This window comes from Rhizobium sp. B21/90, assembly GCF_019355815.1.
GTDB lineage: Bacteria > Pseudomonadota > Alphaproteobacteria > Rhizobiales > Rhizobiaceae > Rhizobium > Rhizobium rhododendri.
This window is the reverse complement of record NZ_CP072165.1, coordinates 1-230,686: the sequence shown is the minus strand read 5'-3', so window position 1 is coordinate 230,686 and position 230,686 is coordinate 1. Positions and strand designations below refer to the sequence as shown.

214 protein-coding genes and 2 pseudogenes (1 of these 216 cut by a window edge) are annotated in these 230,686 nt (G+C 61.1%); 117 read left to right on the top strand and 99 right to left on the bottom strand.

All coding sequences use genetic code 11. The features are described from left to right. The 3 genes from J5278_RS29100 to J5278_RS29090 all read right to left on the bottom strand — a co-directional run. A protein-coding gene (locus J5278_RS29100; RefSeq protein ID WP_209185537.1) for a HAMP domain-containing sensor histidine kinase crosses the window boundary here: on the bottom strand, positions 1-1,340 show its 5' portion. It extends 1 nt beyond the left edge of the window; only the first 1,340 of its 1,341 coding nucleotides appear in the window; it begins with the start codon at positions 1,338-1,340; only part of the stop codon is in view: it crosses the left edge, with 2 bases visible at positions 1-2. Then, positions 1,337-2,014 carry a response regulator transcription factor gene (locus J5278_RS29095; RefSeq protein WP_111221038.1) on the bottom strand — a complete coding sequence of 226 codons (678 nt, stop codon included), beginning with the start codon at positions 2,012-2,014 and terminating at the stop codon, positions 1,337-1,339. The genes J5278_RS29100 and J5278_RS29095 overlap by 4 nt, the downstream gene beginning before the upstream one ends. Positions 2,015-2,085: 71 nt before the next feature. Next, positions 2,086-2,586 (bottom strand): cytochrome b, encoded by a 501-nt coding sequence (locus tag J5278_RS29090; RefSeq protein WP_209185536.1) that lies wholly within the window; start codon positions 2,584-2,586, stop codon positions 2,086-2,088. Positions 2,587-2,904: 318 nt separating this feature from the next. Here J5278_RS29090 and J5278_RS29085 point away from each other — a divergent pair, with 318 nt between their 5' ends. Beyond that, a complete protein-coding gene (locus J5278_RS29085) occupies positions 2,905-4,398 on the top strand; it encodes a glycosyltransferase family 39 protein (RefSeq protein ID WP_209185535.1) in 1,494 nt (497 codons plus the stop codon). 46 nt (positions 4,399-4,444) lie between these two features. On the opposite strand, the gene J5278_RS29080 is transcribed toward J5278_RS29085, so the two are convergent. The 8 genes from J5278_RS29080 to J5278_RS29045 all read right to left on the bottom strand — a co-directional run bounded on the left by J5278_RS29080 (position 4,445) and on the right by J5278_RS29045 (position 9,408). Then, positions 4,445-5,353, bottom strand: coding sequence for a cytochrome c (locus tag J5278_RS29080; RefSeq protein ID WP_374109223.1), 909 nt, complete (start codon positions 5,351-5,353; stop codon positions 4,445-4,447). A gap of 77 nt (positions 5,354-5,430) precedes the next feature. After that, on the bottom strand, positions 5,431-5,871 hold the full coding sequence (locus J5278_RS29075) for a cytochrome c (protein WP_142825079.1): 441 nt from the start codon (positions 5,869-5,871) through the stop codon (positions 5,431-5,433). Positions 5,872-6,007: 136 nt separating this feature from the next. Then, entirely contained in the window at positions 6,008-6,427 is a 420-nt protein-coding gene (locus J5278_RS29070; protein WP_142829468.1) for a plastocyanin/azurin family copper-binding protein, read from the bottom strand. 191 nt (positions 6,428-6,618) lie between these two features. Further along, on the bottom strand, positions 6,619-7,089 hold the full coding sequence (locus tag J5278_RS29065; RefSeq protein WP_247749376.1) for a DoxX family protein: 471 nt from the start codon (positions 7,087-7,089) through the stop codon (positions 6,619-6,621). A gap of 30 nt (positions 7,090-7,119) precedes the next feature. Continuing rightward, a complete protein-coding gene (locus J5278_RS29060; RefSeq protein WP_209185533.1) occupies positions 7,120-7,875 on the bottom strand; it encodes a DNA-binding domain-containing protein in 756 nt (251 codons plus the stop codon). A gap of 7 nt (positions 7,876-7,882) precedes the next feature. Continuing rightward, positions 7,883-8,737: a DUF692 family multinuclear iron-containing protein gene (locus tag J5278_RS29055; RefSeq protein WP_209185532.1), complete on the bottom strand. Its 855-nt coding sequence runs from the start codon at positions 8,735-8,737 to the stop codon at positions 7,883-7,885. A 75-nt stretch (positions 8,738-8,812) separates the two neighbouring features. Continuing rightward, positions 8,813-9,097 (bottom strand): DUF2282 domain-containing protein, encoded by a 285-nt coding sequence (locus J5278_RS29050; protein WP_142825082.1) that lies wholly within the window; start codon positions 9,095-9,097, stop codon positions 8,813-8,815. Between the two features lie 41 nt (positions 9,098-9,138). Then, positions 9,139-9,408 (bottom strand): DUF2282 domain-containing protein, encoded by a 270-nt coding sequence (locus tag J5278_RS29045; protein WP_209185531.1) that lies wholly within the window; start codon positions 9,406-9,408, stop codon positions 9,139-9,141. Between the two features lie 221 nt (positions 9,409-9,629). Between J5278_RS29045 and J5278_RS29040 the strand changes: the two genes are divergently transcribed. Continuing rightward, positions 9,630-10,196 carry a sigma-70 family RNA polymerase sigma factor gene (locus J5278_RS29040; protein WP_209185530.1) on the top strand — a complete coding sequence of 189 codons (567 nt, stop codon included), beginning with the start codon at positions 9,630-9,632 and terminating at the stop codon, positions 10,194-10,196. Continuing rightward, on the top strand, positions 10,183-10,815 hold the full coding sequence (locus J5278_RS29035) for an NrsF family protein (RefSeq protein ID WP_209185529.1): 633 nt from the start codon (positions 10,183-10,185) through the stop codon (positions 10,813-10,815). Before J5278_RS29040 ends, J5278_RS29035 begins: the two co-directional genes overlap by 14 nt. A gap of 63 nt (positions 10,816-10,878) precedes the next feature. On the opposite strand, the gene J5278_RS29030 is transcribed toward J5278_RS29035, so the two are convergent. The 6 genes from J5278_RS29030 to J5278_RS29005 all read right to left on the bottom strand — a co-directional run bounded on the left by J5278_RS29030 (position 10,879) and on the right by J5278_RS29005 (position 19,898). Further along, positions 10,879-12,249, bottom strand: a complete 1,371-nt coding sequence (locus tag J5278_RS29030; RefSeq protein ID WP_209185528.1) for an alpha-glucosidase/alpha-galactosidase — start codon at positions 12,247-12,249, stop codon at positions 10,879-10,881. Between the two features lie 23 nt (positions 12,250-12,272). Continuing rightward, positions 12,273-13,940 (bottom strand): ABC transporter ATP-binding protein, encoded by a 1,668-nt coding sequence (locus tag J5278_RS29025; protein WP_209185527.1) that lies wholly within the window; start codon positions 13,938-13,940, stop codon positions 12,273-12,275. A gap of 13 nt (positions 13,941-13,953) precedes the next feature. Further along, positions 13,954-15,099 (bottom strand): ABC transporter permease, encoded by a 1,146-nt coding sequence (locus tag J5278_RS29020; protein ID WP_247749362.1) that lies wholly within the window; start codon positions 15,097-15,099, stop codon positions 13,954-13,956. Next, on the bottom strand, positions 15,099-16,109 hold the full coding sequence (locus J5278_RS29015) for an ABC transporter permease (protein WP_142829403.1): 1,011 nt from the start codon (positions 16,107-16,109) through the stop codon (positions 15,099-15,101). The genes J5278_RS29020 and J5278_RS29015 overlap by 1 nt, the downstream gene beginning before the upstream one ends. A 117-nt stretch (positions 16,110-16,226) precedes the next feature. Continuing rightward, entirely contained in the window at positions 16,227-18,311 is a 2,085-nt protein-coding gene (locus tag J5278_RS29010) for an ABC transporter substrate-binding protein (protein WP_209185526.1), read from the bottom strand. Positions 18,312-18,431: 120 nt separating this feature from the next. Next, entirely contained in the window at positions 18,432-19,898 is a 1,467-nt protein-coding gene (locus J5278_RS29005; protein WP_209185525.1) for an alpha-glucosidase/alpha-galactosidase, read from the bottom strand. Between the two features lie 357 nt (positions 19,899-20,255). Between J5278_RS29005 and J5278_RS29000 the strand changes: the two genes are divergently transcribed. From J5278_RS29000 to J5278_RS28955, 10 genes are all read left to right on the top strand, one after another. Then, complete coding sequence (locus J5278_RS29000; RefSeq protein WP_142829398.1) at positions 20,256-20,861, top strand: cupin domain-containing protein; 606 nt, start codon at positions 20,256-20,258, stop codon at positions 20,859-20,861. Positions 20,862-20,993: 132 nt separating this feature from the next. Beyond that, positions 20,994-21,935, top strand: coding sequence for a substrate-binding domain-containing protein (locus tag J5278_RS28995; RefSeq protein ID WP_219259471.1), 942 nt, complete (start codon positions 20,994-20,996; stop codon positions 21,933-21,935). An 87-nt stretch (positions 21,936-22,022) separates the two neighbouring features. Next, a complete protein-coding gene (locus tag J5278_RS28990) occupies positions 22,023-22,817 on the top strand; it encodes an ATP-binding cassette domain-containing protein (RefSeq protein ID WP_142829394.1) in 795 nt (264 codons plus the stop codon). Between the two features lie 77 nt (positions 22,818-22,894). Beyond that, complete coding sequence (locus tag J5278_RS28985) at positions 22,895-23,833, top strand: ABC transporter permease (RefSeq protein WP_257623520.1); 939 nt, start codon at positions 22,895-22,897, stop codon at positions 23,831-23,833. Positions 23,834-23,836: 3 nt separating this feature from the next. After that, positions 23,837-24,925 (top strand): phosphotriesterase, encoded by a 1,089-nt coding sequence (locus J5278_RS28980; RefSeq protein ID WP_209185522.1) that lies wholly within the window; start codon positions 23,837-23,839, stop codon positions 24,923-24,925. Positions 24,926-24,957: 32 nt separating this feature from the next. Continuing rightward, a complete protein-coding gene (locus J5278_RS28975; RefSeq protein WP_142829388.1) occupies positions 24,958-25,728 on the top strand; it encodes a glutamine amidotransferase in 771 nt (256 codons plus the stop codon). A 3-nt stretch (positions 25,729-25,731) separates the two neighbouring features. Next, positions 25,732-26,649 (top strand): ribokinase, encoded by a 918-nt coding sequence (locus J5278_RS28970; protein ID WP_209185521.1) that lies wholly within the window; start codon positions 25,732-25,734, stop codon positions 26,647-26,649. Next, complete coding sequence (locus tag J5278_RS28965; RefSeq protein WP_209185520.1) at positions 26,646-27,488, top strand: BtpA/SgcQ family protein; 843 nt, start codon at positions 26,646-26,648, stop codon at positions 27,486-27,488. Before J5278_RS28970 ends, J5278_RS28965 begins: the two co-directional genes overlap by 4 nt. Then, positions 27,485-28,741 (top strand): Zn-dependent hydrolase, encoded by a 1,257-nt coding sequence (locus J5278_RS28960; protein WP_257623513.1) that lies wholly within the window; start codon positions 27,485-27,487, stop codon positions 28,739-28,741. The genes J5278_RS28965 and J5278_RS28960 overlap by 4 nt, the downstream gene beginning before the upstream one ends. Positions 28,742-29,027: 286 nt before the next feature. Then, on the top strand, positions 29,028-29,912 hold the full coding sequence (locus J5278_RS28955; RefSeq protein WP_280636346.1) for an XdhC family protein: 885 nt from the start codon (positions 29,028-29,030) through the stop codon (positions 29,910-29,912). Between the two features lie 39 nt (positions 29,913-29,951). On the opposite strand, the gene J5278_RS28950 is transcribed toward J5278_RS28955, so the two are convergent. The 6 genes from J5278_RS28950 to J5278_RS28925 all read right to left on the bottom strand — a co-directional run bounded on the left by J5278_RS28950 (position 29,952) and on the right by J5278_RS28925 (position 35,025). After that, positions 29,952-31,265: an alpha/beta hydrolase gene (locus tag J5278_RS28950; protein WP_209185518.1), complete on the bottom strand. Its 1,314-nt coding sequence runs from the start codon at positions 31,263-31,265 to the stop codon at positions 29,952-29,954. A 236-nt stretch (positions 31,266-31,501) separates the two neighbouring features. Further along, on the bottom strand, positions 31,502-32,179 hold the full coding sequence (locus tag J5278_RS28945; RefSeq protein WP_247749364.1) for a ChrR family anti-sigma-E factor: 678 nt from the start codon (positions 32,177-32,179) through the stop codon (positions 31,502-31,504). Further along, positions 32,143-32,709, bottom strand: coding sequence for a sigma-70 family RNA polymerase sigma factor (locus tag J5278_RS28940; RefSeq protein WP_224128004.1), 567 nt, complete (start codon positions 32,707-32,709; stop codon positions 32,143-32,145). Before J5278_RS28940 ends, J5278_RS28945 begins: the two co-directional genes overlap by 37 nt. Before the next feature lie 164 nt (positions 32,710-32,873). Next, positions 32,874-33,314, bottom strand: coding sequence for a DUF3429 domain-containing protein (locus tag J5278_RS28935; protein ID WP_161990949.1), 441 nt, complete (start codon positions 33,312-33,314; stop codon positions 32,874-32,876). Beyond that, positions 33,311-34,312, bottom strand: a complete 1,002-nt coding sequence (locus tag J5278_RS28930) for an NAD(P)/FAD-dependent oxidoreductase (protein ID WP_142829376.1) — start codon at positions 34,310-34,312, stop codon at positions 33,311-33,313. The genes J5278_RS28935 and J5278_RS28930 overlap by 4 nt, the downstream gene beginning before the upstream one ends. Before the next feature lie 77 nt (positions 34,313-34,389). Continuing rightward, a complete protein-coding gene (locus J5278_RS28925) occupies positions 34,390-35,025 on the bottom strand; it encodes a Urease operon accessory protein (protein WP_209185517.1) in 636 nt (211 codons plus the stop codon). A 145-nt stretch (positions 35,026-35,170) separates the two neighbouring features. Here J5278_RS28925 and folE point away from each other — a divergent pair, with 145 nt between their 5' ends. From folE to J5278_RS28900, 5 genes are all read left to right on the top strand, one after another. Then, a complete protein-coding gene (folE, locus tag J5278_RS28920; RefSeq protein ID WP_142829374.1) occupies positions 35,171-35,776 on the top strand; it encodes a GTP cyclohydrolase I FolE in 606 nt (201 codons plus the stop codon). Between the two features lie 28 nt (positions 35,777-35,804). After that, on the top strand, positions 35,805-36,512 hold the full coding sequence (locus J5278_RS28915; protein WP_247749365.1) for an SDR family NAD(P)-dependent oxidoreductase: 708 nt from the start codon (positions 35,805-35,807) through the stop codon (positions 36,510-36,512). Positions 36,513-36,571: 59 nt separating this feature from the next. Further along, positions 36,572-36,937, top strand: a complete 366-nt coding sequence (locus J5278_RS28910; protein WP_209185516.1) for a thiol-disulfide oxidoreductase DCC family protein — start codon at positions 36,572-36,574, stop codon at positions 36,935-36,937. Positions 36,938-37,034: 97 nt separating this feature from the next. Beyond that, positions 37,035-37,619 (top strand): response regulator, encoded by a 585-nt coding sequence (locus J5278_RS28905; RefSeq protein WP_209185515.1) that lies wholly within the window; start codon positions 37,035-37,037, stop codon positions 37,617-37,619. An 81-nt stretch (positions 37,620-37,700) separates the two neighbouring features. After that, positions 37,701-38,339 (top strand): glutathione S-transferase family protein, encoded by a 639-nt coding sequence (locus tag J5278_RS28900; protein ID WP_209188076.1) that lies wholly within the window; start codon positions 37,701-37,703, stop codon positions 38,337-38,339. A gap of 28 nt (positions 38,340-38,367) precedes the next feature. On the opposite strand, the gene J5278_RS28895 is transcribed toward J5278_RS28900, so the two are convergent. Both J5278_RS28895 and J5278_RS28890 read right to left on the bottom strand, forming a co-directional pair. Further along, positions 38,368-39,735 carry a HAMP domain-containing sensor histidine kinase gene (locus J5278_RS28895; protein WP_209185513.1) on the bottom strand — a complete coding sequence of 456 codons (1,368 nt, stop codon included), beginning with the start codon at positions 39,733-39,735 and terminating at the stop codon, positions 38,368-38,370. Then, positions 39,732-40,400, bottom strand: a complete 669-nt coding sequence (locus J5278_RS28890; protein WP_209185512.1) for a response regulator transcription factor — start codon at positions 40,398-40,400, stop codon at positions 39,732-39,734. Before J5278_RS28890 ends, J5278_RS28895 begins: the two co-directional genes overlap by 4 nt. Before the next feature lie 134 nt (positions 40,401-40,534). Between J5278_RS28890 and J5278_RS28885 the strand changes: the two genes are divergently transcribed. The 6 genes from J5278_RS28885 to J5278_RS28860 all read left to right on the top strand — a co-directional run bounded on the left by J5278_RS28885 (position 40,535) and on the right by J5278_RS28860 (position 45,210). Then, positions 40,535-41,026 (top strand): hypothetical protein, encoded by a 492-nt coding sequence (locus J5278_RS28885; protein ID WP_209185511.1) that lies wholly within the window; start codon positions 40,535-40,537, stop codon positions 41,024-41,026. A 53-nt stretch (positions 41,027-41,079) separates the two neighbouring features. Continuing rightward, positions 41,080-41,511 carry a hypothetical protein gene (locus tag J5278_RS28880; protein WP_209185510.1) on the top strand — a complete coding sequence of 144 codons (432 nt, stop codon included), beginning with the start codon at positions 41,080-41,082 and terminating at the stop codon, positions 41,509-41,511. A gap of 144 nt (positions 41,512-41,655) precedes the next feature. Further along, entirely contained in the window at positions 41,656-42,060 is a 405-nt protein-coding gene (locus tag J5278_RS28875) for a hypothetical protein (RefSeq protein ID WP_142829358.1), read from the top strand. Positions 42,061-42,287: 227 nt separating this feature from the next. Continuing rightward, entirely contained in the window at positions 42,288-43,676 is a 1,389-nt protein-coding gene (locus J5278_RS28870) for a PepSY domain-containing protein (RefSeq protein WP_209185509.1), read from the top strand. Continuing rightward, complete coding sequence (locus tag J5278_RS28865) at positions 43,673-44,608, top strand: copper uptake system-associated protein (RefSeq protein WP_209185508.1); 936 nt, start codon at positions 43,673-43,675, stop codon at positions 44,606-44,608. The genes J5278_RS28870 and J5278_RS28865 overlap by 4 nt, the downstream gene beginning before the upstream one ends. Beyond that, the gene (locus J5278_RS28860; RefSeq protein ID WP_209185507.1) at positions 44,605-45,210 is read left to right on the top strand and encodes an SCO family protein; all 606 of its coding nucleotides are present in this window, start codon (positions 44,605-44,607) and stop codon (positions 45,208-45,210) included. The genes J5278_RS28865 and J5278_RS28860 overlap by 4 nt, the downstream gene beginning before the upstream one ends. Before the next feature lie 17 nt (positions 45,211-45,227). Here the strand turns inward: J5278_RS28860 and J5278_RS28855 are convergent, their stop codons facing one another. From J5278_RS28855 to J5278_RS28820, 8 genes are all read right to left on the bottom strand, one after another. Beyond that, complete coding sequence (locus J5278_RS28855; RefSeq protein ID WP_209185506.1) at positions 45,228-45,995, bottom strand: EAL domain-containing protein; 768 nt, start codon at positions 45,993-45,995, stop codon at positions 45,228-45,230. Positions 45,996-46,097: 102 nt separating this feature from the next. Continuing rightward, the gene (locus J5278_RS28850) at positions 46,098-49,271 is read right to left on the bottom strand and encodes a PAS domain-containing protein (RefSeq protein ID WP_209185505.1); all 3,174 of its coding nucleotides are present in this window, start codon (positions 49,269-49,271) and stop codon (positions 46,098-46,100) included. A 134-nt stretch (positions 49,272-49,405) separates the two neighbouring features. Beyond that, positions 49,406-50,611 carry a 3-oxoadipyl-CoA thiolase gene (pcaF, locus tag J5278_RS28845; RefSeq protein ID WP_209185504.1) on the bottom strand — a complete coding sequence of 402 codons (1,206 nt, stop codon included), beginning with the start codon at positions 50,609-50,611 and terminating at the stop codon, positions 49,406-49,408. Continuing rightward, positions 50,604-51,311 (bottom strand): CoA transferase subunit B, encoded by a 708-nt coding sequence (locus J5278_RS28840; protein ID WP_209185503.1) that lies wholly within the window; start codon positions 51,309-51,311, stop codon positions 50,604-50,606. Before J5278_RS28840 ends, pcaF begins: the two co-directional genes overlap by 8 nt. After that, a complete protein-coding gene (locus tag J5278_RS28835; protein ID WP_209185502.1) occupies positions 51,308-52,015 on the bottom strand; it encodes a 3-oxoacid CoA-transferase subunit A in 708 nt (235 codons plus the stop codon). The genes J5278_RS28840 and J5278_RS28835 overlap by 4 nt, the downstream gene beginning before the upstream one ends. Positions 52,016-52,155: 140 nt before the next feature. Continuing rightward, a complete protein-coding gene (locus J5278_RS28830) occupies positions 52,156-53,277 on the bottom strand; it encodes an FAD-binding oxidoreductase (RefSeq protein ID WP_209185501.1) in 1,122 nt (373 codons plus the stop codon). Between the two features lie 64 nt (positions 53,278-53,341). Continuing rightward, entirely contained in the window at positions 53,342-54,874 is a 1,533-nt protein-coding gene (locus tag J5278_RS31555; RefSeq protein WP_209185500.1) for an amino acid ABC transporter permease/ATP-binding protein, read from the bottom strand. A gap of 66 nt (positions 54,875-54,940) precedes the next feature. After that, complete coding sequence (locus J5278_RS28820) at positions 54,941-55,780, bottom strand: ABC transporter substrate-binding protein (RefSeq protein WP_224128011.1); 840 nt, start codon at positions 55,778-55,780, stop codon at positions 54,941-54,943. A 215-nt stretch (positions 55,781-55,995) separates the two neighbouring features. Between J5278_RS28820 and J5278_RS28815 the strand changes: the two genes are divergently transcribed. Further along, positions 55,996-57,066 (top strand): LacI family DNA-binding transcriptional regulator, encoded by a 1,071-nt coding sequence (locus J5278_RS28815; RefSeq protein ID WP_209185499.1) that lies wholly within the window; start codon positions 55,996-55,998, stop codon positions 57,064-57,066. A gap of 42 nt (positions 57,067-57,108) precedes the next feature. Here the strand turns inward: J5278_RS28815 and J5278_RS28810 are convergent, their stop codons facing one another. Continuing rightward, positions 57,109-58,086, bottom strand: a complete 978-nt coding sequence (locus J5278_RS28810; RefSeq protein WP_247749366.1) for a magnesium transporter CorA family protein — start codon at positions 58,084-58,086, stop codon at positions 57,109-57,111. A gap of 262 nt (positions 58,087-58,348) precedes the next feature. On the opposite strand from J5278_RS28810, the gene J5278_RS28805 reads away from it, so the two are divergent. Next, positions 58,349-59,146 (top strand): creatininase family protein, encoded by a 798-nt coding sequence (locus J5278_RS28805; RefSeq protein ID WP_209185498.1) that lies wholly within the window; start codon positions 58,349-58,351, stop codon positions 59,144-59,146. A 3-nt stretch (positions 59,147-59,149) separates the two neighbouring features. On the opposite strand, the gene J5278_RS28800 is transcribed toward J5278_RS28805, so the two are convergent. Beyond that, entirely contained in the window at positions 59,150-60,100 is a 951-nt protein-coding gene (locus tag J5278_RS28800) for a LysR family transcriptional regulator (RefSeq protein WP_142829336.1), read from the bottom strand. 186 nt (positions 60,101-60,286) lie between these two features. Here J5278_RS28800 and J5278_RS28795 point away from each other — a divergent pair, with 186 nt between their 5' ends. The 6 genes from J5278_RS28795 (at position 60,287) to J5278_RS28770 (ending at position 66,343) form a co-directional block, all read left to right on the top strand. Continuing rightward, complete coding sequence (locus J5278_RS28795; RefSeq protein ID WP_209185497.1) at positions 60,287-61,303, top strand: ABC transporter substrate-binding protein; 1,017 nt, start codon at positions 60,287-60,289, stop codon at positions 61,301-61,303. Positions 61,304-61,371: 68 nt separating this feature from the next. After that, positions 61,372-62,196 (top strand): ABC transporter ATP-binding protein, encoded by an 825-nt coding sequence (locus J5278_RS28790; protein ID WP_209185496.1) that lies wholly within the window; start codon positions 61,372-61,374, stop codon positions 62,194-62,196. After that, positions 62,196-63,041 carry an ABC transporter permease gene (locus tag J5278_RS28785; protein ID WP_209185495.1) on the top strand — a complete coding sequence of 282 codons (846 nt, stop codon included), beginning with the start codon at positions 62,196-62,198 and terminating at the stop codon, positions 63,039-63,041. The genes J5278_RS28790 and J5278_RS28785 overlap by 1 nt, the downstream gene beginning before the upstream one ends. Further along, on the top strand, positions 63,041-64,354 hold the full coding sequence (locus J5278_RS28780; protein WP_209185494.1) for a cytosine deaminase: 1,314 nt from the start codon (positions 63,041-63,043) through the stop codon (positions 64,352-64,354). Before J5278_RS28785 ends, J5278_RS28780 begins: the two co-directional genes overlap by 1 nt. 1 nt (position 64,355) lies before the next feature. After that, entirely contained in the window at positions 64,356-65,762 is a 1,407-nt protein-coding gene (locus tag J5278_RS28775) for an FAD-binding oxidoreductase (protein ID WP_209185493.1), read from the top strand. Next, positions 65,762-66,343, top strand: coding sequence for an NAD(P)H-dependent oxidoreductase (locus tag J5278_RS28770; RefSeq protein ID WP_209185492.1), 582 nt, complete (start codon positions 65,762-65,764; stop codon positions 66,341-66,343). Before J5278_RS28775 ends, J5278_RS28770 begins: the two co-directional genes overlap by 1 nt. A 15-nt stretch (positions 66,344-66,358) precedes the next feature. Here J5278_RS28770 and J5278_RS28765 read toward each other — a convergent pair whose 3' ends face one another. The 4 genes from J5278_RS28765 to minC form a co-directional block, all read right to left on the bottom strand. Then, positions 66,359-66,748, bottom strand: coding sequence for a RidA family protein (locus tag J5278_RS28765; RefSeq protein ID WP_209185491.1), 390 nt, complete (start codon positions 66,746-66,748; stop codon positions 66,359-66,361). A gap of 76 nt (positions 66,749-66,824) precedes the next feature. Then, the gene (gene minE / locus J5278_RS28760) at positions 66,825-67,082 is read right to left on the bottom strand and encodes a cell division topological specificity factor MinE (protein WP_111221087.1); all 258 of its coding nucleotides are present in this window, start codon (positions 67,080-67,082) and stop codon (positions 66,825-66,827) included. Beyond that, on the bottom strand, positions 67,079-67,894 hold the full coding sequence (gene minD / locus J5278_RS28755) for a septum site-determining protein MinD (RefSeq protein ID WP_111221088.1): 816 nt from the start codon (positions 67,892-67,894) through the stop codon (positions 67,079-67,081). Before minD ends, minE begins: the two co-directional genes overlap by 4 nt. 32 nt (positions 67,895-67,926) lie before the next feature. Beyond that, a complete protein-coding gene (minC, locus tag J5278_RS28750; RefSeq protein ID WP_111221089.1) occupies positions 67,927-68,649 on the bottom strand; it encodes a septum site-determining protein MinC in 723 nt (240 codons plus the stop codon). Between minC and J5278_RS28745 the strand changes: the two genes are divergently transcribed. The 3 genes from J5278_RS28745 (at position 68,585) to J5278_RS28735 (ending at position 69,978) form a co-directional block, all read left to right on the top strand. Then, positions 68,585-68,938, top strand: coding sequence for a hypothetical protein (locus tag J5278_RS28745; protein WP_209185728.1), 354 nt, complete (start codon positions 68,585-68,587; stop codon positions 68,936-68,938). The genes minC and J5278_RS28745 overlap by 65 nt on opposite strands. Next, on the top strand, positions 68,935-69,666 hold the full coding sequence (locus tag J5278_RS28740) for an SDR family NAD(P)-dependent oxidoreductase (protein ID WP_142829319.1): 732 nt from the start codon (positions 68,935-68,937) through the stop codon (positions 69,664-69,666). Before J5278_RS28745 ends, J5278_RS28740 begins: the two co-directional genes overlap by 4 nt. Positions 69,667-69,762: 96 nt before the next feature. After that, positions 69,763-69,978, top strand: a complete 216-nt coding sequence (locus J5278_RS28735; protein ID WP_209185490.1) for a hypothetical protein — start codon at positions 69,763-69,765, stop codon at positions 69,976-69,978. Positions 69,979-70,014: 36 nt separating this feature from the next. On the opposite strand, the gene J5278_RS28730 is transcribed toward J5278_RS28735, so the two are convergent. From J5278_RS28730 to J5278_RS28720, 3 genes are read right to left on the bottom strand one after another with little or no spacing between them, the layout of a single operon-like run. Continuing rightward, positions 70,015-70,794, bottom strand: coding sequence for a cell wall hydrolase (locus J5278_RS28730; protein ID WP_374108340.1), 780 nt, complete (start codon positions 70,792-70,794; stop codon positions 70,015-70,017). Next, positions 70,781-71,080 carry a hypothetical protein gene (locus J5278_RS28725; protein WP_209185488.1) on the bottom strand — a complete coding sequence of 100 codons (300 nt, stop codon included), beginning with the start codon at positions 71,078-71,080 and terminating at the stop codon, positions 70,781-70,783. The genes J5278_RS28730 and J5278_RS28725 overlap by 14 nt, the downstream gene beginning before the upstream one ends. A 7-nt stretch (positions 71,081-71,087) precedes the next feature. Beyond that, positions 71,088-71,660, bottom strand: a complete 573-nt coding sequence (locus J5278_RS28720) for a tyrosine phosphatase family protein (RefSeq protein WP_142829311.1) — start codon at positions 71,658-71,660, stop codon at positions 71,088-71,090. Positions 71,661-71,997: 337 nt separating this feature from the next. Here J5278_RS28720 and J5278_RS28715 point away from each other — a divergent pair, with 337 nt between their 5' ends. Beyond that, positions 71,998-72,969 carry a DMT family transporter gene (locus J5278_RS28715; RefSeq protein WP_209185487.1) on the top strand — a complete coding sequence of 324 codons (972 nt, stop codon included), beginning with the start codon at positions 71,998-72,000 and terminating at the stop codon, positions 72,967-72,969. A 7-nt stretch (positions 72,970-72,976) separates the two neighbouring features. Here the strand turns inward: J5278_RS28715 and J5278_RS28710 are convergent, their stop codons facing one another. The 4 genes from J5278_RS28710 to J5278_RS28695 form a co-directional block, all read right to left on the bottom strand. Then, a complete protein-coding gene (locus tag J5278_RS28710) occupies positions 72,977-73,975 on the bottom strand; it encodes a YihY/virulence factor BrkB family protein (RefSeq protein WP_257623517.1) in 999 nt (332 codons plus the stop codon). Between the two features lie 68 nt (positions 73,976-74,043). Then, entirely contained in the window at positions 74,044-75,966 is a 1,923-nt protein-coding gene (gene htpG, locus J5278_RS28705; RefSeq protein ID WP_247749368.1) for a molecular chaperone HtpG, read from the bottom strand. Between the two features lie 1,186 nt (positions 75,967-77,152). Beyond that, positions 77,153-77,443 carry a GIY-YIG nuclease family protein gene (locus J5278_RS28700; protein ID WP_209185705.1) on the bottom strand — a complete coding sequence of 97 codons (291 nt, stop codon included), beginning with the start codon at positions 77,441-77,443 and terminating at the stop codon, positions 77,153-77,155. Between the two features lie 98 nt (positions 77,444-77,541). After that, on the bottom strand, positions 77,542-78,513 hold the full coding sequence (locus J5278_RS28695) for a GlxA family transcriptional regulator (RefSeq protein WP_209185704.1): 972 nt from the start codon (positions 78,511-78,513) through the stop codon (positions 77,542-77,544). Between the two features lie 104 nt (positions 78,514-78,617). Between J5278_RS28695 and J5278_RS28690 the strand changes: the two genes are divergently transcribed. The 9 genes from J5278_RS28690 (at position 78,618) to J5278_RS28650 (ending at position 89,122) form a co-directional block, all read left to right on the top strand. After that, on the top strand, positions 78,618-79,520 hold the full coding sequence (locus J5278_RS28690) for a 3-keto-5-aminohexanoate cleavage protein (RefSeq protein WP_209185703.1): 903 nt from the start codon (positions 78,618-78,620) through the stop codon (positions 79,518-79,520). Positions 79,521-79,647: 127 nt separating this feature from the next. Continuing rightward, positions 79,648-81,144, top strand: coding sequence for a carnitine 3-dehydrogenase (locus J5278_RS28685; RefSeq protein ID WP_209185702.1), 1,497 nt, complete (start codon positions 79,648-79,650; stop codon positions 81,142-81,144). 1 nt (position 81,145) lies between these two features. Then, positions 81,146-81,424, top strand: coding sequence for a hypothetical protein (locus tag J5278_RS28680; RefSeq protein ID WP_209185701.1), 279 nt, complete (start codon positions 81,146-81,148; stop codon positions 81,422-81,424). A gap of 112 nt (positions 81,425-81,536) precedes the next feature. Further along, positions 81,537-83,126 (top strand): ABC transporter substrate-binding protein, encoded by a 1,590-nt coding sequence (locus J5278_RS28675; protein ID WP_142824872.1) that lies wholly within the window; start codon positions 81,537-81,539, stop codon positions 83,124-83,126. Positions 83,127-83,252: 126 nt separating this feature from the next. Then, positions 83,253-84,260 carry an ABC transporter permease gene (locus J5278_RS28670; RefSeq protein ID WP_209185700.1) on the top strand — a complete coding sequence of 336 codons (1,008 nt, stop codon included), beginning with the start codon at positions 83,253-83,255 and terminating at the stop codon, positions 84,258-84,260. After that, entirely contained in the window at positions 84,257-85,084 is an 828-nt protein-coding gene (locus tag J5278_RS28665) for an ABC transporter permease (protein WP_142824874.1), read from the top strand. The genes J5278_RS28670 and J5278_RS28665 overlap by 4 nt, the downstream gene beginning before the upstream one ends. After that, positions 85,077-86,708: an ABC transporter ATP-binding protein gene (locus J5278_RS28660; protein WP_209185699.1), complete on the top strand. Its 1,632-nt coding sequence runs from the start codon at positions 85,077-85,079 to the stop codon at positions 86,706-86,708. Before J5278_RS28665 ends, J5278_RS28660 begins: the two co-directional genes overlap by 8 nt. A 141-nt stretch (positions 86,709-86,849) precedes the next feature. After that, complete coding sequence (locus J5278_RS28655) at positions 86,850-87,035, top strand: type II toxin-antitoxin system Phd/YefM family antitoxin (RefSeq protein ID WP_142824876.1); 186 nt, start codon at positions 86,850-86,852, stop codon at positions 87,033-87,035. An 86-nt stretch (positions 87,036-87,121) separates the two neighbouring features. Continuing rightward, a complete protein-coding gene (locus J5278_RS28650) occupies positions 87,122-89,122 on the top strand; it encodes a CocE/NonD family hydrolase (RefSeq protein WP_209185698.1) in 2,001 nt (666 codons plus the stop codon). Here the strand turns inward: J5278_RS28650 and J5278_RS28645 are convergent, their stop codons facing one another. Next, on the bottom strand, positions 89,123-90,040 hold the full coding sequence (locus J5278_RS28645) for an alpha/beta hydrolase (RefSeq protein ID WP_247749353.1): 918 nt from the start codon (positions 90,038-90,040) through the stop codon (positions 89,123-89,125). A 122-nt stretch (positions 90,041-90,162) separates the two neighbouring features. On the opposite strand from J5278_RS28645, the gene J5278_RS28640 reads away from it, so the two are divergent. Next, a complete protein-coding gene (locus J5278_RS28640) occupies positions 90,163-90,738 on the top strand; it encodes a transglycosylase SLT domain-containing protein (protein ID WP_142824878.1) in 576 nt (191 codons plus the stop codon). An 82-nt stretch (positions 90,739-90,820) separates the two neighbouring features. Continuing rightward, the gene (locus J5278_RS28635; RefSeq protein ID WP_209185697.1) at positions 90,821-91,756 is read left to right on the top strand and encodes a D-2-hydroxyacid dehydrogenase family protein; all 936 of its coding nucleotides are present in this window, start codon (positions 90,821-90,823) and stop codon (positions 91,754-91,756) included. A gap of 30 nt (positions 91,757-91,786) precedes the next feature. Here the strand turns inward: J5278_RS28635 and J5278_RS28630 are convergent, their stop codons facing one another. From J5278_RS28630 to J5278_RS28615, 4 genes are all read right to left on the bottom strand, one after another. Beyond that, positions 91,787-92,860, bottom strand: a complete 1,074-nt coding sequence (locus J5278_RS28630) for an ATP-dependent DNA ligase (RefSeq protein ID WP_142824880.1) — start codon at positions 92,858-92,860, stop codon at positions 91,787-91,789. Next, on the bottom strand, positions 92,860-95,547 hold the full coding sequence (gene ligD / locus J5278_RS28625; RefSeq protein WP_219259483.1) for a DNA ligase D: 2,688 nt from the start codon (positions 95,545-95,547) through the stop codon (positions 92,860-92,862). Before ligD ends, J5278_RS28630 begins: the two co-directional genes overlap by 1 nt. Positions 95,548-95,670: 123 nt before the next feature. Beyond that, complete coding sequence (locus tag J5278_RS28620; protein ID WP_209185694.1) at positions 95,671-96,009, bottom strand: hypothetical protein; 339 nt, start codon at positions 96,007-96,009, stop codon at positions 95,671-95,673. Positions 96,010-96,174: 165 nt separating this feature from the next. Continuing rightward, complete coding sequence (locus J5278_RS28615) at positions 96,175-96,384, bottom strand: DUF2735 domain-containing protein (RefSeq protein ID WP_209185693.1); 210 nt, start codon at positions 96,382-96,384, stop codon at positions 96,175-96,177. Positions 96,385-96,869: 485 nt separating this feature from the next. On the opposite strand from J5278_RS28615, the gene J5278_RS28610 reads away from it, so the two are divergent. Beyond that, entirely contained in the window at positions 96,870-97,910 is a 1,041-nt protein-coding gene (locus tag J5278_RS28610; RefSeq protein WP_209185692.1) for a glutamine synthetase beta-grasp domain-containing protein, read from the top strand. A gap of 61 nt (positions 97,911-97,971) precedes the next feature. Here the strand turns inward: J5278_RS28610 and J5278_RS28605 are convergent. Then, a pseudogene (locus tag J5278_RS28605) lies at positions 97,972-98,958 on the bottom strand (diguanylate cyclase domain-containing protein). A 193-nt stretch (positions 98,959-99,151) separates the two neighbouring features. Between J5278_RS28605 and J5278_RS28600 the strand changes: the two are divergent. Both J5278_RS28600 and aroQ read left to right on the top strand, forming a co-directional pair. Further along, the gene (locus J5278_RS28600; RefSeq protein ID WP_209185691.1) at positions 99,152-99,460 is read left to right on the top strand and encodes a DUF6074 family protein; all 309 of its coding nucleotides are present in this window, start codon (positions 99,152-99,154) and stop codon (positions 99,458-99,460) included. Positions 99,461-99,574: 114 nt separating this feature from the next. Beyond that, positions 99,575-100,012: a type II 3-dehydroquinate dehydratase gene (aroQ, locus tag J5278_RS28595; protein WP_209185690.1), complete on the top strand. Its 438-nt coding sequence runs from the start codon at positions 99,575-99,577 to the stop codon at positions 100,010-100,012. 42 nt (positions 100,013-100,054) lie between these two features. Here aroQ and J5278_RS28590 read toward each other — a convergent pair whose 3' ends face one another. Beyond that, entirely contained in the window at positions 100,055-100,369 is a 315-nt protein-coding gene (locus J5278_RS28590) for a helix-turn-helix transcriptional regulator (RefSeq protein WP_280636334.1), read from the bottom strand. A gap of 344 nt (positions 100,370-100,713) precedes the next feature. On the opposite strand from J5278_RS28590, the gene J5278_RS28585 reads away from it, so the two are divergent. Further along, entirely contained in the window at positions 100,714-101,877 is a 1,164-nt protein-coding gene (locus J5278_RS28585; protein WP_209185689.1) for a zinc-dependent alcohol dehydrogenase, read from the top strand. Between the two features lie 79 nt (positions 101,878-101,956). Beyond that, positions 101,957-103,180, top strand: a complete 1,224-nt coding sequence (locus tag J5278_RS28580; protein WP_209185688.1) for an amidohydrolase family protein — start codon at positions 101,957-101,959, stop codon at positions 103,178-103,180. A gap of 7 nt (positions 103,181-103,187) precedes the next feature. Here the strand turns inward: J5278_RS28580 and J5278_RS28575 are convergent, their stop codons facing one another. Further along, positions 103,188-104,285 carry an RHE_PE00001 family protein gene (locus J5278_RS28575; protein WP_142824889.1) on the bottom strand — a complete coding sequence of 366 codons (1,098 nt, stop codon included), beginning with the start codon at positions 104,283-104,285 and terminating at the stop codon, positions 103,188-103,190. Positions 104,286-104,442: 157 nt separating this feature from the next. Between J5278_RS28575 and J5278_RS28570 the strand changes: the two genes are divergently transcribed. The 4 genes from J5278_RS28570 to J5278_RS28555 all read left to right on the top strand — a co-directional run bounded on the left by J5278_RS28570 (position 104,443) and on the right by J5278_RS28555 (position 110,219). After that, positions 104,443-106,956 (top strand): heavy metal translocating P-type ATPase, encoded by a 2,514-nt coding sequence (locus J5278_RS28570; RefSeq protein ID WP_209185687.1) that lies wholly within the window; start codon positions 104,443-104,445, stop codon positions 106,954-106,956. Continuing rightward, positions 106,953-107,360, top strand: coding sequence for a Cu(I)-responsive transcriptional regulator (gene cueR / locus J5278_RS28565; RefSeq protein WP_209185686.1), 408 nt, complete (start codon positions 106,953-106,955; stop codon positions 107,358-107,360). The genes J5278_RS28570 and cueR overlap by 4 nt, the downstream gene beginning before the upstream one ends. A gap of 94 nt (positions 107,361-107,454) precedes the next feature. Then, on the top strand, positions 107,455-109,002 hold the full coding sequence (locus J5278_RS28560) for a sodium:proton antiporter (RefSeq protein WP_209185685.1): 1,548 nt from the start codon (positions 107,455-107,457) through the stop codon (positions 109,000-109,002). Between the two features lie 341 nt (positions 109,003-109,343). After that, the gene (locus J5278_RS28555) at positions 109,344-110,219 is read left to right on the top strand and encodes a DUF5677 domain-containing protein (RefSeq protein WP_209185684.1); all 876 of its coding nucleotides are present in this window, start codon (positions 109,344-109,346) and stop codon (positions 110,217-110,219) included. Between the two features lie 28 nt (positions 110,220-110,247). On the opposite strand, the gene J5278_RS28550 is transcribed toward J5278_RS28555, so the two are convergent. From J5278_RS28550 to J5278_RS28530, 5 genes are all read right to left on the bottom strand, one after another. Next, positions 110,248-110,673, bottom strand: a complete 426-nt coding sequence (locus J5278_RS28550) for a DoxX family protein (protein ID WP_247749827.1) — start codon at positions 110,671-110,673, stop codon at positions 110,248-110,250. Continuing rightward, on the bottom strand, positions 110,651-111,427 hold the full coding sequence (locus tag J5278_RS28545) for a molybdopterin-dependent oxidoreductase (protein ID WP_209185683.1): 777 nt from the start codon (positions 111,425-111,427) through the stop codon (positions 110,651-110,653). Before J5278_RS28545 ends, J5278_RS28550 begins: the two co-directional genes overlap by 23 nt. Further along, entirely contained in the window at positions 111,424-112,281 is an 858-nt protein-coding gene (locus J5278_RS28540) for a cytochrome b/b6 domain-containing protein (protein WP_209185682.1), read from the bottom strand. Before J5278_RS28540 ends, J5278_RS28545 begins: the two co-directional genes overlap by 4 nt. 131 nt (positions 112,282-112,412) lie before the next feature. Further along, positions 112,413-113,036, bottom strand: coding sequence for a hypothetical protein (locus J5278_RS28535; RefSeq protein WP_209185681.1), 624 nt, complete (start codon positions 113,034-113,036; stop codon positions 112,413-112,415). Positions 113,037-113,260: 224 nt separating this feature from the next. Further along, entirely contained in the window at positions 113,261-114,205 is a 945-nt protein-coding gene (locus J5278_RS28530) for an arginase family protein (RefSeq protein ID WP_209185680.1), read from the bottom strand. Positions 114,206-114,421: 216 nt separating this feature from the next. Between J5278_RS28530 and J5278_RS28525 the strand changes: the two genes are divergently transcribed. Continuing rightward, positions 114,422-114,604 (top strand): CopG family antitoxin, encoded by a 183-nt coding sequence (locus tag J5278_RS28525; RefSeq protein WP_142824899.1) that lies wholly within the window; start codon positions 114,422-114,424, stop codon positions 114,602-114,604. Between the two features lie 42 nt (positions 114,605-114,646). Here the strand turns inward: J5278_RS28525 and solA are convergent, their stop codons facing one another. The 6 genes from solA to J5278_RS28495 all read right to left on the bottom strand — a co-directional run bounded on the left by solA (position 114,647) and on the right by J5278_RS28495 (position 120,453). After that, positions 114,647-115,801 (bottom strand): N-methyl-L-tryptophan oxidase, encoded by a 1,155-nt coding sequence (solA, locus tag J5278_RS28520; protein WP_142824900.1) that lies wholly within the window; start codon positions 115,799-115,801, stop codon positions 114,647-114,649. A 16-nt stretch (positions 115,802-115,817) separates the two neighbouring features. Further along, positions 115,818-117,308 carry a histidine ammonia-lyase gene (gene hutH / locus J5278_RS28515; protein ID WP_209185679.1) on the bottom strand — a complete coding sequence of 497 codons (1,491 nt, stop codon included), beginning with the start codon at positions 117,306-117,308 and terminating at the stop codon, positions 115,818-115,820. Positions 117,309-117,312: 4 nt separating this feature from the next. Continuing rightward, positions 117,313-118,083 carry an ABC transporter ATP-binding protein gene (locus J5278_RS28510; protein ID WP_142824902.1) on the bottom strand — a complete coding sequence of 257 codons (771 nt, stop codon included), beginning with the start codon at positions 118,081-118,083 and terminating at the stop codon, positions 117,313-117,315. Between the two features lie 23 nt (positions 118,084-118,106). Beyond that, entirely contained in the window at positions 118,107-118,811 is a 705-nt protein-coding gene (locus tag J5278_RS28505; RefSeq protein WP_111221120.1) for an ABC transporter permease, read from the bottom strand. Between the two features lie 3 nt (positions 118,812-118,814). Next, entirely contained in the window at positions 118,815-119,540 is a 726-nt protein-coding gene (locus J5278_RS28500) for an ABC transporter permease (protein ID WP_111221121.1), read from the bottom strand. Between the two features lie 70 nt (positions 119,541-119,610). Continuing rightward, positions 119,611-120,453, bottom strand: a complete 843-nt coding sequence (locus tag J5278_RS28495) for a transporter substrate-binding domain-containing protein (protein ID WP_209185677.1) — start codon at positions 120,451-120,453, stop codon at positions 119,611-119,613. A 320-nt stretch (positions 120,454-120,773) separates the two neighbouring features. Between J5278_RS28495 and J5278_RS28490 the strand changes: the two genes are divergently transcribed. Both J5278_RS28490 and J5278_RS31410 read left to right on the top strand, forming a co-directional pair. Then, a complete protein-coding gene (locus tag J5278_RS28490; protein WP_162854770.1) occupies positions 120,774-120,923 on the top strand; it encodes a hypothetical protein in 150 nt (49 codons plus the stop codon). An 86-nt stretch (positions 120,924-121,009) separates the two neighbouring features. Further along, entirely contained in the window at positions 121,010-121,132 is a 123-nt protein-coding gene (locus tag J5278_RS31410) for a hypothetical protein (protein WP_257623516.1), read from the top strand. A gap of 43 nt (positions 121,133-121,175) precedes the next feature. Here the strand turns inward: J5278_RS31410 and J5278_RS28485 are convergent, their stop codons facing one another. After that, positions 121,176-122,522, bottom strand: coding sequence for a formimidoylglutamate deiminase (locus J5278_RS28485; protein ID WP_209185676.1), 1,347 nt, complete (start codon positions 122,520-122,522; stop codon positions 121,176-121,178). A gap of 121 nt (positions 122,523-122,643) precedes the next feature. Here J5278_RS28485 and hutI point away from each other — a divergent pair, with 121 nt between their 5' ends. The 4 genes from hutI (at position 122,644) to hutU (ending at position 128,285) form a co-directional block, all read left to right on the top strand. Beyond that, complete coding sequence (hutI, locus tag J5278_RS28480) at positions 122,644-123,906, top strand: imidazolonepropionase (protein ID WP_209185675.1); 1,263 nt, start codon at positions 122,644-122,646, stop codon at positions 123,904-123,906. After that, entirely contained in the window at positions 123,903-125,438 is a 1,536-nt protein-coding gene (gene hutH, locus J5278_RS28475; protein ID WP_209185674.1) for a histidine ammonia-lyase, read from the top strand. Before hutI ends, hutH (J5278_RS28475) begins: the two co-directional genes overlap by 4 nt. 354 nt (positions 125,439-125,792) lie before the next feature. Further along, the gene (gene hutG / locus J5278_RS28470; RefSeq protein ID WP_209185673.1) at positions 125,793-126,599 is read left to right on the top strand and encodes an N-formylglutamate deformylase; all 807 of its coding nucleotides are present in this window, start codon (positions 125,793-125,795) and stop codon (positions 126,597-126,599) included. Positions 126,600-126,611: 12 nt separating this feature from the next. Further along, positions 126,612-128,285 carry a urocanate hydratase gene (hutU, locus tag J5278_RS28465; RefSeq protein ID WP_209185672.1) on the top strand — a complete coding sequence of 558 codons (1,674 nt, stop codon included), beginning with the start codon at positions 126,612-126,614 and terminating at the stop codon, positions 128,283-128,285. Positions 128,286-128,401: 116 nt separating this feature from the next. Here the strand turns inward: hutU and J5278_RS28460 are convergent, their stop codons facing one another. Together J5278_RS28460 and J5278_RS28455 are read right to left on the bottom strand one after the other, a co-directional pair. Continuing rightward, positions 128,402-129,106, bottom strand: a complete 705-nt coding sequence (locus tag J5278_RS28460; protein ID WP_209185671.1) for a nucleotidyl transferase AbiEii/AbiGii toxin family protein — start codon at positions 129,104-129,106, stop codon at positions 128,402-128,404. 38 nt (positions 129,107-129,144) lie between these two features. After that, on the bottom strand, positions 129,145-129,372 hold the full coding sequence (locus J5278_RS28455; RefSeq protein WP_209185724.1) for a hypothetical protein: 228 nt from the start codon (positions 129,370-129,372) through the stop codon (positions 129,145-129,147). A gap of 348 nt (positions 129,373-129,720) precedes the next feature. On the opposite strand from J5278_RS28455, the gene J5278_RS28450 reads away from it, so the two are divergent. The 3 genes and pseudogenes from J5278_RS28450 to J5278_RS28440 all read left to right on the top strand — a co-directional run. Further along, on the top strand, positions 129,721-130,380 hold the full coding sequence (locus J5278_RS28450; RefSeq protein WP_209185670.1) for a sulfite oxidase-like oxidoreductase: 660 nt from the start codon (positions 129,721-129,723) through the stop codon (positions 130,378-130,380). 171 nt (positions 130,381-130,551) lie between these two features. Continuing rightward, a complete protein-coding gene (locus tag J5278_RS28445; RefSeq protein WP_142824913.1) occupies positions 130,552-130,848 on the top strand; it encodes a hypothetical protein in 297 nt (98 codons plus the stop codon). 70 nt (positions 130,849-130,918) lie between these two features. Further along, positions 130,919-131,587 (top strand): annotated as a pseudogene (locus J5278_RS28440) (SDR family NAD(P)-dependent oxidoreductase); the annotation flags it as partial. Positions 131,588-131,614: 27 nt separating this feature from the next. Here J5278_RS28440 and J5278_RS28435 read toward each other — a convergent pair. Continuing rightward, on the bottom strand, positions 131,615-132,145 hold the full coding sequence (locus J5278_RS28435) for a PAS domain-containing protein (RefSeq protein ID WP_142824917.1): 531 nt from the start codon (positions 132,143-132,145) through the stop codon (positions 131,615-131,617). Between the two features lie 158 nt (positions 132,146-132,303). Further along, positions 132,304-132,786 carry an Lrp/AsnC family transcriptional regulator gene (locus J5278_RS28430; protein ID WP_142824918.1) on the bottom strand — a complete coding sequence of 161 codons (483 nt, stop codon included), beginning with the start codon at positions 132,784-132,786 and terminating at the stop codon, positions 132,304-132,306. Between the two features lie 131 nt (positions 132,787-132,917). Between J5278_RS28430 and J5278_RS28425 the strand changes: the two genes are divergently transcribed. Next, positions 132,918-133,670, top strand: a complete 753-nt coding sequence (locus J5278_RS28425; RefSeq protein WP_142824919.1) for a tryptophan 2,3-dioxygenase family protein — start codon at positions 132,918-132,920, stop codon at positions 133,668-133,670. A gap of 174 nt (positions 133,671-133,844) precedes the next feature. Then, on the top strand, positions 133,845-135,650 hold the full coding sequence (locus tag J5278_RS28420; protein WP_142824920.1) for a M23 family metallopeptidase: 1,806 nt from the start codon (positions 133,845-133,847) through the stop codon (positions 135,648-135,650). 53 nt (positions 135,651-135,703) lie between these two features. On the opposite strand, the gene J5278_RS28415 is transcribed toward J5278_RS28420, so the two are convergent. The 4 genes from J5278_RS28415 to rhaI all read right to left on the bottom strand — a co-directional run bounded on the left by J5278_RS28415 (position 135,704) and on the right by rhaI (position 144,361). Then, complete coding sequence (locus tag J5278_RS28415; RefSeq protein ID WP_209185668.1) at positions 135,704-136,444, bottom strand: dienelactone hydrolase family protein; 741 nt, start codon at positions 136,442-136,444, stop codon at positions 135,704-135,706. A gap of 41 nt (positions 136,445-136,485) precedes the next feature. Continuing rightward, the gene (locus J5278_RS28410; RefSeq protein WP_219259480.1) at positions 136,486-140,205 is read right to left on the bottom strand and encodes a PAS domain S-box protein; all 3,720 of its coding nucleotides are present in this window, start codon (positions 140,203-140,205) and stop codon (positions 136,486-136,488) included. A gap of 492 nt (positions 140,206-140,697) precedes the next feature. After that, positions 140,698-142,839, bottom strand: coding sequence for a bifunctional diguanylate cyclase/phosphodiesterase (locus J5278_RS28405; RefSeq protein ID WP_257623515.1), 2,142 nt, complete (start codon positions 142,837-142,839; stop codon positions 140,698-140,700). A 229-nt stretch (positions 142,840-143,068) separates the two neighbouring features. Further along, entirely contained in the window at positions 143,069-144,361 is a 1,293-nt protein-coding gene (gene rhaI / locus J5278_RS28400; RefSeq protein WP_209185667.1) for an L-rhamnose catabolism isomerase, read from the bottom strand. An 82-nt stretch (positions 144,362-144,443) separates the two neighbouring features. Between rhaI and J5278_RS28395 the strand changes: the two genes are divergently transcribed. Next, positions 144,444-144,602, top strand: a complete 159-nt coding sequence (locus tag J5278_RS28395) for a YqaE/Pmp3 family membrane protein (RefSeq protein WP_142824924.1) — start codon at positions 144,444-144,446, stop codon at positions 144,600-144,602. Positions 144,603-144,605: 3 nt separating this feature from the next. Here J5278_RS28395 and J5278_RS28390 read toward each other — a convergent pair whose 3' ends face one another. Then, complete coding sequence (locus J5278_RS28390; RefSeq protein ID WP_209185666.1) at positions 144,606-146,699, bottom strand: bifunctional rhamnulose-1-phosphate aldolase/short-chain dehydrogenase; 2,094 nt, start codon at positions 146,697-146,699, stop codon at positions 144,606-144,608. Positions 146,700-146,897: 198 nt separating this feature from the next. Here J5278_RS28390 and J5278_RS28385 point away from each other — a divergent pair, with 198 nt between their 5' ends. The 14 genes from J5278_RS28385 to J5278_RS28320 all read left to right on the top strand — a co-directional run bounded on the left by J5278_RS28385 (position 146,898) and on the right by J5278_RS28320 (position 168,000). After that, the gene (locus tag J5278_RS28385) at positions 146,898-147,713 is read left to right on the top strand and encodes a DeoR/GlpR family DNA-binding transcription regulator (RefSeq protein ID WP_142824926.1); all 816 of its coding nucleotides are present in this window, start codon (positions 146,898-146,900) and stop codon (positions 147,711-147,713) included. A 49-nt stretch (positions 147,714-147,762) separates the two neighbouring features. Further along, a complete protein-coding gene (rhaS, locus tag J5278_RS28380) occupies positions 147,763-148,758 on the top strand; it encodes a rhamnose ABC transporter substrate-binding protein (protein ID WP_111221143.1) in 996 nt (331 codons plus the stop codon). A 76-nt stretch (positions 148,759-148,834) separates the two neighbouring features. After that, complete coding sequence (locus J5278_RS28375) at positions 148,835-150,370, top strand: sugar ABC transporter ATP-binding protein (protein ID WP_209185665.1); 1,536 nt, start codon at positions 148,835-148,837, stop codon at positions 150,368-150,370. A 9-nt stretch (positions 150,371-150,379) separates the two neighbouring features. Continuing rightward, complete coding sequence (locus tag J5278_RS28370) at positions 150,380-151,384, top strand: ABC transporter permease (protein ID WP_209185664.1); 1,005 nt, start codon at positions 150,380-150,382, stop codon at positions 151,382-151,384. Continuing rightward, complete coding sequence (locus J5278_RS28365; RefSeq protein ID WP_209185663.1) at positions 151,381-152,394, top strand: ABC transporter permease; 1,014 nt, start codon at positions 151,381-151,383, stop codon at positions 152,392-152,394. Before J5278_RS28370 ends, J5278_RS28365 begins: the two co-directional genes overlap by 4 nt. After that, on the top strand, positions 152,391-152,717 hold the full coding sequence (rhaM, locus tag J5278_RS28360; RefSeq protein ID WP_209185662.1) for an L-rhamnose mutarotase: 327 nt from the start codon (positions 152,391-152,393) through the stop codon (positions 152,715-152,717). Before J5278_RS28365 ends, rhaM begins: the two co-directional genes overlap by 4 nt. Continuing rightward, positions 152,714-154,096, top strand: a complete 1,383-nt coding sequence (locus tag J5278_RS28355; protein ID WP_209185661.1) for an FGGY-family carbohydrate kinase — start codon at positions 152,714-152,716, stop codon at positions 154,094-154,096. Before rhaM ends, J5278_RS28355 begins: the two co-directional genes overlap by 4 nt. Positions 154,097-154,273: 177 nt before the next feature. Beyond that, positions 154,274-154,495 carry a hypothetical protein gene (locus J5278_RS28350; RefSeq protein WP_209185660.1) on the top strand — a complete coding sequence of 74 codons (222 nt, stop codon included), beginning with the start codon at positions 154,274-154,276 and terminating at the stop codon, positions 154,493-154,495. Between the two features lie 242 nt (positions 154,496-154,737). Further along, on the top strand, positions 154,738-158,001 hold the full coding sequence (locus J5278_RS28345) for an alpha-1,4-glucan--maltose-1-phosphate maltosyltransferase (protein ID WP_209185659.1): 3,264 nt from the start codon (positions 154,738-154,740) through the stop codon (positions 157,999-158,001). Next, the gene (gene treS / locus J5278_RS28340) at positions 158,002-161,292 is read left to right on the top strand and encodes a maltose alpha-D-glucosyltransferase (RefSeq protein WP_209185658.1); all 3,291 of its coding nucleotides are present in this window, start codon (positions 158,002-158,004) and stop codon (positions 161,290-161,292) included. Continuing rightward, positions 161,289-163,526, top strand: a complete 2,238-nt coding sequence (glgB, locus tag J5278_RS28335) for a 1,4-alpha-glucan branching protein GlgB (protein WP_209185657.1) — start codon at positions 161,289-161,291, stop codon at positions 163,524-163,526. Before treS ends, glgB begins: the two co-directional genes overlap by 4 nt. A 102-nt stretch (positions 163,527-163,628) precedes the next feature. Then, the gene (locus J5278_RS28330) at positions 163,629-164,507 is read left to right on the top strand and encodes an AraC family transcriptional regulator (RefSeq protein ID WP_209185656.1); all 879 of its coding nucleotides are present in this window, start codon (positions 163,629-163,631) and stop codon (positions 164,505-164,507) included. A 172-nt stretch (positions 164,508-164,679) separates the two neighbouring features. Continuing rightward, positions 164,680-166,893 (top strand): TonB-dependent siderophore receptor, encoded by a 2,214-nt coding sequence (locus J5278_RS28325; RefSeq protein WP_209185655.1) that lies wholly within the window; start codon positions 164,680-164,682, stop codon positions 166,891-166,893. Between the two features lie 66 nt (positions 166,894-166,959). Next, entirely contained in the window at positions 166,960-168,000 is a 1,041-nt protein-coding gene (locus J5278_RS28320; RefSeq protein WP_247749356.1) for a siderophore-interacting protein, read from the top strand. Positions 168,001-168,047: 47 nt separating this feature from the next. Here the strand turns inward: J5278_RS28320 and J5278_RS28315 are convergent, their stop codons facing one another. The 3 genes from J5278_RS28315 to J5278_RS28305 all read right to left on the bottom strand — a co-directional run bounded on the left by J5278_RS28315 (position 168,048) and on the right by J5278_RS28305 (position 171,768). Further along, entirely contained in the window at positions 168,048-169,850 is a 1,803-nt protein-coding gene (locus J5278_RS28315; RefSeq protein WP_209185654.1) for an adenine deaminase, read from the bottom strand. A 116-nt stretch (positions 169,851-169,966) separates the two neighbouring features. Next, positions 169,967-170,779: a transglutaminase family protein gene (locus tag J5278_RS28310; RefSeq protein ID WP_209185653.1), complete on the bottom strand. Its 813-nt coding sequence runs from the start codon at positions 170,777-170,779 to the stop codon at positions 169,967-169,969. Between the two features lie 44 nt (positions 170,780-170,823). Continuing rightward, positions 170,824-171,768 (bottom strand): transglutaminase family protein, encoded by a 945-nt coding sequence (locus tag J5278_RS28305; protein ID WP_209185652.1) that lies wholly within the window; start codon positions 171,766-171,768, stop codon positions 170,824-170,826. Positions 171,769-172,121: 353 nt separating this feature from the next. Here J5278_RS28305 and J5278_RS28300 point away from each other — a divergent pair, with 353 nt between their 5' ends. The 3 genes from J5278_RS28300 to J5278_RS28290 all read left to right on the top strand — a co-directional run bounded on the left by J5278_RS28300 (position 172,122) and on the right by J5278_RS28290 (position 173,120). Continuing rightward, positions 172,122-172,355 carry a cold-shock protein gene (locus J5278_RS28300; protein ID WP_279309160.1) on the top strand — a complete coding sequence of 78 codons (234 nt, stop codon included), beginning with the start codon at positions 172,122-172,124 and terminating at the stop codon, positions 172,353-172,355. Positions 172,356-172,486: 131 nt separating this feature from the next. Continuing rightward, a complete protein-coding gene (locus J5278_RS28295) occupies positions 172,487-172,699 on the top strand; it encodes a hypothetical protein (RefSeq protein WP_111221159.1) in 213 nt (70 codons plus the stop codon). 40 nt (positions 172,700-172,739) lie between these two features. After that, positions 172,740-173,120 (top strand): DUF6481 family protein, encoded by a 381-nt coding sequence (locus tag J5278_RS28290; protein ID WP_111221160.1) that lies wholly within the window; start codon positions 172,740-172,742, stop codon positions 173,118-173,120. A 387-nt stretch (positions 173,121-173,507) separates the two neighbouring features. Here the strand turns inward: J5278_RS28290 and J5278_RS28285 are convergent, their stop codons facing one another. Together J5278_RS28285 and J5278_RS28280 are read right to left on the bottom strand one after the other, a co-directional pair. Beyond that, on the bottom strand, positions 173,508-174,569 hold the full coding sequence (locus J5278_RS28285; RefSeq protein ID WP_209185651.1) for a fatty acid desaturase: 1,062 nt from the start codon (positions 174,567-174,569) through the stop codon (positions 173,508-173,510). A gap of 204 nt (positions 174,570-174,773) precedes the next feature. Then, on the bottom strand, positions 174,774-175,229 hold the full coding sequence (locus tag J5278_RS28280; protein WP_209185650.1) for a MarR family transcriptional regulator: 456 nt from the start codon (positions 175,227-175,229) through the stop codon (positions 174,774-174,776). Positions 175,230-175,541: 312 nt separating this feature from the next. Between J5278_RS28280 and J5278_RS28275 the strand changes: the two genes are divergently transcribed. From J5278_RS28275 to J5278_RS28265, 3 genes are all read left to right on the top strand, one after another. Then, entirely contained in the window at positions 175,542-176,828 is a 1,287-nt protein-coding gene (locus tag J5278_RS28275) for an NAD(P)/FAD-dependent oxidoreductase (RefSeq protein ID WP_209185649.1), read from the top strand. A 168-nt stretch (positions 176,829-176,996) separates the two neighbouring features. Further along, a complete protein-coding gene (locus tag J5278_RS28270; protein WP_209185648.1) occupies positions 176,997-178,217 on the top strand; it encodes an MFS transporter in 1,221 nt (406 codons plus the stop codon). Further along, on the top strand, positions 178,214-179,311 hold the full coding sequence (locus tag J5278_RS28265; RefSeq protein WP_209185647.1) for an NADH:flavin oxidoreductase/NADH oxidase: 1,098 nt from the start codon (positions 178,214-178,216) through the stop codon (positions 179,309-179,311). The genes J5278_RS28270 and J5278_RS28265 overlap by 4 nt, the downstream gene beginning before the upstream one ends. Before the next feature lie 170 nt (positions 179,312-179,481). Here J5278_RS28265 and J5278_RS28260 read toward each other — a convergent pair whose 3' ends face one another. Beyond that, positions 179,482-179,664: a hypothetical protein gene (locus tag J5278_RS28260; RefSeq protein WP_209185646.1), complete on the bottom strand. Its 183-nt coding sequence runs from the start codon at positions 179,662-179,664 to the stop codon at positions 179,482-179,484. A gap of 478 nt (positions 179,665-180,142) precedes the next feature. Between J5278_RS28260 and repA the strand changes: the two genes are divergently transcribed. From repA to J5278_RS28240, 4 genes are all read left to right on the top strand, one after another. Next, positions 180,143-181,354: a plasmid partitioning protein RepA gene (gene repA, locus J5278_RS28255; RefSeq protein WP_209185645.1), complete on the top strand. Its 1,212-nt coding sequence runs from the start codon at positions 180,143-180,145 to the stop codon at positions 181,352-181,354. Positions 181,355-181,356: 2 nt separating this feature from the next. Beyond that, the gene (gene repB, locus J5278_RS28250) at positions 181,357-182,397 is read left to right on the top strand and encodes a plasmid partitioning protein RepB (protein ID WP_209185644.1); all 1,041 of its coding nucleotides are present in this window, start codon (positions 181,357-181,359) and stop codon (positions 182,395-182,397) included. Positions 182,398-182,550: 153 nt separating this feature from the next. Beyond that, the gene (gene repC, locus J5278_RS28245) at positions 182,551-183,840 is read left to right on the top strand and encodes a plasmid replication protein RepC (RefSeq protein ID WP_209185643.1); all 1,290 of its coding nucleotides are present in this window, start codon (positions 182,551-182,553) and stop codon (positions 183,838-183,840) included. Between the two features lie 195 nt (positions 183,841-184,035). Beyond that, positions 184,036-185,895: a DEAD/DEAH box helicase gene (locus J5278_RS28240; RefSeq protein ID WP_209185642.1), complete on the top strand. Its 1,860-nt coding sequence runs from the start codon at positions 184,036-184,038 to the stop codon at positions 185,893-185,895. 87 nt (positions 185,896-185,982) lie between these two features. On the opposite strand, the gene J5278_RS28235 is transcribed toward J5278_RS28240, so the two are convergent. After that, entirely contained in the window at positions 185,983-186,192 is a 210-nt protein-coding gene (locus tag J5278_RS28235; protein WP_111221169.1) for a cold-shock protein, read from the bottom strand. A 536-nt stretch (positions 186,193-186,728) separates the two neighbouring features. Here J5278_RS28235 and J5278_RS28230 point away from each other — a divergent pair. The 4 genes from J5278_RS28230 to J5278_RS28215 all read left to right on the top strand — a co-directional run bounded on the left by J5278_RS28230 (position 186,729) and on the right by J5278_RS28215 (position 189,372). Continuing rightward, a complete protein-coding gene (locus tag J5278_RS28230; protein WP_257623514.1) occupies positions 186,729-187,823 on the top strand; it encodes a histidine kinase dimerization/phosphoacceptor domain -containing protein in 1,095 nt (364 codons plus the stop codon). A 3-nt stretch (positions 187,824-187,826) separates the two neighbouring features. Then, positions 187,827-188,273 carry a response regulator gene (locus J5278_RS28225; RefSeq protein ID WP_142824953.1) on the top strand — a complete coding sequence of 149 codons (447 nt, stop codon included), beginning with the start codon at positions 187,827-187,829 and terminating at the stop codon, positions 188,271-188,273. A 109-nt stretch (positions 188,274-188,382) separates the two neighbouring features. After that, complete coding sequence (locus tag J5278_RS28220) at positions 188,383-189,099, top strand: Crp/Fnr family transcriptional regulator (RefSeq protein WP_224127988.1); 717 nt, start codon at positions 188,383-188,385, stop codon at positions 189,097-189,099. A gap of 39 nt (positions 189,100-189,138) precedes the next feature. Then, positions 189,139-189,372, top strand: coding sequence for a hypothetical protein (locus J5278_RS28215; RefSeq protein WP_374109222.1), 234 nt, complete (start codon positions 189,139-189,141; stop codon positions 189,370-189,372). Positions 189,373-189,482: 110 nt separating this feature from the next. Here the strand turns inward: J5278_RS28215 and J5278_RS28210 are convergent, their stop codons facing one another. Further along, entirely contained in the window at positions 189,483-189,911 is a 429-nt protein-coding gene (locus J5278_RS28210) for a DUF3597 domain-containing protein (protein WP_209185640.1), read from the bottom strand. Between the two features lie 310 nt (positions 189,912-190,221). On the opposite strand from J5278_RS28210, the gene J5278_RS28205 reads away from it, so the two are divergent. From J5278_RS28205 to J5278_RS28140, 14 genes are all read left to right on the top strand, one after another. Then, entirely contained in the window at positions 190,222-191,106 is an 885-nt protein-coding gene (locus J5278_RS28205) for an AraC family transcriptional regulator (RefSeq protein ID WP_209185639.1), read from the top strand. 104 nt (positions 191,107-191,210) lie between these two features. After that, positions 191,211-192,122 (top strand): ABC transporter substrate-binding protein, encoded by a 912-nt coding sequence (locus J5278_RS28200; RefSeq protein WP_209185638.1) that lies wholly within the window; start codon positions 191,211-191,213, stop codon positions 192,120-192,122. A gap of 65 nt (positions 192,123-192,187) precedes the next feature. Then, on the top strand, positions 192,188-193,690 hold the full coding sequence (locus J5278_RS28195) for a sugar ABC transporter ATP-binding protein (RefSeq protein ID WP_209185637.1): 1,503 nt from the start codon (positions 192,188-192,190) through the stop codon (positions 193,688-193,690). After that, on the top strand, positions 193,680-194,666 hold the full coding sequence (locus J5278_RS28190; protein ID WP_142824959.1) for an ABC transporter permease: 987 nt from the start codon (positions 193,680-193,682) through the stop codon (positions 194,664-194,666). The genes J5278_RS28195 and J5278_RS28190 overlap by 11 nt, the downstream gene beginning before the upstream one ends. 43 nt (positions 194,667-194,709) lie before the next feature. Beyond that, the gene (locus J5278_RS28185) at positions 194,710-195,441 is read left to right on the top strand and encodes an SDR family oxidoreductase (protein ID WP_209185636.1); all 732 of its coding nucleotides are present in this window, start codon (positions 194,710-194,712) and stop codon (positions 195,439-195,441) included. Positions 195,442-195,480: 39 nt separating this feature from the next. After that, a complete protein-coding gene (locus J5278_RS28180; protein ID WP_209185635.1) occupies positions 195,481-197,103 on the top strand; it encodes an FGGY-family carbohydrate kinase in 1,623 nt (540 codons plus the stop codon). Positions 197,104-197,129: 26 nt separating this feature from the next. After that, positions 197,130-197,855, top strand: coding sequence for an SDR family oxidoreductase (locus J5278_RS28175; RefSeq protein WP_209185634.1), 726 nt, complete (start codon positions 197,130-197,132; stop codon positions 197,853-197,855). A gap of 139 nt (positions 197,856-197,994) precedes the next feature. Further along, positions 197,995-198,897 (top strand): YiiG family protein, encoded by a 903-nt coding sequence (locus J5278_RS28170; RefSeq protein ID WP_209185633.1) that lies wholly within the window; start codon positions 197,995-197,997, stop codon positions 198,895-198,897. 231 nt (positions 198,898-199,128) lie between these two features. After that, on the top strand, positions 199,129-200,154 hold the full coding sequence (adhP, locus tag J5278_RS28165; RefSeq protein WP_209185632.1) for an alcohol dehydrogenase AdhP: 1,026 nt from the start codon (positions 199,129-199,131) through the stop codon (positions 200,152-200,154). 90 nt (positions 200,155-200,244) lie between these two features. Further along, the gene (locus J5278_RS28160; protein WP_209185719.1) at positions 200,245-201,393 is read left to right on the top strand and encodes an NAD(P) transhydrogenase subunit alpha; all 1,149 of its coding nucleotides are present in this window, start codon (positions 200,245-200,247) and stop codon (positions 201,391-201,393) included. Beyond that, positions 201,390-201,698 carry an NAD(P) transhydrogenase subunit alpha gene (locus J5278_RS28155; RefSeq protein WP_209185631.1) on the top strand — a complete coding sequence of 103 codons (309 nt, stop codon included), beginning with the start codon at positions 201,390-201,392 and terminating at the stop codon, positions 201,696-201,698. Before J5278_RS28160 ends, J5278_RS28155 begins: the two co-directional genes overlap by 4 nt. A 2-nt stretch (positions 201,699-201,700) precedes the next feature. Then, on the top strand, positions 201,701-203,116 hold the full coding sequence (locus tag J5278_RS28150) for an NAD(P)(+) transhydrogenase (Re/Si-specific) subunit beta (protein ID WP_209185630.1): 1,416 nt from the start codon (positions 201,701-201,703) through the stop codon (positions 203,114-203,116). Between the two features lie 71 nt (positions 203,117-203,187). Then, on the top strand, positions 203,188-204,579 hold the full coding sequence (locus tag J5278_RS28145) for an NAD-dependent succinate-semialdehyde dehydrogenase (RefSeq protein ID WP_209185629.1): 1,392 nt from the start codon (positions 203,188-203,190) through the stop codon (positions 204,577-204,579). Positions 204,580-204,672: 93 nt separating this feature from the next. Beyond that, a complete protein-coding gene (locus J5278_RS28140; protein ID WP_142824968.1) occupies positions 204,673-206,163 on the top strand; it encodes an acetyl-CoA hydrolase/transferase family protein in 1,491 nt (496 codons plus the stop codon). A 13-nt stretch (positions 206,164-206,176) separates the two neighbouring features. On the opposite strand, the gene J5278_RS28135 is transcribed toward J5278_RS28140, so the two are convergent. The 14 genes from J5278_RS28135 to J5278_RS28070 form a co-directional block, all read right to left on the bottom strand. After that, a complete protein-coding gene (locus J5278_RS28135) occupies positions 206,177-206,923 on the bottom strand; it encodes a glycerophosphodiester phosphodiesterase family protein (RefSeq protein WP_209185628.1) in 747 nt (248 codons plus the stop codon). Between the two features lie 26 nt (positions 206,924-206,949). Beyond that, a complete protein-coding gene (locus tag J5278_RS28130; RefSeq protein ID WP_209185627.1) occupies positions 206,950-207,831 on the bottom strand; it encodes an ABC transporter permease in 882 nt (293 codons plus the stop codon). An 11-nt stretch (positions 207,832-207,842) separates the two neighbouring features. Next, positions 207,843-208,769 (bottom strand): ABC transporter permease, encoded by a 927-nt coding sequence (locus tag J5278_RS28125; protein ID WP_209185626.1) that lies wholly within the window; start codon positions 208,767-208,769, stop codon positions 207,843-207,845. A gap of 12 nt (positions 208,770-208,781) precedes the next feature. Further along, positions 208,782-209,765, bottom strand: coding sequence for an ABC transporter ATP-binding protein (locus J5278_RS28120; RefSeq protein WP_209185625.1), 984 nt, complete (start codon positions 209,763-209,765; stop codon positions 208,782-208,784). Further along, positions 209,762-210,766 (bottom strand): ABC transporter ATP-binding protein, encoded by a 1,005-nt coding sequence (locus tag J5278_RS28115; protein WP_209185624.1) that lies wholly within the window; start codon positions 210,764-210,766, stop codon positions 209,762-209,764. Before J5278_RS28115 ends, J5278_RS28120 begins: the two co-directional genes overlap by 4 nt. Before the next feature lie 128 nt (positions 210,767-210,894). Further along, positions 210,895-212,523 carry an ABC transporter substrate-binding protein gene (locus J5278_RS28110; protein ID WP_209185623.1) on the bottom strand — a complete coding sequence of 543 codons (1,629 nt, stop codon included), beginning with the start codon at positions 212,521-212,523 and terminating at the stop codon, positions 210,895-210,897. 313 nt (positions 212,524-212,836) lie between these two features. After that, complete coding sequence (locus tag J5278_RS28105) at positions 212,837-214,162, bottom strand: ABC transporter substrate-binding protein (RefSeq protein ID WP_209185622.1); 1,326 nt, start codon at positions 214,160-214,162, stop codon at positions 212,837-212,839. A gap of 80 nt (positions 214,163-214,242) precedes the next feature. Continuing rightward, complete coding sequence (locus J5278_RS28100) at positions 214,243-215,094, bottom strand: carbohydrate ABC transporter permease (RefSeq protein ID WP_209185621.1); 852 nt, start codon at positions 215,092-215,094, stop codon at positions 214,243-214,245. After that, complete coding sequence (locus J5278_RS28095; protein ID WP_209185620.1) at positions 215,091-216,026, bottom strand: carbohydrate ABC transporter permease; 936 nt, start codon at positions 216,024-216,026, stop codon at positions 215,091-215,093. Before J5278_RS28095 ends, J5278_RS28100 begins: the two co-directional genes overlap by 4 nt. After that, on the bottom strand, positions 216,019-217,122 hold the full coding sequence (locus J5278_RS28090; RefSeq protein ID WP_209185619.1) for an ABC transporter ATP-binding protein: 1,104 nt from the start codon (positions 217,120-217,122) through the stop codon (positions 216,019-216,021). Before J5278_RS28090 ends, J5278_RS28095 begins: the two co-directional genes overlap by 8 nt. A gap of 247 nt (positions 217,123-217,369) precedes the next feature. Then, positions 217,370-218,881 carry an alpha-N-arabinofuranosidase gene (locus J5278_RS28085; protein WP_209185618.1) on the bottom strand — a complete coding sequence of 504 codons (1,512 nt, stop codon included), beginning with the start codon at positions 218,879-218,881 and terminating at the stop codon, positions 217,370-217,372. 87 nt (positions 218,882-218,968) lie between these two features. Continuing rightward, positions 218,969-219,913, bottom strand: coding sequence for a transcriptional regulator (locus J5278_RS28080; protein WP_209185617.1), 945 nt, complete (start codon positions 219,911-219,913; stop codon positions 218,969-218,971). An 83-nt stretch (positions 219,914-219,996) separates the two neighbouring features. Beyond that, a complete protein-coding gene (locus J5278_RS28075; RefSeq protein ID WP_142824979.1) occupies positions 219,997-220,164 on the bottom strand; it encodes a DUF2256 domain-containing protein in 168 nt (55 codons plus the stop codon). Between the two features lie 34 nt (positions 220,165-220,198). Then, the gene (locus J5278_RS28070; protein WP_209188063.1) at positions 220,199-221,746 is read right to left on the bottom strand and encodes a cryptochrome/photolyase family protein; all 1,548 of its coding nucleotides are present in this window, start codon (positions 221,744-221,746) and stop codon (positions 220,199-220,201) included. A gap of 198 nt (positions 221,747-221,944) precedes the next feature. Here J5278_RS28070 and J5278_RS28065 point away from each other — a divergent pair, with 198 nt between their 5' ends. Next, the gene (locus tag J5278_RS28065) at positions 221,945-222,778 is read left to right on the top strand and encodes an SDR family NAD(P)-dependent oxidoreductase (protein WP_209185615.1); all 834 of its coding nucleotides are present in this window, start codon (positions 221,945-221,947) and stop codon (positions 222,776-222,778) included. A 200-nt stretch (positions 222,779-222,978) separates the two neighbouring features. After that, the gene (locus J5278_RS28060; RefSeq protein WP_142824982.1) at positions 222,979-223,989 is read left to right on the top strand and encodes a sensor histidine kinase; all 1,011 of its coding nucleotides are present in this window, start codon (positions 222,979-222,981) and stop codon (positions 223,987-223,989) included. 21 nt (positions 223,990-224,010) lie between these two features. Here J5278_RS28060 and J5278_RS28055 read toward each other — a convergent pair whose 3' ends face one another. Then, positions 224,011-225,468, bottom strand: a complete 1,458-nt coding sequence (locus J5278_RS28055; protein WP_209185614.1) for an ROK family protein — start codon at positions 225,466-225,468, stop codon at positions 224,011-224,013. Positions 225,469-225,483: 15 nt separating this feature from the next. Further along, positions 225,484-226,401: a tagatose-bisphosphate aldolase gene (locus J5278_RS28050; RefSeq protein WP_142824984.1), complete on the bottom strand. Its 918-nt coding sequence runs from the start codon at positions 226,399-226,401 to the stop codon at positions 225,484-225,486. Positions 226,402-226,664: 263 nt separating this feature from the next. Here J5278_RS28050 and J5278_RS28045 point away from each other — a divergent pair, with 263 nt between their 5' ends. The 4 genes from J5278_RS28045 (at position 226,665) to J5278_RS28030 (ending at position 230,641) form a co-directional block, all read left to right on the top strand. Then, positions 226,665-227,576: a sugar-binding transcriptional regulator gene (locus tag J5278_RS28045; RefSeq protein WP_209185718.1), complete on the top strand. Its 912-nt coding sequence runs from the start codon at positions 226,665-226,667 to the stop codon at positions 227,574-227,576. A gap of 163 nt (positions 227,577-227,739) precedes the next feature. After that, the gene (locus J5278_RS28040; RefSeq protein ID WP_142824985.1) at positions 227,740-228,732 is read left to right on the top strand and encodes an ABC transporter substrate-binding protein; all 993 of its coding nucleotides are present in this window, start codon (positions 227,740-227,742) and stop codon (positions 228,730-228,732) included. Between the two features lie 105 nt (positions 228,733-228,837). Beyond that, positions 228,838-229,902 (top strand): ribose ABC transporter, encoded by a 1,065-nt coding sequence (locus J5278_RS28035; RefSeq protein ID WP_142824986.1) that lies wholly within the window; start codon positions 228,838-228,840, stop codon positions 229,900-229,902. Beyond that, a complete protein-coding gene (locus J5278_RS28030) occupies positions 229,895-230,641 on the top strand; it encodes an ATP-binding cassette domain-containing protein (protein WP_111221205.1) in 747 nt (248 codons plus the stop codon). Before J5278_RS28035 ends, J5278_RS28030 begins: the two co-directional genes overlap by 8 nt. Positions 230,642-230,686: the final 45 nt, after the last annotated feature.

Here is a 230,686-nt window from a genome sequence, read left to right as displayed (position 1 = left end):
TACAGAGCTCGAGGAGAAGAGGGTGTCGGAAAGACCATCCGCGCAGACGCTCCGCCGCCGGTCGGGTTGGACAGGAACAGCAATCCCCCGTGCGCCATCATTGTTTCGTCGACGATGGAGAGCCCAAGCCCCAGTCCATCGGAACGATCGCTGACGGACTGCTGGGTTCTTCTTGCCACCGGATCGAGCTTGATGGGCGGAAACCCTGTCCCCTCGTCCGTGACTGTGATTTCGCGCTCGTTGCTGACGGTGATCGTCACCGTGCCGGCGACAGGACTGTGTTCGACCGCATTCTCGATCAGGTTTCGCAGCGCCCGGAAGATGAAGTCGTTGGCGCCGCTGATGAGAACGGGGTGGTCTGGCGTGATGATCTCGATCGACCTGCCCTTCTGGATTATGATCGGGGCGAGGAAGGCGCCGACGCGACGGACGATCTCGCACAGGTCGACGCAGTCGTCCGTTTCGAAATGAAGGCCGCCGAGCCGCACCCTGTCCACCAGTTGCGTGACGATCCGCTCCAGCGCATCGAAGTCTCGTTCGAGGTCGCAGGAAAACGCTCCGTCGGAGGCCGAAAGCTGCGCCTTGATGATGGTCATCGGCGTGCGCAGCTCGTGGGCGATGTTGCCGGAGAAGCGCTCGAGGGCCAGATAGCCGCCCTGCAGCCTGCCGAGCGCATTGTTCACAGCCTTGACGATGGCCAGCACATCGGGCGGCATGTCGCCTTCGGTCAGGCGAACGCTGATGCTGGCCGGGCTGATCCCTTCCGCCTCGCGCGCCGCGCGGGTGAGTGGCCGGAGCGCGAGTTTGGCAACCACGATGTTGGTCACGAGGATCGCCACGACGAAGGGCAGCCAGATCCAGGCGATGTCCCCGACGAATTCTTCTAGAACGCTGTCGAACACGAGATGACTGCTGGGAAAGGCCACCTGGACATAGCGAGCCAAGCCTTTGTCGGCAAGGCGCAGCGACAGGCCAAAAAGTCTCGGGATGCCGTCATGGGCAGGCAGTGAGAAATAGCGCTGGTCGACATCGTCGGCGGGCACGAGTGGTCCGGAAACACCGTCGGATGCGCTCAGCAACTCATTCGCCGCAGTTAGCACGGCGTATTGGCCGTGCAGTTCGCCAAGCCGGTTCACCACGAACTTGAAGCCGCCCTGCTGCAAGGGCAGTTCCTTGGCCATTCCCCGGGCAAAGGTCAGCAGCGTCTCCTCGCGAAAGCGATTATTGGCCGATGCGAAGCGGATGTAGAGAAAACCGATGCTGGCGAAGACCGCAAGCGTCGCCACGAGCGACATGGAGAGCACCAGCCGCGAAAACAGCGATAGTTTTCGGTAGCTCATGGCCGCTTTTCTGCCAGCATGTAGCCGAGGCCGCGCAGATTGTGGATCTCGATCTCCGCCCCTGCCCCTTCCAGCTTCCGTCGCAGGCGGTGGATGAGCACCTCCACCGCGTTGGAGCTGACTTCCTCACCGAAGCCGTACATCGATTCCTCGAAATCGGCGCGCGATATGACGCGCGAGGACCGTCGCATGAGAAGTTCCAGCGCCGAAAGCTCGCGACGGCTGATGTCGAGATCATGCCCGCCGACCCGGACGCGATATTGCGCGGGATCGAGCTCCACGTTGCGCTCGCTCAGTACCGACGTGCGCATGGTTCCCGGCCGGCGCAGCAGCGCGCGAACCCGTGCAATCAGAACATCCATGACGAACGGCTTGCAGAGGTAGTCGTCGGCGCCGCGGTTGAGCAAGTCTATCACCGACGAGCTATCGTCGCGGGCTGTCAGGATGAGGATCGGCGCGGATGGCGCGTGTCGCCGGGCGGGCTCCAACAGCGACGCGCCGTCCCGATCCGGCAGGCCGAGATCGAGCACGATCACATCGTAGGCGACGACAGCCATCGCCGCCTCTGCCTCTTCGGCATTCGAAAACAGATCGGCTGCAAAGCCTGCCGCCTTCAGCGCACCGCAGGTCAGTTTGCCGAGGCGGCTGTTGTCTTCGACCAAAAGCAGTCGCATCCAACGGTTCTCCAGATGGCGAAGTTTGAGTTTTCCAGTGTTTTTCTATTCGGGAACGGCTGCTACAAGCGTCAGCCTACGGTCATCCGGCGCAGGACATTTGTCTTCCAGTAGAACTGGTGGACCAGCGCTCCGAGCACATGTCCGCCGATCAGCACCCAGAGGATGACCTTCAGCACATCCGCATGAATACCGCCTGCGACGTCGATGCCGAAATAGTAGGCCGCCCCACCGGTCAGCGGCATAGCAAGCAGTAGGAGGTAAAGCGTTGCATGCGCGAACTTGGCAGCGATGCTGAAAATCTTCGGTTCCTGTGAAGGCGATGCCGGGGCGCCGCTGGTGAAGCGCAGGAAAAGGCGCGCGAGGACGACGAAGAATATGGCGATGCCGACATAGGCGTGGATATTGGCGCTTGCGATCTGGTCTGCGCTCGCCGAGCCGGTCTCCTCGATGGCGCGGTTCCACTCGCTCATTCCATCGGGAAGCAACAGGTTGAAGAACACCAGGAGAACCGTCAGCCAGTGAAGCACACGCTGCGGCAGCGAAAAAGAATTTGAATGGTGATTTTCCAAGACGGGATCTTTCAGGTTGGGGGATCTGCTTGGTGAAACCTAAGATACCAAACAGCTGACATCGACCTGAACACTATTCGAGAAATTGTAAACTTGTGACGATGCAATAAAAGGTTGATAAGCTGTCCATGTAAGTCTGGCGTAAGTTTTGGCCTTCAATGGCCGTCGCATTTCGGAATTCGGTCTGGTATGGACCCTGCCATCAGACCTATCGAGGGAACGCTTGCGTGTTGGTGAAAAAGACGTGTCTGCATAAGTCCGCCGCGGCAGTTGTTGACGTCCGAACACGCGCGTCCGCAATCCTTAAGGTCATTCCGCGTGCACTATAAAGCCGGCGGGATACGCGTCGGTGACTGGTGGCCGGTCATGCTGCTGGCTGCGGTGCTCGCGGCGTTTCGGCTCTTTGCCATGGCACACACCGACCTCAATTCCGACGAGGCTTATTACTGGCTTTGGTCCCGCGTTCCCTCGGCCGGTTATTACGATCATCCGCCGATGATCGCGTGGTGGATATGGCTGTCCACCCATGTCTTCGGCGATACCGCGCTCGGCGTTCGCGCCTTACCCGTGTTGTCGGTCTCCGTGGCATCGCTGGCGGTGTATGCGACCGTCATCGAACTCTATAACGACACCCGATTGGCTTTTCGTTCTGCGGTCTGGCTGAACGCAATGTTCCTGGTGGGGCTCGAGGCTATTTTCGCGACCCCAGATGCGCCGTCCGTGATGTTCTGGTCCCTGACAATCTGGGCCCTGGCGCGCCTGCGACGCACGGAAAATCCGCTTTGGTGGATCGTTGTCGGTGTACTTGCCGGAGCCGGCTGCGTCGGCAAGTACACCAACTTCTTCATCGGTCCCGGGATCCTGCTGTGGCTCTTACTTGATCCCAGGGCCGCACGCTGGCGCTTTAGCCCATGGATCCTGCTGGGAGGCTTGGCGGCCTTTGCGGTCTTCATGCCGGTGCTGGTCTGGAATGCAGATCATGGCTGGGCGTCCTTTGCCAAGCAGTTCGGCCGGCTCGGCGACAATCATCCGGCGCTCAATTCGCTTGCCACATTCATCGGCGGGCAATTCGGACTGATGAACCCGGTCATCGCCATCTTTGCGGGTATTGCGGTCTGGCGGTTTTGCCGCCATTGCCAAAATCGCCGGTCGGACCCCTTCATCTTTCTGGTCGCACTGACCGCCCCCCTGGTCGCGTATCTGATCATTCACTCGCTACATGACTGGGTGCATCCGAACTGGCCTGCCCCTGCCTACCCGGCGCTTGCCATTGCCGCAGCGGTGGCAGGTGAGGCTTCGGGCAACGTCCATCTGAGGCGTCTCCGGCTCTGGGTCGTGCCGGTCGGCATAGGACTGTCGTCCCTGCTCCCTCTCTACCTCGCCACGCCGATGGGCGAGCGCGTTCCGTTTACGAGCCCGGCCGACACGGTCATCGGCTGGCAAGACCTGACGACGGAGCTGGAAGGCCGCAGGCAGCAAACCGGTGCCGCATGGATCGCCACGACCGACTATGGGCTCACAGGCGAAATCGCCTTCTATTCGCATCAAGCAGACAAGGTTCAATCGATCGTCGATCGGCAGCGCTACACATTCGAAAGCCCCGACGCCTCTCTTGCGGAAAAGTCTGCCTTGCTGGTGGTGCGCACCGGCGAAGGGCGGCTGGCACAGTATCTGAAATGCTTCCGATCCACCGGCCCCGTCGAGCACGTTGCCCGCCGTGCCGGGACGAGGGTCATCGACGACTATTCGGTCGTTGCCGTCTCCGGGGCTGCAGGCAATATCCTGTCCAGCGGTTGCCAGGCAGCGCAATGATCGGGTTTCAAAGCAAGCGGTTGGGACAAATGACGTCTCGCCCGCGTCACCTCGACGGTATCGCCTTGAGATAGGCGGCGATCGCTTCGCGGTCCGAGGCGGGCAGATGGGCCAGATTCTGCTGGACCTCCACCATGGAACCGCCGACGCTGTCGAAATCCGGAGTCATGCCGGTTTCCAGGTAGCTTGCGATATCGGCTTCGCTCCAGGATCCGATCGACTTTGAGCCGGGCGTGATATCGGGAATGTTGCCCTCTCCCTCAGGATTGGGGGCCCCCGCAAGCCAGCTGTCGGCCTTGAAGCCACCCAGCGGATCGCGCGGGGTATGGCATTCGCCGCAGTGACCGGGTCCTTCGACGATGTATTGCCCGCGCTTCACCTTGTCGCTCGGATTGTCCAGCACGACGCGTGGCTTTTCACTGAAGTACAAGAGTTTCCAGCCGCCGAGCAACAGCCGGATGTTGAAAGGAAACGGCAGCTCGTGGGGTGGTGCGACGTTGCTGCTCTTCGGCAATGTCTTCAGGTAGCCGAACAGGTCGTTCACATCGGCATCGCTCATGCGGCTGTAGGAGCCGTAAGGGAAAGCCGGATAAAGATGTTCGCCGTCGGGTCCAACGCCGCGTTTCATGGCGTTGCCGAACTGCGCAAGTGTCCACTTGCCAAGACCTGCGGTGTCATCCGGGGAGATGTTCGGCACATGAAACGTGCCAAACGGGCTCTTGAGCGCGAGGCCGCCGGAGAGGACGAGCTTTGCATCGCCTTCCGCACCTTTAGCCGCATGGCAGCTCGAACAGCCGCCCGTCCAGAAAACCATCTCGCCCTTCTTGACGTCCGGAGTTCCGAGGTTGGCCCAATGGCTATCGGGAAGTGGAGTTGGCTTGGTCAGGACATAAAATCCCGCCACGCCAGCAAGGGCGGCGCCAGCAATGATTGCCAGGACCTGCCGAAAATTCAGGATCAAGGTCTTCCTCCCATTTCAGTTTCGGCGGATTTGGCGATGTCAGTCAACTCGCCGCTGCAACCGGAGGCGCGCTACTCCTTCTGCCGGTAGACCTGATGACAGCTGCTGCAATCCGCGCCGAGCTGCTTCAATGCCGGGCCGAGGGCTGCAGCGTCTGCCGGCAGTTTCATGGCGATCATCTCGGCATCGGCCGAGAGCTTGTCGGCATGCGCCTTGAAGTCGGCCGGGTTTTCCCAGATCTTCGGGCTTGCGGCTTTGTCGGTCTTGTCCGAATCCGGCTTGAACTGGTCCGGGAAGGCCTTGGCCGTTTCCGAAATCGTCATGAGAGCGGCTTTCACTGCCGCTGCATCGTATGGCTTGTCGCCCTTTGCCATTGCCGCCATGATGCCGACGGAACCGCCGATCTTCTTCATCATGGCCTCGCGGGCAGGCTTGGTTCCCTCGTCAGCAGCGAAGGCGGCAGTCAATCCCATTGCAACGACGAATGTAGTCATCATCATTTTGGCGCGCATAGCTTTGTCTCCGATCGTGAGGAACTCTGTCCAGGTGGTGGCCGGAAAGGCACTGTCGGGCGTTTCGCGAACCTGCTGGCTGTCAACGACGAAGGGTCGAGGCCGCGCCATCGAGCGGGGGCGACCTCGGCTGGTTTCAGGGCGTGACTGTCAAGGTTGCAGCCATGCCAGCTTCATAGTGTCCCTTGATGTTGCAGAACACAAGGTAGCTGCCGGGCTTCAGATTGACCTTGAGCTCGCCGTTAGCGCCTGGCTTCAGGTCGGAGACTTCGCCAAGGCTCTTCAGCTGCTTCTCGTCGACCCGATGCTTGGCGGTGTTCAACGGGATCTTCTGGTCGGCCGACTTGAGCTTGACCACGATCATCTCGTGATTTTCCGTCGCTGCGTCGTTGTGAACAGAAAGGACAGCCGGGCCGGCCTTGACGGTCATCGGATCGAGCTTGAGACCCATGGCGCCCCCGCCCTCGCCGGTTTCAACCACCTTGATCGTCGTCTCGGCCCATGAGGGCGAAGCAAAGGCGACCAGAGTTACTGCCGCAACAGTGGCAAAAGTCATTTTCAAGACATTCATCGACAAGTCCTCCTTTTTGCACGGTGATTACCGTGCAAGCTTCATCGCGAGTGTTTATTACAAGAAGCTTACAGGGGCCAAGTTTAGTTAACAAGTCCCTGATTTCCTTGACTTGCGATGGCGAGCAACCTCGTAGAAACAAATACCGGCTTGCCCCAAGACGGATAGTTTTGCCTTCAGATGGTGACGCCTGTGCGACGGGCGATGAGATGATCGACGGACAGTCTTCCGGGCCCGCCGGCGATGATGACGAGGAAGCAGACAGCCCATGTGCCGTGGGTTGGCCAGGCGTCGGGATAGACGAAGATCTCGATGACCATAGTCATCCCCAGCAGCGCCAGTGCCGATAACCTGCTGGCAAACCCGATCACCAGCAGCAGCGGGAAAAAGTGTTCGGCAAATGCCGACAGGTGGGCTGCGAGCCATGGATCGACGAAAGGCAGCTTGTACTCGGTCTCGAACAGGTAGACGGCATTGTCGGTGACATGCCATCCTTCGACCTTCGTTTCACCCGACTGCCAGAAGACGGCAGCGATCGACAGCCGCGAAAGCAATGCGATTGCGTCGTGCGGAATACGATCGAGGAGACGCAGTATGGCGCGACTTTTCCCCAGCAGCGTGCGGTCCGGCCTTGCGGCCAGGGTCATATCGTCGGTCATGATGTGTCTCCAGATGGATCAGATGATTGCGGCGAAGGCACCGGATTGCAGGATGCCCGCGAGATTGGCGGACAGGTCGAAGTCTGGGGCCTCATTGATGGCAGCCACTGCCGCCGCCCCGAACGTTTGGCCTTCGGCCAGCGCCGTCACGAAGGTTGCTCCGCCCGGTGGCAGGCGGTGAATATTGACGATCATTTGCGGCCTGACGATCATCGCGTCTTCACCGCGCCAGTCGTCTATCGGCGCGAGCTCCAGTTCCCCCGCATTCATCGCCCAGATGGTAACGGCCGGAGTGGTGAAGCGCAGGACGGACATTGACGGATGCGGTCGGAGAATGACCCCGGCGAGATACTCCGGCGCAACCGTTGCAAGCTCTGCGCCGTCGAGCGGCATGCTGTCCCCGGCGTGATAGGCCATGCCGCGGGCAGCCTCCAGGCGGATGACATCGGGCAGATAGGCCAATTCTCGGGCCGGTTCGAACTCAACCACGAAGGCGGCAAAATCGTCACCATAGGCCAGAAGCAGGGGCGAAAGCGGTGGATGGCAGCGAACGAATTCAAGCGCCATGGCTGTAAAGAATGCCTCGCCGACGATCTCGACCGTGACCGGAAACCGCGCCGCCAACGCGCCCGTCAGGGCCATGGCAACGTTGTTGCGGTACACGCCGAACCGCCGTGCGGGATGCTGCGTGTTCCAGGCGGTCAGGCCGTCCGGCATGTCGTGGGGCGGGTTGCTCAGCGCGTTAGCAAACTGCGCCTGAGTGTCGAGGGACATGGCGGCCTCAGGCTGCGTGGCGGGTGGCGGCCCGTTGCAGGATTGCATCGGCCATTTCTGCTTCGGCACGCAAGATGGACCAGGAGGGAACGTCGTTGTCCCATTCCACCAGGCTCGCAATGGGGCCGGTGCGGGCAATTGCCTCTTCGTAGAGCGTCCAGACGGGATCCTTGACCGGCGTGTCGTGGCTATCGATCAGCAGCGGCGCGCCGGCGTCGTCGGTGGTTTCGGAATGGCCGCTCAGATGAATTTCGCGCACGGCCTGCAGCGGGAAGCGGGAAAGGTACTCGCGGGGGTTCATGTGATGGTTGGTGGAGGCGACGAAGACGTTGTTGACGTCGAGCAACAAGCCGCAGCCGGTGCGACGGACCAGTTCCGCAAGGAACTCGGTTTCGTCGATGCAGCTCTCCTCGAACAGCAGGTAGGTGGCCGGGTTTTCGAGCAGCATCTGGCGCTTCATCGTCGTCTGCACCTCGTCTATATGTTCTGCGACGCGGGCCAGCGTCTCCTCCGTATAGGGAAGCGGTAGCAGGTCGTTGAGGAAAACGCTGTCGTGGCTCGACCAGGCCAGGTGCTCGGAAAAGCTCTCCGGATCGTAGCGATCGCAGAGCATCTTGAGCCTGTAGAGATGCGCGGTGTCGAGCGCCTGCATCGAGCCGATGGAGAGGCCGACGCCATGGATCGACAGGGCATAATCCTCGCGCAGGCGGCCAAGGCGGGCATGCGGCGGTCCGCCGGCACCCATGTAGTTTTCGGCATGCACCTCGAAGAAGCCGATCGGCTGTCGCTCGGCATCGATGGCGGAAAAATGCTCCGGTTTGAAGCCGACGCCGGCACGGGGCGGCAGTGTGGGGGATTTCATGGCACTCTCCCTTCGATAACGGGGCGGCACGACAATCGTGCCGCCGCTCTTGGCTGAGGTCGCCTCGCAGTAGGCTCAGATAGGGGCCGGACCCTGGGTCAGCGTGCCGTGGCCCTTGGGCGTCGTCATCGTGACGCAGCTGCCGGCGGGAACGAGCTTCCAGGAGTTCTGCTGGTAGTCGACCTTGGAGGTACCGGCGCATGTGGTGCCGGCACCGGCGGCGCAATCGTTCTGGCCCTTGAGGGCGACGCCGTAGCATTTTTCCTTCTTGGCATCGGCGGCCGAGGCCGAGACGGCGCCGATGAGGCTCAATGCCGTTGCCAGAGAGGCGACGACGACGGTTGTCGTAAGGTTGGTCATGTCAAACTCCGATGAATGGATCGCTGTGCGGGCGTTTCGGCTCAGACCGGCTTCAGCATGCCGTGGCCATGCGGCGTCTTCATCGAGACGCAGGTGCCGGTCGGTACGAGCTTGAAGGATGCCTTGTCGTAGCTCATCGTCGACTTGCCGGCGCAATCGTGCTTGCCGGCGGCGCAGTCGTTCTGGCCTTTCATGGCGACGCCGTAGCACTTTTCCTTGGTGTCGGCGGCGAAGGCTGCAGGGGCGGCAATGGTTGCGAGTGCTGATGCCAGCGAGCCGGCCAGTGCCAGTGTAGCGATGCTGTTCTTCATAATTTTGTCTCCCGTCGATGAGCCGTGATTGGCTTGCAACAGGGACTACGGCGACGACCCGAGGGTTGTTACAGGCCGTTCGAAATCTTTTTGCAAACGGCCCTTGCCGTCCTGGCGAATGCGCGGGACAAGGCTTGGCTGCAAGGATATTGGCAGGGTGCAAAAGATTGTTGCAGCATCGGTAACAAGATCGTGCGTCTCGCCGTAGGGGATGATGTGGGTTGAATTATTCAGCGCGCGAAGAGCAATGGGCGGAGTGGATGCGCAGCGCCATCGAAGGCGACACGCAGGCCTACACCCGATTTCTGACGGCAGTGACACCTTATCTGCGAGCCATGGCGAGAAGACGCTGCGAGCAGCTTGGCGCGCCGCCGAGCGAAGCGGAAGATGTCGTTCAGGAAGTGCTTCTTGCTGTGCACCTGAAGCGGGGAACCTGGGACCCTGCCCGCCCCATCGGTCCATGGCTGTCGGTCATCGTCCGCAACAAGCTGATCGACAGCCTTAGGCGAAGGGGCCGCAGGGTCAACGTGCCGATCGAGGACGTCATCGAAACGCTCGAAGCCGAGCCGTCGAGCGATGGGTTCGACCGGCTCGACGCGGAACGGATGCTGCAGCATCTGAAGGATCCACAGCGCGACATAGTCCGCTCTATCTCCCTGCAGGGAACGAGCATTGGCGAAACGGCCGCAAGGCTGAAAATGACGGAAGGTGCAGTGCGCGTTGCGCTGCATCGGGCCCTGAAGTCTCTGGCCCTGTTCTATCGGAGTGAAACGCGTGAAGACGAATGATCTGATCAGCCTCCTGGCGGAAGACGCCCCGGTCCGCTTACGGCTCGGCCGCAGACTGGCGCTGGCGCTGGCGATCGGCATCGTTGCATCCGCCGTCCTGCTACTGTCGACCATCGGTATGCGTGCCGATATGGCGGATGCGATCGATACGGTGCGTGTCGCCTTCAAGCTGCTCTTGACACTGACATTGGCAATTATCGCCTGCGCCCTCGTCTTTCGGATCGGCCGCCCCGGTGCATCGCTGACGATCTCGCGCTGGTTGTTGCTGCCGCTTGCGGCGTTGGTCGTGGCAGTCGCCAGCGAATTGGTGGTCGTTCCCGAGGTCGCGTGGAAATCCAGCATGATGGGTCAACACGCCGCATTCTGCCTCATCTTCATCCCGGTATTGTCGCTTGTCCCGCTGGCAGGCTTCATGCTCGCCCTCCGCCATGGAGCGCCGGAAAGTCCGCGGCTGGCGGGCGCTGTCGCCGGCCTTGCGGCTGGCGGTATCGCGGCTGCCATCTATGCCTGGCACTGCCCCGACGACAGCCCTCTGTTCGTCGCATCCTGGTACATGATGGCCGTCACCCTCGTCACCGGCATCGGCGCACTGCTCGGCAACCGCTTGCTCCGGTGGTGAAATTACCAGGTGGGCGCCGCAGCATAGCTGCGACGCCCATTCTTCGGGGAGGAGAGCGGTAGATCAGGCCGCCTGCGCGGCTTTTTTGGTGCGGGCCCATTCCGGCAGCCATTCGCCGTGGGCTGCCAGCAGGTCGTCGACCAGCGACCAGATCTGGTCGAGATCGAGTTCGGCGGCTGTGTGCGGGTCCATCATGGCCGCATGGTAGATGTGCTCGCGGTTCTCCGTCATCAGCGCCTGGACCGTGAGTTCCTGGACATTGATGTTGGTCCGCATCAGCGCTGTCAGCTGCGGTGGCAGGGCGCCGATATAGGTCGGCTGGATGCCTGAGGCATCGACGAGGCAGGGAACTTCGGCGGCGCAATTGTTGGGCAGCGAGGTAATGCAGCCATTGTTGCGGACGTTGCCGTAGATCACCGAGGGTTCGCCGGTCCAGACCGAGTTGATGATCGACGAGGCGTATTCCTTCGACTGCGCGACTTCGATCTTGTCGGCGCTCCGGTATGTATCCGCCTGGCTTTGCCACTTGGCGATCTGCTCGATGCAGCGTTTCGGATATTCATCGAGCGGAATGCCGAATTTCTCGATCAGGTCCTCGCGACCTTCCTTGATGAAATAGGGTGTGTACTCCGCGAAATGCTCCGAGCTCTCGGTGACGAAATATCCGAGCCGCGTCAGCATCTCGTAGCGCACCTTGTTCGGGCAGCGTGGGTTCCATGTCGGTTTCGGTGCACGGCCTTCGCCATAGCCGCGCAACAGGTCCGGATAAAGATCGCGATAGGAGCCATCCGGCTGGCGATGCTCGAACTTCAGGAAGAAGGCCATGTGGTTGATGCCCGCCGAGCGGTAGCGGATTTCGTCGTAGGGGATCTCAAGATCTTCGGCGAGTTCCATCGCCGTGCCCTGCACGGAGTGGCAGAGGCCAACCTGCCTGATGGTCGGGTATTTCTCGGAGATCGCCCAGGTGTTGATCGCCATCGGGTTGACATATTGCAGCAGGATCGCGTCCGGGCAGACGGCCAGCATGTCTTCGCAGATCTTCCACAGATGCGGGACGGTGCGCAGGCCGCGCATGATGCCGCCGACGCCCAGCGTATCGGCGATGGTCTGGCGCAGGCCATATTTCTTCGGCACCTCGAAGTCGGTCACGGTGCAGGGTTCATAACCGCCGATCTGGAAGGCGACGACGACGAAATCCGCCTTGTCCAGCGCCCGGCGCTGATCGGTAAAGGTTTCGACCGTGGCCGAGGCGCCCAGCGTGGAGGCCAGCTTGCGGGCGACGATGGCGCTCTCTTCGAGACGCTGTGGATTGAGATCCATCAGCGCGATCTTGGCGCCCGAGAGCGCGGGACGCTGCAGCACGTCGCCGATGATATTCTTCATGAAGACGGTCGAACCGGCGCCGATGAAAGTGATTTTGGGGTTGTTTGCCATGTAAGCCTCCGGACAAAAAATGTTCAAGCTACCTCGAATGCGGCTTTGACGAGCCGTTCGGTGTAGGCGGTCTTGGGGTGGGAGAGGACGTCTTCGACGGGGCCCTGCTCGACGATATTGCCATTCTGCATGACGATCACGCGATGGCAAAGAGCGCGCACGACTTTCAGATCGTGCGAAATAAAGAGATAGCTGAGGCCGCGCTCGTCCTGCAGCTTGCGCAGCAGGTCGATGATCTGGGCCTGGACAGAAAGGTCCAGCGCCGATGTCGGTTCGTCGAGCAGGATGAATTCCGGCTCGAGAGCGATGGCCCGCGCGATGGCGATGCGCTGGCGCTGGCCACCGGAAAATTCATGCGGGAAGCGCGACAGGATGTTCGACGGCATGCCGGCCGATACCAGTGCCTCCTTCACCCGCGCCAGCCGTTCCGCCTTGTTGGCGCCGATGTTGTTGACGATCAGCCCCTCCTCGATGATCTGCCCGACCGGCATGCGCGGATTGAGCGATGAAAACGGATCCTGGAAGACGATCTGCATGCGTGAGCGCAGGGGCCGCATGTTGTTGCGCGAATGATCGTGGATCGGCTGGCGGTCGAAATAGATCTCCCCGCTATCGGCATTGATCAGCCGCAGCAGCGCTTGCCCGAACGTGGTCTTGCCGGAGCCGGATTCGCCAACGATGCCCAGCGTTTCATGCCGGCGCAATTCGAGGTCGAGGCCGCCGACGGCTACCAGCTCGCGCATCTCCGGCTTGAAGAAGGTGCCGTGCTTCAGCATGAAGGAAACGCGCACGGACTTGGCTTCGAGGATCGGCTCGCAGCCTTCCGGCAGCGGCTTGGCGTGCCCCTTCGGCTCGGAGCCGAGCAGATGGCGGGTGTACGGGTGCTGCGGATTGGCGAACAGCTGCGCCGTCGTGTTGTGCTCGCGCATTTCGCCAAGCTGCATCACGTAGACGTAGTCGGAAAACTGTTTGACCACTGTCAGGTCGTGGGTAATCAGGATCACCGCCATGCCGAGTTGCTTCTGCAGGTCGCGGATCAGGTTGAGGATCTGCGCCTGCACCGTGACGTCGAGCGCTGTCGTCGGCTCGTCGGCGATCAGCACGTCCGGATCGTTGGCAAGTGCCATTGCGATCATCACCCGCTGCCGCTGGCCGCCCGAAAGTTGATGCGGATATTGGTTGAGCCGGGCCTTCGGGTCCGGAATCTGTACCTTTTCCAGTAGTTCGAGCGCCCGCTTGTAGGCATCCTGCCGGCTGACCCGGCGATGGACGCGGATGGCTTCGACGATCTGGCTGCCGATGGTGTAGATCGGGTTGAGCGAACTCATCGGCTCCTGGAAGATCATCGAGATCCGGTCACCGCGCAGCTTGCGGCGTTCGCGCTCGGAGAATTTCAGCACGTTTCGCCCGTCATAGGCGACGGTCGACTGCGGTGCGACGATGGCGCGCTTGGTGAGCAGGCCCATGACGGTGCGGGCGGTGACGGACTTGCCGGACCCGGATTCGCCGACGATCGCAATGGTCTCGCCACGGTAGAGTTGAAAGGAGATATCCTTTACGGCCTCGACGATACCGTCCTCGACCTTGAAATTGACCGCGACATTGCGGGCATCGATGATCGGCGCTGTCGTTCGGCCCGGATGATCGAGCCGCAGCACGGGAGCGAAATTTTCGAAGACGGAAAGAGGCATGGAGCGTCTTCCTTCAGTAGGGATCGACAGCATCGCGCAGACCGTCGCCGAGCGCATTGAACGCAAAGACGGTGACGAGCACGAAGGCGACGGGGGTGAGGATCCAGGGATAGGAGCCAATGACCGAATAGGTCGAGGTATCCTGCAGCATCAGGCCCCAGGAGATCAGCGGCGGCTTGACGGCGAAACCGAGGAAGCCAAGGAAGGATTCGAGCAGCACGACGCTCGGGATGGCGAGCGTCACTGAGACGATGACATGGCTCATGACGTTGGGGAAAATGTGCTGCATGATGATGCGCCGGTCGGTGGCGCCGACGGCCATTGCCGCCCGGACATAGTCGATGCGGGCGAGCGCCAGCGTCTTGCCGCGCACCTCGCGCGACATCTGCGCCCAGCCGAGTGCCGACATGACGAAGATGACGAAGGCGAGGAAGACATTGGTCGGCGCGGTGACCGGGATCAGCGACGTCAGCGCCAGATAGAGCGGCAGTTGCGGAAAGGCCAGCACGAGGTCGACGAAGCGCTGCATCCAGGCATCGAACGTGCCGCCGAAATAGCCGGACACCATGCCAACAGTCGTGCCGACGACGGTGACGATGAACACGACGGTGAGCGCGATCATCAGCGACACGCGCGATCCGTAGATGGCGCGCGACAGCACGTCGCGGCCGAACTTGTCGGTGCCGAGGAAATGCACCGCCTGTCCATCCGTCGAGCCGAACAGATGGCGGTCGCCGGGGATCAGGCCGAACAGGTCGTAGCTGTCACCCTTGACGAACAGGCCGATCAGTCGCGGATTGTTGTAGTCCGGACCGACGACGGGCTGGAACGTGACGGGGTCGAGGGCATCGGTTTCAGCAAGCGCGTAAACGCGTGGCTGGAGCACAAGGCCGCCATCCTTGTCGTGGAAGCTGATGATCTGCGGCGGTGCGAAGCCGCTGTCAGTGGCCTTCGGATCCATCGGCGCCACGAATTCGGCGAAGATCGACATCAGTAGCAGCAGTGCGACCAGAACCAAGCCGCCCATGCCTGTCCACGAGCGCTTCAGCCGGCGCCAGACGAGGGCCGGGTAACTCTCGTTGCCGCCTCTCAGCTTGACCTTTTCGACCTGAGGTTCGACGACTGGCTGGGGCAAGTCCGTTTTGATGAAGGCACCCATCAGAAAGCTCCTCCCTGTTGGCGAACGCGGGGATCGAGCAGGGCCAGCAGCAGGTCGGCGATGATGTTGCCGACGATCAGGGTGGCCGACAGCACCATCATGAAGGTCGCCGTGACATAGACGTCACCAACGGCCATAGACCCGACAATGGCCGGGCCGACGGTCGGGAGCGCGAAGATAATCGCCGTCTCGATCTCGCCGGTGAGCATGTAGGGCAGCACGACGCCCTGGTACATGACCAGCGGATGCAGTGCATTCGGCACTGCGTGGCGCATGACGACGGCAGCGCCGCTCAATCCCTTGGCGCGTGCAGTCTCGACATACTGGGCATTCAGCGTATCCAGCAGATTACCGCGCATGATGCGCATGTTGTAGGCGAGGCCGCCGAAAGTGGCGATGGCGACGACCGGCCAGACGTGATGGATGAGGTCTCCGAGTTTGGCGAAGGACCACGGTGCGCCGCCATATTGCGGCGAATAGAAGCTGCCGATTTCCGCGACATTGAGCTGGAAGACCAGCAGATAGACGATAATCAATGCCATCAGGAAGCGCGGCACCGTCATGCCGAGGAAGGCGACCGCCGACAGCACGCTGTCGATCCAGCTATACTGGCGGGTGGCGGCGATGATGCCGAAGGAAATACCGAGGATCGAAGCGAGGATATGACAGACAAGCGCCAGGATCAGCGTTCTCGGAAGACGCTCGCCGACCACATCGGCCACCGGCTTGTTGTAATACATGCTGTAGCCGAAATCGCCGCGGGTGACGATGCCGCCGATCCAGTTCAGGTATTGCACCGGCAGCGATTTATCGAGGCCGTGCTCAGTGCGATAGGCCTGCGCCTGCGCATCGGCCTGCGCGAAGGAGGCGCCGCCCTGGTTCATAGCCTGCGAGCGGATATAGTCGGCGTAGTCGCCCGGCGGCGCCTGGATGATGGTGAAGGTCACCAGGCTGAGGATGAACAGGATCGGTATCGCCGAGGCGATGCGGACCATTAGAAATCGCAACATGGGATTTTTCGCTTCTCTTGTTGCCGTCTGACAGTTCGGGTTTGTGGAACGGACTGCATGTTTCAGAGATATCCGGCCGCCTTGCTCTGCGGCCGGATATCTCACTGCCTTGGGAGGCTAGTCTATCGGCCCCTTGCCGCCCGGCGCGCCCGGCAGTTGTTGCGGGAAGAGCTCGTATTTACCCTGCTTGTCGGCCGCCACGAAGATGCGCTCGCGGATGATCGCGTCCTCCGCCCAGTTGAACATGAAGATCGGCGTTCCCTGGGGAATGTTCGAGAAGCGCTTGTTGATGATGAGCGCACCCGGATACTCGGTCAGGCCGACGGTGTTGACGTTTTCGGTGTAGATCTTCTGGTACTGCTTCATCAGGCTGGTGCGCTCATCGTTGTCCTGGGTGGTGATGAACTTGCGGACGACATCGACAAGCTGCTGCTCGAAGGGCATCAGGTCGAGTTCGCCGCTTTCCGGCGACCGATGATGGAAGCTCGTCCGTGGGCCGATTGGCGCAAGCTGCTCGGTGTTCTGGACCACCGAAGACAGTTCGGTGTGATTGCGCATGATCATCCAGTCAAAACGACCGGCGTAATTGGCGTCGTCGCGCTTGGTGCCGGTCTGTGAGTTGAGGATCACGCGGATCCCGAGCTTCTCCATCTGGGCGATCACGCCCTCGGCAAGGCTCTTGTCGGTGCCGTAGTCGTTGTTGACCAGCAGCACGATCTCGACATCCTTGCCGCCTGCAGTGCCAGCCGGAAAGTTGACGATGCCGTCGCCATCGGTATCCTTCAGCCCGGCCTTGGCGAGTTCGGCCTTGGCTGCGGCGAGATCATAAGGGTAGTAAACCGTGGACTGGCGGTCGTAAAAGCTGGTGCCGGAGGAGAGCCCGCCGGGATAGATCGCCGTGAACGGCCCCTTGACCAGGGACTCGCCGATGGCCTTGCGATCGAGCGCCATCGTCACCGCCTTGCGGAAGTCGAGATTGCGGTTCAGTTCGCGGATGGCCTGCTCGCGTGCATCCGGCTGTCCCCAGCCGTTGGCGGAGAAGTTCATGGAGAGGTTATAGCCCGTCAGGCGCGGACCGAAGGCGAGGCGCGCCGGTGCATCCGGTTGGGCAGCCCGTTTCAGCGAGGCGACGAAATTTTCAGGCTGCTCGAGGTTGGAGATATCGCCGGAGCCGGCCACGGCCTGCACGTCGCGATCCGCCCATGTCGAGAGCTTGTAGTGGGCCTCGTTGAGATAGGGCAGCTGGTTACCCTTCTCGTCGACCTTCCAGTAATAGGGATTGCGGCGCATGACGATGATGTCGTCAGGGCGGTATTCGACCGGCACCCAGGCGCCCATCACAGGCATGTTCATGAATTCCGGCGGGAAGGCATTCTTGAATTGGTCGTAGGTGTTCTTCGAGTATTTCGGATGCTGCGGCTTCAGGATATGCGACGGACCCGGGCAGAAGGTGCCGTAGGCCATGGCGAACAGATATTGCCGCGGGAATGCTTCCTTGAACGTCCACTCGATAGTGTAGTCATCGACCTTCTTGAGCGTCGTGCCGACCCCGAATGTCTCGGGCGTGGCGCCGTTCAGCGGCGAGACGTTGGGGTCCACCACTTCGTCGTCCCAATAGAACATCACGTCGTCGGCGTTGAAGGCGACGCCGTCGGACCATTTGGCGCCCTCGATCAGGTGCATGGTCAGCTTGTGGCCATCCGGCGACCAGTCCCAGCTCTTGGCAAGGTTCGGCAGCGGCTCGGTATCCTTTGCCTCGACCTGGAACAGCGGCGCGGTGCGCGTCAGGCATTCGGACAGGCCGATATCGATGCCGCCCCAGCCCTGGCTCTGGCCTGCACCGTAGTTCCAGCCTTCCGGCCGGCCGCCGATGACATGGCGCAGCGTGTCGCCGTAGACGCCGATGCCGTCGGTCATGTTGCCGGTCTTGTAGACCATCGGCTCCTTCGGCAGGCGGTCCTTGACGGGCGGCAGCTTGCCGGTCTTGACGAACTTTTCCGTCATCCAGTCCGGCTCGTGATATTCGGGCAGCGCCTTGAATTCGAGGATGGAGTCGCGCGCGACATACTTAATCTTGCCTTCGGCCGGAAAAGTCGGCGCGACCGGCGCAATTGTCGGCTCGGCGGCATGGGCGTTCATCGCGATGACGGACGCCGCAAGCGCCAGACCCGCTGCCAGGCTGATGGATCGGAAATGGCTCATTGTCTCTCCCCTTGTCGTGAACTGCCTCCTTCAAAGACAGCTCCGCTCCTCCAAATCAGGGCGTACGGTATGAGCGGGCGCCTCTCCTCAAGCGCTCCGCCGCCGTTCGTCCCTGCAATCTCAACTGGCCTGTTTCAGGCTGGCCTTTTCTACGCGCAGTTCCTCGATCGACCGGACATTGCGTGTCGCCGCGCCCTTCCAGTCGCCTGTCTTGACCTTCGATCGCGAAAGCCTTTCCTTCGCAGGCTCGATGGCATCGGCATATTGCGGCAACCAGCGCGCCTGGGCGACCACCATTTCGTCGACCATCTGCCAGACCTCTTCCGGCGTCGAGACAGCACCGACGAGCGGATCGTGCAAGACGGCCAGCTTCAAAAGGTCGATGTCGCCGGTGACGGCAGCATGGACAGACATCCGCTGGACGTTGATCGAGGCGATGCAGGTGGCGGCGCAAGCTTCCGGCAGCGTGATGCTGGCCACCATGTTGATGCCGAAGCGATCGACGAAGCCGGGCGACTCGATAATCGCATCGGCCGGCAGATTGGTAATGATGCCATTGTTCTTGACGTTGAAGTGTCCGCGATAGACCCGGTTGGTCTCCAGCGCTTCGAGGATATGGCTCGCATGCTCGTTGGAGCGGCGGGCCGGATCTATCGGTGCGGAAGCGGATTCGAGGATCTGGTCGAATTCGGTTTCGAACCAGTTGCGCGTCTCCGTCGAGTGGCGCAGGTAGCCGCCGGTCTCGCCGTGGATCCAGTCCGACATGTCGATCCACTTGCCGATCTCTTCAGGCCGCTTGCGGTACCACGGCAGGTATTCGGACAGATGGCCGTTGCTCTCGGTCGAATAGACCCCGAAGCGCTTCAGCACGTCGATGCGCAGCTTTTCCTGCTGCGAGAAGACGGGATGCGCTTCGAAAGCGGCGACCAATTCGTCCTTGCCGATCTTGCGGCCCCTGAGCCTGAGGTCGACGAACCAGGTCTGGTGGTTGATGCCCGAGCAGATGTAGTCCAGTTCGTCCTTGGACGTGGCTCCAAGCACTTCGGCGATCTGTTCCGCGCCGTGCTGGACGCCGTGGCAGAGGCCGACGGTGTCGACCTTGCCGTATTCGATAGCCGCCCAGGTGTTCATCGCCATCGGGTTGGCGTAGTTCAGGAACTTCGCACCTGGCTCGGCAACCTCGCGGATATCCTTGCAGAAATCGAGTATGACAGGAATATTGCGCTGGCCGTAAAGAATTCCGCCGGCGCAGATCGTATCGCCAACGCACTGGTCGATGCCGTATTTCAAAGGGATGCGGATATCGTCGGCATAGGCTTCGAGGCCGCCGACGCGCACGCAGCTGATGATGTAGCGGGCACCCTCGATCGCCTCGCGGCGATTGGTCGTGGCGGTCACCCGGGTCGGCAGCTTGCTGCTTTCGACGATGCGATCGAGGATCGCCTTGATCATCCCGAGATTGTGTTCGCTGAGGTCCGTCAGCGCGAATTCGACGTCGTGGAACTCCGGAATGCAAAGGATGTCGGTGAAAAGCTTCTTCGTGAAGCCGACACTGCCTGCGCCGATAATTGCGATTTTGAAACTCATGATCCTCACCCTGTCTGTCAAGCGAACGATGCGCGACTGCATCCGCTGCAACCTCGCCCGTCGTCTCCAGCGGCCTCGCATCGCTGCAGGCTCGCGTCCCCCCGCCTCTCCTCGGCGGATCGTTCGGTACTCTTGTCTGGCCGGGATTATGCCGATTATGCATCGTGCGACCAGAGAACTATTATGCTTTCAAGGGTAATTTTGTGCTGTCGAAACGATCTCCCATTACCCGCCTGATCGCCGCCGGTGGAAGGGCAATCGAGCCTTTTCTCGCCGCAACGCAATCTCTGGACAGACGGCGCGCTCGTCCCGTAAGCTGCCTCATCGGTACTTCACGACAACGGCCTGGCACTGCAGATGAACAAGATGGATAAACCGGCAGCCCACGACGGTCAGACCTTCGCTCCTTCGCAACTCGGCGTGCGGCTGCGGCTGGCGCGGCAGACATTGGGAATGACGCTGAAGGCGCTGTCGACAGCTGCGGACTGCTCGGAAAGCCTGTTGTCGAAGATCGAGAACGGCAAGGCGTCGCCATCGTTGCCGATGCTGCACCGGCTGGTGGGGGTGCTTGGCACCAATATCGGCTGGATGTTCGAGGAGGCCGACGGCGACGAGGGTATCATCTTCCGGGCCGGCGACAGGCCGCTGATCGCGCTCGATCCGCTGCGCCGTGGCGAAGGCATTTCCCTCGAGCGCGTCATCCCCTATTCTGCAGGCCACCTGCTTCAGTGCAACATCCATCACATCGAGGCCGGCGGCGAGAGTGCCGGTCCCATCCAGCATGCGGGCGAGGAAGTCGGATATCTCCTCGCCGGGGAAATCGAGTTGATGGTCGGCGAACGGACCTTTCGGCTTGCGCAAGGCGATAGTTTCGTCTTCAAATCGGAAATGCCGCACTGGTACCGCAACGTCGGCAGCGAGCGTGCCAGTATTTTCTGGGTCAACACACCGGCGACCTTCTAGCTTCCGGGAGGTTCTTCATTTCGGCGGCTAAAGCTAATTCAAGTATCTTGACAATCATTCAAGTCTCTTGAATTATGATTGGGCTTGAAGCCAATGAGCCCGGTCACGGGCCTATCCGAAAAGGGGAACTACATGCGATTTTCCAGATATCTGATGGCCTGCACGGCAGCCATCGCGGTGACGATGGCCGTCGGCTCGGCCGCAGCCTCCGCCAAGACGTTCGCGCTCGTCACCATCAACCAGCAGGCGCTGTTCTTCAACCAGATCAATGACGGCGCCAAGGCTGCGGCCAAGACCGCCGGCGCCGACCTGGTTATCTTCAACGCCAACAACGTCCCCAGCGCCCAGAACGACGCAATCGAAAATTACATCACCCAGAAGGTCGACGGTATCATCCTCGTCGCCATCGACGTCAACGGCGTCAAGCCGGCCGTCACTGCCGCCGAGAAAGCCGGCATCCCGGTCATCGCCATCGATGCGCAGATCCCCGACGGCGATAACATTGCCTTCGTCGGCGTCGACAATACCAAGGCCGGCAGCGATATCGGCAAGTTCTATGCGGACTACGTCAAGGCCAACATGAAGGGGTCGGCCAAGATCGGCGTCGTCGGCGCACTCAATTCGTTCATCCAGAACCAGCGCCTCGACGGCTTCAAGAAGGCTGTTACCGACAGCGGCGAGAAGGTCACCTTCCTCGACACCGTCGATGGCCAGAATGTCCAGGACGTGGCCTTGAGCGCCGCTGAAAACCTGATGACCGCCAATCCCGACATGACGACGCTCTATGCCACCGGCGAACCGGCCCTGCTCGGCGCCGTGTCGGCCGTCACCAGCCAGGGTCGCACCGGGGACATCAAGGTATTCGGTTGGGACCTCACCAAGCAGGCGATCGAAGGCATCGATGCCGGTTGGGTTGCGGGCGTTATCCAGCAGGATCCGGCCGGCGAAGGCAAGGCTGCCGTCGAAGCGCTCGACAAGATCTCCAAGGGCGGCTCGGTCGACAAGATCATCAACGTCCCGGTCACCATTGTCACCAAGGACAATGTCGACAAGTTCAAGGACATGTTCAAGTAAGATCTCCCGAACCGTGTGACCGCGGCCGGCAACAGCCGCGGTCAAATTGACAGCCGTGGAGCAACGCTCCCTGTCAGGTGAAATCATATGACCAATGCCGATACCTACCGCGTCAGGATGACCGGTATCTCCAAGCGCTACAACACGATCCAGACCCTCGACAATGTGTCGCTGAACCTGAAGCCGGGAGAAGTCCTCGGTCTCGTCGGCGACAACGGGGCGGGCAAGTCGACCCTGAGCAAGGTACTCTCTGGCGCCGTTATTCCGGACGCTGGCACCATCGAGATAGACGGCAAGACCGTCAGCTTCGCCTCGCCGGCCGATTCCCGTGCTGCACGCGTCGAGATGGTCTACCAGGACCTCTCGCTCTGCGACAGCGTCGACGTTGCCGGCAACATATTCCTCGGTCGCGAGCCGCGGCGACACATCGCCGGCGTCCCGTTCCTCGACAACAGGAAAATGCACGACGAGGCCCGCGACATGCTCGAGCGGCTTGGCATCGTCATTGCCGATACGCGGCTGAAGGTTGAAAATCTCTCCGGCGGACAGCGTCAGTCGATCGCCATCGGCCGTGCGGCGTCCTTCAATCCTTCGGTCCTGATCATGGACGAGCCGACGGCAGCGCTTGCCGTTGCCGAGGTCGAGGCCGTGCTCGAATTGATCCGCACGGTCAGCGCTCGCGGCGTCAGCGTCATCCTCATCACCCATCGGCTGCAGGACCTGTTCCTCGTCTGCGACCGCATCCAAGTGATGTACGAGGGCCGCAACGTTGCAGAGCGGCGGATCGAGGACACCAGCATCGAAGAGGTCGTCAACCTGATTGTCGGCCGCAAGTTCAACGCCCGCTCCGCCGGCCACAAAGACCAGGGGATCCCGGCATGACCGTCTCCACTACCGAACCCTCCCTGCACGCCGCTGCACCGCCGCGCGTCCACAAGACCCGGCTGCGCGACAAGGCGATGGCGAATGGCAGCATCATCTCGATTGCGCTGTTCTTCCTCGTCGTCTGTATCGTCTTCTCGGTTGCAACAGGCGCTTTCCTGACGGCGCCCAATCTGCTCAACGTCGTGCGCCAGTCGGCACCGCTGCTGATCGTCGCCGCTGCTATGACATTCGTCATCACAACGGGTGGCATCGATCTCTCCGTCGGCTCCGTGTTGGCGCTGACATCGACGCTCTCGGCGGCCTCGTTGCAGGCGGGCATTCCGTGGCCTGTGGTCGTAGTGCTGATGCTGGCCCTCGGCGGCTTCGTCGGTGCGCTGCAGGGCTTCTTCATCGCCTATGAGCGCATCCCGTCCTTCATCGTCACGTTGGCCGGCCTCTCGGTAATTCGCGGGCTCGCCCTGCTAATCACCGGCGGCTATTCGATCCCGGTCGATGCGGAAAACCCGTTCACCGCTCTCGGCCGGGCCTGGTTCCTCGGTGTCCCCGTGCCGGCGCTGATCGCTCTCGTCATTCTCGTCGTCAGTTTTATCGTCTTCAACCAGACGCCGTTCGGTCGCTATGTGACCGGCGTCGGGGCCAATGCCGAGGCAGTGCGCCGCGCCGGCGTCAACACCCGCCTGACGACGCTGCTGGTCTACGTAATTTCCGGCACCGCTGCAGCTGCTGCCGGCATCATCCTTGCTGCCCGTCTGGGTTCCGGTTCGTCGAATGCCGGCCAAGGCTTCGAACTGGATGTCATCGCCGCGGTGGTGCTCGGCGGCACCAGCCTGTTCGGCGGTCGCGGCACGATCCTCGGCACCGTACTCGGCGCCCTCACCGTCGCGGTCATTGCCAACGGCTTGATCCTTGCGCACATGTCTCCCTTCCTGACGCCAATCGTGACCGGCTCCATCATCCTGATCGCCATCTGGCTGAATTTCCGCATCTTCAAGGGTGCCGTGAGGAGCCGCTGAGACATGGATCACCTGTTCGATACAAAGCCCGTCGAACGCGCGGGGATCGGTGTGCGCTCCGGCACGGCGATGACGGTGCTCGGGCCTGTCGCGGTGGACGACCTCGGGGTCACGCTGATGCACGAGCACATCCTGCTCGACGGCGCCAGCACCTGGAAATGCCCGTGCCATCCCGACGAAAAGCTGATCGCCGAGCAGCCGGTCAATATCGAGATCGTCGGCGAGCTCAGGATGAACCCCTACATGAACCGCGACAACGTCTCGCTCGACGACAGCGACTTGGCGCTCACGGAACTGAAGAAGTTCCAGGCGCTCGGTGGCCATACCGTCGTCGAGGCGACGAATATCGGCATCGGCCGCGACCCCCCGAAGCTCGCCCGTATATCGCGCATGTCCGGCATGAAGATCATCATGGGCACCGGCTTCTATCTGCAGCATACGCATCCGGAATGGCTGAAGGCTATGGATGTCGAGGCGGTGACTGAGTTCATCGTCAACGATGTCGGTGGTGGCGAGACGCAGCCGGAAATCATGGCCGGCATTATCGGTGAGGTCGGCGTCAGCAAGGACTTCACCTCCGAGGAGCTGAAGTCGCTGCAGGCCTCGGCGCGCGCATCGCGGATCACCGGCCTGCCCCTGACCATCCACCTGCCCGGCTGGGAGCGGCTCGCTCACAAGGTGCTCGACGTCGTCGAGGAGGAAGGGGCCGATCTCAGGCACACTGTGCTCTGCCATATGAACCCCAGCCACAGCGACCTGCCCTACCAGAAGAGCCTCGCCGAGCGCGGCGCCTTCCTGGAATACGACATGATCGGCATGGACTATTACTATGCCGACCAGGATGCACAGTCGCCGTCCGACGAGGAGAATGCCCGCGCTCTGCGCTCGCTGATCGACATGGGTTTCGTCGACCGGCTGCTGCTGTCGCAAGACGTGTTCCTGAAGATCATGCTGACCCGCTATGGCGGGTTCGGATATGGCTTCATCCTCAAGCATTTCGTGCCGCGGCTGAAGCGCCACGGCGTCGATCAGGCCTCCATCGACCGGATGCTGGTCGATAATCCGAAATCGGTTTTTTCCGCGGCCACCTGAGCCGCAATCGCAATCTATCGAAGGAGTAAAGCATGCCCAAGAAGAAGGTTCTTCTCGCCGGCGAATCCTGGGTGTCGACCGCCACCCACATCAAGGGCTTCGACCAGTTCCCGACCGTCACCTACCACACCGGCGCCGACGAGTTGCTGACCGCCCTGAAGGACAGCGATTTCGACGTCACCTTCATGCCGGCCCATGAGGCCCAGCGGGATTTCCCGCAGACCATCGAGGCGCTTTCGGCCTACGATGCCATCGTTCTGTCGGATATCGGCGCCAACACGCTGCTGCTGCATCCCGATACATGGATCCATTCCAAGCCGACCCCAAACCGCCTGCGCCTGCTGCGCGACTACGTCGGCAACGGCGGTGGCCTGCTGATGTTCGGCGGCTACTACAGCTTCCAGGGTATCAATGGCGGCGCCCGCTATCACAATACGCCGATCGAGGATGTGCTGCCGGTCGATTGCCTCTCGGTCGATGACCGCGTCGAGGTACCGGAAGGCTTTGCACCGGCGGTCAACGGTTCAGAGGACCACCCCATCCTCAAGGGTCTCGGCAAGGACTGGCCAATCCTGCTCGGTTTCAACGAAGTTACGGTGAAGCCCGGTGCCGAAGTTTTGGCGACCGTTTCGACGGACTATGGTTCGCTGCCGCTGCTGGTTGCCGGCTCTTACGGCAAGGGTCGGACCGTCGCCTGGACATCGGATGTCGGCCCCCACTGGCTGCCGCAGAGCTTCATCGCGTGGAGCGGCTACAAGACCCTGTTCGAGCAGATGCTGGCCTGGGCAACCACCAAGGATTGATCCATGCGCGTCCACGTCGTCGGCAATGTCTGCATCGACACCACGTTCCGCCTCGACCGTTTTGCGCGGCCGGGGGAAACGCTGAATGCCGACGGCCATAGCGATGGCATCGGCGGCAAAGGGGCCAACCAGGCGGTCGCGGCCGCCCGGACAGGTGCTCCGGTCGACTTTCTCGCTGCCACCGGCACGGATGCTGCGGCCAGAACCATCCGCGAGATGCTGTCGGAGGAATTCGACACAGCACTGATGCCGGCCCTGGAGCTGCCGACCGACCGCTCCACGATCATGGTCGATGCCAGCGGTGAAAACATTATCGTCAGCGGCGTCACATGCGCTGAGGCCTTTGATCCCCTGCTTCAAACCGGCCTCGCGGCCTCGATCGGGGATCAGGATATCGTGCTGTTGCAGGGAAACCTGCGCGCCGATGTGACAATCGCCTGTCTGAAGGCCGCCAAGGCGAGCGGGGCAACGACAGTGTTCAATCCAAGCCCACTCGCACCGGGCAGCAGTCCGGACCTTGCGGCGGCCGATATCGTGATTGTCAACGAGGGTGAGGCTGCCGAGATTTCGGGGCATGCCGATCCGCGGGAGGCCGCCCGTGATCTCATCTCCCGGGGCGCAGGCTCCGTCGTCATTACGCTCGGCGCGCGCGGTTGCCTTGTTGTCGACAGGGCGGGAGGCGCGCCGGACTGGGTCGAAGGCCTGCGCGCCGATGTCGTCGATACCAGCGGTGCGGGCGATGTCTTTTGCGGCTGTGTCGCCGGATGTCTTGCGCAAAAGATCCCACTCGGTCATGCCGTCCGCATTGCCACGGCTGCTGCGGCACTGTCCGTCGGCCGCACCGGTACAATGCAGTCCTGCCCCAGCCAGCAGGAGATGGCACACCTTATCGATATGGAAATGGAAACGGAAAACACATGACAGCCCCTACGAACCGCATCGGCCAGGTTGCCGACAACGTGCTGGTCTCCCTGTTCGGAAAGCCCAAGGCCGTCATCGGTGTCGTCCATCTGATGCCGCTGCCGGGATCGCCCCGCTACGACGGCGAGACGGTGGAAGCGATCTACCAGCGCGGCCTCGATGACGCAAAAGCCTATCTGCACGGCGGATGCGACGGTGTGATCGTCGAGAACCACGGCGACATTCCCTTTGCCAAGCCGGACGATATCGGCCCGGAAACGTCGGCCTACATGTCTGTGGTTTCCGACCGCATCCGCCGCGAACTCGGCCGACCCATCGGCATCAACGTGTTGGCCAACGCCTCGATCCCGGCGCTGTCGATTGCCAGCGCCTCGGGTGCCGGCTTCGTTCGCGTCAATCAATGGGCCAACGCCTATGTCGCCAATGAAGGCTTCATCGAGGGCGAGGCCGCGCGCGCCATGCGGTTCCGCGCCAAGTTGCGTGCCAACGGAATCCGTATTTTCGCCGATGCCCATGTCAAGCACGGCGCCCATGCTATCGTTGCTGACCGTCCGGTCGAGGAGCAGGTCAAGGATCTCGTGTTCTTCGACGCCGATGCGATTATCGCCACCGGACAGCGCACGGGCCATGCAGCTGACCTCGGCTACATCAGGATGATCAAGGAGGCCGCCGGCCTGCCGACATTGGTGGGCAGCGGCGTCACGCCCGACAACGTCAACGACATTCTCGGCATCGTCGACGGTGTCATCGTCGCAAGTTCGCTGAAGTATGACGGCGTCTGGTGGAACCCGGTCGAACTGTCGCGCGTCCAGTCATTCATAGCGGGCATCAGGGCGTGACATCGGCTTCCATCAACGGCAAACGGTTGCTGGCCCGAATGCAGGCCTTTGCCGCAATCGGAGCCACGCCTGCCGGTGGTGTCAACCGCCAGGCGCTGAGCGATGGCGATCGCCAGGCTCGCCGGCTGCTGGCGGAACTCGCGCTGGCACGCGGTTTCGGCGTTTTCCAGGACAGCATGGCCAATCTGTTCATCCGGCGGGAAGGCCGCAACGCGGTGCATGCGCCGGTGCTGATCGGAAGTCACCTCGACAGCCAGCCGACGGGCGGCCGGTTCGATGGTGCGCTGGGCACACTGTCGGCGTTCGAGGTACTGGAATCGCTGGAAGATTTCGACGTAGATACCGAGGTTCCGGTCGAAGTCGTCGCCTGGACCAACGAAGAGGGCAGCCGATTTTCGCCTGGGGCGATGGGCTCGATGGCCTTTGCCGGCGCCGCCGACCCCGCAGAGTGGGACTCTCTTTCAGGTGCCGACGGTGGCTCCTTTGCCGACGAACTCGCCGCCACTCTCTCGGCGCTGCCGGAAGCCACGATGCGCCCGCTCGGCACGCCGGTGTCGCGTTATCTCGAATTGCACATCGAACAGGGGCCATCCCTGGAGGCGGAAAATATTCCTATCGGCGTCGTCACCGGTGTGCAGGGCACGCGCTGGCTGCAGGTGACGTTCTCCGGACAGGCTGGACACGCCGGCACCACGGCTCTTGCCTATAGACGCGATCCGATGGTGGCAGCCGCTTCCGCCCTGCACGAGTTGCAGGCAACCGTGATGCACAACGATGCGCATGCGCGGTTGACCGTCGGTCGGATAGCCATCCATCCGGGCTCCATAAACGCCATTCCGGACTCGGTTGCCTTCAGCGTCGATATCCGCCATCCCGACCCAAACAGGCTGGATGGCATCGAGGCCGAGGTCCGCAGTGTCTGCGACAGTCGAGCCATTGCCGAGAGATGTAGCTGCAGCATCCTCCAGACCTTCGATATGCCGTCGGCGACCTTCTCGCCTATCGTCACCGGTGCCGTCGAGGCGGCAGCGACAAGCCTTTCACTGACATCCAAGCGTATGGTCTCCGGCGCCTTTCATGACGCCCTGTTCCTCGCCCGCGTAGCCCCGTCGGCGATGATTTTCGTCCCCTGCCGCGATGGCTTGAGCCACAACGAGGCGGAATATGTTGCCCCAGAGCACATCGTGACGGGCGCCCGCGTCATGTTCGAAGCAACGCTGTTGCTGGCCAATTCGATGACAGCTGCCGTTTGATCCATCGTTCGCAGTCAACCGGCGCACAATCTGCAGACGACGTGTTGACGCGGCCTCAAATCTGAGGCGTCATCGGCATGGATGGCTCGTGCCCGCGGTCGGTGCCGGGTCGGGCAAGGCATCATGACAGAGTGAGTTTGCAACGGGGGAGTTCGGAACCTATCGTCGAAGCTGTAGTTTAATTTTCAACCACTACAGAAACCTCGTCAATTCCGGGCTCGCGTCCGAGGCCAGAGATCAATCAATGTCGCTTGTGCTCACCAGACCCGAAATATCGATGCCGCAAATGGCATTCATGACAGACGCCGCCCAGGAGATCCTGCAATTCGCGGCCGACTCCGTCGACGAAGGCTTCGAGACGGCGCTTGTCACCCTGGTCGAGATCCGTGGCGGTGCAGCGCGAGCGCTCGGTGCCCAGATGGCAGTTCGCCGGGACGGCCTTTACTGCGGCTACGTCTCGGGCGGATGTACGGAGGCGGCGGTCGCGGCGGAGGCCCTGCAGGCCATCGCTGGCGGCAATGACCGGTTCTTGCGCCTGGGGGAAGGGTCACGGTTCTTCGATATCGTCCTGCCTTGCGGCGGTGGTATCACGCTGGCAATCCATGTGCTCAGGGACAATCTCAGTCTGCGCAGCGTGCTGGAAGGCCTGAAATCTCGGCGTCGCATGGGGCTCAGGTACGATGCTGGCGCGCAGTCACTCGAGGTTGCAGCCTTTCCGGCCAAGGATGCCTGGGACGGAGAGCATTTGTCGAGAGGCTATCGTCCGCGTCCTCGCCTGTTGCTGAGCGGCAGGTCCATCGAGGCCGAGCGCACGGCCAAACTCGCAGCCTCCACCGGCTATGAGGTCGTCCGCCGGGAAGATGGTGCAAATTTGCTGGGCGGTGCGTTGCCCGACCACGATATGGCGGTTGTCCTCCTGCACCACGATCTCGATCTCGAACTGCCGGTCCTTCGTGCAGCGCTGGACGGAAATCCGTTTTACATTGGTGCCCTCGGCAGCAGCAAAACCCACGAGCGGCGCTCGGCGGCGCTGAAAGAGCTTGGATACGAGCAAGCTGCCATCGACCGGATCAAGGCGCCGATCGGCGTGATCGCCAAGGCCCGGGACGCCAATACGCTGGCACTCTCCGTACTCGGTGATGTCGCTGCTGCCTACGCGATCTCGCGCTGACTGGGCAAGTTTTTCCAATATCGGACTACGGGCCGAACCTCAGTTTGGGCAACCCGGGCGGCGGTCCGATTGGTTGGCGGGGCATGGCTTGCCCGACTGGTTGGTATCCTGGGGAAATCCTGCAGCGCCTGCGGTATCGCCAACGGATCCCAGCGTGTTGCCGACCGATCGGCCGAGGCGCTGAACCTGCTCACCATAGTTGCGCCGCGTGCGCGGATCGAACACGGCAATCGGCGCGCTGACGGCGACGCTTGCCGCATTGCCAACGGTGTTGGAAACACCGAGCGCCACGGCGCCGACGGCCTCGCCGAGACCGACATCGGAATCGGTGATGGTCTGCCCGGATATCAGCCGTTGGCCGATCAACTTGACCACGTCGGCGCTCTCGGCAAATTTGCCGTGGTTCAGGCTGTCGCCGGATTTTAGCTTGGTTAGGTCGATAACGCTGATACCGGCTTTTTCGAACTGGGTGCGGTAAGGCTCGGCATTGGCATCCACCTGGCCGAGACGATCGACATTGCCTGAAATGCGTCTGGACACGCTGAGTGCCCGGTCATCCTGGGATACGAACAGCGTGAAATGTGGCGGGTTCTTTCCCAGTGCGAGAAACTGCCGGCTGAAAACATCGACGTCGAGATCGGGAGAGGCAAGAATGACGTTCTTGATCTTCGGCAGTGTCCTGCCATCGCGGATCGCCATTTGACGAAGCGCTTCCACCGCCAGCCAGGTCCCCATCGAATGGGCCATCACGGTGACTTCGCTGATCGACGGATCGGCGCTGATCCGCCGCAGCAGATCCTCCAGCGCGTCGCGAGAATAGTTGGTGCTTTCCTTGTCGTAGTTATAATCGAAAATGCTGGCGCGTGATGGCCATGTGAAGACAACAGGAACGACATCTGCGCCGGAATCGTGGACGATCTGTGCGAAGCGATAGACGGCATCCTCGTAGCGATTGTTGAATCCATGCACGAAGACAAGCGCGCGATGGCTTTTCGTAAGATTCTGCTTCAACCAGCGTTCGTCTTCCGCCTTCGAGACGAGGGGCACGACATTGACGGTCGAGAAATCCTTGAGCGGATTGGCAGGCAGGCGCGCCGGCCATTGTACCTGGCCAACCGTGCGGTTGGCTTCGGGCGGAATGGAGACGGTGATCGCATCGATCTTCAGGTCGCTGCCGCGCTCGCCGCTGAACAGGATGGCCTTGTCGTCAGACGGCGCTCTCGTGGTTGCTGCCAGCAGGCGGACCTGCGAGGTGCCCCTGACGACTGTGCCGCTCGGCGTCATGACTCCGATCAGGCGCCCACCGCAGCCGGAAAGCAGCAACAGGGTCGCCACGATTGCCAAAGGACGCATAATAGCCACGCATGCGCAGGCTGCTTTACGACCTGGCTGTCCCACACTTGCCACCAATGATATGTCCCGCCGCTCTAATTTAGCCCCTCATACATTTCCGGCCGTCCGGGTTCCAGACTTTTCCGTAAAAGAAAGCAAATGAGACTGAGCAGCCGTGTGGAACCGACGCCGCTTTGTGGATATCCAGAAGCGAAGCGTCGGGCATACGAAGCCGCAGCAAACGGCTTCTCCGGCCTCTAGATGCCGATGAAAGGCTGGATGAAACGCAGGATGCGACTGGTAAACCGCAGGGGGGCTTCCGTGATGGCAAGGCAGATGCAGTCTTCCCCCGGCGTTGCCGCCGGCTGATGCGTCAGTTCGTCGTCGGCGAGCTCCACGTCGCCGCGGTTGAAGACGGAAACCGAATCACCAAAGCTGCCGGCCAGCACCAGCGTCAGTTCCCGGCCGCGATGTCCATGTTCGGGAACGGGCTTGCCGGCCGGTATCTTCAGGAGCCTGACGATGGTGCTCGGGTCGGATGTCGGTATCTTCATCTGCGATGCGCCGCTGCCGAGCGAGCGCCACTTCAGTCCGCCAGCGGCATCCACGTAGGAGAGCAGCGGCTGCGGAAGCAGCGGATCCGAGCGTCTCGGCGCGGGCACCGACGGTTGCTCGGGAATTTCCATGCGCTTCTTCATGTCTTCCCAGGCGACCGGTTCGGCGGGCGTGACTTCCTCGCACTCGAGAAAATATCCGCCTATCGTCTCGAACTCGGCCAGGCGCTCGCGACAGCCGGGGCAGAACGACAGATGCGTCGCGACCCCGATGTTCCATCCCTCCGACAGCGTTCCCGCAGCATGGGACATCAGCAGTTCGTCACCGAGGTGATGCACGACGATCAATCGTCCTTGAGTATGTTGCGCAGCTTCAGACATGCATTCCTTATCCTTGATTTAACAGTCCCGATGGGGATGCCCAGCGAAGCGGCAATTGCCGGATGCGCCATGTCCTCGAAGAAAGACATCTTCAGCGCCTTGATTTCGTCCGGCTTCAGCGAGGCCATCGCCCGCCTGAGCCTGTCGGCATCCTGCTCCTTGTCGAACGCGACATCGGCGGCAGGCGTATCGTCGGGAACGAAGGCCGGGTCGTTCGGGTCGAAATCCGGTCGGGGCCCACGACGCAACGCATCGATGCGAACGTTTCGGGCGATCGTGTAAATCCAGGTCGAGGCAGCGCCCCTTTCCGGATCGAACTGGTTGGCTTTTCGCCACACGGACAACATGGCTTCCTGCGCCATTTCTTCAGCCATGATGCGATCGCCGCCGATCTTGAACATATAGGAGCGGACCTTCGGTACGAAATACTTGTACAGCATCTCGTACGAATCCACGTCCCGATGCTCGGCGACCGCTGCCATCAGTTCGTTGATGCGCTTGCGGTCGAGTGCGGCTTGTGTTTCTGCCAAAGGCAGGACCTTCCTAAACGGCGGTGCCGTCCGCCCCATCCCCATACTGGCGGCCGACACGGGAAGCGAGACAGATTGGGCGGGCTCCGATATTGTCATAGCCGATATACGCCATTTATCAAAAGACGGATCATAGGCGTCGTTGTGCCGACCGACGGCCATGATTACCAGCAGGGACCGAGAACGTAGTGCAGCAGCATGATGTCGTAGGCGAACGACACGACCAGCGTCACCCAGAGGCGCAGCTTCCAGTACCATCGCTGCTCCGGGTTGCCGGCATAGACGCGGTAATCGGCAAAAAGCAGCAGTCCAAAGACAGCAAGCTGGGTCACCAGCGCGACAGGCGATAGCGAAAAGACGGCGGTCGCGAAGGAGGCGAGCGCCAGCACGTTGCTGGAGAGAAGCAGGGCGATGTCCGCCTTGCCATTCTGGGCACGTCCCCAGAGGGCTCCCGCCATGAACGAACTGATGATGGCGCCGTAGGTGACGAAGACGGAGGCGGAGTTCAATCCGGCGATGGTCTCCGGGGCGAGCGCGAAGAACCAGAACGGCAAGGCGCCCGCAAAGGCAAGCGCTGTCGATACCTTGCGTAAAACGCCGTTCACTCCGCCGCTCCCATGACTGCGCCCAAGGCATCGCCGAGGCCGGCTGCGCTCAGAAATGCGGCTTCCACCCTCCCCGCGATGCACCAGTCGCCGCAAGCGGCAAGCTGCGAATCCTTGTCGAGCAGATAAGGCTCGCCAGCCGGACGTTCGACATTTGCATATCGCCAGCGATGAACGATGGCGGTATCGGCCTCTCCTGCATCGATCTGCACGTAGTGCCGTATCGCCTCGATCAACGCCTGCCTGACCTTTTCGAGGGGCATATCCATGTTGAGGTCAGCCCAGACCGCGTTGGAATTGACCACCAGGCAGGGCGAAGCCGGGCGGCCCGGCTTGCTGTTGTTGAGCGAGATCCAGTTGATGACGGGATCGTCGACATGGGCTGCGGCGAAAGGGATCCGTGCTCTCTGCTTCATATCGATATTGACCATCAGCGTGAAACATCCGTTCATCCGGACATGGCCGAGCTTGTCGTGATGAGCGAACCTCGCCGGAAGCATGAGGGCGGACTGCGGGGCCGGTGCTGTGGCAATCACCCAGTCGAAGGGGCCTTCCGTCCGGTCGCGGATGTTGACGAACCATCGGCCGGGTTCGCCGGTGATCGCGCCGACAGTGCTCTCCGGCTGGATATCGAGGCCGACGGACATCGATTTCGGCAACGCGTTCATCGAAGGGGTGCCGACATATCTGACGGTGTCCGACTTCGGTCTTTCCAGCAGGCCGTCCTCTGTCAGAGAAACCACATGGCCGTTCCAGGGTTCGACCACGCCGTTCGCGCGCGCTGTTTCCAGTGCATCGTGGAAACGGTCATTCCTGATCGTGAAGTACTGTGCGCCGTGGTCGTAGGAGACGGCATCGATCCATCTGGTTGCCATCCGGCCGCCGACGCCGTGGCTCTTCTCGAACACACGCACGGATGCGACCTCGGAAATGGCTTTGGCCAACGTCAGTCCCGCCATTCCCGCGCCGATGATGCCAACTCGTGGTCGTATTGCCATATGGTTTCCGGTTTGCTGGACCTGCAGTCTTGCTTGGTGGCTCTGTCAGGTCGGATGGGCAGGTCGGTCTCGGTCTGTCAGGCGTCGCATTCCGCGTATCGGAAATCGTTTGCCGCAAGCCGCCTGATACGGCCCTCCGCGATGAAGCGTTCGACCAGGATGCGCTCCGCATCGAAAGGATGTCCGTTCCATCCCTTGTGGTCAAAACCTGCCAGGATGACCCTATCGTCCGGGCCTGCGGCTTCTTCCATCACATAGGCGAGTGCCATCAGTCCGGAACTCGGCACGATGTAGCTGCCCGACATGATGCGCTGTAACTCGACGTCGATCCGGTCGTGGTGATGGCGCGGTATGATCTCGAAGCTCTTCCCGGTCATGGCCGCGAACCGTGCGAATTCCGCCGTGTAGTCGTCGCAGAAGTCTTCCAGACCGGGATCCAGCTTCGGTTTCAGCTCCGCGAATTTGTGATAGTCGCGCACGCACCAGATGGCGGAGGCTGAGGCGACCGCCGGGAGCTCGCGCCACGAGGCGCTGCGGATCATGCCCAGCGCGGGCCGCCCGGTGTTGCAGACTGCAACCACGTCTGTGCGCATACCGCCCTCGCCGACCGAACGGCAGTCGTTGAAGCGTATTACCAGGTCGCACGAGTCGATCACGCCAGCATGGGCGCTGGCGAACGAGCCGTTTCCAACAATTGCGATCCTGCGTGACACAAATCCACCCGTCGAATTTTCAGCCAATACGGTGCCATTGCCCGACCGGATCAAAGCACAGCTTTGAACGGTTCGAAATCTGTCGATTGATCTGAAGCCTGGAAGTTCCCGTACGCAACGTCGTTTATGAATTTGGAGAATAGCAATGGATGCCATGCTCGCCAATGCCGACCTCGCCGCCTTCGAGCGCCCCTCGCAACAGGAGGCAGAGGCCGCAGTCAGGACGCTGATCCGCTGGGCTGGCGAAGACCCGACGCGCGAAGGCCTGCTGGACACCCCGAAGCGCGTCGCCAAGGCCTATCGCGAACTGTTCGCCGGGTATGACATGGAACCGGAAGACGTCCTGTCACGGACATTCTCCGAAGTGGCCGGCTACAACGACATGGTAATCGTCAAGGACATCACGTTCCACTCCCACTGCGAACACCACATGGTACCTTTCCATGGCGTGGCCCACATCGCCTATGTGCCCGACAAGGGCGTGCTCGGCCTTTCCAAGATGGCGCGTCTCGTCGATGTCTATGCCCGACGCCTACAGACACAGGAAACCATGACGGCCCAGATCGCCACGGCGCTGGACGAAAGCCTGCGGCCGAAGGGCGTGGCTGTCATGATCGAGGCGGAACATATGTGCATGGCCATGCGCGGCGTTGCAAAACAGGGTGCGAAGACTTTGACGACGCGCTTTACGGGAACGTTTGAAATGTCGGCGGCGGACCAGGCGCGCTTCATCACGCTCGCAAGAGGATAAGCGCTGGAGGGATGAGATGGAGGGGTATATGTCGGACGCATTGATGACATCGCTCGATGTCGGCTACAGAGCCCTGGTGATCGGCGCCAGCGGCGGCATTGGTGGAGCCCTTGCTGGACAGCTGGCCGATGACGGAAATTGCGAAAAGCTGGTGCTGCTGTCACGCCGGACCGACGGGTTCGACATCACGGACGAGGCCTCTGTCAAGCGCGCCGCCGAAGCGCTTGCACCCCAGGCGTTCGATATCATCCTGTGTGCGACCGGGGCTTTGACCATCGACGGTGCGGGTCCGGAAAAATCGATCCGGCATATCTCGCAGGATGCGATGATGGCGCAGTTTGCCGTCAATGCCGCAGGTCCGGCGATCGTCCTCAAGCATTTCGTGCCGCTCCTTGCCAAGCGAAAGAGGGTCATCATGGCGTTCCTGTCGGCGAGGGTGGGCTCGATCGGCGACAACGGTCTTGGCGGGTGGATCTCCTATCGCTCGGCAAAGGCTGCCCTCAACCAGATCGTTCACACCGCCGCCATCGAGGTGGCGCGCAGCTCTCCTTTGGCGACCGTCGTCACCATCCATCCCGGCACCGTCATGACCGGCCTGTCCGATCCCTTTTCGTCCGGTCATCCCCGCACCGAACCGGACGACGCCGCACACCAGATCCTGCGAACGCTGGATGGCCTTCAGCCACACGACACCGGCAAATTCTTTGCCTACGACGGTACGACCATTCCGTGGTGAAGCCCGCCGCTTTAGCCCGCCGGCCATGATCTGAAAGCCGAACCGGCCGTATACCATGCATGATCAAGATTTTTTACGATGGCGCGTGCGGCATGTGCTCGCGGGAAATCAACCACTACCGCAAGGTTGCTCCCGCTGGCGTTTTCGACTGGGTAGACGTCATGAAGGACGGAACTGCTCTGGAAAACGAGAATGTGTCGCTCGCCGATGCGCTGATGGAGCTGCACGGCAAGGACGACAATGGCCGCATGCATGTCGGCGTCGATGCCTTCCTGCTGATCTGGCGGCACATACCGCGGTGGCGGACCGCTGCGAAGATTGCAAGCTTCCCGCCCATCAATGCGGCCTTGAGGGCGATATATCCGATCTTTGCAAAATGGCGGTTTGCGAGGCTCGCCCATTGCCAGGTCGCAGCGAAATCCTGAGGGCAGACGTCGATTTCCGTCGGCCCTTCTGAATGCGTGACGTGATCATCCGGCAGGCATCTCCTGCCCAATGCCCATTCCTGTGGGGGAGAATGCGATGAGTTATCTAGCTGCAAATTTCGAAGGCGTGTCGGGCGATAGTGACGCCGCGCCCCTCTCCCTCCTCATCGTCGATGACGACAGCGTTTTCGGCCACAGGCTCGGAAAAGCATTCTCGGATCGGGGCTTCGACGTGGAAGTGTGCGAGACCGTAGACCATGCATTGGGCCTCGTGGGTAAAAGACATCTCGACATCGTCATCACAGATCTCAGGATCGGTGAAAAAAGCGGTCTTACTGTGATCGAAGCGGTGAACACGCTGTCGAAGAACACCAAGACGCTGGTTTTGACAGGCTACGGAAATATCCATTCCGCAGTGGTAGCCGTGAAGCTCGGGGCGACCGAATATCTCAGCAAGCCTGCGGATGCCGACGAGATCCTCGAGGTGCTGGGCTTTGTCGACAAGTCGGCAAGCGAGCCGAATACGGCGCTGAAGCCACCGGATCTCGTTCGCTGGGAACACATCGTCAGCATTTTCGAGGCGACCGGCGGGAACATGTCGGAGTCAGCAAGGTTGCTCAACATGCATCGCCGCACACTGCAGCGAATGCTGGCGCGTGGCGGACCCGGTCCCACGGACTGAAGTCCATCTCGCCCACAATACGTCAGTAAGTTTCGCTTGCTGCCTGCATCGTGCAGACAGATCACACGAGGAAGACAAGATATGGCCAATATCAAGCTTTGGGGCTTCGACGGCTCCACCTACGTTCGCACCGTAAAGATGCTTCTCGCGGAAAAGGGCGTCACCGATTTCGAGCAGATCCCGCTCAACGTCCTGAAGGGAGAGCCAAAGTCGCCGGAGCATCTGAAGCGCCACCCGTTCGGCAAGGTTCCCGTGCTCGAGCATGACGGCATTACGATCCTGGAGACTGCGGCGATCACGCGCTATCTCGATGACGTCCTGCCGGGCAAATCGCTTGTTCCGGCGAACGCCAAGGATCGCGCCCGCATGGACATGGCCGTCGGCATCATCGATTCCTACGGCTACGGAGCGCTTCTCGGTGGCATCGCGGCCTACCACCTGTTTCCGGATTTCGTCGGCGGCAAGAATGAAGACAGCCGCAAAGAGGGAATCGCGAATGGCCGCAAGGTGCTCGAATTCATCATGACGACACGAGCCGGCGACACGTTCATCGCGGGCAACGAGCTCAGCCTCGCAGACCTGTACCTAGCGCCGATAGCCTTCTACATCTCCCTGACCCCCGACAAGAGCGTCCTTTTCGACGTTCCGGGCTTCAGCGACTGGTGGACGGCTATCCAGGCCCTGCCGAGCTACAAGGCCACCCAGCCCAATCTTGGCTGATATCTTCGCTGTTAGATCGACGTCTCCCCTACGCCCGGTAAACGGCGGCGGGGAGGCGCAGAATGGCCCGTAGGCCGGTCGGCGATGCCGGCTCCAGCACCAGTGATCCGCCATAGAGCCCGGCCATTTCAGTCACACTGGTCAGCCCGAAGCCGTCTCCCGGAACGCGCTCGTCCTCCCGGACACCGGGCAACAACACTGCCTTTATGCGCTCCTGCGGGATACCGGGTCCGTCATCCTCGAAGGTGATACGAACAAAGGCGCCGTCTCTGACGGCAACAGCGGTAACGCGCGACGATGCCCATTTGAAGGCGTTGTCCATCAGGTTTCCCAGCATTTCCTCGACATCGCTTTCCTCGCAGGCGACAGCTAGCCCGTTCGTCACGTCCGCCTTGAACGCGATGCCGCGTTCGGCGTGGATCAGGCTGATGGCGCCGTGGATGTCGGCTAGGGACTTTGCAACCTCTGTTCGCGCTACCGTCCCAGATGACGCCATGACCCGCCTGGCGGAGCTCAGGTGATGCTTGATGCGGTTATCGATGCGCAAGGCGAGGTCTCGGAGTGCACCGTCAGGATCATTGCGACCGTCGAGCGCCAGCAAAAGGCTTGCGACCGGTGTCTTGAGGCCATGCGCGAGGTTTGCAAACTGGATACGGGTGGCCGCCAGCCTTTCGGCGTTCGCTTGGATCAGCGCATTGGTTTTCGAGGCGAGCGGGGCCAGTTCGACGGTGGCCTCGTCCTGGAGTCGCGACTGTTCCCCGCGGTTGATGGCGTCGATGCCGGCTGCCATGGACTTCAGCGGGCGCAGGCCAAAGCGGATCTGCCAGAGCGTGCCGGCCAGCAGCACCACGCCCAAAAGCAGCATGCAGGGCACGAGCCAAAACAGCGCGCGCACGGCGGGATCGACCAACGCACCCTCTGGCGCTGTCACGGTGATCAGCACCATCTCGCCGTCGATATCGCGCGAGCTCTGGCGAAGATAGAGTTTGCGGCCGTTTTGCCTGCCTTCCCCGGGTGTCGGCATGGCCGTCAGCATGTGGAGAAAGTCCTGGCGCGGGGGCGGCGCATCGATCGTGCCATCCAGAAGCGAATGCGATGCAAGGCGTTGGCCAGTGCCCTCCACCTGCCAGTACCAGCCGGAACCCGGGCGATCGAATGGCGGCGCATCGAGGATGGTCGACAACTCAAGCCGTCCGTCCGGCCCGTGTGTCACTGCGGAGGCGAGCGCGCCGATCTGTGTGTCGAGGCGTTGATCGATCTGCTCGCGGATGACGGCATTCAGTGCCAGCCACAGGATTGCGGACGCGACCACAAGCGCCAGCGTCACGAAGATACCCGAAAATATCAGCAGTCTGCCGGCTATCGATTTCGGTCGCGCGGGGAAAAATAGCTTCATGGCATCGCCGCGGCGGTCAGCATGTAGCCCCGCCCACGCACCGTCTCAATGAGGTCTGGCCCGAGCTTCTTGCGCAGCCTGCCGATGATGACCTCGATGGAGTTCGAATCCACTTCGGCATCCCCGTCATAGACCCGTTCGTTCAGTTCCCGCCGGTCGACGACTGTCTCCTTGCGCAGCATCAGGCAGGACAGTACCCGCCATTCCAGCGCCGTGAGCTTCAGAGGCAGGCCATCCAGCTCGAACGTGCCAAGTTGGGCATCGAAGACGAGGCCGCCACAGCTGACGCGCGACGCGGCGTGACCGGTGGCGCGCCGCACAAGGGCGCGAAGCCTGAGCACGAGTTCCTCGATCTTGAAGGGCTTGCCTAGGAAATCGTCGGCTCCCGCCTTGAAGCTCGAAACCTTGTCCGGCCATCCGTCACGAGCGGTAAGCACGAGCACGGGAAGATTGCGTTCGCTCTCCCGCCAACCCTTGAGGACGGTCACGCCATCGATCTTCGGCAGCCCGAGGTCGAGGACTGCGGCGTCGAACATCTCGGTCAGGCCGGCATGCAAGGCATCTTCACCGTTGCGGGCAATATCCACCACGAAATTTTCCGACCTGAGTGCCGCAGCGATGCGGCCGCTGAGGTCGTCGTCGTCTTCAACGAGCAGTACGCGCATGAGGTGACTTTCGGCTGCAAAATGATCGCCCAGTCCTAGCGAAATTGCCTGAACTGAATCTGAACCGCGAGGTTCAGCCGTGTGATGGCACATAGGGCCTAGATTGCGGTTGTCACTTACAAAGGAGCACCAAGATGACGATTGATCACGACAGCAGCGAGCGTCCCGGCAAGGGCGGCGCCCACGTTCCTCCGCACGAGCGCCGCCGCCACTGGATCGTCTTCCCGGCGATCGCGATTGCGCTTGCAGTCGGTGCTGCAGGCGGTGCTGGCGCGATGCGGATGGTTCGTCCGACGGCGGAAATGGCGCCGATGACGCCGATTTCCATCGCGACGATGCCGGCTTCCAGCCTGGTCACCATCAAGGGCACCGTTACCGAGATCTACGGCAACAAGTTCATCCTGCAGGATACCAGCGGCAAGGCCCTGGTCGAGACCGGACCGGCCGGCGACGGCGGCGATCTCGTCAAGCAGAATGAAGCGGTCACAGTTCAGGGCCGCTTCGACCAGGGCTTCGTTCGCGCGAGCTTCCTGGTCGACAAGGACGGGAAGACTGAAGCGCTGCGCGCGCCCGGTCCTCCACCGCACGGGCCATTCGGCGATCTGATCCACAGACCGGGTCCATGATCACTCCAGCAATCCCGATTGACCCATCCTCAACCTCACAGAAAGTCGATACGATGAGAAAATATGTTCTGTCTGCAATCGCGTTCGCTGCCCTGGCAGGAACCGCCTTCGCCCAGCAGCCACCGGCCCCGCCTCCGCCCGGCGGCCCCGCGCCTGTGGTCGATCCCGGCGCACCGCCCCCGCCGCCGCCTGCGCCTCCAATGCGCGGTGGTCCCGGTGGCCCTGGTGGCCCTGATGGCGGCCCGGATCGCATGGGTCCTCCTCCCGGCGGACCGGATGGCGACATGGGACCTCGCGGCCATCGCCCACCCCCGCCACCACCGCCGTCCAAGGCTGCGCACTTCCATATCGACCACGGTGATACCCGGATCGACGTAAAATGCGCCGATGACGAACCGATGAAGGTTTGCTCGGACACGCTGATGCAGCTGATGGATCGCCTCAACGGTCCTGCCGCCCAGCCAGTCCGCCCTCCGGTCCAGTAAGCCAGCCGTAAATGCAGCCGCGCGCAGAAATGTGCGCGGCTGTCGTAGTGGAGAGCCTCGACCATGCACTGATCTGTGCAATTTGCCGCATTGAGCTCGCCAGCGTAATGACGTACCACCGTTACGGTCGATGTGGTGGGCGATATGAGGACGGTTTCTTCCGACATAAGGCAATGGACGGTGCGCCTGCTGTGCGCGCTGGCCGTCGTGTTTGTCGGCTTCGGTGCGCAGCCGGCCATTTCAAGCCCCGATCAACTGACCCCGGCAGAACTCGCCCAGTATCGCCTGCCCGATGGCACCTTGCCGATCTTCTGCATCACCTATCGCGACGCAGATGGAAAGGCGCATGGCGAAGTCCATATTCCCGGATGCTACCTTTGCCAGACCGCTCCGGCCGCACTTCTGCCGGCAGCACCCGTTTTCGACTACGGCCACCTCCCCTTCGTCTTCGCCCGCCTGGCGGCGCCTCTCTCGGTCGCCTTTCACCGCCGGCTCTATCCTCCGAACAGCGGCCCCCGCGCCCCACCACTTCTGTCGATCGTTGCCTGAGCCTGCGTTGCGGCCTGAGCTGTGACGCGTTCTGTCAACGGCGGCCGTATGATCGTGGGCGGAGAGCCCGCAAGGCTGCGGGAGAATGCCATTTGCAGGTTGCCTGTCGCGTATCGGACTGCTCGTTCCGGACGCCGCAGCGGGTCTGCACAAGGCGATGACCTCAACGGTCATTTCCTCCCCCGCACGAGATCATCTGCGTCGTCGCGATCCCCAGGGGGAATTCCATGTCTGCTTTTGCAGCGGCCGACCCGTCGGCTCCGTCTACTACCCATGTTTCGCTCTACCGGGCCATCTGGCGCTGGCATTTTTTCGCCGGCCTGCTGGTCATCCCGTTCATGCTCAATCTGGCGATCACCGGATCGCTCTACCTTTTCAAGGATGAGATCGCCGATACGTTCTACGCGCATCGCCATATCGTCAACGATTTAGGGCCGATGCAGTCGCCGCAGCAGATCGTCGATGTCGCGGTGGGGAGCATTCCGGGCGCCAAAGTGACCAACTACCGGGAGGCTGCATCTGCGACCCGCTCGGCCGAGGTCACCGTGGCAAAGGACGGCGTGTCCACCATCGTCTACGTCAATCCGCACAATGGCGCTGTCCTTGGCAAGGTCGATTCCAAGGAGGAGTTCGGTTGGGTCGTCAAGCGGATCCACAGTCTCGAATATTTCGGCGAATGGACAAACCGGATCATCGAGATCGTCGCCGGTTTCGCGCTGGTGCTGGTCGTCACCGGCATTTACCTCTGGTGGCCGCGACAACAGACGGGCGGCGTCCTGACAGTCCGTGGGAAACCGTCACGGCGGGTTTTTTGGCGCGACCTTCATGCTGTCACCGGGGCCATCGCCGGCATCGTCATTTTCTTCCTCGCCTTCAGCGGGCTGCCCTGGTCCGGCTACTGGGGCGCCAATGTCAACGCCTGGCTGACCGCCCATGACCTCGGCGCGCCGGCAGCGCTCTGGGACAACGTTCCGGTCTCGACCAAGGTGACGCAGGACGTCGTCGCGCGGGCCGGATGGGTCGTTGAAAACGCACCTGTGCCGCTCTCCGACATCGCCGCAGCCCAGGCTGTGAAACCCATCGGCCTCGACAGGGCTGTGGAGATCATACACGGGCTGGGGATGGTTCGGGGTGCCGACCTCGCCATTCCTTCGACCGACACCGGCGTCTATACGGCAAGCCACTATTTCGGCGATCTCGGCAAGGAACGCACAGTCCACATCGACCAGTATTCGGGAAAGCCGCTCGTCGATCTTTCCTACGACCAGTACCCGGCGCTGGGCCGCGCGATCGAGTGGGGCATCAACCTCCACCAGGGCCAGCAATGGGGATTGTTCAACCAGCTCGTGATGCTGGCGACCTGCATTGCGATCGTGCTTTCCTGCGTCACCGGCGTCGCAATGTGGTGGAAGCGGCGACCGGCAGGGCGTCTCGGCGTGCCACCGATGCCACAAGACAAATCCGTCTATCTCGGCCTCTGGCTGATCGCCATCGTCTTCGGCGTCCTCTTTCCCCTGACCGGCCTTGCCATCGTTGCCATGGTTGTTATCGACCAGGTCGTCATCCGCTTCATTCCCGCCATAAGCCGGGTCTTCCAGTCGGGAGTTTCGTCATGAGCAGAATAATCGCAGCCGCTCTCTTCGCCTTGGCGGCGATGTTTTCGACGCCGGGCTTTGCGGCCGATACGATCAGGATCGACAACGCCCAAGCACGCGCCATGCTGCCGGGCGCAAAGGTCGGAGGCGGCTATCTCGCGATCACCAATACCGGCCCGCAAAACGACACCCTGGTTTCGGTGACCTCCCCCCGTGCCAGCAGCGTCCAGCTGCACCAGATGAGTATCGACAATGGGATCATGATCATGCGCGAGCTGCGCGATGGCATCGAGATCCCGGCCGGGAAGACCATCCTGTTCAAGCCGGGCGCCTACCACCTGATGTTCATGGATGTCCGTGAACCCTTCAAACGCGGCGAAACAATCACCGCGACGTTGACTTTCGCCAAGGCGGGCGCCGTCGAGGTCGCCTTTGACGTCGGCAGTGCGGGCGGTGACATGAGCGCCCCGGCTGCTGGTGCCGAACAGGCCGGGGACGATCACACCATGCCTGGCATGGAGGTGGGAAAGACGGATATGGGCGGAATGGATATGCCGGGCATGTCGATGGATCCGAAGCAGGAGATCCGGCAGACGATGCGCAAGCAGTTCGAGACGCCAGAGAAGCCGCTGACGACGGACCTCATCATTGTCCGGAACGACTGGGCCATTGCCGCCTGGCAGCAGGATGGACGTGGCGGTAGGGTGTTGCTGAGGAAAGGTCCACATGGGTTCGAAGCGCTGCTCTGCAGCGGCGACAGTCTCAAGGACCCGGCAGTGCTCGAAACTCTCGGCGTCGATGTGGCTGATGCGAGGGCGCTAACCAACGAGTTGGCGACGGCCGAGCGCTCGCTCGATCCAGCAACGGTTGCGCTGTTTGCGAGCTTCGCCGGAACAGTGATGCTGGATAAGGCTGCCGGTGGGCATGCCGATCACGCGGGGCATTCAAAATGAGGCCCCGCACCCTTTTGCTGAGCGCGTCGATAGCCGCAGGCATGTTCGTATCCTGCCTCGTTGGCTCGCTGGTCTGGCTTTACGCGTCCGAACCACGCAGTGGGCCCTTCGACGCGTCGTTTTCGTTGAGCGACGATCGCGGGCGTCCAGTCGACAAGAGCGTTTTCCATGGCCGCCCGGCCCTTGTCTATTTCGGATATACCAATTGCCCCGAGGTGTGCCCGACGATGCTCCTCGAGGTTACGGACTGGCTCCAGACGTTCGGTCCCGAGGGCAAGGATCTCGCGGCCTACTTCTTCTCTGTCGATCCCGAGCGCGACACGCCAGCCATCATGCACGATTATGTCTCCGCTTTCGGCGATCGTATCGTCGGTGTGACTGGCAGGCCTGAGGAAATGCGCAAGGTCATGGACGGGTGGATGATCCGCGCTGAAAAAGTGCCGAGCGAGGATGGCAACTACCATATGAGCCATACCATCACTCTGCTGATGATTGGCGCCGATGGACGGCTGAAGGGCTTGATCCCCTATGGAACGGATCGGGAGGCGGCGATTTCCAAGATAAGGGCCGTGCTCCTGAAGAAAGGGCTCGGGTCCGCATGACCTCTTCAGGGGGAAATTCAGGTCTCGGTGGATCTTCCGCCGAGACCGTGAATTTCGCCTGCTACAGCCTCGAAGACCGGCTTGGAAAACAGGTATCCCTGCATCAGCTCAACCCCCAGATCCTCCAGCACCGTCTGTTCGGCACGGGTTTCGATACCTTCGCAGAGGGGAGTTATGCCCATATCCTTCAGCATCGCAACGGTGTGGCGAACGATAGTCTGCTTGGCTTTATGGCTGTCGATATTCCGAACCAGTTCCATGTCCAGCTTGACGATATCGGGCTGGAATTTCGATAGTAGGCCCAGGCCGGCGTGACCTGCGCCGAAATCGTCGACCGCCGTCTTGAAGCCGATTTCACGGTAGGTTTCGAGGATGCCGAGAATGTGCTTGGTGTCGAGTTCCTCGACTTCGGTGAACTCGAAAATGATGTGGTCTGCCGGGAACCCGGTTTTCAAAGCAGTTGCCAAGGTGAGCCGAATGCAGGCGCGTGGCTCGTAGACGGCGTTCGGCATGAAGTTGATGGACAGACGCGGCCGGTTCTGTTGCGGGAACACTTTCGCTGCCAGTTCGATAGCCTTCACCCTGCACTGCTGGTCGAACGCATAGCGGGTTTCGGCGTCCACCGAGGAAAGGACAGTGGCTGCTCCCTCGCCGTTGACGCCGCGCACCAATGCTTCGTGGGCGTAGACGGTTCCATCTGTAATATTGACTATCGGCTGCAATGCCATCGAGAAATCAAAGGGAAACTTCTGGCCGTCGTTGCAGCCCTGGCATCGCGTGGTCATCACTGGTTCCTCCGGTCGGCTCTAAACGTCTATTCCAGAAATAAGTTCGGTCACTGGAAATTCAAAGCGTACGCCGGATTTGCTACAGCCAGTCTCGCCTGATCAGGTCGTCGTTGATGTAGAATTGCTGAAACGTCCACCCTGCTGTTGCGAGTTCTCGTTCTCTCCACCGGCGCTAGCGCCGTTCGACACTGCGGCCCAGGATCTTTCTACGGCCGCTATCAGTGCCTCGGCATGATAGGGCTTGCCGACAACAACGGCACCGATTTCGCTCTTCACGCTTGAGGGATCGCCCGTTGCAAAGACGATCGCCGCCGACGGTCGCACGGAACGCGCGCGCTTCGCCAAGTCGGCGCCTGACGCCCCTGGCAGGTTGACGTCGGTAACCAGCACGTCGAAGGGGACTGTCTCCAGGGCAGCCATGGCCTCCTCGGCGCTGCCTGCCTCGACAACGATGCAGCCGGCGTTCTTCAACGCTTCGCCGGTGCTGACACGGATCAGGTTGTCATCTTCCACCAGAAGAACCGTCAGCCGCGTCGTGATCGATGCGCTCGATGCCGGCGCTTCCAGAGACGGGTTCGAGGCGGGTCCGCTTTCCGCGGGCTTCAATCTCTGGCTTCGGTTGGCGAGTACGTGGCGGAACTTGCGGGCCATTGCCTCGCGTGTGTAGGGCTTGGAAAGCAGCTCGATTCCGGCGTCGAGCTTTCCGCCATGGACGATCGAGTTTTCGGTATAGCCGGACGTGAACAGGATGGCGATATCAGGCAGGCGTTCCCGAGCCTTGCGGGCAAGTTCAGGACTTTTCAGGGTGCCGGGCATGACGACGTCTGTGAACAGGATGTCGATCGGTATGCCACTCTCGATCACGCTCAGGGCGCTTGCCGCATCGATCGCTTTCAGCACGCGATAGCCAAGGTCGGTGAGCAGGTTGACGACGGTGTCGCGCACGGCATCGTCATCCTCGACAACCAGCACCGTCTCCGTGCCACCGGTGATCGGACCGGTATCGACGGCGACTTCCATATCTTCGGACTGCATCGCGCGTGGCAGGTAGAGCTTGATCGTCGTGCCCTCGCCGACCTCGGAGTATATCTTGACGTGGCCGCCCGACTGCTTGACGAAACCGTAGACCATCGACAGGCCCAGACCCGAACCCTTGCCTTCTGCCTTGGTGGAGAAGAACGGCTCGAACACCTTGTCGATGATATCTGGCGACATTCCGGTACCCGTGTCGCTGACCGCAAGCATGACATACTGGCCGGGCGTGACTTCGTCGTGCTCCAGCGCATAGCTGTCGTCGAGATGGGCGTTGGCGAGCTCGATTGTCAGCTTGCCGCGACCTGCCATCGCATCGCGGGCGTTGATGGCGAGATTGAGAAGCGCATTTTCGACCTGCGCGGGATCGATGAAGGTGTTCCAGAGCCCACCGGTCACGACGGTCTCCACCTCGATTGCCTCGCCGATAGCCCTTCGCAGCATGTCGTCCATGCCGCGCACGAAGCGGCTGATATTGACGACCTTCGGCTCGAGCGCCTGCCGGCGTCCGAAGGCCAGAAGCTGGCTCGCAAGCTTCGAGCCGCGGGATACGCCCGCCATGGCGTTGGCCACTCGGGTTTCGGCCCTCGGGTTGCCGGCGATATCCCTTGCAAGCAGCTGAAGGTTACCGGAGACGACCTGCAGCAGGTTGTTGAAATCGTGGGCCACGCCGCCGGTCAGCTTGCCGACGGTCTCCATCTTTTGCGCCTGGGCGAGCTTCGCCTCGGCGGCGCGTCGTTCGCCGATCTCGGCAACGACCCGCGCTTCCAGATTCTCGTTGACCTGTCGCAGCTGCTCCTCGGCGCGTTCGCGATGGCGGACCTGCCGCGACAGCACCTCGGCCTGTTCGCGAAGCGCTGCTTCGGCCGCTCGCTGATGGGTGATATCGGTGTGGACGCCGACCCATTCGACGATGTCGCCGGATGCGTCGAGGATCGGCAGGCCACGGATGGCAAACTGACGCCAGGAACCGTCGTGGCGGCGCACCCGGTGCTCGTGAATGAACATGCTCTTGGTCGCCACGGCCTCTTTCCAGGCTTCTACGGTCGCAGCCGCGTCGTCGGGATGGACGGCATTCGACCAGCCGTAGCCCTGATATTCTTCCGCGGTCTGGCCGGTCAGCTTGGACCAGCCATGCTGCTCCCCGATCATCCGGCCATCGGCGCTGTTGGTCCAAAGCACGCCGTGCACAGCGTCCATCGCGTAGCGGAAGCGCTTGTTGCTGACAGCGAGATCGGTTTCACGCTGCGCGCGTTCCTCGACGTCGATGCCAAGAATGTGGACCCCGAGGACGGCGCCATCTGCTCCGAAATGTGGGACATAGCGGATCTCGATGCGGCGCAGGGCGCCACCGTTATAGGCAAGTTGCGCTTCGGACGCGAAAGTCTCGCCGGCGAGGCCACGAACGATTGATTGGCGGCGATCTGCATAGGCCTTTTCGCCGATGACATCGCTTACATGCCGGCCGACCATGCTTTGGGGATCGACCCCGAACCAATCGCGGTAGGTGCCGTTGGCAAATCGATAGATATGATCCTGATCGACGTAGGAAATCAGCATGGGCACGGCGTCGGTGACGCTGCGCAGCTCGGCTTCCCTCTCCGCCAGTCGCGTTTCGGCCAGGAGCCGCGCGCTGTTGTCGACGATGGTGCACATGACCCCGCCCACATGGCCGTCCGCGTCATACACAGGTGTGTAGAAGAGATCGAGAAACATGGTCTGCGGGCCGTCAGGCCGATTGAACACGATAGGCTGATCGCGATGCGTCACGATTTCGCCGCGCAGACCCGCTTCGAGAATGGAACGGTTCCAATCCCATACTTCGGGAAATGCCACGGCAACGGGTGTTCCTAAGGCTGAAGGGTGGCGCTCGCCGGCAATCTCCCGGTAGGCGTCGTTATAGAGCATGACGTGGTGGCGGCCCCACATGAGGACTTTTGCCACGGGCGAATTGACGATGTTGGCAACGGTCGTCCGCATCTCCGTGCTCCATCCTTCGATGGGGCCGAGAAGGCTCTTGTTCCAGTCCATGCTCCGGATCAGCGCGCCGCATTCGCCGCCGCCCTTGGGCCAATCCCTGACAGATGAAGTCGCAGGCACTGCTGCACCGTCGCGCAGCCTGCACAAGGCGGCGCGAACCACTTCACTGGCGTTGGCATAGTCACCCGTAGCCAGGCTTTCATGAATGAAAGCTTCCAGCTCGGGGGTCAGCGAGACGTTACGAGATTGACGTGGGGCCATGACTCCTCCTGACAGGTCATTTCTTCCGTGTCAACAAATGTCAGGATCGGCGGATTCACTTTGCATGAAAAGATCCGCCGGTCGTCATATTGGCCCGCTCTGCCAGCGTTTTGCGCTCTCAAACCGAGCGTAGATCAGACCCGCTCGAGGGCGATTGCGATCCCCTGCCCGACGCCGACGCACATAGTGGACAAAGCGTACCGACCGCCGGTTTCCTTCAGCTCCAGTGCTGCCGTGCCGGTGATGCGTGCGCCGGACATGCCGAGCGGGTGACCGAGCGCAATTGCGCCGCCGTTGCGGTTGACGCGGGCGTCGTCGTCGGCGATGCCGAGTTCGCGCAGGACAGCGAGCCCCTGGCTCGCGAATGCCTCATTCAGCTCGATGATGTCGAACTGGTCCTGCGTCATGCCGAGGCGCGCCATCAGTTTGCGGGATGCGGGTACCGGGCCGATGCCCATCACCCGTGGCGGCACGCCGGCAGCAGCGCCGCCGAGGATGCGCGCGATGGGCGTCAGGCCGTATTTCCGGGCTGCCGCTTCCGAGGCAATGATGAGCGATGCCGCCCCGTCGTTGACGCCGGACGCATTGCCGGCGGTGACGGTGCCGCCCTCTTTCTTGAACGGGGTACCGAGCTTGCCCAGCACCTCCATCGTCGTTGCGCGCGGATGTTCGTCTTTGTCGACCACGATCGGGTCACCCTTGCGCTGCGGGATGGTGACGGCGGTGATCTCCCGTGCCAGCCGGCCGCTTGTCTGGGCGGCGGCGGCCTTGTCCTGGCTGCGAACGGCAAAGGCATCCTGGTCGTGACGGCTGACCTTGTAGTCCTCCGCGACGTTCTCTCCCGTCTCCGGCATGCTGTCGACGCCGTACTGCTTCTTCATCAGCGGGTTGACGAAGCGCCAGCCGATGGTCGTGTCGTGGATTTCGGCGCTGCGCGAAAACGCCGTCTCGGCCTTGGGCATGACGAAGGGCGCGCGCGACATGCTCTCGACACCGCCGGCAATCATCAATTCGGCCTCTCCCGCCTTGATGGCGCGGGCCGCCGCAATGACGGCATCCATGCCGGAACCGCAGAGGCGGTTGATGGTCGTGCCCGAGACCGAATGGGGCAGGCCGGCCAGCAGCGACGACATGCGCGCGACGTTGCGATTGTCTTCACCTGCCTGGTTGGCGCAGCCGAAGATCACATCGTCGACGGCATCCCAGTCGACAGAGGCATTGCGCTCCATCAGGGCCTTCAGTGGAATGGCGCCGAGATCGTCGGCGCGCACCGAGGACAGCGAGCCGCCGAAGCGGCCGATGGGCGTCCGGATATAATCGCAGATGAATGCATCAGCCATGGGGGCCTCCTCGGAGTTCGGGGACGACGAGATCGCCGACCTCGCCGTCGATATGCAGCGTCGCCCCGGTCATTGCTTGCAACTCCTCGAGCGACATGGCGGCAAGCTTTTCACGCAACACGAAGCGGCCGTCAACGATGTCGACGACCGCGTGGCTTGTATAGACGCGCGTGATGCAGCCGACTCCTGTCAGGGGAAACGTGCATTTCTCGACGAGCTTGGGTTCTCCCGCCTTGGTGACATGCTCGGTGATGACGCAAACCTGCTTGGCGCCGTGCACGAGATCCATCGCCCCGCCGACCGCCGGCACGCCCTTGCTGCCGACCCGCCAGTTCGCCAGGTCGCCGTTCTGCGCAACCTGGTAGGCGCCAAGAATGGCGACATCCAGATGTCCGCCGCGCACCATCGCAAAGCTGTCGGCGTGATGGAAGAAGGCGGCCCCCGGCTTCAGGGTCACGGCTTTCTTGCCGGCGTTGATCAGGTCCCAGTCTTCTTCTCCTGGAGCCGGCGGTTCGCCGAAGTTGAGGATACCGTTCTCGGTGTGGAAGATAGCCTGCCGGCCGGGCGGCTGGTAGCGCGCCACCATCTCGGGAAAGCCGATGCCGAGGTTCACATAGGCGTCGTTGGCAATGTCCTGCGCCGCGCGCCAGGCGATCTGGGCGTTGGAGAGCTTGATGTCTTCGCGGGTATCGATGGTCATGCGTAGGCCACTCCGGCTCGAATGAGGTCTTCTTCCTGCCGGGGATTGGCGACCTCGACAATGTGGTTGACGAAGATGCCGGGCGTGACGACCTGTTCCGGATCGATCTCGCCGGCAGCGACGATTTTCGAGACCTGGACGATTGTCCTTGCGGCCGCCATGCACATCAGCGGATTGAAGTTGCGGCCAGCCTTGTTGTAGGTGAGGTTGCCGTGGACGTCGCCAACATGGGCCTTGACGATGGCGAAATCGGCTTTCAGCCAGCGCTCCTGGACATAGGACCTGCCCTCGAATTCGGCGATCGGCTTGCCTTCCGCGAGTTCGGTGCCGAAGGCCGTCGGCGTGTAGAATGCCGGAATGCCGGCGCCGCCAGCGCGGATGCGCTCGGCCAACGTTCCCTGCGGAACGAGTTCCAGCTCGATCTCTCCGGCGAGATACCGATCGGTAAATGCGCGCGGGTCGGATGAGCGCGGGAAAGAGCAGATCATCTTGCGCACCATGCCGGCATCGATCATCGCCGCGATGCCGATGCGACCGTTGCCGGCATTGTTGTTGATGACGGTAAGGTTCCTCGGCCCTTTGTCGATCAGGGCGTGGATCAGCTCTATCGGGGCGCCAGAGCCACCGAACCCGCCGATCATAACCGTTGCGCCATCGCCGATATCAGCGACGGCTTCTGCGGTGCTGCCGATTGTTTTGTCCATGCGTGATTCTCCGACGACCGTATGACCGAAATCTATCTGCGGTCGTCGTCTGGAATACCGGCCCAAGGGCTCGGCAGCAAGATATTAGTGCGTTAATCGACATTTGTTCGTATAACGCACGAGAGATATCTAGGTGATGATCAGGAAAACCGCTCCGGACGGAATTCGGCCAGCAACGGATGCAGATTGCCAGTGGCAATCTCGTCCGCAATCAATTCACCGGCGATCAGCCCAAGCGTCGCGCCGCTGTGGCTGAAGGCGACATAGCAGCCAGGTACCTTCGTCAGCGCCCCGAAAACCGGCTCTCCGTCGCCCGGGATAGGCTTCGGGCCGACGCCGTAGCTATCGAGTTCGAGCTTCGGATTGCCCTCGAGAACACGGGATGCCTCGTCGAGAAGGCCCTGAACCGTCGAATCCTTGACCTCGTAGCTGCCATCGGCCTTGACGATCACTTCCTCCTCCGACCAACCGGAATCCAGCACCAGGGCACCGGTCGGTGTCTGGCGGACAGCGACGCGCGGGGTGTTGAGGACTGCTTTCAGCGGCAGGTCGACAGGCTTGGTCTTTACCAGCAGCGAAACCGGCGTGCCGTCGGCGATGGTCTGTCCAAGCTCGGCGGCCATGCGCGGAACGGCCGGTCCGGTGGCGAGCAACACGGTATCGGCATCGAACTCGCGGCCGCTCGAGGTCGTGACGCCATCGACACGGCCATCGGTTTTACGCGGCGTGACTTTCCCGGCATCGGTGATCACAGTGCCGCCGAGGGCCTTGAACTCCGACAGCAGCACGTCGATCAGGCTCGGCAGATCTACCCAGCCTTCGCCGGGATTGAGGATGGCCCCCTGCGGCGTGACCGGACGCGCATCGACGCCGGGCGTCGCATCGGCTATGTCGTCGGCCGATAGCAGCTTGGCATCGTAGCCGATCTGTCGCTCGAACGCGAAGGCCTCGCGGATTTCGTTGGATGCGTCGTCGGCATCCCAGGTCAGCCCGCCGTCGAAGCGCAGCCATGAAGCCTGGGGATATTTGGCCGCAAGCGTCCGGTGACGATCGATGCCAACCATGCGCAGCCGGTGATAGGCCTCGGAGCGCTTCCGGGACGAGTTGAGCCATGACAGCGAACGGCCGGATGCGCCGTTGGCAGGCGGACCGTCATTGACCAGCGTCGTCTGGACACCCAGGCGGGCGAGATTGACGGCGGATGCCACGCCGAAAATACCGGCGCCGACAACGATGACCTTCTTGGCGGATGAGACTGACATTCTGGGATAACCTTTGTAGTTGATGCTGGCGGTGTGGTGGTTGAACGGCACCGGGGTTCTTGCGCTAAAGCACCTCGGCGAGAAAGTGTCTGAGACGAGGACTGCTTGGGGTGTCGAAGATCTGAGATGGCGTGCCCGCCTCGATCACCCTTCCCTCGTCCATGAAGATGACCTGGTCGGCGACCTTGCGGGCAAAACCCATTTCGTGGGTGACGACGACCATGGTCATGCCGCGCTTGCCGAGATCGGCCATCAGGTTGAGGACGCCCTTCACCAGTTCCGGGTCGAGTGCGCTGGTGACCTCGTCGAACAGGATCACCTCCGGATCCATGGCCAGCGCTCGGGCAATCGCCACGCGCTGTTGCTGGCCGCCGGAAAGGCCGCCCGGACGGTGGTGCTTGCGGGTCGCAAGTCCGACATCCGCCAGCCGGGCCTCGGCGATCGCCTCCGCCTCGCGCTTGCCCATGCCCTTTATCTTGGTCAGCGACAGCATGACGTTTTCGAGGGCGGTGTGGTCGGGGAAGAGGTTGAAATGCTGGAACACCATGCCGACCCGACGGCGCAGCTTCTCCGGCTTCATCGTCAGGATGCTGGCGCCATCCAGAAGCACATCGCCTCCCTTCGGCTCGACCAGGCGGTTCAGGCACCGCAGCAACGTCGATTTGCCCGAGCCGGACGGACCGATGATGCAGGTCACCGTGCCCGGCTTGACCGTGAGGTCGACGCCTTTGAGGACCTCGAGATTGCCGTAGGCCATCGACAAATTGCTGACTTCAAGGCTGCCGCCCCGGAATTTCGGGCCGTTTGGTGGTATAGGACTGCCGGAGCCCGTATCCACCACGCTCGCCAGTTCGCTGACTTCGGCGAGCCCGCTGGTCGGCTCGCCGCCCTTGTGCTTGCCGAGCCTGAGATTGGTGTCGATGGCGTTGACCACATGGGTCAGCGGCACGGTGATGACGAGATAGAAGACGCCGGCCAGAAGCAGCGGCGACAGGTTGCCGGTGACGACGGCCTGATCCTGGCCGACGCGGAAGATCTCGCGTTCGGAAGCCAGCAGCCCGAGGAAGTAGACGAGGCTCGAATCCTTGACGTTGCCGATGAACTGGTTGACCAGCGCCGGCAGCACCCGCCGTATTCCCTGCGGAATGATGATGAGCCGCATGCCCTGCCCGTAGCTCATGCTGAGCGCCCGACAGGCTTCCAATTGCCCGCGCTCCACGCTCTGGATGCCGGCGCGGAAGATCTCGCCGACATAGGCACCGGCAATCAGGCTGAGAGCAAGAATGCCGAGTGGAAAAGGAGACGGACCGAAAAGTTCGCGGCCGATGCGGGCAAAGCCCTGACCAATCAGCAGGATCGTGACGATCGCCGGGAGGCCGCGGAAGATGTCGGTATAGAGCCGTGCCGGAATTCGCAGCCAGCGCGACTGCGAGATACCCATGACGGCCAGTATCATGCCGATGACCACGCCCAGTACTGTCGACGTGGAAGCGAGGATCAGCGTATTCTTCAGTCCGACGGTGATCATCGCCGGCATGACCTCGAGCATCGCGTTCCAGTCGAGGAAGCTGCGACGCAAATTCTCAAGCCAGTCCATTCCTATCCCCTTGCTATCGATGGTGTGCCGGCTGTCTGGTTGTTGCCGGCAGCCGGCCAGGCGTCGTTATTTCGGGAGATAGTCTGCTGGCATCGGCGAACCCGGGAACCACTTTTCGTAAAGTTTCTTCCAGGTGCCGTCCTGCATCGCAGCGTGTAGGCCGGTGTTCAGTGCTTCGCGGAAGGCATCGTTGCCCTTTTTGATGACGAAGCCGGCAGGTGCATCGAAGGACGGGATATTGACTGCGATCTTTAGGGCTGGATAACGCTCTGAATACTGCTTGGCGGCTTCGTAATCGAGGAAATGCGCGTCGACAGTACCGTTGTTCAGCGCGGAAACCGCCGAGTTGTTGTCGGGAAACTTCACCAGATCTGTGCTGGTGAAAGTCTTCGCGGCATAGATTTCCTGCAGCGTCCCCTGGACTACGCCCAGCCGCTTGCCCTTGAGGCCTTCCGCGCCGGTAATCGCCTTGTCGGCGGTCAGCACGGAGAGATAGCCGGCAAGGTAGCCATCGGAGAAATCGACGGTTTCCTTGCGCTTGGCGGTGGTGCCGATGGCGGCAACCGCCACGTCGAAGCGACCGTTGGCGACCGAGGGTATCAGCGCCGAAAAGTCCTGGCCGGTGAAGATAACCTGCTCCTTGGTGAAGCCCATGCGCTTGGCGACATCGAGGAAAAGCTCGATATCGAAACCGGTGAACTGGCCGTCTGCTGTGGTGAAGACGTAAGGCTTGGCATCGCCCATCGTCCCGACGCTGATCTGCTTGGCGTCGATCAGGCCGTATTTGTTGTCGTCTGCGGCAAAGGCCCCGGGGCTCGTGCCGACGGCTGCCAAAGCCGCTGCAAAAACCAGCGCGGCCGATAGAGCTGCCGGCTTCACAAATCTGATTATTCCCATCATGCGCATGTCGTTCTCCTCTGAACTTGTTTTTTGGGTCGAACGGGCACGCCATTTGGCACCGTCGGAAGGCTCGCGCCGACGTTCAGCTGCATGGTTCTTGTTACCCGAAAACTCACTTTTATGCGGATGAGACCGGTTTCTACGTTAGTGAGACCGGTCTCATTGATAATTGGTATATTCGGATTGACGGTTCGTCAACATCTCTTGTAGTCGTTGCCGGGATGAAAAAAATATCCGTGAAAACCCGCGCCGTGACGGTTGCGGATGTGGCCCGGGCGGCCAATGTCTCGAAGGCGACGGCGGCCCGCGTGCTCGGCGGCTATGGCGTCGTCAGCGACAAGGTCCATGCGGACGTCATGACTGCGGCCAAGGCGCTCGATTACCGGCCGAACGAACTGGCCCGGAGCATGACGACCGGAAAGTCCGGCCTGCTGGGTGTGGTCGTCGGCGATATCGAAAATCCCTTCTTCAGCCTTGCGGTGCGCGGCATCAGCGATGTCGCACGGGCGTCCGGTTTCAACGTCATCCTCGCCAATTCCGGTGAAGAACTCGAGGCCGAGAAGGCCGCAGTGCGGGTGCTGATCGGCAAGCGGGTCGATGGACTGATCGTCTCGCCATCGGATAGCCGGGAGATCGCCCATCTCAGGGACATCGACCGCTCCGGCCGTCCCCTGGCATTGCTCGACCGCCCCCTGCAGGATTTCAACGTCGACACCGTGACCGTCGATGACAGGGATGCCGCCAGCCGGGTGGCGCGGCTGCTGGTGGCCGCAGGCCACCGCAGGATCGCCTATTTCACGGCGGCCGAAGCGGAGGCAGGCCCGGGCTGGAACTTCAACCACATACCGACGTCAACCGTGCGCGAGCGCATTGCCGGCCTGCTCGCGGTCTGTGCGGAAGCCAATATCCCAGATCCGGAACGCTATCTCATGTTCGGCGCCAAGAAAGCCCGCACGGCATCGATCGTGGCGAATATCATGTCGGAACCGGATCGCCCCACCGCGATCATCGCCTCCGACAGCATCATCGGCCTGGAGATCTACAAGGCTATTCGCGATCTCGGCCTCAGCGTGCCGCAGGACGTATCGCTGGTCACCTTCCACGATGCCGATTGGACCAGTGTCACGACGCCGCCGATCACGGCGGTGGATCAGCCCGTCTATGAAATGGGAAAAGCGGTTGCCGAGTTGCTGATTCGCCGGCTGAAGGGAGATACGCATGCGCCGCAACGGATCGTCCTGCCGACGTCTATCATCGAACGCGGCTCTGTCGGTCCGGCAAAGGCGGATTGAAGCCAGAGTCAGGCGGTTAGCGGTGTCGCCACTCTCACTGCGTCAGAACCAGCCCTTCCGGCGGAACCAGACGAGTGGCAGGATGGCGCTGAGGGCGATCAGTGCCAACGATATCGGATAGCCCCATGTCCATGAAAGCTCCGGCATCGACTTGAAATTCATGCCCCAGATACCGGCGAGCAGGGTTGGCGGCACGCCGACGACAGAGGCGATGGTCAGCACCTTGAAGATTTCGTTCTGCTCGATGTTGATGTAACCGAGCACGGCGTCGAGCAAAAACTGGATCTTGTCGGAGAGGTGCGTCTCGTAGTCGCTGAGCGACACGACGTCCTTGCAGACCGCCGCCAACCGGTCGCGGAATTCGGGCGCCAGCCATTCATGCCCAACGTCGCCGCTGAAAGATGCGATCCGCCCGACGCCGAGAAGCACGTCGCGCGCCTTCGACAGGCGGTCGCCAAGGCCGCCGATCCTGGACAGCGTCCGGTGCAGCGTTGCGGTCGCCTTGCTAGGGTCTTTGAGACCCGAAATCTTGCCTCGAAAAATTGATCTTGAGACTTCGTCGATGGCGGCCCCGAGATGCTCGAGTGCGTCGGCGCCACGGTCTACTATGGCTTCCAGCAGCGAGGTGAATACCCCGACGCTGCTGGCGATAGTGCCATCCTTGTTCATCCGCTCCACAACTGCGTCGAACGTCGGCAGCGATGCGTAGCGGATGGTGACGAGAATGTCTTTGCCGAGCACGAAGCCGGCTGGCGACAGTTCAGCATCGTCCAGCGTCGCGTGGCCGATGACCGGAGTGCTGAGATAGAGGTGGTCGCCCTGCCTCGAGAGCCTGCTCGATGCCTCGATCTCGCTCAGGGCATCCCGCGACGGCACCTTGATATGGGCTCCGGCCTCGACGAATGCAATTTCCTCCGCCGTCGGATCCATGAGGTCCATCCAGATGACTTTGTCGGGAAGGTCAACGCCCGTGTCGGCCTGGCGCACGGAGGGGGTGGTATCGCGGTGGATGGTGAGCAAGGCTGCACTCCCGGGGGTCAAAAAGGCTTAGGCAAGTCGTTTCGGCGGAGCCTTAGGTGGCCAAACTGATATCACCATGATTACGCGGAACAATAGTTCTCGTTCCCGGCATCGGGCTTTACTTTTTCCAGCGGCGGGCAGGCATGCGGCAGCGCTAGATGTCATCGTCCTCAAAAAGGCAGCAGCACGGCCACAAATTGATGCTTTTCGTGCCCGGTCGATTTCCGTAACCCATAAGCCACAGACAACGAGGAACGGGTCGATGCCGACGCCATTTTACTGGAACGAGCTGAATACCTACGATTTTGCCGGGCTGTCGCCAGACACCACCATCGCTATCCTGCCGATCGCGTCCACCGAGCAGCACGGCCCGCACCTGCCCGTGGCGACGGATGTGGCGATAGCCAATGGCATGCTGGCCGAATTGCGCGCCCAGCGGCAGGACGATCTCGATATTCTGGTGCTTCCGACGCAGGAAATCGGCAAGGCCAACGAGCATGTCTACGGTCCCGGCACGCTGTCGCTGGGTGCTGAACTGCTAATTCCGGTGTGGACGGCGATCGGTGCCAAGGTGGCGGAAACTGGCCTGCGCAAGATGGTGATCGTCAATTCCCATGGCGGCAATGTCGACATCATGAGCATCGTCGCCCGCGAACTGCGCGTCCGCTACCAGATGGCGGTCATGTCGACGCAATGGGGCCGGTTCGGCAATCCCGAGGGTCTGATCAGCGATCACGAGTCCCGTTACGGTATTCACGGCGGTGAAGTCGAGACATCGCTGATGCTGCATTTCCGCCCCGACCTGGTGCGGATGGAGAAAGCGCAGAACTTCGTCTCGAAAGCCGAATGGATGCGCGAGCAATCCCAGTATATTCAGCCGCTGCCGCCGCACTCGCTGGCCTGGATCGCCCACGATCTGAACCCCAACGGTGTCGTCGGCGACGCATCGCTCGGCACCGCCGAGAAGGGAGCGGCAATCTGCCGACATCAGGTCAAGGGTTTCGTCGAGATGCTCTACGATCTCAAGGCCTACCCGCTTTCCAACCTCTACTCTCGGTAATTTTCAGGCGGCTGCCGGGCGGTCTGGGGCGATGTGGCCCTTGGCCTGCAACTCGGTGACGAGCCCGGCGAGTTCGGCGAGCAGATATTCGACGAACAGGCTGGTCGTGGCGTCGAGCGGCGCGCGGGCCCGGGCAAACAGCTTCATCGGTTGATGGCGCGTATGCGGCTCGGCGATGGGGCGGAACACCAGTTCGCCGGAGCGGCACTCGGTGATGACGTCGAGCGGATTGAGCATCGTCAGCCCCGCCCCGCATTTCACCAGCTTCTTCAGCATCTCGGACGCGTTGGTTTCGAGCACCGGCTCCACATGAACGTCGAGACGCGCCAGCATAAGGTCGATGGCATCGCGCAGGCTCGTTCCCGGCTGTGCCAGGATCAGGCGCTCCTGCACGACGTCGGCAAGGTTGATCGGCCCCGGCGCTAGCAGCCTGTGGCCGGGCGGGAAGACGACCCCGATCGGGATGTCGAAATTTGCCAGCGTCCGGATGCCCGGCGTTGCCGGAATGTTGAAGCCGAGGCCGATGTCGACCTCGCCGGTCAGCACCGGGTTGACCGTCGTCGTGCCGGCGTCGTTACGCAGTTGCAGGTAGACGCGCGGGTGCTTGAGCTGGAACCGGGCGATAATTTCAGGCAGCGGCCCGGAGGCGAGACCGACTGTCGTCACCAGCCGGATCTTGCCGGCCTGCTGCGTCTTCAGGCTGCGGATCCGCCCCTCCAGCCGCTCGTAGGTCTTCAAGACCTCGCGGATATGCTCGATGCAGAGTTCGCCGGCCGCCGTCAGGCGCAGGCCGCGCGGCAGGCGCTCGAAAAGCGGCGCGCCCATTTCTTCTTCCAGCGCCAGGATCTGCCGGTTGATCGCCGACGAAGCCACGTTCAGCCGCGCCGCCGCCTTGCGGATCGAGCCGCAGCGAGCGATTTCATTCATGTAGAGAAGCTTCCTGGAATGCAGCACGGGCGCCTCTTTGCGTTAATTTTAAGCAGCGCGCACAATTTCGGTACAGGCGCGCCCTGAGATGCCAAAAAGGCATCGTTGCGCACGAATTTTGATGCTTTTCAAAGCGCAAGGCAACCGCTCAAATGCAGAAAATCCGGCGTCTTCCAAGGCGACTGGTGGCCACAAAAATGGGGAACGCCTGCCATGTCGAAGCTCATGAACACCATTGCCTTTTCCGCAGCCCTTGGCTTCGGCCTCGTCGGCGCACTGACCGCGCCCGCCTACGCGCTGGATCAGGTGACCTACGGTACCAACTGGCTGGCCCAGGCCGAGCATGGCGGTTTTTACCAAGCCGTCGCCGACGGCACCTACGCCAAGCACGGCCTTGACGTCAAAATCGTCCAGGGCGGCCCGAACGCTGCCAACAGCGCTTTGCTCATTGCCGGCAAGATCGACTTCTACATGGGTGGCCCGCAGCAGGAGCTTTCGGCGGTCGAACAGGGAATTCCGATCCTCGACGTCGCCGCCATCTTCCAGAAGGATCCACAGGTGCTCCTCGCCCATGCCGATGCCGGTGTCGAGAAGTTCGAGGATCTGGCCAAGCTACACACTATTTTCATGAGCAAGGACGGCTATCTCACCTATTTCGAGTGGATGAAGTCGAACTTCAAAGGTTTTGCCGACGAGCAGTACAAGCCATATACCTTCAATGCCGGTCCGTTCCTTGCCGACAAGCAATCGGCCCAGCAGGGATACCTGACGTCTGAGCCCTACGAAATCGAGAAGCAGACCGGCGTCGCACCGAAAGTCTTCCTGCTCGCCGACAACGGATATTCGCCTTATTCGACGATGATCACCACCTCGCAGAAGATGGTCGACAGCAAGCCGGATGTCGTCCAGCGCTTCGTCGACGCCTCGATCGAGGGCTGGTACAACTATCTCTACGGCGACAACAGCAAGGCGAACGCCCTGATCAAGACCGACAATCCTGACATGACGGACGGACAGATCGCCTATTCGATCGCCAAGATGAAGGAATACGGCATCGCCGAATCCGGCGAGGCTCTCGACAAGGGCATCGGCTGCATGACGGATGCCCATTACAAAAAGTTCTTCGAGGAGATGGTCGGCATCAAGGTCGTCAAGGCCGATACCGACTACACCAAGGCCTTTACTACGAAATTCGTCTGCAAGGGCGTCGGCATGGCGCTCAAGAAATAAACGCCGCGCGCGCGAGGTTCGCGACCGCGAGGCTGCGAACCGCAACTGCCTTCAGGAAGATCCAGTCCATGTCCCTAGCCGAAACCCAGGCGTCCCGATCGACGGAAACGCGCAAGCGTCCGCTGGTCGTGATGCAGTCGGTGTCCAAGGTGTTTTCCAGCGGCACCGTCGCCTTGTCCGACATGTCGCTGACGGTGGAAAGCGGCGAATTCGTCAGCTTGCTCGGACCCTCCGGTTGCGGCAAGTCGACGGCGCTGCGGATCATCGCAGGGCTTGGCGGCACCACGAGTGGCAGCATCGACTGGCCGAGCTCGCGGATCAATGCCCGGGGCCTGCCGGAGGGCGATATCGGCTTCGTCTTCCAGGAGCCGACGCTGATGCCCTGGAAGACCGCCTTCGGCAATGTCTACCTCCCCCTCCGGCTGCGCGGCGTTTCGAAAGCTGCGGCCCTTGGCCCGATCATGGAAGCGCTCGAGAGAGTCGGCCTTGCCGACTTCGCCGACGCCTATCCGCGCGAATTGTCCGGCGGCATGAAGATGCGTGTCTCGATTGCCCGGGCGCTGGTGACAAAGCCGAAGCTCTTGCTGATGGACGAGCCCTTTGCCGCACTCGACGAGATCAGCCGCCAGAAGCTCAACGACGATGTGCTGCGGCTCTGGAAGACGACGGGCATCACGGTGATCTTCGTCACCCATTCGGTGTTCGAATCCGCCTACCTGTCCAATCGCATCGTCGTTATGAAGTCGCGGCCCGGACGCGTCCATGCCGATATTCCGCTGGTCACCAGTCTCGAGCGCGACGCCCATTATCGCACGTCGGAAGAGTATCGGCGGGCCTGTGAGACCGTCTCCCGGTCGCTGATTGCAGCCATCAACACGGCAGAGGAGGCGTGATGAGCAACGATCCCAAAACACACCCGTTGCCGGAAGGCCAGCAGGCCACCAATACCGGCCGACGCGATCTCGCCTTGCGCATTGCAGTGCCGATTGCCGTCATCGCCGTGCTGGTGTTGATCTGGCATGCCTATGTCCGGCTATCCGGCATTCCGCCCTATATCCTTCCGGGTCCTGTCGCTGTTGCCAATGCCTTCGTTTCCGACTGGGGGACGCTTGCGCCTGCCTTTTGGGTGACGACGAAGATCACCCTGATCTCGCTGCTGCTGGCGCTGATCGGCGGCGGTGGTTTCGCGATCTTCCTCGTCCAGTCGCGCTGGATCGAGCTCGCCTTCTATCCCCTCGCAGTCATCCTGCAGGTGACGCCTGTCGTGGCGATCTCGCCGCTGATCCTGATCTACGCGCCCTCGACGCAGGCAGCATTGTTGATTTGCGCCTTCCTCGTCGCCTTCTTCCCGATCCTGTCCAACATGGTGCAGGGGCTGAAAAGCGTCGACCACAATCTGATCAATCTCTACGAACTCTATGGCGCCTCACGCTGGCAGACGCTGCTCTATCTGAAGCTTCCGGCAGCCCAGCCCTATTTCATGACGGGGCTGCGGATCGGCGGCGGGCTGGCGCTGATCGCGGCGGTGGTCGCCGAATTTGCCGCCGGCTCGGCCGGGGCCGGCTCGGGCCTCGCCTTCCGGCTGCTCGAGGCGCAGTACCGCATGAACATCCCCCGCCTATTCGCCGCCCTGCTGATGCTGTCGATGCTCGGCGTGGCGATCTTTGCGATTACCTCTTTCATTTCCTGGGTGAGCCTGCACCGATGGCATGAGAGCAGCCTGAAGCGAGAAAACTGATGTCGACATCCTTTCTGTCTCCTCCCAATGCCGGACGCTTCGTACTCAGTCATGCGACATTGCCGGCAGTTGCCGTCGAGGGTTTTGCCGCGGCGTCCGACGAGGGCCTCGTGAAGGCCGATATCGTCATCAACGACGGCCTGATCGAGGCAATCGTGCCGCCGGGCACCGCGCCCATCGAGCTTGCCCGGTCCGACCTGAAGGACGGCATGGTCTGGCCGTGCTTTGCCGATATCCACACCCATCTCGACAAGGGCCACATCTCCGCCCGCCACGCCAATCCGGACGGCACCTTTGCCGGCGCGCTCGATGCGGTAAGGACCGACCGGGAAGCCCATTGGTCGGCGGACGATGTCCGGAAGCGGATGGAGTTCTCCCTGCGCTCGGCCTATGCCCACGGCACGAGCCTGATCCGCACCCATCTGGATTCGCTGAACCCGCAGCACCGGATCTCCTTCGATGTCTTTGACGAGGTTCGCGATGCCTGGAAGGACAAGATTGCGCTGCAGGCCGTCGCCCTCTTCCCGATGGATGCGATGGCCGATGCTGCCTATTTCGCCGACCTCGTTTCCGTTGTGCGGGAAAAGCGCGGCCTGCTCGGCGGCGTCCCGCAGATGAGCGCCGATCTCACCTGGCAACTCGACACACTGTTTCGGGCCGCAGCCGAAAACGAGCTCGATGTCGACCTGCATATCGACGAGACCGACGATCCCGCCGCCGAGACCCTGAAGGCCGTTGCCGAAGCCGTCCTGCGCAACCGTTTTACTGGCAAGGTGACGGCCGGGCATTGCTGCTCGCTGGCCCGCCAGGACGAGGAGACCGCACGCCGCACGGTCGGGCTGGTGGCAGAGGCCGGACTGTCGATCATCTCGCTGCCGATGTGCAACATGTATCTGCAGGACCGCTACCCGGACCGCACGCCCCGCTGGCGCGGCGTAACGCTGTTCAAGGAACTGGCGGCGGCGGGCGTTCAGACGGCTGTGGCCTCCGACAACACCCGCGATCCCTTCTATGCCTATGGCGATCTCGATCCCGTCGAGGTGTTCCGCGAGGCGGTGCGGATCCTCCATCTCGACCACCCCTTGGACACCGCCGCCCGCGTCGTCACGACATCGGCTGCCGCCATTGTCGGGCGGCCGGACATGGCGCGTATCGCCGTAGGCGCGCCGGCCGATCTCGTCCTCTTCAGTGCCCGTCGCTGGAGCGAATTTCTGTCGAGGCCGCAATCCGATCGCGTCGTCCTCAGGCGTGGCAAGATGATCGATCGGAACCTGCCCGATTACCGTGAACTCGATAGCGTCGTTGGAGCCTGACATGCCGGATTATCAACTGATCAAACAGGAACTCGAGGGTATCGCGGTCGAGGACAATCCGGCGCTGGTGCGCCAGAAAAGCCGCGACTTCTTCTGGTATTCGCCGATCCTCAAGGCGCAGCTCGACAACGTAACCGCCGATCTGGTGGTGACGCCGAAGACCGAGGCTGAGGTCATCCGGACCCTGAAAGTAGCCTTCGCTCATGGCGTGCCGGTGACCCCGCGCGGCGCCGGCACCGGCAATTACGGACAGGCCATGCCGCTTTCCGGCGGTATCGTCCTCAATCTCGCCGGCATGGACAAGATCAAGGAAATCCATCCCGGCCGTGTCATCTGCGAGCCCGGCATCGTCATTGCCGATCTCGACAAGCAGACTAAGGCCCATTCCGGTCAGGAGCTGCGCTTCCATCCCTCGACCAAGCAGACGGCTACCATTGGCGGCTTCATCGCCGGTGGCTCGGGCGGCGTTGGCTCGATCACCTGGGGCGGTCTTCGCGATATCGGCAATATCCTGCGGCTGCGGGTCGTGACGATGGAGGCCGAACCGCGCGTCCTCGACCTCACCGGCTGGGACCTGCAGAAGGTCAGTCATGCCTATGGCACCAACGGCATCATCACCGAGATCGAAATGCCGCTGGCGCCGGCTTACGACTGGATCGACGTGCTGGTCGGCTACGACGACTTCATGGCGTCGGTGCGTTTTTCGGATGCGCTGGCGAAATGCAACGGCATCCTTGTCAAGGAAATCGCCCCGATCGCGGCGCCTATACCTTACGACTACTTCACCCGCCACAAACCCTACATTCGCGAAGGCCAGTCCGTCGTGGTGCTGATGATCGCACCCCACTCGATGGACGCCTTCCTCGCCTTCGCAGCATCGCAGAGGGCCGAGGTGATCTTCCGCTCCGACACGGTCGAAAGCATGAAGGGCATCCCGCACGCCTATGAGCTGGCCTGGAACCACACGACGCTGCGCGCTTTGAAGGTCGATCCCGGTCTCACCTACCTCCAGATCCAGTATCCCGGCCCCGACCACGTCGCGAAGGTCGCCGAGATGACCGCGATCTTCGGCGACGAGGTGCCCGGTCATCTCGAATTCATGCGGTTCGACGGCCAGGTCCAGTGCTCCGGCCTGCCGCTGGTGCGCTACACGACAGAGGCGCGGCTGGAGGAGATCATCCAGATCCACCAGGATCACGGTTGCCCGGTCTTCAATCCGCATCGCTACACGCTCGAGGAAGGCGGCATGAAGCGCACCGACAAGATACAGCTGGCCTTCAAGCACGAGACGGACCCGAAGGGCTTGCTCAATCCCGGCAAGATGATCGCCTGGGACAATCCGGATTTCGATTTTACTGCCGGAAAGAATTATCTCTTTCCGGGGCTTGCTGGTGTCATGGAGGGGTGATGAGGGTCCTGGTTCTGCATTCGCATCCGGTGGAATCGAGCTATGGGGCGGCCCTTTACCGGCAGACGGTCGCAAGCCTGGAGGCCGCCGGGCACACGGTCGACGGTTGCGATCTCTATGCGGAGAAATTCGACCCGGTTCTCTCGCGACACGACCGGCTGATCTACCACGACTACCCGCAGAATACCGAACTGGTGGAGCCCTATGTCGAGCGTCTTCGGCAGGCGGAGGGCCTGGTCATCGTTACGCCGGTCTGGAATTTTGGCTTTCCGGCGATGCTGAAGGGCTATTTCGACCGCGTCTGGCTCCCCGGCGTCTCATTTGAGCTCGTCGACGGGCAGGTGCAGTCGCGGCTTCGGCACATTCGCAAGCTGGCAGCGGTTCTAACCTACGGCGCAACGCCGCTCCGCGCGCTGGTCGCCGGCAACCCGCCGAAGAAAATCGTCAAGCGGGTGCTGCGCGCGCAGATCAATCCGGTGAAGCCGGTGACGTTTCTCGCCCATTACGACATGAACAACTGCACGGAGCAAACCCGGGCGGCATTCATGGCAAGGGTGAAGACGGCGATGGAGCGCTTCTAGCCAGGGCGGCGCCCGTCAGATGACCTTGGCTGCCGTTACTTCGACTTCCACCAGGAATTCCGGGCGCGTAAAGCCGCTGACGATGATCAGCGTCGAGACCGGCTTGGGGTCGAGCGTGTAGCGATCCCGGACAGCCATGTAGGGGGCGAAGTCCTCGCGGCGGGTGACGAAGCCGGAGATGCGGATAACGTCAGAAAAATCCATCCCCGCTTCCGATAAGATAGCGGCGATTGCCTGGAAGCAGAGCTCGGCCTGGGCCGTGACGCCGTCCGGGATGGTATCGTCGGCGGCGATGCCCAGCTGGCCGGATGTCACGAGCAAAGAGGCGCCGGGCGGCACCAGCAGGCCGTGATTGTAATGGCCGAACGGGCGGCGAACGGAGGGTGGGTTGAATGTCTCGGCCATCGGTATCCCGTCTGATCTTATGCGCGGAAAGCAACGGCTGAGGGGCGTGACCGTCGCCGGTCAAGCCCCTGTTGCATCACGCAGCAATCGCTGCATTGAGCGGCAATTCGACGTCGATTTCAAGCGTCGAGACGAATTCCGATCGCTCGATCTTCACCTGCACCTTGTCGTTGTCGAGCTGCACATGCTTGGAGATAACCGCAAGGATCTCTTCCCTGAGCAGGGTGATCAGGTCCGAGCCGGATGACGACCGTTCGTGGGCAAGAAGCAGCTGCAGCCGTTCGCGGGCGGCAGGAGCGGTTCTCTGCCTGTTGAAAAGCTTGAAAATGTTCATGCTGCTCTCCGACCGAAAAGCTTGTCGAAAATATTGCGCTTGTCGCTCGGCATTGCGATCGGCAAGGCTTCGCCGGCAAGACGGCGGGCGGCGTCGAAATAGGCCATGGCAGCCGCACTGCGGCTTTCGGCGATGGTGACGGGGGCGCCGACATTCGAGGCGCGCAGCACGTCCATGCTTTCCGGAATGATGCCGAGCAGAGGGATGGAAAGGATTTCCAGCACGTCCTCGACCTTCAGCATGTCGCCGCGCTCGGCGCGGTTGGCATCGTAGCGGGTCAGCAGCAGGTGCTTTTCCATCCGCTCGCCGCGCTCAGCCTTGGCTGTCTTGGAATCCAGCAGGCCAATGATGCGGTCGCTGTCGCGCACCGACGAAACTTCCGGATTGGTGACGACCACGGCAACGTCGGCATGGCGCATGGCGAGAGTGGCGCCGCGCTCGATGCCGGCCGGGCTGTCGCAGATGATCCAGTCGAAATGGCGCTTCAGATCGGTGATGACGCGCTCGACGCCCTCTTCCGTCAGGTTATCCTTGTCGCGGGTCTGGGAAGCCGGCAGGAGGAACAGGTTTTCAAGCCGCTTGTCGCGGATCAGCGCCTGCGTCAGCTTGGCATCGCCCTGGATGACGTTGATGAGATCGTAGACCACCCGGCGCTCGGCGCCCATGATGAGGTCGAGATTTCTGAGGCCGACGTCGAAATCGACGACCACGACCTTCTCGTTGCGCTGCGCCAGGGCTGCCCCCAGAGCTGCAGTCGACGTGGTCTTGCCAACTCCGCCCTTGCCCGATGTTACGACGACGACTTTCCCCATCTCGCTCTCCTATGTCCCTGCCGGCGTCCGGCTTAATTGAGTTTCTCTGCCATGATCCTGTCGTCCTCGAGCCAGAGTTGCACGGCTTGCCCGTGAAGCTCTGGAGCGAGGTCTTCCGCCATCTTGTAGACGCCATCGATCGCGACCAGCTCGGCCTCGAGTTTCCGGCAGAAGATGCGCGCAGAGGCGTGTCCGACAGAGCCCGCCATGACGCGGCCTCTGAGTGTTCCGTAGATGTGCACCGATCCACCGGCGACGATTTCGGCGCCTGAGGCGACCGAGCCGATGACGGTGACGTCGCCTTCCGGAAAGATCACCGACTGGCCGGAGCGAACCGGCTCGCGGATGACCAGCGATTGTGTTGCCGGGCGCGGCTCGGTCACCACCGGCTTGGCGGGTGCATCGGCGTCCGGCTCCTTCGAGGCAACCTCGAAGTCGGCAACCGGGCGACCGCCCTTCAGCGCCGGCGGCATGCCCGGCCCGAGGATCGACGGACGTCCGCCCTCGATGCCCATGATGCTGACATTGCGGCCGGAAAGTTCGGCAATCAGGGCCTTCAGCTGTGCCCGGTCTATCGGCAGGTCCGTCACGTCGAGGACGACGGGACGTCCGAGGAAAAAGCCTGCAGAGCGCGCGGCCAGATCGTCCAGCCTGATCAGCCAGTCGTCAAACGGCAGATCGGGGGATAGCATGACCGCCAGAAACGAGCGGCCTTTAATGCGAATCGAGCGAGCATCTGTTAGCAATTTGGTCATCTGCGTTAAGAATTCATTGACGATGTTTAATGGCGATTTGGTTAACAGAGTGTTAATTTCATCCCCGTGCCCGGCGCCGGGGCACGAAATTTTCGGCAATGGTGCAAGTGTGTTGCGGGCGCCCCGGCAGCAGCAGCGGGAGCCGCTCAGGCGCGACCGTCGAGAACCGTGGCGATGCTTGCAAAATGCATTGCTTTTTCGCATCAAACGTCTGCAAGTCGTGCAATGGCGAATGATCGTGGCGCCCGCGTCACGGCTTCCTGAAATTGCGGTGGGTGGAAAGAAATGACCAGAAATATCATGTTGTTGACTGGCGCAAGCCGTGGGATCGGGCACGCGACGGTCAAATTCTTCACGGAAAAAGGCTGGCAGATCCTGACTGTATCGCGCCAGTCGTCCGAGGACTGCCCCTGGCCGGCCGCACGGGAAAGCCATATCCAGGCCGATCTGTCGGAGCTTGACCAGATCGAACGGCTTGCCGCCACGGTGCGCGAGAGGTTGCCGGAGGGTGCGTTGCATGCGCTGGTCAACAATGCCGGCATTTCGCCGAAGGGGCCGGATCAGACCCGGCTCGGCGTCAGCGCGACCGATGCCCAGACGTGGACGAAGGTGATGAACGTCAATCTCATCTCGATAGCCCTACTGGCGCGCGAACTTCGTCCGGAACTGGAAAAGGCCAAGGGATCTATCGTCAACGTCACCTCCATCGCCGGCTCCCGCGTCCACCCGTTTGCGGGTGTTGCCTATGCCGCTTCGAAAGCCGGGCTGGCGTCCTTGACGCGCGAGCTGGCCCATGAATTTGCGCCGATGGGTATTCGCGCCAATGCCATTGCCCCCGGTGAGATCGCCACGTCGATGCTGTCGCCGGGAACGGACGACATCGTCAGGCGCGATGTGCCGATGGGACGGCTGGGGTCGCCGATGGAGGTTGCGGAGACGATCCACTTCCTCTGCACCGCCGCCTCCTCGTACATTAACGGCGCTGAAATCCACATCAGTGGCGGGCAGCACGTCTGAGACGCTGGCCTTTTCGTTGCATGGACTTACATGGCAAGAACGATGGAACGATGCCGTCCGGTCGGGATGGTGTCAGCGCCTTGGAAGGAAAAATCCATGCAGAAATTCAAAATCGCCGTTATCCGCGAGATCGAAGCAGACAGTGCCGATGAAGCGGCTTTGCTGATGTATCAGGAACTCAGCAAGGAGGCGGCACCGCTTACGTACACGCTGATGGAAGGCACGCAGGCGTCCGGGAAAATCGTTCTCGACCGCAAGGCGGCGGAGGAATTTGCCGAGATCGACCATACAGCCGATCCAGGAAACTGGTAGCGGTCCTCTAGCCGGAGACCCGCCGACGTATCGCTTTTAGTTAAGGGGCCCGGAGATTGCGTAATCCGGGCGCTCTATCGGCACAACGACCTTCTGCGGAACCGTGAACGCGGTATCGATCGGCTTCATTGAAGTCGGGGCAAAGGCTGTTGCGGCGGTAAACGCCGGGACAGGGCCGGTGGCTGGCAGCAAGTGATCGAACTGCGGCGACGTGATCTGCTCGGAAGCCTGCTGGTTGCCGACATAGTTCATTGCCACTTCGTAGGCCGGCAGTGGGGGCGGCGTCTCGAGTGTGCCGTCCTTGGCACGCTTCTCGTAGAAGGCATTGCCGCCTGCAACCGCGACGTAGTGCATGTTGCCGTAAGGGTATTTAAGGCCCTGCGTGTGGAAGAACATGGCGCTTTCGAGGGCTGGATGCCGCTCGCCATGCAGGATGGCATCGGCGGCCGCATCGAGCGTCGGCTCGGCCTGGTCCTTGATGACGACTTTCATGACGCCAGGGGCAAACTGTTTTTCCTGGCCGACAACGCCGCAGATGGTCTTGGGATAGGCCGGCGATGTCAGGCGATTGGCAACGACGGTGCCGACTGCCAGATAGCCATCCGGGTCGGAGGCCAGCGATTCCGCATACATGGCTCGCTTCAGGCATTCGCGGTCTTCGCGGGTGTAGTTGTAGGTGACCTTGACGCCGTTGGCTGTCTTGGTACGGGTAACTGGCTTCGTCTCGGGCTTAGGCATGGTCGTGCACCCTGCCATTGTCAGTCCGACAACAAAAATCCCCACGAAGGATTTCATCCAATCACTATGCGTCCGCAACGGCAGGTGCCTCCTGTTTGGTATGGCCCATACTTGTATCGACGCAACGTCTTAACAAAAACTTTACGTATTCCAAATTCATTTTTTCCGAGATGTCGTTTTTTGAATTTTTCTTCTGGTTCTCCGGGATTTTCGCGATCGCTGCGTTGGCTACTTTTTGGCCTAAACGAAGCCGGCAGCTTCCATAATTGACGCCGTGGTGATTCGCCGTCATTCCGCCGCTGGGCTTGCAAGTGTCTGATGCAGTACGGTGTGACCGGCGACCATTGAGGTGTTCGCCGGCCACGGATGCGTCATTCCGCCATGTCGACTTCGCGCTGGCGCCCGAGCGAGCTCATCCAGGTGCCGACGTCGGGGGTCGTTGCCAGCTGCACGGCGTAATGGCGACGTAGCGCGGCGGTGAGCTTGCCCTCGCGGTCGAGCTGTTCGTCGGCGTAGCGGATCATCAGCGAGTTCGGCCAGGCTTGCGGCCGGATGCGGCGGAGCGTTTCGAAGACGTGATCTTCCGCCTCTTCCGGATGGGCCTGGGCCATGATCGCCACCATGGCGGCCGTTGAGCGCGACACGCCCATGTGGCAATGGACCAGCAGCGAGCCAAAGGAGTTGCTCTCGGTCTCAACCAGATGGCCGAACTCGAGAATGGACTTCATGTGCGATTTTTCCGGCAGGATCATGCCGGGCTTGGGCTCGATGATGTCGTGCATCTTCAATACGAGGCGGCGCGTGCTGCCATAGGCTTCGAAATGCTCCATTTCCGGAAGCTCGGGGTCCACGAGGGACAGGACATGGGTGATGCCATGCCCGGAGCGCGCCGCCAGTTCGTCGATACCGCAGATATACCGCTTGGGCAGATTCAAGGTTTTCATGCGCAGTTCCTTTGCTGTCGAGGGCGACGTTCCGGACGGGTTTCATCTGTCAACGCGATAAACTTAAGACACTTTCGCGTCGTCGCCGACCCCCCAAATATCAGAAATTGAAGAATTGCTGCGGCACCCTTCAAATCCCACCCTGGAACGCTGTCACGAAGCCACAATCTGCAGCCTCGGGCGAAAAGGGGGCGACGCACCAAAGAAAATCTGGCATTGATTCTGTAAGCAAATCACCCGGAAATGCGGTCGAGCCGATTGCCGTTCGTCGCTAGCCATTGCTTTTCGTTGTCCGGCCAAGTCCGGTCCTGCTGATGTCAATCACAGATATGGAATCATGACGGCACCCTATTCTCCCCTCCGCGGCGTGCTCGTCGCTTTCGCAGCCTATGCCGTTTTCGCGTTCAGCGACGCGTCGATCAAGATCCTGCACGGCGCCCTGCCATCCTATCAGGTGACCTTCATCGGCGCGCTGTTCGGGATAGCCGCCCTGCCCTTCCTGAAGACCAGGAGCGATACCTGGTCGGATATCGTCAAGACGTCGAACCGGCCGCTCTGGATGCTGCGCTTCGTCTGTGGGGCGATCGGCTCCATCTGCTCGGTCGTTGCCTTCACCAAGCTGCCGATGGCCGAGGCCTTCGCGCTGCTGTTCCTGCTGCCGTCCTTCGTGACGATCCTGTCGGTCATCTTCCTGAAGGAAGACGTCCGCTGGCAGCGCTGGACGGCTGTTACCATCGGCTTCATCGGTGTCCTCATCGTGCTGCGGCCCGGTTTCCGCGAACTGACGATCGGCCACTTCTGCGCGGCGGCCGGCGGCCTCACCGCTGCCATCTCGATCGTCATCTTCAGGGCCATGGGCCCGAGCGAGAAGCGCCTCTCGCTTTACGGCGCGGCGTTGTTCGGCGTGCTGGTGATCAGCGGCGCTCTAATGCTCACCGACCTCGCCTTGCCGACGCCTCGGCAATGGGTGTTTCTCGCAAGCTACGGCCTTCTCGGCGCTGCCGGCAACGTCCTGCTGATGAATGCCGCCAAGATGGCGCCGGCAAGCCTGGTGGCGCCGCCGCAATATAGCCAGATGATCTGGGCGATCCTGTTCGGCTACCTGATTTTCGAGGACCACATCGATGCGCCGATGGCTGTCGGCATCGTGCTGATCATCTTCTCGGGCCTGCTGACGCTGCTGCGCGAGCGCAAGCGCAAGACGTCGCTGCCGACGGCGGTGGCCTCCGCCGACAGCCAGGCTGCGCTGGTGACGCTGGAAGACCCCGGCGATCCGGCGGCAAAGGAAGTCCGCGCCGAAAACCGCTGAGGCTGTATCAGTCGGCGGTCTTGCCGAGCGTATCGGCGACATAGGCTCCGCGTTCGCCCATCGGGCGCGGCGGTCCCGTGGTCGAATCCTCGCGCGTCTGGTGTTCGAGTTCGGCGTTGATCTCGGCTCCGACGATGATGATGATGACCGAGATCCAGATCCACACCATGAAGCCGATCAGCGCGCCGAGCGTACCGTAGGTGGCATTGTAGTCGGCGAAATGGTCGAGATAATAGGAAAACAAGAAGGACGACAGCAGCCACAGCAGCGTGCTGAAGACAGCGCCCCAGCTGAGCCAGACGACCTTGGCCGGCTGGCGGCTCGGGCCGTAGTTATAAAGCAGCATGATGCCCGACATCACCAGGCCGAGGATGATCGGCCAGCGCGCCAGCCTCGTCAGCAGATCCGTCCATTCGCCGAGCCAGATGAACGAGAGGATCGCCGGAATGACGCCGATGGCAAAGATCAGCACGACGGCGAAGATCAGCAGCCCGAAGGTAAAGGCGAGCGACAGCAGGTTGAACTCGACGATTCCGCGCTTTTCCTCCTCGCCGTAAGCGACGTTCATGGCGTCGCAGAGCGCCTTGACGCCGTTATTGGCGCTCCACAGCGCGATAAGTAGGCCGGTGACGAAGCCGATGCTCAGCGTCCCCGGCTTCTGCTGGGTCAGAGCCGTCAGTTGCGAGAGGATGAGATCGAAGGAGCCGCGCGGGAAGATCTGCGACAGGAAACCGATATGGGTAGCGATGGTCGTCGGATCGGACACGAAGCCGTAGATCGAGACCAGCGCGCCGAGGGCTGGAAACATCGCAAGCAGCAGATAGTAGGTGACGCCCGCCGCAATCAGCGTCACCCGGTCCTCCATCACTTCCGAGACGACCCGCCAGAGGACGTCCTTCAGGCCCTTCATCGGGATCTGGCTCGGCGTCTCGGCGTCTCGCCCGCGTCCAGCCTCGCCCAACGCCGGTCCCTCGGTCAAAGCCGCCGTCCCATCCTGTTCGCCCACGCCCGTCGATCTCCCTGTTATCCCGTCGAACTAGGGCTCTTGCGGGATTCGTCGAGTCGTCCCGGATGTTACGACTTCAGGGCGCGCTCCAGCACCCGCGACAGGCGATCAGAAAACGCCCGCGGGTCCTCGGGCTTGTCGCCGTCGAGGATGCGCGCCTGGTCGAGCAGCAGCTGCACGGCATCCGTCTGGAACGCCCCGTCCTGTCCGGCAGTGCCGGCAAGCGCGGTAATCAGCGCGTGGTCCGGGTTGATTTCCAGCACCGGCTTGGCGGCGGCGTCGAGGCGACCGGCACCCTGCAGGATTTTTTCGAGCTGCCGGTCCGGGCCATGCTCGGGGGCAACCAGGCATACGGCGCTTTCGGTCAGCCGGTCGGAGGCCCTGACGTCCGAGAGTGCATCGCCCAGCGTCGTCTTGGCAAAGGCGATGAAATCGCTGACCAGCTGCGTCGTCTCGGCCTTCGGCTGGGCTTCGCCATCGGCTTTTTTTATGTCGGCGAGATCGGCTGATCCCTGCGACACCGACTTGAAGCTCTTTCCATCGAAATCGGGTGCATTGGTCACCCAGAAGCTGTCGACGGGATCGGTGAGCAGCAGCACTTCGACGCCCCGGGCGCGGAACCCTTCGATATGCGGTGAAGCTGCCAGCTGCGCCGTGTTGCCGCCGGCGAGATAGTAGATCGCCGTCTGGCCTTCTTTCATGTCCTTGACGTAGTCGGCAAGCGACCGGTATCCGTCGCCGGACGCCGTGCTCTTGAAGCGGGCCAGAGCCATCAGCTGGGCGCGGCGCTCGTAATCCTCGTAGATGCCTTCCTTCAGCACGGTGCCGAACGCTTCCCATACCTTGATAAAGGTGTCGTTGTCGCTTTCCGCCAGCTTCTCGAGGCTGGTGAGGATGCGGCTGGTCAGGCCCTTGCGGATGGCGGCAAGGATCGGGCTCTGCTGGATCATCTCGCGCGACACGTTGAGCGGCAGGTCCGACGTATCGATCAGGCCGCGCACGAAGCGCAGATAGCGCGGCAACAGATCGGCGTCGTCGGTGATGAAGACGCGCTTGACGTAAAGCTTGATGCGGCCCTTGCGGTCGGGATCGAAGAGATCGAAGGGAGGCGAGTTCGGCACGAAGGCAAGCCCGGTATATTCGTGGCGACCCTCGGCGCGGAAATGCACGGTGACGGCAGGCTCGTCGAACTGGCCGGAGAGGCCGCGATAGAAGTCGGTGTATTCTTCCTTGGTGATGTCGCTCTTTTGCTTGGTCCACAGCGCCGAGCCGTCGGCGATCTGTTTCGGCTTCTCGCCGGGCTTCTCGACGATCTCGATCGGCACGGGCACATGGCCGGACTGTTCCTTGACGATGCGCTCGACAGTCCAGCGCGACGCATAGGACTTGGCATCTTCCATCAGCGCCAGCGTGATCCGGGTGCCGCGCGCCGGTGCCTGGTCGAGGGGAACGGCCGTGATGGTATAGGCGCCCTTGCCGTCGGACGACCACATCCAGGCTTCATCCGATCCGGCGCGCCGCGAGACGACGTCGACGCGATCGGCCACCATGAAGGCGGAGTAGAAGCCGATGCCGAACTGGCCGATCAGCTGGGCGCCGTCCTTGCCCTTGGCCGCCTCGACCATCTCCATGAAGGCGCGGGTACCGGAGCGGGCGATGGTGCCGAGCGCCTCGATCAGGTCGTCGCGGCTCATGCCGATGCCGTTATCCTCGAGCACGAAGCCGAGGTTCTCCTCGTCGAGCGTCAGCCTGATCCTCGAGGCAGGGTCGCCGGCCAGCAGTTCGGGCGCTGCTATGGCCTCGTAGCGCAGCTTCTCGCAGGCGTCGGCAGCATTCGAAATCAGCTCGCGCAGGAACACGTCCTTGTCCGAGTAGATCGAGTGAACCATCAGGTGAAGAAGCCTGGATACATCGGCTTCGAAGGCGTGATTTTCCACGGGGGTCTCGGCAGCAGTCGTCATGGCAATCTCTTCAGGCGTTGTCGATGTCATTGGGGCCTCTGACTTGGCAAAGACAGCTCTCGAATTCAAGGGGGAGGACAACCCGCAAGCGAAGATATCCGCGCACGCCCGCCTCCTCCGGCCCAGCATCCGCACCATCCCGTTCACGCGGCCTGTTCGGTCCGTGGCATGACAATTCTGATGGCCGGGACACACCGTGTGCCTGATGATTTTTAGTTAAGTGACACCAGATGTGCCCCGTTCGACAGTTTTTATCCGCAACTCCGGATCCTCTGTTTCCGACCCAGGTCCCTTTGAGGGGAAAAGCTGCCGGAGTTATGCCACACAGGCACGCCGAGCCTAGGGGCCCGAAGGGATCCACTTTCTGCGGACCCTTGAAGGAGTGCCTGCGTAGACGGCAACCCCTACAAGACCCGGTCCCACCTCGCCGGCAACGCAGACCGGTGTATCCGATGGTGGAACGGGGTGATTATAGGCCGGGCCGAAAGCACGGGGATGAAATTATGTTGCGGGCATTGTTTCCAAACGGAAATCCCAACGGTTTATCCCCATGAGGTGCCGCGAGCAGGGGAGTGAGGTTGCATGGCTGTGGGTGCACGTCTGAGGTCAGAAAGAACGCCAAAAAGCCACCCCAACTTCCCTCATTCCTGTGCTCGTCACAGGAATCCAGCCGCCCAAGTCCCTGGGCGAAAAGCACTTTCTTACCAACAAAGAGTCCTCCCACGGCGCAGACGCGCCGTGACTGGATTCCTGTGACAGGCACAGGAATGAGGGAAGTGGGGACGTGCGCTAAGCAAAGTATTGAAAATTCGAGTTATCGAGGTGTCCAACTCCGTGAAAGAAGGATCGATTTCTGCCACGTATTTCTAAGGCCCAACTTCGCCTTGAGATGCGCACAACACCCTCATTCCTGTGCCCGTCACAGGAATCCAGCCGCCCAAGTCCTTGGGCGATAAACACTTTTCTCACCAACAGAGAGTCCTCTCACGGCGCAGACGCGCCGTGACTGGATTCCTGTGACGAGCACAGGAATGAGGGAGCCGGGGGCGTCAGGGCGAGGTTGGAGTTTGAAGCGTTTGGCAGTTATGGATATATTTTTCAATGCCTGCTCAGTCTGTGGATCCGCGCCACACACCTATGCTTGTGACGAGCCTACACGTGCGAGGGTTACCGCTTGTGGGCGACTCCAGCGCCGTCGTGCCGGGTTTCCACCGTTCTACAGGCCGTGAAGATAGTGGGAGATGTCTTGCCAATCCGGGTTGGTGGTCTCGATCAGGTTTAGCTTCCATTGTCGGGGCCACTTTTTCATCGTTTTCTCGCGGATGATCGCGGCTGTCAGCAGATCGTGCTCCTCGAACCAGACCAGCGTTTTCACACCGTGTCGCGAGGTGAAGCCGGGGGTCAGTTCATTCTGGTGGTCGTAAAGCCGGCCGGCCATATCCCGCGTCACGCCGATGTAAAGCGTACCGTTGCGTTTCGATGCGAGTATGTAGACGTAGCCTTTCATCGCCGTATCTTTGCGCGAGTATATCAATAGGTACAATCAAAAATTGAAGCCTGGTTACCCGCCGATATTCTTCTCCTTTCTTGTCCCATGGCCCCCGCTCAAACCCTCCGGCCGATGCGGTTGCGGGTTTGGGAGGGGCTTTCGGCGAATTGGGTGCGGTAGCTGCGGGAAAAGGCTGAGGCGGAGTTGAAGCCGGTGGCGGCGGCGATGTCGGCGAAGGTGGCGGGTGTCTCGATCACCTTGCGGCGGGCGGCGTTGAGGCGGAGCGCGAGGTAGTGGACGTGGGGCGCAACGCCGACGCTTTCGCGGAACAGCGTTTGCAGATGGCGGGCGCTGAGCCCTGCGCGCCTGGCGAGGCGGGCGAGCGACAGGGGCTGCTCGACGGTCTCCTCCATCAGCCGCACCGCGTGGGCGACGCGGGGATCGTTCATCCCGAACGCCGCCGTCGAAGGCATGACCTGCGTGTTGCTGCGGGAACCGGCCTGCTCGTAGATGAACAGCCGGGTTACCTCCAGTGCCAGCGAATAGCCCTGCCGCCGCCGGATGATTTCGAGCATCAGGTCGACGGTTGGCAGCGAGCCGCCGGTGGTGATGCGCTTGCCGTCGATGACGAAGCGCTCGCGCACCATCCGCACCTGCGGATAGGCCGCGGCAAAATCGTCGAAATCCTCCCAATGGGTCGTGGCCGCCACGTTGTCGAGCAGGCTTGCTTCCGCCAGCAGCCATGTCCCGGATTCGATGCCGGCGATGACCGTGCGATAACGCGCGGTCTGGGACAGCTGCATCTTCAGGGCCGGCGTGGCGCTCCGCTGCCAGTTGTAGGCGCCGAGCACGAACAGCGGCGTCGTCTCCCTGGCCGGACGGAAGGCGGCGTCTACGGGGATTTGGATATTACTCGTCGTCTGCACCGGAGCGCCGTCGGGGGTGAACAATCGCCACCGGTAGATCTCGCTGCCGGCAATGCGGTTGGCGCCCCGCAGCGGCTCGATGACCGAGGCAATCAGGATCAGGTTGGTCTCCGGCAGGATCAGCAGGTCGATATCCAGCGGGGCGTTCGACGAGGTCAGCATAGGGATCGGGGTCCGTTTCCGATAATGTATAATCTACTTCCGAAAATGCAAAGCAATCCTCTCCGTCATGCCGCGTAATCCGGTCAACCAATGGAGACCCCCAAATGCCTCTTGCCATGAATCGCGATGTGTTCATCACCTGTGCCGTCACCGGTGCCGGCGATACGGCTTCGAAGTCCGCCCATGTGCCGGTTACCCCGAAGCAGATCGCCGAATCCGCCATCGATGCCGCAAGGGCTGGCGCTGCCATCGTCCATTGCCATGTTCGCGATCCCGAAACCGGTGCTGGCAGCCGTCGCATCGAGCTTTACCGGGAGGTCACGGACCGCATCCGTGCCTCCGAGGTCGACGTCGTGCTGAACCTGACGGCCGGCATGGGCGGCGACATGATTTTCGGCGATGTCGAAAATCCGCTGCCGCTCAATCCTGTCGGCACCGACATGGGCGGCGCCACGGACCGTGTTGCCCACGTCGCCGAGTGCCTGCCGGAAATCTGCACGCTCGACTGCGGCACGATGAATTTCTCGCTCGGCGACTACGTGATGACCAACACGCCCGCCATGCTGCGCGCCATGGCGAAGAAGATGACCGATCTCGGCGTCCGCCCGGAGATCGAGGCCTTCGACACTGGCCACCTGTGGTTTGCCAAGCAGCTGGTCGAGGAAGGCCTGATCGAGGACCCGGTGTTGATCCAGCTCTGCATGGGCATCCCCTGGGGCGCGCCCGACGATCTCAATACATTTATGGCGATGGTCAACAACGTGCCGCCGAGCTGGACATTTTCGGCCTTTTCGATCGGCCGCAACGCCATGGCCTATCCGGCCGCCGCCATCCTTGCCGGCGGCAATGTCCGCGTCGGGCTGGAGGATAATCTCTATGTCGGCAAGGGCAAGCTCGCCACCAATGAGCAGCTGGTCGAAAAAGCGGTCACCGTCGTCGAAGGCATGGGCGGCCGGATCATCGGGCCGGACGAGGTGCGGCGCAAGCTGAAGCTGACGAAGCGGTAGGAATATGGGTCCGGCTAACGGCCCTCATCCGGCCTTCGGCCACCTTCTCCCCGGGGGAGAAGGGCAGGCGGAGAGGATGTTGCCCGAAGGGTCGGATGAGGGAATTTAGAGCATGGCAGGAACTATCATGACCAAAATCACCAGAGCGGCCTGCATCGGCGGTGGCGTTATCGGCGGGGGATGGATCGCCCGGTTTCTGCTGGCCGGTGTCGACGTCAAGGTGTTCGACCCGCATCCGGACGCCCGGCGCATTGTCGGCGAAGTGCTGGCCAATGCCGAGCGGGCCTATGCGATGCTGACCGGGGCGCCGCTGCCGGCACGGGGTCGGCTGACGTTCACGGCAAGCCTCGAGGAGGCGGTTGCCGATGCGGACTGGATCCAGGAGAGCGTGCCGGAGCGGCTCGACCTGAAGCGCGGCGTACTCAACCAGATCGATGCGGCGGCCCGGCCGGACGCGCTGATCGGCTCCTCGACCTCGGGCCTGCTGCCGAGCGAATTGCAGCGCGACATGCGCCATCCGGAACGCCTGTTCGTCGCCCATCCCTACAACCCGGTCTACCTGTTGCCGCTGGTCGAGATCGTCGGCGGCGAGAAGACTACGGCCGAAACGATCAGGGCGGCAATGGACTGGCTGGTGCCTATCGGCATGAAGGGCGTCCATATTGCTAAGGAGATCGAGGCATTTGTTGGCGACCGCCTGCTGGAGGCCCTGTGGCGCGAGGCGCTGTGGCTGATCAGGGACGATATCTGCACGGTCGAGACGCTCGACGATGTCATCCGCTATTCCTTTGGCCTGCGGTGGGCGCAGATGGGGCTGTTCGAGACCTATCGCATTGCCGGGGGCGAGGCCGGCATGCGGCATTTCCTCGCGCAGTTCGGCCCGTGCCTCGCCTGGCCCTGGAGCAAGCTTACCGACGTCGTCGATCTCGACGACGCGCTGGTGGAAAAGATCGGCCGGCAATCGGACGAACAGGCCGGCGGCCGCTCGATCCGCGAACTCGAACGCATCCGTGACGAAAACCTCGTCGGCATTCTGCAGACGCTGAAGGGCGGCGACGGCGGCAATGGCTGGGGTGCCGGCAAGCTGCTGAAGGAATTCGAGGATGGCCTCTGGGCCGAGGGCGGCGGGAGCAACGCCCGGCACGACACCGCAGGGCCGCTGAAGCTGGTCGAGACCAAGGTCAGCCCGGCCTGGGTCGACTATAACGGCCACATGACGGAACACCGCTATCTGCAGGTGTTCGGCGACACGTCGGATGCGCTGCTGCGGCTCGTCGGCGTCGATCTCGCCTATGTCCGGGACGGTCACAGCTACTACACCGTCGAGACCCATATCCGGCATCTCGGTGAAGCGAAACTCGGACAGCCGATCCATGCCACCTGCCAGATTCTCTCGGCCGACGACAAGCGGCTGCAGGTTTTCCACACCATCCACAACAGCGAGACAGGCGATGCGATCGCCACCGCAGAGCAGATGCTGCTGCATGTGGATTCCAAGGCGGGCAAGGCGATGCCGGCGCCGGAAAATATCCTGAACAGAATCATGGCCATCGCCGATGCCCATGCGACGCTTCCCCCGCCGGAGGGTGCGGGACGGCATGTCGGGCAGAAACGACAGGGGTAGGATGGATATCGCAATCGGTGCCGCCGGCGCGGGATTTGGGCCGCGCGGCAACAGCTTTGAAACCGATGGGCGGATTGGCAGGGATGCCGGTCCGCATCGTCGCATCGGGGGTAGTTTCTGTCGCGTTCAACCGCTGCAATCGGTGGTGAACCCGCCATTACTGAAAGGCGAAACCGATGGCGGGCGGGCAGCCGTTCCGCCGTTAAACGTCGAGGATTGCCGCGCATCCGGTTACGAAAAGATGCAGCGAATTTATCAGGGAGATCGATCAAGGGTTTGAATTGGCTGCTATCTCCGTATAGTCGTCGGCAATGGATCGGACCGGGAAGTCAACGCCGAAAACGGCAGCCGGGATACGAAGTCTAATAACAACCAGAGAAGAGGAACAGGGAATGAGCGAGTTTACGAAATATCTGACCGGTCGTGTCACCTCGGGGGGCATGAACCGCCGCGAATTCATGGGTCGCGCCATGGCCGCCGGTATCACGCTTGCCGCCGCCGACGCGATGTTTGCCACCAGCGCCATGGCGCAGACGCCGAAAAAGGGTGGCCACCTGAAGCTCGGGCTGGAGGGCGGATCGTCGACCGACAGCATCGACCCGGCCTCGGCTACCTCGCAGGTCATGTTTGTTGCCGTGCGCACCTGGGGCGACACGCTGGTGGAGACCCATCCGCAGACACGCAAGCCACTTCCGGCGCTCGCCGAATCCTGGACATCGTCGCCTGACGCCAAGATCTGGACCTTCAAGATCCGCAAGGGCGTGCAGTTCCACGATGGCAAGGAAATGACCATCGACGACGTCGTCGCCACCCTGCACCGCCATTCCGACGAGAAGTCGAAGTCCGGCGCTCTTGGCATGATGAAGTCGCTGACCAAGATCGAGAACCAGAACGGCGATCTCGTCATCACCCTCGACCAGGGCAATGCCGACATGCCGGCGCTCCTGACCGACTACCACCTCGTCATCCAGCCGAACGGCGGCATGGACAACCCGACGGCGGCGATCGGCACCGGCGCCTACAAGGTGGCCAATTTCCAGGCCGGCGTGCGCATGACCTTCGAGAAGAACCCGAACGACTGGCGCACGGATCGCGGTTATGTCGACAGCGTCGAGCTGATCACCATGAACGACGCGACAGCCCGCGTCGCCGCCCTCACCTCCGGCCAGGTCCACTGTATCAACCGCATCGATCCAAAGACGGTCAACCTTCTGAAACGCGCCCCGAACGTCCAGCTTCTGACGACGGCCGGCGGCGGTCACTACGTCTTCATCATGCACTGCGACACCGCACCGTTCGACAACAACGACCTGCGTCTCGCGCTGAAATACGCCATCGACCGCGAGGAAATGGTCAAGCGCATCCTTGGCGGCTACGGCTCGCTCGGCAACGACTTCCCGATCAACAGCACCTATGCGCTGTTCCCAGACGGCATCGAGCAGCGCAAGTACGATCCAGACAAAGCGAAGTTCCACTACAAGAAGTCCGGCCACGACGGCTCGATCCTGATGCGGACCTCGGAAGTTGCCTTCCCCGGCGCCGTCGATGCGTCCGTGCTGTTCCAGCAGAGCGCCAAGAAGGCTGGCATCAACCTCGAGATCAAGCGCGAGCCGGCCGATGGCTACTGGACCAACGTCTGGAACAAGCAGCCGTTCAGCGCCTCCTACTGGGGCAGCCGCGCGACACAGGACCAGTTCTACTCCGGCGCCTACCTGTCCACCGCCGACTGGAACGATACCCGTTTCAAGCGCCCGGATTTCGACAAGCTGCTGGTATCGGCCCGTGCCGAACTGGACGAGACCAAGCGCAAGGACCTCTATCGCCAGATGGCCATGATGGTCCGCGACGAAGGCGGCACCATCCTGCCGATGTTCAACGACTTCGTGAACGCCGGTTCGAAGAAGCTGATGAACTATGTGCAGGACATCGGCAACGACATGTCGAACGGCTATGTCGCCACCCGCGTCTGGCTCGACGCCTGAGACTGAAACCGGGCGGCCTATGCGCCGCCCGCCAGACTGGCGTGTGGATCGTCGGGCGTCTCGCCCCCGATCCTGCCCTCCACGTTTCAGAAAAGCCCTATCCGGTTCAGAAAAGGCGGTCCGCCCATGTCCAATTCGATCGACACCGACGGTCTTCCCGGCCGCAGGCTGCGCGAGAAGTTTCCACTGGCGGCGCTGATCCTCGAGCGTCTCATCCTCAGCATCGTCCTGCTGTTTGCCGTCTCGCTGCTGATCTTCGTCGGCCTCCAGGCGCTGCCCGGCGATTTCGCCTCGACCTATCTCGGCCAGTCGGCGACGCCTCAGGCAATCGCCAACATCCGCGATCAGCTGGGCCTCAACCAGCCGCTCCTGTCGCGCTATCTGTCGTGGCTCGGCCATGCCATGGTCGGCGACTTCGGTACCTCCTGGGCGAGCCAGAATTCGGTCAGCGAGCAGATCGGCCTCAGGCTCGGCAATTCGCTGTTTCTCGCCGGATTTGCGGCATTGATCTCCGTGCCGCTGGCCGTCGGGCTCGGCATGCTGTCGGTGCATTTCCGCAACCGGATGCCGGACAAGATCATCAACATCGTGTCGCTGGCGGCGATCTCGCTGCCTGAGTTTTTCATCGGCTACCTGCTGATCATGTTCTTCGCCGTGAAATTCGGAGTCGCTACCTTCCCGGCCACCGTCTATGCCGAAATGAGCCTCTATGACCGGCTGCAGGCAATTGCCCTGCCGACGGCGACGCTGGTTCTCGTCGTGCTCGCCCACATGATGCGGATGACGCGGGCAGCGATCCTCTCGGTGATGTCGTCGGCCTATATGGAGACGGCTGAACTGAAAGGCCTCAGCGCCTTCCGCTCGATCGTCCGGCATGCGGCGCCGAATGCGCTGGCGCCGATCATCAACGTCGTGGCGCTGAACCTTGCCTATCTCGTCGTCGGCGTTGTCGTGGTCGAGGTGGTGTTCGTCTATCCCGGCATGGGCCAGTACATGGTGGACGCCGTGACGGTGCGCGACATGCCCGTCGTCCAGGCTTGCGGCCTGATCTTCGCTGCCGTCTACATCCTCTTGAACATGGTGGCCGACATCCTTGCCATTGTCGCCAACCCCCGTCTGAGGCATCCGCGATGAGATTGAGAGAGATCCCCATCACCGCCTGGGTCGGCATGGCAGGCATCCTGCTGGCGCTGGTCTGCGCCATATTCGCCCCGTGGATCGCTCCGCATGGCGAGACCGAGGTCGTCGGCGAGGTCTGGGCGCCGGCCGACGGGCAATTCTACTTCGGGCTCGACAATCTCGGCCGAGACATTCTCTCTCGGCTGATCTTCGGCGCCCGTACGACGCTGTCCGTGGCGCTCGGTGCGACGCTGATCTCGTTCTCGCTCGGCATCATCCTGTCGTTTACCGCAGCCGTCTCGCGCGGCGTGATCGACACCGTGCTGTCGCGCTTCAACGATCTGATGATGTCGATCCCGACGCTGATTTTCGCGCTGGTGGTTCTGGCGGTGCTGCCGCAGAACCTGGTCGTGCTGATCCTGGTCATGGCTATTCTCGACAGTACCCGCGTCTACCGTCTCGGTCGGGCGGTGGCGCTCGACGTGGCGGTGATGGAGTTCGTCGAGGCGGCAAAGCTGCGTGGCGAAGGCAAGATCTGGATCATCTTCCGCGAAATCCTGCCAAACACGCTGTCGCCGCTCCTGGCTGAATTCGGCCTGCGCTTTGCCTTCGCAATCCTCTTTCTTTCCACACTCTCCTTCCTCGGTCTCGGCATCCAGCCGCCGACTGCAGACTGGGGCGGCATGGTGAAGGACAACAAGGACGGCATCATCTTCGGCATTTCTGCAGCGCTTCTGCCCGGCGGGGCCATCGCGGCGCTCGCCATCTGTGTCAATCTGGTGGTCGACTGGCTGTTGAAGCGGACGTCCAGCCTCAAGGGAGGACGTGGCGATGCCTGAGCTGCTTTCGGTACGCGGCCTGAAGATCGAGGCCACCAGCTATCCGCCCGGCGAGCCGCCGAAGCGCGTGACTATCGTCGACGATGTCTCTTTCGATCTCGCCAAGGGCAAGGTGCTCGGCCTTATCGGCGAATCCGGCGCGGGCAAGTCGACCATCGGCCTGTCGGCACTTGCCTACGGTCGCGGGGGTGCAGAAATCACCGGCGGGGAAGTGCTGCTCGACGGTGAGAACCTTCTGGCGCTCGGCAAATCCGGCATCCGCCGGGTGCGCGGCGCCCGCGTCTGCTACGTGGCACAATCGGCGGCGGCCGCCTTCAATCCAGCGCACCGGCTCGGCGGACAGGTCATCGAGGCCTCCGTAAAGCACGGCCTGATGACCAAGGAAGAGGCCCGGACCCGCGCGCTCTATCTGTTCCGCGTCCTCGGCCTGCCCAACCCCGAGACGTTTGGCGAGCGCTATCCGCATCAGGTCTCCGGCGGGCAATTGCAGCGCGCCATGACCGCCATGGCACTGTGTTCCAACCCGGAGCTGATCGTCTTTGACGAGCCGACCACGGCGCTCGACGTGACGACCCAGATCGACGTGCTTGCCGCCATCAAGCACGCCATTGAGGCCACCAACACGGCGGCCCTCTACATCACCCACGACCTTGCCGTCGTTGCCCAGATTTCCGACGACATCATGGTGCTGCGCCACGGCAAGACGGTGGAATACGGCACCGCCCAGCAGATCATCGAGGCGCCGCGCGAGGCCTATACCCAGGCGCTCGTCAACGTCCGCCAGGCGCTGCGGACCGAGGCTGCCGTCCAGACCGGCACGCTGCTGAAGGTCGAGAATATCACTGCCGGCTATTCCAACGGCTTCAAGGTGCTGTTTGACGTCACGCTGCATGTGCCGAAGGGTCAGACGCTGGCGATCGTCGGCGAATCCGGTTCCGGAAAGTCGACGCTGGCACGCGTCATTACCGGCCTGCTACCGCCCCAGCAGGGCAGTGTCTCGTTCGGCGATAAAATGCTGTCCCCTGCCCTGAAAGGTCGCTCGAACGACGACCTTCGACGCATCCAGCTGATCTACCAGATGGCCGACACGGCGATGAACCCGCGCCAGACCGTCCGTGACATCATCGGCCGGCCCCTGACCTTCTATTATGGCCTGCGTGGAGCTGCAAAAACGGCCCGCGTGAAAGAGTTGCTTGAGCAGATCGAGATGGGAACCGGCTTCGTCGACCGCTATCCGGCCGAACTGTCCGGCGGCCAGAAGCAGCGCGTCGCCATCGCCCGCGCCCTTGCTGCCAATCCGGAGCTGATCCTTTGCGACGAGCCGACCTCAGCGCTGGATCCATTGGTGGCAGAAGGCATTCTGAGCCTTTTGATGAAGCTGCAGGAGGAAAAGCAGCTTTCCTACATCTTCATCACCCACGACATCGCTATCGTCCGCGCCATCGCCGACAGCGTTGCCGTCATGCATCGTGGCAAGCTGGTACGGTTCGGGCCGAAATCGACGGTACTCGCCCCACCCTTCGACGACTACACCGACCTGTTGCTGAAATCGGTGCCGGAAATGGAGATCGGCTGGCTGGAGAAGGTGCTGACGACGCGGAAGATGGAGAGCGCAGGGAATTGAGCTATGATGCTGGTGGCTGTCGGCGCTGGCTCAAAGTCTCCCTCATACTGTGCCCGTCACAGGTATCCAGCCACGGCGCGTCTGCGCCGTGAAAGGACAGGGCGCGGTGGTAAGATCAACTATACTCTTTGGAGGTGCAACATGCGTGAGATTGAACTTCAGAAGGCACAGGAAAAATTGTCCGCCCTCGTTAAAGACGCATTGAAAAGCAAGCCCACCATCATCACCCGCGATGGCGAAAAGTCGGCGGTCATTCTATCCTATGATGACTATCAAAATCTTCCAGGCGTTCGGCTGAGTGCTGAGGCAGGGGTCATGCACGAGTAGCTATTGCTGGAACGAAAGACTGATACCTATCAAGTTCTTCGACATCTGATTATCGCCTTTGACTATTGCCTTGGAATTGGAATGCCATGACTGACCGCCCCTTCACCGTCATCGAAAACCAGTGGATCACGCTTGCCGACGGCACGCGGCTCGCTGCCCGTATCTGGATGCCCGACAATGCCGAGGCGGATCCGGTGCCGGCGGTGTTCGAGTTCCTGCCGTATCGCAAGCGTGATGGAACCAGCCCGCGAGACGAATCCACCTATCCAGTGTTTGCGGCTGCCGGCATTGCCGGGGTGCGCGTCGATATCCGGGGGTCGGGCGAATCCGATGGCGTCATCGATGGCGAATATACCGAGCTGGAGCTCGCCAATGCCTGCGAGCTGATCGCCTGGATTGCCGCCCAGCCGTGGTCGAACGGGTCTGTCGGCATGATGGGGATTTCCTGGGGCGGCTTCAACTGCCTGCAGGTGGCAGCCCTCAATCCGCCGGCGCTGAAGGCGGTGATCTCGATCGCCTCGACCGTCGATCGCTATAATGACGACATTCACTACAAGGACGGCTGCCATCTGTCGGCGCAGCTCTCCTGGGCAGCGACCATGCTCGCCTACCAGTCACGTGCGCCCGACCCCGAGATCGTCGGCGAGCGCTGGCGCGAGATGTGGATGGAGCGGCTGGAGAACGAGCCGTTCTTCATGGAGGAGTGGCTGCAGCACCAGCGTCGCGACGCATTCTGGCAACATGGATCGATCGGCGACGATTTCTCGGCCTTCAAGGTTCCGGCCCTTGTAATCGCCGGGTGGGCCGATGGTTACCGCAATACGCCGCTGAAAGCCGTTGAGGGACTGGGCGACAAGGCCAAGGCGCTGATCGGCCCCTGGGTGCACAAATATCCACATTTCGCCTGGCCGAAACCGCGTGCCGATTTCCATGGCGAGGCAATTGCCTGGTGGAACCGCTGGCTGCGCGGCGAGGACAACGGTATCGAAAACCTGCCGCAGGTGCGTGCCTTCATGCTCGATGCCCCGAAGCCTGCGACCCGCCGCGATGTCGATCCCGGCTTCTGGGTTTCCAAGCCCGAATGGCAGCAACCGGATATGCAGTGCTTCTATGTCGAGCAGTTCGGGGCGCTGATGGAAGGGATGCCGATCCCGCATGCGCCGGAGCACCCGGTCTTCCTGAAGTCGCCGCTCGACACGGGCACCGCATCCGGCGAATGGTTCACCCTCAAGCCGGATGCCGAGATGGCACTCGACCAGCGCGGCGACGATGGTGGCTCGCTGGTGTTCCAGACACCGGTGCTGACGGAAGCCCATGATTTCCTCGGGCGCCCCGAACTGACGCTGACGGTCCGCGCTAACGCCGAGCTTGCCAATCTCTGCGCCCGCATCGTCGATATCCATCCGGACGGTACCGCGACGCGAGTGACCTTCGGCGTTCTCAATCTCGCCCATCGTGACAGTAATGCCGAGCCGCAGCCGATGGTGCCGGGCGAGCCGACGCAGATCCGTCTGGTGCTCGATGCCTGCGGCTATCGCTTCCAGGCCGGCCACCGCATCCGCCTGTCGCTGTCGACTGCCTACTGGCCGATGCTGCTGCCGCCACCCGTCGACGAAGGCGTGACCATCGATCTCGCCTCTATAGGCCTTGCGATGCCGCTGCTCGGCGAGCACCAGATGTTCGAGATGAAGCAGCCGGATAACCCCGATCCGCTGCCGAAGTATATCGAGCACAAGCCGAGCGAGACGAAGCGCCAGGTGGTGCGCGATCTCTCCGCCGGTCGCACCGATTACTGCGTTTATGAAGACACCGGCCTGTTCGAGCATCCCGGCACCGGCCTGTCGACGCGCCAGCTGCGCGACGAGGTGTGGTCGATCTCCGCCAACGATCCGTTGTCGATGAAGGGCAAATCGGTGTGGACCTGCGACATGCAGCGGCCCGGCTGGTTCGTCCGCACCGTCTCGACCGCGACGATTGCCTGCACGGCGACGGAATGGCTGATCGGCGGTTCGGTCATCGGCTACGAGGGCGATGCGAAGGTCTTCGAAAAGACCTTCGACAAGGCCGTGCCGCGCGACATGATGTGATCAGAGCGTGTCGGCAAATCGGCTGACCGCGATGCAGACTGCGCGAAAGCCTGCCTGTGCGCCGTTGCTCATATGGCGGGCCCGGAGCCAGGCATGCACCATCTGCGGCTCCTCGCGGAACCAGATCTCGACGCCGTCAGCGGCAAGCCGTCCGGCATAAAGTCTTCCGTCGTCGCGCAGCGGATCGAAATGGGCGACCGTGATGTAGGCTGGCGGCAGGCCCGCACAGGTCCGGGCTAGCAGCGGATGAGCGACAGGCTCGTCTGCAGGCGCCTTGAGGATGGCGCGATAATAGGCGAGATCGGCGGTCGTTAGCCCCGGAGCGTCTGCCATCTCCTGGTAGGAGCCCGAGACGAGGTCGCCGCCGAGCGCCGGGTAGATAAGCACTTGGCCGACGATCCCATCCAGCCCTTCGTCGCGTGCCCTGAGCGTCAGGCCTGCCGCGAGGTTGCCGCCGGCGCTGTCGCCGATGACGACAACCGTCTCGCCATCGCCGAGCAGCAGCTTCAGCACCGTGAAGCAATCGTCCGTCTGCACCGGCCACACATGTTCCGGGGCCAGGCGGTAATCGACGGCAATCAGTTCGACGCCCGCAGCGTCGGCGATCTCGGCGCAGATCGAATGATGGCTCGACAGCGAGCCGACGACATAGCCGCCGCCATGCAGATAGAGCAGTTTCGTCGACGTCCGCACGTCGGCGGGGCGATATCGACGGGTCGGGACGGTGCCAATCGGGCAATCTTCTGCCGTCATGCCGTCCGGCATTCGCCTCTCGAACTGGGCGCAGAGTGCATCGTACCAGAGACGCTGCTGGCCAATCGACGCATCGACGGCATCGGCCGGGTAGAAGCTGTCGCACAGCTGCAGGAATTCGAGGATGCCTGCCTCGCCTGGCATCGGGCGGATGGTTTCCGGCATTGTCTTCTCCCCGTTTGCAGGCGCATTTCGCCAAAAATCACGCTGTGCGATTCCCGGACTCGATAAAAACCCGTTTTTAACGTTTACCGCTTATTCATCTCTCGGAAGAGAGTGAGTTTGCGATGCGTAAATTGTTTATCGCCGCCCTTGTCGTGTTGTCCAGTTGCGCGACGGCGCCCCATCAGATCCGCAACAGCTGCGCGATTTTCGAGCAGCGCGACGGCCTTTTCAACAACTGGCGACGTGCAGCTGACAAAGCCTCGCGCGAGTACGGAGTCCCCGTGCCGGTGCTGATGGCGACGATCTACGTCGAATCCGGTTTCCAGCCCTATGCACGGCCACCGCGCACACTATTGCTCGGTTTCATCCCATGGACGCGGCCTTCGAGCGCCTACGGTTATGCCCAGGCTCTCGATGGAACATGGTCGCGCTACCAGCGGGCGACCGGCCACTGGTCGGCCCGACGGACCAATTTTGCCGACGCGATCAATTTCATCGGCTGGTACCATGCGCAAAGTCATCTCCAGAACGGCATCGCGCTGAACGATACCTACAATCTCTACATGGCCTATTATGTCGGCCATGACGGCTACAGCCGCGGCAGCTTCCGCTCCAATGGCGAGCTTCAGCGCACCGCCCGCCGGGCCGCCGGCATTGCCTCGACCTACAACAGCCAGCTGCGCACCTGCGGCGGCTGATCGGCCGCCGTCCGACGTTTCGGCCCTGTGAAAACGGCTCTTCGTTCCTAGGTTAGGCTTATCAGCCCTTGAAGGAACAGAGATGAAAATCGCAGTCCTCGACGACTATCAGAATGTGGCCCTGACGCTTGCAGACTGGTCCGATGTGACCAGGCGGGCGGAGGTCACCGTCTTCAACGATCACCTCGCCGACCGGCAGAAACTCGTCCGGCGGCTGGCGCCGTTCGATGTGATCTGCGTCATGCGCGAACGCACGCCGATGCCGGCCGAGTTGCTGGCACAATTGCCCAACCTGAAGCTCATCGTCTCGACAGGCGCGCGCAATGCCTCGATCGATGTTGGAGCTGCGGCGGAACGCGGCATCGTCGTCAAGCACACGGGCTATGCATCGACGGCGACCGTGGAAATGACATGGGCGCTGATCCTCGGCGTTGCCCGTCACGTCGCCAGCGAGAATGCCTCGCTTCGATCCGGCGGCTGGCAGCGTTCGATCGGTTACGATCTCAACGGCAAGACGCTCGGGTTGCTCGGGCTTGGCAATGTCGGCTCACGGGTCGCCACCATCGCCCACGCATTCGGCATGAAGACCATCGCCTGGAGCCAGAACCTGACGGCTGAAAAGGCCGAACAGTTCGGGACGACGCTGGTCTCGAAAGAGGCGCTGTTCCGGCATTCCGATTTCCTGAGCGTGCATCTGGTGCTCAGCGATCGCAGTCGCGGACTGGTCGGGGCCGACGAGATTGCGCTGATGAAGCCTTCCTCCTTCCTCATCAATACCTCGCGCGGCCCTATCGTCACGGAGGCGGCGCTGATCGATGCGCTCGAGCGCAAGGCCATCGCCGGTGCTGCGGTGGATGTCTTCGACGTCGAGCCGATGTTGCCGGATCATCCATTCCGGACACTGCCCAATGTCCTGGCCACCCCGCATATCGGCTACGTCTCGCAGTCGCTGTACGAGACGTTCTACGGCGATACCGTTTCCCATGTTAGCGAGTGGCTGACCGCGAACGCCGGCTAGCCTTCGTAACGGGACGGTTTGTCCCGGCCCCTAATCGACCTCGTCCGGTGCAAGAGGCGGTGCGATCTGCTCGAATGTGCACTGGCGCGGGTCCTTGTCCGGTCGCCAGCGCACCAGCGTCGTTCCGTGCCGGAAACGTCGGCCTGTCACCTGGTCGAAGCGGACTTCCACGACAAGCTCCGGCCGCAGCGGCTGCCACGCGGCGCTGCGCTCGGTCGTCCAGCGGCTGGGGCCGCCCGGCGCCTTGCCAGCAAAACCCGGTGGTGCCTGCAGCGCCTCGAGCTGTTTTGTGAGATCCGGTCGTTCCTCGTCCGAAATTGTCGAGGTGTAGCCGACGTGATCGAGCTTGCCGTCCTCGTTGTAGAGGCCGAGCAGCAGCGAGCCGACTTCGGCGCTGTTGCTCTCGTACCGGAAGCCGCCGATGACACAGTCGGCGGTGCGCAGGCGTTTCACTTTCAGCATCGCGCGGATGCCCGGCTCGTAGGCGCCGTCTCGGCGTTTGGCGACGACGCCGTCGGTGGCACTGTTTCCCGACGACGAAAGCCAGCGCTCAGCCTGGGTAAGGTCGGTCGTGAAGGGCGACAGTACCATCTGTCGCGGACGGGGATTCTGCTTTGCGAAGCTTTCGAGTGCGCTACGGCGCTCGGACATCGGCAGGTCGACCAACGGCATTCCGTCCGAAGACAGCAGCATGTCGAACATGACGAGGCGAGCGGGCGTGGCAGCGGCGAGCTTTCGAATGCGGCTTTCCGCCGGATGGAGGCGCATCTGCAGGGCCTCGAACGAGAGGTGACCGTCGATTTCGATCACCAACTCGCTGTCGATGATAAATCGCTCGGCCGGAATCTCGGCCAGCAGGGCGAGAACTTCGGGAAAGTAGCGTCCGAGCGGTTTGCCGGATTTCGCATGAAGCGCGACTTCCTCGCCATTTTTGAACGCGAGGCAGCGGAAGCCATCCCACTTCGGTTCGTATTGCCAGCCATCGCCCTGCGGCAACGCCTCGGCGGAGCGCGCCTCCATGGGTGATGTGTCGAGCGCGATGCCGAGCAGGTCACCCTTGCTGACATCAGCCTTTTTGCCTTTCCGGCCTGCCTTCACCGCCATCAGGCCGCGTCCGCGCGCGATTTTGCGAGGCGCTTTACCGCCGGGGCGAGCGGGCGAGCGCCGTCGTTGTAGTCTTCCCAGGCCGAGCTCTTCTTCAGCAGGGCGGGCACGGTGCGGATGGTGAAGCGTTTCGGGTCGAGGTCGGACTTGACCTGCGACCACAGGATCGGCATCGACACCGTCGCGCCCGGTCTCGCGCGTGTCGAAAGCGGGGCGACTGCCGTCGCCATGCGGTCGTTGCGCAGGTAATCGAGGAAGATGCGTCCGTTGCGAAGCTTCTTTGCCATGTTGACGACGTAGCGGTCGGGGGCGTCATGGGCCATCTGAAGACAGAGGTCGTGGGCAAAGGTCTTCGCCTCCGGCCATGTCAGCGCCGTCTTGCCTTCCGACAAAGGTGTGACGACGTGCAGGCCTTTGCCGCCGGTTGTCTTGCAGAAGCTGACAAGGCCTAGCTCCTCGAGCCGGTCGCGCAACTCGCGCGCAGCCTCGACTACGGTCGAGAATGGCACGTCAGGGCCGGGATCGAGGTCGAATACCAGTCTTCCGGGCACTTCGGGTTTTTTCGGCAGGCAATTCCAGGGATGCAGCTCGAGTGCCGCGACTTGGGCTACCGCGGCAAGGCCTTCGATGCGGTCGATTTCGAGATAGGGCTTGCGATCGCCTGATACGGTGACGAGATCCAGCAGGTTCGATGTGCTCTGCATTGCATGCCTCTGGAAGAACTGCTCACCGCCGATGCCGTCGGGCGCCCGGATTATCGAGCACGGCCGACCGGCAATGTGGTCCATCATCCATGGACCGACTGCCTCCAGATACTGGGCAAGATCCAGCTTGGTGACCGGCTCGCCATCGCCGGCGTCAGGCCACATGGCCTTGTCTGGATGGGAGATCGCCACGCCCATGACCGACGCCCGGGCTGCTGCGCCCCGGCGGGTTGCGTGGACTTTCTCGTCCGGATGCTGCACCTCGACCTTTGCAGGCGATGCAGGCTTTTCGGCCTCGACCTCGGATGCGGGCTTGTCGTCGCGCAGGCCCTTGAACGCCGCCTGTCGAACCTGCCCGTCATTCGTCCAGCCGGCGAATTCGATTTCGGCGACGAGCTCCGGCTTTGCCCAGACAATGCTCGCATCCTTGCGCGGAGCACCGATGCCGGTAAATGGCGATTTGTCAGCTTTGACGGCTTCCAGTCTTGGTTCGAGCGTCTTGAGTTTCGCCTCGCCATATCCTGTTCCAACACGGCCGACATAGACGAAATGATCGCCTCTGTAGACGCCAACCAGCAGCGATCGGAACCGTCCGTTGGTCGTTGCCCATCCGCCGACCACCACCTCGTGGCCGGCGCGGCATTTTGACTTCGACCACGAGGCGCTACGGCCGGAATGATAGGGAGCGTCGAGCTTCTTCGAGATGATGCCTTCGAGGGAAAGCTGGCAGGCAGAGCGCAGAACCGCGTCGCCACCGGTGTCGAAATGCTCGACAAACCGGATGCGGGCATCGGGCTTTGCTTTGTCCATAACCTTTTTCAGGCGGATCTTGCGCTCGGAAAGAAGTCGGTCGCGCATATCCTCCTCGCCGTCGAATAGCAGATCGAAGGCGAAGAACACGAGATTCTCCGTTTTTCCCTCTGAGAGGGCTGCCTGGAGGGCAGCAAAGTCCGGCGCGCCATGGCTGTCGAGCGCGGCGATTTCCCCGTCGATGATGCCATCGGGCAGAGCCTCCGCGGCGCGGGCAATCGCGCTGAACTTGTCTGTCCAGTCGAGGCCCTTGCGGGTCTTCAGGCTGACGCTACCGTCCACTATCCGCATCTGGATGCGGTAACCATCGAACTTGATTTCGTGTACCCAGCCCTCACCGGACGGTGGCCGTGCGCCCGTGTCACAAAGCTGCGGCGGTATGAAATCCGGCATTGCGGAGCTGCTTTCCTTTGCGCCGGCTTTGCCCTTGCCCTTGCCCTTGCCCTTGCCCTTGCCCTCGGCTGACTTGCGCTTTGGCTCTTTGGTAGCGCGTTCTTCTGCAGCAAGCCCCTCGCTGGTGTCCCAGACAGCGCCGGCGGACGAAGTGCTCTTAGCAAGCATGAAAGGTTTTGGGGCTTTTCCCTTGCCTGCGGCAATCGTTTCCATCGAGCGGCCGGACGCGACGGAGCTATCCTTCTCGAGAATTTTCTCGCCGCCGGTGTCCACGGCATGATCGTCATGATGCTTGATCAGCAACCAGTTGGTTCGCTTGCCGCCGTTCCGGTCATGCTTCATGCGCACAAGCACAAAGCTGCCATGCAGCTTTTCGCCTTCGAGACTGAATTTGAAATCGCCGTCTTCAAGCGCTCTTTCCGGGGTCTTGCTGCCTTCCGGCTCCCAGTATCCGCGGTCCCACAGCAGCACCGTGCCGCCGCCATACTGGCCTTTCGGGATTGTACCTTCGAAGTCGCCGTAGTCGAGCGGATGGTCCTCGACCTCGACGGCAAGCCGCTTGTCGCCGGGATCGAGAGACGGACCCTTGGTGACTGCCCAGGACTTGAAGACGCCGTCGAGTTCCAGGCGCAGGTCATAGTGAAGCCGCGTCGCGTCGTGCTTTTGGATGACGAACCGCCTTCTGTTCGAGGCAGCAATCTCCGTTTCGCCGCTCGGCTCCTGCGTTTTCTTAAAATCTCGCTTGGCGCGATAGGTCTTGAGATTTTCGTCGCCGACCATGGGTGTCTCCAGAGTTCCGTCATCGACACAACGCAGGCGCGTGGCCTTTGTTCTGTGCCCGGATGCACTTTCGCCCCCTGCGCCGGAGTCTGGCGCGAGGGAGACGAAAGGATTGCGGGCGGATCAGCGGTGGCGGTTGACGCCGTGGAAGGCCAGTGCCAGGAGATATCCCATGCCGGCTGCGGTCAGAACGCTGAGGACCGGGTGCAGCCTGACGGTCTCGTCGACCACGGCCTCTACCGCATTCGCGTTTGACTTGAGCCTGGTGCGCGCCGCATGGGTCATATCGGCTATGGCAGTCGACAGGCTAGCGACCTCGGCCTTCAGCGCTTCAACCTGGTCGGCGACGGTATCTGAAAAGTCGGACTTCGGCTGCGCCAGGGCTTCATCGACGAGCGGCGCGTCGGAGGGCTCGATGATGCCCAGCGGCGTAGCGGGTTTCGGTGGGAATTCTTCGGCCATGATGTCCTCCTGAGGTTGAAAAGTAGCAACCAGTCAGGATGGGATATGTTCCCATGGTTAGGAGCGTGATGGTTTCGGTTCGCGCATGTGTAGGCACAGGTTTCAGCTTTGACCGCAAGCCACGGAGCAGCGGAAGCCCCTGGACGTCCGCGCCGGATCTGGGGATCAGGACTTCGGCTTGTGCTCGGCTTCGATAGCCGCGTCATGATACCAGCTGCCACCATAGGCAGCATCAGCATACGCGCCTTCGGAAAACCGATTGAGCTTTCGGTCGAGCAATACGACGGTCGCGTCACCACCGAGGTCGTGTCGGACCTTACGGGTGATGATGGGAAACTGGTAGATCGTTGCCGTTTCTGCGTGTGTGTTTGCCATTGATGTCTATCTTTCGTTTCCCCGTGGAGATCACGACTCCCGGCATTCTCAATGTAACATGTCTGCCTGCCATTTGCTCGAAATGATTAAAAAGAAATCATTATGTTGAATATGTAGGCAATTCGCCGTTTTCCGCAAGGGAAATCGTGGTGATATTGTGGCGTAAATTTACGCTGACAGATCATTGTCAGCGTTGTGCCGGCCTATGCCGTGAGCGAAGCGAACCGGAAGATGCGCTTCCATGCGGAAAAGGCCGCAGATGTCGCCACCAACGCAGCGCGCTGGCCTCTTGAATATGTGAATTTTAGAATATTCTGGTTAAAGAAGTGTGCCAACCGCTGGAAGATGGCGTTGCGAAGGGGTTGGCGCAGAAACTGGCATAGCAAATGCATGTCTCTTGGCAAACGTGGACGGCCACGATCCGGGGCCGCCGACGCCGATAGACTTTACTGACCTTAGCTTCGTAAACCTATGAGAGGTTCGCCATGACGAAATATAAACTCGAGTACATCTGGCTCGACGGTTACACGCCGGTTCCCAATCTGCGCGGCAAGACGCAGATCAAGGAATTCGCCGCATTCCCAACTCTCGAGGAGCTGCCTCTCTGGGGTTTCGACGGATCGTCGACGATGCAGGCCGAAGGCCGCAGCTCCGATTGCGTGCTGAAGCCCGTTGCCGTTTTTCCGGACAGTGAGCGCTTGAACGGCGTTCTCGTCATGTGTGAAGTCATGATGCCGGACGGCGTCACGCCGCATCCTAGCAATTCCCGCGCTACCATCCTCGACGATGCCGGCGCTTGGTTCGGCTTCGAGCAGGAATACTTCTTCTACGAGAACGGTCGTCCGCTGGGCTTCCCAGAAGCCGGCTATCCTGCTCCGCAAGGTCCTTACTACACGGGCGTCGGCTATTCGAACGTTGGCAGCATCGCGCGCCAGATCGTCGAAGAGCACCTCGACATCTGCCTCGCAGCCGGCATCAACCACGAAGGCATCAACGCCGAAGTGGCGAAGGGTCAGTGGGAGTTCCAGATCTTCGGCAAGGGCTCCAAGCGCGCCGCCGACGAAATGTGGATAGCCCGCTACCTGCTGCAGCGCCTGACCGAAAAGTACGGCGTCGATATCGAATATCACTGCAAGCCGCTCGGCGACACAGACTGGAACGGTTCGGGCATGCACGCCAACTTCTCGACCGCCTATATGCGTGAAGTCGGCGGCAAGGCCTATTTCGAAGCCCTGATGGCAGCCTTCGAAAAGAACCTGATGGACCACATCAATGTCTACGGTCCTGACAACGACAAGCGCCTCACCGGCAAGCACGAAACTGCTCCGTGGAACAAGTTCTCCTACGGCGTTGCCGACCGTGGTGCATCGATCCGCGTGCCGCACTCGTTCGTCAAGAACGACTACAAGGGTTACCTCGAAGATCGTCGTCCGAACTCCCAGGGCGACCCCTACCAGATCGCTTCGCAGATCCTGAAGACCATTGCAGAAGTTCCGACCGAAGGCAGCGTCTCCGCCGCCGCATAAGGTTAGTCTGTTGCGTCATCGATGGGCCGCCTCCTGAAAGGGTCGCGGCCCATTTTTTTGTTTATTGGCGGTACAAGGCGAACTGGTCGCGTCCTGCCGATTTCGCCCGGTACAGTGCGTCGTCGACATTCTTCAGAAGCGTCTGCCGATCATTGCCGGCCTCCGGTGCCACGGCCGCTCCGACGCTGACGCTGACGCGGATCATTTCCCCCTCGATCACAAAAGGCTCACGGAAGGCCCCGACTACCCGTTCCGCCAATGCGGCTGTTGCTCCGGGGTTGCCGAGTTCCGGAGAGAAGATGGCAAACTCGTCGCCGCCCATGCGCACGACGATGTCGCTCGAGCGGATGACTGCGCGGATGCGCTCCGCCCCTTAGCGCAGGATATCGTCGCCGCCGTGATGGCCGAGCCGGTCATTGATCGCCTTGAACCCGTCAAGGTCGATATAGAGCGCTCCGAACGGGCGGTCGGATTCGAGGGCCTTTGTCAAAGCGCTATCGACGAAGGCCGGCAGCGCCGATCGGTTGAAGAAACCGGTGAGCGGATCCGTCATCGCCGCCGTGCGGAGATCCTGCTCGGTGAGCGACATGACGATATTCGACTTTTGCAGCCGCAACAGAGCGCTGGCGACCACCGCAAAGTTTCGCAATGTCTCGATCTGCAAGACGTCGAGCTCGCGCGGATGGGTGTCGAGAATACAGAATGCGCCCACTGCCAACCCCGGATCGAGCTCGACCGGTGCTCCTGCATAAAAGCGGAAAAAGGGATTGCCGTCGACGAAGGGGAGATGCCTGAGCTCGGGATCTTCCTTCAGATCGGGGACGACGAGCAGGTCGTTGCCGTAGACGACCCGTGTGCAGATCGACTGGTCGCGGCCGCAATCGCCGAGCACCAGGCCCGCCTGTCCGGCTATGCGAAGCCAGTCCTCCTCTACGATGTTGATGGCCGCAAAGGCAGTTCCGAAAACATTGCGGGCAAGTCCTGCCAGAGCTTCCATTTCGGTGGTCGTGCCACCGCGTGCAGAACTCAGGGAACGGACGGCAATCAGCCGTTCCGCCTCGTTGTCTGGCTTCAGCCCAAGTCCTTGCACCCTTTCCTCCACCGCTTTTCGCCTCCTTTAGACATAAGGCAGATGTCATGGAAAGGTAGAGGGCGCGGTTGTGCCATTCCGGTCCCCTCGCCAAGAGACCGTTAACCAACTGCGCGTAAACAGGGAGCAGTAAACGAGGGTTTTGAGTCGCATGGCGTCGAAGTTGAGTGAACTGCTAAGTGTCGTTGGCAATGGCAATATCGTGGTGTTTCCGGTGGCAAGTCGTGCGGGTGATATCGAGCGTTGTGCGCGTGAACTGGACGACAAGCATGGCACCGACGCTGTCGATTACTGGAAAACGGAATGCCGCAGGCTGGCCGCGCAGCTGACGGCGGTGGGCCTTTCCGAAGATGACGTTCGCCGGCAGGTGATGCTGTTTCAGGACGAGGTGCAGGCCGAGCTTGTGCGCCGCCACCAGGATCGCCAGCATGACGAGGCGCCGGCCGAAAAGCAGGGCTGATCTCGGCTGACAGTTTAAGGTGTCGTCGAGACGGTGGTCGACAGCAACGGGTACGATGCTGTAGCCTTGGTGTCGGCAGTTGGCATGAGCCTTCGCGACAGTCGAGAAAATACCATGAGCCTGATCTACATCCTCAACGGCCCCAACCTGAACCTGCTCGGCAAGCGCCAACCGGAGGTCTATGGCCACGAGACCCTGTCGATGGTGGAAGCCGATTGCCACCGGGTGGCGCAGGAGTTCGGCCATACGATCCGCTTCGAGCAGAGCAACCGGGAATACGAGATTATCGACTGGATCCATGCGGCCCGTGACGAGGCGGCGGCCATCGTCATCAATCCGGCCGCATTCACCCACACGTCAGTTGCCATTCTCGACGCGCTGAACGCCTATGACGGACTGGTGATCGAAGTGCACATTTCGAATGTTCACAAGCGCGAGGAATTTCGGCACCATAGCTTCGTGTCGAGCCGCGCAGACGGCGTTATTGCCGGTCTCGGTACGGAAGGCTATCAACTGGCCATCCGCAGGATCGGCTCGCTGCTGAAGACCTAGCGTCTTGCTGCAGCAAACCTGAAAAAGCCAGCCGACTTTAAATCAGCTCGCCTTGAGTTCCTCTGCCTTGACCTCTGGGGCATCGAAGATTTCCTCGAGCAGCGCCAGGACCTTGCGAACACTTTCCGAATTGACGGTGTAGTAGACCGTCTGCGCATCGCGGCGGGTCTTCACCATGTGGGCCGAGCGAAGCTTCGCGAGGTGCTGCGACAGCGCCGACTGGCTAAGCCCGATCATATCGGCCAATGCGCCGACCGGCATTTCGCCCCGCGTCAGGATATCGAGAACACGCAGCCGCTGTTCATTGGCCATAGCGCTCAGGAACGTTGACTTTTGCTCGAAGATAGGGTTTTCCAAAATGAAATTCCTTGAAAATTTGTTTAAAAATTAGCATCCGGACCTAATAAAGTCCAATCTAAAATGTCGGACTGATTAACGTGAGCGCATTTAACCACTTTTACGCGTGCTAATTGTGTACTCTACCCCAGAACCATGCCGCTTGTCTCCCGTTCGCCCTGCTGGGGAGGCGATCTCGGCAGATATTTTTTGGACATCTCTCATACAGGCTTGCAGGCATTTGGCCCAACAGGCCTTTTTGCCTGAGGTTGGCCGACCAGCTTTCCTCGAAAAATGGGAACCTATCCAATAGGTCGTCGTTCGATTTTCAGGCTCCACCGCCTGAACCATCGAAGGACCTCCCCATGCGCGCACTCTGCTGGCACGGCAAAGAAGACATCCGTTGCGACACTGTTCCGGATCCGAAAATTCTCCATTCCCGCGACGCAATCATCAAGGTCACAAGTTGCGCCATCTGCGGCTCTGATCTCCATCTCATGGGCGGCTTTGCGCCCGGCATGAAGTCGGGCGACGTAATGGGCCACGAGACTATGGGAGAAGTGGTCGAAGTCGGCTCGGACAACAAAAAGCTCAAAGTGGGCGACAGGATCGTCGTGCCCTTCACCATCGGCTGCGGTGAATGCCGCATGTGCCAGTCGGGCATGTGGTCGCTTTGCGAACGCTCCAATCCTGCTGGCGCCGAACAGGCCAAGCAGATGGGCTATGCTACTGCCGGCCTTTTCGGCTTCTCTCATCTCTATGGCGGGTTCCCGGGCGGCCAGGCAGAATACCTCCGCGTGCCCTATGCGGATGTCGGTCCGATCAAGGTTCCGGAAGGCCTCTCCGACGAGCAGGTGCTCTTCCTGTCGGATATCTTCCCGACGGGCTACCAGGCGGCGGAGAACTGCAACATCCAGCGGGGTGACACCGTTGCCGTCTTCGGCTGCGGTCCGGTCGGCCTGTTCGCCATCAAGTCGGCTTTCATGCTCGGCGCCGAGCGCGTTATCGCCATCGACACCGTGCCGGAACGCTTGGCGCTGGCTCGCCAGTCAGGCGCCGAGACGCTCGATTATGCGGCAGGTGACCTGCAGCAGCGCATCGTCGAAATGACCAACGGCAAGGGACCGGATTCGGTCATCGAAGCCGTCGGCATGGAAAGCCATGGCGAAGGCGGCATCATGGAAACCCTGCAGACCGACCTCACTTCGATGGAGCGGCCCTATGCGCTGCAGCAGGCAATCATGGCCTGCCGCCCCGGGGGCACTGTTTCGCTGCCCGGCGTCTTCGTAGGCGCGGCTGTTCCGGTTGCGCTCGGTGCGGCGTTCGGAAAGGCGCTCACCTTCAAGATGGGCCAGACCCATGTCCAGCGCCATCTCGAGCCGTTGATGAAGCGCATCGTCGAGGGCGAGATCGATCCTTCCTTCATTATAACCCATCGCATCGGCCTCGAAGACGGTCCGGAAGCCTACAAGATTTTCCGCGACAAGAAAGATGGCTGCGTCAAGGTGGTCATCCACCCTAACGCCTGACCGATTTTCACAGGGCGGCCCTTGCTTGGGGTCGCCCTGCCCCTTTAAACCTCGGAGATAGTCTTTTCCGGGGATGCCCATGCCATTTGACTTCGTCATCGCCAATGCCCGCCTGCCCGGCCAACCGACGCCAGTGGATGTCGGTGTCGCCAACGGCCTGATCGCCGCAATCGCTCCCTCCCTCACATTCGAAGGCCATGTCGAAGACGCCAGCGGCGGATATCTCTGCAGCGGGTTCGTCGACAGCCACATCCATCTCGACAAGGCCGGCATCCTCGGCAGATGCACTATCTGCGAGGGGACGCTTGCCGAAGCAGTGCGGGAAACGGCGCGGGCGAAAGCCGGCTTTACCGTCGAGGACGTCTATGCCCGCGCAGCCATCGTGCTGGAGCGTGCTATCCTGCAGGGAACGACCCTTCTGCGCACTTTTGTCGAGATCGACCCTCGCGCCGGGTTTCGCTCTTTCGATGCTATCCGCCAGCTGAAAGCGGACTATGCATGGGCCATCGATATCGAGATCTGCGCCTTTGCGCAGGAGGGGCTGACACAGGAGCCGGAAACCGAGGCTATGCTGGCGCAGGCGCTTGCCGACGGCGCTGATCTGGTCGGTGGCTGTCCATACACCGATCCCGACCCCAAGGAGCATATCCGCCTTATCTTCGATCTTGCGGAGCGTTTCGGCACAGCGGTGGACTTCCATCTCGATTTCGATCTGGACCCAGAGAACTCCAACCTTCCCTCGGTGATTTCAGAGACGATGGCGCGCGGTTACAGTGGGCGGGTCTCGGTCGGCCATGTGACCAAGCTTTCGGCAATGCCGCCGCAGGCGGTTTCCGAGATCGGTAGCCGGCTAGCCGACGCCGGTGTCGCAGTGACGGTGCTGCCGTCCACGGACCTCTTTCTGACCGGCCGCGACCGAGATCATCTGGTGCCGCGCGGCGTCGCCCCGGCCCTGGATCTGGCAAAGCTCGGCGTGGTGACATCGATCGCAACTAATAATGTCATGAACCCTTTCACCCCCTACGGCGACGCGTCGCTGATCCGTATGGCCAATCTCTACGCCAATGTGGCGCAGGCTTCCCTCGATGCAGACATGCTGGGCGTCTTTGCAATGGTCACCGACGGCGCTGCGCGACTGATGGGACGGGAGCGTCATATCAAAATCGGCGCGCCGGCCGACATGATCCTCATCGATGGTAACGATCCGGCTGAGATCGTTCGCGAAATCAGGCCGGTACTGGCTGGCTGGAAAAGTGGCCGCAAGACTTTCGAGCGGCCGCGCGGACGGCTGATCAGGCCTTGACCTCCGCTCAAAGCACGCCCCATCCTCGGTAGCGCCCGCGCCCGGTCATTTCGCGGATGCCGAGATCGGCGACAAGATTAAGGGCGCCGCGCGGGGTTATACCGGCATGGCGGGCCACCATGCCGGCTGAGACGATCGGTCGCGACAGCACGAGGTCGATGGTTGCCGGCAGGCTGCTGTTGGAGCGGCGATCCTTGAGCCGTCGCTCCATCTGCGTCCTTGCCAGCGTCAGCCGGTCCAGTTCCTTCAGCCCCGCCTCGGCCGCCTCCGCCATTGCCTCGAGAAAAGCGGTCAGCCGCGTGAGGCGGTCGGGTGCGCGCCGGCGCTCGAAGCGGATGGCCTTCATCCCGACATTGAGGCAGAACAGGTGCGAGGTCACCTTGCCGCGCGACCGGAGATAGCTGGCCGTTAGAAGCCCCCCAAGCCAGTGCTGCCGACGCAGCGGCTCAAGGCGTTCCCAGGCATCGTAAAGCACTGCTGCGCCCAGTGCAGGCGGCATCCCGTCTGCATCACCGATCACGGAGCGCCATTCGCGCAGGCGCTCGCTTTCATCCCATTCATCGTCGTGGATCAGGCCCAGCGGATCGTGATCCACGGCTGCCTTGGTTTCCGGCGCGCGGCCTTTGGTCTCCTCCAGAAGCCGGTCCGAGCGGGCCAGCACCGCATCGATCGCTGCCATCTCCAGGCTGAAGGCATCTTCGGCCCCGGTCTCCGACTCGGGATCGGCGGTCGCAGTCGACGCTTCGCTGCCGCCCGTCTCGCCCGATCCGCGCAAGGCCGCAATGCCGGCTGGATCGAGCCCCCAGCCGGGCTCCGCCTGCCACAGCCGGCGCCGCGTGCGGAGCAGCGCGTGGGCGATGGTCAGTTCATGGGTCGGCGTGCGGGCATCCATATGGGCGTCGTGCAGCACGAGATCCTCGACATGCACCAGTTCACCGCCAACCCAGAGAGCCGCGACGGCATCGAAGAAATGGCCGCGCTCGCGAAATCCGTCGCCGATGGCGTGGCGCAGCACCCGTTCGTCCAGCCGGGCCAACCGGTCTTCGGCATGAATGATGGCCGGAAGGAGGGCGGACATCTGTGCCGCAGAAAGCTCATATCGCATTGGAATCATTTCGCACGTGTCGATTGCCTGAAGCTAACACACGAGCTGGCTTCCAGGTAGTTGCCGGTCTCGTTTGTCCAATGCAAAGAAACTGCTTGACCCTCCAGTCGCTGGAAGGTTCATAAAGCGAAACCTCAACGGGGTTTGGAGTACTGCCATGGCATCGAACGCCCACCATCACGACGCGCATCATGGTCACTCCCATGCCTCCGGCAATGGCATGCAGCCCGTCACCCGCGATCCCGTCTGCGGCATGATCGTCGATCCCGATGCGGGTAAGCCGCATCTGGCTTACGAAGGCCGCACATACCATTTCTGCTGCAACGGATGCCGGACGAAATTCGAGGCTGACCCGGGTGCATTCCTGACGGCCCGAGACCCTGTTTGCGGCATGTCTGTCGACCGGGCGACGGCGGCGCATTTCCTGCGGCACGAGGGCGCGAAACACTATTTCTGCTCGGCCGGTTGCCAGGCGAAGTTCGAAGCCAACCCGGCAGCCTATGTCGATGGAGCGGCCCCTGCCGCTTCGGCAATGCCTGCGGGCACCCAGTACACCTGCCCGATGCACCCCGAAATCGTCAGCGACAAGCCCGGCGATTGCCCGAAATGCGGCATGGCGCTGGAGCCGATGGGCGTTCCGGCCGCAGACGAAGGCCCGAACCCGGAGCTTGCCGACTTCATGCGCCGGCTCTTTGTGAGTGTGGTCCTTGCTGTGCCATTACTTGTTCTCGGTATGGGGCCGATGGTCGGCCTGCCTTTCGACACCCTGATCGGCGAGCGCCTGACTGGCTGGATCGAGCTTCTGCTGGCAACGCCGGTGGTGCTCTGGGCTGCCCTGCCCTTTTTCCGCCGGGCCTGGAATTCGGTGCTCAACCGCAGCCCGAACATGTGGACCCTGATCGGTCTCGGCGTCGGCGCCGCTTATCTCTATAGCGTCGTCGCCCTGCTGGCGCCCGATCTTTTTCCGATGGCCATGACGGCCCATGGCACCGGCGTGCCGGTCTATTTCGAGGCTGCGGCCGTCGTCGTGGCGCTGGTCTTTGTCGGCCAGGTGCTCGAACTCAAGGCACGCGAACAGACCGGCTCTGCCATCCGCGCCCTGATGGCCCTCGCGCCTGACACGGCACAGCGGGTCGGGCCAGATGGCACGGACCAGACGGTGGCGCTCGATCTGGTGCGCCTCGGTGATCGCCTGCGGCTGCGTCCCGGCGAACGGGTGCCGGTCGATGGCACGGTTGCCGAAGGCAGCTCGACGGTCGATGAATCAATGATCTCGGGCGAGGCCCTGCCCGTCGAAAAGCAGGTTGGCGCGATGCTCACCGGCGGCACCATCAATGGTAACGGCACCATGGTGATGGTGGCCGAGAAGATCGGCGCCGATACGACGCTGTCGCGCATCGTCGGCATGGTGGCGCTGGCGCAGCGCACGCGAGCGCCGGTGCAAGGCATGGTCGATCGGGTCTCGGCGGTCTTTGTGCCGACTGTCGTACTGACCGCGCTGGCGACCTTCGTCATCTGGATGGCGGTCGGGCCGGAGCCACGGCTCGCCCATGCGCTGATGGCGGCGGTCGCCGTGCTGATCATCGCCTGCCCCTGCGCGCTGGGCCTGGCGACGCCGATGTCGGTGATGATCGCCACCGGCCGCGGCGCGCGCGAGGGGGTACTCATCCGTGATGCCGAAGCGCTGGAGCGCTTTGCCGGCGTCGATACGCTGGTGATCGACAAGACGGGCACGCTGACCGAGGGCAAGCCCGAACTCACCGATCTCGTCGCTGTCGAGGGCATGACAGAGGACCGGCTGCTACAGCTGGCGGCAGGTCTCGAACAGGGCTCCGAGCATCCACTGGCCGCCGCCATCCTCGAGGCCGCGAAGCGACGGGGCATCGAGGATGCCGCCGCTACCGACTTCAAGGCAACGACCGGCATGGGCGTTGGCGGCGTCATCAAGGGAAAATCCGTCGGCCTCGGCAATGCGGCGATGATGGAGGCGCTGGGCGCCGATCCGGGACCGCTTCGCGACCGGGCAGAGAGCTTGCGCGATGAAGGCAGGACTGTGGTTTTCCTCGCCATCGACGGCAAGCTCGCCGGCCTGCTCGCTGTTGCCGACCGGATGAAGCCGACGGCAGCTGCAGCCATTGCTGCCCTGCACGAGAGCGGCCTGAAAATCATCATGGCGACAGGCGATGCGGCCGCGACGGCCGAAGCTGTTGCCCGGCAGCTGGGCATCGACGAGGTTCATGCCGGGTTGTTGCCGGAGGGCAAGAAGGCGCTGATCGATGCTCTGCACGCCGCAGGCGCCCGGGTGGCGATGGCGGGCGACGGTATCAACGATGCGCCGGCGCTGGCCGCAGCCGATGTCGGCATTGCCATGGGCACCGGCGCAGATGTGGCGATGGAGAGCGCCGGCATCACGCTGGTGAAGGGCGATCTTGGCGGCATCCTCAGGGGCCGACGCCTGTCGCAGGCGACGATCCGCAACATCCGCCAGAACCTGATCTTCGCCTTCGGCTACAATGCGCTCGGCATTCCGCTGGCCGCAGGCATTCTCTATCCGGTGTTCGGCCTGCTGCTGTCGCCGATGATCGCGGCGGCGGCCATGAGCCTGTCTTCCGTCTCGGTGATCGCAAATGCCCTCCGGCTGCGCCACGAAAAGCTTCAGGAGGCGACATGAACATCGGCGATGCATCGGAACGGTCGGGCCTGCCGGCAAAGACCATCCGCTACTACGAGGAGATCGGCCTTGTCAGCCCCGACCGCAGCGGCAACGGTTATCGCGACTACCGCGAGGCCGACATCCACAAGCTGCGCTTCCTGCAGCGCTCCCGGGGCCTCGGCTTCTCCGTCGAGGAATGCCGCCAGCTGCTGGCACTCTATGGAGATCGCGACCGCGCCAGTGCCGACGTGCGCCAGATCGCCAGCGCCAAGCTCAGCGAGATCGACCGGAAGATCCGCGAATTGAGCGAGCTGCGCCGCACCCTCGAAACCCTGGTGCACGCCTGCCACGGCAACGACCGTCCGGATTGCCCGATCCTGGAAGAGCTCGCCGAGGGCCCGGGCAACGGGCAGCCCTCTTAGAGCCAACGTCCAACGTCTCCAGACGATTTCTCCAGCCTGACGCTTGCCGAATGCCGCTTTCGACCAAGATAGCGCGATTGGAGAAATTTAGACCATGGCGTTTTTCGAGAGCCTGCTGACGCTGCTGCTGGTGGCAATCGTATTCCTGCAGCCATCGCGCCGGCTGATGATTCCCTATCCGACGATGCTGGCTGTCGCCGGCCTGCTGGTGGCGACCCTTCCCTGGGCGCCGACGATCTCGATCGATCCGCAGCTGGCGCTCGCCATCTTCATCGCACCGGCCCTGTTCGATGCCGCCTACGACCTGCCGCCGAGAGCGCTGCGTGAAAACTGGGTGCCGCTGATTTCGCTTGCCGCCATCGCTGTCATCCTGACGACGGCAGCCGTCGCCTTCGTCGGCGTTACCTTTGCCAGGCTGCCTGTTGCCGCTGCGGTTGCGCTCGGAGCCATCGTCGCGCCGCCGGATGCAGCGGCGGCAAGTGCGATGCTTAGCCGGTTCGCACTGCCGCGCCGAACATTTGCGGTTTTGAAAGGCGAGAGCCTGCTTAACGACGCCGTGGCGCTGCTGATCTTCGGCGCTGCCGTGGCGTTTTCCACAGGTGGAAATTCGGCGTCCGTCGTCATCCCGGAACTGGCGCTGGCAGCCCCCGGAGGCCTGGTGCTCGGCATAGCGCTCGGATTTCTCTACATCTTCATTGCGCCGCGGTTGGCAGGCACGCTGGGCGGCTCGCTGTTCGAATTCGTCGCGACGTTCGGCACCTGGGTGATTGCCGAGCGCCTGCATCTGTCGGCGGTACTCGCCATCGTCGCCTACGCCATGGTGATCGCCCGCTACATGCCGGAACGCCAGACGGCGCGAAATCGCATCCATTCCTATTCGGTCTGGGAGGCGACGATCTTCATGTTCAACGTGCTCGCCTTCCTGCTGATGGGCATGCAGGCGCGCGAGACGATCCAGCAGCTTTACCCGAAAAACATCGAATTCGCCTTTGCCTTCGGCGGCGCCATCCTGCTTGTGGTTGTTCTGGTCCGGCTCGGATGGGTGATGCTTTATAACCGCGTCATCAATTATCTGGCACGCCGCAAGCTGGTCTCCGAGGAGCCGCCGACTGTCGGCATGAGCCTTGTCGCGGGCTGGTGCGGCATGCGCGGCTTGCTGACGCTGGCAACGGCGATTGCTCTTCCGGCGGATTTCCCGTCCCGCGACCTCATCGTCTTTGCCGCCCTGACGGTCGTTCTCGGCACCCTGATACTCCAGGGGCTGACGCTCGGGCCGCTCATCCGCATCCTGAAATTCGGCAACGACGACTCCATGCGCGAGGGCATCACGAATGCTCGCATGATGCTGCTCGACACCGCCCTTGCCGACCTCGACACGCTGGAGGAAACAGACGAGGTGCGGACGCTCCGGGCGATCTACGAGGGGGACCGCAAGCTCACCGCCAACGGCATCCACCCGCGCGAAAAAAGCGAACTCGACAGCCTCCGGCGTCGCTCCATCAAGGCCAAACGCGTCAAACTCGCCCAACTCCGCCGCACCGGCTCCATCGACGACGACGTCTTCCACGCCCTCGAGCAGGAACTGGACTGGGCCGAAATGGCCGCCTCGCCACCGGACAGGTTCGAGATTGTCGAGGGGTAGCGGTGTCGCTAGCGGGTCTCGGGACTTATGATCTCGATTGACGGGAAGTATGTCCGATAGCGCGCTTGTCAGCGAATGAATCGGGTTCTATCGCGGCATGGGCACTTGTGAAAAAGTCGGTAAGCACCGAGGCGCCTGCACCCTTTGCAGACTTTGCGCGGCAAGGGTCGCGGCAGCAGGGCGCCGGCCTACTTTTCCCGACGTGCAAGAGCTATATAGGATCGTGCGCAGTTTAATGGCGCGCATTAGAGGCTGTTTCGAGCAGTCTGCATCAGTTGCGCTTAAATAGGTATGGTGCGCTCGCTATTGTCACCCAGCTTTGCACGATGGTATGATTTGAAATGGAAGAATTTGAGAGAATAACCAATAAGTATAAGCCGGATTATATCGAGAAGCATTTTGAATCTCTCGAAGAAATACACGTATTTTCGCTTCAATTTTTTAAGGACGTTGCAGATATCTATGATGGTATAACGCGGCTGCGCAATCTGGACCGCAACCCATCGGGATTTTCAATCGATGACGCCCCAATCCTCGGATTGCTTGTAAGAGTGTCAAAACTCCTCAAGGAATGCGTGAAATCTCACAAAGCTGAAAATGCTGAGGTGATTGCGATTTTCGAACGGCCTTTGATCGAGGCAACAACGATCGCGACCTATCTCATGCGTAACGATGGTGCAGTGATGGAGGACTATCGCAAGTGCTCCTATAAAGATCGCCTAAGATTGCTAAGAAAGCTAAAGGAAGGATCGCCCTTCTCTGATACCAAAGCGGGCAAGCGTTTGCTTGCTTCCGTTCAAGACAAGTTGAATTTTGAAGGTCTTACAAAAGACGATTTTGCCGAGCAGAGGAAGAATAAATGGCGGTTGCAAGGAAAGAGCTTCCGCGACATTTTCGCGTCGGTTGAACGCGATTCCCTTTATCCGGCAACTTACGGCATGATGTCGGAGTCCATACACGGCTCCTGGAACGAGTCGATGGATTGGGGCTTAGTGCGAAATGAAGATGGCACCTTCGCAGCTTTCACAGACTATCGTCCAGCCGATATTCGATCAATCACGCCCGTTGTGAAGTTCACGATCACGCCTTTCCGTCTGTGGCTTCAACGGATCGACTGCTATGACGATAATTTGCAACGCACGATGGGCTGGATCGAACGCCTGAACATCCGGCTCTTCCAAAGCTTCGACAATCTTTATGCCGGCGAATACGACTGAAAGATACCAAGCCGGCTTAGCGCCTTCATCACCTGCGTCCGCCAAACGGCCACGTCAGCACGCCGCCCGCATAGAGCGCCCACCAGACTAGTACCGGCTGCAAGGCGAGCCTTGGGGCGTGGTACCACCAGCCGAGAACAGGTGGGGTGGGGGCGGAGAGGCTGTCGATGGCGTGCTTGATGTTGGCGGGGTAGACGCAGACGGCGTAAGCGGCGAGAGCGATGCCGGCGATGGCGCGCGTGCGGCCGGTGAGCAGGGCTGCGGCGCCTGCCAGTTCGCAGATCCCGGTGACGATAATCACCTCGTGCGGCTTGGGGACCCAGGTCGGGGTGATGGTGACGAACACGTCGGGCACGGCAAGATGAAACGCACCGGCGACCGCGTAGATCACGGCGAGCGGGATGCGTGCGCCCCAGCGCTGCGGCTTTGCCTCAGATGCCAGCATACCACTCATAGCCCCTGTCCTCCCAGAACCCGCCCTTGCCACCCCAGAGGTCGTCGAAGCGGTCGCGGATTTCGATGCGCATGAGATATTTCGCGTGCTTGTAGCCGAGATGGCGCTCGACGCGCAGCCGCAGCGGCGCTCCGTGCTCTACTTCCAGATCCTTGCCGTTCAGCGAATAGGCAAGGATCGACTGCGGATGGAACGCGTCGATGAGGTCGATGCTCTCGTAGTAGACACCGCTGCCGTCGAGGGTCTGCTCCAGTTCATCGGCACAATGCAAAACCACATAGCGGGCGCCCGGCTTCAGCCCCGCCGTCTGCAGGATCAGCCCGAGCGGCACGCCCTGCCATTTGCCGATAGCACTCCAGCCTTCGACACAGTCGTGGCGGGTGATCTGGGTGCGCGACGGCAGCTTCTTGAGGTCGGCCAGCGAGAATTCCATCGGCTGGTTGACCATGCCGTCGATCTTCAGGCGCCAGTCCACAAAGCCTGTTTCGCTCATGCGGACGTAATCCGGGCTGTTTGGCTGGGTCGAGCCGTTCGGATGGAAGCTCGGCGATATCTCGGCTTCGGTGAACTCTGGCGCCAGCGCCTGGTGCGACACCAGCAGGCGCTGGCTGCCCATGGTCAGCTTTTCCGCCATGGCCAGCACCTTCTGGACCTGCTGGTTGCCGGCGACATCGTCGCAGCCGGTAAGGCCGATGGCGCCGATGCCTGCGGCCGAACCGATCAGGAAGCGGCGACGGGAGAGGATCTTGCTCATGGCTTGGTCTCCGCGGATATCGCATAGCGGCCGGTCACCATGGAGCGCATATTGTTCCAGAGGCCAGACAGAATGACCATGATCACATGGACGACGACGAAGACTACGAGGCTCCAGGCGGCGATGAAGTGGATACCGCGGGCCGACTGGCGGCCGCCGAATATGTCGAGCAGGAAGGGATAGCCGGCATCCATCGCCGGAGACATGGTGAGCCCGGAGCCGATCATCAGCGGCAGCAGGATGAAGATCACGAGGATATAGGTCAGCTTCTGCAGCGCGTTATAGCGGCGCGCCTTCTCTCCCTTGGGAAAGCGCAGCCGGGCATGATCCTTTACCTCCTGCCAGACATTGCGCAGGGCTATGTCATGGGTGGTCGGTGCGAGGTCGCGACGGAAGTGGCCGCCGATCAGGCCGTAGAGAACGTAGAGCAGGCCGTTTATGACGAACAGCCAGGCGAAGAAGAAGTGCCAGCGCCGGCCGGTCGCCAGATCCTGGAAGCTCGGAATGGTGGCCCAGGCCGGAAAGGCCCTTGCTGTCATCTCGCCGTCCACCCGGGACGCGCCGAGCAGGCCGGTGGTGGTCAGCGTCAGGCTGCCGATGCGGGTGGTGCCGATGACCTTGTCACCGTTCTCGGTGCTGGCAATCTCGAACCATGATGGGTCCTCGACCGCTCCGTATTGTCCCCAGTGAAGCTGCGGATGGGCATTGAAGATCTGCATGCCGCTCATCAGCAGCAGCGTCAGACAGAGTACGTTGATCCAGTGGGTGACGCGGGTTACGACCGAGTGGCGCCTGATGTAGATCTTTGCCGGCGCTGGCGGCGGAGCGACCCCAATATCTTCGATGCTGGCCATGGGCAGTCCTCGTGCGATGCCGCTGACGCAGCCGGGTCATTTTGAAAGGCGACGGTGCTGTAGCGGACGAACAGAACAGCCCGACTGCATGATGCAGCCGGGCCGTATGACGATAGCGCATGAGCGCTGGATCACATAGGCGGAACGACGCCGTTGATGCCGACGACGACGCGGTCAGCCTCGACCATGTTGTCGCCTGCCGTAGTGCCGTTGATGATCACGCCGGCGCCAGCCTTAATGTCGCTCTTGGTGGCCGGGGCGATCGTGACGACAGGCGTGCCTGGTGGGATGGAGATCTTCTTCTCGCCGCCCTTGTAGGTCAGTGACAGCGTCGGACCGTTAACGGAGGTCACGGCGCTCGCAACCGTTGCATTGGTCATCGAGCTTTTCGGCTTCAGGTCCCAGCCGTAGTCGCCTTCGCCGGTGCCCTTCATGGCGGCCGGGAAGATCAGCACTTCCAGCGCGCCATTGACGCCGCTGTCGGTCGGCATGGAGGCAATCCCGACGAAGTCGCCTGGCTTGATGTCGCTGACGTCGGCCTTGACGATGCCGTTGACGGCCCAGCCGGACTTCAGCATGATCATCACATCCTTGCCTTCGCGCGACTTGACCTTCAGCGTATCGCCGCTCAGGCTTTCGACCACGCCGCGCACGCGGATCTTGTCGGCAGCCTGCGCACCCTGCAGGCCGATAGCGGAAATCATCAGTCCGGCGGCCAGCGCCAGGGCGCCCGTCTTCATCTGTTTGCTGTTCATGATTTTCTTCCTTGATTGACCGCCCAACCGGGCGGACTTCGGGCAATCGAGCACCTGCTGCCATGCCAATTTCGGGTCGCATGGCCAAAAAGCAAATTCGGACGTGCGCAATACATATACCGTATCGCTCAGGTGCGAGAGCAGCCAATCAATCTATAGTGAGACAGGAAGGCGAGTTTTACTGAAACTCCCCGCCCCCGGCCGCCGTTACCTATTTCTGTTTTTCACGGGCTGAGAGCGCCTCGGGCGAGATGGCCGAGGACATGGCAGACGAGGCGACCGACCACGATGGCGGAGATGTCGCTGATATCCGCCCGTGGCTGGAATTCGACGATGGAGAACCCGGCCAGCCGGCGACCTCGTAACGCTTCGGCGATCAGCGTGGTCATTTCCTCGAATGAAAATCCGCCCGGCGATACGGCGTTGACGCCCGGGCACGTTCCGGGATCCATTGCATCGCAGTCGATATGGATCAGCACCGCACCGTCTCTCGGAATGCCGCCGATCACGGTACCCAATCCCAGCCGTCGCGTTTCCGACACCGTCACCAGCCGCGAGCCCCAGGCTTCCGCCGCTTCAACCTCCGCCTGCCGCGCGCTGCCGACGGCGCGGATGCCGACCTGCATCATGGATGCAACGAACGGCAGTTCCGACGCCCGGCGCATCGTGCTGGAGTAACCGAGCCTTTCGTCGCCAATGTTGTCGCGCCAGTCGATATGGGCGTCGATCTGGAGAACATGCAGCGGCCCTGCTGCTCCGAGGCCGCGCATGAACGGGATGGCGACGGAATCGTCACCGCCGATCAGCACGGGAATGGCACCGGCGGCAAGGACGGCGCGCGTCGTGCGCTCGATATTTTCGCGGTTGGCGGCCGCATCCTGTGGATCGGTGACGACATCGCCGAGGTCAATGACCTCGAGCGCGCCGTCATTCAGCAAGGGGCCGCCGAAATCGAAGTCCCAGTTTTCGAGATGGACGCACGCAGCTGTAATTGCCCTGCGAACTGCCTCGGGACCTGTCTCGCCCTCTTGATTAGTGGCATCTGGATAGGGTGTGCCGTGCACGGCACCGAAGATCGCAACCGAGCCGGCGCGTGGCATGACTGCAGCCGGAATGTCGAGGAATGTCTGGCGCGCACCCTTCAATGTTTCGGTGAGATCGGTGTGCATATATTGCTCCTCGTTCGATGGTGCATCGCTCTGGACTTGCCTAGGCGCTCTTCCTCAGATGCTCGCGCATCGCTGGCAACGTGTCGATAGGGGGCAACGGACCGAAATAGTTTGAGTTCGACCCATTTCTCAATCAATGTGCCTTGAGTGTTTCCGCGGCGCAAAGCCAAGAGTGTCGTTTCCGCCCACTATGCTGTCAGCAGGAAAGGCATCGAAGTGAACAAGCCTATTGCTGCTATACCTGCATTCGAAAATGAAACGGAAGAGCGCGCGTTCTGGGAAGATAACGATTCCGCGCTTTATCTCGATTGGAGCAAAACCCAGACCGTAGTGCTTCCCAACCTGAAAAAGAGTGCAATGTCGTCTGAGCCAGATAACGGGCCGCGCACTGACTCATAAAAACTGTGGCCGCAAACGGCACGCAAGCCATCACCATGACCCTCACTTCCGCGCCGCGAGAAATCTCTCCATCGTGCCAAACGAGAATGCGGAGATCGGCAGGTCTGTTCGGCCATCGAGAGCGAGGTCTGCGAGTATTTCGCCGATGACGCTGGTGAACTTGAAGCCGTGGCCGGAACAGGGCGAGGCGACGACGATGCGCGGGTTGCCGGGCATCAGGTCGATCAGAAAATCCTCGCTCGGCAGCATGGTGTAGCGGCAGGTAATGGCGTTGACGCGCAGCCCGTTCGCAGCGGGCAGGCGCCTGGCGATGAAGGCGTCGAGGAGCGCCGTATCGGCGTCGTTCACCGGTGGATTGGGCTCGTTCGGATCGATCGGTTCGCGGAAATGCGCATGGCGACCGATCTTGACCCCGTCGACGCCGATGGCCGGAAATCCGAAATAGGAGCCGTCGTCGCCTTCGTCGCGTATGAAGGCGGGCATGCGCTGCGGCTGGGTCACGAAGCCGTCGCGCGGCTGGTACCAGGCGACCACCTGCCGGATCGGCACTGCATGCTCTTTCAACTGCGGCACGAGTTCAGAAATCCACGACCCGGTGGCGACGATCACCTTGTTTGCCCGATACTTGCCCACGGCAGACGTAACAGTCACGCCGGCGTCGTCAGGCTCGATCCCGGTGACTTTCTCGCCGAAATGCAGCACGGCACCGTCTTCGGCGGCAAGCCTTATATAGCCCGCGACAGCCGCTTCCGGGCGGATATAGCCTCCCTGAGGATCGAGCAGGGCGATCTCGCCGGCATCCAGTGAGAACACCGGAAACCGCGCCTTCATCGCCGCCCGGTCCAGCTCTTCGATGGTAAGATCGTGCAATTTGCAGGAGGCGCGCGTGCCTGTCACGATAGTGCTGTCGGGCGCGCCGATTTGCAGCACGCCGGTGATTGTCAGGACTTCGCTGCGCAGCCGCCCTTCCAGTGCCCGCCAGTTGGCATAGGCCCGCTGCAGCAGCGGCACATAGGACGGGTCCTCGAAATAGCCGAGCCGGATAAGCCGGCTGTCGCCATGGGAAGAGCCCAGCGTATGGGCCGGATAGTAGGCATCTATGCCGATGGCTTGCACGCCGCGGGCGGCAAGATGCGACAGGGCCGCGCTGCCCATGGCACCGAGACCGATGACGGCGACGTCGAATTGCGGTGTCATGGCTACATTCCCGATTTCAGTGAGGCGGCGGTGGCACGTCGCGGATCAGCGACCTGATCGCCTCGATGTCGCCGCCAAGCGGACGGTCGTCGGCATAATGCGCGACGCGGCTGCGGACAAGCCGGTAAATCGTCTCTGTGCCATCGGCGCGTGCTGCCACGTGGGACACGAAATCGTGTGCCTGTGCGGCTGCCATCAGTTCGATCGCAAAGATGTACTCGGCGTTGTCGAGCACCGCGAGCAACTTGTTGGCGGCCGCGGTCGGATGGGCGAGAAAATCCTCCTGCAACGCCGATGTCAGGCCGCCATCGGTGCTGGCGGGAGCAGCCAGTCGACGGTTTTCGTTGGCGAGCGCTGCCGCACTGTACTGGGCGATCATCAGGCCGGAATGGCTGCCTGCGTCGCTGGCGAGGAACGGCGGCAGGCCGCTCACCAGTGGATTGACCAGTCGGTCCATCCGGCGTTCGCTCATCGCAGCGATCTGCGCCAACGCAATCGCAAGGCCGTCCGCTGCCTGGCCGAGTGCCGGCGACACGGCATGGGCCTCCGAGGAGACGACGGGATGGTCCGGCGTGCCGTAGACGGCCGGATTGTCGGTGACGGAGGCCAGTTCCTGGTCGACCACGCGGGCGGAATTTTCGAAGACATCGCGGGCTGCGCCGTGGGCATGCGGGATTGCGCGCAGGCTGAGGGCATCTTGCGTGCGTTTGCCGAGCGATGCCGCAATCAGACCGCTGCCGGCGAGCCGCCGCCGTAACGATGCGCCGACTTTCTGGACGCCATCCGAAACCTTGAGGGCGAGCACGGTCTCGTCGAAGGCTGCCATCTGTCCGCCGGCTGCCTCGAGCGTCAGCGCGGCAATGGCATCCGCCCAGTCGAGAAGATTGGCTGCACGCGCCAGTGCCACGCAGGAAAGCCCGGTAGCGCAGGCCGTACCGTTGACGAGGCTGAGACCCTCCTTGGCGCCCAGCACCAGCGGCGCAAGGCCGATTGCCGCAAGCGCCTGTCCACCGGTCATCGGCTGTCCTGCAACATGGGCCGTCCCCTCGCCGATCAGCACCAGCGCCGTGTGGGCATTGTGGGTGAGGTAGCCTGCCGAGCCCCTGGAGGGGACGTCGGGAATGCAGTCCTTGTCGAGAAACGTCCGGAGGTGGTCGACGATCTCGCGGCGCACACCGGAATAGCCGTGGGAAAAATTGGCGATCTGGGCGGCGATGATCGCCCTGACTTCGCGCCGGGACAGAAGCGGTCCGACGCCGCAGGCATGGCTGAGGATGATGTTGCGTGACAGCTTGCTCTGCGATGCGAGGTCTACCACCGTATCCGACAGGGCGCCGACGCCGGTATTGATGCCGTAGGCCCGCTGGCCCGTTTCGACGATGCGGGCAACGATGCGGCTGGCATTGTCGATGCGCGCCCAGACTGCGGGGGCGAGCGACAGGCTTTCGCCGCCTGCGATGGCCGCGACGTCGCGCCAGCCGAGCTTTGCTTCGAGAGTGACGGTCATGGGATCAACTTCCGAAATTGCCGATGAACTGGCGGAAAGCCGGCGAGCCGCCGCCGCCGAACATCTCTTCCGGGCTGCCGGAACTGTCGATCAGCCCTTCGCGCATGAAGACGACGCGGTTGGAGACGTTGCGGGCAAAGCTCATCTCGTGGGTGACGACCAGCATGGTCATGCCCTCTTCTGCCAGCGCTCGCATGACGCGCAGCACCTCGCCAACCAGTTCCGGATCCAGCGCCGAGGTTGGTTCGTCGAACAGCATGACCTTCGGCTTCATCGCCAGCGCCCGGGCAATCGCCGCGCGCTGCTGCTGGCCACCGGAGAGATGGGCCGGATAGGCATGACGCTTGTCCGCGATGCCGACCTTCTCGAGCAGCGCCTCGGCGTCGGCGATGGCTTCCGCACGAGGCCGCTTCAGCACGTGGATCGGGCCTTCGATGACATTCTGCAGGATTGTCATGTGGGACCAGAGATTGAACGACTGGAACACCATGCCGAGTTCCGAGCGGATATGGTCGACCTGGCGGTTGCTCTCCGGCTTGCTCCGCCCGTTCTTGTGGATCATGCGGATCTGCTCGCCATCCACCCAGATTTCGCCGTCGTTGGCGACTTCGAGAAGGTTGATGCAGCGGAGGAATGTCGACTTGCCGGAGCCGGAAGCGCCGAGCAGGGATATGACGTCGCCGTCCTCGGCATCCAGCGAAATGCCGCGCAGCACCTCGTGGGTGCCAAAGCTCTTGCGGATATTGCGGACCGAAAGTCGGTTGACGCGGGCCATGGTCGCTCCAGTTCAGACTGCAATTATGCCTTCAAAGCCTGCGGCGCGGCGCGGCGATGGCGGGAGAGGCGATATTCGAGCAGACCGAAGGCCTGCAGGATGATGAAATTCAGGACGAGATAGATGACGGCGGCGCAGAGAAACACCTCCATCGTCCGGTAGGTGTGCGAGATCAGCCGCTGTGCGACGCCGGTTACCTCCCAGACGGTGACGAGGCTTGCGAGCGCCGTAGACTTCAACATCAGAACGATCTCGGTCGAATAGGCCGGCAGCGCATGGCGGAAGGCGATGGGTGCCAAGATGCGGCGCACCAGCAGGAAGCCGGACATGCCGATCGAGCGGGCCGCCTCGATCTCCTTCGGCGAAACGGCGCGGATGCCGCCGCGAAAGATTTCTGCCGTGTAGCCGGCCGTGCAGAGCGCCAGCGACAGCACGGCGCAGACAAAGGGCTCGCGCAGCAGCGGCCAGAGAAACGAGTAGCGGATGATCCCGAACTGGCCGAGGCCGTAAAAGATCAGGAACATCTGGATCAGCAGCGGCGAGCCGCGAAACACGAAGATATAGGCCTTGGCGAAGCCCGAAAGGATCGGATTGCCGCCGGTGCGCATCCAGACGAGCCCCAGCGCCAGCAGGCCGCCAAGGGTGATCGACGTGATGAACAGGGCCAGCGTCATCGGCAGGGCGGCGAGCAACGTGGCCATGGTCGATGACAGGAAGGCGATATCCATGGCTCAGGCCTTCCCCATCGTTGCCGACGGCATGCTGCGGTTGGCGCGACGTTCGGCGCGGTTGAAAACCTGGTCGGAAAGGCTGGTCAGGATCAGGTAGAGGCACCCGCCGGCGATGAAAAACAGGAAATAATGCCGCGTCGAGCCGGCCGCCACCTGGCTGGTGCGCATCAGTTCGGCGAGCCCGGTAACCGAGATCAGGGCCGAATCCTTGAGGCTCAGCTGCCAGACATTGCCGAGGCCGGGGATGGCAAGCCTGAGCACCTGCGGCAGGATGATCCGGCGGAAGCGCAGTCGCGTGCCCATGCCGATCGCCGAGGCGGCTTCTAGTTCGCCCTTCGAGATCGCCAAGTAGGCGCCGCGAAACACTTCAGCTTGGTAGGAGCCGGAGATGACCCCCACGGCAAGGGCGCCGGCGGCAAAGGACGGCAGGCCAAGGAAGCCGTCGTAGCCCAGTGCCTTGCCGATGGAGGTCAGGGCGCTCGAGCCGCCGAAATAGATGAGATAGATGATCAGCAGTTCAGGCACGCCGCGAAAGACGGTGGTGTAGGCATGGCCGAGCGCCCACAGAAGCCTGTTGCCGGAAAGCTTGGCTGCGGCGACGAGGGTGCCGAGAATGGCGCCGATTGCCAGCGCCGCTGCAGTGACGGCGAGCGTCAGCAGCGTTGCCACGAGAAGCAGGGCGCCCCACCCGGTCGAACCGAAGCCCAGCAGTTGCAATGTCGACATCTGTTATTCCGAAATGGCGAAAACAGCGGATGCCCCCGGCCCTATCGACCGGAGGCATCGGTTCGATAGGTTATTTCGGGCTGACGTCGGTCTTGAACCACTTCATCGACAGGGCTTTGACGGTGCCATCGTCGAGTGCCGACTTGATGGCTGCGCTGAACATGTCGCGCAGGTCTGTATCGGACTTGCGAACGCCGAGGCCTTCGCCGATACCCCAGATGGGTCCCGCAATCTGCGGGCCGGAGAAGCCGAGCGCTCCGTTGGCAGCTTCGAAGGCGGTTTCGAAATAGACGGCGTCGTCGAAGCCGAGGTCGATGCGGCCGTTCTGCAGGTCGAGGTCGCGGTCTGCGCCGGTCTTGTATTCGCGGATCGTGGCGATGTCTGCAAAGTTGTCATAGACGAACTTGGCGTAGACGGTGGCTGCCTGGATGCCGATGGTCTTGCCCTTGAAGGCTGTCTTCAGCGCTTCGATCTCCGCCACGCCGGTCTGGCCGGGCGCCATGGTGATCGTCTTGCCGGTACCGGCTGCGTTGGCCAGCGGGCTGTCTTTGGCAACGGCAAAGGCTGCCGGGGTGGCGGCATAGGGAATGGTGAAGTCGATGACCTGCTTGCGCTCGTCGGTGATCGACAGGGCATCCATGATGATGTCGAACTTGCCGGCGTTGAGCGCCGGGATCATGCCGTCCCAATCGGAGGCCACGAGCTTGCACTCGACCTTGGCCTTTTCGCAAAGCACCTTGGCAAGCTCCGGCTCGAAGCCGCCCAGCGTACCGTCGGCATTGGTCATGTTCCAGGGCGCATAGGCGCCTTCGAGCGTGATGGTGACGGTTTTCCAATCCTTGGCTTCGGCGGCAGGTCCGGCAAGGGTGGCCAGCGCCACGGCGCCCGATAGTAGCAATGCATTGATTTTCATGGTCTCTCCTCTGGGGCAAAATTGGCCGCGTCGTTGCACTGCCGGTCTGTGCCAGGTTGCTGCCTCGACATGGCCTCGGTGGAAAATGGTTTAAAGCCAATGCACCATATGAGATTTCGGAGGCGCGGCAAGCCGCCCCTTATTTAATATGCAAATTTGATTGCTGCTCAAGGATTGGGCGATCCAGTCTGCGTCTCGCATAGGCCTCGCTGCGACATAAGTCTATATTTATGAAAATGCCGGATATGCCTCAGAAACTTCAAGCATTTCTGATAGATCTATGATTCTCAAATTTCGGTGATGAACGGAGACAGCCGCCGATGGCCATTCGCCCCCTATTGATCGGTCTCACTCTCATTCTTGCTCTGGTGATGATCGTGCTCAGCATTCTGCTGGTCAATCCGACGCACACCATCCGCCAGGCCGAGCCGTTTGCGCCGCAGCAACCTGGTGCAAATCCGCAGCAGTAAGCTGGTATTGTCGGGCGGAGGACCCCACCTACGGAACTGTCTACTACGCGGTGCGTTTGTCGGGCAAGTTCACAAGGAAAAGTCCAATGCGAGTAATGATAGCCGTCGTAACGATCATGGTGGTGTCTGTTCTCAGCCTGTCGATGCTGACACCGGCGGGCGAAGAGCTGACCGGCAAGGGTTCCAAGCTGGAAGCGTCCATCAACTAGGTAATAAGCTTGCACCTGCTCTCGCGGACGGGATATCTTTTTTCTAAACTGAAAGCAGACGCGTCATGGTAGCGACGAACCGCTTTCGGATCCCGTCTCGCCCGATATGCCTTCCACCGCTGACCTGCTTCCGCCCAAGTGCCCAGACACTGTCGACCCGTACGCCTCCGGCAAACATCCAGTGATCCAGCAACTGGTCGCCTTCCAGATAGGGCACGGCCGATACATCGAGTGACACGAGATCGGCGTAGTTTCCTTTTTCCAGCCCTGTCGCGGTTTGGAGCGCGATACCACCGCCCACCAACGCCTGATCGAACAGAGCGCGACCGGTTGAGCCGTTTTGCGGTGCGACTACGTTTCGGGCGCGGAGGTCGAGGCGCTGTGAATACTCCAACTGGCGCAACTCCTCAGGCACCGAGATCAGGACGTTCGAGTCCGAGCCGATGCCGAACCGCCCTCCCTCTGACAGGAACTGCGGGGCAGGAAATGTCCCGTCTCCAAGGTTGGCCTCGGTGATCGGGCAGAGGCCTGCCACGGCGCCGCTCTTCGCCATGCGTGTCGTTTCATCCTCCGTCATATGTGTCGCATGGATCAGGCACCAGCGCGCATCGACATCGGCATGGTCGAGCATCCATTCGACGGGCCGTGCGCCGGACCACGCAATGCAGTCCTCGATTTCCTTGACCTGCTCTGCGACGTGGATGTGGATTGGCCCGTTCCGCCCAAGCTCTGCGGCAAAACTCAGTTCTTCCGGCGTCACCGCCCGCAGGCTATGCGGCGCAAGGCCGAGCACGCCGCCTTCCAGTGCGCCAATCACCTGCCGGCATCCCTCCATCAGCGTCGCAAAGCTATCCGGCGTATTGATAAAGCGGCGCTGGCCCTCGATCGGCTGACCGCCTCCGAAACCGGACCGCGCGTAAAGCACCGGCAGCAGCGTCAGTCCGATGCCGGCTTGACTGCTGGCAGCGCCGATGCGTTCGGCCAATTCGGCGATGTTGGCATAGGGCCTACCGTCCTTGTCGTGGTGCAGGTAGTGGAATTCCCCGACGCGGCAAAAGCCGGCCTCCAGCATCTCCATATAGAGTTCGGCCGCGACCGCCTCGACATCCTCGGGCGTCATCGTCAGGGCGAACTTGTACATCACCGTCCGCCAGCTCCAGAAACTGTCGCTGCCGGGGCCTCGCACTTCGGCAAGACCTGCCATCGCCCGCTGGAAAGCGTGGCTGTGCAGGTTTGGCATGGCGGGTACGAGCACTGCGTGGCGCTCGTCGGCTGCCTCAGCCGGTACGCCCGCAGCGATGCTGACGATGCGCCCGTCGGCAATCTCTATGCGTACGTTCTTCTGCCAGCCGGTTGGCAAAAGGGCTGATCCTGCGTGAAGTCCAACCATCGGCATTCCCCTTCTATTTGCGGGCGATCCGTCCTAGGTTCCTCGCCAGCTGCCATATTTTTGCTTGTCACACGACTATTATGTATATACATGTTAGGCCATAAAGAAAGGCGCAAAGCTGATGACCGGGAACAATTCCTCCGAACAGAATACCGCATTTCTAGGCCGCCCCCGTCTGCTGCGCAACGCCCGCCTTGCGACGCTGGACAGCCGCCTGCCCGGCCTTGGCATTATCGAAAAGGCTGCAATCGTCGTCGAAAATGGGCTCATTGCCTATGCGGGTCCGGAGAGCGAATTGCCGGTCTGGGCTATCGAGACCGCCGATATCCTCGACCTTGAAGGTCGCTGGGTGACACCCGGGCTGGTAGATTGCCACACGCACATCATCTATGGCGGCAATCGCGCCCGCGAGTTCGAGATGCGGCTCGAAGGCGCTACCTACGAAGAAGTTGCGCGCGCCGGTGGCGGCATCGTTTCCTCGGTCAATGCCACCAACGCCCTGTCCGTCGAAGGACTGGTCGCGGCCGCCTTGCCGAGGCTAAATACGCTGCTGGCCGAAGGCGTGACCACTATCGAAATCAAATCCGGCTACGGGCTGAACGTCGACGCCGAACTGCGGATATTGCGCGCCGCCCGAGCCATTGAGCGCATCCGTCACGTCCGCGTCGTCACCTCCTATCTCGCAGCACACGCGACGCCCGTCGACTACAAGGGGCGCAACGATGCCTATATCGACGAGGTTGTGCTTCCCGGCATGCGGCAGGGCGCGGCGGAAGGCCTCATCGATGCCGTCGACGGATTTTGCGAAGGTATCGCATTCTCGCCATCAGAAATCGCCCGGGTGTTCGACGCTGCCAAGGCGCTCGGCCTGCCGGTCAAGCTGCATGCCGAGCAGCTTTCCAATCTCGGTGGCGCCAGGCTCGCTGCATCCTACGGGGCCCTGTCGGCCGATCATCTCGAATATCTGGATGCTGCAGGCGTGGCTGCACTTGCCGCGAGCGGCACGGTGGCCGTGCTGCTGCCCGGCGCCTTCTATGCCATCAACGAGAAGCAGAAGCCGCCGGTCAAGCTGTTGCGAGACGCCGGGGTGAAGATCGCCATTGCCACCGACAGCAATCCCGGCACCTCGCCGCTGACATCCCTGCTGCTCACCATGAACATGTCGGCGACCCTGTTCGGCCTGACGGTCGAGGAGTGCATTGCCGGGACGACCCGCGAGGCCGCGCGGGCCCTAGGCGTGCTTGCTGAAACCGGAACTATCGAGGTCGGGAAATCGGCGGATCTCGCCATCTGGAACGTCGATAGCCCGGCCGAACTTGTCTACCGGATTGGTTTCAATCCGCTTTATGCGCACCTGTTCAAGGGCGAGAGGATCGATCGATGACCATCACACTCCATCCAGGCTCGGTGACGCTCGCCGATCTCTCGACTATCTACTGGACGGGCGAAGCTGTCGTCCTCGATCGCTCGTTCGACGCCGGTATCGAGCGCGCCGCCGCCCGTATCGCCGAGATTGCCGCCGGCAATGCGCCGGTCTATGGCATCAACACCGGCTTCGGCAAACTGGCGTCGATCAAGATCGACCGTGCCGATGTCGCGACGCTGCAGCGCAATCTGATCCTCTCCCATTGCTGCGGCGTCGGCCAGCCCCTGGCCGAGAATATCGTCCGGCTGATCATGTCCCTGAAGCTGGTGTCGCTCGGGCGCGGCGCCTCTGGCGTGCGGCTCGAAATGGTACGGCTGATCGAGGCGATGCTTGAGAGGGGCGTTATCCCCGTCATTCCGGAAAAAGGCTCTGTCGGCGCCTCCGGCGACCTCGCGCCGCTCGCCCACATGGCGGCGGTCATGATGGGTGAAGGAGAAGCATTTTTAGCCGGCGAACGAATGAGCGGTGGTGCGGCATTGGAAAAGGCCGGGCTGACGCCGATAGTGCTGGCCGCTAAGGAAGGCCTGGCGCTGATCAACGGCACGCAGACCTCGACGGCGCTGGCGCTCGCAGGCCTCTTCCGCGCCCACAGGGCCGCCCAGGCGGCGCTGATCACAGGAGCGCTGTCGACCGATGCGGCGATGGGCTCGTCGGCGCCGTTTCATGCCGATATCCACACCCTGCGCGGCCATCAGGGCCAGATCGACACGGCGGCGGCGTTGCGGGCGCTGCTCGACAATTCGGTCATCCGCGCAAGCCATATCGAGGGCGACGAGCGCGTCCAGGATCCCTATTGCATCCGCTGCCAGCCACAGGTCGACGGCGCCTGCCTCGATCTGTTGCGCCAAGTGGCGAAAACGCTGCAGATCGAAGCCAATGCGGTGACCGACAATCCGCTGGTGCTGTCAGACAATTCCGTCGTCTCCGGCGGTAATTTCCACGCCGAGCCCGTGGCCTTCGCCGCAGACCAGATCGCGCTCGCCGTCTGCGAGATCGGCGCCATCGCCCAGCGCCGCATTGCGCTCCTGGTCGATCCGGCGCTGTCGCATGGCCTGCCGGCATTCCTTGCCAAAAAGCCCGGGCTCAATTCCGGACTGATGATCGCCGAGGTAACATCTGCCGCGCTGATGTCGGAGAACAAGCAGATGTCGCACCCGGCCTCGGTCGATTCCACACCGACCTCCGCCAACCAGGAGGACCACGTCTCCATGGCCTGCCACGGCGCCCGCAGACTGCTGCAGATGACCGACAACCTGTTTGGCATAATCGGAATCGAAGCGCTAACGGCGGCCCAGGGGATCGAGTTCCGCGCGCCGCTGGTCACCAGCGCCGAACTCACCGCCGCAGTCGCCGCCATCCGCCGCGTCGTGCCGACGCTCGACGAGGACCGCTACATGGCAAACGACCTTGCAGCAGCCAGCGACCTGGTATCATCTGGCACACTGAATGCATCGGTGTCGCGCGGCATCCTGCCGGCGCTGGAGGGTTGATCACATGGAGGCTATTCCAAGCGGCAGTTTATGGACGCCAAGGTCGCCCAGGCCGTGGGGACCAGCGGGCGCCCTCCCAACTTCCCTCATCCCTGTGCTCGTCACAGGGATCCAGTGCGCCGCGTCTGCGGCGCAGGAGGCTTCCTTCGCTTCAAAAGTGTCCTTTCACGGCGCAGACGCGCCGTGGCTAGATTCCTGTGACAGGCACAGGAATGAGGGTGTGGTTGGTGCCGTCGCGGGTGCAGCGGCCATGCGTAGTCTGGACGCCAACGAGCGGATAGTTGGCCACCGGGGTGACGGGGTGGGCGTTGCGTATGCCGATTTTACATCTGCGCAAGCCAAGGAGACCAGTCAATGAGCGTACCTGTTTTCGAAGTCCGCCAGGGCTCCTCGCCCGTTGTGCTCGCCTTCCCCCATACAGGCACCGACGTACCAGCGGATATCTGGGAGCGGCTTAACGACAATGGCCGCGTTCTCGCCGATACCGACTGGCACATCCACCGGCTCTACGACGGCCTGCTCGACGACGCGACGACTGTGCGGGCCACCTTCCATCGCTATGTCATCGACGCCAATCGTGATCCCGATGGATCGAGCCTTTATCCCGGTCAAAATACCACCGGCCTGATCCCGGGTACGGATTTCGACGGCAAGCCGATCTGGAAGGATGGTGCCGAGCCTTCCGACGGCGACACCCACGCCCGGCTGTCCGCCTTCCATGCACCCTATCATGCGGCCCTCGCTGCCGAGATCGCACGCGTCAAGGCGATCCATGGCATTGCCGTGCTCTATGACTGCCACTCGATCCGTGCCCACATTCCCTTCCTGTTCGAGGGCACGCTTCCGGATCTCAACATCGGCACCGATATGGGCAAGACCTGCGCGCCGGAGATCGAGGCTGCAACCGTGGCCATCGCCGCTGGAGCGGTCGGCTACACCAGCACGCTGAATGGCCGTTTCAAGGGCGGCTGGACGACCCGTCATTATGGCCAGCCGGCATCGGGCGTCCATGCCATCCAGATGGAGCTGGCGCAATCGACCCATCTAGCCGCCGAAGCTCCGCCCTTCGCCTATGATCCTGAAAAGGCCGAGGCGCTGCGCATTCCGCTCAAATCCATCCTGTCGCGCATCGAACAGATCGCGCTCGACCTCATCAGCTAAGGGGATTTCGCCATGACCAATTCACGCCACAACATCCGCGAGATCCGCGCGCCGCGCGGGCCGGAGCTCACCACCAAGAGCTGGATGACAGAAGCGCCGCTGCGCATGCTGATGAACAATCTCGACCCTGACGTCGCCGAAAACCCCAACGAACTCGTCGTCTACGGCGGTATCGGCCGGGCGACACGCACCTGGGAAGACTTCGACAGCATCGTCGCGACCCTGAAGACGCTCACCGAAGAAGAGACGCTGCTGGTGCAATCCGGCAAGCCGGTCGGCGTGTTCCGCACCCACAAGGATGCGCCGCGCGTGCTGATCGCAAATTCCAACCTCGTGCCACACTGGGCGACATGGGATCATTTCAACGAGCTCGATAAAAAGGGCCTTGCGATGTATGGCCAGATGACGGCCGGCTCGTGGATCTATATCGGCGCCCAAGGCATCGTTCAGGGCACTTATGAGACTTTCGTCGAGGCAGGACGCCAGCACTATGGCGGCAGCCTCAAGGGCAAATGGATCCTCACCGGCGGTCTCGGAGGTATGGGCGGCGCGCAGCCGCTCGCCGCGGTCATGGCCGGTGCCTGCTGCCTCGCCGTCGAATGCGACGAAACCCGCGCCGATTTCCGCCTGCGCACCCGCTATGTCGACGAAAAGACCGACAGCCTCGACGAGGCGCTTGCCAAAATCGATGCCTGGACCAAGGCCGGCGAGGCAAAGTCGATCGCGCTGATCGGCAATGCCGCCGAAATATTCCCCGAGCTTTTCAAGCGCGGCGTCCGGCCGGATATCGTCACCGACCAGACCTCCGCCCACGATCCGCTGCACGGCTACCTGCCGCTTGGCTGGACCGTGGCCGAATGGAAGTCCAAACAGGAGACTGCGCCGAAGGAAGTCGAGGCCGCTGCGCGCGCCTCGATGAAGATCCACGTCGCCGCCATGGTCGATTTCTGGAACGCCGGCGTGCCGACGCTCGATTACGGCAACAACATCCGCCAGGTCGCGAAAGACGAGGGTCTGGAGAATGCCTTCGCCTTCCCCGGCTTCGTCCCGGCCTATATCCGGCCGCTGTTCTGCCGCGGCATCGGCCCGTTCCGCTGGGCGGCGCTGTCGGGCGATCCGGAGGATATCTACAAGACCGACGCCAAGGTGAAGGAACTGACGCCCGGTAACACCCATTTGCACAACTGGCTCGACATGGCGCGTGAACGCATCGCCTTCCAGGGCCTGCCCGCCCGCATCTGCTGGGTGGGTCTCGGCGACCGCGACCGGATCGGTCTGGCCTTCAACGAAATGGTCAAGAACGGCGAGCTTTCGGCGCCCGTCGTCATCGGCCGCGATCATCTCGATAGTGGCTCCGTCGCCTCGCCGAACCGCGAGACCGAGGCTATGAAGGATGGCTCGGACGCCGTCTCCGACTGGCCGCTGCTCAACGCCCTGCTGAATACCGCCTCGGGCGCCACCTGGGTATCGATCCATCACGGCGGCGGCGTCGGCATGGGCTTTTCACAGCATGCCGGCATGGTCATCTGCTGCGACGGCTCGGAAGACGCCGCCCGCCGCATCGCCCGCGTCCTCTGGAACGACCCCGCCACCGGCGTCATGCGCCACGCCGACGCCGGCTACGAAATCGCTATCGACTGCGCCAAGGAAAAGGGCCTGCGCCTGCCGGGAATTCTCGGCAACTGAGCTCGCGAGGTCGGTAAAGGCCGCCGCCTTTGGTGGCGGCCTTGGGGGATTGAGTCGCAGCGGGGCGTGGATTGGCGATTTTTTCCGGCACGACGCGAGTAAGTCCCGCTGGTGATCTAGGAACGGTGCCAAAAGCGGAGAACTTCGCGTGACAACGCCGACATGGCGCGCGCAGCATCTTCACGTTTCATCTGCAACGCATCGCAAACGTGCTGTAATTCCACCCTGTCGGCCAACCTGTCAACGACCCACAAAGCTTTGCGTCCGATATCGCCGCCATAGGCATTTTCCGCCTTCGTGACTGCGTCTTGCGAAATCGCGCCGTGATGATCTATCAGCATGCCGAGATCGATTGCATCGCGATATGCGACTGCGCGATCCTGGCACCGGTCGGCATTGGCAAGCAATTTCTCCGCCATCATGTCGCTCGGCAAAAGGACTGGTACGCCGAGCCCAGCATTCATTATGCCGTCCAGCGGAATGCGGCTTTCCCGAACGATTTCGAAACGGATCGTTTGTTCGTCGAGCGAGAGCAGCGTGCGTACGCCATACTGATCTGCCCTCACTTCGCGTAAGGCTGTAACCGGCGCCGCAAACAGGCCACCGACACCCTTTTCGACGGCGAGGCTGCGCATGGCACGGTAGCCATCCATATCGGCACAAAGGAAGTCTACGTCGAGGGAACGACGGTATTCGCCGTGCATCATGACAACGGCCGTGCCTCCGGCAAACCAGCAACGATTTAACACGAGAAGTGTCGGATCCATAAGCCTCAATGCCTTGGCAATTATCCGATGCTCCGGTCGCTGGAAGTCAGTCATGTGGTTCCTGCCCTCTGTGGCGACCGGGTGCGTGGCGGCTACCTTGAAACCAATAGTTCCCCGTGTCCGAACCGAGCGGTCAGCTCTTCGATAAGGGCTTTCTCACTGGGTGTCAGTCGCTGCCGATCGACAAAGCGCCAGTTCCGCTCGTAAATTGCAAACGCCTCGGCTGCGGCAACCGGGCGTGTCGCATCCCGGCTCCACACTATCAGGGCAAGCTCCGGGTAATCTGCAGGAACGATCATCATATCGGCATTGATTGTCATGGTGGCATAATAGGCCAAGATCGGTGTCCGGGGAAGAGCGGCCGATTTTTGTAATCAAGTTCGAAGGCATTCGAGGCAGGGTCGTGAAGTTAATTGCGTGACTGTCGTTCACTTGTTATGGATGTCATAAGAGCTATGAAAGCTCGGGTCTTTATCTAAGATATCGTAGTTTTTTGCTGATTGACGAAACGGCTTGATCCCGGTCTTTCAACGAAAAACAAAAGGAACCGCGGCACCAACGCCCCGAAAAAGATCCACCACCGCTCGCTGGCGCAGACAGTGTTGTCGCGGCGCGTATGGTCGGGTAGTTCTTGTTCTTCACGCGGCGGAATGACGAGGGACATCAGGATGACGGACGAGCCGGTTTCGGATAGCAAGCTGACCACTTCCAAGCGGCGGTGGGCGGCGGAGGGCAAGTTTCTGACCGGTCGCATCAGCCGGGCGGAGAGCGAACGTTTGCCGCCGGGGCAGCATCTGGTGAAGAACTGGCCGGTGCTCGATCTCGGCACCCAGCCGGAGATCGCGATTTCCAGCTGGCGGCTGGAGGTCGGTGGCCGGGTCGAGGCGCCGCTATCGCTCGACTGGGCGGCATTCGGCGCCCTTGAGCAAAGCAGCAAGGTCAGTGACATGCACTGCGTCACCACATGGTCGCGCTATGACAACAAATGGGACGGGGTTTCCACCCGCGATCTTCTCGATCAAGTCATGCCCAAGGCGGATGCCGACTACGTGATGCTGACCAGCTATGACGGCTATACGACGAACCTGCCGCTGGCCGATTTCGCGGCCGAGGACGCCATCCTTGCGACCGCCTGGGAAGGCCAGCCGCTTAGCCGCGATCACGGCGGACCAATGCGCCTCGTTGTGCCGCATCTCTATCTCTGGAAGAGCGCCAAATGGCTGCGCCGCATCGATCTTATGAAATCGGACAAGGCTGGTTTCTGGGAGAAGAACGGCTATCACATGCGCGGCGATCCCTGGCGGGAGCAGCGCTACACGGAAGACTGAACTCGACATTACGCCGGCAATTTGCCGATACCTCAAACGCACTCGGCGCAATTGAGCCGAGAGTGACGCCTGTCGGCTCTTCAATTTTACCGTGATCGCAGCGGGGCACGGAACTTAGCCCCGCTCCATGTGTTCCCCTGCCATCGCATATCACAATGACAGGAGAGCATGATGTTTCTCAAATTATTTGCCGCCTCGACACTCGCTTTGAGCATGGCTACCGCTGTTGTCGCGGAGCCGCTCACCCTGCGCGTCACTCCAAAAGGTCCGCGCGTAGTTACCGTTTACAGCGCCGTTATCGATCACTCCAAGGATGCAATCTCGCCAAGCGGTATCATCAATGTCGACCTGCCGTTCACGGGCACCACCAACCGCACGCCGATCCGTATCCAGTGCGATTCAAACCCGACGACGTCTGTGATGCGCAGCAACACTTTCGATGCTGCACCGCTTTCTGACTGCCCGTAAGGGCGGCGTGGCGCGGTCTCGCCTCAAGCGGCCTCTATGTCCGTAGCAGCAAAGCCGTTGCCAGAAAAAAGCAACGGCTGGCGGTACAATCGTCCTCCATTCCCGGTCGTCTGTTGACGCCGGGCTGGCGCTTGCAAGCATGCTGCCGATGGCGACCTATATCCAGGCCGATCTCGCTGTCGATGCCGACAGGGCAAGGCTGGTCGCCGGGGCGGTTGCCCAATGGGGCCGGCTCGACGTGCTTGTGAACAATGCCGGCATCAGCCGCGTCATTCCCCATTCCGATATGGCTGCGGCCACGCCGGCGATCTGGCATGAGCTCTACGAGGTCAACGTCGTCGCGCCGTTCCGGCTGGTGGCCGAGGCAGAACCGGCGCTGCGAGCAGCCGCTGGCACGGGACGACCGGGCTCTGTCGTCAATATTTCCTCCCATGCCGGTATCCGCCCCAAGGGTGCCTCCATCCCCTACGCTGCTGCAAAGGCGGCACTCAACCATGCGACGCAGCTGATGGCCCTGTCGCTGGCACCCGATATCCGCGTCAATGCCGTCGCGCCCGGTCTGGTCGATACGCCGCTGACGGCGGACTGGACTGCCGCACAGGATTTGTGGCGAAACCATTCGCCGATGCGCCGGGCGGCGACACCGGAAGACATCGCGCACGCTGTCTGGATGCTTGTCTCTTCGGACTATGCGACGGGAGAGATACTGTTGCTGGACGGCGGTATCAATCTCACCTAGTCCCAGCCCCAAAAGCCGTCCTGGCCCTCAGTGCGGGTGGTGTTGAAGCCGCGCTGGCGCCGGCTCCTCGGCAAGGTCGTCGAGAACGTCACGCAGTGTCCTTGCGATATCCAGCCGACCGCTTTTCAGCGCGGCACGGTGGGCTTGCGAGCAGAGATCCTGCAACGTCGCGCTCTCCTCGACGACGGGCACGACGGGGAAAACGATGCCTGCATATTGCGAGGGTGTGCCGTCTGCGTTTCGAAAGCAGCGGCCGAAGGCCATGATCTCGGTATAAAAACCTCTTGCAGACCGGACGCGGTAATTTTGCTGGCAGGGATACCCCGAAACCACGGCTTCATGCACGGCTTTTGCCACACGCGCCTTATCTTCCGGATGGACGCGATCGAGGTATCGCTCCATCGGCAGGCCGACCATCGTTTCTGACGGATCTAGGCCGAAAAGGGAGGCGAAAGCGCTATCGGCGAAGAATTGGTCGGTTTCGATATCCCAGGTGAAAACTCCCGAGTCCATCGGAGATGGCTGCGAATTCCGGACCAAAATCTTGTCTTTTGCCATGTACCTCTCCATGCCCGTTATTCAACATGAGCGCGCGGGCAGGCCTCTGCAAGGGACAAAAGGGCATGGCGCTGAAAAATATCGACGTTTCCTCGTCAGAATGCGTCGTAAGTACCCGCGTCATGCCGGAAAATCATCGACTTGCCGACGTGCCTGCCTCACCGCCCTTGCATTTCACTCGCGTGCCGGACAGCGGCCACGAAGGAGATCTCAGTCTTGATCTCCCGCGTCGACATCGACGTGACCGTTCGGCGCACGCCCGGCAGGCGGCTGAGCTCCTGACGCAGCTGGCGATCGAGTGCCACCATGTCGACGGCCAGGATATGTAGCAGGTAGTCGGCGTCGCCGGTCGTCGCATGACAGCGCCAGATCAGCGGGTTTTTCCGGACTGCTTCCTCGAACGCGTCCGACAGTTCGAAATCGATAGATACCTGGACAAACGCCTCGAGGCCGAAGCCGAGCTGGGCCGGATCGAGCGTCGTGGTGTATCCCCGGATGAGACCGGCAGCCTCCAGAGCCTTGACGCGCTTCCAGCAGGGCGTCTTGCTCAGCCCGACCTGCTCGGCCAGCGCTGCGAACGACATGCGGGCATCGCCTTCCAGCGCCGAAACGATTTTGAGATCCACCGGGCTTAAGATCATCGTTCTCTCTCTTCGCGCTAAAACAGAGCGATCGTTCTATCAGCTACGCATACTGCATGACAGAAAGGAACAATGTTCGAGAGAATATTTCGTATTCTTCCGAAAAAGAGCTGCTCAATAAGGGGACCAAAATGGATAAGCAGGAATACTGGGAGCGTATCGAGACACCCGATATGAAGGATTACGGCGTCTATCTGCAGTGCGACAAGCTGCTTACCTGCCAGAAGCCTCTGTCTGAAATGGCCAATGCAGACGAACTGCAGTTTCAGATCGTCCACCAGGTAGAGGAGCTGTGGATGAAGCTCATCGCCTACACGCTGGTCGAGGTGATCGGCTACATCGAGGAAGACAATCCCCACCGTATCGTCACGTTGATGGGCCGGGTGCACCGGCTGATGCGGATGATGACCACGCAACTCGATATGCTGGAAACGATGTCGCCGAAGGAATACCAGGAAATCCGCCTTCAACTCGGCAATGGCAGCGGACAGGAGTCACCGGGCTTCAAACTGCTGCTGCGTATGCCTGCCGATCTCTGGCGAGCCTTCAAGGCGACCTATCTGGATGGAAAGGGCCTCACCGTCGACGATGTCTATGACGGCAAGTACGACCATGGTGACAGCTATGTGGTGGCCGAGGCGCTGATAGAGTTCGACGAACTTTTCCAGAAGTTCCGCGCCAACCATGTCTACCTCATCCACCGCTCGATCGGGCTTGGATCAAAATCGCTGAAGGGTCGGCCGGTAGATCTTCTGCAAGCCGGCGCCCGGCACCGCTTTTTCCCCGATCTCTGGGATGTCCGCTGTTCGATGACGGACGCCTGGGGTAGCCAGTATGGCGTCGTCAGGGACAGTATCTCGAAGCCGGAGGCCGTGGCAGAATAAGGCAGCTCGCCGCGCAACTCCGCTGAAACTTGCGCCTGGGATGTGTAAGCGTCTCGAAACTTGCGCAGGGATTGTGTCAGGCTGTGTATATTGACGACGGGTGTCGGCTCGCCTAGTTTTGGCCACGTTCTCCCATAATTTGGGGCGAGCTAAATCCGAGGGCAATCCGTTTTCATGACTGAAGGTCCGCTTTACGTCCAGTTCCCCGCGGAAGCGGCGATACCGGCGCAGCCGCATCATGAAACATTCCACCTGCCGTTTTTTCCGCGCTCCGCCCATGCACGTCATCTCATCGCGCTCGGACTTGCCAGCGCCGGATCGATGGCGCTGCTGGCAGGTGTGCTTTATCCGCTGATCACCCGCAGCGCCGTGGCGTTGCCGGTGTTCGTTCCTCCCGCCCAGATCGTCCAGCCGATGCCTCTCGCACTGAAGGGCAACCGTCTCGAGGCGAAGCGTCACTTCGACGGCTCGCGCTTTGCCCAGGTGGCCGAAAAGCTGTCGACGGGGGAAACGCGTATTTTCACCTATCACCGGCTGACGCTGGTCTTCAATGGCGATAGCGAGCAGCGGGATGCGCCGGTCGCCTCTTCCTTCACCGAGGAAAACGAGGCCGACACACCGATTGCGACGCCAGCAGTGGCAACTTTTGCCGACAGCATCTATCCGAGATCGGCAAATTTTGCCTCGCAGCGCCGGTCGCGTTTCCCGATACGCGGCGTTCCGCTGAATGTCAGTGTGGCGACGGCGGGTACCACGCAGCCGCACCGGGAATTCCAGCGGCTGGTGTCCATGCCGAAAAGCCGCCAGGATCTTACCGATATCCTGAAGACCGCCGGTATCGCGGAGGACCGTCGTGAGCAACTGGTCCAGGCGCTGGCAACGGATACGGTCGTGCCGGGCGATAGTCTCGAACTGCTGATGGAAAAGGGCCGCGCGGAGGGTTCGCCAAAGCTGGTGCTCGCCAAGTTGCGGAGCGAGAACGGCAGCGAGCGGGTGGTGGCCAGCGACGATTCCAACGGGTTCAAGCCGCTGGCAGATGACCGGCTGTTTTCAACGCTTTACAGCGAAGGCCAGCCGGATGCGCCGTCTTCCTCAGAAGTCGCTGCCGTCGACCTGAAGGATCTCGGCAGTGGCGACCAGAAGGACGTGCGGGAGCGCCTGACGAAAGCCGGCTTGTCGGACACGGCAATCGAGCGCCTCGTAAAGCTTGCCGCTGCCAAGGGCATTCCGCTGGCCGGCACCACCGGTACGCCTGACAGCGTCGATCTGCTGTTCCGCAAAGCCGATGACAGCGACAGCGAGCTGATGTTCATCGAGTTTCACTCCGGTGACGAGGCGCACCGCTTTTATCTGCACAAGGACGGAACAGACTCGTCTGAATATTATGACGAAAAAGGCCATTCGGTCGCCAAGGTGCTGAATCCCAAGCCTGTCCCCAACGGACAGCTGGGAGACGGCTTTGCTTGGCGCATCCACCCGATCCTCGGAGTGCGGAAATTCCACAACGGGGTCGATTTCCGCGCACCGATGGGCAGCCCGATCATGGCGGCAGGCGACGGCACGGTCGAACTGATCTCCACCGAGGTCGGATACGGCAAATATATCCGCATCCGCCACGATGGCGGCTATGAGACCACCTACGCGCACATCTCGGCCACGCCCTCCGGCTTGAAAGTCGGGCAGCGCGTCAAGCAGGGCCAGGTGATCGCCTATGTCGGGTCGACCGGCTATTCCACCGGCCCGCATCTCTACTACGAACTCCGCGTCAATGGCCGCTACGAAAACCCGCTGACGGCCAAGCTGCCGGCCGGGACAAACCTGACCGGTGCCTCCCTCGACAGCCTCCGATCGCAGGTCGATCATGTCGACAGCATCATGAGCTACCTTGACGTGCCGACACCGGAGGTTTCACGCTCCTCGCTGCCGATGGACAGGCCCTTCGGCCTGTTCCAGGATCATGCGGGCCACATCCACCGTTGAGCGGCCTCTTGATGCGTTAAGTTGGCGACAACGCTTGAGTTATTCCTGCTCTCTCAGCGCAGCGTCTCACCGAAGAAGTCGAGTAGCCGTTTCCAGTGACGTTCCGCTGCCTTCTCATTATAAACGCCGGCATGGTCGGGGATCGTCCAACCATGATCGGCGCCGACATAGTTCTCGATGACATGATCGACTTCGGCAGTCCGCAGAGTTTCTGCCAAACGAGCCGATTGCTCCGGCGGAAAGCTTCCGTCGACCCCCGCCGTACCGACGTAAATCCGGGCCTTGCCCTTTGCCGCCGCCTTGTGCGGGCTGTCGTCCGCATCGGTAGCAAGACCACCGCCGTGGAAGCTGGCGGCAGCTGCGATCCGCTCCGGATAGGCGCCGGCTGCCGTCAGTGCACGGCCGCCGCCCATGCAATAACCGACGGCCCCGACCGGCCCCGTGGCACCTTCGTCGTCGAGGGTCTTGAGAAAGGCGGCTGTATCGCTTTTCGTCATCGCCTGGGTCGTGCCGTGCAGCATGCCCATGATCTGGTCCCGCATCACAGGATCGGCAAATGCCGACGACTGGAACGGTCCATATGCACCATAGCGATAGAAGAGGTCGGCAAGCAGCACGATATAGCCAGCGTTTGCCAGACGCTGCGCCATTCCATCCATCGCCGGCCGTGGCCCGAGTGCATCCATGTAGAGCAGAATGCCGGGCGCGGGGGCATCCGCCGGCTGTGCGTCGCTGCGGAAAATCGCTGCCTTGGCGACGCCATCGGCGGTCGTGATATCGATGGTCTTCTTCATGGGCTCGTCCTTTTTGTCGACGGTCGGTCGGTTGTTGTTGGTCAGACGGCGCTGATTGCGCGCAGAAGGCTGCGGTTGTTATAGGGCTTTTGCAGCAAAACAGGTTTCGGACCGACGGAAACGGCAGGCATGTCCGCATTGCCCGTTGCGAAGATGATGCCCATTTGTGGGTAGATTGTCCGGATCTTCTCGGCCAGTTCGCCGCCGGAGAGGCCCGGGAGGCCGAGATCGGTCAGCAGGATGTCGAAGCGTTCGGACTTTACCAGGACCAGCGCCTCCTCGGCGCTACCGGCATCCACCACGTCGTGGCCGGCCTCCTGGAGCTGTTCGACAGTGTCGAGCCTGATCAGTGCGTCATCCTCGACGACCAGTATCTTTAGTGGTTTGGGCGATGGAGCGGAGACAGGGGACGGCGTGATCGCAGCTTCGGCGGCGGCGGCCATGTCGATCTGCCGTTGGTCGAGCAATTGGCGGATGCGCCGGGCCAAGGCGTCGCGGCTGTAGGGCTTCGACAGCAATTCGACACCGGCATCGAGCCGCCCGCCGTGGACGATGGAGTTCTCGGTGTAGCCAGAGGTGAAAAGAACGGCCATGTCGGGCTGTCGTTGCTTGGCCTTGCGAGCCAGTTCCGCGCTCTTCAGCGGGCCGGGCATGACGACGTCGGTAAACAGCAGATCGATCGGCAGGCCGCTCTCGATGATGGTCAGGGCACTTGCGGCATCGACGGCCTTCAACACCCGGTAGCCGAGGTCTCCGAGCATCTCGACCACTGTCGCCCGCACATCCTCGTCATCCTCCGCCACCAGGATAGTTTCCGTTCCGCCACTGGCGGGGCCGAATTCCGTCTCGGTCAGCCGGTCCTCGGCCTGCATCGAGCGTGGCAGATAGATACGGATCGTCGTTCCCTGGCCGTTTTCGCTATAGATCTTGATATGTCCGCCGGACTGCTTGACGAAGCCGTAGACCATCGACAGGCCCAGGCCGGTTCCCTTGCCGAGCGGCTTTGTCGAGAAGAACGGCTCGAAGACCTTTTCGATGATGTCGGCAGGAATGCCGGTACCGGTATCGGTCACCGCCAGCATCACATACTGGCCCGGATCGACGTCGACGTGCTTGTGTGCATAGGCCTCGTCGATAAAGGCGTTGCCGACCTCAATCGTCAGCTTGCCACGGCCGTCCATGGCATCGCGGGCGTTAATGGCAAGGTTTAGTATGGCGTTCTCGATCTGCGCGGGATCGACGAATGTGTTCCACAGGCCGCCCGCCTGGATGGTCTCGATCTCGATTGCCTCGCCGATTGTCCTGCGCAGCATGTCTCCCATGCCGGCGACGAACCGGCCGATATTCATCACTTTTGGCTCCAGAGCCTGGCGTCTGCCGAAAGCCAGCAGCTGGGCGGCGAGCTTTGCACCACGGTTGACGCCGGCCAGCGCATTGTCGATGCGCGCCCGTGCCCGAGCGTTGTCAGCCACTTCCTTGCTGAGCAGATGCAGGTTACCGGATACCACTTGCAGCAGGTTGTTGAAATCGTGTGCCACACCGCCGGTAAGCTGGCCTATGGCCTCCATTTTCTGGGCCTGTCGGAGTTGTTCCTCGACCCGATCAAGCGCCGCAGCCTGCTCTCTTTCCGCTGTTATATCGCGTCCATAGGCGAATATCATACCGTCTTGGGAGGAGATCCGCCAGGAAATCCAGCGGGGCGAGCCGTCCTTGTGGCGATTGCGAGCCTCGAAGCTTTCGAGATCTGCGACCGATGCGGCGCCTTGCAATGCCCGCTTTGTGAGCCGCAGATCGTCCGGCCAGACGAAATCGAAAAATGATCGGCCGATCACCTCAAGCTTGGCATGCCCAAGCACTGCCGGCCAGGCGGGATTGACGGCGTGTAGCAGCCCGTCGCTTCCGATGATCACCAGCAGATCCCGGGAGTTTCGCCAGACGCGGTCGAGATCGGCGGTACGGGCAGCCACCTGTCGCTCCAGCGAACTGGCGAGTTGCTGGAGATCCTGCTCCGCTCGGCGACGCTCGACGGCGGTACGGGTGCGCTCGGCGACTTCCCGGATGAAGACAAGCTCCTCGGGCTTCCAATCTCGCGCAGTCGCATGGTTGAGATAGAGCAGCGCGACAAGTCCACCGTGCTCGGAGATCGGCATGTTGACGACCGACTGGGCGCTGATAGCAATGAGTTCGGCCGCATTTTCGCAGGTGCGGGTATCTTTCGTCGCGTCGGAAAAAACAACAGTTTCTCCTCGCTTGAGGTCCTCGATGTAGCTGCCGTAGTCGCGAAAATGCAGTACACCGGCCAGCGTCTCTATGCCGGGGGCATTCCAGTCACGCTCGATGGTGATGGTTTCGCGTAACGGGTCGATTGTGCCATAACCGACACGACTGACATTCATTGTCTGCCCGAGTATCCTGGCGGCGTTGAATGCAATATCTGCGGGATCGCCGACGTCGCGAAGGCTGTCGTTGAGCAAAATCAGCGCCGAGCGATAGACTTCCTGCAGGCGCGTGTCGGTGATGTCATTGTCGACGCCAATCAGCCCCAGGAAGTCCCCCGCCACGTCGTATCGTGGCTGGGCCTCGGTCTGTATCAACCGGTAATTGCCGATAGCATTGCGATACCGTGCCTCTAGGGTGACCCGGCTTTGATGGCGCATCGAACGGTCGAGCTTGGCAAGGAACGCCTCCCGGTCGTCGGGATGCACGGTCGCGCCCCAGTCAAATGTCGGGACTGCCGCCTCGGAAATATTCCAGAATGCGCGCTTTCGGGCGTTGAAATAGACACTCTGTCCGTTCGCATTCGCCATCCAGAGCATCACCGGAGCGTTTTCAGCGATAAGCCTGAACCGGGATTCGCTTTCTCGAAGCGCCTCTTCGGAAACGCGGCGGTCGGTCACGTCATTGCCCTGCACAAAAATCCCGGTGACTGAGCCCCATTCGTCGAACGTAGGTTGGTAGATGAAATCGATATAACGCTCCGCCTGCTCCCCGTTGCGCTGCTTCAGGGCGATCAGTGCAGATTGACCGATGAACGGCTTGCCGGACCTGAAGACGTTGTCGAGTAGATCCACAAACCCCTGCTCGACAACTTCCGGCAGGGCCTCGCGAACTGGTTTGTCAAAAATGTCGCGGTTGCCGATGAGGTCGAGGTAGGCCTTGTTGGCGATCTCAAAAATGTGGTCCGGCCCGGAGACGGTTGCAACGAAGCCGGGCGCCTGCTCGAACATCTTGCGCAGACGATCGCTTTCGCCTCTCAGCCTCCGCTCTGCGCGTACCTTGCCAGTGGTCTCGACAACGATGGCGATAACACCGACAGGCTTGCCGTCGTCGCCCAGCAATGGCGAGTAGTCGAGGTTGAGCCAGACCTGCTCCGGCTGTCCGTTCCGGTGCAGGACGAATTCCTGGTCGCGGTAGGCCAGGCGATCTCCGGAGAGACAGGTCCTCATGACATGGTCGTTGAAATCTGCGGCTTCTGGCCAGCCTTCCCGCACCTTCGATCCCAACAGCGCAGGATGGCGTTTTCCGGCCACCACCGAATAGGCATCGTTGTAGATCATTATGCCGTCTTCGCCCCAAAGGGTCGCGATCGGTACGGGCGAGCCGAGTATGAGGCTACAGGTCGCTTTAAGTCCATGCGGCCATCCTTCGATTGGTCCAAGGGGTGTTTTGGACCAGTCGAAACTGGCTATAACGGAGGCAGCCTCGCCCCCTGAAGCCAGGAATGCAGGAGCCGGTTTGGTTGGTTTCGCGCCCTCGGTCATGGCTGGTCGCCTTTTCCGGCGTCTACGGGCATCCCCTGCATAGATATACTCTCTGTTCGCATGACGTGCCGCCTTTCCAAGGGCGGCGACAGACAGCTTTGAGAGATATAAAAACGCCGTCGATTGGCAAGGTTCTCGTGGCGTTTATTATCGGTTGCAAGAGGTGCCGGCGAATAGCGAGAACGACGGTTGGCGGACAAAGCGGTGCGCCGGTCTTGCATAACCCAAATTTTCGATTATCTTCATCTCATCATTAACGCAACGAAAGGAAGGTGATCCAATGTCTAATGAGATTTCGGTACTCGTGATGGACATGGGAATTGTTGGGAACGAAGCGGGGCAGCCCTCGCTCTGATCCTACCTTCCTGAGGATTGCCACTGCAATCCAGGTCTTTCACAGACCAAAGCTCATGGAGGGCCGCGTCAAGCGGCCCTTTTTGATTCCGGAGAACAGGTCGGGCCAGAAGTCTCCGACGAAAGCGATCGTCTGTGTCACGCGACCTTGCGTTTCGGCTTTTCGGGCTCGGCTTTGCGCCTTGCGATATCCTGCCGAGCACGACGGTTCTCGATAAAAGCCTCTGCATCCGCGCGCGCCATGGGGTGCCCGATCAGATAGCCCTGCCCTTCCCCAAACCCCTCGGCCTTCAGCGCTCGCATCTGCTCTTCGGTCTCGATGCCCTCAGCTGTCGTCGTCGCGCAGAAGCCGATACCGATCCCCACCACGGCGCGGATGATCGACAGGCTGCCGGGGTCCGTTTCTATGCCGGAGACGAAACTGCGGTCGAGCTTGATCTTGTCGAAGTGAAAAGCGCGGAGATAACCGAGCGATGAATAACCGGTGCCAAAGTCGTCGATTGCTATGCGGATACCGAGAGCCTTCATCTCGTGCAGCAGGGGAACGCTCTGGGCGCTGTCGGAGATGAACACCGATTCTGTAATTTCAATCTCAAGGCGGTCCGGCCTGAGATTGGTCTCGTCAAGGGCGGACGTGATGGTTGCCAGAAGGCCCTGATGGCGGAACTGGCATACGGACAAATTGACCGCAATTCGCAACTGATCCGGCCAATTGGCAGCGGTAGCGCAGGCTTGCCGAAGGACCCAGGCGCCGATGGTCGTGATCAGCCCGGTCTCCTCGGCTACCGGAATGAACTCTTGCGGCGCAATGAGGCCGCGTTGCGGATGTCGCCACCGCAGCAGCGCTTCGAAGCCGACCAGGGTGTCGTCCTGCAGCGAGACGATCGGCTGATAGTGCAGTTCGAATTGCTGCTGGTCGATCGCCTGACGCAATTCGCCCATGAGATCGTGGCGACGCTTTGCGGCCAGCCGCATCGAAATTTCATAGAACCTGTAGGTCGAGCGTCCTGCCGCCTTGGCGGCATAGAGGGCGAGGTCGGAGTTGCGCAACAGCACCTCGGCGTCACCACCGTCCTGGGGCGCGACGGCAATGCCGATGCTGCAACTGATGTATTCCTGGATTCCTTCCAGATCGATCGGCTGTGCAAGCGATGCGAGCAGTCGGTCGGCGAACTCACGGGCGCGCTCGACGCCGGCATGGACCTGCAGGGCAACGGCGAATTCATCGCCACCGAGACGGGCTATCAGGTCGTCGCTGCGTGTGATGCGTCGAAGGCGGGTCGCAACCTCGCGCAAAAGCGCATCTCCGGCGGGATGGCCGAGGCTGTCGTTGATATGCTTGAAGTGATCGATATCGAAATAGAGCAGCGCAATCGGATTTTCTTCCGTCGCCTGATCGGCGAGGTCGCGGATGCGGTCTGAAAAGAACGACCGGTTCGGCAGCCCGGTCAAAGCATCGTGCATGGCGATATGCGCCATCTTGGCCTCGACCGCCCTCGCGACGGTCACGTCCTCCGTGATGCCGAGAAGATAACGGGGACGTACGCCGTCCGGGGTCGGAAGGGCGCGTTTGAACGTCCGCACCAGTCTCTTCTCCCCGTCGAAGCCTTCCACTTCTTCCTCGACGGTCAATGTCTTGTCGGCGTCGAGGATCACTTGGTCCTGCTCGCTGAAACGCATGGACTGGCGCGGCGAAAACAGTTCCTTGTCTGTCTTGCCGACGATCTCGCCCGAGGACAGACCGACGATATCGCTGCTCGCCTGGTTGTGGAGCACGTAACGACCTTCATCCATCAGGTCCTTGACGAAGACCCCGACGGGCAGGTTTTCGACGATGCTGTTCAACAGGGACTGCGTGTCGCTCGCCTGCTGGTGGGCGGCGTTGACCTCGGTCCTGTCCTGGACGACGGCAAGAATAGCCGCCGATCCCTCGAAGCGGACGCTGCGACCATAGGTTACGACCTCGAAGACCTCGCCATTGGCTTTCAAGTGCTGCCAGCGCTTGACGCGCTCCATATCAGTGCCGCCCGCGACGGCTTCGATCATCCGCTGGCGCTCGCTGGCCGGGCGAATGTCGAGTACCGTCATCTGCAGGTATTCTGCGGGGCTGTATCCGTAAAGTTCGACAGCCGCTTCGTTGACGATCAGGAACCGCAGGCTGATCGGATCATAGACCCACATCGGGCTCGGATGGGTGGCAAACAGCGAACGGAAGTCGTCATCGGACGATGCCGCATGCGGTCCGAGCTCGTGACTTTTCGATTGCTTCGTTTTCCCCAATGCCCCGCTCCACCGCAATCGCTGGCAGGCGCATGGACATCTGCCCGTTGCCGCACTGCACCGACTGACGGTAGAAAGTATGCGCGAAACGTGAATATTTTGCCAACTAACTCCTTGATTAAATTGGCGGCAGAGGCGCAAAAGATGAGCATTTTAGCGATTTTTTCGGCACATCCGGAGGTCGCCTATCCCGGGATATCGCAGCGGGCGAAGTGTACCTCCAGGGCTCTCAGATGATCCCGCCACTGCCGCCCGTGGATGCCGGCCGGATGGCGCTGACCGTCGCGCGATATCCGCTAGCCCGGTAGGTCGCCATCGGATCGATGGCGCCCCCAGCGCGGCGGCGGGCCTCGGCCAGGATTGGCTCGACATCGGCGCGATAGGCGCGCTTCAGCGTATCCGACGCCATCAGTGCGTCGTTGGCATCCTGATAGCCTGATAGCGCCGTGCGATCGACGAGCAATGCCTGGGCATAGGCGCGGCGGATTTCGTTGGCGCTGGAGATCAAGCTTTCGATCGGATCGGTGACGTTGTGCGACTGGTCGATCATGTGCGCCGGTTGGAAGCCCTTGACGCCACGGTGCTCGGCGTCGACCAGTTCGTTGAATACCAGGAACAGCCGGTAGGGATCGATCGAGCCGGCGTCGAGGTCATCGTCGCCGTATTTAGAATCGTTGAAATGAAAGCCGCCGAGCTTCTCGAACTGGATCAGCCGCGCCACGATCATCTCGATATTGGTATTCGGGGCATGATGGCCGAGATCGACGAGGCAGAAAGCCTTGGGACCGAGCGTCTGGGCGATCAGGTAATTGGTGCCCCAGTCCTGGACGATGGTCGAATAGAAGGCCGGCTCGTACATCTTATGCTCTGAAAATATACGCCAGTCGTCCGGCAGCGCCTTGTAGACCTCTGCCATCGACGAAAGGTAGCGCTCGAATGCCTTGGTGAAATTGCTCTGGCCCGGAAAGTTCGAACCGTCGCCGATCCACACGGTCAGGGCCTTGGAGCCGAGCGCGTTGCCGATCTCGATACATTCGATGTTGTGCTCGATTGCCTGCGTCCGCGTTGCTGCGTCGACATGGCTGAGCGAACCATATTTGTAGGAGTGGTCCTGGCCCGGTGCGTCGGAGAAGGTGTTGGAGTTCATCGCGTCGAAGGAGAGCCCCAGGCTTTCGCCCTTGGCCTTGAGATCGCGGACGTCGGTCTTGTCCCACGGGATATGCAGCGACACAGCGGGTGTTGCGCGCGTCAGCTGATTGATGACGGCGCAGTCGTCGAGCTTGTCGAAGATGCCGCGCGGCTCTCCGGTGCCGGGGAAACGGGCAAAGCGCGTGCCGCCGGTGCCGACGCCCCAGGACGGCACGGCGACGAAAAATTCGGAAACTTTCTGCGTGACGGCCTCGATGTCGATGCCACGGCGATCGAGGCTGGCGCCGAGCGCCTGGTAGTCCGAGTCCAGCGCGCCGGCACGTTTTTCGTTCTCCTGCGCAACGACATCCTGCGCGATCTTCAGCTCAACCATAAAATCCTCCCTTGGTGCGGCGAACAAAAGGGCTCCCCCTGCGTTCTACCGCCCGAACTCCCAATTCATGAACGAGGCGACCTTGGATATCATACGCATTCTGCTCGCAATCTTCCTGCCACCGGTTGGCGTCTTCCTGCAGGTCGGTCTTGGCCTGCAATTCTGGCTCAACATCCTGCTGACCCTCTGCGGCTACTTTCCGGGCATCATCCACGCCCTGTGGGTAATCCTCCGGAAATAACCCCTAGCGGGTGAAAGCCTGCGCGTTGCCTGCGTCGACGTTGATGATGTTGCCGGTCGACTTGGCGGACGCGTCCGACGTCAGGAAGTAGATTGCCTCGGCAATGTCTTCCGGAAACACGTTGAGCTTCAGCAGCGAGCGCTTGCGGTAGTGCTCCTCGAGGTCGTCTATCTCTATCTTCGAGGATGCCGCACGCTGCTCGCGCCATTCGCCATTCCAGATCTTGGAACCGCGCAGCACCGCGTCCGGATTGACGGTGTTGACGCGGATTCCGGCGTCTGCACCCTCTAGCGCCAGGCAACGGGCAAGGTGGATTTCAGCCGCCTTGGCCGTGCAATAGGCTGCCGCACCCGGTGACGAGGCAAGCCCATTTTTCGAGGCGACGAATACGACATTGCCGCCGAGATTTTGCCTGCGGAACAGCCGGAAGGCCTCGCGCGACACAAGGAAATAGCCGGTCGCCAGAATATCAATGTTGCGATTCCACATCGACAACTCGGTAGTTTCTATCGGTGCCGAAGAGGCAATGCCGGCGTTCGAGACGAGGATATCGATGCCGCCAAATTCGACACACGCCTCGGCGAAGGTGGAAATGACCCCCTCTTCCTTGGTGACATCGAGCCTGACGCCGCGCACCGCATCGGCGCCGAACTGTTTTGCGAAATCAGCCTTTGTGGCTTCAAGCGCCGCTTCGTCGATGTCGGCGAGCACGACGCACGCGCCCTCTGCTATCAGCCGCGAGGCTGTGGCGCGTCCGATGCCGCCAGCACCGCCGGTGACGAAAGCGACACGGCCGGCAAGGCTCTTCGGTTTCGGCATGCGCTGCAGCTTGGCCTCCTCGAGCAACCAGTATTCAATGTCGAATGCCTCCTGCGCCGGCAGGCCCTGATACTCGGAGACCGTCGATGCGCCGCGCATGACGTTGATCGCGTTGACGTAGAATTCGCTGGCAATGCGGGCGGTCGCCTTGTCGCGGGCAAAAGACAGCATGCCGACGCCGGGGATGAGGAAAATCACCGGATTGGCGTCGCGCATGGCTGGGGAATTCGGATGTTTGCAGCTCTCGTAGTAGCTGGCGTAATCGGCGCGGTAGTCTTCCAGTGCCTTGTCGAGACCGGCAATGACCGCATCGACGTCAGGCATGGAAGGATCGAAATCGACGATGAGCGGCTTGATCTTGGTGCGCAGGAAATGGTCGGGGCAGGACGTGCCCAGCGCACCCAAGGGTGCTAGATGCTTGGAGTTGACGAATTCGAGCACGGCATCCTGGTCATCGAAATGCCCGAGCTTGCGCTCTGCCTTGCCGATGCGACCACGAATTTCCGGCATCAGTTTGGCAGCGATAGCGCGGCGGTCTGTTGCGGGCAAGCTCTTCGTCACCGCACCGCCGAAAATCGTCTTGCCTTCGGTCTTTTCCGCAAACCAGAGGATTGCCTTGTTGATGATATCGAGCGTTAGCTCATAGCAGGCCTTGGCGTCATCGGCCCAAGTGAATAGGCCGTGGCTTTCAAGGACGACACCCTTGGAATTAGGATGGTCCTTGACGAAGGCGCTGAGATCGAGGCCGAGCTGGAAGCCCGGACGGCGCCAGGGTAACCAACCGATGTCGTCACCAAAGATCTGTTGCGTCAGTTCCTTCGAGTTTTTGGAGGCGGCAATGGCGATAATGGCATCTGGGTGCATGTGGTCGACATGGGTAAAGGGCACGAAACCATGCAGCGGCGTGTCGATCGAGGCGGCGCGGCTGTTGAGATTGAAAGTGCAATGGGGCAGGAAGCCAACCATGCGGTCCTCGTCATCGAGACCCTTGTAGAGGCCCTTCAAGGCGTCGAGCTTGTCCTGGTAAAGAGTGGCGAAACCATCGAGCTTGATCGTGCCGACATCGCCTCCGGAACCCTTGACCCAGAGCACCTTGACCTTCTCACCGGTGAGCGGATCGGTTTCCATCACCTTGGCTGACGTGTTGCCGCCACCGTAATTGGTGATGCGCTTGTCGGCACCGAGCAGGTTGGAGCGGTAGAGAAGCTTGCCCGGCTCATCCAGCCCGGCAGCGTAATTATCGTCCCAACGATTATCGAGAAGCCTGATATCAGCCATGTCTTCCTCCCATGTCGTATCCGGGCGTTCTGATCGCAATTTGCCGCCCATTGTTGCGAGGGTATCGCTCACTGAAACTCTCTTTGTCAATCGAAAACGATCATATTCGATTATGTTGCGGCGCAATATGAAATTTTATGATCGTTTCTGATTGACACATTGTCACCGTTAAGAAATAAACGGCGCCAGGAGGGGACGATGCACGAACGCGAACGCCATCGCATCATCATCAGCGCAGTCCAGGAAAAGTCGGTCGTCACAATTCAGGATATTGCCGAATTGACCGAGGCTTCCGAGGCGACGATCCGCCGTGATATTGCTGCCTTGCATGTGCAAGGCAAGATCCGCCGCGTCCGTGGCGGTGCAGAGGCCGTGCATCCGCCGCAACTGGGCAATCTCGCCGGCCGTCCGTTCCGTGTGTCCGAATCCGTCAATATCGACAAGAAGCGCGCAATTGCCCGCCAGGCTGTCGAGCTCTGCGACCCCGGCGATGCGATCATCATCAACGGTGGTACGACGACGTTCCAGATGGTGCATTTCATGGCCGCCCATCGGCTGCAGGTGATGACCAATTCCTTTGCCATCGCCGAGCATCTGGTCAAGCATTCGAAAAATTCGGTGACGGTCCCGGGCGGCGCGATCTACCGCGAGCAGAGCCTGATCCTTTCGCCCTTCGACAACGACACGACGCGCAATTTCTATGCCCGCCGGATGTTTATCGGTGCCCAGGGCGTTGGCCCGTTGGGGATCATGGAGGCCGATGCGCTGATCATCCAGAGCGAGCAGAAGCTGATGCATCAGGCGGACGAACTGATTGTCATGGTCGATTCCAGCAAGTTCCATCGCCGGTCGAGCCTGATCTTGTGCCCGCTCGACCGGGTGACGACCGTTATCACCGACGACGGAATCTCGGAGGAGTCCGTCAGAATGATCGAAGACGCAGGCGTGGGGCTCGTGATTGCGAGCGTCGCGGCATCGCAGTCGGGCAGGGAGGATTCCTCGTCGGTCGCATAATCGAACCGGCGTGGCGTGACGCAGACCAATCAACTCGGGAGGAAGAGACATGCATATTGTGAAAAAACTGGCGATCGGCGTTGCGCTGGTCGCAGCCTTGATGTCCGGCACGGCAAACGCCAAGGACATCAAGATCGGCCTCGTGGTCAAATCGCTCGGCAACGGCTTCTTTGAAGCGGCCAACAAGGGCGCTCAGGAAGCAGCCAAGGAACTCGGCGGCGTCGAGGTCATCTACACCGGCCCGACCACGACGACGGCCGAAGGCCAGATCGAAGTCATCAACTCGCTGATCGCCCAGGGCGTCGATGCCATCGCTATCTCGGCCAACGATCCCGATGCTGTCGTACCGGCCCTGAAGAAGGCGGCCCAGCGCGGCATCAAGGTGATCTCGTTCGATTCCGGCGTCGCAAAGGCCGGCCGTATCTTGCAGCTCAACCCGTCGTCCAACGAGCTGATCGGCAAAATGTGCCTGACGCTGGTCAAGGATCATCTCGACGGCGGCAAGGGTGACTTCGCCATCCTGTCTGCCACGACCACCTCGACCAACCAGAACATCTGGATCGCCGAGATGAAGAAGCAGATGAAGGACTTTCCGGGCATGACCCTCGTCACGACCGTCTACGGCGACGATCTATCTGACAAGAGCTACCGCGAAGCACAGGGCATCCTGACCTCGCATCCTGAAGTCAAGGTCATCGTTGCGCCGACCACCGTGGGTGTTCTCGCCGCCTCGCAGGCTGTCAAGGATGCCGGCAAGATCGGCCAGGTCTATGTCACCGGTCTCGGCCTGCCATCCGAAATGGCCGGCGCCATCAAGTCCGGCGCGACCAAGGAATTTGCCATCTGGAATCCGATCGACCTTGGCTATTCGGCCACGCAGATCGCCTATCGCCTCGTCAAGGGTGAGACCAAGGGTGCGCCAGGCAGCGAAATCCCGGCCGGCCGCATGGGCAAGATCAAGGTCGACGACAAGGGCGAAGCCGCCATGTCCGATCCCTTCGTCTACAACGCCTCCAACATCGATCAGTTCTCGAAAGTCTTCTGATCGCCTGTCAGCCAAAGCTCACCACCCGGCGGCACCGTGCCGCCGGGACTGGAAATCCTTAACCGGTAGAACGCTGATGACTGCTGCCCTTCAATACCCCGTCGTGGATAGCCCGCCGGCGCCGGAGACGGCGATCCTGGAAATGCGCGGAATTTCGCAGATCTTTCCGGGCGTCAAGGCGCTCGACAATGTCAGTATCGCGCTCTATCCCGGCAAGGTGACGGCGCTGATCGGCGAGAATGGTGCCGGCAAGTCGACGCTGGTGAAAATCCTGACAGGCATCTACCGTCCGAACGAAGGCGAGATCCTTGTAGACGGCAAGCCAACAACGTTCTCCAGCGCCCAGGCCTCGATCGACGCCGGCGTCACGGCCATCCACCAGGAAACCGTGCTGTTCGACGAACTCACGGTGGCGGAAAACATCTTTCTCGGCCACGCGCCGCGCACGGCATGGCGGACAATCGACTGGAAGACGATGAACAGCAGCGCCAAGGCGCTGCTCGTGTCGCTCGAAAGCGCCATCGACCCGACGATCCGCCTGAAGGACCTGTCGATCGCCCAGCGCCATCTCGTCGCCATTGCCCGTGCGCTGTCCATCGAGGCGCGCATCGTCATCATGGACGAGCCGACAGCTGCCCTCTCGCGCAAGGAGATTGACGACCTCTTCCGCATCGTCGAGGGCCTGAAGGCGCAGGGCAAGGCGATCCTGTTCATCAGCCACAAGTTCGACGAGGTCTACGAGATCGCCGACAATTTTGCCGTCTTCCGCGATGGCCGGGCTGTCGGCCATGGCCGACTGAAGGACACGCCGCAGGACGAGATCGTCCGCATAATGGTTGGCCGCGACGTCAAGGATGCCTTTCCGAAGATGGCCGTCGACATCGGCGCCACCGTCCTTGCCGTCGAGCGCTATTGCCACGCGACAGAATTCCGCGACATCTCTTTCGAGCTCCGCCGCGGCGAAATCCTTGGCATCTACGGGCTCATCGGCGCTGGCCGCTCCGAGCTCTGCCAGTCGCTGTTCGGCATTACCAAACCTCTTTCCGGCAAGCTGACGCTTGACGGCAAGGAGATTACCATTCGCTCGCCGCTGGATGCGATCCGGGCCGGCATCGTCTACGTGCCGGAAGAGCGCGGCCGCCATGGGCTGGCTCTGCCGATGCCGATTTTCCAGAACATGTCGCTGCCCTCTCTGGTGCGCACATCGCGCAAGGGTTTCCTGAACGCTGCGAGCGAGCTGGCACTGGCCCGCAAATACGCCGAGCGGCTGGACCTGCGCGCGGCTGCCCTGTCCGTGCCTGTCGGTACGCTGTCTGGTGGCAACCAGCAGAAGGTGGTGATCGGCAAATGGCTGGCGACGCTGCCGAAGGTCATCATTCTCGATGAGCCGACCAAGGGCATCGATATCGGCTCCAAGGCTGCCGTCCACCAGTTCATCAGCGAACTGGCCGCCGAGGGCCTGAGCATCATCATGATCTCGTCGGAGCTGCCTGAAATCATCGGCATGGCGGACCGGGTGCTCGTCATGAAGGAAGGCCTGTCGGCCGGCCTGTTCGACCGCGATGCGCTGACGCCGGAAACCCTGGTGCGCGCTGCCACCGGCAATGTTTAGGATAAACCCATGTCCCGTCTCCTGAAAAAGCGCGAAACGCTGCTGTTCATCATCATTCTGGTGATGATATCAGGCTTTTCCACCCGCGCCGCGGGTTTCGCCGCGCCCGGCAACCTCTCCAACATCTTCAACGACACCTCGATTCTCATCATCCTGGCACTGGCCCAGATGACGGTAATCCTCACCAAGTCCATCGACCTGTCGGTTGCCGCCAACCTTGCGCTGACCGGCATGGCAGTTGCCATGCTGAATTCCAGCTTCCCCGGCATTCCGCTGGCTGCCCTCATCCTGGTCGCCATCGTCATCGGCGCAGCACTCGGCGCTATCAACGGCTACCTCGTCTGGGCGCTGGAAATGCCGCCGATCGTCGTTACCCTTGGCACGCTGACTATCTATCGCGGCATGGCTTTCGTGCTGTCGGGTGGGGCGTGGGTCAACGCGCACCAGATGACGCCGGTCTTCCTCAACGTCCCGCGCACGATGATATTCGGCCTGCCGGTGCTCGGCTGGATCGGCATCGTCGTCGTCGCGCTCATATACTTTGTCTTGAAATTCACGCCCTTCGGCCGCGCCGCCTATGCTGCCGGCGGCAACGCCGTTGCTGCCGTCTATGCCGGTGTCGATGTCGGCAGGACGCGCTTCTTTGCCTTCGTGCTGTCGGGAGCACTGGCGGGCCTGAGCGGCTATCTCTGGGTGTCGCGCTATGCGGTCGCCTATGTCGATATTGCCAATGGCTTCGAACTCGACAGCGTCGCCGCCTGCGTCATCGGCGGCATCTCGATTGCGGGCGGCGTCGGCTCTGTGGCCGGTACCGTGCTCGGCGCGCTGTTCCTCGGCGTCATCAAGAACGCGCTGCCTGTGATTGGCATCTCGCCGTTCACGCAGATGGCAATCTCCGGCACCGTCATCATCCTCGCCGTCGTCTTCAATGCGCGCCGTGAACGCAATCGCGGCCGTATCATCCTGCGCGACAAGGCGGCCCGCGACACCATCACCAACGAGGTGGCAGCATGAGTGCCGTTCCCGAGACACAGACCCAGCGACGCGCCATTCCCGACCGGCTGGGAACGCCCTTCCGGCGTATCATGGCCAGCTGGGAGGTGCTGCTGTTCGGCGTCGCCATCCTGATCTTCATCTTCAACTCGCTGGCCTCGCCTTATTTCCTCGACGCCTACAATCTCTCGGACGCGACATACAATTTCACCGAAAAGGCAATGATCGCCTTTGCCATGGCGCTGCTGATCATTGCCGGCGAAATCGACCTGTCGGTGGCAGCGATCATTGCGCTTGCCTCGACGGCGATGGGCTATGCTGCGCAGGCCGGCGTCGATACCGTCGGGCTGGTTGCCATCGGCCTCGGCGTCGGGCTGCTCTGCGGGCTGTTCAACGGCATTTTGGTCTCCGTGCTGAAGCTGCCGTCCATCGTCGTCACCATCGGCACGATGAGCCTGTTTCGCGGCATTTCCTATATCGTCCTGGGCGATCAGGCGTTCGGTAGCTATCCCGAGGATTTCGCCTTTTTCGGCCAAGGCTACGTCGTCTGGGTGTTCTCCTTCGAGTTCGTGCTGTTCCTCGTGCTGGCGATCCTGTTTGCCATCCTGCTGCATGCCACCAATTTTGGACGGCAGGTCTATGTGATCGGCAACAACGAGTTTGCGGCGCGGTTCTCCGGCATTCCGGTCGAGCGGATCAAGTTCATCCTCTTTCTGCTCACCGGCGTCATGAGCGGCCTGGCCTCGGTCTGCCTCACCTCGCGGCTCGGCTCGACGCGGCCGTCGATAGCCCAAGGGTGGGAGCTTGAAGTGGTGACCATGGTCGTGCTCGGCGGCGTTTCCATCCTCGGCGGCTCCGGCACCATCGGCGGCGTCGTCATTGCGGCCTTCGTCATGGGCCTCGTCACCTTCGGTCTCGGCTTGCTCAATGTTCCCGGCATCGTCATGTCGATCTTCATCGGCCTGCTGCTGATCATCACGATCGCGCTGCCGATCATCGTCCGGCGCATCAAGGCCATGAGCGGCAAATGACCGGCGATCTCGAAAAGCACGCGTTCAAGATGCGGCTCCATCCCGGCATGGAAGCCGAATACCGCCGGCGTCATGACGAGATCTGGCCGGAACTGGTCGATTTGCTGCACACCTCCGGGGCCAGCGACTATTCCATCCATCTCGACCGCGAAACCAACACGCTGTTCGGCGTGCTGACGCGGCCGAAGGGTCACACGATGGCGAGCCTTCCGGCCCACCCGGTGATGCAGCGCTGGTGGGCGCACATGGCCGATATCATGGCCACCAATCCGGATAATTCGCCTGAGCAGAGCGATCTCGTGACGCTCTTTCATCTGCCATGAGCGCGGCCTTCCGGCGCATCGCCGTCCTCGACATCGGCAAGACGAATGCCAAGGTGGTCGTGCTCGATGCCCGGACCGGTAGGGAGGTCGCCGTCGTCAAGACCGGCAACAGCGTGCTGCAAGACGGCCCCTATCCACACTACGATATCGAAGCCTTGTGGCGCTTCACGATGAAAGCGCTGGCCGATTTCGCGGTTGCGCCGGGTTTCGATGCTGTGTCGATCACCACCCATGGGGCTTGTGCCGCATTGCTCGATGCCGACGGCGCGCTCGCGCTGCCCGTGCTGGATTATGAGCATCCCTACGACCCGGCCATTCGCGCGGACTACCTCGCTCTGCGCCCGGATTTCGCCGAAACGTTCTCGCCCTCGCTTGCCGTCGGCCTTAATCTCGGGGCGCAGTTGCATTACCAGAAGACGGTCTTTCCCGAGGCCTTTGCCAGGGTTGCGACGATTCTTACCTATCCGCAATACTGGGCCTGGCGGCTGACCGGCGTAGCTGCCAACGAAATGACATCGCTCGGCTGTCATACGGATCTGTGGCTGCCGGCATCCGCAGACTACTCGCCGCTCGTTGACCTGCTTGGCATCCGTGCCAAAATGGCGCCGATCCGTTCGGCGTTCGATGTCCTCGGGCCGATCTCTGCTTCGCTCGCCGCCGAGCTCGGAGTTGGGCGTGAAATTCCTGTCTTCTGCGGCATCCATGACAGCAACGCTTCGCTGCTGCCACACCTGATCGGCCGCCCCTCACCCTTCACTGTAGTCTCGACCGGGACATGGGTGGTCAGCTTTGCCGTTGGCGGCGATATGGACGGGCTCGATCCTGGCCGCGATACGCTCGCCAATGTGGACGCCTATGGTCGCGCCGTTCCCTCGTCGCGGTTCATGGGCGGTCGGGAGTTCGAAGTGCTGGTGAGAGCGTTCGGCGATGTCGCCCCCGAGGATGCCGAGAAGGCGGTGAGTGCCGTCGTCGAGCGACGTCTGATGCTGTTGCCAAACGTGGTCCCCGGTTCAGGTCCCTTTCCCGGCGCGCAAATGCAATGGTTGAACGACGCGGAGGCGACACTTGCGGAGCGCTGTGCTGCCGTCGGACTGTATCTCGCCCTCATGACGCAGGCCTGCCTCGATCTGATCGGCGCCGGCGGCAGCATTGTCGTCGAAGGACCGTTTGCGCTCAACCGCATCTATATAGCGGCGCTTTCCGCCCTGACCGGCCTCGATGTCGTCGCGCTGCCGGGCTCCACGGGCACCAGCCTCGGTGCTGCACTGCTGACGGGCATTGCGCCGGCGGGTCTGACCCTGCGGGCCCAGGCCGGTTTCCCCCTGCCCCCGCTCGATGACTACAGCGCGCTATGGCATCAGCGCACGCGCCAGCGCTAGCCTTCTAGTCGCACTTCCCCACTGCCGGCGATTTTGGCCGGGATTGCGTCTTCGTGTCTTGCCAAGAGTGGCGGTTACCACAGATAGTATATGAGATGGTTGGCAGCTATGAGGCTGCCGCGTTTCGATCAAGCCAGCAACGACCCGTGAAACCAAGGCCTCGCGCTAGGGGACGCTATGCCAAAAACGCCAAAGAACCCTCTGCTGCTTGCCGACGACAGCAACTGGCGCTGCCGGGAGTCGCTTCGCCGTGCGGTAGAACGGGTAGTGCGCGAGGCCCTCGACGAAGGCTGGAAGCCCGAGGACATCGCAATTTCACTGGTCGAAGTGGCTGACGAGCACATGGACCAGATGATCGGTGAGGCGATCTGCCCCGGTCACCCCATCGTCATTCACTGAACGCTTTTGCGCTATCTTTTGGAGTGAGCGCAACGACTTCGGAGCCAATCCGCACAGACTTGCGCAGATGCCTGACGCTCCAGGCCAATATCCCCTGAAAAATCAATTTTCCTGCCCGCCCGAAAGTTTCTGCCGGAGGATAAACCTGCTCGTCGGCGGAACAATGGAGGCTGCCTACCGTTCCACTTGGCAAACCAAAATCCGGTCGCAGCCCTCCGGCTCGGCCAGCGGGGCCGAGAACGATGCAAGCGTCTACCCTACGGAACGATCAGCAAACACGGCGTCGACCACCACGCATTTATTACGTCCATCCCCTGATGCTCGACGGCATGAGCGCCTGGTCGGCTGTCTTCGATCACGCCTCAGCCCTGGGTTTCGACACCGTCCTTTCAGCCCCGCCGTTCCTGACGGTTCCGGGCGAAAGCGTGTTCGTTCCCAGCGACCTGGATCGGCTGACGCCATCGCTGCAAAGCCTCGGGAATACCGTCGAGGGGCTTCAGGCCCTCGCCGCCGCGGCCCGCCAACGCGGCCTGAACTTCATGATCGACATCGTCATAGATCGCATTTCAACTGTAGAATTGACGAACGGCGGCGTAGTTTCCGATCCGCGCATTTCGCCCGAAGAAAGGCATGCCAAGCACTTTTCAACCGGCAGCGAGGCGGAGGAGGAAAACCTGCGCCAATGGCAGGTCCGCCTCGACGCACTGGTATCGGCAGGCATTTCGGGCTTCCGTTGCCTCGGCATCGACAGGGTATCTTCAGCTGCCTGGACGCGGTTGATCAGCGCTGCCCGCGAGATTGCGCCAGACACCCATTTCTATGCCTGGACCCCGGGCACGGCCTTCTCTGTCCGCCGCGCTCTGCAAAGCGCGGGATTTGACGGTGCCTTTTCGTCTATCTGCTGGTGGGACCAGCGTGGCGATTGGATCGTCGAGGAGCATGATCTTCACCGCGCAATCGGTCTCGATATCGCGTTTCCAGAAGCACCGTTCGGTCGTCGGATCGCCCATGGTGCGGAAGACCTGGAGACGATTGAGCGCAAAGCGCGTCGTGCACTGCTGATAGCAGCTGAATTCGGCGACGGCCTGCTGATACCGATGGGGTTCGAATTCGGCGCGTCTCTCGCACTCGACATGACGGCCGGCAACGGACGCGGTATCTCCTCCTTGCGTCACGATGGTCTTCTTGACCTTTCGGGCGAGGTCAGGCGGGTCAATGCAAACCTTCAGAAGCAGAACGCGGCGTTCGAAAGACAGTCGGTCCGCGTGGTCGTGGGTTCGTCGACGCCGGTCTCCATCCTCATCCGCTCAGACGCGGCCGATGCGCGCTTTGCCAGTACGCAGAGGCTGATTGCAGTCAATAGCGACCTGCGCAAATCCGCGCTAGTGCCAGTGGGAATGCTTTCCGAAAATTCGGCTGGCTTCCTGCCGCTTTTGGGCTTGGCCGATGGCGCGACGCTGGACGCGGAGAAATCCGTAAGGCTGCTTCCCGGCGAGGTCCGGGTATTCGAGGGCAAGGCCAGCAAGGCGATTTTGTCGCAAGCTCCCCTGCCTGCAACAGACGCTGCCGCTACGCCGAGACTGGCGATAGAGGAGGTGACGCCGTCCGTCGATGACGGGCGCTTCGCGGTGAAAATCATCGTCGGACAGACAATCCGTGTCGAGGCTGACATTTTCGGCGATGGCCACGATCCGCTCTCGGCATCTCTCATGTGGCGCGCCGTCGATGAGGACACCTGGTCGGAAGTCCGCATGCAGTTGATCGGCAATGATCGCTGGTGGGCGGAATTCGAACTTCAGCGCATGGGCCGGCATGAATTCGTCATCGAAGCCTGGCGCGACCCGTTTGCCATCTTCCGCTACGAACTCGTGAAGAAGAACGACGCCAAGCTCGACCTGAAGCTCGAGCTTCAGGAAGGCCTCGGTCTCGTCAAGTCTGCGATCGCCAACAATAGCGGCGATATCGCCACGCGGCTTGAAACGTTGGCGGACAGCCTCACCAAGGCGGACGAAAAGGCTCGCGTGCAGCTTTTGCTGGCTGGCGAAACATCGTCGCTGATGAAACAGGCGGATCACCGCCCGTTCAAGGTGCGCAGCGCAGCGTACCCGGTGGACGCCGAACGGCAGGCAGCAGGTTTTGCCAGCTGGTACCAGATCTTTCCGCGCTCGCAGAGCGGCGATCCGAACCGTCACGGCACATTCGACGACGTGATTGGTCGCCTGCCTGCCATCCGCGACATGGGTTTCGACGTTCTGTACTTCCCGCCGATACACCCTATCGGCAAGACGAACCGCAAGGGTCGCAACAACACCCTGAACGCGTCGGAGCAGGATCCGGGCAGCCCCTACGCCATCGGCGCTGCCGATGGGGGTCATGATGCCATCCATTCGGAACTCGGAACTTTCGCCGATTTCGACCGGCTGGTCGAGGCGGCTCACGAGCACGGCCTCGAAATCGCACTCGATCTTGCCATCCAGGCCTCGCCAGACCACCCATGGCTGAAACAGCATCCGGGCTGGTTCGACTGGCGACCGGACGGGACTGTGCGCTATGCGGAAAATCCGCCGAAGAAATACGAGGACATCGTCAACGTCGATTTCTACGCCAGGGACGCTGTGCCGGGGCTTTGGACGGCGTTGCGCGATGTGGTCCAGCTTTGGGTCGATCACGGTGTAAAGCTTTTCCGCGTCGATAATCCGCACACCAAACCTTTCCCTTTCTGGGAGTGGATGATCGCTGATATCCGCAGCCGACATCCAGACGTGGTGTTCCTGTCGGAAGCCTTCACCAAGCCGAAGGTGATGTACCGCCTCGCCAAGGTCGGGTTCTCCCAGTCCTATACGTACTTCACCTGGCGCAATGCCAAGTGGGAGCTGGAAGCCTATATGCGCGAACTGACGGAAACAGCACCGAAGGACTTCTTCCGCCCGCATTTTTTCGTCAACACCCACGATATCAACCCTGATTTCCTGCAGAACGCGCCGCGCTCGGCCTACCTGATCCGCGCTGCACTCGCTGCCACGCTTTCGGGTCTCTGGGGCGTCTATAACGGTTTCGAGCTCTGCGAGGGCCGTCCGGATGCCAAGCGCAAGGAATATGCCGACAGCGAGAAGTACGAGATCCGGGCCTGGGACTGGGATCGGCCGGGCAACATCATCGCCGAGATCACCCGGCTGAACGGCATCCGCAAGCACAATCCGGCGCTGCATTCGCATCTGGGCCTGACCCTGCTGCCGGCTTGGAACGATAACATTATCTTCTTCGAAAAGGCAACGCCGAGCCGAGACAACGTCGTGCTCGTGGCGGTCAGCCTCGACCCTCATAACGTGCAGGAAGCCGACGTTGAAATTCCGCTGTGGGCCTCGGGCCTTCCAGATAGCGGCAGCCTTTTCGTCGAAGACCTCATGCATGGCAATCGAATGACCTGGACAGGCAAGCGGCAACATCTCCGGTTTGAGCCGGGCGTGCCCTTTTCCATCTGGCGTAGCAGTGTTCGGGAGATTTAAATGGACAATATCATCATCAACGAAAAGCTTGGCCAGGATCCGCTCTGGTACAAGGACGCCATCATCTACCAGCTGCACATCAAGTCGTTTTTCGACAGCAATGGCGATGGCATCGGCGACTTCCAGGGCCTGACCCAGAAGCTCGATTATATCGCGGCGCTCGGCGTTACTGCCATCTGGGTGCTGCCGTTCTTCCCCTCGCCGCGTCGCGACGATGGCTACGACATTGCCGACTATACCAATGTCAGCCCTGACTACGGGACGATGGACGATTTCCGCGAGTTCGTTGCCGGTGCCCATGAGCGCGGTATGCGCGTCATCATCGAACTGGTCATCAACCACACGTCGGACCAGCACCCCTGGTTCCAGCGTGCACGCTTGGCAGCACCGGGTTCGCCGGAACGGGATTTCTACGTCTGGTCGGACACGGACCAGAAGTTCCCGGAAACCCGGATCATTTTCATCGATACGGAAAAGTCGAACTGGACCTGGGATGCGGCGGCTGGCCAGTACTATTGGCATCGCTTCTATTCGCACCAGCCTGACCTGAACTTCGACAATCCGGCTGTCATGGACGAGTTGATGAAGGCGATGCGCTTCTGGCTGGATACGGGCATCGACGCCTTCCGCCTCGACGCAATCCCCTATCTCGTCGAGCGCGAGGGGACCAATAACGAGAATCTCGAGGAGACGCATGCGATCCTGAAGCAGATCCGTGCCGCAATGGACGAGAGCCATCCCGGCAAGATGCTGCTTGCCGAGGCGAACCAGTGGCCGGAAGACACGCGCGACTATTTCGGCGATGGCGACGAGTGCCACATGGCGTTCCACTTTCCGCTGATGCCGCGCATGTACATGGCGATTGCCAAGGAAGACCGCTTCCCGATCACCGACATCCTGCGCCAGACACCGGATATTCCGGACAATTGCCAGTGGGCGATCTTCCTGCGCAATCACGACGAGCTGACGCTCGAGATGGTGACCGACGAGGAGCGCGATTACCTCTGGAACACCTACGCTTCAGACCGTCGCGCGCGCATCAATCTTGGCATTCGCCGCCGGCTGGCGCCATTGATGGAGCGTGACCGCCGCCGCGTCGAGTTGATGAATGCGCTGCTGCTGTCGATGCCCGGCACGCCGGTCCTCTACTACGGCGACGAGATCGGCATGGGCGACAACATCTATCTCGGTGACCGCGACGGCGTGCGTACGCCGATGCAATGGTCACCCGATCGCAACGGCGGCTTCTCACACGGGGACCCGGCACGGCTCGTCTTGCCGCCGATCATGGACCCGATTTACGGCTACGGCGCCCTCAACGTCGAGGCACAGAACACCGACGCCCATTCGCTGCTGAACTGGACGCGGCGCATGCTTGCGCTGCGCGGTCGTCACACGGCCTTCGGTCGCGGCACGATCCGGTTCCTGAAACCTGCCAACCGCAAAATTCTCGCCTATCTTCGCGAGTACGGCGACGAGACGATCCTCTGTGTGGTGAACCTGTCTCGCCTGCCGCAGGCGGTGGAGCTCGACCTTTCCGAATTCGAGGGCCGGATACCGGTCGAGATGACCGGTATGTCAGCCTTTCCCCCCATCGGTCAGCTGACCTATCTCCTTACGCTGCAGCCTTATGGCTTCTTCTGGTTCAAGCTTGCGGGCGAGACCGATGGCCCGGTATGGCGCACTCCGCCACCGGAACAGATGGACGAATTTGTCACCATTGTTCTGAAGCACAACCTGCTGGAACTGATGGAAGACGGTCGCAACGCGGCTGTGCTGTCGCGCGATATCCTGCCTTCCTATCTCGCTCGTCGTCGCTGGTTTGGCGCCAAGGGAGAACGGGTAAAGAACGCGACCTTGGTTGCGGCGACCCCCATGCCGTTTGCAGATGGCGTGATCATGTCTGAGCTGGAAGTAGAGTTCGACGATCGCTCGGAGCGGTACTTTCTGCCCCTTGGCTTTGCGTGGGACGACATGCACCCGCCCATTTTGGCCCAGCAGTTGGCGCTAGCTCGCGTTCGTCAGGGACGTCGTGTCGGCCTGCTGACCGACGGCTTCGCCATGGAAAGCATGGCGCGGGCGACCCTGCAGGCTCTGGCTGAACGCTCGACGATCTCGGGCAAGGCCGGCACTCTCGACTTCATCGGCAGCGAAAAGCTCGATGAAATCGCTTTGCACGGCGACCTGCCGATCGTCTGGCTCTCCGCCGAGCAATCGAACAGCTCGCTGGTGATCGGCGACCTCGCCATGGTCAAGCTCATCCGCCACGTGTTCGAAGGAGTGCATCCCGAAGTCGAGATGACCCGCCATCTGACCGAGGTCGGCTATACCCACAGCGCGCCGTTGCTGGGCGAAGTAACCCGTACGGATCCGGAAGGTCACCGCTACACGCTGATCATCGTCCAGGGCGCTATCCGTAATCAGGGCGATGCCTGGAACTGGATGCTTGATGGCCTGCGCCTGACGACGGATCAGCTCCTGGTCTCAGAAGAAGAAAGTCACACCGAGAGCGACAACCCGTTCCGTCCGCTCGGCGACTTCACTGCCGTGGTCGGCCGCCGCCTTGGCGAGCTGCATGCAGCCCTTGCCGCGCCAAGCGACAACCCGACCTTCGCGCCCCTCAAGGTGGATCAGGCGACTGCGAACGAGTGGCGTGACAGCGTGCTGTCACAGCTTTCGAACGCGCTCGATATCATCGAACAGTCGCAGGACGGCCTCGATCCGGCCGGGATGGCTTTGGCCGACCGGGTGTTGTCGCGCCGCGAGCGCATCATCCCGGCCATCGGCAAGCTCGCCGATGCCGCTGTCGGCACCCTGATGACCCGCATCCACGGCGACTTCCATCTCGGCCAGATCCTGGTATCGGAGGACGATGCCTACATCATCGATTTCGAGGGAGAGCCGACGCGCGATCTCGAGGAACGCCGTGCCAAGACCAGCCCGCTGCGCGATGTCGCCGGTTTCCTGCGTTCGCTCAACTATGTGGCTGCGTCTGCCGACAGCGACAAGCAGGTGCTCGTCGACAGTGCCGGCGAAACGCGCCGCGCGATGATCGACCAGTTTACGGCAGAAGCGGAAGTACGCTTCCTCGAGGAATATTTCGCAGCCTCGGCAAGTTCGCCGCAGCTGGCGATGCCGTCGGAGCAGCGTAGCCGCATCCTCGATCTCTTCCTGATCGGGAAGGCTGCCTACGAAATCGCCTATGAGGCCGGCAACAGGCCGAAATGGCTTCCTATCCCGTTGCGTGGCCTGTCGATGATTGTCGATCGCCTGCTGGAGAACGACCTATGACGCTTGCCAACGCCGATCTTCTGGCGGGAATAGATCAAGATGCCCTGTATGCTCTCGTTGAGGGCCGCCACGGCGATCCGTTTTCCGTCCTCGGGCTGCATGGTTTCGGCAGCGGATATGTGATCCGTGCCTATATCCCGGGTGCCATCGCCGTCGACGTCATTGCAGTCGGCAGTGGCGAGATCCTCGCGCAACTGCAGCCGGTCTTCCAGAATGGGCTCTTTGCGGGGGCAGTCGAAGGACGCCCGGAATATCGTCTGCGCATTCACTGGCCGGACGCCATCCAGGAGACGGAAGATCCCTATTCCTTCGCTCCGCTGCTGGGCGACCTTGACCTGCACCTTCTGGCCGAGGGCAATCACTACGAACTCGGGAAGGTTCTTGGCGCGCAGGCGATGTCCGTCGAGGGTATTGCCGGCGTCCGGTTTGCGGTCTGGGCTCCGAATGCTCGGCGTGTTTCCGTGGTCGGGGATTTCAACTCCTGGGACGGTCGGCGCCACCCGATGCGGTTGCGCCCGAATGCTGGCGTGTGGGAAATCTTCGTGCCGCGCCTCGGTCCCGGCGATCACTACAAGTACGAGATCATCGACTCCGGTGGTACTGTCCTTGCGCAGAAGGCCGACCCCGTGGCCCGGGCCAGCGAAGCTGCGCCGGCAACCGCGTCTATCGTTGCGCGCAGCACGCCCTTCCAGTGGAACGACGCCGAATGGCTGGCCTCCCGCAAGGCGCGACAGGACGATGACGCACCGATGTCGGTCTACGAGGTGAATCTCAGTTCCTGGGTCCGGATCCCCGAAGAAGGCAACCGGCATCTGAACTGGATGGAACTCAGCCAGAGGCTCATTCCTTATGCACGCGACATGGGCTTTACTCATCTCGAGTTCCTGCCGATCATGGAATACCCCTTCGGCGGCTCCTGGGGTTATCAGCCGCTTGGCCTGTTTGCACCGACGGGGCGATACGGCACCCCCGAGGATTTCGCCTATTTCGTCGACCGCGCCCATGCGGCAGGCATCGGCATCATCCTCGATTGGGTGCCGGCGCATTTTCCGACAGATCCCTGGGGTCTTGCCCGTTTCGACGGCAGCGCGCTTTACGAGCATGAAGATCCGCGCGAAGGTTTTCATCGGGACTGGAATACGCTGATCTACAACCTCGGACGCAACGAGGTGAAAAGCTTCCTTATTTCCAGCGCTCTGGAATGGATCGAGCGCTACCACATCGACGGGCTGCGGGTCGATGCCGTTGCATCGATGCTGTACCGCGACTACAGCCGCAATGCCGACGAATGGATCCCCAACAAATACGGCGGCCGTGAAAATCTCGAATCCGTCGATTTTCTGAAGCACCTGAATGCCATCGTCCACGAGCGATGCCCCGATGCCCTGATGATCGCCGAGGAATCGACGGCCTGGCCAGGCGTCACCAAGTCGCCGGAAGACGGTGGCCTGGGCTTCGACTTCAAGTGGAATATGGGGTGGATGCACGATTCGCTCGATTATATCGAGAAGGATCCGGTCTATCGCTCCTACGTCCACGGCATGATGACGTTCGGACTGGTCTACCAGTATACCGAAAAATTCATGATGCCGCTGTCGCATGACGAGGTGGTCCATGGAAAAGGCTCGCTGATCGGCAAGATGCCGGGCGACGACTGGCAGCGCTTTGCCAATCTTCGCGCCTATTTCGGTTTCCTCTGGGGCCATCCGGGCAAAAAGCTGATATTTATGGGCGGCGAGATTGCCCAGACCACCGAGTGGAACCATGACGCCTCGGTTGTCTGGGACCTCCTCGACCAGCCGCAACACGCCGGCATGCAGCGCCTCGTGCGTGACCTGAACCACCTCTATCGCGATGAAGCCGCGCTGCAGTTCAGCGATGTCCATGGCGAGGGCTTTTCGTGGGCGGTGCCCGACGATGCGGTCAACTCCGTAATAGGCATGTTGCGCCGCTCGGCCGATGGCGACGAAATAATGCTGGTACTCTGCAACTTCACGCCGGTGCCGCGCCACGGCTACCGTGTCGGCGTGCCGAAGGCTGGGCATTGGGCGGAGGTGCTAAACTCCGACGCAGCCGTCTACGGCGGCGCCAACATCGGTAACGGCGGTGGTGTGTGGACCGAGGACGTTCCGGCGCATGGCCACGATGCGTCGCTGTCGGTGATGCTGCCGCCGCTGTCTACGCTGTTCCTGCGCTGGTCCGCAGAAACAAATGCATCCGTTCCGGAGCGCTGAGTTCGCAGGCCAAAACATGCCCTGGAATTGACGGCGGCCAATACCTGACTTAATGAGTTAGGTATTGGCCGCCGTCGTCTGGTGCGGCCGCTGGAATGAGCGATGACATTTCACCCACGCATGGACAACAAGATCGAAGGCTTCTCCGTCATCGGCGGGGTGCATCGTCGCGTCTGGAATGGAATCGTTGCCGATGTCTGGGACGTCGATTGCGCCCCCTATGCCGGCGGCTACTACGTTTCCGACGATCCCCGGCTGTTCGTCCTCCTGGACTCGCGCGGCTCCGGTCAATGCAGCCTCAAGCTGTCGCCAAAAGCGGCCGGCGTGCAGCAGGGAAATGCGCCGCGTGCCTCCTACATACCGGCCGGGCTGGAAATGTGGGCCGATATGGTGGATATCGATTTCGTCCGTCATCTCGATATCCACTTCAGCGCTGAAGGGCTCAGCCGCCGCCTGATGGAGGACCTCGATCCCGCCAGGCTAGGCAATCCCCGCCTGCTGTTTTCCGATCCGCGCGTGCTGGCGCTGGCAGGTCTTATCGCGGCGGAATGCGAAAATCCTGCGCCGCTGCACGATCTCTACGGCGACGGACTGGCTGTCTCGCTGTTGATCGATGTGCTGCAACTCTCCCGCACAGCACCGCGCAAGCGCAGCAGACTTGCTGCGTGGCAATTGCGCCGGGTCGTCGACTACATCGAGGAAAATTGCCTCAGAAATATTCGGCTGGAGGAACTGGCGGCGTTGACCAACATGTCGCAATCGCACTTCAGCCACGCCTTCAAGGCCTCGACCGGCATTCCCCCGCACCAATGGCAGACGAAGGCTCGGCTCGATCGGGCCAAGCAACTGATGATTTCGGATACGCCGTTGACGGACGTGGCCGTCGAGACAGGGTTTTCGGACCAGGCGCATTTCACCCGTGTTTTTCGCAAGCACATCGGCACGACGCCGGCAAACTGGAGAAAGAGCCAGCTTGTGTGAGGCTTTTGACACAGGGCCCGGGCAAATGCCGACATCTGCCACAATTGCCCAAAAACGTTCTATTTTGCGAAATTGCGACAAGCCCTTCGATTTAATATGAGTTAACAAATCATCTTATATTGAGACGGCGCCGCCTTGAGGGTGAAGGGCGGCGCGCAATGGGGCGCAGGACATGACGTATTTGACCAAGGGAATTTCATTCAAGGCGCGGCTGGCAGTGGGCGTGGCGATGGCGAGCCTTGCGCTTGTCACATCGGCGACGGCAGAGGAGACGCAGCCGACCGAACTCAAGCCACTCGTGGTGCAGGGCGGTCAGGGCGGCAAGGCCGGCGCGACCGACACCGGAAGCGATACGACCGGCCGCGATCCGGTCAAGGGTTATGTTGCCAAGACCACGACGGCGGGATCGAAAGCGGATATTCCGATCAAGGACCTGCCGCAGTCGGTATCGGTGGTCGGTCAGCAGGAAATGCAGGATCGCGGTATTACAAACAAGGTGGATGAAGCCCTGCGCTACACGCCGGGTGTCAACACACAACCGTTCGGCAATGACGGCGACACCGACTGGTTCTATATCCGCGGCTTCGATGCGACCCAGACAGGCGTTTTTCTCGATGGCCTGACGCTGTTCAGCTACGGCTTCGGCGGCTTCCAGATCGATCCATTCTCGCTCGAACGCATAGAAGTGCTGAAGGGCGCATCGTCAGTAACCTATGGCGGTACCAATCCCGGCGGTATCGTCAATATGGTCCGCAAAGAACCGACCGATCAGCCGCTTTACTACACGGAGATCGGGATCAACAACAACGGCAATGCCTATGCCGGCTTTGACTTCTCCGACAAGCTCAGCGCCGACGGAGTGTGGAGCTACCGCCTGACCGGCAAAGTCGCCGGTGGCGACCAGTACAGCGATTTCACACACGACCTGCGTGGCTTCGTTATGCCGCAGATCACCATCTCGCCAGACGAATCCACCAAGTTTTCGGTCTATGCCTATGTCAGCGGCCTCGACGAAGTGCACAGCGGCAATGGCTTTTTCCCCTATGTCGGCACCGTCGTCGATGCCCCGTTCGGCAAGATCGACCGCAAGGCTTTCTACGGCGAACCGAGCATCGACAAGGAAACCTACAGCCAGGAAATGGTCGGCTACTCCGTCGAACACGAATTCGATGGTGGCTGGAAGCTCTCGCAGAACCTTCGCTATGGCCATTTGAAGAAGGACGAGGAAGGCCCGTATCTCAATGGCTATGTTGGCGGCGACCCGAATGCTGCCGGCTACAGCGACCCGAGCTACGAACTGGCGCGCATCGGCTTCACCGAGCATAGCAAGGCCGATTCCTTCTCGGTCGACAACAATGCCCAGCGTGAGTTCGACCTGGGCGGTATCAGCCACAACTTTCTGATTGGCACTGATTACTCGCTCTATCGCCTCGATAACGTGCAAGCCTGCTGTGGCTCAAACCCTATCAGCGCCACCGACCCGGTCTACAACAGCACCCAGGGCGCCAACTTCGTCTATCTCGACCAGGTAATGACGCAGCAGCAGCTCGGCGTCTATGCTCAGGACCAGATGAAGTTCGGCGACGGCTGGCTGGTGACCCTCAACGGCCGCTACGATTTCGTCGACGAGAATGTCGACTCCCGGATCTCCACGGATTCCGGGTCGAACAGCAAGTCGCCCAGCGGCCGAGCCGGTCTTGCCTACGATTTCGGCAACGGCATCACGCCTTACGTCAGCGTCGGAACGTTCTTCAACCCGCTGATCGGCACGACCGCTACCGGTGCCGGACTGGTCCCCGAAGAGGGCGAACAATATGAAGCCGGCATCAAATACCAGCCGACCTTCATGGACGCCCTATTTACCGCCTCGGTCTTCAACATCAACCGAAAGAACATGGCGCTGACCGATCCCGCCACCTTCCTGCAGTACCAGCTCGGCGAAGTGCGCTCGCGTGGGGTCGAACTGGAAGGCAAGGTCAATCTCGACCAGAACTGGAAGCTGCTCGGCTCATACTCGTACACAGACCTGGAGGTCACGAAAAACCTCGACACCAGCATCGTCGGCAATTCGCCCTACCTGGTGCCAAACTCGACCGCCTCGCTCTGGCTTGATTACGCCGTTACCGACGGTGCACTCGAGGGCGTCAGCCTCGGTGCCGGCATGCGCTACCAGGGCAAGTCCTGGGCCGATGCCGCCAACACGCTGCGCGTGCCCTCGGCCACCGTCTTCGATGCGGCCGTGCGTTACGAAAAGAACGGCTGGGGCGCAGCGCTCAGCGTCGCCAACGTCTTCGACAAGGAATACGTCTCGGGTTGCGCCGGGGTGAATACTTGCGGTTACGGCGATGCTCGGACCTTCACCCTGAAACTCAGTAAGAAGTGGTAGGCGGCTGACCGGAAGCGGGTGGCTGGCGCCACCGCTTCCATCTGGCGCAGAACGGGGAGATACGCAATGATGAACGCCGCCGTGTTTACCGCCTCCGGCGTTGCTGTTCCCGCCGATGCAGCGAAGTTGCTGGACCAGCTTTGTGCCCAGTTGCCGGATTACGTCGTCCGCACGTCTGATGGCGCGACCATCGAGACGACGATCGGCGGCGGCGACATCGCGCTTGCCGACAACCGGCTGATCATCAACCTGCAATGCCCAACGGCCTCGATGCTGTTCACCATTCGCTGCATGGTGGCGGAGCACCTGTTCAAGTCCGCTGAAAACGACGAACTCGATCTCCGCTGGGTGGATGGCCCGCAGGTGGCAGCGGTCCCTGATCTGCGCGAAATCACCGTCGTCGGCGCCCGCGATATCACGCCCCATATGCGCCGTGTCACTGTCGCCACCGATGATATCGGCCATTTCAGCCGCGGGGGGCTGCATGTCCGGTTGTTGATACCGCCCCGTGGCCGTCAACCCGTCTGGCCTCAGACGATGCCGGATGGACGTATCCAGTGGCCGAAGGGCGATGATGCGCTGATCGTCCGTCCCTACACGATCCGCAATCTGCATACTGATCGCGGCGAGCTCGATATCGACTTTGTCATCCACGAGGGTGATCATGGGCCGGGTGCAGCCTGGGCACTATCCGCGAAGTCCGGCGACCGCGCCGCTCTCATGGGGCCAGGCGGCGGCGATGTGCCGGATGTCGGCGACATCATTCTGGTTGGCGATGAAACCGCCTTCCCCGCCATCGCCCGCATTGCCGCAGCCGCACCTTCAGATGCGCGGTTGCGCATTTTCGTGGAGGTGGGCAGCAGGGCGGACGAACAGCCTTTGCCAACGGTCGCTAGGGCCCAAGTCGTCTGGCTTCACCGCGATGATGGCTTTTCCGGGCGGCTGGAGGCAATCGTGCGCGAGCAGGTTGCCGCCGGAGGAGAGAAGCCGTTCGTCTGGGTTGCCTGCGAACAGGCAGAGGCCCGGGCGATCCGGATTTTCCTGAAAACGGAAATCGCCTATGACCGCGATCGTTTCAGTGTCGCCGCGTACTGGCAGCGTCAATAGTTGCCGGTCGCTTAATCCGAAGGCCCCTGCCCTTCGCTACGCCATTTTCAGGCCGGCTCGAACAGCGGAACGATCTCCATTTCCGGCACCAGCACGAGGCCTTTGTCGGTGATCCGGATTTCCGGAATGACCGAAAGCGGTATGAGGTTGAAGCCCATATAGGCGATGGTGCACTCGGCCTTTTCCCACTCGATCTTCAGCAGCTTGGTTTCTTCGGCTACCTCGTGGACCCGCTTGTCGGACAAAAGCCCCGCAATCGGCAGCGGCACCATGGCTGTCACCTTGCCATCCATGACGACGCAGACGCCGCCCTGCCTTTCCTCGATGGCCGCAAGCGCCACCTGCATGTCTGCCTCGTTGGTGCCGGCGACGATGATGTTGTGGCTATCATGGCCAACCGAAGACGCGACCGCACCCTTCTTCAGCCCGAAGCCGTTGAGCAGTCCGTGGGCGACATTGCCGGCTGATTTGCCGTGGCGCTCGATGACTGTCACGAAGCACAGGCCGTGGCGCTCGAAATGCGTCTGCCAGTCGTTCGCCGGCTCAAGACTGACGGTGACGTGGCCGAGGGTGATGCCGGGAAGCTCGGTCTTGATGGTGTGTGCGAGTACCGGCGTGGTCGGCAGGTCCGGCGTCAGTTTCAGATTGGCCGGCAGCTTCACCGTATGGTAGGCGGCCTCGGGATACCGGTATGGTTTTGAAAGCGCCTCGTCGAGGACAGCGGTGATCTTGCGGTTGTCCACGACCAGTTCGCCACCGTACCACGTGCTAACCGGCTTCAGTTCGTCGGTCAGCAGCACGAGATCGGCGCGCCGTCCACCGCCGAGGCCGCCGATTTCGTTTTCCATGCCGAAGCGCGTCGCTCCATGCAGCGAGCCCATCGACCAGGCCTGCTCGATCGTCATGCCGGCCTTGACGGCCTCGCGCGTCACCCAGTCCTGTCCGAACAGCAGCAGGTCATCGGCGTCTCGGTCGTCGGTGCATACGGCGATGCGTTTGTGCGAGGCGCCAAGTTCGGTAATGGTCTTGATCGCCAGCGGCAGGCTGTGCCATGGCGTCGTCGGCGGGCCGCCGCGCAGGAAGAGCCAGATGCCTGCCTCCAGCATATCGTCGGCAATGTCCCGGTCGATGGCTTCATGGGTGTCCGTGACACCAGACGCAGCATAGGCCGACACAAATTCGCGGCCGTAGACGTGCCCGGACACCGGTCTGCCCCTTTCCAGCGCCGCAGCAAGGATGGCGTGGCTGCGCTCGTCACCCATGGCGACCTGGACGAAGTCCATTTTCTCGCCAAGAGCGACCGCCTCGGGCCATTTGTCGAACAGGGCTGCAATTTTCGCAGGCGTCAGATCGCCCCCGGCCGTCTCGAACACTGGCGAGGTTGCCGGCACGGTGCTTGGCACCGTCAGGAAGATCGACAGCGGCGCCTGTCGCGCGTCTTCCAGCATGGCTTCGACACCGGCGACATCCATGGCGTTACCGATCTCGTGGCTGTCGCAGAAAATCGTCGTCGTGCCGTTCAGAAGAGCGGCCTCCGCATAGGCGCAGGCCGTGACCATGCTCGATTCGATGTGGATATGCGGATCGACCAATCCGGGGGCGATGATGCCGCCTTTCGCATCGTAGCGTTTGGCCTGTGTCCCCTTATAGGTGCCGTTCGGTTTGACCGCAGCAATGCGGCCGCCGGAGATCCAGATTTCCTTGCCGGGCAGAATGCGTTCCGAATAGGTCGAGAGCACGCGCGCATCGCCGATGACCAGATCGGGCTCGCGACGCGCCGAGGCGACGTCTGCAAGAGTGCGCGTCATGGTGGAGAGCGGCTTGATGGAAAAGCGGGTCAGCGTTGTCATGGAAATCCAATCTCTTGTCGGGGCCGAACAGGGATGCATGCTCGCAAACGCAAGCGGCGAATGCAACGGGTGTTGCATTCGCCGGGAGACTTCTGTGGGTGTCGGATGGAGAGCCGTTACTCGGCAGGAATCTCGTCGGTAACCACTTCAAACCGTACGAGGTTAGCCGGCCCGAAATTCGTGGTCAGGGCGACGTCTGTGGCATCGCGACCGGTTGCCATCAGGATACGGCCAATGCGCGGCTTGTTGTGACGAGCATCGACCGTATGCCAGTTGCCACCGAGATAGACTTCGAACCATGCACTGAAATCCATCGGGTTAACATCGATGGGCACGCCGATATCGCCGAGATAGCCGGTGCAATAGCGCGCCGGAATGTTCATGCAGCGGCAAAGCGTGATGGCGAGATGCGCGTAGTCGCGGCAGACGCCGACCCGGTCTATGAAGCCGCCATAGGCGCTGCGGGTGGAATCGGCCTGCTGGTAGTCGAACCTGATCTGGTTATGGGCAAAATCGAGGATCGCCTTGACGCGCTGCCAGCCGAAAGGTGTATTGCCGAATTGCGACCAGGCGAAATTTGCCAGCCGATCCGTGTCGCAATAGCGGCTGCCCAGCAGGTAGACGAGCACGTCGTTCGGCAGATCCTTGATCTCGTGCTGCACGGCATCCACCGGAATATTGTCCGGCAGGCCGGTATCGTAGATTTCGAAGGCAGTGGAAATTGTCGTTACGCCGGCGGGCGCCACGATGCGTGTGCATGCGTTGCCAAAACCGTCGGTGTAGCCTGAAGCTTCGATGTCCCTGTCAAAGGTAAGGACCTGGTCGGACAACAGGTCAATGCGCCGCGACGGGTGAATGTTCAGGCACAGCAACATAGGAGTTGGCTGCGGGCAGTCGTACGCAATGCTGAAGCCGGCACTTATTTTCATCACTTAGCCTTTGTTTATGGGAAACCCATGCAAATTGGCATGAGCTACCGTTGAACGTTGCAGGAGAGAGACTGTTCCATGGCTCTTTCGGCCCTTTCAGGAAGCGTACCCGCACTGCGCTCGGTTGTCACGTTCACCTGTACCGTCATGTCGTCATAATCCTCAGCTTCTCCGTCATAGCTGCCGGTGAGCGGGATCGCCTGGCGCGGATCGCGAGCAACGCCGACACGGATCAGATCGCGATTTCCGACGATCCCGTTGGTCGGGTCGAATTCGACCCAACCGGCGCCGGGCAGATAGACCTGGCACCATGCGTGGGTGGAACCGCCGCCGCGTATCGACGAATCGTTGCGGCTGGGGACGAAGACGTAGCCGGTGACAAAGCGGGCAGCGAGGCCGAGGGAGCGGGCCGCCTCGATCATCAGCAGTGCGAAATCGCGACAGGTTCCCTTGCGCAGCTTCAGCGTCTCGATCGGCAGCTGCGTGCCGCGCGCCGAGCGGCGGGCGTAGGCGAAGCTTTCATGGATGGCAAAGCACATCGTCATGAGCAGCTGGCCGGTCGCCGTCGGCTGCCCGATGCGGACGAACTGGCGTGCCCATTTGCCGACTATGTCCTGCGGATCAGGATAGTGACGCTCGATGGTCGGCCTAAGGTCTGCGACTTCGTCGGGGTCATAGGCGAACGGATATTGCAGAGCGGTCTCGTCGATCTGTAGGTTCAAGGCCACCTGGGGCGTATGGTCGAGACGAATCCGTGTCTCGAAACGCAACTCGCTGGCCGGCTCGGAAATGTTTACCAGGGCGACGCAGTTTCCGAAGACGTCGAGAATCCATCGAACGCTGCTGGGTTTGGGCTCGACCAGCAGTGTCGATTCGAGGAGCCGCTGGTCGAAGCTGTCGCGCGGCCGGAACATAAGCCGGTGCTCCCCGAAAGCGACCGGCTTCTTGTAGCGGTAGACCGTGATATGTTTGACGGAAAAGACAGTCATCGTTCAAATGCCCTTCACAGCCTGCTTGCGCCGGAGGCTGCATCGATTCTGGAAAAGCGGCCATGCTATATTTTTTCGCCGGTCATGGAAGCGATGATCCGATTCGTGCGTCATTCCCGTTCATATTAGCGGACGATATATTAATGCGTCGAAAATCTAGCCGGAGCTTGCGAAGGTGGTGTGGCCAGAGCTCTACGGGGGCGAAGAGTTGACAAAGAGGAGCCGTTCGGCTAGTAAAAATCATCGGTAGTTGTTTGCGATATTTGTGTTTGCTGGCGCTTGACGCTTTCTTTACGAAATTCCCCTTTCAAAAATCGAAAATTTATTCGCCGAGTATCGCTCTGCGAAAAACGATGTTGCAATGGAAAGGGTTCGTCATGACCACCGGCACAGTAAAATGGTTCAACTCCACCAAGGGCTTCGGCTTCATTCAGCCTGACAACGGCGGCGCAGACGTGTTCGTACACATCTCGGCTGTCGAGCGTGCAGGGATGCGCGAAATTGTCGAAGGCCAGAAGCTTTCTTTCGAGCTTGAGCGTGACAACAAGTCTGGCAAAATGTCTGCCGGCCAGCTCCAGGCTGCTTAACGGTCTTTAGCCTCGCCATGACCACGGATGTACTGGCATGATGCAGGGGCTTTAGTCCAAGGGAAGGTCAGACCTATAGTCTGGCCTTTTTCGCTTCAATACCGACGACACGCTTTGAGGAGGATTGAAACGTGACGGAGAATTCGAAATCCCGCGAACAGGCTGAAATCGCTTTCAGCAAAACGCAAACGGAATACCTGGCTCGGACCAGGACAATATCCGAAATCGACGAAGTCGCCGCCGATCGCGACGCCAAGACAGCCCGTCTTCGGGAATTGCGACTTGAAAAAGAAGCCAATGCTGTGCCACAGGTAGGCAAGCCGAAGAAAGCCACAAAGCGCTGAGAAGCCATGAGGCAAAACCACCAATAAGGACGACGACCGCTTGAGACACGTAAACGATAATGGCTTTGCCGAGCGCCGCAAGGCTGCCACCGAAGCCAAGAAGCAGCTTTTGACGAAATTCGCCACCGCTCCGAAGCCGACCGACCCGGATGTGGTCGCCAAGCGCGCGGAACGTGCGGCAGCAGCGGAAGCGCGTGAAGCGCGCCGTGCCGAACGCGAGCAGGAAAAGCGCGAGGAATATGCGCGGCAGTTGGCCGAAGCAGCAGCTAAGACCGCTGCCGCCAGTGCCGAAGCGAAGGCTCATGCCGAAGCCCAGGAAGCCGAAGCTGTAAAGAGCGTCGAGCAGATGGCCGCCGACGAGGCAGCCCGCAAGGCCGAACGCGACCGCCGCTATGCAGCCCGCAAGGCCCGTCAGCGCTAGGTTTTCCACAGCAAATTCAAATGCTAGCCGGCCCTCGAGAGGCCGGCTATTTGCGTTGTGCTGCGGTCTTTCCGACCATTGGGTAAGTTCGACCAGCGATCCGGACCGCTTGGCTGCGCGTCGTGGGCAAAAGCTGGTGCTTGCCGCGAGCGTGGAAAGGGCTATCGTGCCCCGTCATAGGGGTGCGGGTGGAGTAAGGCGTTGGTGTATGATTGGTATGGCGGCCGGACGCGTCGGCTGCGTCAGTTGAAACGCGGACTGTTCTGGTGCCTGGCGTTTCTCGTCGTTTGTGCGGCCGCAATGGTCTTGATGCGCTTTCGCTGACTGCGACAACGTTCTTTGATGGTCGGGATGTGCCGGCGGAAGGTCCGCCGGCCGGTTTTTGGCTTATGCCAGCAGGGCGGCGGCGTCGCGGAACGATACCAGGCGGCGGTTCTTTTCGTCCCACAGGACGAGCTTTACGCAGCGGATGCTTTCCATGATCGTAATACGCCCGACATTGCGCAGTTGCGGATGGTCGCGCAGCACTTCCGGCAACCGGTAATAAGGCACTCGGCTGGCAAGGTGATGGACGTGATGGATACCGATATTGGCGGTGATCCACATCAGCGGCGCCGGCAGATCGTAATTCGATGCACCGTGCAGGGCTGCGTGGGGGAACTGCCACTCCGGCGGTTCGGACCAATGGGTTTCTTCGAACTGGTGCTGGACGTAGAATAGCCAGATGCCTGCGGCGCCAGCGAGCACGACGATAGGCAGGTGCACCATCAGGAACGGCACGACGCCCACGGCCCACATGAGCAAGCCGGCAACCACCGCGACAGCGGCGTTGGTCGCCATCGTCGATACCCATGGCTGGAGCCCGGAGCGCATCATGCCGAATGGCAGCCGCTGCTTGAAGAGAAACAGCCAGATCGGGCCGATGCCGAACATGACCACCGGGTTGCGATAGAGGCGGTATGTCATGCGCCCGCGAAACGACAGAGCGTTGTATTCCGCGATCGTCAGCGTGGCGATGTCGCCGACACCGCGTTCGTCCAGATTGCCGGCAGAGGCGTGGTGTTCGGCATGAGCGCGACGCCAATAGTCATAAGGTGTCAGCGTCAGCACGCCAATGATACGGCCCGTCCAGTCGTCAACGCGACGGCGCGCAAAAAACGAGCCATGGCCGCAATCGTGCTGGATCATGAACAGACGCAGCAGAAACGCCGCTGCCGGAACAATCAGGATTAGGCCGGGCCAGAAGCTGTAGTGAACTGCGATCCAGGACAGTACCCAGAAAACGATAAAGGGGATGACGGTCACTGCCAGTTCGAACGCGCTACGAGTACCGCGTGGCTGGCGATATTTCGACAGGATCTTGAGCCAGGCTTTTTCGTTGGTAATATCAGCAGGAGCGGATGAAACGTCCGCAAGAGCGGGCTTAGTCGTGGCGTTATGCACCGGCATTGGACTTTCTGCGCAATGGAAGGAAGAGCTAGCTGACAGTGTGGAACTATCTGCCTATGAAACGAGACCGATTTTATCTCGCCGGACGATCCCCGTATATCCCATGCGGCCATCTCGGATAGGTGTATACAACCAATGAGGCCGTTTCGTGTTTAATTCGACGCTGGACTTTCTGCCGGATCCGTCGACTGTCCGCCGCCATGCTTAATCCGCTGTCGGCTCGAGCCGGCGCCGGCGCTGAAGATTGGCATCGAGTTGCGACATCACGCGGAGGGTTGCATTCACATCGTCTTCGCTTGCGCCCTCGAAAAGCTCGGCACGGAGCTTTGCCAATACGTTGCTCAACTCGGTATTCCGCGCCTGTCCGGCGGCTGTCAGACGCAACGTTTTGGCGCGTCGATCCTGCGGGTCTTCGATACGATCGATATAGCCCAACTCCGTAAGCTGGTCGAGAACCCGTACCAACGTCGGTCCCTCCAGATTGAGGACATCGGCAAGAGTGCCCTGACGGATGTTGTCGCCGAGGCGGGCAATGTAGCGCATTGGCAGAACGGTGGCCTCCGATAGCTCGTAAGGCTTCAGAGCACCATCCAGGGCCCTACGGTAAAGGCGGGCCAGGAGCACAAGATTAACGCCCATCCGCTCGTGCAACTCTCTCATCGGCATAGCATTCACTCTGATTTCGACGCTGCATTTTCAAATATTGTCTTACGATAGACAATGGCTATCGCCCGTAGTTGTTTCCTTTAAACGGATGCCGCCTTTTAAGCACGAAAATTGCGACGGGCCGACGTTTTTTATCGGTAAAAAAGTCTTCCTCGATTGTCGGCAAGGCGGCTGACACTGCGCCCCGGCAAAAGTTCTGGCAGTGAGACCGATCTGGTGCCGAAATGGTGAATGCGCGCCGCGTAAATCCCACTGTCGATCTGGGGCATCCCGTGTTTAATGATGTCCTTTTAATCGGAGACACAAATGCTGTCGCAGGCAGTCGTCCGCCGCGAGGTGGACGTGATCATCATCGGCGCCGGCGCCGCCGGCATTGCCGCCGGACGCCACTTGCAAACCGTCCGTCCGGACTTATCGCTGCAAATTCTTGAGGCCGGCGCGCATATCGGTGGTCGGGCGCTCACGGTTCGACCGAAACTCCTGGCAAGACAACCTGTCGATCTCGGTTGCGGCTGGCTCCACGGCGCACAAACCAATGCATGGACTTCTGTTGCAGGTGACCTGGGGCTGGCCGTTGACCAAACACCGGCGCCATGGAGCGACGGCGGCCGCCGGCTGCAGAACGACGAAGCGGCAGATGCGGCAATCGGCGACTTCTTCGAGCGCACCGAGAATTATCGGGGAGAGTCCGACAAACCACTTTCGGACTTGCTCGAGCCGGATAACCCCTGGAACCCTCGGATCGAGGCGATCGGGACCTATCTGAACGGCGCAGCGCTGGATCAATCCTCCCTTCTGGACTATGCCAACTACGCGCCTGGCGAGGGTCCCGACTGGCGGGTGCGTGAGGGCTACGGGGCGCTGATAAGCACTTACGCCGGTACATTGCCCATTTCACTTCATACAGTCGTGACCGGCATAGACCACTGCTCTCGCACGTCTGTCGTCGTCGAGACCAATCGGGGGGCGTTGACGGCGCGCTGGGTGATCGTCACGCTGTCCACCAGTATGCTGGCGCGGGAGACCATACGTTTTACGCCAGCCTTGCCGCACAAGATCGAGGCGGCGACCTCCCTGCCCCTTGGTCTCGCGAACAAGCTTTTTCTGCGCGTGCCTTCCGATCTCGATTTGCCGGTGGATACGCAGGCCTATGGCTCAGCCAAGACGAGTGCAACTGGCAGCTATCATATCCGTGCCTTCGGTCAACCGATCATCGAAGCCTACTTCGCCGGTCCGCTTGCCCATGATCTCGAAAGGGCGGGCGATGCTGCCGCGCTGGCGTTTGCGCGCGATGAACTGGGAGGCGTCTTCGGAAGCGCAATTCGCGGCGATCTGGAATTTGTGACGATGTCCGGCTGGGCAACATCACCGCATATCGGTGGCGCTTATGCCTATGCCAGGCCGGGCGCTGTTTCTGCGCGCGGCGTGCTCGCCGAACCCGTCGACGGACGCTTGTTGTTTGCCGGCGAAGCTTGTTCCGTGGCGCGTTATTCCACGGCCCATGGCGCCTTCGAGACAGGCGTTGCAGCGGCTGAAAGGATTATCGATGCCGCGCCATCACCTGCGGCCAATGCACTTGCAAACGAAAGCTAGCCTACCATATTTTCCGCGAGATACTTTTGAGCGCGACACAGCCTTATATCCGGCCTATCGCCGCACCTTACGTATTCGATTCGACAATCGATAAGCCGTCATATGGCGGCTCCACCATGCTCTTCTGATGCCCTGTCTTGGGTTTCGCAGTATCGACAGGGATTAGACATGCTCAATCGCTTCACTTTCAGTCGCCGGGCGAGCTTCTGGACGGCCGCTGCAGTCGTTGCCCACACGCTGTGGACCAGTGCTGCACCGGCCATGACCTACCCGCTCTATGCCAGGGAGTGGGGCCTGACGCCGTTTGCCACAACGGCAATCTTCGCGATCTATCCCATCGTGGTGGTCCTGGTCCTTGTGGGTTTCGGCGATATTTCCGATTATGTCGGTCGTCGCAAGACGATGTTGTTCGGGTTGGCCGCTTCGCTGATCGGCGTGTTGCTGTTCGCGGTGGCGCCGGATGTCTGGTGGGTGCTGGTCGGACGCGCTTTTATGGGCGTCGGGGTCGGACTTTCTGCCGGGCCGTCGGCTGCCGCACTCGTGGAATTCAGTGCACCGGGTCAAGGTCAAAAAGCCAGCGCCATTACTACGCTCGCCCAGGTCACCGGCCTGATATGCGCAGCGCTGGTGGGCGGCGCACTTATCCAGTATGCACCGTTTCCGACGCGGCTGAATTTCATCGTGCTTCTCGTGGTTCTTGCCGGCATATTTGCGGCGACCTGGTTTCTTCCCCGCCATCTCAGCACGGAGGCCTCCGGCCCCTGGCGGTTCAAGGCCATCGTCATCCCGCGCGGCCTGCGCAAGATCTTCGCGACATCGACGATCGCGGTCACCGCGTCCTATGCAATGGGCACCATCATCCTGTCACTCGGGGCACAGATCGCTCATGACGTCATCGGTTCGCCGAATGCCATGGTCAACGGCGCGACCATTGCCCTGTTCGCCTTCGTCGGTGGCGTGGTTGCTATTCCCGCCAGAGGCCTCAGGTCATCTGCCACAATCCTTATCGGAGGTCTCTCTTCGCTGACTGCAGTTGGCCTCCTTGCCTTCTCCGCCAGCCAACATTCGCTTAGTCTGTTTGCAACGGCGCTTGTGTTCGGCGGCATTTCCTACAGCCTTCTGTTTTCCGGCGGGCTCGGGCTGTTGAATGCCAATGCGCCGCCCCATCATCGCGGCGGCACCTTGTCGGCTCTGTTCCTGGTTGCCTATCTCGCGCAGGGGCTGGCAGCACTCCTGCTCGGGAAGATTGCCACACTCTACGGCTTGAATTTCGCCGTCGATGTGGGATCGGCTATCATTGCCGGCCTGTCATTGTGCGCCATGTTGCTTGCTGTCCTCTACGCCTCCCCTACCCCCTCCTCCCGACACGTGATTGGAAACCGTCCATGAGCACCCTTTTCTCACCTTTTGAACTCCGCAATCTGACCCTGCCCAACCGGATCGTCGTTTCGCCGATGTGCCAGTATGTCGCCGACAACGGCAAGGCCACCGCCTGGCACGAAGTACACCTCGGCGGGTTGGCGCTTTCGGGCGCAAGCATGCTGTTTCTGGAAGCGACAGCCGTGGAAGCAGCCGGCCGTATCACGCCCGGCGACCTCGGCCTGTGGAACGACGAAACGGAAGCCGCTCTGAAACCGGTGATCGATGCTATTCGTCTCGTCTCAAAGACGGCTATCGTCATGCAATTGGGTCATGCCGGCCGCAAGGCGTCCAGCCATTTGCCTTGGGAAGGTGGCGAACTCATACCGCTTGCTGAAGGTGGCTGGGAGAACTTTGCCCCCTCCCCTCTTCCTCACAAGGATGGCGAGCGCGCGCCGACCGCTCTCGATGCTGCCGGATTGGCGCGAGTTCGCGATGCTTTCGCAGCGACTGCTGCACGGGCAGCAAGACTTCGGCTGGATGGTGTCGAGCTACATGCCGCCCACGGCTATCTCCTGCATCAATTTCTGTCGCCCCTCTCCAACCAGCGGACGGACGAGTACGGCGGGTCTCTCGAAAACCGCATGCGCTTTCCGCTCGAAGTGTTCGACGCTGTCCGCGCGGCGTTCCCGTCGGACAAGGCCGTTGGCGTGCGGATTTCCGCAACGGATTGGGTCGAGGGTGGATGGGATGTCGCTCAGAGCATTGCGTTCGTCAATGAACTGCAAAAGCGCGGGGTTGATTGGATCGATGTGTCCTCGGCCGGCGTCTCGCCGTTGCAGCAGATCACTGCAGGACCGGGCTACCAGGTGCCCTTCGCCGACGAGATCAAGCAAGCAACAGGCGTTACGACTATCGCGGTTGGTCTGATCACCGAGGCCAAACAGGCGGAGGAGATCGTCTCGAGCGGTAAGGCTGACTTCGTGGCACTCGCACGCGCGATGCTCTACGATCCACGCTGGGGATGGCATGCTGCGGCGGAGCTCGGTGCGACCATCGAGGTTCCGCCCTCGTACCTGCGCGCTGCTCCGCATGGGAAATCTAAATTATTTCGTCAGGGTTGATTGATGTCGGTTTGAAGCTGGAGGTCCGGGCCAAGTGGCTCGGACTTTGTTGGGGTGAAAGCGCTAGCCTGTACTCTGTGCCACGTTGAGGCTTTTCGCGATATCTGATCGCTGCAGTCCACAGGCTAGCTTGAATTTTTCACAGTGCTGTCGAGACAGCCTCTTATGGGTCAGGCTCTTTCGCTGACTTTGGCCTCGTTCGCCAAGCGCAGGGCGCGCAGCCGGGCCGTTTTTTCTTCGCGCGCTTTCCGACGCTGTTCATTGTCTGCGAATGCTGCCTCAGTTGCAGCGTCCGCAAGCACTCTTTTCTGCTCTTTTGAAAGCTGAAGTCTGCGTTTTTTCTGCTCTTCCATTGAATCCTCCGTGGGTCGGTCGCAACGTGCCAGCCCCATTGCGGTCAAGCGCGCGGATGCACTCGCCATTGATAAGGCGACCTTCGTTCAATGCGAAGGTCCGCGGAAGGTTTCATCGCTTTTCAGGATCGTCCGTTGGCGGACACTCGCGTCTGGATTGTTGTTTTCTTTAGGGGCCGGTATTTCAAACGCGGGCGCAGGTCTGCTCGCTATATCGGTTAGCTGGGCTCACATGATAAAGATTTAGAGACGGTGATCATTAAAAGAGAGCAGGAAATCCTAAGAATTCGCACTTGGCGCGTTCAGGAACCATCGCTTGATAAGCGGGACGACATGTTTACTGCGGTAAACTTCTCCACCGGTCATATGTGTCCAGAGCCATCGTTAACGATAAAGCCCTTGCCCGCCAGTGAGAATCGGTCTCAAATGCGCTTTGAGAAGCCAAGTAGCTTACAAAACGCATTTGCGAGAAAATTAGATGAATATGGCAGCAACGCTCGGAAAGCCTATTTCGGAGGTCGACCAGCTTATCATCGGCCAAGCCCGAGAGCTGTCCGACAAGCTGAAGCAGCACCGGCTCGAGATGTTTCCGCCGACCGCGCAGAAGACGCTCAGGCAGTTTCATCTCAGCGAAGCCGCGCATTTTCTTGGCGTCACCAGTGGCCATCTGCGTAACCTGTCGCTCGAATCAAAGGGGCCGCTGCCGCAGGTTACACCATCAGGCCGTCGCTCCTACACGGCGGAGCAATTGCTGGAGATGCGTCAGTATCTGGAGCAGAATGGTCGCGCCGGCCAGCACTACGTACCGCATCGCCGCGCCAAGGACCATCTGCAGGTCATTGCGGTCGTGAATTTCAAAGGCGGGTCGGGCAAGACAACCACGGCGGCCCACCTCGCCCAGCATCTGGCTTTGACCGGGCATCGCGTTCTGGCCGCCGATCTCGATCCGCAGGCCAGCCTTTCGGCGATCCACGGCTTCCAGCCCGAATTTGATCTCGATGAGAACGAGACGCTTTATGCTGCGATCCGTTATGACGAGCGTCGGAGACCGCTTAGGGAAGTCGTGCGGAAAACCAATTTTCCGGGTCTCGACATCGTGCCGGGCAACCTCGAACTTATGGAGTTCGAGCACGATACACCGCGTATCCTGGCGCAGGGGCAGGGCAACGACTACGGGCGCATCTTTTTCGCACGGCTGGACGAGGCCTTGTCATCTGTATCCGACGATTACGACGTCATCGTTATCGACTGCCCTCCCCAGCTTGGATTTCTGACAATGAGCGCGATTTGCGCCGCCACGGCGGTGCTCATCACGGTACATCCGCAGATGCTCGATGTGATGTCCATGTGCCAATTCCTGCAGATGCTCGGGGAAATCCTGAACACCTTGAAGGGTGCGGGCGCCGATATGAACCTCGACTGGATGCGCTATCTCGTGACGCGCTACGATCCGACCGATGGACCGCAAACGCAGATGGTGGCGTTCATGAGATCGATGTTCAAGCAGCACGTCCTCACCAACCCCATGCTGCGAAGCGTTGCGATCTCCGATGCTGCGCTTACCAACCAGACCCTCTACGAAGTAGATCGCAGCCAGTTCACGCGCACCACATACGACCGTGCGTTGGAATCGATGGAGGCTGTGAATGCTGAGATCGCCGCGCTGGTCCACAAAGCATGGGGTCGCTGATTATGGCCAGGAAGAACGTCCTTTCCGGATTGATTTCCGAACCCGAGGCAAAGTTTACTGCGGTAAACTCCAGTCAACAGACCTCCGTGCCTGAGCGCCAGACGAGCGGCTACAAGGGCGTTGGGGCACTTGGCGCAGTGACACGCAGTATCGACGCGCTTGCAGCCAAAGCCGATGCGGCCAAGGCGATCGAGGCAAAGCTCACGGCCGGCGAGGTGGTCATCGAGCTTGATCCGGATATGATCGAGGACTCCTTCGTGTCCGACCGCCTCGTGCAGTTGGATGCCAAATTCGACGAACTGGTCGAAGCAATACGTCTACGCGGCCAGGATTCACCGATTCTCGTGCGTCCTCACCCATCCCGAGACGGCAGATACCAGATAGCCTTTGGCCATCGCCGTGCTCGCGCCGCAAAGACACTGGGCCGCCCTGTCCGGGCTGTCGTCAAGAAGCTGGACGATCGCGATCATGTCATCGCGCAGGGCCAAGAAAACAGCGCCCGGGCAGATTTGTCCTTTATCGAACGCGCCATGTTTGCAGGTCGGCTGGAGAAGCGAGCCTTTGACCGCGAAACGATCATGGCCGCGCTCAGCGCCGACAAGACTACGGTTTCGAAGATGTTGTCGGTCATCAACCGCATCCCCACCGCGGTTGTTGATGCAATTGGACCGGCCTTGGCTGTTGGCCGCGACCGTTGGCATGACCTGGCGACGCGTTTCGACACGCCCGAGAATGTCATGCGAGCGGGTGAATTTATCACGCGTCCGGAATTTCTTGGTGCCGTAGCAGACGACCGCTTTGATTTGTTGAGCGCATTTCTTGCAGGACGGGGAGAGGCGAGGTCTGCGACCGTCGTGAAACCTGTTTCGGAGTGGCGCGAGCAAAGCGGTGCTGCAAAAGCGGAAATCAAGGCTGGTGGCAAGAAGTATACGATTGCCTTGAAGGCGGAGAACGGTCCGGCCTTTGGCGCTTATATCACCAAAAATCTTGATCGGCTTTACCAGGCCTTTCAGGAAGAGACCAAGTTGGAAGCAGGAGACTAAACGCAAAAGAAAAAGGCCCCCAAACGTTGCCGTCGTGGAAGCCCTTCTCGTAGTTGGCGCTTAGAGAATCACATTTCCACGAATCTTAGTCAAGAGTCTTTGGCACCAAATTGGGTGAGCGGATTTCTTTTGCCTTGAAAAAGGTGAAGGACGATGCAGACCGGACATATATCGACGCCCTTTGGTGGGCGTTCGATGACGCTTGGCATGCTGGCAAGCCAGTACGACGCGAGTGAGATCGACGCTGACGCCTCGGTCGACAAATGGAAGTTATTTCGAGCGCTGTGCGAAGCGCGGCAGATGCTCGGGGTCAGCGATCGCGCGCTGGCTGTTTTGAACGCATTATTGAGTTTCTACCCCGGTAACTTGCTTTCGGCAGCCAACGGACTGGTGGTCTTCCCTTCCAATGAGCAATTGGCCTTGCGTGCCCACGGTATAGCGCCTGCGACATTGCGCAGACACCTTGCCGCTCTCGTAGAGACAGGCCTGCTTATCCGCCGGGATAGCCCGAACGGCAAGCGCTACGTCCGCAGGGGCGGCGATGGTGAAGTTGCGCAGGCTTTTGGTTTCAGTATTGCTCCGCTGATCTCCCGGGCTGAAGAAATCAATGTGCTGGCGGCTGAAGTGGTCGCCGAACGTCAATTTCTCCGTGTCACGCGAGAAAAGCTCACATTGTGCCGACGCGATGTCGGCAAACTGATCGAGACGGCCATGGAGGAGGGCGCACCTGGCGATTGGGCAAGCATACACGAGCACTTTCGACGCTTGGTGACGCGGATTCCTCGACTGCCGACGGCAGCAGACATCGAACCGATTCTGGAAGAGATGAGCATGTTGCGTGATGAGGTCGTCAACCTACTGGAAACATGCCTGAAAACACAAAAACAAAGCGGCAATGAGTCCCGAAACGAGCAGCACATACAAAATTCAAAATCCGAATCTAACACTGAACTTGAACCAGCTTTAGAAATAAAGCAGGCCGACGCTGAGGGGGCAGAGCAAAAGCTAAGCCTTGTGCCTGTTACACAAGACCAGCGGGATAATAGCAGCCAACCGGTGGAGAGCGGCGGCAGGCAATTTACGGATCTGGGCGGTTTGAAGTCCTTTCCGCTCGGCCTGGTGCTTCGGGCTTGCCCCGAGATTGCGATGTATGGCCCGGGAGGAACGATCTCGAGTTGGCGCGACATGCTGACGGCCGGCGTTGTGGTCCGATCGATGCTCGGCGTCAGTGCCAGCGCCTATGAGGAGGCCTGCCAGGTCATGGGACCGGAGAATGCGGCAACTGTCATGGCCTGCCTGCTGGAAAGATCCGGTCAAATCAACTCGGCCGGCGGCTATCTGCGCGACTTGACCAGAAGGGCGGAACGAGGGGAATTTGCCATTGGGCCAATGCTCTTGGCGCTGGCTCGTAGCCATGGCGCAGAAGACAGGAGGTCAGCATGATTGCCTTCGCCCCGCCTGCACCGTTAAGCTTCACGTGGATAGCATGCCGGTATATGGCGGACTGCTCTGTACTTTTGAACGGAGACCACGTATATGCCGGGCTCATGAAGAGGCCTGCGACGTGCTGGCCGCGGCGATCTGCGCCTTCCGGGTTTTTTTCTGCCGGCGCGAACACCGAATTCCGAAAGACCAGATATGACTGAATTCGAAGGCATCGTTCCTCCGATTGCGCAGGCGTTGACCAAACGCGGTTACGAAGCGCTCACCCCCGTGCAAAAGGCGATGCTTGATCCCAAGCTCGGCAATTCGGACGTTCTCGTTTCCGCGCAGACAGGCTCGGGCAAGACCGTGGCATTTGGCCTCGCTCTTGCCACGACGTTGCTTGGCAAGGGTGAACGCTTCGGCCAGGCTGGTCGTCCGCTGGCGCTGGCGATCGCTCCGACCCGCGAATTGGCTCTGCAGGTGCAGCGCGAACTCGAATGGCTGTTCGAACTGACCGGTGCCACGATTGCTTCCTGCGTCGGCGGCATGGATATGCGAACAGAGCGACGTACGCTCGATCGTGGCGTTCATATCGTCATCGGTACACCTGGCCGCCTTTGCGACCATATTCGCCGTAACTCGCTGGACATTTCCGAGCTGCAGGCTGTTGTCCTCGACGAGGCCGATGAAATGCTCGATCTCGGCTTCCGCGAAGATCTTGAGTTTATCCTCGAGAATTCGCCAGCCGAGCGACGCACGCTGATGTTTTCGGCCACCGTGCCGCGCTCGATCGCGGCGCTTGCCAAAAGCTACCAGCGTGATGCAGTGCGTATCAGCACCGCCGCTGAGACGAAGCAACATGTCGATATCGAGTATCGCGCCCTGACCGTCGCCGGAAGCGACCGCGAAAATGCGATCATCAATGTCCTGCGCTTCTACGAGGCGCCGAATGCCATCGTATTTTGCTCGACGCGCGCAGCCGTCAACCATTTGACAGCCCGTTTCAACAACCGTGGTTTCTCGGTCGTTGCCCTTTCCGGCGAACTCAGCCAGAGCGAGCGCACTCACGCGCTGCAGGCTATGCGTGACGGGCGCGCCCGCGTTTGTATCGCCACCGACGTCGCCGCTCGTGGTATCGATTTGCCCGGTCTCGACCTCGTCATCCATGCGGATCTGCCGACCAATCCGGAAACGCTGCTGCACCGCAGCGGTCGCACAGGCCGTGCGGGTCGCCAGGGCGTTAGCGCCATGATCGTGCCCACCAGCGGTCGTCGCAAGGCAGAGCGTCTGCTCGAGGCTGCGCGTATTAATGCGACATGGGCAAAGCCACCGTCGGCCGACGATGTTACGCGCCGTGACGATGAACGTTTGCTCGCCGATCCCTTGTTCACCGAAGCCGTTCGCGAAGACGAGATTGATTTCGTCAAGAAGCTGCTGGAGCAGCACAGCGCCGAGCAGGTGGCTGCTGCGTTCCTGCGCCAATATCGCTCTGCACACTCCGCGCCTGAAGATCTGCTCGATGTTGCGGTCCCTGACGACCGCAAGAAGCCACGCCGCGATGAGTTTTCTGCGCCCCGTGACGACCATCCTGCCGAGACGCGCGCCGACTTCACCGATGGCAAATGGGTTTCGCTATCGGTTGGGCGCAAGCAGAGTGCAGAACCACGCTGGTTGATTCCGATGATCTGCCGTTACGGCGACCTGACGAAGCGCGATATCGGCGCGATCAGGATGCAGCCTGACGAAACGTTCGTGGAGTTTTCGGGCGAGGCGGCAGAGCGTTTCCTTGCTGCGATCGGACCGAACAAGACACTGGAGAAGGGTATCCGCGTCAAGGCTCTCGACAGTGCGCCTGAAACCGGACGCCAGAGCCACGATGGCCCGAAGCGCAGTTTTGCGGAAAAGAACAACCGTCCGCGGACGGACGCCAAGCCTGCAGCGAAGTTCGAGCGCAGGTCTGAAGGTGCACCGGCAGCACCGGGTGAAAAGAAGCCTTGGAGCAAGAAGCCTGATTTTGCACGCGATGGCGCGAGGCCAGCTGGCGGTAAGCCGAAGTTCCAGAAAACCACGTAAAAGCGGCGCTGATTTTCAAATATTTCGAGTAAGCTGAAGGCCGGGTTTCCGGCCTTCTTTTTTGCGTGGCCGTCAGGTCCGCAATTCTTAGAGAGCCTGAAGCTGTTCGGCAGAAGATTTCCCGGACCGCTTGTCCTGGACGATTTCGAAGCTGACCTTCTGGCCATCCTTCAATGTTCCGAGGCCCGAGCGCTCGACAGCGCTAATATGCACGAAGACGTCTGCGCCGCCGTTGTCAGGCTCGATGAAGCCAAAACCCTTGGTGCTGTTAAACCATTTCACAGTGCCGGAAGCCATTTCGTAGTTCCTTCTAGTCTTGTTTTCCATGTGCCGTTTAGAAGCGGCGTTGTGACCAATATTGAAGCGCCATGACGTTGCATCAGCGCGCTTGCAATAGACCATTTGTAGAGGTAGGGCGTCGAAATGCGGTTGCAAGATGGCAATTTGCACCGTCGATATGGGACGCCTGTTGCTTAGTCCCGGATTGAAACATATCGACGGTAGGGCGGAGTTCGAGCTCAAAGGTATTGTGAGCTCGGAAAAGTTCAGCGTACAACCACAGGGGCCCTTCCCCATTTATGGTTAACCAACTGTTACGGAAGTAATTTACTTGCTAGGTTCGTATACAGAAGAAAATATCGCTTTTACAAAGATATAGCAGTGTGCGAGACCGCTAAAACCTAAGCCCGCTTTGAGATCGATGGCACCAGCTGTCGGATTCGTCGATTCCCTTCTTTCTATCCACTACCTTCACGCGCCTTATTTGCCAGGAACCAACTGAAGCTTGGAGACGTTTATCGGCTCGTGAAATTAAATTGATGTGTGGAGTTACTGTGGAGCAGCGCGACGACTGGCACCTGACCGACAGACTCAACTACGCGCATGGCAGGGGAGACCCCTTCGCCGCAGCAGTGCGCGCGACGAGGATGCCGATGGTCATCACCGACCCGTCTCAGCCCGACAACCCGATCGTCTTTTGCAACGAGGCGTTCCAGGCACTGACCGGCTACGCGCAGCACGAGGTGCTAGGTCGGAACTGCCGTTTCCTCCAGGGTCCGGAGACAGACCGTTCTGCGGTTTCAAAAATTCGTTCTGCAATCGCCAGCGGAGAAAGCGTCTCCGTCGAATTGCTTAATTATCGAAAAGATGGATCGACATTCTGGAACGCTCTGTATCTCAGCCCCGTGCGTAACGACCTCGGCGAAATTCAGTTTTTCTTTGCCTCGCAGCTTGATGTGACCAAGCACGTGGCTTTCAGCCGGACGGTCCTCGAACAGGCGGCTTTGGTTGAAAAGGAAGTCGAGCGACGGACTGCTGAACTCGAAGCGGCTCTCGAGGCAAAGACGGTGTTGCTTCACGAGGTAGATCACCGCGTCAAGAACAACCTGACGATGATTGGCTCATTGCTGAGGCTTCAGGCGCGGACGATCGGCGACCCGGTCATTACGTCGAAGCTGGAAGCGATGATGGAGCGGATCGATGCGCTGGCGACGGTGCACCGGACCCTCTACCAGTCCGGCGACGTGACAAAGTTCGACATCGGCGAATTCGCCACGAAACTGGCGGAGGATGTCATCGGGTCGAGCGGGAGAGGGGACATTGTGCTGAAATGCGATGTTGACCCCATTCTCGTGCCGGCCGGCAAGGCATCCTCCCTCGGCCTGGTTCTGAACGAGATTCTCACCAACGCCATCAAGCACGGCCTTCGCGATGGCCGGGCAGGGACGATTGCGGTTACCGGCCGCTCCGAGGGAAGCAGGGCGACGATTACTGTCGAAGACGACGGTATAGGCATGCCGAGTGAGCCGCCGACAGGTTTGGGTCGTACCCTTATTAACAGACTTGCCAGACAGACGGACGCGACGGTCGACTGGTCGACGCTATCGGCCGGCACCCGCGTGACGCTGTCTCTGCAGAACGGGAATTAATCGATGGAACGCCCCAAGCCGCCCTTGAGTGTCCTGATCGTCGAAGATGAAGCCCTCCTTGCCATGGATGTGGGAATGATGGTCGAGGATGCTGGGCATACCGTCATAGGCGAGGCGGCATCGCTCTACGAGGTGGAGGAACTGGAGCCCCCTAAGGCCCCAGACATTGCCTTCGTCGACATGCAACTCGCCCGCAACACGACAGGGCTGGATGTGTGCGCGCATATCCAGAAGCGCTGGTCCCACACGATCATCATTTTTGTGACGGCGAATCCCAACAAGATACCGGACGATTTCGCGGGAGCCCATGGTGTCATCCCGAAGCCATTCTCCCGTCACGGCTTTATGAACGCTCTGTGGTATCTCCAGGAAAGCGTCTGCAGACCGCCGCCCAATGCCGCCCTTCCGGGCAGCTTCCTTGCGTCTCCCCACCTTGCTTCCACGTGGTGAGAACAGAGCTGAGGTCTTGCACAACAACGACAGCGCTGCAGCAGTGCGTACCTACGGGACAAGCGCATATTGCCTTGCGTTGCGGAGAGAGCGCCGTTAGCTTGCGTTTATGACATCACCAAGCACGGCAAACATGCTCAACCGCCTGATAAATCATCTGGACAGTCGAGATAGGGAATTGCTGGTTCCGCACCTGATACCGGTCACGCTGCCGCGACTTCTGGTGATGGCCGAGCCGCATGTCCCGGCCGATTACAGCTATTTTCCGGAAACGGGCATCGGGTCGATCATAGGTATTTCGCCGGCTGGCAGCGAAGTCGAAGTTGCCATTTTCGGTCGCGAGGGCATGTCACCGCCGAACAGCCTGTTCGAAGACACCCAAGCGCCGTTCAAGGTGTTCATGCAAGTGGAAGGCCACGGGCACAGCATCAAAAACGAAATCCTGTTTGACCTGTTGGCAGAGAGCCGCTCTCTCCGACGAACTCTCAGCCGCTATGCCCAGACGTTGTTCGTCCAGACAGCCTATACGTCGCTTTCCAATGCCACTCACTCTGTCGAGAAGCGGCTTTCGCGCTGGCTGCTGATGGTCCATGACAGGTCAGAGGGAGCTGCCTTGCCCCTGACGCACGACTTCCTGTCTTCCATGATGAACGTCAGACGCCAGAGCGTAACGGACTCGCTGCACGTGCTTGAAGGCGAGCATTTCATTTCGAACACGCGCGGCTTGGTCACAATCAGAGACCGGGATGGGCTGCAGGCTTTCGCGGGCGATGCGTATGGAGTTGCCGAAGCGGAATTCGAGCGGCTTATCGGAAGCATGAGATAGCTATCCGGAACCAATTCGTCCGATACAGTTTTGTCCTGTATGGCGAGATTTTACTTTCATATCCGGGAAGGCGACATAGTGATCGAGGATCCGGATGGCTCCGAGCTACCGGATCTGCATGCAGCAGAACTGGAGGCTGCACTTTCAGCGCGTGCCCTTGTCGTCGAGCGCATTCTGGCCGGCAAATGCATTGGCGACAGAATTCTGGAAGTGGCGGACGGCACCGGCCGGGTCCTCGCAACCGTCAATCTCCGGTCATCCGTCGGCATTTAGAGCCTCCGAGCTAACGCCACGGCCCGCCGCGCATTCTCCTTACAAGCTACCAGCACAAAAAAACGCCCCCCGAATCCGAAGGGCGTCTGTTTTTGTTGCACGCTTCTGGATTAGTCGAGCAGTTCGGCTGGGACCTTGCCGCCATTCTCAGACAGTTTCTGCAGCAAAGCCTTGTGCAAGAAAGTATTCATCTTGGCGCTGTCATGGACGTCTCCCTGGTAATGGAGTTCAGCTGCGAGCTCCTTGCGTTCTTCAAGGCTGGCGTCCATGCCGAGTGCCTTCATAAGGTCGACGATGGAGTGTTTCCAGTCAAGCTTCTGGCCGGACTTCTGAACAGCGGTATCGAGGATCGGGGCGACGTCAACGGACTGTGCGGGGATGGATGCCGATGGCGCGGATGGTGCCGGTGTGGCGGCGCTGGGGGCGGGATTTGAAACCGGGGTTGCCGCCGCGGTCGTGCTGGCAGTCGATGCCTGTGTTGTGCCTGCAGCCTGCGCCTGGCCGAAAATGGCGTTCTTGATGCGGTCGAAAATGCTCATGGGATATCCTCCGTTGTTTGCTTGCACATCCACAACGCAAGAGGGTCCTCACCGTTCCGTGATGAAGAGCGCCGGCTAGGAGATATGGTCATCGCAGATGGTGAAGCTCTGGTGTCGTGATTGGTAGATGATCAATGCAGATTGGGCACTCAACCACATCAAGGCGTCAAAAAAGTATCTTTAATAGATCTGCGCTGAGGTAGAGGCCCCGGCAAATGAGGGATATCGTTGTGGCAAGCGTTGGATCTGCGAAATTGGAGGTTTGCAGATTTTGCCAGGAAACTGGAAGGCGTGAGTGGGAGGAGTAAACATGCAGCCGGATCTCGAACTGGTTCACATCCGCAAGGGCGAGTCCTTTGCCGCGTGGAAGCACGGATACCCGTTTCGCACGGTGCGCTGGCATTATCACCCCGAATACGAGATCCATCTGGTCGTTGCGACGTCCGGGCAATTTTACATCGGCGACCACATCGGGCGGTTCGAGCCTGGCCAGTTGATCATGACCGGCCCCAATCTTCCCCAGAACTGGATTTCCGAGATCGCAGCGGGCGAGATCGTCCCAACGCGCAATCTGGTTATCCAGTTTCCCGAAAAACTAATTCAGGATTGCATTGCCAGTTTGCCAGAGATGGAGGCGCTCGGACCGCTCCTGAAACGCAGCAGTCGCGGACTGCTGTTCGATCCGGCTGCCGGCGTGGAAGTACAGCCGTTGATGGAGCAACTGATCGAAGCGCAGGGTATGAAGCGGCTGGCGCTGTTCTGGGAGATCCTCGACATCCTCGCCCGTGCCCCCGAACCGGAAGTGCTTGCCAGCCTGAGCTATGAACTCGACCTCCCAAGCATCAACGACTGTGGCATAAACCGCGCCATCGCCCATCTGCGGGACCACTTGACGGACGACATCGACGAGCGCGAACTGGCCGATCTCGTCGGACAGAGCCCCAGTTCTTTTTCGCGCGCTTTCAAACGCCACACCGGCACGACGCTGGTGCGCTACAAAAACCAGCTGCGCGTGGATCTCGCCTGCCTGATGCTGCTGACGCAGCCGGAGGTGAAGGTCGCCGAGGTCTGCTTCGAGATCGGCTTCTCGAACATATCCAATTTCAACCGGCATTTCCTCAAGCAGAAGGGAATGTCGCCATCGCAATTCCGCACGACGTTTGCTGCCAACGGAGAGCTGATGGCGGCGGAGTAACAGCGAAAACCCGATACCCCGGAAGGGGTTTGCATTCGGAAGGCATGGTGCCTTCCGGAAAGGGACAGGCTTTGCCTGTCGTCATCTAAGGGAGGAAGACCGAGATGAAGAAGACTTTGATCGCGCTATCGATTGCGACCTTGGCAATGGCCACCGCGCCAGCCATGGCGCAGGACGCCAAGCTCAAGATCGGCATGACGTTTCAGGAGTTGAACAACCCCTACTTCGTGTCAATGCAGGAGGCTCTCAAGGAAGCCGCGAAAAGCATTGGCGCCGACGTTGTCGTCACCGATGCCAACCATGACGTCGCCAAGCAGATTTCCGATATCGAGGACATGTTGCAGCAGAAGATCGACATCCTGCTGATCAACCCCACGGATTCCGCCGGTGTCGAATCCGCCGTCAAGATGGCAAAGGATGCGAACGTCATCGTCGTCGCCGTCGATGCCAATGCCAACGGCCCGGTCGACACCTTCGTCGGCTCGAAAAACAAGGACGCCGGCTACCAGTCCTGCCAGTTCCTAGCCAAGTCCCTGAATGGCACCGGCGAAGTCGCCATTCTCGACGGCATTGCCGTCGTGCCGATCCTACAGCGCGTCGAGGGCTGCAAGCAGGCGCTTGCCGAATTCAGCGGTATCAAGCTGGTCGATACGCAGAACGGTCGCCAGGATCGCTCGGTTGCGCTCGGCGTCGTCGAGAACATGATCCAGTCGCATCCTAACCTAAAGGGCATCTTTTCGGTCAACGACGGTGGTGCGATGGGCGCGCTCTCGGCCATCCAGGGATCCAACAAGGACATCAAGCTGACCTCCGTCGACGGCGCTCCCGAAGCGGTCAAGGCGATTGCCGACGGCACGGCCTTCATCGAAACGACGGCGCAATTCCCGCGTGACCAGGTGCGTGTCGGTCTTGCCATGGCGCTCGCCCAGAAGTGGGGAGCCCGCGTTGTGCCGAAGGAAGTTCCGATCGACGTGAAGCCTGTGACCAAGGAAAATGCTGCCGGCTTCAGCTGGTAATCGATGTAGGCGCGCCCCTGCCACCTCGCGGGAGCGCGCCATCCATTCAAACGCGGGAGCGAGCGATGCTGGAATTGAAGGGTATCAAGAAGAGCTTCGGCAGGATTGCGGTCCTGCACGGGGTCGACCTGACCGTTCGCGCAGGTGAAATCCATGCTCTCCTCGGCGAGAACGGTGCGGGAAAGTCGACGCTGACGAAGGTGCTGTGCGGCATCCTGCAACCGAGCGAGGGGGAAATCTTCATCGATGGCGAGCGTCACCGCTTTGCCGATTACAACGAGGCGATCGACAACGGTATCGGCGTGGTGTTCCAGGAGTTCTCGCTGATCCCCTATCTCGATGCTGTCGATAACATGTTTCTTGCCCGCGAGCTGCGTAGCTCCGTCGGCCTGTTGAAGCGCGGCGCCATGCGCAAGCGCGCGGCCGAAATCCTCGCTCAACTCGGCATCGATATACCCCTCAACGTGCCGGTCCGTACTCTTTCCGTTGCCGAGCAGCAGTTCGTCGAGATCGCCAAGGCGCTGGCGCTGAATGCCCGGATACTGGTGCTGGACGAGCCGACAGCAACGCTGACGCCATCCGAGGTCGAGCATCTCTTCAGGGTAATGAGGGGCCTTCGGCAGCAGGGCGTCGCCATCGTTTTCATCTCGCACCACCTCGAAGAGATTTTCGAGATCTGCGACCGCATCACGGTGCTCCGCGATGGGGAATATGTGACCTCCTGCGATGTCAGCGAGGTCGACCAGCACCGCCTCGTCGAATTGATGGTCGGCCGGCGGATTGAAAACAGCTTTCCGCCGAAACCTGTCATGAATGCAAACCCTCTGGTCGTCCTCGACGTCAAGGCGGTACAATTGGCGCGGGGAGGGCCGGTATCCAGTTTCCAGCTGCGTTCAGGCGAGATTCTCGGTTTTGCCGGGCTGGTCGGCTCCGGCCGGACGGAAACGGCGCTGGCGATGATCGGTGCCCACCGCGCCGCCCGCTGCGAGCTGTCGCTCGATGGCGTCGAGAGACGGTTTACCGATCCAGCGGAGGCGCTTGCAAGCGGCATAGGGCTGCTGCCTGAAAGCAGAAAGGAACAGGGGCTGATCACCAGCTTCTCTATCCTCCATAACGTTTCGCTGAATAATTACGGCAAATATCTATTCGGGCATTTCTTCATCGATCGCCGTCGCGAGCTTGAGGATACCGTCTCCGCGATGGCACAGGTGCAGGTCAAGGCGCAGGGGCCGATGGCGCGCGTCGATACGCTCTCCGGCGGCAATCAGCAGAAGGTGGTCATCGCCCGTTGGCTCAATCACAACATGAAAGTGCTGATCTTCGACGAGCCGACACGCGGCATCGATGTGGGCGCCAAGACAGAAATCTACCAGCTGATGCGCGAGTTCACCACGCGCGGATATTCCATCATCATGATCTCCTCCGAACTGCCGGAAGTCATCGGCATGTCCGACAGGGTGTGTGTCTTTCGGTCAGGCGGCATCGTCGCGACAGTCGAAGGCTCAGCCATCAATGCCGAAGAGATCATGATCCACGCTACCACCGGGAGGATAAAAGATGTCGCATGATGGGATCGCTGAAAGCGATACTCGCGCCAAAGGCGCAGCAATTTCCGCATTCAGATCGCTTATTCACTCGCCTTTGGCGCTGCCGCTGGCCGGGCTGGTCGTCGTGTCCATCCTGATGGGCTTTGCGTCTGACAGCTTTTTCTCGGTGTCGAATATCCTGAATGTATTCCGCCAGGTCTCCGTCGTGGCGATCCTCGCGGTCGGCATGACCTTTGTCATCCTCACCGGCGGCATCGACCTTTCCGTCGGCGCGGTCATGGCGCTGGCGGGAACGATGGCTGCGGGCCTTATGGTCCATTTCGGCCTGCCGGGCTGGGTGGGGCTGTTGGCCGGGATGGTTCTCGGCATCGGGCTTGGGATTTTCAACGGCCTGCTGGTCGCTTGGGGACGCATGCCGGCTATCATCGTCACCCTGGCGACGATGGGGATCGCCCGTGGTATCGGGCTCATCTATTCCGGCGGCTATCCGATTTCGGGCTTGCCGTCCTGGATTTCCTGGTTCGGCGTCGGCCGCGTCGGCATCGTCCCGGTGCCTGTCATCATCACGGTCGTCATCTATGCACTCGCCTGGGTGCTGCTCGAGCGCACGCCGTTCGGCCGCCATGTCTACGCCATCGGCGGCAACGAACTGGCAGCCAAGCTATCCGGCGTGAAGACTGCCAGGGTCAAGCTTGCTGTCTATGCCATTTCCGGCCTGACTGCCGGCCTGGCTGCGGTGATCCTCACCGGACGCCTGATGTCCGGCCAGCCAAATGCCGGCGTCGGCTTCGAGCTGGATGCCATTGCAGCAGTCGTTCTCGGCGGTACCGCCATTGCAGGCGGTCGCGGGCTCATCATCGGGACCCTGATCGGCGCTGTGCTGCTGGGCATCCTCAGCAACGGCCTCAACCTGATGGGTATCAACCCCTATCTGCAGGATATCATCCGGGGCTTTATCATCCTGCTCGCCATCTACATCGCCCGCGAGTGGCGCTGACCCGTAACCATATTGATAATTCAGGACATAAAGGAGAGCACGAATGTCTCAGTCACTTGAAGGAAAGATTGCCGTCATCACTGGAGCCGCTTCGGGGATTGGCCTTGCCACCACGGAAAAGTTGCTGGCCGCCGGCGCCTGGGTCGTCATGGTGGATTGGAACGAGGAGAGCCTAAAGGAACTGACGGGTCGTCTCGGCGCAAAGGCTATCGCCCAGGTGACGAACCTGCTGGATGCCGAAAGCTGCGCTGCGATGGTGCCGGAAATCCTGGAGAAGGTCGATCACATCGACATCCTTTATTGCAATGCGGGCACCTATATCGGCGGCGAGCTGACGGAGACGACTGGCGAGGCGATCGACAAGATGCTGAACCTCAACGTCAACGCCGTGATAAAGAACGTCCATGACGTTGCCCCGCACATGATCGAGCGCGGCACCGGCGACATCGTCGTCACCTGCTCGATTGCCGGCCACTATCCGACCTATTGGGAGCCGGTCTATGCCTCCTCGAAGTGGGCGATCACCTGCTTCGTCCAGACCATGCGTCGCCAGATGATTCCGCATGGCATTCGCGTTGCCCAGGTATCGCCCGGTCCCGTCGTCTCGGCGCTGCTGGCCGACTGGCCGGAAGAAAACCTCCGCAAGGCGAAGGAATCCGGAAGCCTGATGGACCCGAGCGAAGTTGCCGATGCGGTCGAATATATTCTCACCCGCAAGCGCACTGTGACGATCCGCGACATGATCGTCCTTCCGACGAATTTCGACCGGGTGTAAGACGGCTGAAGGCGAGTTCGCAGAGCGTGGAGGAATGATATGACGAGGTTCTTGATCGGCGTCGATGTCGGCACCGGTTCGGCACGGGCAGGCGTGTTCGACCGCGAGGGCTTGCTGCTCGCTCATGCCAAACGGGATCTGGTGATCTTCCGAGACGATTCCGGCCATGTCGAGCAATCGAGTGCACAGGTTTGGCAGGCCGTCTGCGAGGCGGTTTCCGAGGCTGTCGCTTTGGCGGGCGTCGATCCGGCCGATGTGGCGGGGATCGGCTTCGATGCGACCTGCTCGCTTGTCGTCGATGGTGCCAGCGGCGGGGTGGGGGACAGTGCCCATCCCGAGCGGGACATCATCGTCTGGATGGACCATCGCGCCCTCGATCAGGCCAGCAGGATCAATGCCACCGGACACGAGGTTCTGTCCTATGTCGGGGGCACGATTTCGCCGGAGATGGAGACGCCGAAGCTGCTCTGGCTGCGCGAGAACCTGCCCGAGATCTACCGCTCAGCGGTGAACTTCTTCGACCTCACGGACTTCCTGACCTGGAAGATGACCGGCGCCCTCGACCGGTCGTCCTGCACCGTCACCTGCAAATGGACCTACCTGGCGAAGGACAACCGCTGGGACGAGAGCTTCTTCCGCCAGATCGGGCTGGAAGATCTCGTCGAGGATGGCTTTGCCAGGATCGGCCGGAGCGTCGTTCACCCCGGCACTGCCCTTGGCCGGGGGCTGACCGCCGAGGCGGCTGCACTCATGAACCTGCGGCCCGGCATTGCCGTTGCGGCAGGCTTGATCGACGCTCATGCCGGCGGCATAGGCACCGTAGCGGCGAGGGGAGGGGCGGAAGACCCGACCTTATGCCTCGGATATGTGTTCGGGACGTCGTCCTGCACCATGACAACCACCGCAGAGCCTACCTTCGTGCCCGGCGTCTGGGGCCCCTATTATTCGGCCATGGTTCCCGGCATGTGGCTCAACGAAGGCGGACAATCCGCAGCCGGCGCTGCAATAGACCAGCTCGTCAGGATGCATCCCGCCAGTCCGGAGGCAACCGCTATGGCGGCGCGCGAGGGCAAGAGCCTGCCGCAATGGCTGGCGGATCGGGCGCTCGCCTTGTCAGCCGTGGTATCTGAGGCTGTCCGTCTTGCCGATCATCTGCACGTGGTGCCCGAGTTCCTCGGAAATCGCGCGCCATTTGCCGATCCGCAGGCCCGTGCGGTGATCATGGGGCTCGGCATGGAGACGGGCTCCGACAGTCTCGTTGCGCTCTACATCGCCGGCATTTGCGGACTTGGCTACGGCTTGCGCCAGATCGTCGATACGCAGGCCGCCAAGGGCGTGGCGATCCGGACGATCTCGGTATCGGGCGGCGCAGGGCTGCATCCTCTCATTCGCCAGATGCTGGCCGATGCAACCGGAATGCCGATCGAGGTGACCGCTTGTCCCGAGCCGGTGCTGCTGGGGTCGGCGATGCTGGGTGCGGTTGCTGCTAACGTCTATCCCGACCTGCAGGCAGCGATGCCGGCCATGTCCGTCATCGCCTTGCAATGCCAGCCGGCGACCGGGCCCATCCGCGCGCTGCACGATAGACGATACCGCGCTTTCCTGGACCTGCAGGCGGTCAGCCGAAAAATCCGCACTGAAGCCGAGCCGCTTTCCCAATAAGTTTTGTGCCTGAGGAGGAGACAGATATGCAGTTTGCCGGGAAATCCGTCATCATCACCGGCGCAGGCAAGGGCATCGGCCGCGCCTGCGCGAAAATCATGGCGGAGCGGGGCGCCGAGGTCATTGCACTCAGCCGCACGGCGTCCGATCTGGAAAGCCTGCGAGAAGAAGTCGGCGGACGCTCGATTGCCGTCGATCTCGCCGACCCGGCTGCGACACGGGCGGCGATGCGGGAAGCGGGTACCGCCGATTTCCTGATCAATAGCGCCGGTATCAACGTGCTCGAATCGAGCTTCGACATGACCGAGGAGGGATACGAGGCGGTCATGGGCATCAACCTTCGTGCCGCCCTCATCACCTGTCAGGAGTTTGGCCGGGCGCGTGTCGCAGCCGGGGGCGGCGGCGCCATAGTCAACATCACCTCGATTGCGGGCCATCGCGGTTTTGCCGAGCATCTTTGTTACGCCGCCTCCAAGGCCGGGCTGGAAGGCGCCACGCGGGTCATGGCCAAGGAGTTCGGCCCGCACGGCATTCGCGTCAACGCAGTCGCCCCGACGATCACGCTAACGGAGCTTGCCCTCAGAGCCTGGAGCGACCCTGTCAAGTCGGAGCCGATGATGGTGCGCCATCCCATCGGGCGCTTTGCCGAAGTCGAAGACGTCGCACGGACCATCGCTATGTTGTTGTCGGAAGACACGGAAATGGTCACCGGCGTGGTCTTGAATGTCGATGGGGGATTTCTCGCAGTCTAGGCGAGGCGTCATACCCGATACTCCATTTTTTCAACCGCAAGATGCCCGGCATCTTGCGGTTGACCTTGCTCACTCCAGCCCCACATCGATTTGGTCTGTATCGTTTATTCAAAATAGATTTTCGTGGGGAATAGGTTTGATGGGATATCTGAAATCCTTGGTTCTGGCGGCGGGGGCCGCACTCTTCGCACTCGGTGCGCAGCCAGCTCTGGTGTGGCAGCCAGCCTACGCGCAGGACGCCAGCGCGTCGGTCAGCGCCACTCAGTTGGCGGTGACCAAGATGAACGCCTACGTCAAATTCATGAACGACACGCTTCGCGCGACGGACTCGCTTCAGCGCTATCGCTTGTGGGTCAACATGAGCAAGGGACCGACCGGCAAGGAGAGGACCATTTACGGTCTCTACTCTCTGTACGATGTCGGCCAGCAGATCGATGTGGTTAAAAAAGCTGCTGTCTCCGAGCCGAAAATGCCCGACCTCGATGCCGCCATGATGGCATATCTCGATGCCTATCAGAAGCTGGCGCCGGTGATCGAAAAGGCCAACACCTATTACGAGCGCGGTGACTACAAGGTGGATAAAATGGAAGGCGGCAAAGCCCTCCATAAGGATATCGCACCGCTAGGCGCCGCTTACGAAGCGCGCCGGAAGGACGCAGAGACCGCCTTGCGCGTAGAAAAGCAAAAGACCGATCTTGCTGCTCTGGCGGCCATCGAAAAGGCTGAAGGCAAGAAGGCGGCCTGGCAGGTTCGCAACACCATGATGCATGCCGAAACGATGATCAATCTCCTGCCGAATGCAGAAAACCCCGTAGTCGACATGCAGGCCTTCAAGACAGCACTGGACGGTTACACGGCCGCGACGACCGAGTTCGACGATTTTTCCTCGGCGAACCCCGGCGCATTCATTGGCTTTGAATCGCGGCCCGATACCATGCTTCGGAGATGCGTGACTTTTATACACTGCTGGAAAAAGCCAAAGGCGACGCTCGCAAGGGAGCCGGTGAAAGTCTCGAGAAAATTGTCTCTGACTACAACCTGATGGTCGAGATGTCAGATACCGCAGTCTCTGATATGGCCCGATAGGGACAGACAAGACAGTTGCTTTGCCGATCGTGACAACGGATCGATGGCAGGCTGCCCACCTGTCGCAATAACGGGACCCCGGAGGCTCTGGTCGTCACTGGCCGGGGCCATGCTCTCCCTCGGTTGATTGAGATCAAGCTGGCTGGTCGGGGTGCATGCTACTTGGCGATAACCCAAGGAGCATTCCATGACGAAAATGATGAAGGCCGCTGTTCTCCACGAATTCGGCAAACCTCTGGTGATCGAGGATGTGCCAGTGCCAGAGCCGCGTGCCGACCAGATCCTGGTCAAGATTGCCGCGACGGGCGTCTGCCATACCGATCTCCATGCCATCAAGGGTGACTGGCCGGTCAAGCCGACCGTGCCGTTCATTCCGGGCCATGAAGGCGTGGGAACCGTCGTCGCCATCGGACGCGACGTCAAGCGCATAAGGGAAGGCGACCGCGTCGGCGTCCCGTGGCTTCATACTGCATGCGGCTATTGCCCCCATTGCCGCACCGGCTGGGAGACGCTCTGCGCCGACCAGCAGAACACCGGCTATTCCGTCAACGGCAGCTTTGCCGAATATGCGCTCGCCGATCCGAATTACGTCGGCCGCCTTCCGGACAATCTGGAGTGGGGTCCCGCAGCACCTATCCTTTGCGCCGGCGTGACGGTTTACAAGGCGCTCAAGGAAACCGAGGTCAAGCCAGGCGAATGGGTGGCGATTTCAGGCGTCGGCGGTCTCGGCCACATGGCAGTTCAGTACGCCAAGGCCATGGGAATGCATGTTGCGGCCATCGACGTTCATCCCGACAAGCTGGCCCTTGCGACAAAGCTCGGGGCGGAGATCGTCATCAATGCCCGTGAGGTCGACCCGGCTGCAGAGCTGCAAAAACGTCTTGGCGGCGTGCATGGCGTTCTCGTCACGGCGGTGTCGCCGGCAGCCTTCGAGCAGGCCTTCGGTGCGCTGCGCTCGCATGGCACGATGGCGCTCGTTGGCCTGCCACCGGGCAAGTTTGCGATGCCGATCTTCGACACGGTCCTGAAGCGCATCACCGTGCGCGGTTCCATCGTCGGCACGCGGCAGGATCTGGAGGAAGCACTGGAATTTGCCGGTGACGGCGCAGTGGCAGCCCACTTCTCCTGGGACAAGCTCGAAAACATCAACGCCATCTTTGCCCGCATGGAAGAGGGCGGCATCGACGGCCGCATCGTTCTGCAGATCGACTAGGCATTTTTATCACCAGTCCCTTACCCAGACCGCAGCCACAGCATTCTCCCGGGGAGGGAACGCTGTAGCCCGGACAACCGTGAAAGTTCGATCCCCATGAAGATTGCAGTGCTCAAGGAAACAAGGGCGGGCGAGAAGCGCGTCGCGCTGGCACCGGCGGTGACGGGCAAGCTCGTCAAGCTCGGCGCCAAACTTCATATGCAGTCTGGTGCCGGCGATGCGGCAAAGCTCCCCGATACAAGCTTTCAGGACGTCGCGTTCGAGCCAGACCTGAAGGCGCTGCTCGGCGATGCCGATATCGTCCTTTCCGTTCAGGCTCCAGCCGTTGCCACCGTCAAGATGATGAAGCCGGGCGCGATCCTGATCTGCCTCGTCTATGCCAACCGGGAGCAGGAACTGGTCAAGGCGCTGTGCGAGGGCAAGATCACGACCTTCGCCATGGAGACGGTGCCCCGCATCAGTCGCGCCCAGGCGATTGACGTGCTTTCGACCCAGTCGGCACTGTCCGGCTACTATGCGCCGCTGCTGGGTGCGGCCAACATGCCGCGAATCCTGCCGATGATGACGACGGCCGTCGGTTCGCTCAGGGCTGCGAAGGTCCTGGTCATGGGGCTCGGCGTTGCCGGGCTGCAGGCACTTGCAACGGCCCATCGCCTTGGCGCGATCACCGAAGGCTACGACGTTCGCCCCGAAACCAAGGAGCAGGCGCTGTCCGTAGGCGCCAAGTTCGTCGAGACCGGCGTCGATGCACGCGGCGAGGGCGGCTATGCCCGGGAATTGACTGCCGAGGAGAAGCTGAAGGTCAATGCGGCCCTGACGCAGCACATCCAGGAGGCCGATCTCATCATCACCACGGCCGCCGTGCCCGGCCGCCCGTCTCCAAAGCTGATCAATGCACAGCAGCTCGCCGGCATGAAGCCGGGGTCAGTTATCGTCGATCTCGGCGCGGAAGGCGGTGGCAATTGCGAGGCAACGAAGCCGGGCGAAACCGTCGAGATCGGGCCGGTCACCATTCTCGCGCCGCTCAATGTGCCGTCTCATCTCGCCCAGCATGCGAGCGAACTCTACGCCAAGAACCTCCTCAATCTCCTCCAACTGATCGTGCGCGATGGCAAGGTGGTGCTCGATTTTGACGATGAGGTCATCGCCAAGACAGTCCTCACTCATGAAGGCCAGATGAGAAACCAGCCACTGCCGAGCGTGGTCCCGGTGAAGACCCCCGAAGGAGCAGCCGTATGATCGCCGACACATCCCTTACCTGGCTCATTGCCCTCTACATCTTCATGCTCGCCGCCATCACCGGCTACGAGGTCATCAGCAAGGTTCCCTCCATCCTCCACACGCCGCTGATGTCCGGCTCCAACTTCATCCACGGCATCGTTGTCGTCGGCGCGCTGCATGCCCTGTTCACGGCGACAAGCATCACCGCGCAGGTTCTCGCCTTCGTGGCTGTGATGCTCGGAGCGGCCAATGCCGCCGGTGGCTACATCGTGACAGACCGGATGCTCGCCATGTTCCGTCCCAGCACCGAAAAGAAGGTTTGATCATGTTCCTTCAACATATCGAGGGGCTGAGCGGCCTTGTGGCCGCAGCTCTCTTCATATTCGGGCTAAAACGCATGTCGTCCCCCGTCACGGCACTTTCGGGGATCGTCGTTGCCGGGATCGGCATGGTCATAGCCGTCGCCGCGAGCTTTCTCGTGCTGGCCGATCTGCCAGAGGCAGCACAGCCGCGCATGCCGGCAAATATCGTACTTGCCGTTCTTGCGCTCGGTCTCGGCGGTGGCTGGGCATGGTGGAATGGCCGCAAGGTCGCCGTCACAGCGATGCCCCAGATGGTTGCGCTCTATAACGGCATGGGCGGCGGTGCGGCGGCGGCCGTTGCTGCAGTCGAACTGCTAAAGGTTGCCACGGCCGAGCCGCTGAATGCCTCCGTCACCATCGCCGGTGCGCTGATCGGCTCTATCTCGCTGACCGGCTCGGTCATCGCCTGGGCAAAGCTCGACGGCCGCATCGACAAGCCATGGCGCTTCACGGGCCAGCGCCTGGTCAACGGGCTGGTGTTCCTGCTCGCCATTGCGCTCGGGACCCTGCTTGTCCTGCAGTACGATGGCCTGCCCACCGTTGTCATCGCGCTCCTGTTCTTCGGCTGCGCGCTGGCGTTCGGCATCCTGATGACGCTGCCGATCGGCGGCGCCGACATGCCGGTGGTGATCTCGCTCTACAACGCTTTTACCGGCCTTGCTGTCGCGCTCGAAGGCTATGCCCTGCAAAATCCTGCGCTGATGATTGCCGGCATGGTGGTCGGCTCGGCCGGCACGATGCTGACCGTGCTGATGGCGAAGGCCATGAACCGGTCGCTTGCAAATGTGCTTTTCAGCAACTTCGGGGACGTTAGCGCCGCCTCGACATCAGACATCGCCGGTAGCATGAAGCCGGCAGACGCCGGCGATGCGGCCATCGCCATGCGCTATGCTTCCAGCGTCATCATCGTTCCGGGCTACGGCCTCGCCGTCGCTCAGGCGCAGCAGAAGCTCTACGAACTGGTGAAGATGCTGCAGGCGGCCGACGTCGATGTGAAGTTTGCCATCCATCCGGTGGCGGGTCGCATGCCGGGGCACATGAACGTGCTGCTTGCCGAGGCTGGCGTTCCCTACGACATCATCTTCGACATGGAGGACATCAACGATGCGTTCGCGACGACCGATGTCGCCCTTGTCATCGGCGCCAACGATGTCGTCAATCCGGCGGCGCGCACCGACAAGTCCTCTCCCATCTACGGCATGCCAATCCTCAATGTCGATCAGGCGCACCAGGTCTACGTCGTCAAGCGAGGGCAGGGCAAAGGCTATGCCGGCGTCGAGAACCTGCTGTTTTACGGCGACAACTGCAACATGGTCTATGGCGACGCCCAGGCCGTGATTACCCAGATGGTCCAGGCCATCAAGGAGCTCGGAGGCTGATCCGGCATCCGCTTCTAACCGGTGGCGCCATGGGAAATCGGACGCGCCACACACTGCGAAAGGTAAGTAACATGGCATATGCAACCATCAATCCCTACACGGGCGAAACGTTGAAAACCTTTGCCGACGCCACGGACGCCGAGGTAGGCACGGCAATCGACAAAGCGCACGCCGCCTTCCTGTCGTGGAAAACGGCACCGTTTGCGGACCGCGCCGAGGTCATGCAGAATGCGGCCGACCTGTTGCGTCGGGATGTCGACAGCTACGCCAATCTGCTGACCCTCGAGATGGGCAAGGTGATATCGGAAGCCCGGGCAGAAGTGGAACTGTCGGCAGCTATCTTTGAATACTACGCGAACAACGCTGAAAGGCTGCTTGCCCCACAAAAGCTGCCGGTGGCCGACCCTGCGGAAGGCGACGCCACTCTGGTGCACGAACCCCTCGGCGTCCTGCTCGCCATCGAGCCCTGGAATTTCCCTTATTACCAGATCGCGCGGATCATCGCCCCGCAGCTGTCGGCGGGCAACACCATGCTGCTCAAGCACGCCTCGAACGTGCCGCAAAGTGCAGCGGCGTTTGAGGGGCTGATGAAGGAAGCTGGCCTGCCCATCGGTGGTTTCCAGAACCTCTATGCCACCCGCTCGCAGATCGAGATAATTCTCAACGATCCCCGCGTGCATGGCGTCGCCCTGACGGGTTCCGAAGGCGCTGGCGCCATTGTCGCCTCCCAAGCGGGCAAGGCCCTAAAAAAATCCACCATGGAACTCGGCGGTGCCGACGCTTTCGTGGTGCTTGCCGATGCCGACATGGAAAAGACCGTCAAATGGGCAGTCTTCGGACGGCACTGGAACGGCGGCCAGGTGTGTGTCTCCTCCAAACGCATGATCATCCTCGATGGCGTCTACGATGCGTTCCTCGCGAGATATATCAAAGGCGTCGCAGCCTTGCGTGCCGGCGATCCCTTCGCACCGGAAACCACGCTCGCGCCAATGTCGTCGCAGGTTGCTGCCGATGAAATCCGCGAGAAGATCGCGCAAGCCGTTGCGCTCGGCGCCACGGCCACCGAAGTCGGGCCCAGCGTTCCCAACCGGGGCGCATTCGTGCAGCCGACGATCCTCACCAACGTCTCGGATGAGAATCCCGCCCGCTATTGGGAATTCTTCGGTCCCGTCTCCATGCTGTTTCGCGCCAGTGACGAAGACGATGCGATCCGCATCGCCAACGATTCGCCTTTCGGCCTCGGTGGCTCGGTGTTCACCTCCGACACCAAGCACGGTGCGGAAGTTGCGGCGAAGATCTCTACCGGCATGGTGTTCGTCAACCATCCGACGATGGTGAAGGCCGATCTGCCCTTCGGCGGCGTCCGTCGCTCCGGTTACGGGCGGGAGCTACTCGACCTCGGGATCAAGGAGTTCGTCAACCACAAGCTGATCAACATCGTCGACATAGACGCACCCTTCTGAGCAGAAATTTCTCCCTGTCGTAGCCGATGCTTCGGTGCCACGACAGGGAGGCCTTACCCCTCCTCTTCAGACCTATCCAACCCCGGGGCCAGAATGTTCGAGACACGCATCCGTCGCAAATCGCTGCTGGACAAGATCACCACGCCGGAGGCTGCGGCCGCCCTGATCAAGGACGGCATGATCATCGGCATGAGCGGCTTCACGAGGGCAGGCGACGCCAAGGCGGTGCCGCTCGCCATGGTCGAACGTGCCAGGACCGATCCATTCAAGATCACCCTGATCACCGGCGCATCGCTCGGCCATGACATCGATCGGATGCTGACCGAGGCTAAAATTCTGGCGCGCCGGATGCCGTTCCAGGTCGACACGACTTTGCGTGCCGCGATCAATCGCGGGGAGGTGATGTTCATCGACCAGCATCTGTCCGAGACGGTCGAACATCTCCGCTCCAACCAGCTCGGTCCGATCGACTACGCCGTCATCGAGGCGACGGCGATTACCGAAGAGGGCGGCATCGTGCCGTCCACTTCGATCGGCAACTCGGCGAGTTTCGCGATCCTTGCCAAGCAGATTATCGTCGAGATCAATCTCAGCCAGCCGCTGGCGCTCGAAGGCCTGCACGACATCTATATCCCCACCAAGCGCCCGTCGCGAGAGCCTATCCCGGTCGTTTCCTGCGATAGCCGCGTCGGTCTTCCCTATGTGCCGATCGATCCGGACAAGATTGCCGCCATCGTCATCACCGGGCAGAAGGACAGCTTCTCGTCCGTCGAGGCACCGGACACGGAAACGGAAGCAATTGCCGGGCACCTGATCCGCTTCATGGAGCAGGAGGTGGCATGCGGCCGGCTCGACCTTTCGCTGCAGCCATTGCAGGCGGGGATCGGTACGATCGCCAACTCGGTGCTTTCAGGATTGGGGAAGGGGCCTTTTCATCACCTCAGGATGTATAGCGAAGTCCTCCAGGACAGCACCTTCGATCTTTTCGATGCCGGAAAGCTCGCATTTGCCTCGGGCTCCTCGATCACGCTCTCGGCCGGATGTGCCGAGCGGGTGTTCGGTGACTTCGACAGATACAAGGCCAAGCTTGTGCTGCGCCCGCAGGAAATCTCCAACCATCCGGAGGTAATCCGGCGTCTCGGGGTAATCGGGATCAACACCGCGCTGGAGGTCGACATCTACGGTAATGTCAATTCCAGCCACTTCAATGGCACGCACATGATGAACGGCATCGGCGGCTCCGGGGATTTCGCGCGCAATGCCTATCTGTCCATCTTCGTCACGAAGTCGCTTGCCAAGGGCGGAAGCATTTCCTCGGTGGTCCCGATGGTCAGCCACGTCGACCACACCGAGCACGATGTCGATATCATCGTCACCGAACACGGCCTCGCAGACCTGCGCGAACTCGCGCCGCGCGAGCGGGCGGCGATGATCATAGCCCGGTGTTCCCATCCGTCCTATCGCGAGCAACTCGAGGATTACCTGGCACGCGCCACCGCGCGCGGCGGCCATACCCCGCACCTGCTCGAAGAGGCGCTATCGTGGCACATCCGCAAGCAGACGACGGGAACCATGCTGCGCTAATCTCGGACCTCGCCTAAAGCGCGGTCATTTCCCCGCGCAGTTTCAGCGCCAGATCCGGGGCATCCGAGGTCAGGTGACCGATGCCGCGCGCAAGCCACCGGCGGATGGTCTCCTCGTCGTTCACCGTCCAGACGCACAGATCTTCGATCGGAACAGCGCCGGTGATGACGTCCCATTCCGCCTCCAGCAATTCGTGGTGTACGGCGACCAGCTTGGCGAGGCCGTCGATCTTCTCGAGGAATCGCGAGATTCCGCCATGCTTTTCTGCCGATATGGCGCTGATCGAGACGAGGCGGGCGATGGCTGGCGCCTGGCGGCGGCAATCCTCCAGAACGGACGTATCGAAGGATGTCAGGCAGCTACGACTGCCGATGCCGAAACGTCCGATCTCACCAGCGACCCGCTCGACGATGCCCTGATAGGGCGTGCCGTTCTCGTCGGCCTTGATCTCGATATGAAAGGCGAGCCGGTTGGCCGGCGCCAGCACTTCCAGCACCTCGGAAAGCGTTGGCATCGCCTCGTGCGTATCCTTCAGCATCACCTTCTGGCGGGCTTCAGGCGAGAGGGTGCGAACCGGGCCGGTATGATCCGTCGTTCGGTCCAGCGTTGCGTCGTGGATGACGACGAGTTCACCGGCCGTGGTCAGGTGGACGTCAAATTCCACCGCGTCGACGCCGAGATCGAGAACGTTGCGAAAGCCCGTCAGCGAGTTTTCGGCCCAGAGATTGCGGGCGCCGCGGTGGCCGGTGATGAGTGTCATTGAGGATGTTTCCTGTTGAGTGGGTGTTAGCGTGTTGTCGGGTCGAGCTTGTCGCGCAGCCAGTCGCCGACAAGCGAGATCGACAGGGTGGTGAGCATGATGACGGCCGAGGGCGCCAGCATGATCCACGGTGCGCGGGTGAGGTATTCTCGCCCGAAGCCGACCATGTTGCCGAGGCTGGATTCGGGCGGCTGGACCCCGAGGCCGAGGAAGGACAGGCTGCTTTCCATCAGGATGATCTCCGGAAATGTCAGCGTCATCGAAACGATCAGCGTCGAGGCGACGTTCGGCAGGATGTGACGGAGGTAGACGCGGAACGGGGATGCGCCGAGCTGCACGACCGCTGCTGCATAACCTTGGGCGCTGGCGGAAATGGCCAGCCCGCGGGCGATACGGGCATAGCGTTCCCAACCGTAGAAACCCATGAGGCAGACGACCAGTGTCATCGACGAGCCGAAGAAGGCCAGTACCGCCAGAGACATGATCAGGAACGGCAGGGCCGCCTGGAAATCGGCTAGCACCAGCACGAGATGTTCGACGATGCCCCGGAATTTCGCGGCAGCAAAGCCGAGCGCCGTGCCGAAGAAGGCCGATATCATCGTCGCCCCGAAGGCAATGATCAGCGACACCTTGATCGACTGCAGCAACCGCGAGAATACGTCCCGACCAAGCTCGTCCGTGCCGGCCCAGTGCTTGAAATGGCCAGGTGCGACAAGACGGCTGCTGAGGTCCATCGCCGTGATGCCGTACGGGCGCAGTTGATCGGCGAAAATCGCGACGAATATCATCACAAGAAGCCAGACGATCCCGAGCCCGATGCTAAGGGGGACATTGCGCCATAACCAGCCGAGCGGCCCCCGTCTCTTGCTCGTCCTCACGGGAATGGATGTCGCATCTACCGTCGTCATGTCCGAAGTCCTCAATGTGCCGACTGGGCGCGCAGGCGTGGATCGAGCCAGCCGTAGAGCATGTCGACGATCAGATTGGAGATAACCATCGTCGCGGCGATCAGCAGCAGGATGCACTGGACGACCGCGAGATCGCGGTTGCTGACCGAGACCACCAGAAGACGACCGATGCCCGGCCAGGAAAAGATCGACTCCACGACGACGGCGCCGGCAATCAGCGTGCCGACCAGGAAGCCGACGATTGTCACGATCGGCACGGCGGCGTTCGGCAATGCATGTTTCCACACAACGTCGCGCCATTTCAGGCCCTTTGCCGAAGCTGTGCGGACATAATGCTGGCCCATCACCTCGATCATCGCACTGCGCGAAAAGCGTGCCAGGATACCGATATAGCCGATGCTCATGGTCACGATCGGCAGGATCATCTGCTGCCACGTGCCTTGGCCACCCGATGGCAGCAGACCGAGGATCACCGAGAAGATCAGCACCAGCAGCAATCCCATCACGAAGGAGGGAACGGTGAAACCGAGGATCGCGGCCATGATGACACTGCGGTCGGCAAAGCTCTGGCGATGCAGGGCGGCATAGACACCCGCCGGAATGCCGATCAGGAGCTGCAGGCAAAGAGCCGGGATAGTCAGTTCCAGTGTCGCCGGTATGCGGTCGATGACCAGATGCAGGGCAGAGGCCCTGTCGCGCATGGAAACGCCGAAATCACCAGTGAGGATGGATTTCATGTAGGCGAAATACTGGACCCACAGGGGCTGGTCGAGACCCCATGCTTTGCGAAAGGCATCGACGGCTTCCTTGGGCACATCGGGACCGAGCATCACCTGCGCCGGATCGCCGGACATGCGCAGCACGACGAAGGCGAAGGTGACGACCGCCACAATGGTAATCAGTGCCCGAAGGATCCGGACGAGAACGAAACGCAGCATGTTTATCTCCCGCTATGCGGCAATCGAGGCGTCGTCGGTCTTCACCAGGTGACAGGCGGCAGTCCGGCCATCGCCGATGGTCTGCAAGGCAGGCACTGTCGTGCGGCATATCTCGGCTGCAATCGGGCAGCGCGGATGGAAGGCACAGCCGGAAGGCCGGTTGGCAGGGTTCGGCGGCTCGCCCTGCAGGATGACCCGACCCTCAAGCTGTCTGCCCGGAACAGGCACGCTGGAGACGAGAGCCTTGGTGTAGGGATGCTGCGGCGAACTGAAGATCACGTCCGAGGAGGCTTCCTCGACGATCCGCCCGAGATACATTACGGCGACGCGGTCGGCGATGTTGCGAACGACCTTCAAGTCATGGCTGATGAACACCATGGCGAGCCGGTTTTCCGCCTGCAGGTCGCTCAGCATGTTCACAACTTGCGCCTGGATCGACACATCGAGCGCCGAGACGGGCTCGTCGCAAACGATCAGCTTCGGGCGAGACGCCAGCGCCCTGGCGATGACGGCGCGCTGCCGTTGGCCGCCGGAAAGTTCATGGGGATAGCGATCGGCCTGGTCTTGGCGCAGCCCGACTGCGGACATCAACTCGGTCACACGCAGATTGCGCTGTTCCTTGGGCACGAGCTTGTGGATATCGAGGGGCTCGCGGATCTGGGCGGAAATCGTCAGGCGCTTGTCGAGCGCTGCCAGCGGATCCTGGTGGACGAATTGCATCTTTGCCCGCCATGCCCGCCAAAGGCGGGTCGCCACGGCCGGCATGGGCTTGCCTTCGAACAGAACCTCGCCCGACTGGACAGGATCGATGCCGAGCAACATCCGGCCAAGCGTCGACTTGCCCGACCCGGATTCCCCGACGATACCGAGCGTCTCGCCGACGTTGACGGATAGCGATATGCCGTCGACGGCCCGCACAGGTGTGGGCCTGCCGAAAGCACCGGTCGGGATATGATAGGTTCGAACGAGGCTTCTGGCCTCGAGAAGCGGCGTCACGAGGCAACCTCTTCCGCAACTCTGGACGGAAAACTCACCAGCTCACGCGCAGGCACGGGGCGCAGGCAGGCGAGCTTCCTGCCATCCTCCATCGTCTCGAAAGCCGGCATCTCATGACGACAGTTTTCCACGGCGCGCGCGCAACGTGGCGAAAATGCACATCCGGATGGCATATGCTTCGGGTTCGGGACAGTGCCGGGAATGGGGACCAGGCGCTTGCGTGGCCCGTCGATGGTCGGAATGGCGTCGAACAGGCCGCGTGTATAGGGATGGCGCGGTTCAGAGAAGAGCTGGGCAATGCTGCCCTCTTCGATGATCCGTCCGGCATACATGACGCAGATCCGTTCGCAGACCTGTGAGACCGCGCCGAGATCGTGGCTGATGAACACGGTCGCCATACCGGTCTCCGCCCGAATCTGGATCAGCAGATCGAGAATCTGCGCCTGGATCGTCGCATCGAGCGCCGTTGTCGGCTCATCGGCAATCAGCAGATCGGGTTCGCCGGCCAGTGCCATGGCGATCATCAGTCGCTGACATTGGCCACCGGAAAATTCATGCGGATAGAGATCGACGCGACGGCGGGCGTCGGGGATGCCGACGATGTCCAGCAGCCGCAGTGTTTCGGCCGCTGCCGCTGCTCCGTGCAGTCCGCGGTGGAGCGCAAGAGCCTCGGCAATCTGCCGACCGATGCGCTGCACGGGGTTGAGCGAACTCGACGGATCCTGGAAAATGATCGCGATGCGGCCGCCTCTGACCTGTTCGAGCACTGAGCGGGGGGCGCCGCAGAGTTCCCGGCCTTCGAGCGTCACGGAGCCGCTGATCTGGGCCCGGCGCGGCAGCAGGCCTAGTGCCGCGAGCCAGGTCACGGACTTGCCGCAGCCGGATTCACCGACGAGCCCGACCGATTCCCCTCGTCTTATGTCGAGATCGATGCCGTGAAGCACAGGAACGCCGTCGAAGGCGACCTTCAGATTGCGGAGCTCTACGAGATTGGTTAGCAACGGGACGGTCTCCCTCTAAATGACGGCGCTCGTATCGAAGTCCGGGCGGGAGGCGCTTGGACAGGCCGTGTCTGGTACAAAAAAATGCCCCGGCAGCATCATGCAGCCGAGGCAAATAGATCGGGGTCTCAGCTGGCCCAGTTGTTGGCGCGGAAGTCCATGGCGAAGGCGGGCGCTGCCTTCCATTTCAGGGACGATTTCATGCCGGTAAATACCGCGTTCTGGTGGAGGACCTGGTAGGCCGGATCTTCGCGCTCGCAGATCTCGAGCATGCGAGCAAATGCCTTCTTGCGTGCCGCGCGGTCTGTCGATGTCTCGAGAATTCCAGACATCTGGTTTGCCTCGGCGTTGAACCAGTCCTTTTGCTGCTGGATTTCGCTGTTCGGTCCGAACTGGCTGACAATGCAGGAGACCGGATCGTTGAAGGCCGGGGATGCGGACCAGTCGCGCACGCCCTTCATGCTGCTTGCGTCCTGGATCTGGGCCCAGTTTTCCTTCATCTGGATCTCGACATTGATGCCGACCTGCTTCCACATCTCCACCATGATCTGGCCGTTGGACGTCTGGTTGGTGTAGTAGTTGTTGAGCAGGCGGAAGGGGATGGCATCGCCCTTGTAGTTGGCCTGCTTCAGGAGATCCTTGGCCATCTCCGGATTGTATTCCGGAACCGTCCATCCCTTGACGAACATCTCGCCATAGGAGTCAAATTGCAGGCCGGCCGGGATGTTCGTCTTGCCGGCCCACAGGGCATCGACGATGGCCTGGCGATCGATCGCATGGGTCATGGCACGGCGCACCAGCGGATTGGCGAGCACCGGGTTCTGAGTGCTGAAAACCGAGATGCGGTGGTTGAAAATGGTCGAGCCCTGAACCTCGAAGCCCGAAGTTGCCTGGACGGCACCTATCTGGTCCGGCGGCAGGTCGCAGGCGAAATCGAACTGGCCGGAGAGAAGGCCGTTCACGCGCGACGAGACTTCAGGCACTTCGACGAAGCGGATTTGCTCGAGCGGAGGGCGGCCGCCCCAGTACTGGTCGAAGGCCAGCAGCGTCAGGGATACGTCTGGCTTGTACTCGCCGACCATGTAGGCGCCTGTCGTGATCGGCTTGCGTGCCCAGTCGAGATAGGAGGGGGCTTCATCCCAGGCGCGGCGATTGGCGATCTGGCTGCCGAAGGCGTAAAGCCGGCCTTCGAGCGTGACATCCGGCGTGACATTGTGGAACCGTACCGTGTACTTGTCGACAGCCTCGACACCGGCCAGTGCCGGCCAGAGACGTCGTCCGACGCCCGGGAAGGTGGCCGGCAGTTCCTTTGCCGTCGTCGGCTTGTTGTCGGCCTCGAAAATGGTCTTGCCGCCTGCAGGCTGGCTGTTGCCGAAGACGCGCTGCGGCGAGAAGCTGAACACGACGTCATCGGCAGTCAGCTCGTCGCCATTGTGGAATTTGACGCCCTGGCGGAGCGTCAGTTCGAGTGTTTTTTCGTCGATGCGTTTCCACTCGGTGGCAAGACCCGGGATCGGCTCCTGGTTACCCATCCAGTTGCGGACGATCAGGCCTTCCCACAGATTGGGGAAGAATATGCGCTCTCCGACGTTCGACTGCTCGTACCAGATATCCAGCGTGTTGTTGATGGTGATCTTCTGGACTGCGACCGTGATGGACGGGCGCTTGCCCTGGCCCATCGACAGTTTCGGGAGCATGAGACTGCCGGCGGTCCCGCCGATCAAACCGAGGGCTGCACGCCGATTGAGTGAAATCATGGTAATCTCCTGTGAGCGGCATTTCGCCTCGTCGCAGGGGAGGGGTATCCGCTCGCTGGATGTCACGTCGTTGAAACTGGGGTGAATTTTTGGTGACACGGGTGCATCAGGCGGTCATCCGTTCAACCATGGGAAAGAGGAGCGCAGAGCTGAAGAGCAGATTTTTGCCAGCGCCGAAGGCGCAAAACTGCGCTCGTGCGGCCGTAAGCGACGGTCGGGGAAAGGCGCCTTGGCGAGCCGTTCCCTTCGATCGACATGCCTATGCCCGCCAGAAATACTCTGGCGGGCATAGGTCGTTCGGTAGCGTTGTTGGCTAGAGGTTGCCGAGGAGGTCGTTGACGCGCGACTCCATATCCTTGAGGGCAGCGCCTACATCCTTCTGGCCGGTGACGGCCGAGCTCATTTCCTGGCCGATGATGTCCTGAATGGCGAACTGGCGCTGGACTGCGGAGGGAAGCGGGGTGCCGAGTGTCGTGATCGATGAAATGGTGTCACGATGCGGCAGCGCCAGGAATTCCTTGGATGTCAGCACGGCCTTGATCGCCGGCAGATGGCCGGTGCGTGACCAGTCAAAGTCGTTGTCGTGGAAGAATTTCAGGAATTTGCCGATTGCGGCTATCTGTTCCGGCGAGCGATCCTTCTGCGATACCGCCCAGCTATGTCCATCGGCATACTGCGCCTTCTTGCCGGGGAAGAGCTGCGGATAGGGATAGACGGCATAGCCGCCGGCATTGAGCGAGGTTCCGGCCTTTTCCGACGACGCAGTGTAGTCGCCGATCATCCACGTGCCGTTCAGATGAACGCCGCCTTCGCCGGCCAGGAATGCATTGATGCTGGCGGAGTAGTCGAGATCCTTGGTCGTGTCGCCATTGTCGAAGATAGCCTTGTACATCTCAACGACTTTTCTGGCTTCCGGCGTATCCAGCTTCACATGCTTAGGATCGGCGAAGAAATTGGAATCCTGCTGAAACAGGTAGGTGTAGAGATTGCGGGTATAGAGAGCGACCTCGTTGGCAAGGTTCTGGACGAAATAGGGCTTGCCGGTCTTTTCCCGGAATTGCTTTGCCTGCGCCAGAAGCTCGTCGACGTTTTTCGGCAGTATCGGTGTGCCGTCGGCATTGACGAGACCGGCCTTCTTGAAGAGACCCATGTTGATGTGGAAGAGCATGGTCCAGTTGTCGATCGGCAGGCCGTAGATCTTGCCTTCCTTGGTAACGCCGCTGAGGCTTGCCTCTGTGAAATCGGTAGAGGCGACGCCGACAGATTTCAGGACATCGTCGAGCGGCATCAGCAGGCCTCTCGAGGCATAATCGCCCAGCACTGACTGGTGGATCGTGACGATATCCGGCGGGTCGCCAGCGGCGAACTGGGCCGTCAGCTGATCGTAGCCCGGCCATTCCACAGTGGTGACGCTGACGTGCACATCGGGATTGTCGGCGTTGAACTTGTTGATCAGCGACGTCATGATGCCGCATTCGCCCACCGCCTTGGATACATCGGTGTTGGTGCCGAAATCCGCATCGCAGGCGCCGAAGAAGCGCTGCACCGAGAGTTCGGTTGCGGCAAAGGCGGGACTAGCCCCGGCGAGAGCAACGACCGAAGCCGCCGCCAGCAGATATCTCCTGAAAATATGCGTCATATCATCTCCTCCTCGTGGGGTCGTTAACCCCTGTTGGCCCCTCCCAGGGCATTGTCTCGACGTGTCAGGCGCGTAGTAGTTCATCGGACGGCGTTACCGGAGACCGCCGTGACGATGTACTTCTGGAAAAACAGGTAGAGAACGAGCACCGGCGCGCCGGCAAAGACCGCCTGCGCCATCAGGAAGCCCAGTCCCTCCGACTGGGCAAAATTGCTTTGCGTCGAGGCCATGCCGACGGTCAGCGTGAACATGTCCTTGCGCGTGCCCGAGATCAGCGGCCAGAGGTATTCGTTCCAGGAATTCAGGAAGGTAAAGATCCCGAGGGTCGCCTGTGCCGGGATGGTGAGCGGCAGCAGGACCTTCCAGAAGATCTTGAACCGGCTGGCATTGTCGAGCAAAGCCGCCTCGTCGAGCTCCTTCGGAATAGCACGGAAATACTGGGTCATCAGGAACACGCCGAATGGCGCCGAAAGGCCAGGCAGGATCAGCCCCTGATACGTATTGTGAAATTTCAGCCAGCTGAAAATCTGGTGGCGGGCAATCAGCACGGCCTGCTCGGGAACCGCAAGGCCGAGTAGGACAATGATGAACAGCACGTCGCGGTAGGGGAAGTTCAGCCGGGCGAACCCATAGCCGGCGAGCGAGGCCAGGATCAGGGTCATGATGGTCATCGTGCCCGACACGATCAGGCTGTTGAGGATCCAGCGGAAGACCGACGACGTGCCGAGGATGTCGATATAGTTCTTTATCGTGTAGGGAGCGCGAAAGACGGCATTCATATCCGTCATCAGCTCCTTGTTTTCCTTCAGCGACAGGGCGACGACCCAGACCACCGGCGCCATCATCACGATGGCAACGGCAATCACCAGCCCCAGGATAACGCGGTCGCCGACGGAGCTTCCGATCGTGGTGGATGTCGGGTTGATGCTCATCCTTCTTCCCCTTGCCGGCGAGAGAACAGGTATTGCGCCATGGCCGCAATCAGGATCAGCACGAACAGCACCTCGGAAGCGGCAGCCCCGAGGCCGAGATCCCACTTGGTGAAGGCGGTCTCGTAGATGTAATAGACGATCGGCTTCGAAGCGTTGTTGGGGCCACCCTGGGTCAGCAGCTTGGACTGGCCGAACAGCTGGAACTGCAGCACGATCTGGATGATGACGACGAGCACGAAGGTGCGCCGTATCGAGGGCAGGGTGATGTACCACAGCACACGCCAGCGGCTGGCATTGTCGAGCGCCGCAGCCTCGTAGATATCGCCCGGTATCTGCTGCAGTGCCGAAAGGAAGAGCATCATCGGCAGCCCGATGCACCACCAGATGGTGGCGATGGCAATGGCGATCATCGCCAGGTCCTGATTGGACAGGAAGGCGGGCGCGGTTGCCCCGAACCAGCCGTAGATGGTCGTCAGCAATCCGAAATTCGGCACGAAGACGATCCGCCAGATCAGCGTCACGATCGTTACCGACAGCACCGAGGAGGAGAAATAGACTGCGCGGAGGATGGTGGCGGTGCGCGTCTTGCGGTTCAGCCCCAACGCCAGCAGCAGGCCCATGACCGCGAGAAGCGGCACGGTGAGGGCAACGAAATAGAAGGTGTTGCCAATCGACTGCAGGAATATCTTGTCGTTGTAGAGCCTCAGATAATTGCCCAGGCCGACGAATTTTCCGACGCCGAAGGTGTCCGCCTTGTGGACGCTCAGCCATATGCCCCAGAACAGCGGCACGACCAGCAGGGTCACGAAGAAGAACAGGAAGGGCACGATGAAGAGCGCATTGCGCCACTGCGGAGCGTTGACGCCCAGGTGACGGCGGCGTCCAACCGATGATACCGCAGGACGTGCGAGGGACAGCGCGACCTCAGCCATGAAGGCGCTCCTCGCAATGCCACGCGCGTCCATCCGCATCGAAGAGATGCACCCTGGTTCCGTCGATGGCGAGGGAGACGGTATCGCCGACAGCCACTCGGCTGTTGCCGATGTCTTCGGCGACGATGATGCTTTCGTCAGCCAGCCGCACGTACAGCAGCGTCCGGTCACCGAGCCGTTCCAGCACATCCACCTTGCCCGTCACGGCAGCTGGCGCCGATCCGGCGAGCTTCACCGCCTCGGCCCGGATGCCGAGCGTGTAGTCGCCTCCGGCAGCGATGCCACCGGGCCGGATGGCGGTCTCCACCGTGCTGCCATCGGCAAGGGTCGCCTGAAGAAAACCGTCGCGCTCCGACAGCTTTACGGACAGGAAGTTCATTGTCGGCGAACCGACGAAGGCGGCGACGAAACGGCTGGCTGGCCTTGTATAGATATCCATCGGCGAGCCGATCTGCTCGATCCGGCGGTTGTTCATCACCACGATGCGATCGGCCAGCGTCATGGCTTCGATCTGGTCGTGGGTTACGAAGACCATCGTCGATTGCACGCGGTTTCTGAGCTGCGCCAGTTCAAGCCGGGTGCGCACCCGCAACGCCGCATCGAGGTTCGACAGCGGTTCGTCGAAGAGAAAGGCTTTCGGTTCCTTGACGATGGCGCGGCCGATGGCAACGCGCTGGCGCTGGCCGCCGGAAAGCTGGCCGGGTTTTCGATCGAGCAGATGACCGATTTCCAGCATGCGGGCTGCTTCCGCCACGCGGGCGTCGATCACATCGGCTGCAACCTTGATGTTGCGCAGGCCGAAAGCCATGTTGTCGGCGACGGTCATGTGCGGATAGAGCGCGTAGCTCTGGAACACCATGGCAATGTCGCGCTGGCCCGGCGGCAGCGTATCGATCCGCTGCCCGTTGATCGAGATCGTGCCCTCGTCGACGGTTTCGAGCCCGGCAATCATGCGCAGCAGAGTAGACTTGCCGCAGCCGGAAGGCCCGAGGAAGACCATGAACTCGTTGGCCTTGATCGTCAGCGACAGGCTGTCGAGCACCGTCAGCGCTCCGAAACGCTTGCTGACATTGAGAATTTCGATATCAGCCGTCATGTCGGCACCTGCGCACCGGACGCTGAAACGAAAATTCTGATATCGATATGCGAGCAGCAACCGTTACAGATGAACCCGCCAGCTGTTGCGGCGAAGTTCTTCTCGGTCCACGACTGCGCCAAAATAGAAGCTATTGCTTCCATCTTCTCCTCCCAGAGACGTCAGGCATCGCTGCAAAGACGTTAAGACAAACGATGACAATGTCAACAGATAGGCGATATGTATCGCCTATCGTGATATATAAAAATCAGGCCTGAAGCCGAATCATGCGGTAGGAAAGCGGCGCAATCGACGCGCTGAGCGTTCCGTCCGAGACGCTCGCGCCGGCCGCCTTGCGCGGGACGACGTTGTCCGGCTTGCCGGCGGTGTTGGTGATTGCGAGATCGGGGTGGGCAATCTCCTGGTCGTCGATCACCGCCAGGGTGCCGAATTCCAGAAGGGCGATGCCCAGATCCAGCGCTTCCTGCTGATGCCGGTTGACGATGAAGAAAGTGATCGTCCGGGACGTATCGTCATGGACGGCCGAGATGTCGAGATAGGGGATGTCGCCAAGGCCATCGGCTGCATAGGTCGGGCTGTCGACGATCAGCTTCAGCGCGGTGCCGCGGCCATAGACCGATGCGAAATAGTAGGGGTAGTAGATGGTCTGTCGCCAGGCCGGCCCGCCCGGTACCGTCATGATCGGGGCAATGACGTTCACCAGCTGCGCAAGGCAGGCGATCTTCACGACATCGGCGCGGTTGATGAAGGTGTTGAGGATGCAGCCGACCTGCAGGACATCCTCGAAATTGTAGTCGTCTTCCAGAAGCGCCGGCGCATGGGGCCAACCGCTGGCGCCTTCGAGGATCGCCTTGTCGCGCTCCTTTGAGTGGTACCAGACGTTCCACTCGTCGAAGGAAATATAGACATCCTTGGTCGAGCGCTTCTTCGCCTTGATGAACTCGATGACGCCGGCGACCGTGCCGATGTAATTGTCGAGTTCGACGCTTTTGGCGAGGAAATTCGCAGTGTTTTTGGCGCGATTCTCGAAATACATATGCAGCGAGATATAATCCACCTCGTCGTATGTATGATCCAGCACCGTTGCTTCCCACTGGGGGTAGGTCGGCATGTGGGCGTTGGACGAGCCGCATACGACCAGTTCCAGCGAACTGTCGAAGGCCCGCATGGCTTTCGCGGTCTCGTGCGCCAACCGTCCATATTCGTCCGCCGATTTGTGTCCGATCTGCCAGGGGCCATCCATCTCGTTGCCGAGGCACCAGAGCTTGACGTCGAAAGGTTCGGCGCGGCCGTTGTCGCGTCGCTTGTCGCTCCATTCGCTGCCGCCGGGATGGTTGACGTATTCGAGGAAATTGCGCGCCTCGTCGAGGCCGCGCGAGCCGAGATTGACGGCGAGCATCATTTCGGTGTTGGCGGATTTGCACCAGTCAGCGAATTCGTGAATGCCGACCTGGTTGCTCTCTGATGTGTGCCATGCAAGGTCGAGCCGCGTCGGACGGCTCTCGCGCGGACCGATGCCGTCTTCCCAGTTATAGGCCGAGACGAAGTTGCCGCCGGGATAGCGCACGACCGGAACGTTCAGCTCCTTGACGAGATCGATGACGTCCTGGCGCATGCCGTTGGCATCTGCGGTCGGATTGTCCGGTTCGTAGATGCCGGTATAGACGGCGCGGCCGAGGTGCTCGATAAACGAGCCGTAGAGGCGCGGATCGATTTCGGAAATCGTGAATCGGCTGTGCGCGGTGACCGCAACTTTCATGGCATCCTCCACTATATCTTATTTCGTGATTTATATCACGATTTAGGGATAATAAAGCGGATGCCCCTGGCGGGGTCAAGTGGAATTTTATGAAGCTTTTGGCTCGCGGCGGGTCTTCAGTCGCAGCAGGATATCCTGGTCGTAATTTCCGAACCCTCGTCCGAAGATGTTGATCCCGCCTGGATGCTTGGCATCGTCCCGCACCCCTATACGCAGGCGGATGGAGTGGTGCTCCTCGAGTTTCAGGTCTGCCAGCGAAATGTTGGAGATGCGCAATCCGTCGACAAAGGCGCCGTCGTCCGTGATGCGGAAATTCTTGAGCTTTCCGTATTGCGATCCCTTCAGCTTCCACCAATCAGGGGTGAAGACGCCGCGTTTGTCGCCGAAATCGCCGGGCGACGTCCAGGTGCCGACATCGACGCCGTTGACCGAGAGAGTGATATCCGAAGGCCAGTCGGCGCTGGTGCCGGGCACTTCCGAGCTCAGTTCCATGACGAATTCTATTTCGCGGACGCTGGTATTGGTCAGCCGCGCATTGTTCGGGAACTGGTATTCGACATGGCCGCGAGTGAACCAGATGAGCGCTGTTTTCATCCGGTCGGGGTCGAGAAAGGTGCTGGGAACATCGAGCAAGCCGATGATACCATCGACCGAACAGAGGCCGCAGGGAGCTGTCACCTCGAAGCTGGTGTAGAGACCAAGCGGCATGGAAACTTCCACGGCGTCCGCTTCGGTTTCCTTGATGTCGTTCTTGAAGACAACGAGAACTTCGTCGTAGACGCTGTAACAGACCTTCTGGTTGCCTTTTCGAGCCTTGTGCGTCTCGGTGCGGATGAGGCCGGCCTCTTCGAGCATCTGGACATTCGTCGATACGCTGGATTGCGGCAGCGACAGGATATCGGCGATCTCGTTGACATTGAGAGGCCCCTTTTCGTGCAGCAATTTGAGGATGGAAACCCGCGCAGGCGAGGCGAGGCCCTTCAGCACGGACATGTCTTCCACGGGGTCGACGACAAGGAAATTGCGGCTCATGAAAGTCCGATCAGCCTTCAGGAAATGGATGATCTTCTATATCGAGAATTTTGATTTATTCAATCGTGCATCAAACGGCACGTTCAACTGACGGGGGTCGGCTTGGTGTCGGACCTGGTGCGGCGGCAGCGCTCCGAGCAGAACTTGACATCGCTCCAGCTGGCAGCCCATTTCTTGCGCCAGGTGAAGGGCAGGCCGCATGATGCGCAGATTTTCGTCGGCAGGTCCGCCTTCTTTTTCATTTTCGGCATGGTGCGGGTCTCGTCATGGAGAGGCGGGGCTTCATTAGACTTTCTCGCCGGTATCGAGTTTCTGGAGAAACGCTGCAGCGCTGGCCCTGTATGCTTGTCGCTTGCCATCCTCCATGCGGTTCCAGGATGCGTAGACCTGCGCCAGACGATGATTTTTCGACAGGACGGATTTGTTGCGATCGAGGAAGTCCCAGTAGAGCGCGTTCAGCGGACAGGCATCGTCGCCGACCTTCTTCGATACGTCGTATCGGCAATCTTTGCAGTAATCGGACATCCGGTCGATATAGGCGCCGCTGGCGGCATAGGGTTTGGACGCCATGAAGCCACCATCGGCAAACTGGCTCATGCCGATCACGTTTGGAAGCTCCACCCATTCGAAGGCGTCCGCATAGACAGACAGATACCATTCGTGGACGGCGTGGGGATCGAGGGCAGCCAGCATAGAGAAATTCCCGACCACCATCAGGCGGTGGATATGGTGCGCATAGGCATGGGTCATCGTTTGCGTGATGACAGTCGAAAGGCAGGTCATCTCGGTGTCGCCGGTCCAGAAAAACGCCGGAAGCGGCCGGCTGGCTTCGAAGACATTGCTGTTTTCATATCCTGGCATCTTCAGCCAGTAGATGCCTCTTATATATTCCCGCCAGCCGATGATCTGGCGGATGAAGCCTTCCACCGCATTCAGCGGCGCCGATCCTTCGAGATAGGCCCGCTCTGCTGCGCGGCAGACAGCCAGCGGGTCGAGCAGGCCGATGTTGATATAGAACGATAGCAGTGCGTGGTTGAGAAACGGCTCGTCTCTCAGCATCGCATCCTGGGTTTCGCCGAAGTTCGGTAGAAAATCACGTATGAAAGCCTCGGATGCGGTCTCTGCATCGGCGCGGGTGACGGCAAATCCGAAGTTCTTCGTCGAGCCCATGTTCCCGGCAAATGTCCGCTCGACGAGATCGAGGACCTCGGTGGTGATCGCGTCAGGTTGGAAAACCGGGTGCTTCGGGCGAAACATATCCGGTTTTGCCGGCTTTCGATTTTCGGCATCGAAGTTCCATTTGCCGCCCTCGGGTTCCGCGCCTCGCATCAGCAGGCCGGTTTTCCGGCGCATGTCGCGATAGAAATATTCCATCGTCAGTGAGCGTCTTCCCGCTGCCCATTCCCGGAACATGTCTACGGAGCACAGAAAACGGGTGTCTGTCCTGATTTCGAGAGGGACTTCGAGGGTCGATTTCCAACCCTCTTGCGACTCCAAGACCCGCCATTCGGAACCCTCGGTGACGACGACGCCCCGAGGCGACACGGCGGCGACGGCGCGGGCGAGTTCACCGGTAAACGAGCCGGCATTCTCCGGGTCGTCCAGTCGCGTATATCGCAGTTCGAACCCCTTGTGGCGAAGTTCCTCGGCGAAATGCCGCATGGCCGAGAAGATCAGCGCGATCTTCAACTTGTGATGCGGCACATAGCTCGCTTCTTCGATGACCTCGCACATCAGGACCACATCCTGCTCAGGATCGGCGTTCTCAAGGCTGGAGAGGGAGGCGGACAATTGATCGCCGAGAACGAAGATGAGATGACGGACGGGCTTCATCGAAGGGCTTTCAGGTGAGGGACATCGTCTGGTGCAATCCCTTACGCTGTCGGGGCGTCAGCGGATCTTTTGAAAGCTGCGCTCTCCGCGGCAATGTTAGAGGTTGACGCGTTGAATTCCGGCGGACACGCCATATGTCCACTCCGGGACAGATCGGACGGGTGTTGCCCTGATGCCGATCGGAACGAGGAGACTCTCTTGAACAAGCTGGATGGAACCGTGTGCCTGGTGACAGGTGCGGGCCGAGGCATAGGCCGCGAAATCGCCCGTCATCTCGCCAAAGCCGGTGCCGCGGTCGCAGTTGTGGCACGGACTGGCAGCGAGATTGCCGAAACGGAATCGCTGATCCGCGAGGACGGCGGGACGGCGTTCGCACTGCCAGTCGACCTCGTCGATCGGCATGCGGTAGCGCGCGCGACTGCGCTCATCGCCGAAAAGCTCGGCCCGGTCGACCTGCTGGTCAACAATCACGGCTCCTTCCGTGCGTTCGGACCGATCTGGGAATGCAATCCCGATGTCTGGTGGCAAGACGTCGAAATCAATCTGCGTGGCAGCTTTCATACGTCGCGGGCGCTCGCACCCGCGATGCTTGAGCGCGGCAAGGGCCGCATCGTCAACCTTGTCGGCGGCGGAACCGGCAACAGCTTTCCGAACGGCTCCGGCTACGCATCCAGCAAGGCAGCGATTATGCGCTTTACCGAATGTCTCAACGATACCACCAGGGAAGGCGGTGTTCTCGCTTTCGCGGTGGATCCGGGACTGGTGCGGACGACTATGACGGAAATGCAGCTCCTGTCGGAGGAAGGGAAAAAGCACCTTCCCGCAATCCAGCAGCTGTTTGCCGATGGCGTAGACGTGCCTCCGTCGCGTGCCGCCGGCCTCATCGTCGATATCGCCAGCGGTCGCTTCGATGCGCTGTCGGGGCGTTTGCTGCGCGGCGCCGACGATCGCGATCTGCTGGAAAAAGAGATGAACAAAGTGGTCGCCACCGGCGGCAGGGCTTTGCGTTTCACCAGCCTGTTTCCCGAGTAGATGCGATTTCGCACGCGGGACCCTGCGGTTACTTTCTCCGGGCTCGGGTGACTCTCTTCTGGATTGCGGATGAGTATCGCTACTCGTGGATGCAATCATGGCGAGGTTGCCAATGAAGAGTGTTTTTGACAATTTGGACTTTTAACTGCGCATAGAGCTATACCGCATTGCATTGCCAGCAGCCAGATTCCGGAGTTTCCATGACCACGACAGCAGAAGCCTTGAAACCTCTTCTTTGGGAACCCAAAAACCTGGTACGCGCGATTCAGGCGGCCGGCGTCACATTATGGTCGTGGAATGTGGACACGGATGCCTTGGCTATGGACGATCATGCCTATGACTTGTGGGGAATTCCGCGCGGCCAGGATATCAATTTCGAAGACCTTTCTGCCCACATCCACCCGGCTGACCGTGATCGCGTCCGGGCTGCCTTCACGGCGACGAGGGCTCTCATCGGCGCCTACGAGATCGATTTCCGCGTTATAATCGGCGAAGAGCTCAAATGGATTTCGGCGCGCGGCCAAGGTGACGATGCTGGAATGGTCAAGCGGATCATGTTCGGTATTTTTATCGATGTCACCGGACGCAAGCAGGCGGAAGAAGGCCGTGAACTGCTGGCTGGCGAGATGAGCCATCGCGTCAAGAATCTTCTGGCGATCGCTGCAGGGTTAACGGCTATCACTTCCCGCTCGACCGAGACCACCAACGATATGGCGCGAGAGCTGACGCTGCGCTTGACGGCTCTCGGTCGTGCCCACGATCTGGTGCGGCCCGTACCCGGCCAGACGAAGGAAGCGTCGGCGCTTCTCGGCGACCTGCTTACCGTTCTGCTTGCGCCCTACGACGATCTCGGCGCATTCAGCGGGCGTATCCGCGTTTCCGTACCGCGCATGAGCGTCGGGGAATCGGCAACGACAATCCTGGCGCTGATCGTCCATGAACTGGCAACCAATTCCCTGAAGTACGGTGCGCTGTCGGTGGATACCGGAATACTCGATGTGTCCTGCTCGGCGCATGATGAAGCCGTGACGATCGTTTGGACAGAGCGGGGGGGACCCAAGGTCCGCGCACCCACCGGCGTCGGAGGCTACGGCAGCAAGCTCGTCGAGCGAAGCGTTACCGGCCAGCTTCAAGGTTCCATCAAGTACGAATGGTTCGAGGGCGGCGTTGTGGTCACCCTTGTGGTCAATCCGTTGCGGCTTGCGAAGTAGCGCGGATAGCTCGGTTCCGGCTTATGACGCTGGCGTCATCCCGGAGAGCACCAATTTTGCCCATCTAACGGCAGCGTCGTCATCCGGAAGTTGCGTTGTATCGACATCGTAGACCGGGCCGACTGCGGAGGGGCCGGCCCGCTTGGCGAGCTCGATCAGTTCCGGGATATAGGAAGCCCCGGGATGGCCGGGAAGGCGCTTCTCCAGCCGGGCAGCATATCGCTCTGCGAGGATCTCTCCCGGCGCATGACACCAGATTTCGGCAATGTCGGTGGCGCCGGACATTTCTATATGCTCCCTGAGGAGCTCGAGCGGCTGAAACCCAAACCACGCATCGACAATGAAGGTCGAACCGTCGGGCGCATCGCGGATAACCGACCATATCGCCTTGTAGCTTGCCTTGCCGAGCGTCCGGTTGAACAGCCGGTCGACGTCTTCGATGTATTCGAGAAATGGGTTCTTGACAGTATCGAGGGCAAGGATCGGCCATCCCGTTGCCTCGGACACCGCATGCGACAGACGGCTCTTGCCCGATGCGGGTATGCCATTGACCATGAGCACACGTTTGCCGCTGGCCTGGCGCGAAGGCCAGCCTTGCCGCTGCCTGGCGAGTTCGTGGGCTGCGAGCCCTGCGCCAACTATGCCCGCATCGTCACCGAGTGCTGCGGCTCTGACCGGCGTGCAGTTCCAGCCTGACACGGCCGGAAGAAACGCCAGCGCCTCGACTGCCGCCTGTCCCATGCCTCCGCCGAGCAGCAGCATGGCCGGATCGAAGGCTGCCGATAGTGTTCCGAGCGCCGCGCGAAGCGGTCCCGCCCAGTTCCTGATGACGCCGAGGGCGCGGTCGTCTCCGTCCCGTGCTTGGCTGAGGATATCCTCGAACCGCGTTCCGGCCGGATATCCGGCTTCGTCGAGGTGGCGCCCAAGCGCGGTTCCCGAAGATTCGGTTTCGACGCATCCCACCTGTCCGCAGATGCATTGCCGGCCGCCGTGGTTGACGACGATATGGCCAAGCTGCCCGGCACTTTGCTTGCCGTTGACGATGCGCCCGTTTTCCATTGCCGCACCGCCGATTCCGGTGCCGATCGTCAGCATCACGGCGCTGCGGGCGCCGCGTGATGCGCCGACGCCGGTCTCGCCGAGCAGCGCCATGCTGCAGTCATTGGCAATGGCCACCGGCTTGCCGAACGCGCTTTCGATCAGCGTCCTGAAATCGCAGCTGGACAAATCGAGATAACCGCCGGACAGCACGGCCCCCGCATGGGCATCGACGCGCCCGGGAACGCCGATGCCGATGGCCACGACCTGTGGACCATCGATTTCGCGGATGAGGCCTGAGATGATGTCGATGGCCGTTTCCCGGTCGCGGCTCCCGGGAACGACCTTCTTGCTCAGGATCTCTCCGGTCGCGGAGATCAGTGCAGCGCGAATATTCGTACCGCCGATATCGACGCCGATTGCACATTGCTGCGTTTTCATGTCTGCGACCGGACCTTATGCTGCCTTGCTGGTGCGCGTATTGTAATAGCGCGCAATGATCGCCTGGATATCCTTCAATCTCGAGACCGCGATCGTCGAAAGCTTCTTTTCCGAGATTTCCCGGTCTATCGAAATGCAGTCCTTCCAAAGCGAACGGCCTGCAATGACGCCCGAAGCGCCGTTCTTCATGGCTGCTTCGACCTGGACGAGAAAGGTCTCGTGATCGACACCGGCCGACAGCACAGCCCATGGAACGTTGCCGGCAAGCTTGGTGATGTTGGCGCAGGCTTCTTCCGAGCCAGGGTAAGGGATCTTCAGAACCTTGGAACCCAATTCCAGGCATGCGCGCGAGCCCTCGAAGATCAGAGCCGGCACTTTCGCTTCGTATTCCGCAGGGCTTTCACCTTCGAGCCGGTAGGTCAGGAACTCGACGACGAGCAGCAGATCCTCGCGACCGAAATCCTCGATGAAGTGCTTCAATGTTGCAAGGTTCTGCGTGTTGGCCTCCGGAACATCCATGCGCAGATAGACCATGATCTTGCCGCCGGTGCCGCCGAGTTGGCGAACGCGCCGGGCATCGATGCCTTCCACCATCTTGGAAATGCGGTAGCCTTCCGGCGATGTGTCCCATCCGGATGCGTCGAGGCCGATCAGAAGCCCGGTATCGCGCGGAAGAATGCCGCGATCAACGAGATGCGGTACGGCGCAGATCGGATCGACCAGCACGCAGCCGGCGTGGGCGGCGAGGTGGCGGGTGATATCGGCCTTGGTATCGCCGAGCATGTCGTTGCCGATCTTTGCCTGCTCCTCGGGCGTGGAGGCGAGAAGCGACCGCATTCCGCCGCGCTGGTCGCACGCGATCACCATCATCGCGCCGTTGGCCCCGCAGATTTGCTGATACGCGCGCTGTTCCGCTGTCGTCATGGCTGTCATCACATCTACTCCCTGTCCGCTGAATTATGGGCGGTTGCTGATCAATTGCTCGACGGAGCCTCTGAAAACGGTCACAATTCTGCGATGCGCCACCGGGTGCGGTTGGCGATGGGATAGCCTTGATTTTTAGGCATTTCGGCAGGATTGCGGTTTAGCCGCTTTTCAGCGATAACTCCTCCAAGTCTCGTTCATGTAACACGTTTCAGAAAGGAATTGCAAGAGTGCCTCCGCAGCCTTCGCAAGAAACTCCGGCATCGCGCGCCATGCTGCACATGGTTGCAAAGCTGCACTATGAGGCAGACATGTCGCAGGTTGACATTGCCAAGAAGGTGGGTGTCTCGACGGCAACAGTGTCCCGCCTGCTGCAGAAGGCCCGTGCAGTCGGGATTGTCAGGATCGAAGTTCTGGACCTCGCCTCACCGGACGAGATCAGGCTCGAACTGATCGAGGCGCTCAAGCTGAAGCGCGCTGCGGTGATCGATACGCCGGCCTCGGGTGTTCTGGGGTCTCTCGCTGCCCCCTTGGGAAACCTGCTGAAAGAAGAGGGCCTCGGAACCGGCTCGGTGCTCGGCATAGGCTGGGGGAGGGCCATTCGCGAAGTGCTGATGGTTGGCCTGCCCCGTATTCCCGGTATGCTGGTGGTGCCCTTGAACGGCGGGATGCAGCAGGCGGCGCAGCACTTCCAGATCAATGAGTTTGTCCGCCTGGCTGCCGAACATGTCGGCGGCACGCCCCGCTTCCTGCACGCGCCGTATCTCTCTTCGACGGATTTGCGCGAGGCATTTCTCAGCGACCCCTTCGTGCGCGAGACCACTGGTCTCTGGGACCGCATGGATTGCTGCATCGTCGGAATAGGACTTCCCCACGCCATAAATCCGCCCGAAGCGAGTGCCGCCACGCTGAACGAGCAGGCGCTGAGTGCCGTCGGCGATGTCATCCGCCACTATGTCGACATCGATGGCCGGATGCTGACCTGGGTAGGCGAGGAGCGGATGATTGCAGCTTCGCCCGAGCAATTGCGTCGTACCGGATTGGCGATCGGCGTCGTTGCCACCGTCGAGAAGGCGGCCGGCGTCATCGGCGCAGTGCGGGCGGGCATGATCAATGCCCTCGTTACGGACACCGCCACCGCGCAGGCCATCCTGGACATTCTGCGCGCGGAAGCGACAAGCTGAGCATTTCGGAAAGTCCATTTGCATTCATTCAAAAATAAGGAAATTCGTTTCAGGAAGAAATTTCACTTGACGAGAGGTGCATCTCGGCATGAGGATCGTGTTGGCCGGTTTCCAGGAGGGGACGCCGTCTAGCATAGAACACTAGCTCATAATGGAGGAGACTATGAAGCGTCGTTCATTCTTCAAGGTTGCCGCTGCTGCGGCAATTGTAACATCCACAGCCCTGACCGCAGGTCACGCCGGCGCTGCGGACAAGAAATATACAATCGCACTCGTACCCGGCCTGACCACAGACGCTTTCTATATCACTATGCGCAAGGGTGCCGAGGCTGCTGCCAAGGCTGTTGGCGCTCAACTGGTGTTCCAGGGTGCCCCCGATTTCAATCCGGTCACGCAGGTGCCGGTGCTGGACGCGGTCATTGCCAAGAAGCCTGATGCCATCCTGATCGCCCCGACCGACAAGGACCAGCTGGTCCAGCCGCTGAAAAAGGCGAGCGACGCCGGTATTCCGGTCATCACCGTCGATACGTTCATCGGCACGGGCGTGTATCAGACCGGCGCCGGCAATGCCGATTTCCCGCTCTCTTACATCGCATCCGACAATGTGCTCGGCGGTGAAATCGCTGCCCGCGCGCTGGCAACTGCCGTTGGCGACAAGGGCAAGGTCTATGTCTCCAACGTCAAGCCGGGCGTCTCGACGACCGACCAGCGCGAGCAGGGCTTCAAGAAGGAAATGGCCGCCAACCATCCGAACATTCAAGTGCTCGACACGCAGTTCAACGACAACGATGCCAACAAGGCGGCGTCCCAGGTTCAGGCAGTCTTTGCCCGTAACCCGGATCTCGTCGGTGTGTTCGGCGCCAACCTGTTTTCGGCTCTCGGATCGGCCACAGGCGTCAAGCAGGCTGGCAAGACGGGCGCGGTCAAGGTTGTCGCCTTCGACGCACCGACCAGCATGGTCGACAATCTCAAGTCCGGCCTGGTCGATGTTGCCATCGCCCAGCATCCGGCCGAGATCGGCTATTTTGGTGTCATGGCCGCCTATGCGCACCTGACCGGCAATTCCATCCCGACCGCAATCGGCACGGGCTTTACCATCATCAACAAGGCCAATGTGTCCGACCCAAAGGTCGCGAAGTACATCTACTCTGACTAATCCAAAGGGCGCCCGCGGTCGGTCTCTATCCTCCGCGGGCGGTTTCCAGCGTCAATTTGTAACGCATGCAGCCTTAGGCCGCAGGCCCTGCTCCTGGATGAAAAAATGACAAGCACTGTCGAAACCCCGCCGAAGGCGGACCTGCATGTCGCGCCTCAGGCGGACCATGCCGACCAGACCAAAAGCCTGATCACGCGGATCGCCCAATTGCGTGCCTGGTTGTTTCTCGCCGCGCTGATCCTCGTGTTCGAGATCTGGTCACGCCTTTCGTTCGGCGGAACATTCGTGTTCTCGCCTTTCAATTGGCAGTCGATCGCGATCTTTGCCGTTGCGCCGCTGCTTCTTGCCATCGGCCAGACCTTCGTCATTATTTCGGGCGGCATCGATTTGTCGATGGGCTTTATCATGGGGCTTGCCGCCGTGGTGGCTGCCCACATGACCAATATAGCCGGCCTTTACATGCCGCTGCCGGCTGCCATGATCTTCGGCATTCTCGTCGCCATCCTGGTCGCCACCATTCCGGGCGTCGTCAACGGGCTGCTGATATCGCGGCTGAAGGTTCCGCCCTTCATCGGCACGCTCGGTATGTTCGGCGTCGCACGCGGCGCGGCTTTCCTGCTCGCCGGTGGAACGACGGTGCCTGTCAACAACGACTATTTCGCCATCCTGGGCAACGGCCGCATCTTCGGCATTCCCTACCTGGTCATCGTCACGGCGGTGTTTGTGCTGCTCATGCATTACCTGCTCAGCCAGACCCGCTTCGGCCAGCATAACTACGCGATCGGCGCCAACGCACAGGCTGCCCGTCGCGCCGGGATCGATATCAAGCGCCATCTGATGCGGCTCTACATGCTGTCGGCGGCCTGCGCCGGCCTTGGCGGTGCGCTCTATGCCGCGCGCTTCACGGCAGGTGCTGCCCAGGCGGGCGAACCGCTGTTGCTCGATTGCGTTGCGGCCGTGGTCATCGGCGGCGCCAGCCTCTTTGGCGGATCCGGATCGATCCTCGGAACCGTTGCCGGCGCGCTGGTCATCGCAGTCATCCAGTACGGTCTCGTCTTCCTCAATGTCGAACCCTTCTGGCAGTTCATCGCCGTTGGCGTCGTCATCATCATTTCGGTTCTCATTGACCAGGCCCAGCGCCGGTTCACCGGAGCAAAGCAAGATGAATAGCCAGACCCCCCTGCTCGAAGTCCGCAACCTGTCCCGCAGCTTCGGCGCGGTCAAAGCGCTGGAAAACTGCTCGCTGGTCGTCCATCCTGGCGAAGTGGTAGCGCTGGCTGGAGACAATGGCGCCGGCAAGACGACAATGATCAAGACGATTTCCGGCGTCTATCCGCCGACCTCCGGCGATATCCTCATCGAGGGCAAGCCTGTGTCGTTTTCCTCGCCGCAGGACGCGCGGGAAAAAGGCATCGAGACGATATATCAGGACCTGGCGCTTGCTGATAACCTGACCATAGGTGCCAATATCTTCCTTGGCCGCGAGCCGATGAAAAAGGTCTTCGGCTTCCTGCCAGTCATCGATCGCCAAGCTATGGCCGAGGCTGCCCGCAAGACGATGGCGACACTGGATTTCCACGTAAAGCGGCTCGATGCTCCGGTCAGCAACTTTTCCGGCGGCCAGCGCCAGGCGGTGGCAATCGGCCGTGCCGTCTACTGGAATGCGCGGATCCTGATCATGGACGAGCCGACGGCAGCACTCGGCGTGCCCGAGCAGCGCAAGGTCGTGGCGCTCATCAAATCCCTGAAAGCGCAAGGGCGAGGCGTGGTTTTCATTTCCCATAACCTGCAGGATATTTTTGCCGTCTCCGACCGGATCGTCGTCCTGCGTCGCGGCATCGTTGCCGGCGAAAGAAAGATTGCCGAAACCACTCATGACGAGATCGTCAAGCTGATGATCGGCGGATAGCTGCAGGTCTCCTGGTTTCTCCGAACGGCGATGCAGGTCGCCGTT

Bases quoted from the DNA above. Each gene is read 5' to 3' on its own strand.
- J5278_RS28685 (WP_209185702.1), top strand. From the start codon at position 79,648: ATGACCAAAATCACCAGAGCGGCCTGCATCGGCGGTGGCGTTATCGGC.
- J5278_RS28805 (WP_209185498.1), top strand. From the start codon at position 58,349: ATGCCGACGCCATTTTACTGGAACGAGCTGAATACCTACGATTTTGCC.
- J5278_RS31410 (WP_257623516.1), top strand. From the start codon at position 121,010: ATGCGAGTAATGATAGCCGTCGTAACGATCATGGTGGTGTCTGTTCTC.
- J5278_RS29030 (WP_209185528.1), bottom strand. From the start codon at position 12,249: ATGGCAAACAACCCCAAAATCACTTTCATCGGCGCCGGTTCGACCGTC.
- J5278_RS28910 (WP_209185516.1), top strand. From the start codon at position 36,572: ATGATCAAGATTTTTTACGATGGCGCGTGCGGCATGTGCTCGCGGGAA.
- J5278_RS28505 (WP_111221120.1), bottom strand. From the start codon at position 118,811: ATGGATATCGCCTTCCTGTCATCGACCATGGCCACGTTGCTCGCCGCC.
- hutG (WP_209185673.1), top strand. From the start codon at position 125,793: ATGAGCGTACCTGTTTTCGAAGTCCGCCAGGGCTCCTCGCCCGTTGTG.
- J5278_RS28305 (WP_209185652.1), bottom strand. From the start codon at position 171,768: ATGACTGTCTTTTCCGTCAAACATATCACGGTCTACCGCTACAAGAAG.
- J5278_RS28060 (WP_142824982.1), top strand. From the start codon at position 222,979: ATGACCACGACAGCAGAAGCCTTGAAACCTCTTCTTTGGGAACCCAAA.
- J5278_RS28840 (WP_209185503.1), bottom strand. From the start codon at position 51,311: ATGACCATCGATACCCGCGAAGACATCAAGCTCTCCAACGCCCAGATC.
- J5278_RS28770 (WP_209185492.1), top strand. From the start codon at position 65,762: ATGAGGGTCCTGGTTCTGCATTCGCATCCGGTGGAATCGAGCTATGGG.
- J5278_RS28555 (WP_209185684.1), top strand. From the start codon at position 109,344: ATGGAAGAATTTGAGAGAATAACCAATAAGTATAAGCCGGATTATATC.
- J5278_RS28355 (WP_209185661.1), top strand. From the start codon at position 152,714: ATGAGCGCGGCCTTCCGGCGCATCGCCGTCCTCGACATCGGCAAGACG.
- J5278_RS28365 (WP_209185663.1), top strand. From the start codon at position 151,381: ATGAGTGCCGTTCCCGAGACACAGACCCAGCGACGCGCCATTCCCGAC.
- J5278_RS28585 (WP_209185689.1), top strand. From the start codon at position 100,714: ATGCGCGCACTCTGCTGGCACGGCAAAGAAGACATCCGTTGCGACACT.
- minE (WP_111221087.1), bottom strand. From the start codon at position 67,082: ATGAACATTTTCAAGCTTTTCAACAGGCAGAGAACCGCTCCTGCCGCC.
- J5278_RS28785 (WP_209185495.1), top strand. From the start codon at position 62,196: ATGAGCAACGATCCCAAAACACACCCGTTGCCGGAAGGCCAGCAGGCC.
- J5278_RS29015 (WP_142829403.1), bottom strand. From the start codon at position 16,109: ATGTTGCGATTTCTAATGGTCCGCATCGCCTCGGCGATACCGATCCTG.
- J5278_RS28185 (WP_209185636.1), top strand. From the start codon at position 194,710: ATGTCTCAGTCACTTGAAGGAAAGATTGCCGTCATCACTGGAGCCGCT.
- J5278_RS28040 (WP_142824985.1), top strand. From the start codon at position 227,740: ATGAAGCGTCGTTCATTCTTCAAGGTTGCCGCTGCTGCGGCAATTGTA.
- treS (WP_209185658.1), top strand. From the start codon at position 158,002: ATGGACAATATCATCATCAACGAAAAGCTTGGCCAGGATCCGCTCTGG.
- rhaI (WP_209185667.1), bottom strand. From the start codon at position 144,361: ATGGTTGAGCTGAAGATCGCGCAGGATGTCGTTGCGCAGGAGAACGAA.
- J5278_RS28860 (WP_209185507.1), top strand. From the start codon at position 44,605: ATGAGGCCCCGCACCCTTTTGCTGAGCGCGTCGATAGCCGCAGGCATG.
- J5278_RS28680 (WP_209185701.1), top strand. From the start codon at position 81,146: ATGGATATCGCAATCGGTGCCGCCGGCGCGGGATTTGGGCCGCGCGGC.
- J5278_RS28055 (WP_209185614.1), bottom strand. From the start codon at position 225,468: ATGAAAACGCAGCAATGTGCAATCGGCGTCGATATCGGCGGTACGAAT.
- J5278_RS28795 (WP_209185497.1), top strand. From the start codon at position 60,287: ATGTCGAAGCTCATGAACACCATTGCCTTTTCCGCAGCCCTTGGCTTC.
- J5278_RS28460 (WP_209185671.1), bottom strand. From the start codon at position 129,106: ATGACTGACTTCCAGCGACCGGAGCATCGGATAATTGCCAAGGCATTG.
- J5278_RS29050 (WP_142825082.1), bottom strand. From the start codon at position 9,097: ATGACCAACCTTACGACAACCGTCGTCGTCGCCTCTCTGGCAACGGCA.
- J5278_RS28285 (WP_209185651.1), bottom strand. From the start codon at position 174,569: ATGCCGGTGCATAACGCCACGACTAAGCCCGCTCTTGCGGACGTTTCA.
- J5278_RS28720 (WP_142829311.1), bottom strand. From the start codon at position 71,660: ATGAAAACCTTGAATCTGCCCAAGCGGTATATCTGCGGTATCGACGAA.
- J5278_RS28965 (WP_209185520.1), top strand. From the start codon at position 26,646: ATGACAGCCCCTACGAACCGCATCGGCCAGGTTGCCGACAACGTGCTG.
- J5278_RS28815 (WP_209185499.1), top strand. From the start codon at position 55,996: ATGAAAAAAATATCCGTGAAAACCCGCGCCGTGACGGTTGCGGATGTG.
- J5278_RS28640 (WP_142824878.1), top strand. From the start codon at position 90,163: ATGCGTAAATTGTTTATCGCCGCCCTTGTCGTGTTGTCCAGTTGCGCG.
- J5278_RS28330 (WP_209185656.1), top strand. From the start codon at position 163,629: ATGACATTTCACCCACGCATGGACAACAAGATCGAAGGCTTCTCCGTC.
- J5278_RS28180 (WP_209185635.1), top strand. From the start codon at position 195,481: ATGACGAGGTTCTTGATCGGCGTCGATGTCGGCACCGGTTCGGCACGG.
- glgB (WP_209185657.1), top strand. From the start codon at position 161,289: ATGACGCTTGCCAACGCCGATCTTCTGGCGGGAATAGATCAAGATGCC.
- J5278_RS28655 (WP_142824876.1), top strand. From the start codon at position 86,850: ATGCGTGAGATTGAACTTCAGAAGGCACAGGAAAAATTGTCCGCCCTC.
- J5278_RS28070 (WP_209188063.1), bottom strand. From the start codon at position 221,746: ATGAAGCCCGTCCGTCATCTCATCTTCGTTCTCGGCGATCAATTGTCC.
- J5278_RS29010 (WP_209185526.1), bottom strand. From the start codon at position 18,311: ATGAGCCATTTCCGATCCATCAGCCTGGCAGCGGGTCTGGCGCTTGCG.
- folE (WP_142829374.1), top strand. From the start codon at position 35,171: ATGGATGCCATGCTCGCCAATGCCGACCTCGCCGCCTTCGAGCGCCCC.
- J5278_RS29000 (WP_142829398.1), top strand. From the start codon at position 20,256: ATGAACAAGATGGATAAACCGGCAGCCCACGACGGTCAGACCTTCGCT.
- J5278_RS28035 (WP_142824986.1), top strand. From the start codon at position 228,838: ATGACAAGCACTGTCGAAACCCCGCCGAAGGCGGACCTGCATGTCGCG.
- solA (WP_142824900.1), bottom strand. From the start codon at position 115,801: ATGACACCGCAATTCGACGTCGCCGTCATCGGTCTCGGTGCCATGGGC.
- J5278_RS28345 (WP_209185659.1), top strand. From the start codon at position 154,738: ATGCAAGCGTCTACCCTACGGAACGATCAGCAAACACGGCGTCGACCA.
- J5278_RS28390 (WP_209185666.1), bottom strand. From the start codon at position 146,699: ATGGCTGATATCAGGCTTCTCGATAATCGTTGGGACGATAATTACGCT.
- J5278_RS28735 (WP_209185490.1), top strand. From the start codon at position 69,763: ATGCAGAAATTCAAAATCGCCGTTATCCGCGAGATCGAAGCAGACAGT.
- J5278_RS29095 (WP_111221038.1), bottom strand. From the start codon at position 2,014: ATGCGACTGCTTTTGGTCGAAGACAACAGCCGCCTCGGCAAACTGACC.
- J5278_RS28205 (WP_209185639.1), top strand. From the start codon at position 190,222: ATGCAGCCGGATCTCGAACTGGTTCACATCCGCAAGGGCGAGTCCTTT.
- J5278_RS28090 (WP_209185619.1), bottom strand. From the start codon at position 217,122: ATGACGGCTGATATCGAAATTCTCAATGTCAGCAAGCGTTTCGGAGCG.
- J5278_RS28560 (WP_209185685.1), top strand. From the start codon at position 107,455: ATGGCGTTTTTCGAGAGCCTGCTGACGCTGCTGCTGGTGGCAATCGTA.
- J5278_RS28100 (WP_209185621.1), bottom strand. From the start codon at position 215,094: ATGAGCATCAACCCGACATCCACCACGATCGGAAGCTCCGTCGGCGAC.
- J5278_RS28240 (WP_209185642.1), top strand. From the start codon at position 184,036: ATGACTGAATTCGAAGGCATCGTTCCTCCGATTGCGCAGGCGTTGACC.
- J5278_RS28320 (WP_247749356.1), top strand. From the start codon at position 166,960: ATGATGAACGCCGCCGTGTTTACCGCCTCCGGCGTTGCTGTTCCCGCC.
- J5278_RS29055 (WP_209185532.1), bottom strand. From the start codon at position 8,737: ATGAAATCCCCCACACTGCCGCCCCGTGCCGGCGTCGGCTTCAAACCG.
- htpG (WP_247749368.1), bottom strand. From the start codon at position 75,966: ATGACATCGACAACGCCTGAAGAGATTGCCATGACGACTGCTGCCGAG.
- J5278_RS28155 (WP_209185631.1), top strand. From the start codon at position 201,390: ATGATCGCCGACACATCCCTTACCTGGCTCATTGCCCTCTACATCTTC.
- J5278_RS28535 (WP_209185681.1), bottom strand. From the start codon at position 113,036: ATGAACAGCAAACAGATGAAGACGGGCGCCCTGGCGCTGGCCGCCGGA.
- J5278_RS28580 (WP_209185688.1), top strand. From the start codon at position 101,957: ATGCCATTTGACTTCGTCATCGCCAATGCCCGCCTGCCCGGCCAACCG.
- J5278_RS28850 (WP_209185505.1), bottom strand. From the start codon at position 49,271: ATGGCCCCACGTCAATCTCGTAACGTCTCGCTGACCCCCGAGCTGGAA.
- J5278_RS28745 (WP_209185728.1), top strand. From the start codon at position 68,585: ATGACCGCCAGAAACGAGCGGCCTTTAATGCGAATCGAGCGAGCATCT.
- J5278_RS28450 (WP_209185670.1), top strand. From the start codon at position 129,721: ATGACGGACGAGCCGGTTTCGGATAGCAAGCTGACCACTTCCAAGCGG.
- J5278_RS28700 (WP_209185705.1), bottom strand. From the start codon at position 77,443: ATGAAAGGCTACGTCTACATACTCGCATCGAAACGCAACGGTACGCTT.
- J5278_RS28150 (WP_209185630.1), top strand. From the start codon at position 201,701: ATGTTCCTTCAACATATCGAGGGGCTGAGCGGCCTTGTGGCCGCAGCT.
- J5278_RS28430 (WP_142824918.1), bottom strand. From the start codon at position 132,786: ATGATCTTAAGCCCGGTGGATCTCAAAATCGTTTCGGCGCTGGAAGGC.
- J5278_RS28865 (WP_209185508.1), top strand. From the start codon at position 43,673: ATGAGCAGAATAATCGCAGCCGCTCTCTTCGCCTTGGCGGCGATGTTT.
- J5278_RS28790 (WP_209185496.1), top strand. From the start codon at position 61,372: ATGTCCCTAGCCGAAACCCAGGCGTCCCGATCGACGGAAACGCGCAAG.
- J5278_RS28280 (WP_209185650.1), bottom strand. From the start codon at position 175,229: ATGAGAGAGTTGCACGAGCGGATGGGCGTTAATCTTGTGCTCCTGGCC.
- J5278_RS28095 (WP_209185620.1), bottom strand. From the start codon at position 216,026: ATGGCTGAGGTCGCGCTGTCCCTCGCACGTCCTGCGGTATCATCGGTT.
- J5278_RS31555 (WP_209185500.1), bottom strand. From the start codon at position 54,874: ATGGACTGGCTTGAGAATTTGCGTCGCAGCTTCCTCGACTGGAACGCG.
- minC (WP_111221089.1), bottom strand. From the start codon at position 68,649: ATGACCAAATTGCTAACAGATGCTCGCTCGATTCGCATTAAAGGCCGC.
- J5278_RS28195 (WP_209185637.1), top strand. From the start codon at position 192,188: ATGCTGGAATTGAAGGGTATCAAGAAGAGCTTCGGCAGGATTGCGGTC.
- J5278_RS29005 (WP_209185525.1), bottom strand. From the start codon at position 19,898: ATGAGTTTCAAAATCGCAATTATCGGCGCAGGCAGTGTCGGCTTCACG.
- J5278_RS28970 (WP_209185521.1), top strand. From the start codon at position 25,732: ATGCGCGTCCACGTCGTCGGCAATGTCTGCATCGACACCACGTTCCGC.
- J5278_RS28415 (WP_209185668.1), bottom strand. From the start codon at position 136,444: ATGAAGAAGACCATCGATATCACGACCGCCGATGGCGTCGCCAAGGCA.
- pcaF (WP_209185504.1), bottom strand. From the start codon at position 50,611: ATGGCTGATGCATTCATCTGCGATTATATCCGGACGCCCATCGGCCGC.
- J5278_RS28675 (WP_142824872.1), top strand. From the start codon at position 81,537: ATGAGCGAGTTTACGAAATATCTGACCGGTCGTGTCACCTCGGGGGGC.
- J5278_RS28550 (WP_247749827.1), bottom strand. From the start codon at position 110,673: ATGAGTGGTATGCTGGCATCTGAGGCAAAGCCGCAGCGCTGGGGCGCA.
- J5278_RS28650 (WP_209185698.1), top strand. From the start codon at position 87,122: ATGACTGACCGCCCCTTCACCGTCATCGAAAACCAGTGGATCACGCTT.
- J5278_RS28545 (WP_209185683.1), bottom strand. From the start codon at position 111,427: ATGAGCAAGATCCTCTCCCGTCGCCGCTTCCTGATCGGTTCGGCCGCA.
- J5278_RS28740 (WP_142829319.1), top strand. From the start codon at position 68,935: ATGACCAGAAATATCATGTTGTTGACTGGCGCAAGCCGTGGGATCGGG.
- J5278_RS28490 (WP_162854770.1), top strand. From the start codon at position 120,774: ATGGCCATTCGCCCCCTATTGATCGGTCTCACTCTCATTCTTGCTCTG.
- J5278_RS28220 (WP_224127988.1), top strand. From the start codon at position 188,383: ATGACATCACCAAGCACGGCAAACATGCTCAACCGCCTGATAAATCAT.
- J5278_RS28780 (WP_209185494.1), top strand. From the start codon at position 63,041: ATGTCGACATCCTTTCTGTCTCCTCCCAATGCCGGACGCTTCGTACTC.
- hutU (WP_209185672.1), top strand. From the start codon at position 126,612: ATGACCAATTCACGCCACAACATCCGCGAGATCCGCGCGCCGCGCGGG.
- J5278_RS28175 (WP_209185634.1), top strand. From the start codon at position 197,130: ATGCAGTTTGCCGGGAAATCCGTCATCATCACCGGCGCAGGCAAGGGC.
- J5278_RS29020 (WP_247749362.1), bottom strand. From the start codon at position 15,099: ATGGGTGCCTTCATCAAAACGGACTTGCCCCAGCCAGTCGTCGAACCT.
- J5278_RS28510 (WP_142824902.1), bottom strand. From the start codon at position 118,083: ATGGCCCGCGTCAACCGACTTTCGGTCCGCAATATCCGCAAGAGCTTT.
- J5278_RS28570 (WP_209185687.1), top strand. From the start codon at position 104,443: ATGGCATCGAACGCCCACCATCACGACGCGCATCATGGTCACTCCCAT.
- J5278_RS28600 (WP_209185691.1), top strand. From the start codon at position 99,152: ATGGCGTCGAAGTTGAGTGAACTGCTAAGTGTCGTTGGCAATGGCAAT.
- J5278_RS28985 (WP_257623520.1), top strand. From the start codon at position 22,895: ATGGCGAATGGCAGCATCATCTCGATTGCGCTGTTCTTCCTCGTCGTC.
- J5278_RS28575 (WP_142824889.1), bottom strand. From the start codon at position 104,285: ATGCGATATGAGCTTTCTGCGGCACAGATGTCCGCCCTCCTTCCGGCC.
- J5278_RS28870 (WP_209185509.1), top strand. From the start codon at position 42,288: ATGTCTGCTTTTGCAGCGGCCGACCCGTCGGCTCCGTCTACTACCCAT.
- J5278_RS28375 (WP_209185665.1), top strand. From the start codon at position 148,835: ATGACTGCTGCCCTTCAATACCCCGTCGTGGATAGCCCGCCGGCGCCG.
- J5278_RS28235 (WP_111221169.1), bottom strand. From the start codon at position 186,192: ATGGCTTCCGGCACTGTGAAATGGTTTAACAGCACCAAGGGTTTTGGC.
- J5278_RS28455 (WP_209185724.1), bottom strand. From the start codon at position 129,372: ATGACAATCAATGCCGATATGATGATCGTTCCTGCAGATTACCCGGAG.
- rhaS (WP_111221143.1), top strand. From the start codon at position 147,763: ATGCATATTGTGAAAAAACTGGCGATCGGCGTTGCGCTGGTCGCAGCC.
- J5278_RS28030 (WP_111221205.1), top strand. From the start codon at position 229,895: ATGAATAGCCAGACCCCCCTGCTCGAAGTCCGCAACCTGTCCCGCAGC.
- J5278_RS28830 (WP_209185501.1), bottom strand. From the start codon at position 53,277: ATGTCAGTCTCATCCGCCAAGAAGGTCATCGTTGTCGGCGCCGGTATT.
- J5278_RS28660 (WP_209185699.1), top strand. From the start codon at position 85,077: ATGCCTGAGCTGCTTTCGGTACGCGGCCTGAAGATCGAGGCCACCAGC.
- J5278_RS28225 (WP_142824953.1), top strand. From the start codon at position 187,827: ATGGAACGCCCCAAGCCGCCCTTGAGTGTCCTGATCGTCGAAGATGAA.
- hutH (WP_209185679.1), bottom strand. From the start codon at position 117,308: ATGACCGTCACTCTCGAAGCAAAGCTCGGCTGGCGCGACGTCGCGGCC.
- J5278_RS28370 (WP_209185664.1), top strand. From the start codon at position 150,380: ATGTCCCGTCTCCTGAAAAAGCGCGAAACGCTGCTGTTCATCATCATT.
- J5278_RS28855 (WP_209185506.1), bottom strand. From the start codon at position 45,995: ATGACCACGCGATGCCAGGGCTGCAACGACGGCCAGAAGTTTCCCTTT.
- J5278_RS28995 (WP_219259471.1), top strand. From the start codon at position 20,994: ATGCGATTTTCCAGATATCTGATGGCCTGCACGGCAGCCATCGCGGTG.
- J5278_RS28200 (WP_209185638.1), top strand. From the start codon at position 191,211: ATGAAGAAGACTTTGATCGCGCTATCGATTGCGACCTTGGCAATGGCC.
- J5278_RS28500 (WP_111221121.1), bottom strand. From the start codon at position 119,540: ATGTCGACATTGCAACTGCTGGGCTTCGGTTCGACCGGGTGGGGCGCC.
- J5278_RS28930 (WP_142829376.1), bottom strand. From the start codon at position 34,312: ATGGCAATACGACCACGAGTTGGCATCATCGGCGCGGGAATGGCGGGA.
- J5278_RS28615 (WP_209185693.1), bottom strand. From the start codon at position 96,384: ATGGCAAACACACACGCAGAAACGGCAACGATCTACCAGTTTCCCATC.
- repA (WP_209185645.1), top strand. From the start codon at position 180,143: ATGAATATGGCAGCAACGCTCGGAAAGCCTATTTCGGAGGTCGACCAG.
- J5278_RS28085 (WP_209185618.1), bottom strand. From the start codon at position 218,881: ATGAAAGTTGCGGTCACCGCGCACAGCCGATTCACGATTTCCGAAATC.
- repB (WP_209185644.1), top strand. From the start codon at position 181,357: ATGGCCAGGAAGAACGTCCTTTCCGGATTGATTTCCGAACCCGAGGCA.
- J5278_RS29025 (WP_209185527.1), bottom strand. From the start codon at position 13,940: ATGCCTCTTTCCGTCTTCGAAAATTTCGCTCCCGTGCTGCGGCTCGAT.
- J5278_RS28665 (WP_142824874.1), top strand. From the start codon at position 84,257: ATGAGATTGAGAGAGATCCCCATCACCGCCTGGGTCGGCATGGCAGGC.
- J5278_RS28445 (WP_142824913.1), top strand. From the start codon at position 130,552: ATGTTTCTCAAATTATTTGCCGCCTCGACACTCGCTTTGAGCATGGCT.
- J5278_RS28955 (WP_280636346.1), top strand. From the start codon at position 29,028: ATGGCATTCATGACAGACGCCGCCCAGGAGATCCTGCAATTCGCGGCC.
- J5278_RS28170 (WP_209185633.1), top strand. From the start codon at position 197,995: ATGGGATATCTGAAATCCTTGGTTCTGGCGGCGGGGGCCGCACTCTTC.
- J5278_RS28890 (WP_209185512.1), bottom strand. From the start codon at position 40,400: ATGCGCGTACTGCTCGTTGAAGACGACGACGACCTCAGCGGCCGCATC.
- J5278_RS28485 (WP_209185676.1), bottom strand. From the start codon at position 122,522: ATGGTTGGACTTCACGCAGGATCAGCCCTTTTGCCAACCGGCTGGCAG.
- J5278_RS28875 (WP_142829358.1), top strand. From the start codon at position 41,656: ATGAGGACGGTTTCTTCCGACATAAGGCAATGGACGGTGCGCCTGCTG.
- J5278_RS28145 (WP_209185629.1), top strand. From the start codon at position 203,188: ATGGCATATGCAACCATCAATCCCTACACGGGCGAAACGTTGAAAACC.
- hutH (WP_209185674.1), top strand. From the start codon at position 123,903: ATGACCATCACACTCCATCCAGGCTCGGTGACGCTCGCCGATCTCTCG.
- J5278_RS28835 (WP_209185502.1), bottom strand. From the start codon at position 52,015: ATGGACAAAACAATCGGCAGCACCGCAGAAGCCGTCGCTGATATCGGC.
- J5278_RS28990 (WP_142829394.1), top strand. From the start codon at position 22,023: ATGACCAATGCCGATACCTACCGCGTCAGGATGACCGGTATCTCCAAG.
- J5278_RS28950 (WP_209185518.1), bottom strand. From the start codon at position 31,265: ATGCGTCCTTTGGCAATCGTGGCGACCCTGTTGCTGCTTTCCGGCTGC.
- J5278_RS28215 (WP_374109222.1), top strand. From the start codon at position 189,139: ATGGCGAGATTTTACTTTCATATCCGGGAAGGCGACATAGTGATCGAG.
- J5278_RS28050 (WP_142824984.1), bottom strand. From the start codon at position 226,401: ATGACAGCCATGACGACAGCGGAACAGCGCGCGTATCAGCAAATCTGC.
- cueR (WP_209185686.1), top strand. From the start codon at position 106,953: ATGAACATCGGCGATGCATCGGAACGGTCGGGCCTGCCGGCAAAGACC.
- J5278_RS28130 (WP_209185627.1), bottom strand. From the start codon at position 207,831: ATGACGACGGTAGATGCGACATCCATTCCCGTGAGGACGAGCAAGAGA.
- J5278_RS28425 (WP_142824919.1), top strand. From the start codon at position 132,918: ATGGATAAGCAGGAATACTGGGAGCGTATCGAGACACCCGATATGAAG.
- J5278_RS28310 (WP_209185653.1), bottom strand. From the start codon at position 170,779: ATGAAAATAAGTGCCGGCTTCAGCATTGCGTACGACTGCCCGCAGCCA.
- J5278_RS29065 (WP_247749376.1), bottom strand. From the start codon at position 7,089: ATGACCCTGGCCGCAAGGCCGGACCGCACGCTGCTGGGGAAAAGTCGC.
- J5278_RS28350 (WP_209185660.1), top strand. From the start codon at position 154,274: ATGCCAAAAACGCCAAAGAACCCTCTGCTGCTTGCCGACGACAGCAAC.
- J5278_RS28620 (WP_209185694.1), bottom strand. From the start codon at position 96,009: ATGGCCGAAGAATTCCCACCGAAACCCGCTACGCCGCTGGGCATCATC.
- J5278_RS28435 (WP_142824917.1), bottom strand. From the start codon at position 132,145: ATGGCAAAAGACAAGATTTTGGTCCGGAATTCGCAGCCATCTCCGATG.
- J5278_RS28635 (WP_209185697.1), top strand. From the start codon at position 90,821: ATGAAAATCGCAGTCCTCGACGACTATCAGAATGTGGCCCTGACGCTT.
- J5278_RS28885 (WP_209185511.1), top strand. From the start codon at position 40,535: ATGACGATTGATCACGACAGCAGCGAGCGTCCCGGCAAGGGCGGCGCC.
- J5278_RS28945 (WP_247749364.1), bottom strand. From the start codon at position 32,179: ATGTCTGAAGCTGCGCAACATACTCAAGGACGATTGATCGTCGTGCAT.
- J5278_RS28080 (WP_209185617.1), bottom strand. From the start codon at position 219,913: ATGAGCCGCAATTTCCTTGTCGTCGACCCCGTGGAAGACATGTCCGTG.
- ligD (WP_219259483.1), bottom strand. From the start codon at position 95,547: ATGGTCGGCGACGAAAATCTCAAGACCTATCGCGCCAAGCGAGATTTT.
- J5278_RS28190 (WP_142824959.1), top strand. From the start codon at position 193,680: ATGTCGCATGATGGGATCGCTGAAAGCGATACTCGCGCCAAAGGCGCA.
- J5278_RS28530 (WP_209185680.1), bottom strand. From the start codon at position 114,205: ATGCACACCGATCTCACCGAAACATTGAAGGGTGCGCGCCAGACATTC.
- J5278_RS28540 (WP_209185682.1), bottom strand. From the start codon at position 112,281: ATGGCCAGCATCGAAGATATTGGGGTCGCTCCGCCGCCAGCGCCGGCA.
- J5278_RS28270 (WP_209185648.1), top strand. From the start codon at position 176,997: ATGCTCAATCGCTTCACTTTCAGTCGCCGGGCGAGCTTCTGGACGGCC.
- J5278_RS28260 (WP_209185646.1), bottom strand. From the start codon at position 179,664: ATGGAAGAGCAGAAAAAACGCAGACTTCAGCTTTCAAAAGAGCAGAAA.
- J5278_RS29045 (WP_209185531.1), bottom strand. From the start codon at position 9,408: ATGAAGAACAGCATCGCTACACTGGCACTGGCCGGCTCGCTGGCATCA.
- J5278_RS28820 (WP_224128011.1), bottom strand. From the start codon at position 55,780: ATGCGCATGATGGGAATAATCAGATTTGTGAAGCCGGCAGCTCTATCG.
- J5278_RS28980 (WP_209185522.1), top strand. From the start codon at position 23,837: ATGGATCACCTGTTCGATACAAAGCCCGTCGAACGCGCGGGGATCGGT.
- J5278_RS28645 (WP_247749353.1), bottom strand. From the start codon at position 90,040: ATGCCGGAAACCATCCGCCCGATGCCAGGCGAGGCAGGCATCCTCGAA.
- rhaM (WP_209185662.1), top strand. From the start codon at position 152,391: ATGACCGGCGATCTCGAAAAGCACGCGTTCAAGATGCGGCTCCATCCC.
- hutI (WP_209185675.1), top strand. From the start codon at position 122,644: ATGACCGGGAACAATTCCTCCGAACAGAATACCGCATTTCTAGGCCGC.
- J5278_RS28690 (WP_209185703.1), top strand. From the start codon at position 78,618: ATGCCTCTTGCCATGAATCGCGATGTGTTCATCACCTGTGCCGTCACC.
- J5278_RS28125 (WP_209185626.1), bottom strand. From the start codon at position 208,769: ATGCTGCGTTTCGTTCTCGTCCGGATCCTTCGGGCACTGATTACCATT.
- J5278_RS28385 (WP_142824926.1), top strand. From the start codon at position 146,898: ATGCACGAACGCGAACGCCATCGCATCATCATCAGCGCAGTCCAGGAA.
- J5278_RS28695 (WP_209185704.1), bottom strand. From the start codon at position 78,513: ATGCTGACCTCGTCGAACGCCCCGCTGGATATCGACCTGCTGATCCTG.
- J5278_RS28630 (WP_142824880.1), bottom strand. From the start codon at position 92,860: ATGGCGGTGAAGGCAGGCCGGAAAGGCAAAAAGGCTGATGTCAGCAAG.
- J5278_RS28105 (WP_209185622.1), bottom strand. From the start codon at position 214,162: ATGACGCATATTTTCAGGAGATATCTGCTGGCGGCGGCTTCGGTCGTT.
- J5278_RS28045 (WP_209185718.1), top strand. From the start codon at position 226,665: ATGCTGCACATGGTTGCAAAGCTGCACTATGAGGCAGACATGTCGCAG.
- repC (WP_209185643.1), top strand. From the start codon at position 182,551: ATGCAGACCGGACATATATCGACGCCCTTTGGTGGGCGTTCGATGACG.
- J5278_RS28315 (WP_209185654.1), bottom strand. From the start codon at position 169,850: ATGACAACGCTGACCCGCTTTTCCATCAAGCCGCTCTCCACCATGACG.
- J5278_RS28135 (WP_209185628.1), bottom strand. From the start codon at position 206,923: ATGACACTCATCACCGGCCACCGCGGCGCCCGCAATCTCTGGGCCGAA.
- J5278_RS28410 (WP_219259480.1), bottom strand. From the start codon at position 140,205: ATGACCGAGGGCGCGAAACCAACCAAACCGGCTCCTGCATTCCTGGCT.
- J5278_RS29070 (WP_142829468.1), bottom strand. From the start codon at position 6,427: ATGACTTTTGCCACTGTTGCGGCAGTAACTCTGGTCGCCTTTGCTTCG.
- adhP (WP_209185632.1), top strand. From the start codon at position 199,129: ATGACGAAAATGATGAAGGCCGCTGTTCTCCACGAATTCGGCAAACCT.
- J5278_RS29060 (WP_209185533.1), bottom strand. From the start codon at position 7,875: ATGTCCCTCGACACTCAGGCGCAGTTTGCTAACGCGCTGAGCAACCCG.
- J5278_RS28495 (WP_209185677.1), bottom strand. From the start codon at position 120,453: ATGAAAATCAATGCATTGCTACTATCGGGCGCCGTGGCGCTGGCCACC.
- J5278_RS28265 (WP_209185647.1), top strand. From the start codon at position 178,214: ATGAGCACCCTTTTCTCACCTTTTGAACTCCGCAATCTGACCCTGCCC.
- J5278_RS28075 (WP_142824979.1), bottom strand. From the start codon at position 220,164: ATGCCGAAAATGAAAAAGAAGGCGGACCTGCCGACGAAAATCTGCGCA.
- J5278_RS28110 (WP_209185623.1), bottom strand. From the start codon at position 212,523: ATGATTTCACTCAATCGGCGTGCAGCCCTCGGTTTGATCGGCGGGACC.
- J5278_RS28325 (WP_209185655.1), top strand. From the start codon at position 164,680: ATGACGTATTTGACCAAGGGAATTTCATTCAAGGCGCGGCTGGCAGTG.
- aroQ (WP_209185690.1), top strand. From the start codon at position 99,575: ATGAGCCTGATCTACATCCTCAACGGCCCCAACCTGAACCTGCTCGGC.
- J5278_RS28275 (WP_209185649.1), top strand. From the start codon at position 175,542: ATGCTGTCGCAGGCAGTCGTCCGCCGCGAGGTGGACGTGATCATCATC.
- J5278_RS28610 (WP_209185692.1), top strand. From the start codon at position 96,870: ATGACGAAATATAAACTCGAGTACATCTGGCTCGACGGTTACACGCCG.
- J5278_RS28880 (WP_209185510.1), top strand. From the start codon at position 41,080: ATGAGAAAATATGTTCTGTCTGCAATCGCGTTCGCTGCCCTGGCAGGA.
- J5278_RS28765 (WP_209185491.1), bottom strand. From the start codon at position 66,748: ATGGCCGAGACATTCAACCCACCCTCCGTTCGCCGCCCGTTCGGCCAT.
- J5278_RS29075 (WP_142825079.1), bottom strand. From the start codon at position 5,871: ATGCGCGCCAAAATGATGATGACTACATTCGTCGTTGCAATGGGATTG.
- J5278_RS28140 (WP_142824968.1), top strand. From the start codon at position 204,673: ATGTTCGAGACACGCATCCGTCGCAAATCGCTGCTGGACAAGATCACC.
- J5278_RS28420 (WP_142824920.1), top strand. From the start codon at position 133,845: ATGACTGAAGGTCCGCTTTACGTCCAGTTCCCCGCGGAAGCGGCGATA.
- J5278_RS28905 (WP_209185515.1), top strand. From the start codon at position 37,035: ATGAGTTATCTAGCTGCAAATTTCGAAGGCGTGTCGGGCGATAGTGAC.
- J5278_RS28775 (WP_209185493.1), top strand. From the start codon at position 64,356: ATGCCGGATTATCAACTGATCAAACAGGAACTCGAGGGTATCGCGGTC.
- J5278_RS28895 (WP_209185513.1), bottom strand. From the start codon at position 39,735: ATGAAGCTATTTTTCCCCGCGCGACCGAAATCGATAGCCGGCAGACTG.
- J5278_RS28900 (WP_209188076.1), top strand. From the start codon at position 37,701: ATGGCCAATATCAAGCTTTGGGGCTTCGACGGCTCCACCTACGTTCGC.
- minD (WP_111221088.1), bottom strand. From the start codon at position 67,894: ATGGGGAAAGTCGTCGTCGTAACATCGGGCAAGGGCGGAGTTGGCAAG.
- J5278_RS28300 (WP_279309160.1), top strand. From the start codon at position 172,122: ATGTTGCAATGGAAAGGGTTCGTCATGACCACCGGCACAGTAAAATGG.
- J5278_RS28210 (WP_209185640.1), bottom strand. From the start codon at position 189,911: ATGAGCATTTTCGACCGCATCAAGAACGCCATTTTCGGCCAGGCGCAG.
- J5278_RS28975 (WP_142829388.1), top strand. From the start codon at position 24,958: ATGCCCAAGAAGAAGGTTCTTCTCGCCGGCGAATCCTGGGTGTCGACC.
- J5278_RS28715 (WP_209185487.1), top strand. From the start codon at position 71,998: ATGACGGCACCCTATTCTCCCCTCCGCGGCGTGCTCGTCGCTTTCGCA.
- J5278_RS28915 (WP_247749365.1), top strand. From the start codon at position 35,805: ATGTCGGACGCATTGATGACATCGCTCGATGTCGGCTACAGAGCCCTG.
- J5278_RS28670 (WP_209185700.1), top strand. From the start codon at position 83,253: ATGTCCAATTCGATCGACACCGACGGTCTTCCCGGCCGCAGGCTGCGC.